General features: G+C 72.8%; 153 protein-coding genes and 8 pseudogenes (2 of these 161 cut by a window edge). 86 read left to right on the forward strand and 75 right to left on the reverse strand.

The features are described from left to right. The 3 genes from FHX78_RS34095 to FHX78_RS34105 form a co-directional block, all read right to left on the reverse strand. Window positions 1-269 carry the 5' end (the start) of a metallophosphoesterase gene (locus FHX78_RS34095; RefSeq protein WP_167531926.1) on the reverse strand. The gene continues 3706 nt to the left of window position 1, outside the view, so the window shows 269 of its 3975 coding nt (coding positions 1-269); its start codon is at window positions 267-269; the stop codon falls past the left edge of the window. A gap of 182 nt (window positions 270-451) precedes the next feature. Beyond that, window positions 452-1534, reverse strand: a complete 1083-nt coding sequence (locus FHX78_RS34100; protein ID WP_145871200.1) for an acyltransferase family protein — start codon at window positions 1532-1534, stop codon at window positions 452-454. 45 nt (window positions 1535-1579) lie between these two features. Further along, complete coding sequence (locus tag FHX78_RS34105) at window positions 1580-2266, reverse strand: glycoside hydrolase family 11 protein (RefSeq protein WP_145871201.1); 687 nt, start codon at window positions 2264-2266, stop codon at window positions 1580-1582. 384 nt (window positions 2267-2650) lie between these two features. Between FHX78_RS34105 and FHX78_RS34110 the strand changes: the two genes are divergently transcribed. Beyond that, the gene (locus FHX78_RS34110) at window positions 2651-3205 is read left to right on the forward strand and encodes a tellurite resistance TerB family protein (RefSeq protein WP_145871202.1); all 555 of its coding nucleotides are present in this window, start codon (window positions 2651-2653) and stop codon (window positions 3203-3205) included. Here the strand turns inward: FHX78_RS34110 and FHX78_RS34115 are convergent. Next, window positions 3182-15364 carry a non-ribosomal peptide synthetase/type I polyketide synthase gene (locus FHX78_RS34115; protein WP_145871203.1) on the reverse strand — a complete coding sequence of 4061 codons (12183 nt, stop codon included), beginning with the start codon at window positions 15362-15364 and terminating at the stop codon, window positions 3182-3184. The two genes, FHX78_RS34110 and FHX78_RS34115, sit on opposite strands and share 24 nt — an antisense overlap. A gap of 155 nt (window positions 15365-15519) precedes the next feature. On the opposite strand from FHX78_RS34115, the gene FHX78_RS34120 reads away from it, so the two are divergent. Beyond that, a complete protein-coding gene (locus FHX78_RS34120) occupies window positions 15520-16965 on the forward strand; it encodes a WGR domain-containing protein (RefSeq protein WP_145871204.1) in 1446 nt (481 codons plus the stop codon). A gap of 100 nt (window positions 16966-17065) precedes the next feature. Here FHX78_RS34120 and FHX78_RS34125 read toward each other — a convergent pair whose 3' ends face one another. After that, complete coding sequence (locus FHX78_RS34125; RefSeq protein WP_145871205.1) at window positions 17066-17803, reverse strand: D-Ala-D-Ala carboxypeptidase family metallohydrolase; 738 nt, start codon at window positions 17801-17803, stop codon at window positions 17066-17068. Between the two features lie 317 nt (window positions 17804-18120). Here FHX78_RS34125 and FHX78_RS34130 point away from each other — a divergent pair, with 317 nt between their 5' ends. Beyond that, window positions 18121-18843, forward strand: a complete 723-nt coding sequence (locus FHX78_RS34130; protein WP_145871206.1) for an FAD binding domain-containing protein — start codon at window positions 18121-18123, stop codon at window positions 18841-18843. Window positions 18844-18965: 122 nt separating this feature from the next. Here FHX78_RS34130 and FHX78_RS37795 read toward each other — a convergent pair. Together FHX78_RS37795 and FHX78_RS34140 are read right to left on the reverse strand one after the other, a co-directional pair. Beyond that, window positions 18966-19284: pseudogene (locus FHX78_RS37795) on the reverse strand (universal stress protein); the annotation flags it as partial. Window positions 19285-19299: 15 nt separating this feature from the next. Then, a complete protein-coding gene (locus tag FHX78_RS34140) occupies window positions 19300-20778 on the reverse strand; it encodes a glutamate-cysteine ligase family protein (protein ID WP_145871207.1) in 1479 nt (492 codons plus the stop codon). A 159-nt stretch (window positions 20779-20937) separates the two neighbouring features. Between FHX78_RS34140 and FHX78_RS34145 the strand changes: the two genes are divergently transcribed. Beyond that, a complete protein-coding gene (locus FHX78_RS34145) occupies window positions 20938-21399 on the forward strand; it encodes a DNA-binding protein (RefSeq protein ID WP_145871208.1) in 462 nt (153 codons plus the stop codon). Between the two features lie 135 nt (window positions 21400-21534). On the opposite strand, the gene FHX78_RS34150 is transcribed toward FHX78_RS34145, so the two are convergent. Then, window positions 21535-22194 carry a lysophospholipid acyltransferase family protein gene (locus FHX78_RS34150; RefSeq protein WP_145871209.1) on the reverse strand — a complete coding sequence of 220 codons (660 nt, stop codon included), beginning with the start codon at window positions 22192-22194 and terminating at the stop codon, window positions 21535-21537. A gap of 263 nt (window positions 22195-22457) precedes the next feature. On the opposite strand from FHX78_RS34150, the gene FHX78_RS34155 reads away from it, so the two are divergent. Continuing rightward, the gene (locus FHX78_RS34155) at window positions 22458-22652 is read left to right on the forward strand and encodes a DUF2795 domain-containing protein (protein ID WP_145871210.1); all 195 of its coding nucleotides are present in this window, start codon (window positions 22458-22460) and stop codon (window positions 22650-22652) included. A 114-nt stretch (window positions 22653-22766) separates the two neighbouring features. After that, a complete protein-coding gene (locus FHX78_RS34160) occupies window positions 22767-23180 on the forward strand; it encodes an SRPBCC family protein (RefSeq protein ID WP_145871211.1) in 414 nt (137 codons plus the stop codon). A 147-nt stretch (window positions 23181-23327) separates the two neighbouring features. Here the strand turns inward: FHX78_RS34160 and FHX78_RS34165 are convergent, their stop codons facing one another. Continuing rightward, entirely contained in the window at window positions 23328-24275 is a 948-nt protein-coding gene (locus FHX78_RS34165) for a methionyl-tRNA formyltransferase (RefSeq protein WP_145871212.1), read from the reverse strand. A gap of 260 nt (window positions 24276-24535) precedes the next feature. On the opposite strand from FHX78_RS34165, the gene FHX78_RS34170 reads away from it, so the two are divergent. The 4 genes from FHX78_RS34170 (at window position 24536) to FHX78_RS34185 (ending at window position 41734) form a co-directional block, all read left to right on the forward strand. Continuing rightward, window positions 24536-25885: a lysine N(6)-hydroxylase/L-ornithine N(5)-oxygenase family protein gene (locus FHX78_RS34170; RefSeq protein ID WP_145871213.1), complete on the forward strand. Its 1350-nt coding sequence runs from the start codon at window positions 24536-24538 to the stop codon at window positions 25883-25885. Between the two features lie 110 nt (window positions 25886-25995). Continuing rightward, entirely contained in the window at window positions 25996-27051 is a 1056-nt protein-coding gene (locus FHX78_RS34175) for an iron-siderophore ABC transporter substrate-binding protein (RefSeq protein WP_229924060.1), read from the forward strand. A 185-nt stretch (window positions 27052-27236) separates the two neighbouring features. Beyond that, window positions 27237-41528, forward strand: a complete 14292-nt coding sequence (locus FHX78_RS34180) for a non-ribosomal peptide synthetase (protein WP_145871214.1) — start codon at window positions 27237-27239, stop codon at window positions 41526-41528. Next, a complete protein-coding gene (locus tag FHX78_RS34185; protein WP_145871215.1) occupies window positions 41525-41734 on the forward strand; it encodes an MbtH family protein in 210 nt (69 codons plus the stop codon). The genes FHX78_RS34180 and FHX78_RS34185 overlap by 4 nt, the downstream gene beginning before the upstream one ends. A 432-nt stretch (window positions 41735-42166) precedes the next feature. On the opposite strand, the gene FHX78_RS34190 is transcribed toward FHX78_RS34185, so the two are convergent. Further along, window positions 42167-44038, reverse strand: a complete 1872-nt coding sequence (locus tag FHX78_RS34190; RefSeq protein WP_373313065.1) for an ABC transporter ATP-binding protein — start codon at window positions 44036-44038, stop codon at window positions 42167-42169. Then, window positions 44035-45732 (reverse strand): ABC transporter ATP-binding protein, encoded by a 1698-nt coding sequence (locus tag FHX78_RS34195; protein ID WP_145871216.1) that lies wholly within the window; start codon window positions 45730-45732, stop codon window positions 44035-44037. The genes FHX78_RS34190 and FHX78_RS34195 overlap by 4 nt, the downstream gene beginning before the upstream one ends. 245 nt (window positions 45733-45977) lie before the next feature. On the opposite strand from FHX78_RS34195, the gene FHX78_RS34200 reads away from it, so the two are divergent. The 4 genes from FHX78_RS34200 (at window position 45978) to FHX78_RS34215 (ending at window position 50115) form a co-directional block, all read left to right on the forward strand. After that, complete coding sequence (locus FHX78_RS34200) at window positions 45978-47051, forward strand: FecCD family ABC transporter permease (protein WP_189908671.1); 1074 nt, start codon at window positions 45978-45980, stop codon at window positions 47049-47051. Continuing rightward, window positions 47048-48157: a FecCD family ABC transporter permease gene (locus FHX78_RS34205; protein WP_145871218.1), complete on the forward strand. Its 1110-nt coding sequence runs from the start codon at window positions 47048-47050 to the stop codon at window positions 48155-48157. The genes FHX78_RS34200 and FHX78_RS34205 overlap by 4 nt, the downstream gene beginning before the upstream one ends. Continuing rightward, window positions 48154-49032, forward strand: a complete 879-nt coding sequence (locus tag FHX78_RS34210) for an ABC transporter ATP-binding protein (protein WP_145871219.1) — start codon at window positions 48154-48156, stop codon at window positions 49030-49032. The genes FHX78_RS34205 and FHX78_RS34210 overlap by 4 nt, the downstream gene beginning before the upstream one ends. Window positions 49033-49143: 111 nt before the next feature. Beyond that, window positions 49144-50115: a pirin family protein gene (locus tag FHX78_RS34215; RefSeq protein ID WP_145871220.1), complete on the forward strand. Its 972-nt coding sequence runs from the start codon at window positions 49144-49146 to the stop codon at window positions 50113-50115. Window positions 50116-50725: 610 nt separating this feature from the next. Here FHX78_RS34215 and FHX78_RS34220 read toward each other — a convergent pair. Then, the gene (locus tag FHX78_RS34220) at window positions 50726-51658 is read right to left on the reverse strand and encodes an MBL fold metallo-hydrolase (protein WP_145871221.1); all 933 of its coding nucleotides are present in this window, start codon (window positions 51656-51658) and stop codon (window positions 50726-50728) included. A 64-nt stretch (window positions 51659-51722) separates the two neighbouring features. After that, the gene (locus FHX78_RS34225) at window positions 51723-52409 is read right to left on the reverse strand and encodes a TetR/AcrR family transcriptional regulator (RefSeq protein ID WP_145871222.1); all 687 of its coding nucleotides are present in this window, start codon (window positions 52407-52409) and stop codon (window positions 51723-51725) included. 372 nt (window positions 52410-52781) lie between these two features. Between FHX78_RS34225 and FHX78_RS37800 the strand changes: the two are divergent. The 9 genes and pseudogenes from FHX78_RS37800 to FHX78_RS34270 all read left to right on the forward strand — a co-directional run. After that, window positions 52782-52909: pseudogene (locus tag FHX78_RS37800) on the forward strand (pirin family protein); the annotation flags it as partial. A 171-nt stretch (window positions 52910-53080) separates the two neighbouring features. Beyond that, window positions 53081-54253, forward strand: a complete 1173-nt coding sequence (locus FHX78_RS34235; RefSeq protein ID WP_145871223.1) for a sensor histidine kinase — start codon at window positions 53081-53083, stop codon at window positions 54251-54253. After that, a complete protein-coding gene (locus tag FHX78_RS34240) occupies window positions 54250-54915 on the forward strand; it encodes a response regulator (protein WP_145871224.1) in 666 nt (221 codons plus the stop codon). Before FHX78_RS34235 ends, FHX78_RS34240 begins: the two co-directional genes overlap by 4 nt. 74 nt (window positions 54916-54989) lie before the next feature. Further along, window positions 54990-55928, forward strand: a complete 939-nt coding sequence (locus FHX78_RS34245) for an ABC transporter ATP-binding protein (RefSeq protein ID WP_145871225.1) — start codon at window positions 54990-54992, stop codon at window positions 55926-55928. Next, window positions 55925-56689: an ABC transporter permease subunit gene (locus FHX78_RS34250; protein ID WP_145871226.1), complete on the forward strand. Its 765-nt coding sequence runs from the start codon at window positions 55925-55927 to the stop codon at window positions 56687-56689. Before FHX78_RS34245 ends, FHX78_RS34250 begins: the two co-directional genes overlap by 4 nt. Next, window positions 56682-57695 (forward strand): alpha/beta hydrolase, encoded by a 1014-nt coding sequence (locus tag FHX78_RS34255; protein ID WP_145871227.1) that lies wholly within the window; start codon window positions 56682-56684, stop codon window positions 57693-57695. Before FHX78_RS34250 ends, FHX78_RS34255 begins: the two co-directional genes overlap by 8 nt. Before the next feature lie 160 nt (window positions 57696-57855). Continuing rightward, on the forward strand, window positions 57856-58770 hold the full coding sequence (locus FHX78_RS34260) for an NADP-dependent oxidoreductase (protein WP_145871228.1): 915 nt from the start codon (window positions 57856-57858) through the stop codon (window positions 58768-58770). Window positions 58771-58806: 36 nt separating this feature from the next. Continuing rightward, window positions 58807-59286, forward strand: coding sequence for a MarR family winged helix-turn-helix transcriptional regulator (locus tag FHX78_RS34265; RefSeq protein WP_145871229.1), 480 nt, complete (start codon window positions 58807-58809; stop codon window positions 59284-59286). A gap of 305 nt (window positions 59287-59591) precedes the next feature. Continuing rightward, window positions 59592-60712 (forward strand): annotated as a pseudogene (locus tag FHX78_RS34270) (alkene reductase). 40 nt (window positions 60713-60752) lie between these two features. Here the strand turns inward: FHX78_RS34270 and FHX78_RS34275 are convergent. Then, on the reverse strand, window positions 60753-62075 hold the full coding sequence (locus FHX78_RS34275; RefSeq protein ID WP_145871230.1) for a lanthionine synthetase LanC family protein: 1323 nt from the start codon (window positions 62073-62075) through the stop codon (window positions 60753-60755). Window positions 62076-62285: 210 nt separating this feature from the next. On the opposite strand from FHX78_RS34275, the pseudogene FHX78_RS34280 reads away from it, so the two are divergent. The 4 genes and pseudogenes from FHX78_RS34280 to FHX78_RS38075 all read left to right on the forward strand — a co-directional run bounded on the left by FHX78_RS34280 (window position 62286) and on the right by FHX78_RS38075 (window position 65361). Continuing rightward, a pseudogene (locus FHX78_RS34280) lies at window positions 62286-63208 on the forward strand (IS5 family transposase). 546 nt (window positions 63209-63754) lie between these two features. After that, window positions 63755-64393 (forward strand): hypothetical protein, encoded by a 639-nt coding sequence (locus FHX78_RS34285; protein ID WP_145871231.1) that lies wholly within the window; start codon window positions 63755-63757, stop codon window positions 64391-64393. A gap of 16 nt (window positions 64394-64409) precedes the next feature. Then, window positions 64410-64907 (forward strand): hypothetical protein, encoded by a 498-nt coding sequence (locus FHX78_RS34290; protein ID WP_145871232.1) that lies wholly within the window; start codon window positions 64410-64412, stop codon window positions 64905-64907. After that, window positions 64894-65361, forward strand: coding sequence for a hypothetical protein (locus FHX78_RS38075; protein WP_145871233.1), 468 nt, complete (start codon window positions 64894-64896; stop codon window positions 65359-65361). Before FHX78_RS34290 ends, FHX78_RS38075 begins: the two co-directional genes overlap by 14 nt. A 233-nt stretch (window positions 65362-65594) precedes the next feature. Here FHX78_RS38075 and FHX78_RS38080 read toward each other — a convergent pair. Further along, window positions 65595-66801 (reverse strand): annotated as a pseudogene (locus FHX78_RS38080) (DUF4158 domain-containing protein); the annotation flags it as partial. Between the two features lie 328 nt (window positions 66802-67129). Here FHX78_RS38080 and FHX78_RS34305 point away from each other — a divergent pair. Next, on the forward strand, window positions 67130-69469 hold the full coding sequence (locus tag FHX78_RS34305; RefSeq protein ID WP_145871234.1) for an NACHT domain-containing protein: 2340 nt from the start codon (window positions 67130-67132) through the stop codon (window positions 69467-69469). A 25-nt stretch (window positions 69470-69494) separates the two neighbouring features. Here the strand turns inward: FHX78_RS34305 and FHX78_RS34310 are convergent, their stop codons facing one another. Continuing rightward, the gene (locus tag FHX78_RS34310; RefSeq protein ID WP_229924061.1) at window positions 69495-69995 is read right to left on the reverse strand and encodes a hypothetical protein; all 501 of its coding nucleotides are present in this window, start codon (window positions 69993-69995) and stop codon (window positions 69495-69497) included. A gap of 77 nt (window positions 69996-70072) precedes the next feature. After that, the gene (locus FHX78_RS34315) at window positions 70073-70474 is read right to left on the reverse strand and encodes a hypothetical protein (RefSeq protein ID WP_145871235.1); all 402 of its coding nucleotides are present in this window, start codon (window positions 70472-70474) and stop codon (window positions 70073-70075) included. Between the two features lie 335 nt (window positions 70475-70809). Here FHX78_RS34315 and FHX78_RS34320 point away from each other — a divergent pair, with 335 nt between their 5' ends. Next, the gene (locus tag FHX78_RS34320; protein ID WP_145871236.1) at window positions 70810-71415 is read left to right on the forward strand and encodes a dihydrofolate reductase family protein; all 606 of its coding nucleotides are present in this window, start codon (window positions 70810-70812) and stop codon (window positions 71413-71415) included. 305 nt (window positions 71416-71720) lie between these two features. On the opposite strand, the gene FHX78_RS34325 is transcribed toward FHX78_RS34320, so the two are convergent. Continuing rightward, the gene (locus tag FHX78_RS34325) at window positions 71721-72314 is read right to left on the reverse strand and encodes an SMI1/KNR4 family protein (protein WP_145871237.1); all 594 of its coding nucleotides are present in this window, start codon (window positions 72312-72314) and stop codon (window positions 71721-71723) included. Between the two features lie 70 nt (window positions 72315-72384). Further along, on the reverse strand, window positions 72385-72618 hold the full coding sequence (locus FHX78_RS34330) for a hypothetical protein (protein ID WP_145871238.1): 234 nt from the start codon (window positions 72616-72618) through the stop codon (window positions 72385-72387). Window positions 72619-72652: 34 nt separating this feature from the next. Between FHX78_RS34330 and FHX78_RS34335 the strand changes: the two genes are divergently transcribed. Then, a complete protein-coding gene (locus FHX78_RS34335; RefSeq protein WP_145871239.1) occupies window positions 72653-72949 on the forward strand; it encodes a hypothetical protein in 297 nt (98 codons plus the stop codon). A 489-nt stretch (window positions 72950-73438) separates the two neighbouring features. Next, the gene (locus FHX78_RS34340; RefSeq protein ID WP_145871240.1) at window positions 73439-74002 is read left to right on the forward strand and encodes a hypothetical protein; all 564 of its coding nucleotides are present in this window, start codon (window positions 73439-73441) and stop codon (window positions 74000-74002) included. A 524-nt stretch (window positions 74003-74526) separates the two neighbouring features. Here the strand turns inward: FHX78_RS34340 and FHX78_RS34345 are convergent. The 3 genes from FHX78_RS34345 to FHX78_RS34355 all read right to left on the reverse strand — a co-directional run bounded on the left by FHX78_RS34345 (window position 74527) and on the right by FHX78_RS34355 (window position 77287). Continuing rightward, entirely contained in the window at window positions 74527-74865 is a 339-nt protein-coding gene (locus FHX78_RS34345; protein ID WP_145871241.1) for an SH3 domain-containing protein, read from the reverse strand. Between the two features lie 595 nt (window positions 74866-75460). After that, complete coding sequence (locus FHX78_RS34350) at window positions 75461-76354, reverse strand: Vgb family protein (protein WP_145871242.1); 894 nt, start codon at window positions 76352-76354, stop codon at window positions 75461-75463. A gap of 24 nt (window positions 76355-76378) precedes the next feature. Beyond that, a complete protein-coding gene (locus FHX78_RS34355; protein ID WP_145872289.1) occupies window positions 76379-77287 on the reverse strand; it encodes an alpha/beta fold hydrolase in 909 nt (302 codons plus the stop codon). A 349-nt stretch (window positions 77288-77636) separates the two neighbouring features. Here FHX78_RS34355 and FHX78_RS34360 point away from each other — a divergent pair, with 349 nt between their 5' ends. After that, entirely contained in the window at window positions 77637-78494 is an 858-nt protein-coding gene (locus FHX78_RS34360) for a MerR family transcriptional regulator (RefSeq protein ID WP_145871243.1), read from the forward strand. Between the two features lie 117 nt (window positions 78495-78611). On the opposite strand, the pseudogene FHX78_RS34365 reads toward FHX78_RS34360, so the two are convergent. Together FHX78_RS34365 and FHX78_RS34370 are read right to left on the reverse strand one after the other, a co-directional pair. Then, window positions 78612-78863, reverse strand: a pseudogene (locus tag FHX78_RS34365) (aminoglycoside phosphotransferase); the annotation flags it as partial. Between the two features lie 174 nt (window positions 78864-79037). After that, on the reverse strand, window positions 79038-80495 hold the full coding sequence (locus tag FHX78_RS34370; protein ID WP_229924065.1) for an MFS transporter: 1458 nt from the start codon (window positions 80493-80495) through the stop codon (window positions 79038-79040). Between the two features lie 234 nt (window positions 80496-80729). On the opposite strand from FHX78_RS34370, the gene FHX78_RS34375 reads away from it, so the two are divergent. Together FHX78_RS34375 and FHX78_RS34380 are read left to right on the forward strand one after the other, a co-directional pair. Further along, window positions 80730-81560 (forward strand): helix-turn-helix transcriptional regulator, encoded by an 831-nt coding sequence (locus tag FHX78_RS34375; RefSeq protein WP_145871244.1) that lies wholly within the window; start codon window positions 80730-80732, stop codon window positions 81558-81560. A gap of 155 nt (window positions 81561-81715) precedes the next feature. Then, window positions 81716-82042: a hypothetical protein gene (locus FHX78_RS34380; protein WP_145871245.1), complete on the forward strand. Its 327-nt coding sequence runs from the start codon at window positions 81716-81718 to the stop codon at window positions 82040-82042. Between the two features lie 122 nt (window positions 82043-82164). On the opposite strand, the gene FHX78_RS34385 is transcribed toward FHX78_RS34380, so the two are convergent. Next, window positions 82165-82605, reverse strand: a complete 441-nt coding sequence (locus tag FHX78_RS34385; protein WP_373313067.1) for an ATP-binding protein — start codon at window positions 82603-82605, stop codon at window positions 82165-82167. 434 nt (window positions 82606-83039) lie between these two features. Between FHX78_RS34385 and FHX78_RS34390 the strand changes: the two genes are divergently transcribed. Both FHX78_RS34390 and FHX78_RS34395 read left to right on the forward strand, forming a co-directional pair. Next, window positions 83040-83915: a helix-turn-helix domain-containing protein gene (locus tag FHX78_RS34390; protein WP_145871247.1), complete on the forward strand. Its 876-nt coding sequence runs from the start codon at window positions 83040-83042 to the stop codon at window positions 83913-83915. A 52-nt stretch (window positions 83916-83967) separates the two neighbouring features. Then, a complete protein-coding gene (locus FHX78_RS34395; protein WP_145871248.1) occupies window positions 83968-84783 on the forward strand; it encodes an SAM-dependent methyltransferase in 816 nt (271 codons plus the stop codon). A gap of 144 nt (window positions 84784-84927) precedes the next feature. Here the strand turns inward: FHX78_RS34395 and FHX78_RS34400 are convergent, their stop codons facing one another. Both FHX78_RS34400 and FHX78_RS34405 read right to left on the reverse strand, forming a co-directional pair. Then, complete coding sequence (locus FHX78_RS34400; RefSeq protein ID WP_145871249.1) at window positions 84928-85854, reverse strand: GNAT family N-acetyltransferase; 927 nt, start codon at window positions 85852-85854, stop codon at window positions 84928-84930. Between the two features lie 12 nt (window positions 85855-85866). Next, window positions 85867-86907, reverse strand: coding sequence for a helix-turn-helix transcriptional regulator (locus tag FHX78_RS34405; RefSeq protein ID WP_145871250.1), 1041 nt, complete (start codon window positions 86905-86907; stop codon window positions 85867-85869). Window positions 86908-86950: 43 nt separating this feature from the next. On the opposite strand from FHX78_RS34405, the pseudogene FHX78_RS34410 reads away from it, so the two are divergent. Both FHX78_RS34410 and FHX78_RS34415 read left to right on the forward strand, forming a co-directional pair. Continuing rightward, window positions 86951-87097: pseudogene (locus FHX78_RS34410) on the forward strand (mycothiol transferase); the annotation flags it as partial. Window positions 87098-87174: 77 nt separating this feature from the next. After that, entirely contained in the window at window positions 87175-88278 is a 1104-nt protein-coding gene (locus FHX78_RS34415) for a winged helix DNA-binding domain-containing protein (protein WP_145871251.1), read from the forward strand. A 41-nt stretch (window positions 88279-88319) separates the two neighbouring features. Here FHX78_RS34415 and FHX78_RS34420 read toward each other — a convergent pair whose 3' ends face one another. The 11 genes from FHX78_RS34420 to FHX78_RS34465 form a co-directional block, all read right to left on the reverse strand. Next, the gene (locus FHX78_RS34420) at window positions 88320-89120 is read right to left on the reverse strand and encodes an enoyl-CoA hydratase/isomerase family protein (RefSeq protein WP_145871252.1); all 801 of its coding nucleotides are present in this window, start codon (window positions 89118-89120) and stop codon (window positions 88320-88322) included. Continuing rightward, complete coding sequence (locus FHX78_RS34425; RefSeq protein ID WP_145871253.1) at window positions 89117-90382, reverse strand: cytochrome P450; 1266 nt, start codon at window positions 90380-90382, stop codon at window positions 89117-89119. Before FHX78_RS34425 ends, FHX78_RS34420 begins: the two co-directional genes overlap by 4 nt. 106 nt (window positions 90383-90488) lie before the next feature. Further along, window positions 90489-91796 carry a cytochrome P450 family protein gene (locus FHX78_RS34430; protein ID WP_145872291.1) on the reverse strand — a complete coding sequence of 436 codons (1308 nt, stop codon included), beginning with the start codon at window positions 91794-91796 and terminating at the stop codon, window positions 90489-90491. A gap of 101 nt (window positions 91797-91897) precedes the next feature. Continuing rightward, window positions 91898-92500 (reverse strand): GTP-binding protein, encoded by a 603-nt coding sequence (locus tag FHX78_RS34435; protein ID WP_145871254.1) that lies wholly within the window; start codon window positions 92498-92500, stop codon window positions 91898-91900. After that, the gene (locus tag FHX78_RS34440) at window positions 92475-92849 is read right to left on the reverse strand and encodes a DUF742 domain-containing protein (protein ID WP_145871255.1); all 375 of its coding nucleotides are present in this window, start codon (window positions 92847-92849) and stop codon (window positions 92475-92477) included. The genes FHX78_RS34435 and FHX78_RS34440 overlap by 26 nt, the downstream gene beginning before the upstream one ends. After that, the gene (locus FHX78_RS34445; protein WP_142191326.1) at window positions 92846-93247 is read right to left on the reverse strand and encodes a roadblock/LC7 domain-containing protein; all 402 of its coding nucleotides are present in this window, start codon (window positions 93245-93247) and stop codon (window positions 92846-92848) included. The genes FHX78_RS34440 and FHX78_RS34445 overlap by 4 nt, the downstream gene beginning before the upstream one ends. Next, entirely contained in the window at window positions 93244-94455 is a 1212-nt protein-coding gene (locus FHX78_RS34450; protein WP_189908665.1) for an ATP-binding protein, read from the reverse strand. The genes FHX78_RS34445 and FHX78_RS34450 overlap by 4 nt, the downstream gene beginning before the upstream one ends. Window positions 94456-95207: 752 nt before the next feature. Further along, window positions 95208-95333, reverse strand: coding sequence for a hypothetical protein (locus FHX78_RS38005; protein WP_268257221.1), 126 nt, complete (start codon window positions 95331-95333; stop codon window positions 95208-95210). Beyond that, window positions 95330-95710 carry an MFS transporter gene (locus FHX78_RS34455; protein WP_145871256.1) on the reverse strand — a complete coding sequence of 127 codons (381 nt, stop codon included), beginning with the start codon at window positions 95708-95710 and terminating at the stop codon, window positions 95330-95332. Before FHX78_RS34455 ends, FHX78_RS38005 begins: the two co-directional genes overlap by 4 nt. Before the next feature lie 209 nt (window positions 95711-95919). Continuing rightward, complete coding sequence (locus FHX78_RS34460; protein ID WP_145871257.1) at window positions 95920-97134, reverse strand: serine hydrolase domain-containing protein; 1215 nt, start codon at window positions 97132-97134, stop codon at window positions 95920-95922. 270 nt (window positions 97135-97404) lie between these two features. Next, window positions 97405-97908 (reverse strand): nucleotide triphosphate diphosphatase NUDT15, encoded by a 504-nt coding sequence (locus tag FHX78_RS34465; protein ID WP_145871258.1) that lies wholly within the window; start codon window positions 97906-97908, stop codon window positions 97405-97407. Window positions 97909-98104: 196 nt separating this feature from the next. Between FHX78_RS34465 and FHX78_RS34470 the strand changes: the two genes are divergently transcribed. Together FHX78_RS34470 and FHX78_RS34475 are read left to right on the forward strand one after the other, a co-directional pair. Continuing rightward, complete coding sequence (locus tag FHX78_RS34470; protein WP_145871259.1) at window positions 98105-98359, forward strand: WhiB family transcriptional regulator; 255 nt, start codon at window positions 98105-98107, stop codon at window positions 98357-98359. A 181-nt stretch (window positions 98360-98540) separates the two neighbouring features. Further along, complete coding sequence (locus tag FHX78_RS34475) at window positions 98541-98909, forward strand: cupin domain-containing protein (RefSeq protein WP_167532019.1); 369 nt, start codon at window positions 98541-98543, stop codon at window positions 98907-98909. A gap of 116 nt (window positions 98910-99025) precedes the next feature. Here the strand turns inward: FHX78_RS34475 and FHX78_RS34480 are convergent, their stop codons facing one another. The 3 genes from FHX78_RS34480 to FHX78_RS34490 all read right to left on the reverse strand — a co-directional run bounded on the left by FHX78_RS34480 (window position 99026) and on the right by FHX78_RS34490 (window position 101497). Beyond that, window positions 99026-99499 carry a carboxymuconolactone decarboxylase family protein gene (locus FHX78_RS34480; RefSeq protein WP_145871261.1) on the reverse strand — a complete coding sequence of 158 codons (474 nt, stop codon included), beginning with the start codon at window positions 99497-99499 and terminating at the stop codon, window positions 99026-99028. Between the two features lie 149 nt (window positions 99500-99648). Then, window positions 99649-100395, reverse strand: a complete 747-nt coding sequence (locus tag FHX78_RS34485; RefSeq protein ID WP_145871262.1) for an SDR family oxidoreductase — start codon at window positions 100393-100395, stop codon at window positions 99649-99651. A 205-nt stretch (window positions 100396-100600) separates the two neighbouring features. After that, window positions 100601-101497 (reverse strand): RNA polymerase sigma-70 factor, encoded by an 897-nt coding sequence (locus FHX78_RS34490; RefSeq protein ID WP_145871263.1) that lies wholly within the window; start codon window positions 101495-101497, stop codon window positions 100601-100603. 229 nt (window positions 101498-101726) lie between these two features. Here FHX78_RS34490 and FHX78_RS34495 point away from each other — a divergent pair, with 229 nt between their 5' ends. Further along, window positions 101727-102605 carry an endonuclease/exonuclease/phosphatase family protein gene (locus FHX78_RS34495; RefSeq protein WP_145871264.1) on the forward strand — a complete coding sequence of 293 codons (879 nt, stop codon included), beginning with the start codon at window positions 101727-101729 and terminating at the stop codon, window positions 102603-102605. A gap of 51 nt (window positions 102606-102656) precedes the next feature. Here FHX78_RS34495 and FHX78_RS34500 read toward each other — a convergent pair whose 3' ends face one another. The 4 genes from FHX78_RS34500 to FHX78_RS34515 form a co-directional block, all read right to left on the reverse strand. Continuing rightward, on the reverse strand, window positions 102657-102989 hold the full coding sequence (locus FHX78_RS34500; protein WP_145871265.1) for a putative quinol monooxygenase: 333 nt from the start codon (window positions 102987-102989) through the stop codon (window positions 102657-102659). Between the two features lie 126 nt (window positions 102990-103115). Further along, window positions 103116-104288 (reverse strand): anhydro-N-acetylmuramic acid kinase, encoded by a 1173-nt coding sequence (locus FHX78_RS34505; protein ID WP_145871266.1) that lies wholly within the window; start codon window positions 104286-104288, stop codon window positions 103116-103118. A gap of 31 nt (window positions 104289-104319) precedes the next feature. Continuing rightward, window positions 104320-105660, reverse strand: a complete 1341-nt coding sequence (locus FHX78_RS34510; protein WP_145871267.1) for an MFS transporter — start codon at window positions 105658-105660, stop codon at window positions 104320-104322. Window positions 105661-105830: 170 nt separating this feature from the next. Further along, window positions 105831-107312 (reverse strand): MFS transporter, encoded by a 1482-nt coding sequence (locus tag FHX78_RS34515; protein WP_145871268.1) that lies wholly within the window; start codon window positions 107310-107312, stop codon window positions 105831-105833. Between the two features lie 234 nt (window positions 107313-107546). Between FHX78_RS34515 and FHX78_RS34520 the strand changes: the two genes are divergently transcribed. Both FHX78_RS34520 and FHX78_RS34525 read left to right on the forward strand, forming a co-directional pair. Further along, window positions 107547-107993, forward strand: a complete 447-nt coding sequence (locus FHX78_RS34520) for an SRPBCC domain-containing protein (protein ID WP_145871269.1) — start codon at window positions 107547-107549, stop codon at window positions 107991-107993. Beyond that, a complete protein-coding gene (locus FHX78_RS34525) occupies window positions 107990-108391 on the forward strand; it encodes an ArsR/SmtB family transcription factor (protein ID WP_145871270.1) in 402 nt (133 codons plus the stop codon). Before FHX78_RS34520 ends, FHX78_RS34525 begins: the two co-directional genes overlap by 4 nt. A 243-nt stretch (window positions 108392-108634) precedes the next feature. On the opposite strand, the gene FHX78_RS34530 is transcribed toward FHX78_RS34525, so the two are convergent. Beyond that, complete coding sequence (locus FHX78_RS34530; protein ID WP_145871271.1) at window positions 108635-108913, reverse strand: hypothetical protein; 279 nt, start codon at window positions 108911-108913, stop codon at window positions 108635-108637. A gap of 359 nt (window positions 108914-109272) precedes the next feature. Here FHX78_RS34530 and FHX78_RS34535 point away from each other — a divergent pair, with 359 nt between their 5' ends. From FHX78_RS34535 to FHX78_RS34545, 3 genes are all read left to right on the forward strand, one after another. Then, window positions 109273-110439, forward strand: coding sequence for a Cmx/CmrA family chloramphenicol efflux MFS transporter (locus FHX78_RS34535; RefSeq protein WP_145871272.1), 1167 nt, complete (start codon window positions 109273-109275; stop codon window positions 110437-110439). 171 nt (window positions 110440-110610) lie between these two features. Beyond that, window positions 110611-111795: an FAD-dependent monooxygenase gene (locus tag FHX78_RS34540; RefSeq protein WP_145871273.1), complete on the forward strand. Its 1185-nt coding sequence runs from the start codon at window positions 110611-110613 to the stop codon at window positions 111793-111795. Then, window positions 111795-113360 (forward strand): hypothetical protein, encoded by a 1566-nt coding sequence (locus FHX78_RS34545; RefSeq protein WP_145871274.1) that lies wholly within the window; start codon window positions 111795-111797, stop codon window positions 113358-113360. The genes FHX78_RS34540 and FHX78_RS34545 overlap by 1 nt, the downstream gene beginning before the upstream one ends. 125 nt (window positions 113361-113485) lie before the next feature. Here the strand turns inward: FHX78_RS34545 and FHX78_RS34550 are convergent, their stop codons facing one another. The 3 genes from FHX78_RS34550 to FHX78_RS34560 all read right to left on the reverse strand — a co-directional run bounded on the left by FHX78_RS34550 (window position 113486) and on the right by FHX78_RS34560 (window position 119761). After that, window positions 113486-115753, reverse strand: a complete 2268-nt coding sequence (locus FHX78_RS34550) for an RICIN domain-containing protein (RefSeq protein WP_145871275.1) — start codon at window positions 115751-115753, stop codon at window positions 113486-113488. A 271-nt stretch (window positions 115754-116024) separates the two neighbouring features. Beyond that, entirely contained in the window at window positions 116025-117074 is a 1050-nt protein-coding gene (locus tag FHX78_RS34555; RefSeq protein WP_145871276.1) for an LLM class flavin-dependent oxidoreductase, read from the reverse strand. Window positions 117075-117361: 287 nt separating this feature from the next. After that, window positions 117362-119761 carry an RICIN domain-containing protein gene (locus FHX78_RS34560; protein WP_145871277.1) on the reverse strand — a complete coding sequence of 800 codons (2400 nt, stop codon included), beginning with the start codon at window positions 119759-119761 and terminating at the stop codon, window positions 117362-117364. A 390-nt stretch (window positions 119762-120151) separates the two neighbouring features. Between FHX78_RS34560 and FHX78_RS34565 the strand changes: the two genes are divergently transcribed. From FHX78_RS34565 to FHX78_RS34575, 3 genes are all read left to right on the forward strand, one after another. Beyond that, complete coding sequence (locus FHX78_RS34565; protein WP_145871278.1) at window positions 120152-121174, forward strand: LacI family DNA-binding transcriptional regulator; 1023 nt, start codon at window positions 120152-120154, stop codon at window positions 121172-121174. A gap of 500 nt (window positions 121175-121674) precedes the next feature. Further along, a complete protein-coding gene (locus tag FHX78_RS34570; protein ID WP_145871279.1) occupies window positions 121675-122808 on the forward strand; it encodes a glycoside hydrolase family 12 protein in 1134 nt (377 codons plus the stop codon). A gap of 235 nt (window positions 122809-123043) precedes the next feature. After that, on the forward strand, window positions 123044-124120 hold the full coding sequence (locus FHX78_RS34575) for a lytic polysaccharide monooxygenase auxiliary activity family 9 protein (protein WP_145871280.1): 1077 nt from the start codon (window positions 123044-123046) through the stop codon (window positions 124118-124120). Between the two features lie 290 nt (window positions 124121-124410). On the opposite strand, the gene FHX78_RS34580 is transcribed toward FHX78_RS34575, so the two are convergent. Beyond that, window positions 124411-125424, reverse strand: coding sequence for a LacI family DNA-binding transcriptional regulator (locus FHX78_RS34580; RefSeq protein WP_145871281.1), 1014 nt, complete (start codon window positions 125422-125424; stop codon window positions 124411-124413). 301 nt (window positions 125425-125725) lie between these two features. On the opposite strand from FHX78_RS34580, the gene FHX78_RS34585 reads away from it, so the two are divergent. The 4 genes from FHX78_RS34585 to FHX78_RS34600 all read left to right on the forward strand — a co-directional run bounded on the left by FHX78_RS34585 (window position 125726) and on the right by FHX78_RS34600 (window position 130562). Further along, the gene (locus FHX78_RS34585; RefSeq protein ID WP_145871282.1) at window positions 125726-127033 is read left to right on the forward strand and encodes an ABC transporter substrate-binding protein; all 1308 of its coding nucleotides are present in this window, start codon (window positions 125726-125728) and stop codon (window positions 127031-127033) included. Window positions 127034-127126: 93 nt separating this feature from the next. Next, a complete protein-coding gene (locus FHX78_RS34590; RefSeq protein WP_145871283.1) occupies window positions 127127-128122 on the forward strand; it encodes a carbohydrate ABC transporter permease in 996 nt (331 codons plus the stop codon). 12 nt (window positions 128123-128134) lie between these two features. Beyond that, window positions 128135-129058 (forward strand): carbohydrate ABC transporter permease, encoded by a 924-nt coding sequence (locus FHX78_RS34595; protein ID WP_145871284.1) that lies wholly within the window; start codon window positions 128135-128137, stop codon window positions 129056-129058. Between the two features lie 64 nt (window positions 129059-129122). After that, the gene (locus FHX78_RS34600; protein ID WP_145871285.1) at window positions 129123-130562 is read left to right on the forward strand and encodes a GH1 family beta-glucosidase; all 1440 of its coding nucleotides are present in this window, start codon (window positions 129123-129125) and stop codon (window positions 130560-130562) included. 104 nt (window positions 130563-130666) lie between these two features. Here the strand turns inward: FHX78_RS34600 and FHX78_RS34605 are convergent, their stop codons facing one another. Further along, on the reverse strand, window positions 130667-131740 hold the full coding sequence (locus FHX78_RS34605) for an alkene reductase (RefSeq protein WP_145871286.1): 1074 nt from the start codon (window positions 131738-131740) through the stop codon (window positions 130667-130669). A gap of 311 nt (window positions 131741-132051) precedes the next feature. Continuing rightward, window positions 132052-133944 (reverse strand): LamG-like jellyroll fold domain-containing protein, encoded by a 1893-nt coding sequence (locus FHX78_RS34615; RefSeq protein ID WP_145871288.1) that lies wholly within the window; start codon window positions 133942-133944, stop codon window positions 132052-132054. A 215-nt stretch (window positions 133945-134159) separates the two neighbouring features. On the opposite strand from FHX78_RS34615, the gene FHX78_RS34620 reads away from it, so the two are divergent. Both FHX78_RS34620 and FHX78_RS34625 read left to right on the forward strand, forming a co-directional pair. Next, window positions 134160-134960, forward strand: coding sequence for a GNAT family N-acetyltransferase (locus FHX78_RS34620; protein WP_145871289.1), 801 nt, complete (start codon window positions 134160-134162; stop codon window positions 134958-134960). Window positions 134961-135105: 145 nt separating this feature from the next. Beyond that, window positions 135106-135483 carry a MerR family transcriptional regulator gene (locus tag FHX78_RS34625; RefSeq protein WP_145871290.1) on the forward strand — a complete coding sequence of 126 codons (378 nt, stop codon included), beginning with the start codon at window positions 135106-135108 and terminating at the stop codon, window positions 135481-135483. A gap of 55 nt (window positions 135484-135538) precedes the next feature. Here the strand turns inward: FHX78_RS34625 and FHX78_RS34630 are convergent, their stop codons facing one another. Both FHX78_RS34630 and FHX78_RS34635 read right to left on the reverse strand, forming a co-directional pair. Further along, window positions 135539-135877, reverse strand: a complete 339-nt coding sequence (locus tag FHX78_RS34630; RefSeq protein ID WP_145871291.1) for a nuclear transport factor 2 family protein — start codon at window positions 135875-135877, stop codon at window positions 135539-135541. 138 nt (window positions 135878-136015) lie between these two features. Next, a complete protein-coding gene (locus FHX78_RS34635) occupies window positions 136016-136465 on the reverse strand; it encodes a spore-associated protein (protein ID WP_145871292.1) in 450 nt (149 codons plus the stop codon). 223 nt (window positions 136466-136688) lie between these two features. Here FHX78_RS34635 and FHX78_RS34640 point away from each other — a divergent pair, with 223 nt between their 5' ends. Continuing rightward, a complete protein-coding gene (locus FHX78_RS34640) occupies window positions 136689-138293 on the forward strand; it encodes an alpha/beta hydrolase (RefSeq protein ID WP_145871293.1) in 1605 nt (534 codons plus the stop codon). Window positions 138294-138312: 19 nt separating this feature from the next. On the opposite strand, the gene FHX78_RS34645 is transcribed toward FHX78_RS34640, so the two are convergent. From FHX78_RS34645 to FHX78_RS34655, 3 genes are all read right to left on the reverse strand, one after another. Further along, window positions 138313-139872: a DUF4139 domain-containing protein gene (locus FHX78_RS34645; protein ID WP_145871295.1), complete on the reverse strand. Its 1560-nt coding sequence runs from the start codon at window positions 139870-139872 to the stop codon at window positions 138313-138315. Between the two features lie 7 nt (window positions 139873-139879). Continuing rightward, complete coding sequence (locus tag FHX78_RS34650; protein WP_229924063.1) at window positions 139880-141985, reverse strand: DUF4139 domain-containing protein; 2106 nt, start codon at window positions 141983-141985, stop codon at window positions 139880-139882. Window positions 141986-142070: 85 nt separating this feature from the next. Continuing rightward, window positions 142071-143303 (reverse strand): erythromycin esterase family protein, encoded by a 1233-nt coding sequence (locus FHX78_RS34655; protein WP_145871296.1) that lies wholly within the window; start codon window positions 143301-143303, stop codon window positions 142071-142073. A 69-nt stretch (window positions 143304-143372) separates the two neighbouring features. On the opposite strand from FHX78_RS34655, the gene FHX78_RS34660 reads away from it, so the two are divergent. Then, window positions 143373-144143, forward strand: coding sequence for a TioE family transcriptional regulator (locus tag FHX78_RS34660; RefSeq protein ID WP_145871298.1), 771 nt, complete (start codon window positions 143373-143375; stop codon window positions 144141-144143). A 76-nt stretch (window positions 144144-144219) separates the two neighbouring features. Here the strand turns inward: FHX78_RS34660 and FHX78_RS34665 are convergent, their stop codons facing one another. Beyond that, the gene (locus FHX78_RS34665; protein WP_145871300.1) at window positions 144220-146337 is read right to left on the reverse strand and encodes an MMPL family transporter; all 2118 of its coding nucleotides are present in this window, start codon (window positions 146335-146337) and stop codon (window positions 144220-144222) included. A gap of 88 nt (window positions 146338-146425) precedes the next feature. On the opposite strand from FHX78_RS34665, the gene FHX78_RS34670 reads away from it, so the two are divergent. The 5 genes from FHX78_RS34670 to FHX78_RS34690 all read left to right on the forward strand — a co-directional run bounded on the left by FHX78_RS34670 (window position 146426) and on the right by FHX78_RS34690 (window position 155949). Next, the gene (locus FHX78_RS34670) at window positions 146426-146914 is read left to right on the forward strand and encodes a MarR family winged helix-turn-helix transcriptional regulator (protein ID WP_189908666.1); all 489 of its coding nucleotides are present in this window, start codon (window positions 146426-146428) and stop codon (window positions 146912-146914) included. 144 nt (window positions 146915-147058) lie between these two features. Beyond that, the gene (locus FHX78_RS34675; RefSeq protein ID WP_145871302.1) at window positions 147059-148996 is read left to right on the forward strand and encodes a glycoside hydrolase family 5 protein; all 1938 of its coding nucleotides are present in this window, start codon (window positions 147059-147061) and stop codon (window positions 148994-148996) included. 300 nt (window positions 148997-149296) lie between these two features. After that, the gene (locus FHX78_RS34680; RefSeq protein WP_145871304.1) at window positions 149297-152152 is read left to right on the forward strand and encodes a lectin; all 2856 of its coding nucleotides are present in this window, start codon (window positions 149297-149299) and stop codon (window positions 152150-152152) included. A 17-nt stretch (window positions 152153-152169) separates the two neighbouring features. Beyond that, window positions 152170-153936, forward strand: a complete 1767-nt coding sequence (locus tag FHX78_RS34685; protein WP_145871306.1) for a lectin — start codon at window positions 152170-152172, stop codon at window positions 153934-153936. 201 nt (window positions 153937-154137) lie between these two features. Then, entirely contained in the window at window positions 154138-155949 is a 1812-nt protein-coding gene (locus FHX78_RS34690; protein ID WP_145871308.1) for an acyl-CoA dehydrogenase family protein, read from the forward strand. A 140-nt stretch (window positions 155950-156089) separates the two neighbouring features. Here FHX78_RS34690 and FHX78_RS34695 read toward each other — a convergent pair whose 3' ends face one another. After that, a complete protein-coding gene (locus FHX78_RS34695) occupies window positions 156090-156767 on the reverse strand; it encodes a ScbR family autoregulator-binding transcription factor (RefSeq protein ID WP_145871310.1) in 678 nt (225 codons plus the stop codon). 123 nt (window positions 156768-156890) lie between these two features. Continuing rightward, on the reverse strand, window positions 156891-157607 hold the full coding sequence (locus FHX78_RS34700) for a ScbR family autoregulator-binding transcription factor (protein ID WP_145871312.1): 717 nt from the start codon (window positions 157605-157607) through the stop codon (window positions 156891-156893). A 186-nt stretch (window positions 157608-157793) separates the two neighbouring features. Here FHX78_RS34700 and FHX78_RS34705 point away from each other — a divergent pair, with 186 nt between their 5' ends. Further along, window positions 157794-158702, forward strand: a complete 909-nt coding sequence (locus FHX78_RS34705) for a quinone oxidoreductase family protein (protein WP_145871314.1) — start codon at window positions 157794-157796, stop codon at window positions 158700-158702. A 470-nt stretch (window positions 158703-159172) separates the two neighbouring features. Here the strand turns inward: FHX78_RS34705 and FHX78_RS34710 are convergent, their stop codons facing one another. Beyond that, entirely contained in the window at window positions 159173-160105 is a 933-nt protein-coding gene (locus FHX78_RS34710; RefSeq protein WP_229924225.1) for a ScbA/BarX family gamma-butyrolactone biosynthesis protein, read from the reverse strand. 332 nt (window positions 160106-160437) lie between these two features. Further along, complete coding sequence (locus FHX78_RS34715) at window positions 160438-161616, reverse strand: acyl-CoA dehydrogenase family protein (RefSeq protein ID WP_145871318.1); 1179 nt, start codon at window positions 161614-161616, stop codon at window positions 160438-160440. Between the two features lie 266 nt (window positions 161617-161882). On the opposite strand from FHX78_RS34715, the gene FHX78_RS34720 reads away from it, so the two are divergent. The 8 genes and pseudogenes from FHX78_RS34720 to FHX78_RS38015 all read left to right on the forward strand — a co-directional run. Next, entirely contained in the window at window positions 161883-162665 is a 783-nt protein-coding gene (locus tag FHX78_RS34720; protein WP_145871320.1) for a thioesterase II family protein, read from the forward strand. 615 nt (window positions 162666-163280) lie between these two features. Beyond that, a complete protein-coding gene (locus FHX78_RS34725; RefSeq protein ID WP_145871322.1) occupies window positions 163281-164459 on the forward strand; it encodes an IS701 family transposase in 1179 nt (392 codons plus the stop codon). A gap of 216 nt (window positions 164460-164675) precedes the next feature. Continuing rightward, window positions 164676-165548 (forward strand): AfsR/SARP family transcriptional regulator, encoded by an 873-nt coding sequence (locus FHX78_RS34730; protein ID WP_145871324.1) that lies wholly within the window; start codon window positions 164676-164678, stop codon window positions 165546-165548. Between the two features lie 343 nt (window positions 165549-165891). Beyond that, window positions 165892-168168, forward strand: coding sequence for an ATP-binding protein (locus FHX78_RS38010; RefSeq protein ID WP_145871325.1), 2277 nt, complete (start codon window positions 165892-165894; stop codon window positions 168166-168168). Between the two features lie 229 nt (window positions 168169-168397). After that, a complete protein-coding gene (locus tag FHX78_RS34740; protein WP_167531927.1) occupies window positions 168398-169984 on the forward strand; it encodes an aspartate aminotransferase family protein in 1587 nt (528 codons plus the stop codon). A gap of 335 nt (window positions 169985-170319) precedes the next feature. Next, window positions 170320-184074, forward strand: coding sequence for a type I polyketide synthase (locus tag FHX78_RS34745; protein ID WP_444545369.1), 13755 nt, complete (start codon window positions 170320-170322; stop codon window positions 184072-184074). Window positions 184075-184150: 76 nt separating this feature from the next. Next, window positions 184151-194833: a type I polyketide synthase gene (locus tag FHX78_RS37225; RefSeq protein WP_208766202.1), complete on the forward strand. Its 10683-nt coding sequence runs from the start codon at window positions 184151-184153 to the stop codon at window positions 194831-194833. A gap of 139 nt (window positions 194834-194972) precedes the next feature. Then, a pseudogene (locus FHX78_RS38015) lies at window positions 194973-201443 on the forward strand (thioester reductase domain-containing protein); the annotation flags it as partial. A gap of 59 nt (window positions 201444-201502) precedes the next feature. On the opposite strand, the gene FHX78_RS34770 reads toward FHX78_RS38015, so the two are convergent. Continuing rightward, entirely contained in the window at window positions 201503-201892 is a 390-nt protein-coding gene (locus FHX78_RS34770) for a YybH family protein (RefSeq protein ID WP_145871334.1), read from the reverse strand. Between the two features lie 220 nt (window positions 201893-202112). Here FHX78_RS34770 and FHX78_RS34775 point away from each other — a divergent pair, with 220 nt between their 5' ends. The 5 genes from FHX78_RS34775 (at window position 202113) to FHX78_RS34795 (ending at window position 206556) form a co-directional block, all read left to right on the forward strand. Next, on the forward strand, window positions 202113-202631 hold the full coding sequence (locus FHX78_RS34775) for a flavin reductase family protein (RefSeq protein WP_308439687.1): 519 nt from the start codon (window positions 202113-202115) through the stop codon (window positions 202629-202631). A gap of 13 nt (window positions 202632-202644) precedes the next feature. Continuing rightward, on the forward strand, window positions 202645-203289 hold the full coding sequence (locus tag FHX78_RS34780; protein ID WP_145871338.1) for a hypothetical protein: 645 nt from the start codon (window positions 202645-202647) through the stop codon (window positions 203287-203289). A gap of 12 nt (window positions 203290-203301) precedes the next feature. Then, the gene (locus FHX78_RS34785; RefSeq protein WP_145871340.1) at window positions 203302-204063 is read left to right on the forward strand and encodes an SDR family NAD(P)-dependent oxidoreductase; all 762 of its coding nucleotides are present in this window, start codon (window positions 203302-203304) and stop codon (window positions 204061-204063) included. Window positions 204064-204263: 200 nt separating this feature from the next. Next, a complete protein-coding gene (locus FHX78_RS34790) occupies window positions 204264-205136 on the forward strand; it encodes an NAD(P)-dependent oxidoreductase (RefSeq protein WP_145871342.1) in 873 nt (290 codons plus the stop codon). A 244-nt stretch (window positions 205137-205380) separates the two neighbouring features. Then, a complete protein-coding gene (locus tag FHX78_RS34795; protein ID WP_145871344.1) occupies window positions 205381-206556 on the forward strand; it encodes an acyl-CoA dehydrogenase family protein in 1176 nt (391 codons plus the stop codon). Window positions 206557-206674: 118 nt separating this feature from the next. On the opposite strand, the gene FHX78_RS34800 is transcribed toward FHX78_RS34795, so the two are convergent. The 9 genes from FHX78_RS34800 to FHX78_RS34840 all read right to left on the reverse strand — a co-directional run bounded on the left by FHX78_RS34800 (window position 206675) and on the right by FHX78_RS34840 (window position 216034). Continuing rightward, window positions 206675-207544 carry an NAD(P)H-binding protein gene (locus tag FHX78_RS34800; RefSeq protein WP_145871346.1) on the reverse strand — a complete coding sequence of 290 codons (870 nt, stop codon included), beginning with the start codon at window positions 207542-207544 and terminating at the stop codon, window positions 206675-206677. Window positions 207545-207691: 147 nt separating this feature from the next. Next, window positions 207692-208594, reverse strand: coding sequence for an NAD(P)-dependent oxidoreductase (locus FHX78_RS34805; protein ID WP_229924146.1), 903 nt, complete (start codon window positions 208592-208594; stop codon window positions 207692-207694). A gap of 236 nt (window positions 208595-208830) precedes the next feature. Then, window positions 208831-209715 (reverse strand): NAD(P)-dependent oxidoreductase, encoded by an 885-nt coding sequence (locus FHX78_RS34810; RefSeq protein ID WP_145871349.1) that lies wholly within the window; start codon window positions 209713-209715, stop codon window positions 208831-208833. A 295-nt stretch (window positions 209716-210010) separates the two neighbouring features. Next, complete coding sequence (locus FHX78_RS34815; RefSeq protein WP_145871351.1) at window positions 210011-211474, reverse strand: flavin monoamine oxidase family protein; 1464 nt, start codon at window positions 211472-211474, stop codon at window positions 210011-210013. 438 nt (window positions 211475-211912) lie between these two features. After that, complete coding sequence (locus FHX78_RS34820; RefSeq protein WP_167531928.1) at window positions 211913-212797, reverse strand: 3-hydroxybutyryl-CoA dehydrogenase; 885 nt, start codon at window positions 212795-212797, stop codon at window positions 211913-211915. Continuing rightward, window positions 212794-213792: a 3-oxoacyl-ACP synthase III family protein gene (locus tag FHX78_RS34825; protein ID WP_145871353.1), complete on the reverse strand. Its 999-nt coding sequence runs from the start codon at window positions 213790-213792 to the stop codon at window positions 212794-212796. Before FHX78_RS34825 ends, FHX78_RS34820 begins: the two co-directional genes overlap by 4 nt. Window positions 213793-213796: 4 nt before the next feature. Next, on the reverse strand, window positions 213797-215122 hold the full coding sequence (gene ccrA / locus FHX78_RS34830; protein WP_145872296.1) for a crotonyl-CoA carboxylase/reductase: 1326 nt from the start codon (window positions 215120-215122) through the stop codon (window positions 213797-213799). Window positions 215123-215208: 86 nt separating this feature from the next. Beyond that, window positions 215209-215607: a YybH family protein gene (locus FHX78_RS34835; protein WP_145871355.1), complete on the reverse strand. Its 399-nt coding sequence runs from the start codon at window positions 215605-215607 to the stop codon at window positions 215209-215211. Window positions 215608-215638: 31 nt separating this feature from the next. Then, the gene (locus tag FHX78_RS34840; protein ID WP_145871356.1) at window positions 215639-216034 is read right to left on the reverse strand and encodes a YybH family protein; all 396 of its coding nucleotides are present in this window, start codon (window positions 216032-216034) and stop codon (window positions 215639-215641) included. A 348-nt stretch (window positions 216035-216382) separates the two neighbouring features. On the opposite strand from FHX78_RS34840, the gene FHX78_RS34845 reads away from it, so the two are divergent. The 3 genes from FHX78_RS34845 to FHX78_RS34855 all read left to right on the forward strand — a co-directional run bounded on the left by FHX78_RS34845 (window position 216383) and on the right by FHX78_RS34855 (window position 220104). Continuing rightward, complete coding sequence (locus FHX78_RS34845; RefSeq protein ID WP_229924147.1) at window positions 216383-216853, forward strand: hypothetical protein; 471 nt, start codon at window positions 216383-216385, stop codon at window positions 216851-216853. Window positions 216854-217411: 558 nt separating this feature from the next. Then, window positions 217412-218941, forward strand: coding sequence for a glycoside hydrolase family 43 protein (locus FHX78_RS34850; protein ID WP_145871358.1), 1530 nt, complete (start codon window positions 217412-217414; stop codon window positions 218939-218941). A gap of 131 nt (window positions 218942-219072) precedes the next feature. Continuing rightward, window positions 219073-220104 (forward strand): RICIN domain-containing protein, encoded by a 1032-nt coding sequence (locus FHX78_RS34855; protein WP_145871360.1) that lies wholly within the window; start codon window positions 219073-219075, stop codon window positions 220102-220104. Window positions 220105-220261: 157 nt separating this feature from the next. Here FHX78_RS34855 and FHX78_RS34860 read toward each other — a convergent pair whose 3' ends face one another. Together FHX78_RS34860 and FHX78_RS34865 are read right to left on the reverse strand one after the other, a co-directional pair. After that, window positions 220262-221458 carry an MFS transporter gene (locus FHX78_RS34860; protein ID WP_145871362.1) on the reverse strand — a complete coding sequence of 399 codons (1197 nt, stop codon included), beginning with the start codon at window positions 221456-221458 and terminating at the stop codon, window positions 220262-220264. Window positions 221459-221601: 143 nt separating this feature from the next. Continuing rightward, window positions 221602-222417, reverse strand: a complete 816-nt coding sequence (locus tag FHX78_RS34865; protein WP_167531929.1) for an alpha/beta fold hydrolase — start codon at window positions 222415-222417, stop codon at window positions 221602-221604. Between the two features lie 344 nt (window positions 222418-222761). Between FHX78_RS34865 and FHX78_RS34870 the strand changes: the two genes are divergently transcribed. The 6 genes from FHX78_RS34870 (at window position 222762) to FHX78_RS34895 (ending at window position 229193) form a co-directional block, all read left to right on the forward strand. Then, window positions 222762-223502: a hypothetical protein gene (locus tag FHX78_RS34870; RefSeq protein ID WP_145871364.1), complete on the forward strand. Its 741-nt coding sequence runs from the start codon at window positions 222762-222764 to the stop codon at window positions 223500-223502. A gap of 129 nt (window positions 223503-223631) precedes the next feature. Then, window positions 223632-224588 carry a GlxA family transcriptional regulator gene (locus FHX78_RS34875; RefSeq protein WP_145871366.1) on the forward strand — a complete coding sequence of 319 codons (957 nt, stop codon included), beginning with the start codon at window positions 223632-223634 and terminating at the stop codon, window positions 224586-224588. 115 nt (window positions 224589-224703) lie between these two features. Next, window positions 224704-225699: a type I glyceraldehyde-3-phosphate dehydrogenase gene (gene gap, locus FHX78_RS34880; protein ID WP_145871368.1), complete on the forward strand. Its 996-nt coding sequence runs from the start codon at window positions 224704-224706 to the stop codon at window positions 225697-225699. A 218-nt stretch (window positions 225700-225917) separates the two neighbouring features. Continuing rightward, window positions 225918-227672 (forward strand): erythromycin esterase family protein, encoded by a 1755-nt coding sequence (locus FHX78_RS34885; RefSeq protein ID WP_145871370.1) that lies wholly within the window; start codon window positions 225918-225920, stop codon window positions 227670-227672. A 2-nt stretch (window positions 227673-227674) separates the two neighbouring features. Then, on the forward strand, window positions 227675-227950 hold the full coding sequence (locus FHX78_RS34890) for an erythromycin esterase family protein (RefSeq protein ID WP_145871372.1): 276 nt from the start codon (window positions 227675-227677) through the stop codon (window positions 227948-227950). Between the two features lie 130 nt (window positions 227951-228080). Further along, window positions 228081-229193, forward strand: coding sequence for an ABC transporter substrate-binding protein (locus FHX78_RS34895; protein ID WP_145871374.1), 1113 nt, complete (start codon window positions 228081-228083; stop codon window positions 229191-229193). A 148-nt stretch (window positions 229194-229341) separates the two neighbouring features. Here the strand turns inward: FHX78_RS34895 and FHX78_RS34900 are convergent, their stop codons facing one another. After that, the gene (locus FHX78_RS34900; RefSeq protein WP_145871376.1) at window positions 229342-229683 is read right to left on the reverse strand and encodes an SH3 domain-containing protein; all 342 of its coding nucleotides are present in this window, start codon (window positions 229681-229683) and stop codon (window positions 229342-229344) included. Between the two features lie 147 nt (window positions 229684-229830). On the opposite strand from FHX78_RS34900, the gene FHX78_RS34905 reads away from it, so the two are divergent. After that, a protein-coding gene (locus FHX78_RS34905; RefSeq protein WP_145871378.1) for an nSTAND1 domain-containing NTPase crosses the window boundary here: on the forward strand, window positions 229831-230686 show its 5' end (the start). The gene runs 2072 nt beyond the window's last position; only the first 856 of its 2928 coding nucleotides appear in the window; its start codon is at window positions 229831-229833; its stop codon lies off the right edge, out of view.

Here is a 230686-nt window from a genome sequence, read left to right on the forward strand (position 1 = left end):
GCCAGTTCCGTCACGGAGTCACCCGCCAGCGTCGGCGTGGCCGCGACCGGCTCGGTTCCCTCCAGATACGCCCCGTCGCGGGGGACCAGGGAGGGCAGGCTCGATTCCGCCGCCGGGGCGCCGGGCCGCGCCGGCTGCCCGGGGCCGGCCTCGGCGCGGGCCGCCGTCACGTTTCCGCTCACCAGGAGCAGCGCGGTGAGCGCCACCCCCAGGAGCCGCCGGGCCCCGGACCCGCCGCCCGGCCGTCTTCGCCGCTGTGTGGGACGCATCAGCAGCCGTCCTTCCTGATCGCCGCAAGATGACGGGCACGCCGACAGGCTGTGCGGCATGCCCATGGCGAAGCCTGGGCAGCGCAGATGAACGCGGGTGAAGCAGCCGTGAACGATCAGCGGAAGGAGGGTTGCGCGCCGGGGCGGCGATGTCGGGGCGGAGCGTCAGGACGGCGTGCCGCTCACCGCCGGAACGCCCGGTCCTGCCTCGGTTCCACCGCCCAGCGGAACACCCGTCGCACGGGTGCCGTGCACAGGGCCGTCACGATGACGGCGGCGGCCAGGGTGACGGTGACCGCGCCCAGCGGCCGGTGCAGCCACTGGGGGTCGTACCACCCCCAGTACTTGCTGCCCTGCGCGACGAACCCGTGCAGCAGATAGCCGTACAGGGTGGCCGAGCCCAGCGTCGTGAACCAGGTCCGCCGCCCCGGCACCCAGGCGAGGAAGCACGCGACGAGGAGCAGCGAGCAGCTAAACAGGGCGAGGGTCATGACGGGGCCGTACCAGTCCGGAGCGGACAGCTCCCGCGCGCTGTCGCGGTGGTAGAGCCAGGCGGCCGTCACCCGGGGGACGGCCCAGTACGCCACGGCGAGCGCGCCGGCGAGGACGGGCACGGCCAGGACGCGCACCCGGCGGCGGCGCACCCAGCGGAAGTGCTCCGGCCGCAGGAACAGACCGAGCACGAAGTACGGCAGGAACTGGAGGGTGCGCTGGATGTCGAGGTCCTCGCCGAGGGACGGGGACAGCGTGGCGAGCATGGCGACGACGAGGGCGACGGGGACCGGCCACCGCACGATCCGCCACAGCGGTGTGGTGAGCCGCCACATGAACAGCGCCGCGAGGAACCAGGTCAGGTAGAGCGGCTCCAGCAGCGTGACCGGCCGGTCGGGCACGCCGTCCGTCCACCGGGTGAACAGGGTGTACGCGGTCTCGAACACCACGTACGGCAGGACCACCCCGGTGACCAGGCGCTTGACGCGCCTCGGGCTGCCGTCGAAACCGCGCGAGTGGTACCCGGCGACGACGACGAACGCGGGCATGTGGAACGCGTAGACGAGCATGTACAGCGCGCTGACGGCGCGGCTGCCGTCGCGCAACGGCTCCCAGGCGTGCCCCATCGCCACCAGCACGATCGCCAGGTACTTGGCGTTGTCGAAGAACGCGTCACGGTGAGGCGCCCGCCCGGACCCGTGGTCCGTCGTGGCGGGCGCCTCGTCGTGCGGGTGCGGGGTGGACGCGGCGACGGCGACGTGGGGCGACGGCATCCCGGGCACCTCACCCGTCCCGCGGGTGGTCAAACCTGCGGCCGGTCAGCCACTGACCGAGAGGCTGGAGTTCCCGCTGCTCTGGTAGCCCTCGGTGGCGAGGATCATGTAGTAGCTGAAGCTGCCCAGCCGCATGCCCGCGCGCGACCAGGCGTCGAAGTGGTTCCCGGTGGTGATGGTGCCGCCCGTCCGCTTCTGCTGCCGGACGCTCCAGTACTGGTTGAAGGTCTTGGTGCCCTCGACGGACGGCGCGTTGTACCGGGTCGTCTGGTAGATGTCGTACGTGCCGCCGTCGCTGGTGACGGTGCCCTTGTAGGTGCCGGTGGGCCGGTAGGTGCCCCAGTTGTCGACGATGTAGTACTCCACGAGCGGGTTGGACGTCCACCCGTAGAGGGTCAGGTAGCCGTTGCCGGACGGGTTGAAGCTGCCCGAGTACCGCACGCTGCGCCGTCCGCCGTTGCTCCAGCCCTTGCCGCAGACGAAGTTGCCGCAGTTCCTCCAGGAGGTGCTGTAACTGCCGCCGGAGGACAGCGTCATCGACACCGATCCGCCGCCGTCGGTCCAGAACGAGTAGTAGAAGCCGTTGTTGGTGCCGGTCTGGTTGGTCGTGATGGTGGTGTCCGCGTGCGCCGTGCCGGGCAGCAGCAGCCCGGACGCCGCGCCCAGCGCCAACGCGCCGGCGCCGCCGAGCACACTCCTGCGGCCGATCTGCGGGCTGGTGTTCTCGTGCATGCGTGCTCCCTCGGGTCAACCGGCGGGGCAGCCGGGTTTCTTGGTGCCGCTCAGTGTTGGGTTGGGCCGTGGGGCTCGTCAATGGTTTCGACATCGATGGCGAAAACTTCTGCCATGTCCACGGCTAATTTGATCGATGTAAGTGGTGGTCAGAGCGCTTTTACTGTGCGGCAGTCCTGTGGTGCGATCGGAATGGGCGCTTCCAAGATCGGAGATTCGCCCTCTGTGGAACGAAAGTTTCGATGACCTTCCGATCGGATTTTGCCTTTCTTTTGCCCTGCGGGAACATGGTCGCGGCCGCGTCCGTTGACCGGACGGACCGTGAAAGATCCGGGACTGACAGCAGGACCGGACGGGCAGCAACAGAAGCCGAGGTGGCACCAAGTGGCGATGTGGGACCGGCTCAAGGACCAGGCCAGGACTCTTCAGCAGTCCCAGGGCGCGAGGGCGGGAGGCGCACAGCAGGCACATGGGCACGGCTCCTCCTCCGGTGGAGGCTCCAAGGCCCAGCTGATGGGGCTGTTCAAGTCGCAGCTCGCGTCGGCCAAGGCCGAGCTCAAGAGCGGCGCCTACCGGGACGCCAGCATGGCGATGTGCGCGCTGGTCGCCGCCGCCGACGGACGCGTCGAGCCGGCGGAGCGGCAGCGGGTGGAGGAACTGATCGTCTCCAACGAGGTGTTGCAGAACTTCCCGGCGGACCAGCTCCGCCAGCGGTTCAACGAGCACGTGGACCGGCTCACGTCCAACTTCGAGCTCGGCAAGGCGCGGGCGCTGGAGGACATCGCCAAGGCGGCGAAGAAGCCGGCCGAGGCGCGGGCGGTCGTCCAGACCGGCATGGTCGTGGCCGGCGCCGACGGCCACTTCGAGCCGGCCGAGCAGTACGCCATCCGTGACGCCTGCTCGGCCCTCGGACTCTCACCGACGGAGTTCGGTATCTGACGCCCCCTCCCGCGCGGCGGTGAGCGCCGTCGCGTCGACGGTGTGACCGAGCAGGTGCAGCGGGCCCGCCGTGATGCCGGCCGTCTCCATGGCCTCCCAGTGGGCCCGCGCCGCCGCCGCGTCCACCGGACCGTGCACCGCGGGCAGCCGGTGGCCCGCGGCGTGCAGCAGGGACTCGGTGCGGCAGGAGGCCAGGGTCCCCTCGATCCACGGCTGAGCGAGATGGCCGGCCGCCGCGACGGCCGGGAGGTCCGGGGCGACTTCCCGGTCGGTGCGGCCGACATCCAGCAGGCCACCGCCCAGGACCAGCACGTCGCGCCGTTCGCGCATGCGGGCCAGGGCCCGCCCGGTGTCGAAGCAGTGCGGGAAGGAGTCGTCGACCACGACGGCACCCGGACGGAGCCGGTCGACGTCGAGCACGGCGGCCGCACCACTGACCGCCGTCACCAGCAGATCCGCTCCGTACACCCCGTCCGGCAGCATCCCCCCGGCCTCGGCGACCTCCACCTCGCCGGCCAGGCCGCGCGCCCGCAGCCGGCGACCGAGTTCCGTCAGCCGCGGTCCGCTGCCGCGCACGTCGCACAGCAGCAGCCGCCGCGGCGGGCGAGCCGCCAGCGACAGCAGCAGTTCGAGCGAGGAGGCGCCGATCGAACCCAGCCCCGCGAACGCCACCTCGAGGTCCGCCAGATCCCGGCCCGTCGCCTCCAGCGCCGCGTGCACGGTCCTGACCACCGACACCACCGTCGCCGCGTGCCCCGTCGTCACCGTCGCCGGATACCGCTGGAACCGCAGCACATCGAAGGCGTAGCCGGTCAGCGACGGGATCATGCCCGCCAGGGACACACAGCGAGCGCCCAGCGAAGCGGCCAGCGACACCGCACGAGCGGTGTGGGCCACCAGACCGGGCTCCCCGCCGAGTTCGTCCGCGAAGAGCGGGACGCAGACGAACCCCGACCGGCCCAGCGGCGTCCCCACCGTCTCCAGCAGACGCGGCCCGCCGTCGGGGAACAGCAGCTCCCGCACCTCGGCCCGCGGCAGGGCACCCTCGGGCAGCCCCGCCAGACGGGCGAGATGGTCCGGCGCGGGCAGATAACCGACGAGCGCCGCGTCCATCGCCCCGCGCCGCCTCCTCGGCTCAGGCACCACGGCCGCTTCCCCTGCCGCCGCCCGTACCAGACGGTCGCGCACCGAGCCGGCGAAACGGTCGAGCGCGTCCGGCGGGAACGCGGCCGCCGCGCCATGGACCGTGACCCGCCGCCCGCCGCCGTCCGGCCGCACCGCCATGAACAGGTCCGTCGTGGACGACGGCGGCAGGAAGGTGCTGTCACCCCCGTCCCACGACACCCGCAGCGCGCCGTCACCCCGGGGCTCCAGCGCGGCGAAGTCGAGGTAGGTGAAGAAGAACTGCGCGGTCATGGGCAGCCCGTCGGCGTGCCGGGGCACCACGTCCTCGTGGGCCTGCGCCTCCTCGGCCTCCGCCGCGATCCGGCGCACCGCCGTCCCGAAATCAGCCTGGCCGAGCGGTGATGCGGCCGCCCCGGCCGGCCTCACCGGTACGGCGGTGGCGAACGGCCCGAAGACCCGGTGCGCGTCGGGCAGCGCCCCGTTCCGGCCGCTCACCGCCAGACCCACGATCAGGTCCGGCCGGCCCGTCACCGCCGCCAGCTCCTGGTAGTAGGCGGTCAGCAGCGGCGCGTACAGCGTGGTCCGGGCCGTCGAGGCGATCGTGCGCAGCGCGGCCGTCGAGGACGCGTCGAGCGTGAACTCCGACGTGTGGAAGGGAGCTTCGCCGTGCGCGGCGGCGGTCCGCAGACCCGGCGGCCGGTACGGCGCGTTCAGCCTGGCGGTCCGGGCCCGGTGTTCCACGGAGTCCGGCGTGCCGGTGCCGGTGCCGGTGTCGGCCGCCCGCCCGGCCGCGTCACGCGCCAGGACGTGCTCACGGAAGCCGGTCCGCGGCGCGGGCGGCGCGGATACGGCGCCGCCGGCCAGCCGGTCGTAGGTATCGGTGAGTTCCCGCATCAGCAACGCGGCGCTGTAGCCGTCGCCGATGAGGTGGTGCGCGTGCACCAGCAGGACGTGCTCGTGCGGGTCCAGGGTGAGCAGCCGAAGGCGCAGCAGCGGCCACGCCCAGGGTTCCAGGCGCCGCTCGGTCTCGGAGGCGGCCCGCTCGTCCACCTCGGCCGCGTCGCCGACCGTCTCGAAGGCGACCGGCAGCCGCAGCGACCGGGGCAGCTCCTGCTGGACGGGCGGACGGGCCCCGGCCGGGAAGACGGTACGCAGCATGCCGTGACGCTCCACCAGCACGTCCACCGCCCGCTGGAAGACGTCCTGGTCCAGCGGTCCGGACAGCCGGAGCCGCGCCAGCCACGTCCCGCCGCCCGGCGCGAGCGCCTCGGCGAGCAGGAATCCCCGCTGACCGGGGGTGACGGGGAACGGGCTCATGGTGGTGTCGTCGGCGGTGGGAACCGGCGGGGCGACGGGGCCGTCCGGTCCCGTGAAGTCCGGTCCCGCGGAGTCCGGCCCCGTAGAGCCCGGTTCATCGGCGGAGGTGACGGCGTCCAGGGCCTCCGCGAGCGCCGCGAGGGTGCGTCGGCGGTAGATGACGGTCGGCCGGGGCAACGGGCCCGACCGCTCCGCGAGCCGCGCGAACACCTGGAGGATGAGCAGCGAGTCGCCGCCCAGTTCGAAGAAGTCGTCCTCCCGGCACACGCCGGTCACGCCCAGGACCTCCGCCCAGATCGCCGCCAGCCGCCGCTCGGTCCGCGTGGCCGGGGGAGTCCGCCCGTCACCGGGTGACGTGTCAGGGCCCTCGGGGACGGGCGCGGTGGCCGGGGGCGGGGCCGAGTGGTCGGTCCGGGCGGAGTTGGCCGGGGGCAGTGCCGACCGGTCGAGTTCGCCGGTGGCGGTCAGGAGCAGGGCCGAGCGGTCGACCTTGCCGGTTCCGGTCAGCGGCAGCGCGTCGACGAAGGTGATCCGCGCCGGGACCATGTACGACGGCAGCAGTCCCGCCACATGCCGGCGCACCTCACCGGCGGACGGCCGCCCGGCACCGGCCCGCGCGGTGACGAAGGCGAGCAGACGCCCCTCGTGCGCGAGCACCACGGCCCGCGCGACACCGGGACACGTCTGCAGCGCCGCCTCGACCTCTCCCGGCTCCACCCGGTTCCCACGGATCTTCACCTGGTCGTCGATCCGGCCCAGGAACTCCAGGACACCGTCCGCCGAGCGGCGCACCCGGTCCCCGCTGCGATACCAGCGCCGTCCCGCACGCAGCGTGAACGCCCGCGCGGTCAACTCAGGTTCGCCCAGGTAACCGGGCGTCAGACCGATCCCCGAGATGAGGAGTTCACCGGGCTCGCCCGCCGCGCACACGGCACCGTCGGCGTCGACCACCTCCAGGCGGGCCCCGGCGACGGGCCGCCCGATCGGCAGCCGCCGTACCTCCGCGCCGGGCCGCGCGTCGACGACGTGACACGTGGCGTTGATGGTCGTCTCGGTCGGCCCGTACAGATTCGCGATCCGCGTGCCGCTCCCGAACAGGTCGAACCACCGGCGCACATGTTCCACGGGCAGCGCCTCACCACCGACGTGCACCCAGCGCAGCGCCGAGAGGTCCACGGGCGCCGCCCCACGGCCCGCCCGCTCCTCGGCGGCGGACAGCAACTGCTCCCACAGCGTCGGAACGGAGCTCCACACGGTCACCCGCGTCCGCTCCACATGCTCCAGCAGCAGTTCCGGATCCCGCAGCAGGTGCCGTGGCACGGTGACCACGGTGCCGCCGGCCAGGAGCGGCGCGAGCAGTTGGCGCACGGAGGCGTCGAAGCACGGCGACGCCGTCTGCGCGAGACGGTCCCCGGCACCGTAACCGAACGTGTCGACGGCCCAGTCGAGGTAGTTCTCCATCGCGCGGTGGGCGATCGGCACCGCCTTCGGGCGTCCGGTCGACCCCGAGGTGAAGATGACGTACGCGACCGCCTCGGCGTCGGACACCGCCGCGGCGCCGGCACCGCCGTCGTCCGCCGGTGTGTCCCGGGGGCCGTCGGTCGCCACCGTCCGCACCCCGGTCAGCTCGGCGGCGAGGTGCGCGGTGGGGGAGTGGCACACCACCGTGGTGGCGCCCGTACGGGTCAGCTGACCGGCGATCCGCGCCCGGGGGTGCTCGGGATCCAGCGGGACCCAGCCGGCCCCGGCCCGCAGGATGCCGACCACACCCACCACGGTGTCCGCGCCCTGCTCGGTGAGCAGCCCGACCAGGTCACCCCGCCCGACACCGAGTGCGCGCAGCCGCGCGGCGAGCAGGGCCGAGGCGCGGTCGAGCTCCCCGTAGGTGAGGGACGCCTCGCCCGCGTCGACGGCGGTCGCGCCGGGGCGCGCACGGAACCGGTCGAGCAGCCGGGCGGCCAAGGGGCGGCTCCCGTCGGTCCGCACGCCCGGTGCCGGTGCTCCGGGCGCGTCCGGCGTGCGCACGGCCGCCGCCAGCTCCGCGCGGAACTCCCCGTCCAGACGGGCCACGGTCGCCCGCTCGAAGAGGGGCGCGGGGAAGTTCCACGACATGCGCAGCACCGGACCGTCCGCCCAGCACAGCAGGGTCAGCCGGGTCGCGGCGGACCCGGTGCCGGCCGCGGTCGGCCGGACCTCCACCGGGCAGTCCGCGGCGGCCGAGGCCGGGAAGCGGGCGAAACTGAAGCCCGCCGGGCTCACCGTGCGGGGACCGGCGCCCGCGTCGGGCAGCAGCCGGGCCAGGTCCAGGCTGCTCGGCCCCGCGTGCCGCTCGCACTCCAGCCACGCCCGGCGCAGCCGCTCCGCCAGCGCCGTGACCGGTTCGTCGGCGGCCACCTCGCACAGCAGCGGAAGGGTGTCGGCGAGCGGACCGACGAGCCGTTCCACGCCCTCGAAGCGGTCGTCCCGGCCGGCCCTGGCCACGTTCACGGCCACGTCCCGGCGCCCCGTCCACCGCGCGAGACAGCGCACGTACGCGGCGAGGAGCAGGTGGAACACGGACACACCGTGCGCGGCGGCCAGGTGTTCCAGCCCGGTGACCGCGTCGGGGTCGAGCACACCGTGGTGCTGCACGATCGGCCCGGTCGCGGGCGCGTCGGGATCGCCGTCGTAGGGCAGCCGCAGCGGTGCACCGCGCGCGGCGAGACGCTCGGCCCAGTAGTCCCGGACGGTGTCCGTCACTCCGGCACCGGAGCGTCGCGTGCTCGCCGAGTATTGGGCGAAGTCGGGGGCGGGAAGCTCCGCCGCCCGGGGGGACCGGTCCCCGTGCCACAGCGCGGTGTACGCGGACCACAGTTCCTCGGCGAGGATGTTCAGGCTGTATCCGTCGGCCGCGGCGTGGTGCACGACCAGGATCAGATGGGCGAGTTCGGGTTCCTGACGGAGCAGGGTGGCGCGTATGGGGGGACGCGTGGCCAGGTCGAAGGGCCGGTTGCACACGTCCGACTCGACGCCGGGCACGTCCTCGGCGGCGCAGTCGAGGACCTCGTACCAGTCCGCCACCGCGACCGGTGGCGTCACGCGCTGCATCGGCTGCGGACCGGAGTCGTCCACGCGCAGCCGCAGCATGCCGTGCCGTTCCGCCAGGGACGACAGGGCCCGGCCGAGGAGGCCGGTGTCGAGGGGACCGCGGATCGTCAGTCCGAGATGGCCACGGGCCGGCACGTCCGGGTGGAGCCGGCTGCTGGTGTGCAGCGCGAGCTGGACGGGCGTCAGCGCGAACGGTGCCGGTGCCCCCTCGGGGCGGACCGGCGTCCGCTCGCCGAGGTGAGCGGCGAGTTCGCGCACCGTCCGGTGTTCGAAGAAGAGCGTGGTGGGCAGGTCCCGCCCCAGTTTCCGCTCCAGTCGCTTCACGAGGTCGACGGCGCCCAGCGAGTCCAGGCCGAGCGTCAGGAAGGGCGTGTCGTCGTCGACCGCCGCGGCCGGGATGCCCAGGGATTGCGCCAGCAGCTCCCTCAGGAGGACGGCCGTAGCCGTACCGGACGCCGCGTCGGGCACCGGGCCGGAACCCGGACGCGACGCGGCACCGGATGCCGTGCCCGGCGTCGGACGCGACGCCGTACCGGACGCCAGGTCCGGCATGTCCGCCAGGTCCGCCAGGACCACTTGCGCCGCGTCCCCGCCGCACGCCGCCCGCAGGGCCGCCAGCGCGGGTGCCGTCGACAGCGGCCGGCCCGCGGCGCCCGTCAGGGCACCGGCGTGGCCGGCGGCCAGCCCGGTCTCGCCGAACGGACCGAGGTTCACCGACAGCCAGGGGCGGCCCGCCCCGCGTTCGGCCCCGGCGAAGGAGTCGAGGAAGGCGTTGGCCGCCGCGTAGGCGCCCAGCGCACCGGCCACGCCGGGAAGCACCGACGCCACCGAGGAGAACGCGACACACACTCCGGGACGCTGCCCGTGCCGGTCCAGCGCCTCGGCGAGCAGGACGGTGCCGAGCGTCTTCGCCCCCAGGGCGGCCAGGGTCTCCGACACCTCCGTCCCGCGCAGGGTGCCGGGCCGGGCGACCCCGGCCGCGTGGAAGACGGCGTCCAGCGGCGGCAGCCCGGCGACCAGCCGCTCGACGTCCTCCGGCACGGTGACGTCGGCCATGACGTAGCGCACGTCGGCGCCGAGCGCCGCGAGTTCCTCGGGCACGCCCTCGGGCGGGCGGACGGAGCGACCCGCCAGCACCACGACGGGCCGTCCCCGGCCCGCGAGTTCACGGGCCAGCGCGGACCCGATGCCTCCACCGCCGCCCGTGATCAGGTACGCGCCGTCGGGAGGCAGCCGGTCCACGCCGGACGGTCGCTCCACGCCCCCGGGGACGACCGTCCGCACCCAGCGCCGTCCCTCCCGCCAGGCGACCGCCCCGTCCGCTGCGTCCGCCCCGTCCGCCCGCGGCGCCGCCGCCTCGGCGACCAGCGCCCGCAGCTGCTGCTCCTCGTCGTCGAGCGAGGAGAGGTCCACCCAGTGCGCGACCACCCCAGCCGACTCCTCGGGCACGGCCAGGGAGAGCCCGCCGAGGATCGCCTGCGCCGGGTCCGTACGTTCCGTGCCGCGCCCGGTGACATGCGCGTCCCGGGTCACGACCAGCAGCCGGCGCGCACCGGTCCGGTCGAGCAGCGCGAGCGCCTCGCGGACCGCCGTGACCGCCGCGCGCTGTTCCCGTTCGAGGCCGGCGGCGGTCGTGGGCCGGGACGTCCCGCCGAGCAGGAGCACGGTCCGCGGGGCGTCGGCGGCACCGTCGGCCGTGACCGCGCGCACGCCCCGGGCGGTGAGCGAGTCCGCCAGCCGCCGCACCGCCGCGGACTCCGCGCCGGTCACCACCACGTCGCCGGCCGGTCCGTCGCCGGACAGCGGCGCCGAGCGCCACGCCACGTCGTGCAGCAGCCCGTGCGCGGCGGGTTCGGGCCAGTACCCGCGCCGCCGGTACGGGTAGGGCGGCAGCGGGACCCGTCCGCGTCCCGCGTCGAGCACGGTACGGTCCACCGGCACGCCCCGGACCCACAGCCGGGCCACGGTCTCCATCAACTCCCGTGCCCCGCCGGGCACTTCGCCGGAGCCGTGCGGATCCGCGGTCGCGGCCACCGCGAGCACCTCGCCGCCGGCCGCGACCGCCCGTATCGAGCCGGTGAGGCTCGCGCCCGTACCGAGTTCGACGAACGTGTCGTAGCCCTCCTCCACCAGGCGGGCCACGGCCCGGTCGAACCGCACCGGCCGCAGGGCGTGTTCGCGCAGGTGGTCCGGGTCCATCCGGGGCTGCCACGCCGCGGTGAGCGTGCTCATCACCGCCACCGCGGGCGCCGACGGCGCCAGCCCGCGCGCCGCGTCCGCCAGGGCCTGCGCGACGGGCTCCATCAGCGGCGAGTGGAAGGCGCGCGACACCCGCAGCGGATGCACGGTCGCGCCCCGCCCGGTGAGCGACGCGGACGCCCGGCGGACCGCGCCGGGCGTGCCGGAGATCACCAGCCGGCCGGGCCCGTTGTACGCCGCGACCGCGAGGTCCCCGCCGCAGGCGTCCACCAGGGCGGCCACGTCGTGCTCCCGCGCACCCCGTACGGCGGCCATGGCACCCGGTGCGGTCGACTCGCCCATGAGCCGGCCCCGTTCCGCCGCGAACGTCACCGCCTCGCGCAGCGACAGCATCCCCCCGACGCACGCGGCCGCCAGCTCGCCGACACTGTGCCCGACGACCGCGTCGGGCCGCACGCCCCACGCCGTCAACTGCCGGGCGAGGGCGACACCGTGGGCGACCAGCAGCGGCTGCGCCACCTCCGTGGCGGCCAGGACGTCGGCGGCCACCTCACCGTCGACGCACCAGTGCGCCAACTCCCGCCCGTGCACCGCCCCGACCAGCGCCGACGCCTCGTCGAGCGTGTCGCGGTACACCGGTGCCGTCGCGTACAGCGCCCTGCCGGGACCGGGCCGCAGGGCCCCCTGGCCGGGCAGGACGAAGACGGTCCGGGGACGGTGCGCCACCGTCCCGGTGATCGCTGCCCGCCCCGCCGGACCCTCGGCGGCGCACGCCGCCGCGAGCCGCTCCCGCAGGTCGCCGTCGGCCACGAGGGCGAGGCGGTGGGGACGCTCGTCACGAGCGGCACCGGCTCCGGCGCAGACGTCGGCCTCGGCCAGTTCCGGATGGTCGCGCAGATGGTCACCGAGCCGCGACGCCCACGCCCGCAACCCTTCCGCGCTGCCCGCCGACAGGGTCAGCAGAGCCGGGCCGCCGCCGCCGCCGCGCGGGGCACGCGCCGGGGCGGGCGGGGCCTGCTCCAGGACGGCGTGCGCGTTGGTGCCGCCGAAGCCGAACGCGTTGACACCCGCCCTGCGCGGTCCGGGGGACTCCCAGTCGGTCGGCTCGGTGACCAGGGTGAACCCGGACTCCGCCACCGCGGGCGAGGGGGAGGAGTGGGGCAGCGTGGCGGGCAGCCGGCCGTGGCGCAGGGCCAGCACGACCTTGGCCAGCGAGGGCAGCGCCGCCGCGTTCAGCAGATGCCCGACGTTCGACTTCACCGAGCCGAGCAGCCGGGGCCGGCCGTCCGGGCGGGGCGGGAAGGCGTGCGCCAGGGACCGCAGTTCGATGGGGTCCCCGATGGCGGTGCCCGTCCCGTGTGCCTCGACGTACGTCACCGACGCCGGGTCGATGCCGCAGTCCCGGTAGGCCCGGACGATCACCTCGCGCTGGCGCAGCGGATTGGGCGCCATCAGGCTCAGCGAGGTCCCGTCGTTGTTGACGGCGGTGCCGCGGACGACGGCCAGCACCTCGTCCTCGTCGCGGTGGGCGTCCGCGAGGGGACGCACCACGAGGGCCGCGCCGCCCTCGCCGGGCACGAACCCGTCCGCCGCGGAACCGAAGGCGCGGCCGCGCCCGGTCGGCGAGAGGGCACCGGCCGCCTCCAGACCCTCGTAGGCGGCCGGGGTGAGATGCAGATTGACCCCGCCGACGACCGCCAGGTCGCACTCGCCGTCGGCGATGCTGCGCCGGGCCAGGTGCAGCGCCACCAGACCCGAGGAACAGGCGGTGTCCACGGCGAGCGCGGGACCGTCCAGATCGAGGCAGTGCGCGACCCGGGCGGCGACGAGGTTGGGCAGGTTGCCGGTCAGGGCGGCCTCGGCCGGTGGCGCGGCGCCGGGGGCGGCATCGGCGAGGACCTGCCGGTAGCCGCTGTCGCCGACGGCGGCGAAGACGCCGATGCGCAGGCCCCGGCGGCGCGGTCCGGCGTAACCGGCGCGCTCCAGTGCCTCGTGGGCGAGTTCGAGGAAGATCCGCGCCTGCGGGTCGAGCGCCCGCGCCTCCTCGGCGCCGATTCCGAAGTGGCCGGCGTCGAACGCGGCCGGGTCCTCCAGGAAGGCCCCCCAGCGTCCCTCTTCCGCCGCCGTGGCCCGGCCGGCCGCGCTCCAGCGGCCCGCGGGCACGGCGGTCACGGCGTCACGGCCGGCCGCCAGCAGCTCCCAGAACTCCTCCGGCGTGGCCGCCCCGGGAAACCGGCACGCCAGCCCCACCACGGCGGTCACCGGGTCCTGCGCCGCCGCCCCGCCGTCCGCCGCCCGGCGCCGGGACGGCCGGTGCTCCGCCGCCTTGTCGTCCCCGGCCCGGTGCCCCGCCGGGTCGGCGACCGCGTCCAGGAGGTGGTCGGTGAGGGCGGCGACCGTGTCGTCGCGCATCGCGGCCGGAGGGAGGGTGACGTCCAGTAGCCGCTCCAGCCCGGCGAGCGCCTCCATGGCCTTGAGGGAGCCGCCGCCCAGCTCGGCGAACCGGTCCCGGTCCCCGAACGACGGCTCCGGCACCTCCAGCACCTTCGCCCAGACCTCCCGCACCGCACGCCGCACCTCCGCACGGGAACGGGGCACCGACAGCGGCGCCCCGTCCGGCCGCCGCGCTCCGCCGGACAACCGCCGCGCCCCCTGCGCCGGACCTTGGCCCGTCGTGTGCGCCGGACCTTGGCCCGTCGTGTGCGCCGAGCCCCGGCCCGTCGTGTCCGCCGGACCTTGGCCCGCCCCGTCTGCTGGGCTCTGGCCCGTCGTGTCCGGCGCGCCCGCCCCGGTGCCGGAGGAGACCGTCGGCCGGTACGCCCCCGCCTCGAACCGCGCCCGCATCAGCTGCCGCCGCACCTTGCCGCTGGTCGTGCGCGGGAACGCGGACGGCGGCAGCGCGAGCACACGGACGTCGTCGTGCCCCAGCGCCGCGCGGACCCGCCCCGCGACCCGGTCCAGCACACCGGTCGCGGTACGCGGCGGCCGCGCCCACGCGACGCACACCACCACCCGCTCGCCGCCCGTCTCCGGGTCGGTCGACCCGATCACCACCGTCGTCCCCGGCGGCACCCCGGGCGTCGCGGTCGCCACCTCCTCCAGGTCCGGCGCGTGGAACGTCCGCCCGTTGACGAAGAGCACGTCCTTGTGCCGGCCGCTGACGCACAGCCGGCCGTCGCGGAGGAAGCCCAGGTCACCGGTGCGCAGCCAGCCGTCGGTGAAGGCGGCCGCCGTCGCCTCGGGCAGACCGTGGTAGCCGCGCGCCACCTGCGGACCGCACACCTCGACATGGCCCACCCGCCGGTCCCCGAGCGGACGGCCGTCGTCGTCGGTGATGCGCACCGAACAGCCCGGCACCGGATACCCGACGTCCATCAACTCCACGGCGCCGTCGCCCGGTTCGCGTTCCACCACCCGGCCGCGGCCGAGCGCGGCCCGCTCCACCACCACGGGGGCGGCCACCTCACCGAGCGGCGGGAACGTCACGGCCAGCGTGGCCTCGGCCAGCCCGTACACGGGTGTCGCCGCCCGCGGGTCCAGCCCGGCCGGCCGGGTCCTCGCGGTGAAGTCCCGCCACACCGCCGCCGAGATCGGCTCGGCCCCCACCAGCATCAGCCGCACCGAGCTCAGGTCGAGCCCGGCGAACACCTCCTCCGGGACCCGGCGGACCGTCAGCGCCAGGGCGAAGTTGGCCGCCGACAGAAGGGTGGCCCGGTGCACGGCGGCCACGTCGAACCACAGCCGGGGGTTCTTCGCGAACGACAGCGGACCGATCTTCACCTGCTTGGCCCGTGCGGCGAGCGGTGCCAGATGGGTGCCGATGAGACCCATGTCGTGGAAGTACGGCATCCAGCTGACCACCACGTCGCGGTCCGTGAGCCGCGCGGCCTCCACCAGCTGCCGCAGATTGGCCACGACGGCCGCGTGCGTCAGCTCCACGCCCTTGGGCGCCCCGGTACTGCCGGAGGAGAACTGCAGGAAGGCCAGGTCGTCCGGGGCGGGGGCGGCGGGCGACGCGAGGGCGCGGGCCGTCCGCAGCGACGCCAGCCGCACCACACGTGCCCCCGATGGCAGTTGGGCGGCGACGTCCTCGCAGCCCCCGCCCACCACGACCGGGGGACGCCCGAGGTGCTCCCACACGGGGCGCACGCGCCGCACGTCGGGCGCCAGCGGCACCGGCACCAGACCGGCCGCGAGCGCGCCCCAAAACATCGGCTGGAAGTCCTCACCGCGTTCCGCGAGGACCGGTACGCAGGTGCCAGGACCGACCCCCGCCGCACGGAACCCGCCCGCGACGCGCAGGGACTCCTCCAGCAGCCGCCGGAAGGTGACGGGCACTTCGCCGCCGTCCCCCCGGACATGGACGACCACCTGGTCGGGGGCACGGTGGGCGGCGTCCAGCAGGACGTCCAGCAGCGTTGCGGCGTTCATGGGTCCGTTCGTTCGTGCGTGGGTGACCGGTGCGCGGTACCGGTGGTCGGCGCTCGGGGACGAGGCGACCGTCCCATTGTCAGTGGCTGCGCCTACGGTTCGATCAGTAGGACCCGGCGGAGCGGCCGCGGGTTCCGTCCGGGGAGGGGTTTGCCATGTCCACCGTGTCGACGACGACGTATCTGGAGCTGTCGCAGGAGGGCGGTGGCGCGCACAAGTTCTACGAAGTCACGGTCGACGGACTGGTGGTGACGGTGCGCTACGGCCGGATCGGCGCGGCGGGGCAGACGCAGACGTCGTCGTTCCCCTCGGAGGCCAAGGCCCGGGCCGCCGCCGCGAAGAAGGTGGGGGAGAAGGTCCGCAAGGGGTACGCGCCCGCGGTGCCCGGCCAGCGTGCGCCGCGGTCGGTGACGCGGCGTCAGGTGACCTCGGCCCCGTCGACCGCCCGTGCCGTGGCCCCCGTGCTGTGGCGCTTCGACACCGGCTCCTCCGCCTTCGGCATCCATGTGGACGACGACCGCTGCTGGGTCGGCAACCAGGCCGGTGACGTCTTCACCCTGGACCACGAGGGCCAGGTACTGGCTCGCTTCAGCCTGCCCGACGGCGTGAAGTGCCTGGTCGCCGACGACTTCTGGATCTACGCCGGCTGTGACGACGGCCGGGTCTACGACCTCTCCTCCAAACTGCCGTTCGCCGCCTACGACATCGCCGCGGACGTCGACATCTTCTGGCTGGACATCCACGAGGGCGTGCTGAACGTCTCGGACCGCGACGGCCGCCTCACCGTCATCGACCACGAGGACGAGCACCAGTGGACCCGCCGCAGCCAGGGCGAACACGCCTGGATGGTGCGCGCCGACGACCGGGCCGTCTACCACGGCCACCACCGGGGAGTGACGGCGTACGCGCCCGACGGCGGGGGCGAGTTGTGGCACACCCCCACGCGCGGCGGGGTGCTGTTCGGCTGGCAGGAGGACGACACCGTCTACGCGGGGACGGCGCACCGCGTGGTGCAGCGGCTGTCGAAGGCGACCGGCACCGTCGACGCCACCTACGCCTGCGACAGCGCCGTCTACTCGTGCGCCACCTCGCCGGGCGGCCGGTTCGTCTTCGCCGGGGACGCCGCGTCGTCCGTCTACTGCTTCGACCGGGACGGCACCCGCCTGTGGAAGCTCGGCACGGGAAGCGGCTCGGCGCTGTCGATGCAGTACCGCGACGAGCGCCTCTACCTGGTCACCACGGACGGTTCACTGGTGTGCGTGGACGCGAGCGAGGCGGCCGTCTCCGCCGCGCAGCAGGGCTCGGTGCCGGTGGTGCGGGACGTCAAGCTCGCCGCGGCCCTGCCGACCTACGCGCCGGCCACGGCCGTGGCGTCGGTGGCCACCGTCGACCGCGCCCCCTCCGGTGCCGTCGTCGTCGAATGCGTGCGGGACGACGGCCGGCTCCGCGTCCACGTGGTGTCCGAGGGCTACGACGGATCCTGGAACGTGCAGTTCCCCCGCGCGATACGGGAGCCCGGCGCCCGCTACGTCGTGGACGCGCTGCACCCGGCGGCCGGCGGCTTCTACCGGGTGCGCGGTGAGATCCGGCGGCTGCTGTGACCGTGACGCACTCCGTGCGCGCGGACGGGGGTGCCCGCTCGCGCGGGCGGGGGGTTCCCCGGCGTGCGGCCGGGGAACCCCGCTCACGGCCGGCGCGGTATCAGATGCCGCAGGTCGGCGCGGACCAGTACTGGCTGCTGCGGTGGTCGAGGTGGGTGTGATCGTTGTGCCCCGGGTAGCCGGGGCCCAGGATGCCGCGGAAGCCGTGGGAGCGGGCCTGCTTGGCCAGGGTGCACAGGGAGTGCGGTCCGGCGCCGAGGTCGGCCCCGTCCCCGTACAGGTGGCGGCTGCTGCTCGCGCCGCCCACGGCGTCGTTGCAGGCGTAGGAGCGGAAGCCGCTGGTGACGGTGATCGGCTGGTCACCGAGCGCGTGCCGCATGGCCTCCAGCTTCCACATCGTCCGCAGGGCGTTGGCCTTGGCCGTGGAGGCGCTGACCGCGCCGCCCGACCAGGTGGAGTTGCACCGGTTCAACTCGCTGTAGGAGAAGTGGACCGGCGTGCAGTCGTCGTCCTGGAGGGCGTACAGCTTGTTGTAGGTGTTGGTGCCCGCCACGCCGTCCGCGGTCAGGCCGTAGGCCGACTGGAAGCGCTTGAGCGCGGCTGCCGTGGCCGGCCCGAACTCGCCGTCGACGCCGAGCACGGAACCGTAGCCCGGGTAGCCGCCGAGCCGGATCTGGAGTTGGGTGACATCGGCGCCCGAGGCGCCCTGGGACAGGGTGCGGGTCCAGGTGTAGCAGCCGTCGGCGTGTGCGGTTCCCGCGGTGGCGACCGTGCCCACCAGGGCACCAGCCATGAGCATGACAACAGACAGGACCAGTCGTACAGCGCGTCTGAACATTCGATCTCCGGTTCAGGGACGGGTGGTTGAGCTGGGCGAGGAGCCATGTGACGCGCGTCAACCATGGAGCAAGCGACCGCCGAGCGCAAGGTCCCGCCTTAGGGTGCGCGCGGCGCACCCGTGAGCCCTGTACGCGCCCCCGGGTCACTGCGGACAATGCAGTGCCCGCGATCAGCCCCGATGTTCCGTGTTGCGCCGTGTCCCGCCGTCTCCAGCCGTCTCCCGTCGTTTTCCGCAGGGTCCCGTCTTCTCCGGTTCGAGTCCCGTCGTTTCCCGTCGTTTCCCGTCGTTCCGTCAAGGAAAGCAGGTCGACCGTCGTGCAGTTGCGTCTGCCCACCACCCTGTCCGAAGCACAGCGGTATCTGGCCGAGGGAGCCGTGCCCGTCGGCGGCGCCTCCCTCGTGTGGGCCCTCTGGCAGCGGGACGGATTCCCCGAGCAGGCGATGTCGCTGCGCCAGCTGCCCGAGGCCAACCTGATAGAGCGTGAGGCGCTGGGCGCGGCCGTCCTGCTGCACCAGGTGGACGACCGGGTGCCGGACGTGCTGCGCGGGGCCGCCTCCACCGTGGGCACCGGCGCCGTACGGCGGACCGCCACCGTCGGCGGCAACATCGTGGGCAGCACCCTGCGCTGTCTGCTGCCCGCGGCCCTGGTCCTGAACGCGCGCGCGACCGTGCTGGACCGGGACGGCAGTTACGAGACCGACCTCGCCGAGGTCGTGGCCAAGCGCCCTCTGCTGCTCGGCCTGCGCTGGCGCGACCCCGTGGTCAGCGGCTACCACAAGGCGGACGCCGAAGCGGGCGGGCCGCCGCCCCTGGTCGTCGCCACCGCGGTGCACGCCGAGGGCGACGGCCGGCACCGCCTCTTCGTCGCTGTCCGGGACGGTTACGAGGTGACCAGCGAGACCACGCCCTGCGACACCGGAGCGGAACAGGTGCTCGAAGCCCTGTTCCGCACGGCGCTGGGATCGCTCCCCGTGCCGGCGCGGGAGGCGATACGCAAGGAGGTCACCGGCATCCTGGACCGCCTCGACGGACGCTGACGCGGCCCTGGGTCACCCCGGTCCACCGGTCCACCCGCGTCACCCCGGCCGACAGGGCCGACAGGGTGGGCAGGGGTGCCCGGCCGGCCCGGGGGGCGTACCGCGTGCGGCGGCGGGCGGGATCAGCCGCCGGAGTCCTGACCGTGCCGGACCACGACGACCGGGCAGGACGCGCGCTGGGCGCAACGCCGGCTGACCGAAGCCGGCATCGCCCGGGCAACCCGCCCCCCGTCCGCGGTGCCCCACCACCAGCGGTTCCGCCCCCTGCGAGGCGCGGATCGGCACCTCCGGCGGATCGCCCTCGACCAGCCGCTTCCTCAGCCCGGCCGGCCGTCCGCCGGGGAAGACGGTGCTCGGCTCCTGTGCCCAGCGCTGCCGCGCCTGCTCCGCGTCGGAGTCCGGGTCGATCGCGGGCCCGGTCCATCCGGCCTCCGACGCTGTCTGCTTCGGCCCGGGTCAGTCGACGGGCCAGGTGTGCACCGGGGCGTTGAGGTGCATGAAGTCGATGTACTGCTGTGTCATGCGCCGCAGCGCCTCGTGGCGCCCGCAGTGGGCGGACGCGTCGATGTGATGGAACATCTCCTTCTGCCACACCGCTCCGTTGCGTCCGGTGACGCAGCGCTGCTCGATGATGCCGAGCAGCGGTTCACGCCAGGCCTCGTCCATGCCGGAGCGCTCCAGCCCCCGGTGGGCCAGCGGCAGCAGCCGCCGCAGGACGAGTTCCGCCGCGGGCACCTCGCCCATCCCGGGCCAGTACAGCCGTGCGTCGATGCCGTACCGCGCCGCCGTGCGCAGGTTGTCCTCGGCGGCCGAGAAGGACATCCGGGACCACACCGGCCGGTCCTCCTCCACCAGGGCGCGCGTGAGCCCGTAGTAGAAGGCGCCGTTCGCCAGTGTGTCGGCGACGGTCGGGCCGGCGGGCAGCACCCGGTTCTCCACCCGCACATGCGGTTTGTCGTGGGCGACGGCGTAGACCGGGCGGTTCCAGCGGTAGATGGTGCCGTTGTGCAGGGTGAGTTCGGCCAGTTCGGGGATGTCGCCGCGCAGCAGCGTCTCCGCCGGGTCCTGCTCGTCGCACAGGGGGAGCAGGGCGGGGAAGTAGCGCAGGTTCTCCTCGAAGAGGTCGAAGACGCTGGTGATCCAGCGCTCGCCGAACCACACCCGGGGCCGCACCCCCTGCACCTTGATCTCCTGTGGGCGGGTGTCGGTGGCCTGCTCGAACAGCGGGACGCGGGTCTCGTGCCACAGTTCCTTGCCGAACAGGAAGGGGGAGTTGGCAGCGAGCGCGACCTGCACCCCGGCGATCGACTGGGCGGCGTTCCAGTAGTCGGCGAACTGCTCCGGGGACACCTGGAGGTGGAACTGCGTACTGGTGCAGGCGGCCTCCGGGGTGATGGTGTCCGCATAGGTCCGCAGCCGGTCGATGCCGGTCACCTCGATGTGCAGGTCCTCCCCGCGCGCCGCGAAGATCTGGTCGTTGAGCAGCCGGTAGCGCGGGTTCTCCGACAGGGCGCCCTCGCCGACGTCCTCCTGCCGCAGGGTGGGCAGGATGCCCGTCATGATCAGGTGGGTGCCGATCGACCGGGCGCGCTCCTCCGCGTGGTTCAGCGCGGCGCGGATCTCGGACTCCCAGGCGTCGGGCCCGCCCGCGGTGAGACGGCGGGGCGGGATGTTGATCTCCAGGTTGAACCGGCCCAGCTCCGTGGACCAGGCCGGGTCCGCGATCGCCTCCAGCACGTCGGAGTTGCGCATCGCGGGCTCCGCCCGGTCGTCGACCAGGTTCAGCTCGATCTCCAGGCCCACCTGGGGCCGCTCGGCGTCGAAGCGCGCCTCGCGCAGCATCTGGGCGAACGCCTCGAGGCACTCCTGCATCTTGATCCGGTAGCGGCGGCGGTCCTCGCGGGTGAAGGTGAGCGCCGGGACGTCCCGTCCCATCGGTCTCCCTCCAGGGGTTCTCGTCCTGGGAACCTGTCCACCCCAGCGTCGCACCGGCGGGCGGGAACGACCACGCGAGCCCGTTCGTCCGGTCGCGCCGCCGCACCGGGATGGGTGTATTCCGTTGACAACAGAATGTTCATCATGGAGGCTCGTCCCATGTCCTCGACCTCCGAAGAGCCCACCGGGTCCACCGATCCCTTCACACCCCCGAGTTCCGACGCGGCGCGCGTGCAACGGGTGCACGCCTCCCTGTTCCGCATCGCCGAGCGGCACGCGGCGACCGACGCGCAGCGGCGCCGGCAGACCCATCCCGGCGTGATCAGCCCGCACGAGGCGGTCCGGCTGGTGTCGTTCCTGCTCAGCGGCGCCGCACTGCGCGAAGACGGCGAACCGGAGGTGGACCGCGCCGACATCACCGCCGCGCTGAGCCTCGTACCGCGTGCCCGCGCGGAGATGGACGAACTGGAGGTGGGCCTCCTGCAGATGGCGCGGGGGCGCGGCATGACCTGGCCGGAGATCGCCTTCGGCCTCGGCCTGCGCAGCCCGCAGGCCGCCAGGCAGCGCTACGAGCGCCTGGCCGGCCGCACCGACACCGACCCCGACGGGGACGACCGGTGACGGCGTCCGGGTAGGAGGGCGCCGGGTGCCGCGCCGTGGACGGGCGGGAGGCGGGAGGCGGGAGGCGGGACGTGGGAGGCGGGACGTGCGCCCGCCGCCCGCTCAGTCCTCATGACGGCTTCCTCCGCCTCCCGGTCATCCGTCATGGGACGGCTCGCCCACCGCCCGGGCCGCCTGTCGCCAGGCGGCGCTGACCGCGCGGTGCGCCGCCTCCGTACCGGCCGACGTCCCGGGCGGCAGGTGCACCGGACGGCCGATGTGGACGTGCAGCCGCGGACGGCGCACCGGGGCGGTGAGCACCCCGGCCAGCTGCTTCGCGGCCGGTCCGGAGGCCAGCCGCCGGGCCCCCGCCTGGCCCACGGGGACGACCGCGGCGCCGGTGGCCGCCGCGAGCCGCGCGAGACCGGTGCGGAAGGGCCGGGGCGCCGCACAGGCCGCGTCCTCGCGCAGCGGCAGTCCTCCTTCCGCGTAGATGAGCACATGGCGTCCGGACCGCACCGCCTCCGCCGCGGCGTCGAGCGCGTCCGCGGCACGGGCGGACCTGCGGTGGACGGGGATGTGGCCGCCCTTCGACAGGGCACGCCCCAGCAGCGGCACGCGCCACAGCCCCGCCGTCGCCAGGACGACCGGCGTCACTCCCGCCGTGCGCAGGGCGGCCAGGACCAGGGCGGGGTCGGCCGGCGAGTCGTGGTTGGCGACGAAGACACTGCCCGGGGCGAACGGCCCGTCGGCCTCGCGCGTGACGGTGAGCCGTCCGAACAACGGCAGCAGAACGGCGGCGGCACGGGTGAGCACGACATGTCCTTTCCGGTGGGCGGGAACCTCGCTCGTCAGCTTCGTGCGCGACCGGGCGTCCGCGCCTGAGTACGCGTACTCGGACCGACGGCTGCGCGTACTCGGTGGTCCCGGTCCGGGGCGCGTGCCCGGCGCGTCGCATCGGTGTCCGGAGGGAAAACGGGCCGGCGGGACACCGGGGCCGCGCATCACCGCCCGACGCCGTGGGTACCCGCCCGGTCCTCGCGCGGATTCGCCGCGCCGCTCCACCAAGGGAGGCTGCCATGGCCGACCTCAGCCCGATCGACCTGCAGAAGGCCCTCAAGGGCGCCGACTACCCCGCCAGCCGTGACGACCTCGTCTCGGTGGCGAAGAGCAACGGCGCCGACGACACCCTCGTCGAGAAGCTGACGAAGACCGGAACCCAGCAGTTCGACGGCCCGAACGAGGTGCAGAAGGCGGTGTTCGGCAACGCATGACGCCGTTGCCCCGGGGCCGCCCGCGCGGCACCCGCCGGCGCCGACGGCGCGCGGCGGCCCCGGCCCGCGGGGCGCGAGTCCGCCACGCGGCCCGAAACCAAGGACGGTATCGCGATGACCGAATACGAGCGTTCACGCACCATGCCCGCACAGCCCGAGCACGTCTTCGACCAGGCGGCGAACATCGACCAGATGGGTGACTGGCTGCCCGAGGCCCTGCACGTGCACGCCGAGGAACTGCCCGCCGTCACGGTGCACGAGGACCGCTCCGACGAGGACACCTCCGCGCTGTTCCGGGCCCAGCGGGACCAGATGCGCCTCGAATGGGGCACCCGTGAGCAGGGTGCCTACGCCGGGTGGCTCCAGGTCGCCGGCATCGGCAGCGGAGCCAGCGAGGTCACGGTCCACCTCTCCTTCTTCGACGACGGCCACGACCCGGGGGAGGAGTCCGTGAGCGACGCCCTGGACACCAGCCTGCGGCGCCTGGAGGAACAGGTACGGCTCCGTGTCGACCACGCCGCCGGCTGACCGCCCGCCCGGCCGCCCCTCTCGTCGCGCGGGCTGCCCGGGCGCACCAGTGGGCGGGGCGGACGAGCCCGGCGGACAGGCGGGGCCGGGGTCGCTTCTGGCCGCGTTCAGCTGTGACTGCGTGAGGAAGAGGGCCCCGGCCAGGGCTCAGGGGCGGCCCGTGAGATAACCCCCCATCGAGGTGAAGTAATCGGTCGCGCCCAGCTCCCGCCCGTCCTCGGTGCGGACGCGGGTGATGGCCAGGCCGTGATTGCGGCCGGTGCGCGCGTCGGCACCGGCGACGATGACCACCCCGTCGCCCTCGCGGTAGAAGATGCGGCCGGGCGTCCCGCCGTAGCGGCCCCGGGACACCACGGCGGAGAGGACCTCGATGCGCCGGCCCTTGTGGAAGGTGAAGGCGCTCGGGTACGGGGCGGACTGTGCCCGGACGAGGCGTTCCAGGTCCTCGGCGGGCCAGTTCCAGTCGATCCGGATGTCCTCCGCGGACCGCTTGTGGAAGAAACTGGCCTGGGAGCGGTCCTGCTTGATGAACTCGGTCTGCCCGGAGGCGATCAGGTCCAGGGCGCCCGTGGTGACCGGTGCGATGAGGTCCACGGTCTTGTGGAACAGGTCCGTCGCGGTGTCCGTCGGTCCGACCGGTACGGCCCGCTGGAGCACGATGTCCCCGGCGTCGAGTTCCTCGTCCATCAGGTGGGCGGTGACGCCGACTTCGGGTTCGCCGTTGATGAGGGCCCAGATCAGCGGGGAGAAGCCGGCGTACTTCGGCAGCAGCGAGTCGTGGACGTTCAGCGTGCCGTGCCGGGGCAGGCCGTAGATGTGCGGGGGGATCCAGGTCCGCCAGTTGTTGGCGACGATGATGTCCGGGTCGGCGTCCTTGAGCCGCGCGAAGAGTTCCTCGTCGTCGGGGCGGTTGCGGATGAGGACGGGGATGCCGTGTTCCTCGGCGAGTTCGGCGACCGAGTCGCTCCAGATCTTCTCGTAGGCGTGCTCGCTCCTGGGGTGTGTCACCACCATCACCACGTCGTGCTCGGAATCCAGCAGGGCCCGCAGGGTCCGATGGCCCCAGGTCTGATAGCCGAACATGACGACCCGCATGTGTGGTTCCTCCTCAGGCAGGGACTGGCCGCCGTCAGTAAAGCAAGGCTTACCTAACACCGCAATGGGGCGCCCGCTGAGGGGTTTTGATGATCCATCAGATGGTCGAACTCGCGTACTGTACCGTTTTGTCCTGTCGACAGCTTCGCCTCATAAGCTTAGGCTTCCCTAAGTTTTGTGGGCCGCTGTCCGCTCGGCGTGCCCTTCCTCCCGTACTTCCCGAGGCCGGGCCCCCGGCCGCCCGCACGAATGGGAGTGACATGGCTCAGGTTCTTCCTGGCGACGCACCTCTGGTCCACGACCTCATAGGCATCGGCTTCGGGCCGTCCAATGTGGCCATGGCGATCGCGCTCAGCGAGCACAACGCACGCGTCGGCAGGCAGGAGGCGGTCACCGCCCACTTCTTCGAGCGCCAGCCGGCCTTCGGCTGGCACCGGGGCATGCTGATCGACGACGCGACGATGCAGGTGTCCTTCCTCAAGGACCTGGTGACCCTGCGCAACCCGACCAGCGAGTACAGCTTCCTGAGCTACCTCCAGAGCAAGGGACGCCTGATCGACTTCGTCAACCACAAGAACTTCTTCCCGCTGCGCAGGGAGTTCCACGACTACTTCGAGTGGGCGGCGGCGAAGGTCGACGACATGGTCTCCTACGGCCACGAGGTCGTCGCCGTGGAACCCGTGCTGCGGGACGGGACGGTGGAGTACCTGGACGTGACGGCACGCTCGGGTGACGGGCTCGTGGTGCACCGGGCCCGCAACCTGGTCATCGGCACCGGACTGCGTCCGCGCATGCCGGACGGCGTCGAACGCTCCGACCGCATCTGGCACAACTCCGACCTGCTGACCAAGGTGGACGCCCTGGAGGACACGAACCCCTCACGGTTCGTCGTCGTCGGCGCCGGCCAGAGCGCCGCCGAGAACGTGGCCTACCTGCACCGCCGCTTCCCCGACGCCGAGGTCCACGCCGTCTTCTCCCGCTACGGCTACAGCCCCGCCGACGACAGCAACTTCGCCAACCGCATCTTCGATCCCGAGGCGGTGGACGAGTACTTCACCGCACCCGAGGACGTCAAACGCAAGCTGATGGACTACCACGGGAACACCAACTACTCGGTGGTCGACATGGACCTCATTGAGGACCTGTACCGGCGGGTGTACCAGGAGAAGGTGCTCGGCACCGAGCGGCTCCGCTTCCACAACGTGTCCCGGCTCGCCGGAGTCGTCGAGACACCGGACACGGTCCGCGCCACCGTCGTCTCCCTCGTCACCGGCGAACAGACCACGCTCGACGCCGACGTCGTCGTCTACGGCACCGGCTACCGCCCCGCCGACGGCCTGGCCCTCCTGGGCGAGACCGCCGCCCTCTGCCACCGCGACGACGAGGGCCGCGTCCGCGTCGAACGCGACTACCGCGTGGCGGCCCGCCCCGAACTGCGCTGCGGCATCTACCTCCAGGGCGGCACGGAACACACCCACGGCATCACCTCGTCCCTGCTGTCCAACATCGCGATCCGGGTCGGCGAGATCCTGGACTCCCTCCTCGACCGGGGCCTCGCCTCCTCCGGCGCGCCCCGCCCCCTCACGGACGGCATCGGCACCTCCCGATAGACCGAAGACCGATCCGCGAAGGTCCCAGCCCCCCACACCGCCGCGCACTGCCCGGGACGTCGAGCCCGGCAGGCGCGGCACCCCTGTGAAAACCCGTGAAAGGAACCAACGTGTCCACTGGAACACGCCGCGCGCCGGCGCGGATCGCCAGACTCGTCACGAGGATGGCGGTGGCCACCGTCGCCGCCCTCGCTCTGACCGCCTGTGGGGGCGGGACCGACAACTCCTCCTCCGACACGGACGGTTCGTCCTCGGCCGACGCGGACACGCAGTCCGCCGCGTTCCCGGTCACGGTCGCGCACAAGTACGGCAGCACGACCATCGAGAAGGAGCCGAAGCGGATCGTCACCCTCGGGCTGTCGGACCAGGACGCGGTGCTGGCGCTCGGCGTCAAGCCGGTCGGTGCCGTCGACTGGTTCAAGGAGAAGCCGTACGGCAAGTGGCCCTGGACCAAGGAGCCCTGGGGCTCCGACACCCCCGAGATCGTCGGTGAGCGCGACGAGTACAACATGGAGAAGATCGCGGAGCTGCGGCCCGACCTGGTCATCGCCCAGTACTCGGGCATGAAGAAGGAGCAGTACGACACGCTCTCCCAGTTCACCAAGGTCGTCGCCCAGCCCAAGGAGTACCCGGACTACGGGGCGCCCTGGGAGGCGATGACCCGGCAGATCGGCAAGGCCCTCGGCAAGGACGCACAGGCCGAGAAGCTCATCTCGGACATCGGCGACCGGTTCAAGGCGGTCCGTGACGAGCACCCCGAGTTCGCCGGTCTGACCCTGGCCGTCGCCGACAGCTTCGAAGCCGGCAAGTACTCGGCGTTCACCAGGACCGACCCCAAGGCCATCTTCTTCAAGGAACTCGGCTTCAAGCTCAAGCCCGAGATCGACAAGCTGGCCAAGCCCGGCTGGAACGTGGCCGAACTCAGCGCCGAGAAGCTCGACATCCTCGACGTCGACCGGCTGGTCTGGGTCACCTCCAGCACCGACGCCAACGACCGCATCAAGGCGGAGCCGCTGTACCGGAAGCTCCAGGTCACCCAGGACGAGCGGGACCTGTTCGTCCCCTACCAGGACCCGGACATCGGCGCGGCGTTCTCCTTCAACACGGTCCTGTCGATCCCGTACGCGATCGAGGAGATCACTCCGTTGATCACGGCCGTCGAGTAAGGCTCCGACCGCCCTGATCACGGCCGCCGGGCGAGGCCCGCGGACCGGCCGCCGGCCGTCCGGGGGCCGGCCGGCGCGCACCGGCGGGGCCGGGCGGCGGACCGTCGCGTCCGCCGCCCGTCCCGCCGCCGAACCACCGTCCCACGACTGCTCACCGACGCACATCAGGGAAGGGCTCTCCTACGATGTTTGACGCCGAGTCGGACCGGACGACCGAGGCCGGAACGCCCCTGACCGGCGGGCAGTCCGGCATCTGGCTCGCCCAGCAGATCGAGCCGGACAGCTCTGCCTACACCCTCGCCTTCGTCCTCGCCCTGCGCGGCGCCGTGGACCACGCGCGGCTGACCGACGCGGTGCGCCGGGCCGTCGAGGAGGCCGAGGCCCTGCACGTCCGTGTCACCGCCGACCACTCCGGGCCGCGGCAGACGATCGCGCGGGCCCCCGTCGACGTACACGTCCTCGACCTGCGCGGCGAGCCCGAACCGGACCGGGCGGCCGCCGCGTGGATGGACGCCGACCGCGGCCGGCCCGTCGATCTCGCCGACGGCCCGCTGTTCGCCCAGGCCGTCATCCGGCTCACCGACGACCACGTGCTCTGGTACCAGCGCTACCACCACATCGTCGTCGACGGCCTGGGCGCCGCCCTCATCACCCGCCGCGCCGGCGAGATCTACTCGGCGGGCGAGCGGGCACCCCGGCCCGAGGACCGCTCGCTCGCCCGCCTCGTCGCCGCCGACCGGGCGTACCGCGCCTCCCGGCAGCACGACGCGGACCGCGCCTACTGGCTCGACCGGATGTCCGGCCGCCCCGAGCCCGTACGCCTGGTGGAGCGTGCGCCCACGCCGATGACACGGCGGTCGAGGCGCTCCACCCTGCTCGACACCCAGGTCACCGCCCGGCTGGACGCCGCCGCCCGCAGCGCCGGCGTCCGGCGCTCCCGGCTGCTGATCGCCGCCGTCGCCGCCTATCTGCACCGGGTCAGCGGCGCACCCGACCTCGTCCTCGGCCTGCCCGTCACCGCCCGCCCCGACGACGCGACGGCGACCGTGCCCGGCATGGTGTCCAACGTCGTCCCCCTGCGGATACCGGTCCGCCCGCACACGACCGGGGCCGAACTCGCCGCCGACGTACGGGACATCGTGGCCGAGGCCGTCGAACACGGCCGCTACCGGGCCGAGGACCTGGCCCGGGACCTCGGACTGGCCGACGGAGTGGTCGAACTGGTCGGACCCACGGTCAACATCCTCCCCGGCACCGGCGACCTGCCCTTCGCCGGCCACACCGCCGAACTCCACCCGGCGTGGCTCGGCCCGGTCGGCGACCTGGCTTTCACCTTCTCCCGGCCGGCGGACGGACAGGGCGTCCGCGTCCACCTCGACGCCGACGCCGACCTGTGCGACGAGGCCACGCTGCGCGCCCACGAACGCCGTTTCCTCGCCCTGCTGAACGCCCTCACCGACGACCTCCACCGGCCCCTCGGCCGGATCGACCTCACCGACGCCGCCGAACGCCGCACCCTGCTGGAGGACTTCGGCGTGTCACCGCGCGAGGTGCCCGAACTGACCTGGCCCGCCGCCTTCGAACGGCAGGTCCGCAGCGCCCCCGACGCCGTCGCCCTCGTCTTCGAGGACCGGGAGCTGACGTACGCCGAACTGAACGCCGAGGCCAACCGGCTCGCCCGGCTGCTGGTGACGCGCGGCGTGCGCGCCGAGGACGTCGTCGCGGTGGCCCTGCCGCGCTCACCCGAACTCGTCGTCTGCCTGCTCGCGGTGCTCAAGACCGGCGCCGCCTACCTGCCGCTGGACGCCGACCACCCGCGCGAACGCATCGCCCACATGCTGACCGACGCGGGCGCCCGCACCGTCGTCACCGTGTCCGCCCTGGCCGGCGAACTCCCCGCCACCGCCGCGACCCGGGTCCTGCTCGACGATCCGGCCACCACCGAGGAGCGCGCCGCCCAGGACGCGTCGGACCTCTCGCTGCCGGTCCCCCTCGACCGGGCCGCGTACGTCATCTACACCTCCGGCTCCACGGGCCGCCCCAAGGGCGTCGTCGTCACCCACGACGGCGTCGGCAGCCTGATCGCCACCGCGACCGACCGGATCGGCGTCGGACCGGACAGCCGGGTCGTGCAGTTCGCGTCCGTCGGCTTCGACGTGACCGTCTGGGACCTGATCATGTCGCTGTGCGTGGGCGGACGGATCGTTGTCGTCCCCGCCGAACGCCGCGTCGCCGGACCCGCCCTCACCGACTACATCGCCGCCCACCGCGCCACCCACATGATCCTGCCGCCCTCGCTGGTCTCCGCCCTGCCACGGGACTGCGAACTCCCCGACGGCGCCGTCCTCGTCGTCGGCACGGAGGCGGTGCCCGGTGAGCTGATCGCCCGCTGGGCCGGCCGGCTGCGGGTCGTCGTCGCCTACGGGCTCACCGAGGCCAGCGTCAACTCCACCCTCTGGCTCGCCGAACCCGGCCGGCCGGGGCCCGCGCCCATCGGCCGCCCCGACCCCAACACCCGCGCCTACGTCCTGGACGCCGCGCTGCGCCCGGTCCCCGTGGGCGCCGAGGGCGAGCTGTACGTGGCCGGGCGCGGACTGGCCCGCGGCTACCACGGCAGGCCCGCGCTCACCTCGGAACGGTTCGTCGCCGACCCGTTCGGCGCGCCCGGCACCCGCATGTACCGCACCGGCGACCGGGTGCGCTGGGCCGCCGACGGCAACCTGGAGTTCCTCGGCCGCGCCGACGGCCAGCTGAAGATCCGCGGTCACCGGATCGAACCCGGCGAGGTCGAGAGCGCCTTCATGGCCTGCCCCGGCATCGCCCAGGCCGCGGTCCTGCCGCGCCGGGACCACCGGGGCGTCACCCGCCTGGTCGCCTACCTCGTCCCCGCCGCCGAGGACGCCGAGGCCGCCGTGACCGCCGCGAGGGCGCAGGTCACCGACGTCCTGCCGGACTTCATGGTGCCGTCCGCCGTCGTCGTCATCGACGGCCCGCTCCCGCTGACGCCCAACGGCAAGCTGGACGGCCGCGCCCTGCCCGACCCCGAGTGGACCGCCCTGAGCGGCGCGGACGCGCCCGCCACCCCCGCCGAGACCACCCTCGCCGCCCTGTTCGCGGACGTCCTCGGCATGCCCTCGGTCGGCGTCCACGACAGCTTCTTCGAACTGGGCGGCGACAGCATCGTCGCCATCCACCTGGTCAACCGCGCCCGCGCGGCCGGACTGGCGCTCACGCCGCGCGACGTCTTCCGGCAGCGGACCGTGGCCGCGCTCGCCCGCACCGCCGTCCGGGCCACGCCCGACCCCACGCCCGCGCCCGCGGTGCACCTGGACGACGACGCCCTGCCGGTCTCCCCGCTCCAGGAGGGCTTCTTCTTCCACGCCCGCTACGACACCGGCTCCGCCGACCCCTACCTCGTCCAGCAACTCCTGGACCTGGAGGGCCCGGTCGACGCCGGCCGGCTGCGCCGGACCCTGCAACGGCTGCTCGACCGGCACCCGCTGCTGCGGGCCGCGTTCCGCCAACTGCCCGACGGCAGCGTCGTCCAGCGGCTGCCCGAGCGGGTGACCCTGCCGTGGTCGCGGACCGACACCGGCGCAACCGCGCTGGACGACATCCTGGCGGCGGACCGCACCGAACCCTTCGACCTCGAACGGCCCCCGCTGCTGCGCGCCACCCTGATCAGGGACGGCGGGCGCCACCGGCTGCTGCTCACCCTGCACCACATCGTCGCCGACGGCTGGTCCCTCGCCGTCCTGCGGCGCGAGCTGCTCGCCGCGTACCGGGACGAGACCCTGCCCGAGCCCTTCGCGCCGCGTCCCCACCTCGCCTGGCTGGCCGGCCGGGACCGCGACGCGGCACGCGCCGCGTGGCGGCGGGCGCTGGCCGGACTGCCCGGACCGACCCGGCTCACCGACGCCCTCACGGCGACCGCCGGCGCAGCGGCGCCCGCCCGGCCCGAGCACCTCGACCTCCGGCTGCCCGACGAACTCACCGCCGGCCTGACCGCCTGCGCCCGCGCCCACGGCCTCACCCTCAGCACCGTCGTCCACGGCCTGTGGGGGCTGCTGCTCGGCGGTCTGACCGGCCACCACGACGTGGTGTTCGGCAGCACGGTCTCCGGGCGGGGCGGCGGCGGCGCCGACCTGGACCGTGCCGTCGGCCTGTTCATCAACACCGTGCCGGCCCGCGTCGTCCCGCGGCCCGACGAAACCCTCACCGGGATGCTGCGGCGCCTCCAGGTCGAACAGGCGGCCCTGCTCGACCACCACCACCTCGGTCTCGCCGACATCCAGCGCACCGCGGGCGGCGGCGAACTCTTCGACACACTCGTCGTGTTCGAGAACCACCCGGCCGCCGACCCGGCCGCCGATCCGGCCGCCGCATCGACGTCCGAGCGGGCCGCGGAAGGGCTGCGCGTCACGCGCGCCGAGGTGTTCGACACCGTGCACTATCCCCTCGCGCTGATCGCCGAACCGGCAGGCGGCGGGCTGCGACTGCGGTTCAAGCACGACGCGGCACGGCTCGCCCGGCCCGCCGTCACCGACATCGCCGACCGCTTCCTCGCGCTCGCCCGCACCCTGGTGACCGACCCCGGCCGCACGGTCGCCCGCACCACCCTGCTCTCCCCGACGGAGCGGCGGCGCCTGACCGGACCCGACGACACCGCGCACCCGGTGCCCCCCGCCACCCTCGCCTCCCTGTTCGCGGAGCAGGCGGCGCGCACCCCGGACGCCACGGCGCTCGTCTTCGACGACTTCACCCTCACCTACGCCGAACTGGACCGGCGCGCCGAGGCGTTGGCGCGCCGGCTGCGGGCCGGCGGCGCGGGACCGGAGCGGTTCGTCGCCGTGGCCGTGCCCCGGTCGGCGGAACTGGTCGTCGCGCTGCTCGGAGTCCTCAAGTCGGGCGCCGCCTATCTGCCCGTCGACCTGGACTACCCCCCGGACCGGGTCGCGTTCATGCTCCGGGACTCCGGGGCGCGCACCGTCGTGACCACCGCCTCGGCCGCCGGACGGCTGCCCGAGGTGCCCGGCCTGCGGCACCTGCCGGTCGACGCCGAAGAGGACACCCCGGCCGGCCCGGCCGAACCCGCCGAACCCCACGGACCCGCGGGCCCCGACCACCCGGCCTACCTGATCTACACCTCCGGTTCCACCGGCCGCCCCAAGGGCGTGGTCGTCACCCACCGGGCGGTCGTCAACCGCCTCGCCTGGATGCAGGACACCTACGGGCTCACCGTCGACGACCGCGTGCTGCAGAAGACGCCGTCCAGTTTCGACGTGTCGGTGTGGGAGTTCTTCTGGCCCCTGCTGGAGGGCGCCGCCGTCGTCCTCGCCCGCCCCGACGGCCACCGTGACCCGGCCTACCTGGCCGAGCTGATCCGCACCCGGCGCGTCACCACGCTGCACTTCGTGCCGTCGATGCTGGCCGCCTTCCTCCGCGTGGTGGAGACGGGCGCCGGCGGACCCGACTGGGCGGCGAGCCTGCGCCGCGTGTTCTGCAGCGGCGAGGCGCTCCCTGGCACGGACGCGGCCCGCTGGCGCGACCTCACCGCCCGTCCGGACCGGGGCCCGGTCCCGCTGCACAACCTCTACGGCCCCACCGAGGCCGCCGTGGACGTGACGTACTTCCCGTACGAGGGCGGCGGCGAGGTCACCGTGCCGATCGGCCGGCCGGTGTGGAACACCGGGCTGTACGTCCTGGACGCCTTCCTGCGCCCGGTGCCCGACGGAGTGCCCGGCGAACTCCACCTGAGCGGCGTGCAGTTGGCGCGCGCCTACCACGACCGTCCGGGACTGACCGCCGAGCGGTTCGTCGCCGACCCGTTCGGGGCGCCGGGCGAGCGGATGTACCGCACCGGTGACCTGGTCCGGCGCCGCGCCGACGGTGCCGTCGAGTACCTGGGACGCACGGACCGTCAGCTCAAGATCCGCGGCAACCGCGTCGAACCGGGCGAGATCGAGGCGGCGCTGCGGGACCTGCCGGGCGTCGCCCGGGCGGCCGTGACCGTCCGCGAGGGCACCCTCACCGGCTACGCCGTGCCCGAGCCCGGCGCCGGCCCGCTGGACGGCGGGGCGCTGCGCGCCGCCCTCGCGGACGCGCTGCCCGCGCCGATGGTGCCCGGCGCCGTCCTGGTCGTCGACGGGCTCCCGCTGACGCCGAGCGGCAAACTCGACGTCAACGCGCTGCCCGCCCCCTCCCTCACACCCGTCGCCGGTGGACGCGCCCCGGCCGACGAGCGGGAGCGGGCGCTGTGCGAGATCTTCACGGCCGTGCTCGGTGTGCCCGGGATCGGCCCCGACGACGACTTCTTCACCCTCGGCGGCGACAGCCTCACCTCCGTCGCCGTCGCCACCCGGGCCAGGGAGCACGGCCTCGTCCTCGGCCCGCGCGACGTGTTCGAGCGCCGCACCCCGGCCGCACTGGCCGCCGTCGCCGCGCCCCTCACCACCGGCCCGGACGCCCCGGCCGCCCCGGACGCCGCCGCCGCGGGCGCACCGTCCGCCGTGACCGTCCCGGTCGGCGAGGCCGGACAGGCCGCCGCGGCCCTGCGGGCCGTACTCGCCCAGCAGGAGCGGTCCGGGGCCGCCGTCGACCCCGCCCTGCGCGCCCTGCTGGCCCAGCTCACCACGGCGGCCGACACCCCGCCGGCCCCGCAGCCGCCCGCCGCGCCCACCGCACCCGTGCTCGACGCGGAGGGGACCGCCCGCGTCGAGTCCGCCGCAGGACCCCGCGGGGTCGCCGACATCTGGCCCCTGTCACCGCTCCAGGAGGGCATGTACTTCCACGCCACCTACGACACCGGCGACACCCTCGACGTCTACCTCTCCCAGGAGACCCTCGACCTCGACCACCGCGTGGACGCCGGCCAGCTGCGCGCCGCCTGCCGGTCGCTGCTGGAGCGCAACGCCGGTCTGCGCGCCGGATTCGTCAGCGACGGCCTGCCCCGCCCGGTGCAGTTCATCGCGGAACACGCCGAGATCCCCCTCGTCGAGCACGACCTCTCCGCGCTGCCGGACGACGAACAGCGGGCCCGCACCGAGGAACTCCTCGCGGCCGACCGCCGCCGCCGCTTCGACCTCACCGCGCCGCCGCTCGCCCGCCTGCTCCTGCTCCACCTCGCCGACGGCCGGGACCGGCTGGTCGTCACCCACCACCTCATCGTGTGGGACGGCTGGTCCGCCTGGCTGTTCCTGGAGGAACTGTTCACGCTGTACGAGCGCGCCGGCGACGCCACCGGACTGCCCGCCCCCGGCTCCTACCGGGACTACCTGGCCTGGCTGGACCGGCAGGACACCGGCGCGGCCCTGACCGCGTGGCGGCGGGCGCTCGCCGGGTTCGACGAACCGACCCTGGTCGCCCCGGCCGGACGCGACGGCGGCCCGGTCATCCCGGCCGACTTCGACACGACGCTGAGCCGCGCGCTGAGCGACCGGCTGCGCACCACGGCCCGCCGGCACGGACTCACCCCCAACACCGTCCTCAACACCGCCTGGGCCCTGGTCCTCTCGGCGCTGACCGGCCGCGCCGACGTCGCCTTCGGCACCGCCGTCGCCGGACGCCCCGCCGACGTCCCCGACGCGGCCGGCATCATCGGCATGTTCCTCAACACCGTCCCGGCCCGCGTCGCCTTCGACCCCGCCGAACCCGTGCTCGACCTGGTGCGCAGGACCCAGTCGGAACGCGCGGCCGTCATGCCGTACGAGTACGTGGGGCTCGGCACGCTGCAACAGGAGACCGGGCACCGCCGGCTGTTCGACACGCTGTTCGTGCTGCGGTCCGCCGACGGCGAGGAGCGGGCCGCCGCGCTCCGGCAGCGGCACGGCATCACCGGCATGTCCAACGTGGACGGCACCCACTTCCCGCTCACCCTGATCGTCACCCCCGAGACGCGGCTGCGCGTCACCCTGGCCGCCCGGCCCGACCTGTTCGACGCCGACGCCGCGACGGTGATCCTGGACCGGTTCACGACCGTACTGGAGCGGCTGGTCGACGCCCTGGCCGCGCCGGACGCCCACGCCGCACGGACCGCGGGCGTCGACCTGCTGCTGCCGGCCGAGCGGGCCGCCCTGGCCGCCGCCCGGGCGGCCTCCCGCGCACCCGTGCCCGACGACACCATCGCCGACCTGCTCACCGCCCAGACCGCCCGCACCCCCGACGCGGTGGCGGTGGTCTTCGGCGAACAGTCCCTCACCTACGCCGAACTGGACGCCCGCATCAACCGGCTCGCCCGGCTGCTGCTGGCCCGGGGCGCGGGCCCGGAGCGGGCCGTCGCGCTCGCCCTGCCCCGCTCCCTCGACATGGTCGCCGCCCTGTTCGCGGTGCTGCGCACCGGCGCCGCCTACCTGCCCCTGGACCTCGACCACCCGGCCGAGCGGCTGCGCCTGATGGTCGCCGACACCGGCCCGCTGTGCCTGGTCTCCACCACCTCCGTCGCCCCCGCCCTGCGGGACGGCGGCGCACCCCTCGCGCCGGAACTGCTGCTGGACGACCCCGCCCTGGCCGCCGAACTGGCCGCGCTGCCGGACGGCCCGGTCACCGACGCCGAACGGCCCGCCTTCGCCCGCGGCGTCCCGGACCGGCTGGAGCACCCGGCGTACATCATCTACACCTCCGGCTCCACCGGACGGCCCAAGGGCGTCGTCACCCCCTACCGCGGGCTGACCAACATGCAGCTCAACCACCAGCGGGAGATCTTCGACCCGGCCATCGCCTCCGCCGGGGGACGGCGCCTGCGGATCGCGCACACCGTGTCCTTCGCCTTCGACATGTCCTGGGAGGAACTGCTGTGGCTCGTCGAGGGCCACGAGGTGCACGTCTGCGACGAGGAGCTGCGCCGTGACGCCGAGGCCCTGGTGGCCTACTGCGACCGGCACGGCGTCGACGTCGTCAACGTCACCCCCACCTACGCCCAACTGCTCATCGAGGAAGGCCTGCTGGAGCGCGACGACAGCGGCACCAGGCACCGGCCCGCCCTCGTCCTGCTCGGCGGGGAGGCCGTCTCCGACACGGTGTGGACCCGGCTGCGCCGCACGGAGGGCACCTACGGCTACAACCTGTACGGGCCCACCGAGTACACCATCAACACCCTGGGCGGCTCCACCGCGGACAGCGCCACGCCGACCGTCGGCCTGCCCATCCGGGGCACCCGCGCCCACGTCCTCGACACCATGCTCCGCCCGGTCCCGCCCGGCTGCCCCGGCGAGCTGTACATCTCCGGCACCGGACTGGCCCGCGGCTACCACGACCGTCCCGGCCTGACGGCGGAGCGCTTCGTCGCCGACCCGTTCGGCGAGCCCGGCGAACGCATGTACCGCACCGGTGACCTGGTGCGGCAACGGCCGGACGGGCTGCTGGACTTCCTCGGCCGCACCGACGACCAGGTGAAGATCCGCGGCTACCGCATCGAGCCGGCCGAGATCGCCGCCGCCCTGTCCGGCCACCCCGAGGTCGCCCACGCCGCCGTGGTCGTGGCGCAGTCCGCGGGGACGAAACGCCTGGTCGGATACGTGGTGCCGGAGGAGGGCGCGGCAGCGGGGGAGGACCTGCCCCAGCGGCTGCGGGAGCACCTGAAGGCGGGGCTGCCCGACTACATGGTCCCCTCCGCCCTCGTCCCGGTGGACACCCTGCCGCTGACCGTCAACGGCAAGCTCGACGTCAAGGCGCTGCCGGCCCCCGACCTCACCGCCACGGGCACCGTCCGGCCCCCGCGCACCCCCCGGGAGGAGACACTGCGGGCGCTCTTCGCGGACGTGCTCGGGCTGCCCGCGGACGGCATCGGCGTCGACAGCGACTTCTTCGACCTCGGCGGGCACTCCCTGCTGGCCACCCGCCTGGTCAGCCGCGCCCGCACCGCCCTGGACGTCGAACTCGCCATCCGTGACCTGTTCGAGGCACCCACCGTCGCCGAACTGGCCCACCGCACCGCCCACTCGGACGCCCCCGCCCGCCCCGCGCTCACCGCCACCGAACGCCCCGACGAACTGCCGCTGTCCCACGCCCAGCAGCGGCTGTGGGTGGTCCAGCAGATCGAGTGCACCTCCGCCGCGTACAACTTCCCGCTGGTGACACGGGTGCGCGGCCCGCTCGACCGGACGGCGTGGAGCGCGGCCCTCGCCGACGTGACGGCCCGGCACGAGGCGCTGCGCACCGTGTTCACCGAGCGGGACGGCCGGGTGTACCAGCGCGTGCTGCCCGCCGGCCGGGCCCACCCGCCGGTGGAGCACGTCCGGGCCGCCGAGGACGAGCTGCCCGGCATCGTCGACGCCGCCGTCGCCCGCCCGTTCGACCTCGCCCGTGAACTCCCGCTGCGCGTCACGCTGGTGGAGCTGTCACCCGAGGACCACGTGGTCGTGCTGCTGCTGCACCACATCACCACCGACGAGTGGTCCGACCGCCCGTTCCTGCGGGACCTCGCCACCGCCTACCGCGCCCGCCTCGCCGGTACGGCCCCCGACTGGCCGCCGCTGCCCGTCCAGTACGCCGACTACGCCCTGTGGCAGCGGCGGCTGCTCGGCGACCCCGCCGACCCGGACAGCCTGGCCGCACGCCAACTGACGTACTGGCGGAAGACGTTGGCGGGTGCCCCGGAGGAACTCGAACTGCCCGCCGACCGGCCGCGTCCGGCGCGTCCGGCGTTCACCGGGGCCGCCCTCGACCTCGACTTCGACACCGCCGTGCACGAGGGCCTGCGGCGGCTCGCGCGGGACACCGGCGCCAGCATGTTCATGGTGGTGCACGCCGCCGTCGCCACCCTGCTGCACCGCCTGGGCGCCGGGACGGACATCCCGCTCGGCGCGCCCATCGCCGGCCGCGCCGACGAGGCCCTGGACGACCTGGTGGGCTTCTTCGTCAACACCCTGGTGCTGCGCGCCGACCTGACCGGCGACCCCACGTTCACCGAACTGCTGGCCCGGATCCGCGAGAGCGACCTGGCCGCGTTCTCCCACGCGGACGTGCCGTTCGAGTCGGTCGTCGAGGCGATCAACCCGACCCGGTCGCTCTCCCGCAACCCGCTGTTCCAGGTGATGGTCGGCCACCACGTCCGCACCGGCGACGCACTGGAACTGCCCGGGCTCACCGCCGAGTACCTGCCCTTCGGCGTCAACTCCGCCAAGTTCGACCTGGTGTTCAGCTTCACCGAGCACCAGGCGGGCGACGGCGGACCGGGCTCGCTGCGCTGCCGGCTGGAGTACGCCACCGAGCTGTACGACGACGACACCGCCGAGGCGATCGGCGAGCGGCTGCGCCGGCTCGTCACCGCCCTGGCCGCCGCACCCCACCAGCCCGTCTCCCGGGCGGACATCCTCTCCGCCGGCGAACGCGCACTGGTCCTGGAGCGCTTCAACGACACCTCCCGGGACGTCGAGGAGACCTCCCTGCCCGGCCAGTTCGCCCGGCGGCTGGCCGAGCGGCCCGACGCGGTCGCCGTCGTCGAACGCTCCCGCTCGGTGACGTACGCCCAGCTCGACGCGCGGGCCGACCGCATCGCACGGCTCCTCGCCGCCCACGGCGTGGGGACCGAGAGCGTCGTCGGCGTGGCCGTGCCCCGCTCGGTCGACATGATCGCCACCGTGCTCGCCGCGCTGAAACTGGGCGCCGCGTTCCTGCCGCTGGACCTGGCGCACCCCGCCGACCGCCTCACCTACATGATCGAGGACTCGGGCGCCGCCCTCGTCGTCGGCAGCGAGCCGGTGGCCGGCAAGATCCCCGACGTGCCCGACGTCCCCGTGCTGCTGCTCGACGCCCCCGGGACCGTCACCGCACTCGACCGGCTGCCCGGCACCCCGCCGCAGCACCGGCCCGTCCCGCTCGACCGGGCCGCCTACGTCATCTACACCTCCGGTTCCACGGGCCGGCCCAAGGGCGTCGTCGTCTCCCACGAGGGCATCTCCAGCCTGGTCGCCACCGCCGTCGACCGGATGGGACTGCGCCCCGACAGCAGGGTGCTGCAGTTCGCCTCCATCGGCTTCGACGTGTTCGTCTTCGAAGTGGCGATGGCGCTGTGCCACGGCGGCCGGCTCGTCCTGATCCCCGAGGAGGCACGGGTCGCCGGACCGGCGCTCACCGACTTCCTCGCCGACCAGCGGATCACCCACATGATCCTGCCGCCGTCCCTGGTCTCCGCCCTGCCGCCCGGCTGCCGGCTGCCCGAGGGCTCGACCGTCCTGGTCGGCACCGAGACCGTCCCGCCGGACCTGTTCGCACGCTTCGGCACCACCGCCCACCTGATCTGCGCCTACGGACTGACCGAGGCCACCGTCAACTCCACCCTGTGGCCCTCCCGCGAACACGGGAGCCGCCCGCCCGGGCGCGTCCCCATCGGCCGCCCCGACCCCAACACCCGCTGCTACGTGCTCGACGCACACCTGCGGCCCGTCCCGCCCGGCGTGGCGGGGGAGCTGTACGTGGCCGGGCGCGGCCTCGCGCGCGGCTACCTCGGCAAGGCCGGGCTGACCTCCGAGCGGTTCGTCGCCGACCCGTTCGGCGAGCCCGGCGCCCGCATGTACCGCACCGGCGACCGCGCCCGCTGGCGGGCGGACGGCAACCTCGACTTCCTCGGCCGCGTGGACACCCAGGTCAAGATCCGCGGGTTCCGCATCGAACTCGGCGAGATCGAGGCGGCCCTCGCCGGACACCCGGCCGTCGGCCAGGCCACCGTGACCGCCGACCGCGACGGGGACATCGTGCGCCTCGTCGGCTACGTCGTGCCCGAGGGCGGCGCGGACCCCGACCCGCAGGCGCTGCGCGCCCACGTCGCCGGGCTGCTGCCCGAGTACATGGTCCCGGCCCTCGTCGTACCGCTCGACGGCCCGCTGCCGCTCACCCCGAACGGCAAACTGGACCGCAGGGCACTGCCCGCACCGGACTGGTCCGCCATGACCGGCGACGCCCACCCGGCCACCCCGACGCAGACCCGGCTGGCCGGACTGTTCCGCGAGGTCCTGCGGCTGGACGGCGTCGGCGTCCACGACAACTTCTTCGCGCTGGGCGGCCACTCCATGGCGGCGATGCGCCTGCTGGGCCGGATCCGTACCGAGTTCGGCGCGGAACTGAGCATCCGGGACGTCTTCGACGCGCTGACCGTCGCCGGCCTCGCCACCAAGCTCGACGGCGCCGCGGCGGCCCGGCCCGCCCTGCGCCCGGCCGGGGACGGCGCGACCGTGGCCGCCGGCCGGCCGGTCGCACCGGTCCAGCGGTGGCAGTGGAACGCCCACCGGCGCGACCCGCGGCCCGACCACGCCCTGGTGCTGCACGCGCCGGGCGGCCTCGACGCGGACGCGCTCGCCGCCGCGCTGGCCGATGTGACCGCCCGCCACCAGCCGCTGCGCACGGCGTTCACCGAACGCGACGGCACGGTGTTCCCGCACGCGGTCGAGGCTCCCGTCCTGGCCGTGGAGGACTGCGCCGACCTCGACCGCCGCCTGGCCGAACTGGCAGGCGCAGAGACCGACTTGACGCGGGAGGCGCCCCTGCGGGCCCGGCTGCTCACCGCGCCGGACGGCCGCCAGGCGGTCCTGCTGACCCTGCACTACCTCGCCGTCGACGAATGGTCGGTGGTGCCCCTGCTCCGCGACCTGTCCACCGCGTACGCGGCCCGCACCGCGGACCGGGAACCGGCGTGGGAACCGCTGCCGGTGACGTACGCCGACTACACCCGCTGGGCCCACGACACGCTCGGCGACCTCACCGACCCGGACAGCCGGGGAGGACGGCAACTCGCTTACTGGCGCCGGACGCTGAGCGACGTACCGGCCCTGCTCGCCCTGCCGGCGGACGGGCCCCGGCCCGGAGCAGCGGCCCGCCGCGACGCCGGGCAGGTCGCCTTCGTCCTGGACGAGCGGCTGCACGCCGACGTGGACCGGCTGGCCCGGGCCACCGGCACCAGCATGTTCATGGTGCTGCACTCCGCCCTGGCCGCCCTGCTCACCGCGCACGGCGCGGGCACCGACCTGCCCATCGGCACCATGGTGGCCGGCCGTGGCGACGACCGGCTCGACGGTCTCGTCGGCTGCTTCCTCAACACGGTCGTGCTGCGCACCGACACGGCGGGCGACCCCACCTTCTCCGAACTGCTGGCCCGCGTACGGGAGACGACGCTCGGCGCACTCGACCGGCAGGACGTCCCGTTCGACGAGGTGGTCCGCGCGACCGGGCTGCCCGCCGGGGGACCACAGGTCATGGTGGTCCACCACGAACAGGCCGACCTGGAACGGCTGGAGGGCGGACTCGGTTCACTGCGGGCCGTCCCCACCGGCTCGGCACGGGCGGAGCTGACGCTCGGCTTCCACGAGCCGCGCGACACCGGCCCGGTGCACTGCGCGATCACCCACGACACCGCGGTGCTCGGAGCCGCCACGGCACGGCGGCTCGCCGACGAGCTCCTCGCCCTGCTCCGCGCCGCGGCGGCCGATCCGGAACAGCCCCTCTCCCAGCTGATCACCACCCCGTCCACGAGGAGTGAGCACGCATGACGACCAATCCGTTCGAGGACCCGCAGGGCCGCTTCCTGGTCCTGGTCAACGACGAGAACCAGCACTCGCTGTGGCCGTCCTTCGCGGAGGTGCCGGCCGGCTGGCGGACGGCGTTCGGCGAGGACACCCGCGAAGCCTGCCTCGCCTACGTGGAAACCCACTGGACCGACCTGCGCCCCGCGAGCCTGGCGGCACGCCAGGACTGAGCCGCCCCGCGCGCCGAAGCGCCCCGCCCGGATCCGGCCGCCCACGAGTGCCACCGCACCGCGGACGGCCGGTCCGCTTCGGACGCGTCCCGGGGGACGGAGGACGACCGGGGCGGCGGCTCGGCGGGACGGCCGGGGTCGGGAGGACGGCGGGGTTGGCCGGGGTCGGCGGGTCGGCCGGGTCGGCCGGGTCGGCCGCTGAGCGTCCGCCCGGGCGCGCGCACCGCGCCGGCCCGTACCCCGGCCGCCCGCCACCCCTCTACGCCCTGTCGCATTCACCCGGCTGCCGGACCTCTACGCCTCGTCGGGGGCCGCCGCCCCTTTACGTCCCGTCGCTCTCCACCCGGGCGGCCGGCCCCCTACGCCCTGTCGCCTTTGCCCCGGGCTACCGGGCCCCCACGCCTCCACGCCCCGTCGGAGGCCGCCGCCCTCCTACGCCCCGTCCTCCTTCACCCCGGCCGTCGGCCCCGGGCGGCTTTGCGACCAGGCGGCCCACAGCTGGGCGTAGTGGCCGCCCGCCGCGACCAGTTCCTCGTGCGTGCCGGTCTCCACGACTCGGCCCCCGTCGAGGACCACGATCCGGTCGGCGGTCGCCGCCTGCGGCAGACGGTGCGCCACCAGCAGACCCGTGCGCCCCTCCAGGGCCTTGAGCGCCGCCGTCTCCAGGACGCGCGCCCCCGCGCTGCCCGCGTCGGCCGTCGCCTCGTCCAGGATGGCGATGGGCGGGTCGGCGAGGACCAGCCGGGCCAGCGCCAGATGCTGGGCCTGCGTCACCGTCAGCCGGTGCCCGCCCTCGCCCACGACCGTGTCCAGACCGTCGGGCAGCGCCTCGGCCCACTCCAGCGCGCCCACCTTGTCCAGCGCGGCCCGCAGGGCGTCGTCGTCCGCCTCGGGACGGGCCAGCCGCAGGTCCTCGGCGAGCGGACCGGCGAAGACGTGGACCTCCTGGCTGATGAGCGTCACCGCCCGGCGGACCCCCGCGGGGCCCAGCTCGCGGGCGTCGGCCCCGCCCAGCGTGATCGACCCGCCGGCCGGCCGGTGCACCCCCGCGATCAGCTTCGCCAGCGTCGTCTTGCCCGCCCCGCTGGACCCCACCAGCGCGACCCGCTCCCCGCCGCTCACCTCCAGGCCGACGTCCCGCAGCACCGGATGGCCGGGCACGTAGGCGTAGTCGAGCGAGGAGACCTTGACCGAGCCGTCCACGGGTACGGCCCGCCCGTCCGGCTCCGGCGGCGCGGCCAGGGCGGACACGCCGACCAGCCGGGCGAGGCTCGCGCCCGCGGACTGCACGTCGTCGAGGAGGAACAGCGCCGCGTTGACCGGGTTGAACAGACTGTGGAAGTACAGCGCGGCCGCGGTCGCCGTACCGATGGTCACCGCCCCGTCGTCGACCAGCAGGAAGCCGGTGACCAGGACGGACGTCATACCGATGAACTCGGCGAGGTTGAGCCGCGAGAAGAACCCGGTGACGACGTGGATGCCGCGCAGCGCCAGGTCCATGGCGGCGCGCGAACGCCGCTCCATGAGGTCCAGCTGCGGCCCGTTCAGCCGGAACGCGCGGACGGTCCGCACCCCCCCGACGCCGTCGAGCAGCTGGTGCTGGAGCGCGCCCGTGGCCACCCGGTGCTCGGCGTACACGGGGGCGGCCCGGCGCAGGTACCAGCGCACGGCCAGCACCTGTACGGGCACCGCCCACAACGCGGCGAGCAGGAACCGCCAGTCGAGCACGGCGAGGCCCACCAGGGTGAGCACGATGGTGAACGCGGAGCGGGAGAACTCCGGCAGGGCCTGCCGCACCGACTTGGCGATCACCGTGACGTCGCCGGTCACCCGGGACACCAGGTCGCCGGAGCCGGCCTCCTCGACCCGTTCCAGCGGCAGCCCGAGCGCCCGCTCGACGAACCGTTCGCGCAGCGCGGCGAGCACCGTCTCGCCCAGCCGGGCGACGAGCGCGCTGCCGACCGCCGTGGCCGCGCCGCGCGCCACGGCCACCACGACGAGCAGCACCATCGGCACGATCAGCGCGTCCGTGCCGCGCCGTTCCACCACCAGGTCGACGACGTGTCCCAGCAGGGGCGCGGTCAGCAGGCCGATGCCCGTACCGGCGACCAGGACACCCACCGCGGTCACCGCGGAGAGCCGGTGCCCGCCCAGCATCGAGCGGAGCGCGGCCAGTGTCTCGGCGCCGGTGGCGGTCGGAAGGAGCGCACGCTCCTCGGGGCCGGTGCGGCTCATCGTCTCCTCGATCGGTGCGTCGTCGCTCCGCCGACCGGTGTCGTCGGCGCCGGTGTGCGTGGAGGTCATGCCAGCACCGCCGCGCGGTAGGCCGGGTCGGCGGCCACGAGTTCGGCGTGCCGCCCGTCGGCGGTCACCGTGCCGCCGTCGAGCACCACCACCCGGTCGGTCACCGCGAGCAGTGCGGGGCTGGTGGTGACCAGGACCGTGGTGCGGTCCCGGCGCAGGTCCCGCAGCCGGGCGGCGATCCGCGACTCGGTGACCGTGTCCACGGCGGTGGTCGGGTCGTGCAGGACGAGCACGGGCCGGTCCGCGGCGAGCGCCCGGGCCAGCGCCACCCGCTGCCGCTGGCCGCCGGAGAGGGACCGGCCGCGCTCGGCGAGGACCGTGTCCGCGCCGTCGGGCAGCAGCCGGGCGACCTCGTCGGCCGCCGCGGCGGTGAGCGCCGGCTCCACCGCGGCCGGGTCGGTGTCCGGCCCGCCGCGCACGTTGTCCAGCAGACTCGTCTCGAACAGGTCCGCGTCGTGCGGGGCCACCAGCACGGCGCGGCGCACGTCGTCGGGGTGAAGGCCCGTCAAAGGCACGCCGTCGAGTTCGATCACACCTTCGGCCGGGTCCGTCTCCCGGGCCAGGCAGCGCAGCAGGTCGTGGGCCGCGGCCGGGTCCCCGCTCACCACGCCCGTGAGACTCCCCGGCGCGAGATCGAGGTCGATGCCGCGCAGCGCGCCGAGCGTGACGCCGCGCAGCCGCAGCCGTCCGGCGACCGGCTCGGGCAGCGCCGCGTCACCCGGCTCCACGGCGGCGGGAGCGGCCAGCACCTCGGCGATCCGCCGGGCGGACGCGCGGCCCTGGGCGAACTCGGCGTTGACGAAGGTGAGCAGCTGGAACGGGCCGAGCAGGAACTGCGCCAGCCCCACCGCCGCCACCAGCTCACCGACGCTGATCGAGCCGCGCATCGCCAGATACGCGCCCACCATGGCGATGACCGCGATGAAGACACCGGTCAGCGCCAGCACCGCCCCCTCGTGCCCGGCCCGGCTGCGGGCGGCGCGCAACGCCGCCGCCAGCGAGTCCTGGCTGGTCCGCCGGTACCGTGACACGGCCGCCGACTCGGCGCCCATCCCCTTCAGCACCCGCAGCCCGTCGACCAGGTCCGCGGCGACCCCCGAGGCATGGGCGGCCCGCTCCTGCTCGGTCTCGCTGCGACGCTCCAGCGGCCCGCTGATCCGGTGCCCCAGCCACAGCAGCGGCGGGATGCCGAGCAGCACGAGCAGGCCGAGCGGCACGGAGATGCGCAGCAGCGCCACCGCGCTGACCGCGAGCGCGGCGAGCGCCGATGCCCCGTACGACAGGACGGTGACCGCCCCGCCCACCCGCCGGGCGTCGTTGGTGGCGATGCTGGTCAGCGCGCCGGGGAGCCGGTCGGCGTCGGCGCCCCCGCGCGGGTCCAGGACCCGGGCGCCGAGGTCGAGCCGGAGCCGGTGCGTGGCCTGCTCACCCGCCGCCTCCGTGATCCGGGCGCCCACGCGGTAACACGTCGACAGGACCAGGAAGATGACACCGAGCAGCACCAGCAGCCGCAGCAGCGTGCCGGACGAGCCCTTGGCCACCGCCTCGTCGATGATCACGCCCACGACCACGGGCACCAGTGCCTCGCACGTCTGGTGCCCCATCCCGAGGAGCGACGCCGTGACGACACTGCGCCGCCGGCCCCTGATCGCTCCACGGAGGATGTGCCCCCCGGTCGGTCCTCCAGCCGGCATGTGCGGCACCTCCGCGATGGTCAGTTGGTTAGGTAAGGCTACTCTGAACACGGGAGTCCAGATACAGCGCCCGGCGGGCGCGCGAGGACGTGCGCCGGGGCCCCGTCGCACACCCAACCCCCGCTCGCTGACGCCGCGTTGACCACCCGCTTCGCCTTCGGTTAGCCTCGCCTAAGCTGAACTCGCCGGTCGTGCACGCCGTCCGCACAGCCCGTGCCGGCCTCGCGCACCACCGCCAGGGGGAGTTGTCGTTGACGATCGAAACCCGGCCGGTGTCCACGGAACAGCCCCCCGCCGCGGTCGCGCCCCGGGCCCGGCGCGGCGTCACCGCGCTGCGCTCGCTCGGACTTCTCCTCGCGCTCCTCGCGCTCGTCCTCGTCGGACTGGTCAGCGTGTGGGTGGGCACCCAGGACATCCCGTTCACCTCGACGTGGACCCTGCTCCGGCACCCCGACGGCTCCGAGACGTCGGTCATCATCCACGACTACCGCATCCCCCGCACGCTCCTGGGCCTCGCCGTCGGCACGGCCCTCGGACTGTCCGGCGCGCTGATGCAGGCGATGACGCGCAACCCGCTCGCCGACCCCGGACTGCTCGGCGTGAACCTGGGCGCCTCGACCGGCGTGGTCGTGTGCATCGCCTTCCTGGGGGTCGGCTCGGTACTGGGCCAGGTGTGGTTCGCGCTCCTCGGCGCGGTCGTGGCGACACTGGTGGTCTACCTGCTGGGCTCCGCCGGGCGGGCGGTGGCCACCCCCGACCGCCTCGTCGTCGCGGGCGCCGCCGTCACGGCCGTCCTGTACGCCTTCAACTCGGCGGTGCTGCTGCTGCGCCCACGCGCCTTCGACCAGTTCCGCTTCTGGACCGCCGGCTCCCTCGCCGGCCGTACCTTCGACGTCCTCCAGGCCGTCCTGCCGTTCGTCGCCGTCGGCGCGCTGCTCGCCCTCGCGCTCGCCCCCGCGCTCAACGCGCTCGCCATGGGCGACCAGCTGGGCCGCGCCCTCGGCGTGCACGTCGTCCGTACGCGGGTGCTGGGCGCCGTCGCCGTCATGCTGCTGTGCGGAGCCGCCACGGCCGCCGCCGGACCGATCGGCTTCGTCGGCCTGGCCGTCCCGCACGTCGCCCGGTTCGTCGCCGGCCCCGACCAGCGGTGGGTGATGGCGTACTCGATGCTGCTGGCGCCCGTCCTGCTGATCGGTGCCGACGTCCTGGGCCGGGTGCTCGGCGCCCCGGGCGAGGTCCAGGTCGGGATCGTCACCGCGTTCCTGGGCGCCCCGCTGTTCATCGCGCTCTGCCGTCGCCGGAAGCTGGTCATGCTGTGAGCCCCGTACACAAGACGCAAGCCCCCGCCGGCCCGCCCGCCGCCGAGGACGCCGCCGTGCCCCGGGTGGTCAGCGGGCTGGTCGTGCGCACCGGGGGAGCGGGGCTCTCACTGCGCGTCCCGCCCCGCTCCGTCGCCGTGAGCGTCGTGCTGCTCGCCGTCCTCGTCACGGTCATGGGCATCAGCCTGACCACCGGGGACTTCGAACTCTCCGTGACCGAGGTCGTCCGGGCACTCACCGGGAGCGGCTCCCCCGGCGCGGACTTCATCGTCAACACCCTGCGCATGCCGCGCCTGGTCACCGCCGTGTGCGTCGGCGCCGCCCTCGCCGTCAGCGGCGGCATCCTGCAGAGTCTCACCGGCAACGCGCTCGGCAGCCCCGACGTCATCGGCTTCACCAACGGCTCCGCCGTCGGCGCCCTGACCGTCATCATCGTGCTGCACGGCAGCATGACGCAGATCGCCGTCGGCGCGCTGATCGGCGGTCTCGCCACCGCCGCCGCCGTCACCCTGCTCATCGCCGGCCGGGGACTGCAGGGGTTCCGGCTGGTGGTCATCGGCATCGGGGTGAGCGCCCTACTGCTGGCGGTGAACTCCTACCTGATCACCCGGGCCACCTTCCAGGAGGCGCTGGAGGCCCAGGCGTGGCTCCTCGGCAGCCTGAACAACCGCGGCTGGAGCCAGGCCAACACCATCGGCGTCGCCGTCGTCGTGCTGCTCCCGGTCGCCTTTCTGCTCGCCCGCCGGCTGTCCATGGTGGAGATGGGCGACCCCACGGCGACGGCCCTCGGCGTCGATGTCGCCCGCACCCGGAACCTGCTGCTCGTCGTCTGCGTCGCCCTGGCCGCGTTCGCCACCGCCGTCGCCGGGCCCATCTGGTTCATCGCCCTGGCCGCCCCCCAGGTGGCCCGGCGGCTGACCCGGTCCTCCGCCCCCTCCCTCGTCTCCACCGCCCTCATGGGCGCCGTGCTGCTCACGGCGAGCGACCTCGCCGTGCAGCGGCTGTTCACCGACGCCATCCTCCCGGTGGGCGCGGCGACCGGCACCATCGGCGGGCTGTACCTCATCTGGCTGCTGGTCACCGAGTCGCGAAAGAGCCGCGCATGACAGGAACACACCTCCCGGCCCCGCGGCTGCGGGCCGAGGACCTGACCCTCTGCTACGACCAGCGGACCGTGGCCACCGGCCTCGGCGTCGACATCCCCGACCACTCCTTCACGGTGATCGTCGGACCGAACGCCTGCGGCAAGTCCACGCTCCTCAAGGCACTGGCCCGGATGCTCAAGCCCAAGGCGGGGGAGGTGTACCTCGACGGAGCGGCCATCGCCTCGTACCGCACCCGCGAGGTCGCCCGCCGCCTCGGACTGCTGCCGCAGTCGTCCACCGCCCCCGGCGGCATCACGGTGGGCGACCTGGTGGCCCGCGGCCGCTACCCCCACCAGCGGCTGCTGCGGCAGTGGTCCGCGCAGGACGAGACGGCCGTGGTCGAGGCGATGCGCCGGACCGGGGTGCTCGACCTCGCCGGCCGGCCCGTGGACGACCTGTCCGGCGGCCAGCGCCAGCGGGTCTGGCTGGCCATGGTGCTCGCCCAGCAGACCCCCGTCCTGCTGCTCGACGAGCCCACCACCTTCCTGGACATCGCCCACCAGGTCGAGGTGCTGGACCTCTGCGCCGAGCTGCACGCACGCCAGGGACACACCGTCGTCGCCGTCCTGCACGATCTCAACCAGGCCTGCCGCTACGCCACCCACCTGGTGGTGATGCGGGCCGGCGGTGTCGTCGCGGCCGAGGGGGACCCGGCGTCCGTCATGACCGCCGAGCTGGTGGAGGACGTGTTCGGCCTGCCCTGCCGCATCATCGACGACCCGGAGACCGGTACGCCCCTGATGGTGCCCGCCGCCCCGCGGCGCCCCACGGACGCGGGCCCCGAGGGCCGTCCGCGGGCCACCGCGCCGGCCGCCGTCCCTCCGGCACGCGGCTGACACCCCGCCCTCGCCTCCGGACCTTCCCCGCGCGATCCTGGACAACGGGCCTATGATCGGGACCATGAAAGTTGAATGTAAAACTTTCCTGGGTGGTGGAGGGACGAGCGCATGAGCAACACGGAAACGCACCCGGCCGAGTCGGTCTGCGGCGCGGACGCCGACGGACCGCCACCGCCGGGCATCGAGGTCATCACCCCGCGGGACGTCCCCCTCGGCGGTCCCCGGGCCATGCGCGTGCGCCGGACCCTGCCCCAGCGGGCCCGGACGCTCATCGGGGCATGGTGCTTCGCCGACCACTACGGCCCCGACGACGTGTCCGAGTCCGGCGGCATGCGCGTACCGCCGCACCCGCACACCGGACTGCAGACGGTCAGCTGGCTGTTCAGCGGCGAGATCGAGCACCGCGACAGCCACGGTGTCCACGCCTTCGTCCGGCCCGGCGAACTGAACCTGATGACGGGCGGCCTCGGCATCAGCCACTCCGAGGTCTCCACCGACCGCACCACGACCCTGCACGGCGTGCAGCTGTGGGTGGCGCTGCCGGAGGAGCACCGGGCCGCCGGCCGGGACTTCCAGCACCACGTCCCCGCACCCCGCGCACTCGACGGCGGCGAGGCCCGTGTCTTCCTCGGCACCCTCGCCGGCGACACCTCACCGGTGCGCACCTTCACCCCGCTGCTGGGCGCGGAGGTCACCCTCGATCCGGGCGCCGCCGTGACCCTCGACGTGGACCCCGGCTTCGAGCACGGCGTCCTCGTCGACAGCGGAGACGTCCTCCTCGCCGGTACGCCCCTGAAACCGGCCGAACTCGGCTACGCGCCCCCCGGCCGCACCGCCCTCACCCTGACCAACGCGGCGACGGAACCGGCGCGCCTGATCCTCCTGGGCGGACCGCCCTTCCAGGAGGAGATCGTCATGTGGTGGAACTTCATCGGCCGGTCGCACGAGGACATCGTGCGGGCCCGGGAGGACTGGATGACGGGGACCCGTTTCGGCGAGGTGCGGGGGTACGACGGGGCCCCGCTGCCCGCGCCGGAACTGCCGAACGCGCCACTGAAGGCTCGGCGAAGGGCGCGCTGACCTGCGAAAACATGGGTCCTGTGCCAATGGGGCCCGATCGTTGCTGTGTCCGCCCGACGACGCGGACACCTCACGGAGTCGGGCTTCGGCTCTGGCTGCCCACGCGCCTCTGAAGCTGTCCGCGATTCCCAAGGTAGGGGCATCTGCGGGCAGCTTCAGCCGAACCAATGCTGACCCTTTCCTGACTTACCTGATGGTGAGTCAGGAAGGGATGACGTGGAGTCCTCTCCGCTTCAACCCCGCATGGCGCTTCCTGCGTGCGGCGACGCTCCGCTGATACGGGCTTCGGTGTCGACGCGCACGTGGCGTCTCAACCGCCCACGCGGTAGACGGTGGTTGAGTACGGGGAGGGTCTTCCGCACGGTGAGTGGGCGCCCGCATCGCTCGGTCACGCCGATCCTCCAGTCGATTCGCCCATGACCGGGCCAGCCAGTTCATCGTCGACGTCGGAACTTGCCTGCGTCGACGACCGTCTCGATCTAGATCAAGGTCGTCCGGGAGTGTCCAATGGACGGCGCATTCGAGGCTCAAGGAGACACCTGATGAGCGAGACCATCACCGCGGACGAGGCGAACGAGGCTGGAAGCTCAGCGACCACCGCTCATCCGCATCAGCCGCGTGGAAAGGCGGCCCATGCAGTGATGGCGAAGCCGTCGCCCTCTTGCCTGGCCTCGGCGGCCCCGTGCCCCGGCCAGTGGGCCGGGATGATGAGCTCGCGCAGCTCGGCAGCTCGGGAGAGATAGGCGCGGCGGGTCTTGGCCGCGAGCTGGAGGTCGTCGCAGAAGCAGCTGTTCCAGCCGGGTTCGAGGACTTGTACGGGGCTGTGCAGCATGTCCCCGACGAAGACAGCGCGGTCGGTGCCCGAGCGCAAGGTGAGGACGGACGAACCGGGGGTGTGGCCCGGTGCGGCCTCCAGCAGCAGGCTGTCGTCGATGCGGTGGGTGTCCTCCCACAGCACCACCTGTCCGGCGTGGTGGATGGGGGCGATGCTGTCGTTGAACACGAGTTTGCTGCCCTCCCAGCGGAGGCGCTCGTGCTCGTCGCGCGGCGCTCGGCCGCGACGGGGGCTTTCCGGGTCGAAGTACAGGTTGTCGGCGCGCGGGATCAGGTATGTGGCGTTGGGGAAGGTGGGTACCCATTGGCCGTCACGCAACTCGGTGTTCCAGCCGACGTGGTCGTAGTGAATGTGAGTGTTGACGACAACATCGACGTCCTGGGGCTCGACGCCGGCCTCGCGCAGGCGGGCGAGGTAGTCGGTCCGTAGTCCGGCGAACTGCGGGACCTGCGGACGCTCTCGGTCGTTGCCGACTCCGGTGTCCACCAGGATGGTCCGGTCCTCGCTGCGCAGGACCCAGGTCTGGATGTGGCAGCGGTAGGCGTCGTCGGCGGGAGTCCAGAAGTCAGGCGCCAGCCACTCCTGGTTGCGCCGCCAGGTCTCCTCGTCGCTGTCCGGGATGATGAAGCGGTTAGTACGGATGGGGCCGGACCACTCGATGACGCGCGTGATCTCGACGTTGCCGAGCGTAATAGTGTCTGCGGGCACGACAGATCCTCCGGAGAGAGGCGGGACGGGTCGGATACGGATTCGGTCGTCGCGCGGCGGTGGTTCAGGCGGTCCGCGCCGGTTCGTCCGGTGCGAGTGCGTAACGGGCCAGGAAGGTGCGGACGGCCTCCTCGATCACCACGTCCGCCGGGGGCTGACCGGCCGTCTCCTCCTCGAAGGCCATGATCCTCGGCCAGACGAGGAACTCCTGGACCATGCCCATGAACTGTCGGGCCGCGAGGCGGGTGTCCGGGCATCGCAGGCGGCCGTCGACGACCAGGGCGTCGAGACAGTCCGCGAACGCGTCCGCGATCGGCCCCTTACCCAGCTGGTAGAACTCCTCGGCGATCCACGGCAGGCGCCCGGACTCGCTCACCACGAGCCGGGCGAAACGGATCTGGTCCGTCTCGGCGGTGAAGCGCTGGAGGGACTGGGCGAACCCCCGCAGGATGTCGTCGACGCTCGCACCCAGCGGGCATTCGACGAGCCGACGATCGGGGCCGGCGAACGTCGACCAGTGGCGGCGGACCATCTCCCGGAAAACCGCCTCCTTCGATCCGAAACGGTTGTAGACGGTCTGCCGTGAAACTCCCGCCCCTTCGGCCATCCGATCCAGATTCACGCCGTCGTAGCCGTCGGCGAGGAAGAGGTCCTTCGCCGCAGCGAGGATCTTCTCCTCGGAGGCCGACCTGCGCCCCCCGCCTCCCTCATGCCGTGACCCAGGCCGGCCTGCGCCCAGTTGTCCACCCACGCCGTTCCGCTCCTCGCTCACATACCGGGCTCACCTGCCCAGTCGGGCTTGCCGGCGCGGGGTCGCCGTCTCCGGGGCAGGCGTGCCCGCTCACAACAAGAGCCTCGATCAATCCATGGCTGACCTGACTAGCTGTACTTTACAGTACAGTCCAATTTCTAGGGTCCAGATCCGTCGATGTGCAGGGGGAGGCGGCGGGAGAGGGGCGCGAACGGGCCGACCACGCCTTCCGCCACCGGCGCTCCGCCGAGGCTGGGAGACTCCGAGTGGCGACCGGCTGAGATGTCGGCCGAGAAGCGCGGTCGCTTCGACCTCGACGAGAACGTCCGGCTCGAGAGGTGCTCGACGCCGATGGCCCGGTCGCACGAGGACATCGTGCGGGCCCGTGAGGACTGGATGACGGGGCCCGTTTCGGCGAGGTGCAGGGGTACGACGGGGCCCCACTGCCCGCGCCGGAACTGCCGAACGCGCCCTTGAGGCCGCGAGGAAGGGTGCGCTGAACCGTACCCCTGCCTCGGGCCTCCGGTTCCCGCCCCCGGGTGCCTCGAAGCTGACCGCACGGGGGCACGCGGCCCTCACCTCTTGCGCCGGTCAGGTACCGGTGTCCCGGAGCGCGGCGCGTACTCCCGCTGTCGTACGCGTTCGCTGCGAAGCGCTCGTACGGTGAGGCTGTGAGCCGTTCCGTCCCCTGGCGCCGCCCGCGCGTTCCCCGGCCGCTGCCTCCGCCGCTCGCGGATGCGGCGGTCGCGGTGGTCGTCGCGGTGTTCACCGGATCGGACGCGGCGGTCAACGACGCCGGTCACCGGCAGGCCGACGGGGTGACCTGGCTGCTGTTCGCGGTCTCGATCGGCGCGCTGCTGGTGCGCAGCCGGTGGCCGGTGGCGGTCGCGGTGGTCACCGGGGCGGCGTGCGCGGGGTGGGCGCTGTACGGGCACATCGGTGAGCTGCTGAACCTGCCCGTGATGGTCGCCCTGTACACGGTCGCCGTGCACGGCGACCGCCCGCGCACCGTCCGTACCGGCGTGGTGGCCGCGCTCGCCTCGGGGACCGTGTCGCTGGTCGCCGGGATCGACGTGGCCCAGCCGCAGGGCGCGCCGTTGCTCGAGATGCTGTGGCCGCTGGTGCCGCTGCTGCTGGGCGAAGCGGTGCGGGGGAGACGGGAGTTGGTGCGCGAGTACGCGGACCGGGCGGAGCGGGCGGAGGCGGAGCGGGAGCGGGAGGCCCGGCGCCGGGTGGAGCAGGAGCGGGTGCGGATCGCCCGGGAACTGCACGACGTGGTGGCCCACACCGTGTCCGCGATGACCGTGCAGGCGGGCCTGGCGCTCGACGCGTTCGAGAAGAGGCCGGAGGTGGCGCGCGCGGCGATGCGCCAGGTGCGGGCGTCCGGCAAGGAGGCGGTACGGGAGTTGCGGGCCACGGTGGGTGTGCTGCGCGCGGAGGGCGGCGCCCCGACCGGCCCCGCACCCCGGCTGAGGGAGCTGACGGAGCTGGTGGAGCGGGTGCGGGCGGCCGGCCTCGAGGTGGACCTGCGCCTGGACGGCGGGGCGCTGCCGCAGGTGGTGGAGCTGGCGGCGTACCGGATCGTGCAGGAGGCGCTGACGAACGTGATCAGACACGCCGGGGCACGGCACGCGGCGGTGGCGGTGACCCGGGACGGCGACCGGCTGGTCGTGGAGGTCGTCGACGACGGGAGCGCCTCCGCCGGACCGGGTGACGGCTTCGGCCTGATCGGCATGCGGGAGCGGGCCGCGGCCGTCGGCGGCCGGACGGAGGCGGGGCCGGTACCGGGCGGCGGCTGGCGGGTGCGGGCGGAGCTGCCCGCCGACCGGGGAGCGCCGGAGTGATCAGGGTGGTGCTGGCCGACGACCAGACCGTGGTGCGGGCCGGCTTCCGGGCCCTGCTCGACCTGACCGACGACCTGGTGGTGGTCGCGGAGGCCGCCGACGGCGCGCAGGCGGTGGAACTGGCCCGCACCACCCGCCCCGACGTGGTGCTGATGGACATCCGCATGCCCCGGACCGACGGCCTGGAGGCCACCCGCCGCATCGTCGCCGACCCCGCCCTCGACGCCGTACGGGTGCTGGTGCTGACGACGTACGAGGCCGACGAGTACGTCTTCGAGTCCCTGCGCGCCGGGGCGGCGGGCTTCCTGCTGAAGGACATCGACCCGGACGACCTGCGTGCCGCGATCCGCACGGTCGCGGCCGGGCGCAGCCTGCTCGCCCCCGCCGTCACCCGCCGGGTGATCGAGGAGTTCACCCGGCTGAGGGCGCCCGGGGCGCGGGCCCGGCAGCGGTTGGACCCGCTGACCGACCGGGAGCGGGAGGTACTCGCGCTGGTCGGCCGCGGGCTGTCGAACGACGAGATCGGAAGCCGGCTGATCATGTCCCCGCTGACGGCGAAGACACATGTCAGCCGGGTGATGACCAAGCTGGGGGCCCGGGACCGCGCGCAACTGGTCGTGGCGGCGTACGAGACCGGTCTGGTGCGGGCCGGGGAGGACTGACTACTCCCGGCGGAGTAGCGGCCGGCTCCCGTCGGCGGATGTCGCCCCGTGCCGTCCTCCGTAGCGTCGGCGACATGATCCAAGCAACGGAACTCACCAAGCGATACGGCGCGAAGACCGCCGTGGACGCCCTGTCCTTCACGGTCCGTCCCGGCCGGGTGACCGGGTTCCTCGGCCCCAACGGCGCGGGCAAGTCCACCACCATGCGACTGGTCCTCGGCCTCGACACACCGACCGCGGGCTCGGTCACCGTCGCGGGCCGCCCCTACGGCCGGCTGGCCGCACCCCTGCGTGAGGTCGGCGCCCTGCTGGACGCGCGAGCCGTGCACGGCGGCCGCACGGTGCGCCGGCACCTGCTCGGCCTGGCCCGCTCCAACGCCCTCCCGGCCCGGCGGGTGGACGAGGTGCTGGGGACCGTCGGCCTGGAGGCCGCCGCCAACCGGCGGGCCAAGGGGCTGTCGCTGGGCATGGCCCAGCGGTTCGGCCTCGCGGCCGCCCTGCTCGGCGACCCCGGCGTGCTGGTCCTCGACGAACCGGTCAACGGGCTGGACACCGAGGGCATCCGCTGGATACGGGACCTGCTGAAGTCCCTGGCCGCGGAGGGCCGCACGGTGTTCCTCTCCAGCCACCTGATGAGCGAGCTGGAACGGACCGCCGACCGGATCGTCGTCATCGGCCGGGGCCGCCTGCTCGCCGACACGGACATGCGGGACTTCATCGAGGCGCACTCGCCCGACTCCGCCCTGCTGCGCACCCCGCACGGCGAGTCCGGCCCGATGCGCGCCCTGCTGGAATCGCGCGGCGCCTCGGTACGCCTGGACGCACACGGCCGGTGGCGGGTGACCGGACTGGACGCCCCCGCCATCGGCGAACTCGCCCGCGTGCACGGCCTCGCCGTACACGAACTGACCCCCCTGCGCCGCTCCCTGGAAGAGATCTACACGGCCATGACGGAAGAGGCCGTCGAATACCAGGGGAGCGGTGACAGCGACGCGGAGGAGGCGCCGCGATGAGTACGGCCTTGATCCCGACGCCCGGATTCCGGGAGGCCCTGGCCTTCGAATGGACGAAGTTCGCGAGCCTGCGCTCCACGGTGTGGACGACGGCCACGGCTGCCCTGGTGACCGTACTGGGCGCGGTGTTCGTCGGACTGACCGGCAGCCTGCAACCGGACGACACGGTCCTCGGCGGCAGCCTCACCCTGAGCGTGGTCGCGCTGATGGCCGCGGGAGTGGTGGGCGCCCTCACGGTGTCCGGCGAGTACGCGAGCGGCACGATCGCCGCGACCCTGGCCGCGACACCCCGCCGCGGCCGGGTGCTGGCCGCCAAGGCGACCCTGCTGGCGGGGATGCTGTACGGGCTGGGGCTCGCCGCGTGCACGGTGGCGTACCTGCTGGGCGACGCCGTCCTCGACGGTTCGTACGCCCAAGGGGAGCCGCTGCCCGCGCTGTTCGGCGTCGCGGCACTCTTCTCCGCCGTCGGAGTGCTGGGACTGGCGATCGGAACGGTCGTGCGTCATGCGGCCGGCGCGGTCGCCGCCGTGGTCGCCGTGCTGCTGCTGCCGTCCCTGTTCGGGCCGCTCCTCGGCGGCCTGCGGCCCTGGGTCGCCGGAGCCTCCCCGACCGCCGCGCTGGAGAAGCTCACGCAGACGTCCGACGCGACCCCGGACACGGTCGGCACCCTGGGCCCCTGGCCGTCCCTGGCACTGGTCACCGCGTACACCGCCGTCGCCCTGGCCGGAGCGGCGCTCGTCCTGCGGAGGCGTGATGTCTGACCGTCGGCGCGTCGTCCTGGTACTGCTGGCGCTGGTGAGCGCCGCGGGTCTGCTGGCGCCCGCAGCGCCGCGGGCGCACGTCCGCGAGAGCGCCCGGGTGGTGGACGAGGAGCGGACGGACGGCCGGATCGTCGACCTGACCGTGCGCTCGCCCGCCCTCGGACGCGACGCCCGGGTCCGGCTGCTGACCCCGGACGGCTGGGAACGGCGCGGCCGTCACGACCGCTGGCCGGTCCTGTACCTGTTCATCGGCGGCGACGGCGACCACGAGACCTGGACGCGGGAGTACCGGGTCCACCGGAAGCCGTCGCTGCGCGACACCCTGGTCGTCATGCCCGAGATGCCGCTGTACGGCTTCTACAGCGACTGGTGGAACCACGGCGACGGCGGACCGCCCGCCGTGGAGGGCTTCCACCTGCGCGAGGTGCTGCCCCTGCTCGAACGCGACTACGGCGCGGGCACCCGGCGGGCGGCGGCGGGGGAGTCCCAGGGCGGTTTCGGCGCCCTCTCCTACGCCGCGCGGCACCCGGGACTCTTCCGCTCCGTGGCCTCCTACAGCGGCTTCGTGCATCCGCTCCAGCACCCGCACGCGGTACGGGCGGGCATGACCCACCTGGGGCTCGACTGGCGGGCGCTGTGGGGCGACCCTGTCGCCCAGCGCGCGATCTGGCAGGCGCACGACCCCTACCACCTGGCGGAACGTCTGCGGGGCACCCGCGTGCACCTGGCCGCCGGAGACGGCCGGGCGGGAGCCCTCGACCCGCCCGGGACCGCACCCGATCCCGCCGTCCCGGGCCTGGAGGATCCCGGGGACCCCTTCCCCGCCGACGTGATCTCGCCGACGGAGACCCTGATGGGGGAGGAGTCGCGGACCGTCGCCCAGCGGCTGGAGCGGGCCGGCGCCCGGGTGAGCACGCACTTCTACGCCGGGACGCACTCCCCGCCGTACTGGTGGCGAGAGCTGGACCGCACCCTGCCGATGCTGCTCGGGACCCTGGGCCGGTAAGGGCGACCGGGGGACGGCGCGTACCGCCCCGGCTGCGGGCGCGGGCGGTACGCGCCGTCCCCCGGCCCAATTGCTTGGCTAGCCACATAATCGGTGCTACTTTTATGTGGCTGGCCACAGAAGTGGTCGGCGTGACGAACCCACCGAGGGGACAGCACTCATGAAGGCCATCGTTTTCGACACGTTCGGCGGCACCGAGGTCCTGCACGAGGCGGAGATCGAGGTGCCCCGGCCCGGCCCCGGCCAGGTCCGCGTGCGTGTCCGCGCCGTGGGCGTCAACCCGGTGGACGGCAAGATCCGCTCCGGTGGCATGGAGGCGATCTTCCCCACCACGCTGCCGGCCGTGCCCGGCGGAGAGATCGCCGGCGTGGTCGACGCCGTCGGCGAGGGCGTCGACCACCTGAAGGCGGGGGACGAGGTCCTGGGCTGGTCCGACACCGGCTCCTACGCCCAGTACGCCCTGGCGTCCGCGGCCGTCCTCGCGCCCAAGCCGGCCGGCCTGGACTGGGCGCACGCCGCCGCCCTGCCCGTGGCGAGCGACGGTGCCGAACGCGTGCTGGACCTGCTCGACGTCACCTCGGGCGAGACCCTGCTGATCCACGGAGCGTCCGGCGCGCTCGGCACCGTCGCCGTCCAGCTCGCCGTCGCCCGCGGCGCCCGCGTCATCGGCACCGCCGGACCGGCCAACCAGGAATACGTCGCCTCACTCGGCGCCACCCCCCTCGTCTACGGGGACAACCTGGTCGAGCGGGTCCGCGCGCTCGCCCCCGAAGGGGTGGACGCCGTCTTCGACGCCGCGGGCAAGGGCGCACTGGAGGACTCCATCACCCTGCGCGGCGGCACCGACCGGATCGTCACCACCGCCGACTTCCGCGCCCGCGAACTCGGCGTCGTCTTCGCCGAGGGCCCCCAGCGCCGCTCCGCCGCCCGGCTCGCCGAACTGGCCCGGCAGGCCGCCGACGGCACGCTGGTGACCACGGTCGGCGCCACCTACCCGCTGGCCGAGGCCGCCGAGGCGCAGCAGGCCAGCGACGCCGGCCACAACCGTGGCAAGCTCGTCCTCACCGTCAACTGAACGATCACTCCCACTCACGTGGCCAAGGGAGCAGCAATGTCCGGTACCACCTCACCAGAGCTGCCGAACGCGGCGGGCGACGGGCCGTTGAGCTACGCCATCTTCCAGCTCGCCCGCGCCCACCGCGGCCACGCCGCCGCCATGCTGCGCGCCATGAACCTGCACCCGGGTCAGGAACTGCTGCTGATGCAGCTCTTCGACCGCGACGGCCAGACCCAGGCCGAACTGCTGGAACGGGTCGGCCTCGACCACTCCACCGTCTCCAAATCCCTGCGCCGCATGCAGGAGGCGGGCCTGCTCACCCGTGAGCCGGCCCCCCACGACCGACGGGTCATGGTGGTCCACCTCACCGACAGCGGCCGCGCCCTGCGGCAGCCCATCACCGACATGTGGCGCACCCTGGAGGAGATCTCCGTGCGTGAGCTGACCCCCGACCAGATCGAGATGTTCACCACGTGTGCGCGACTGATCGAGAAGTCGGTCAGGGACCACAGCCGACAGACACCCGTCGGGTAGTCGGGCACGGCCGGGCGGCCCACTCGCCCGGCGCACCTCCCACCCGCGCGCACCGATCCCACCCCGCGCGCGGCGAGGGCGCCCCGAGGGCAGCCCTCGCCACCCGGGGCACCAGGAACCCGCCGCGGACGCGCGGCACGCGTGTACGCGCGTTGACGCGCCGTAGGCCCGTAGGCCCCACACCGGCGCGGATGCCGCCGTTCCGGCCGGCGCGCAAGAACCGCCACCGCCGCTTCCCGCAGCACAGCCGCGCCCCAGCCGGCGCCTTCTTCTCTTCCACCCCGTGTGACACCAGGGAGATTCCCATGACGGATGCATTCACCCCGATGGACATGGTCGGCCAGTCGCTGACCAACCGCATCGTGATGGCGCCGATGACCCGCAGCCGGGCCTACGGTCCGGGAGCCACCGCGACCGAACTGATGGCGACCTACTACAGCCAGCGCGCGAGTGCGGGCCTCATCGTCACCGAGGGGATCCAGCCCTCCGTGGTCGGCCAGGGATACCCCGACACCCCCGGCCTGCACTCTCCCGCGCAGGTGGCCGCCTGGCGCAAGGTCACCGACGCCGTCCACCGCGACGGTGGTGTGATCTTCGCGCAACTGATGCACACCGGCCGCATCGGCCACCCCAGTCTGCTGCCCGACGGCCTGACCCCGTCGCCCCTTCCCCCGTCGCAGCCGAGGGTCAGGTCTTCACCCGCCAGGGACCGATGGATTTCGTCACCCCGCGGGAGCTGGACGCCGACGCCATCACCCGCACCATCGCCGACTTCGCCGACGCGGCACGCAACGCGATCGCCGCCGGCTTCGACGGTGTGGAACTCCACGGCGCCAACGGCTACCTGATCCACCAGTTCCTCGCACCCCACACCAACCGGCGCACCGACGACTGGGGCGGCGACGTCAACGGCCGAGTCCGCTTCGGTCTCGAGGTGGCCGCCGCCGTCGCGGCGGCGATCGGCGGCCACCGCACCGGCTTCCGCATCTCCCCGGGCAACCCCTACAACGACATCGCCGAGACGGACGCGGCAGACGTGGAGAACACCTACACCACCCTGGTCGGCCGGCTCGGCGAACTCAACCTCGCCTACCTGCACATGATCGAAGGCCCCGACCGCACCCTGACCACGCGCCTGCGCAAGACCTGGCCCGCCACGTTCGTCCTCAACCCGTTCACCCACCCCGAGCCCACCGGCCCGGACGCCCTCACCCTCGTCGAGGACGGCACCACGGACATGGTCGCCTTCGGCGCCCTGTTCCTCGCCAACCCCGACCTTCCCGCCCGCCTGGCCGCCAACGGCCCCTTCAACACACCCGACCCGTCCACCTTCTACGGCGGCGACCACCACGGCTACACCGACTACCCGGGCCTCCTGGACCCGGACCTGCCGAGCGAGGACATCCGCACCGGAAACCCCCGATAGCCGGGCGTCGTCAGCGGCAACGGCGCGGATTGGCCGGGAATCACGCCCGTTTCAGCGGCGCCGGCGCGGGCGGTGGCGCAGCAGTCCCGGAATGAGCATCCGCCTGGGCGTGCACCGGCGGCTGGTCCGGCCAGGCGAACGCGTACCGGGGATCGCCCCCGCGGCTCAGCCGTACGAAGCGCAGGAGTTCACGGACGATGCCCGCGTTGCCCATCGCCCAACCGGTGCACGGTTCGAGGTCGCTCGGGGTGGCTCGGTGCTCGACGTTGGACCAACGGGCGCCGTCGCCGTCCCGAATCGCGCGGGCGGCGAGGTCCGCGACGAGGGTGTGGGCGAAGCCGTACGGGTCCCGCTGTTCGGCGATGCGGTCACAGGCCAGGGCGAGGACACCCGCGGTCCCGCAGCAGCGGCCGTTGTTGTCCCAGAAGCCGGGGCGCAGCCGCCGGGGCAGGCCGGAGCGGGTGACCGTGTGCCAGCAGCGGTCGGACAGGGCGGACCAGGCGGGGTCGGCCGTGATGTCCCGCAGCTGCCGGAAGACCTGGGCGTCACCGGCCGGGCCGTGGCACCAGCCGTAGCTGACGGGCTCGATCACGTCGGGCCGGTACTGCGGGGTGGAGTGCGGCACCAGGAAGCCTTCCGACCCCGCCTCGTCACGTGCAATGACGTCCGCGGCACCGGCCAGGGCCAGCTCGACCAGGTCCGCGTGGCCGGTGTCCCGGCCGATCCGGGCGAGCGCCAGGGCGATGCCGAGCGTGCCGTGCGAGAGGTGGTGCAGGCGGGAGTCGGTGCCGGTGCGGTGGGCCCAGTGGACGCCCGCACGGGTCTGCTCCGCCGTCCGCAGGTACGGCTCCACGGCGAGGACCGCCAGTTCGGCGTCGCCGGCCAGGAGTGCGCCGAGGCCGATCCCCGCGTTGCCGCCCATCAGCTCGAACAGCTCGCCCCAGCGGGTTCCGTCGAAGCGTGAGCGCACGAGTTCCAGCGCTCGGTCGGCGGCGGTGCCGGCGGCCTTGTCGCCGAGTTCGTCGTGAACCACGCGCAGGACGAGTGCCATTCCGGTACGGCCGAAGTAGAGGGAGTCGTCGTCGACGCCGTCGACGGAGTCCGCGAGGCCGCGGGCGGCGCGCAGGGCGGCATCGGCGTAGGAGTCGTCGCCGAAGTGCCGCCACGCCTCCAGGAGCACGGGCACGACACCGGCCGTACCGCTGTAGAGCATCGGGTCGACGTCTTCGTCCGAGAGCCTGGTTGGCCAGGCGAGGTTCCCGTCGGGAGTTTCCCGCGCCGCCGCGGTCAGCCACCGCAGCCCGTCCACCGCGAGTCCTTCGACCTCGTCGACCGCCATGACCTTGGCTTCCGGTGCCGTCATGGACTCACTCTCCCATGATCATCGGGGGTTGCCCAGAGGGGCACCACTCCGGCCTCAAGCAGGTGACTGCGTCGCAGGAGCACCTGTACCGGCGGGCCGTCCCTGTTGAGGCCGGTCTCCAACAGCCGGTCTAAGAGGGCATCTGATCTACGTAGTTGGTAGTTAGGGATGTTTTTGTGACTGCTGGTGTTGGCGATCGTTGGGCGAGGTGTGAGTGCTCGTCGCCTGTACCGCAGTGATGTCTCCGACGCCCGCTGGAGCTTGATCGAACCGGTCTTCGCCGCCTGGCGAGCCAGGCGAACCGGACCCGGCACAGCGGCCCGAGTGCATGACCTGCGGGAGATCGTCAACGCGATCCTGTACGTCAACCGCACCGGTATCCCGTGGGAGTACTTGCCCCACGACTTCCCGCCGTACAAGACCGTCTACGACTACTACGCCAAGTGGGAAGCCGACGGCACCACCCAGCAGGTCCACGACCTGCTCCGGGACAAGACCCGCCGATCCCACGGCCGCAGCACTCAGCCGACCGCGGCCGTGATCGACGCGCAGAGCGTGAAGACCTCGGCAAACGTGGCCGAGACCAGCCAGGGCATCGACGCCGGCAAGAAGATCAAGGGATGCAAGCGGCACGTCATCACCGACACCCTCGGCCTGGTCCTGGCCGTATTGGTCACCGCCGCGTCCGTGCACGACACCACCGGCGGCAAGCTCCTGCTCGACGACCTGGCCGCAGCCCACCCCACCGTGTCGAAGGTCTGGGCCGACGGCGGCTACCAGAGCAGCATTCTCAACCACGGCGCCAGCTGGGGGTCGGTGTGGAGGTCGTGCAGCGACCACGAACGAAGGGGTTCGAACCATTGCCGAAACGGTGGGTAATCGAGCGGACCTTCGGCTGGCTGATGCAGCACCGCCGCCTGGCGCGGGACTACGAAGCCCTCCCGCAGAGGTCCCGGGCAATGATCCACTGGGCGATGGCTAACAAAATGTCCCGCGAGCTCACGGGAGAACCTGGGCTCACCCAAACGGGTGAGACCCGCCATCGCCTGGAAACCACTCGTGCCCAGGATCCCGGATGCTGGCCACCTTCTCGGTCCGCGGGGGCCGGCGGGGGCGATCGCGGGGGAGCCTGAGCCTCATACGCCACCTCTCCAAGCCTCGGCATCATCCTGCGGCGTCTCTTGGGCTCAACTTGGCTAACCCTCCGTGCCCCCACCGGTCACACCCTGACGTGCTGCACGGCTCGGGATTGATCAAGCCCCTGCTCCCGTAAAGGTCGAGACCGCGTAATCGCTGGGATCACAGCAAAAGGGCCATGCGTGGGCAGGGTCTTCTTGACAAGGATCATCCTTGCGGCAAGCGGCAAGCGGCAAGCGGCAAGCGGCAAGCGGCAAGCGGCAAGCGGCAAGCGGCAAGCGCATTGGCGAGTCAAGTTATCGCCATTGTTGCCACGCAAAGAGTTGACTGTACGTGAAATGTTCATCCACACAACGTGATTGATTTAATGTCAATTATTGACCCTACAACAAAAGCCTTGCGCGGCAACATTTTTACCGGCCTCAGCGGATGCGCTTTGGGCGAGGCGGGCGCACACTGAAGGAGTACGCGGATTCCGGGGGTGTTGTACGCGTATCCCAAGTCGGTACTCGAGGCTGGAGGAAGTGATGGCGGGATCTCCTGTGACGACGAGCGAACGACTCGCTCTGATTACCGGCGATCAGGCAAAATCGGAGTGGGATCGCCTGAACCGTAGCTATTCGCAACTGGGTCAGCTGCGAGAGGCTCTCCCCGCGATTCTCGGAGCCAACCTTTCCGAGGCTGACGAGCAGGACCCGATCGGCCTTCGGGGAGACTGGGACCTGGACAGGGAGGTTTACCCTGCGGGAGGTCCCGAGGCCGGCCCGGGAGTGAACGCGGTCAAATCTGGTCTGATCGTCACCAGCGTCAACTACGGAAACAACCTGGTCGCCATGTGCGCGAGCGTGTTGAAGGGCGAACCCGACGGGCCAGAGGTAGTGGAAGCGTTCACGCTCCAAACCTCGAGTTCGAACTTTCTGGACGACGTCAAGGAGCAGGGCGTCAGTGGCGGGAAACTGCAACCCAGGTCAGGCTTCTGGGACACGCTCCTTGACTGCCTCTCGAGGGACTGCGGGCAGGCGTGCCTCAGTGCTGCCGTCTCATGTCGCAAGGACAACTGGGCTGACTTCCTCGTCTGTCTTGCGGGGCGATGCGGTTTGTGCGTGGTCAAGTGCCACGCGTGCGCGGGGTGTAAGTGCGCGTACTGGTGTGTGCCCGTCGCCGGATGCTGCGGTCAATGACGGGGGAGAAGGTCACGTGACTACCACTCACTGGCTGGAAATTCCGATTCGTCAGCCGATCCACGAGGGCGCACCGGTGGACACGAAGTACGAAGTCGGCGATGCCGTCGTGGTCTACAGCAACGATTCGGCATACGTCGGACTGGGTGATCGGCGCGCCGCCGAGGCGCTTCTGGTCCATCAGGATGTGCGAGCGCTCGGCGACCGCGAGGTGGATCGCACAAAGCCTGTTCCAGGGCTCTCCCTGACCCTGGGTGAACTGGAACACCAGGTCGGCCGGCTGCGCAAGCGGTCGGCATCCCGGCATGCGACCGGCCTGGGAGATGCGATCGCATTTCTCACGCGGCGCCTGGGGGTCAGGGAATGCGGAAGTTGTGCCCGGCGTCACAGGAATATGAACAGGGTGCGGATATGGGGGTGGTGGAGAGAAGGAAAGATCGGAAAATTCATGGGAAACGCGACGGCAATAGTCCGTCAGCGTGACGAGCAGGAGGCAGAAAATGGCAGCATATGACGACGGCCTCAAGGAAAGGGCAGTCAGCAGCACCTTCAGGGATGCCGCCCTCTTCGGGGTCGAGGCGTCCGGTACGACGGTGCTCTTCGGGAAGGCCGCCCTGCGGCTCCCCGTGGCGATATCCGACAATCCGGGAGGCAGGAAGTCCATTCATGACATGCCGCAGAGCGAGCCGACTCTGACGGGTGTCTACGTGGTCGACCTGCAGGTCGTGCGCGAGGTGCTCACGCGGACGGGCGATGCCTCCTACGAGGCGGAGCTCGTGTCCAAGACCGGACAGACCCTGTTCGAGGGCATGGGCAACCTCGAACACATCAACCCTGAAATCGGCTACAGCAGTATCACCTTCAAGGGCAAGTACAAGGAGCTGGCGCCGACGCTCCTCGGCCTCGAGGCGGAGGAACCTGCGGAGTGGACCAGGTTCACCATCGTCTGGAGCGGCATCGCCTGGTGAGTGCAGCCACGCGTGGACAAGCGGCCACCGCGGATCACTGTGAGGTGATTGGGCGGTGGCCGCGGTGAGTTCGCCCCCGCTGCCACCACCCGTGAGACCCATCTGTCGGTCACCCTGTCCGCGTCCGTCTTGATCGCGTCGGGGCTGAGGAAGTCGCCGCGTGGGACGGAGCGCGGGCGGATGGTGCCGCCGCGGGTGATGTGCCGGAACAGCGGACCGGAGGTGATGCCGTGGGCGCCCCGCAGCGCGGCCTCGGCCGTGTCGTCGTCCTCCGGCACCAGGCTCACCACCGTGGCCGCCGCACTGGACAGCGCCGCCCGGGGGGCCACCTCCTCCAGCGCCGCCCACAGCGCGGCCACGTCCACATCGCAGCCGCTCTGCTCGATGAGCTCCAGCTCCTCGATGAACACCGCCGCCGCCCGCGCCACCAGCCGCGATGCCTTCTCCAACTGTGGCAGGGTCGACAAGCGCTGCTTGTCCGTGGACCGCTTCGCGGCACTGATCAACCGGGTGGCCATCAGGATCTCGAACAGGTCCAGGGCGTCGTCGATCGCCTCGCGTCCAGGTGGCGCGTCACCGCGGTGAGCATCGCCGTGCGCTTGGGCTCCGAGGCCCGCTCCAGCTTCGCCGCCTTCGTGCCCAGCCCGTAACGGGCCAGCGCGGACAGCCGGTTCGGTGGGATCTTGTCCAGCTTCACCCGCCCCAGCTGGAACGCGGCAACATCCTCGACCCGCCGCGAAGCACCCTTCATCGCCGTGCCCGTGGTCCGTGTCGGCGGCCGGCGCATCCGTTCCAGCTCCGAGTACCGCTTGCCCTCCGGCGTCTTCAGCGTGGCCACCAGGTCCCCGAGCAGTGCCGCATTCGCCCGCCGGACCTCCTTGGCGACCGTGACGTGCAGCCGTTCCTCCACGATCCTGCGGACCTCGGCGACCTCCCGGGCCAGCACGCTCACCCCCGGCAGCAGCACCCGGTTGCGGCGCAGCCAGCCCACCGAATGATCGAACACGGCCTTCGACCCCTCGGCGTGCGCCGTCCATGCCCGCCCGTGCAGGAACGCCCGGAACTTCCGGCCCAGCGCGTGGTCCTCGTACTGGTGGTAGCCGTACGCCTCGCGTATCTCCCACGCGTGCTCGTACGCCGTCATCTGGCGCTCGGTGTACCGCTTGATCCGGGAGGCATCCTCGATCTCCAGCTGCGCGGCCAGGTGCTCCACCACCGGCCACGCCACGGGCAGGGGTCCTCCAGGAACAGCCCGATGTACCTCACCGTGCACATCTGGAGAGCGGAGCCGAGGCGACTGTGGTCACCGCGCCGCTTCGCGATCAGCTTCCGGTCCTCGTCATCAAGGAAGAAGAACCGTTCCAGCTCGGGTCTCGTCGGCTTATCCGCGAACGATCCGAATGCGGTGGCCTGCTCATCAGTCAGACATTCCACGGGCATATCGCGGACGTAACCAGTCGCAACGAGCGAACATAGATCTTCCGCCGAACACCCCAAACGAGCCGATCACGTTGCCAGACGACCAAGATCAAATGCTTAGCGCTCATGGCTGTTCCGTTGGTCCCCAAGGCCGTATACCTAAAGGAGTTGGGGTCATCTGAGTAACCTGATCTGCACTCGTCGGCCGCGTGCGCGGTGGTCGGCGGGCAGCGTACGGGCGGGTGCGAAGCCGACGACGAGGGGAACGTTCGTGGAGCGGGATGTACAAGGGGAGGGGTATACGGGGGACGGGGAAACCCGCAACGAGTTCTCGGGGACCGGCGGGCCCGTGGTCCAAGGGCGGGACTTCCTCGGTGGCGTCACCATCAACGGGTTCGTCGATCCTGCGGTCAAGGCGACTGGGGACGCGGCCCTGGTCCAGGCTGCGAATGACCTCGCGTCAGCCGTCAAACGCCAGTGGAGGGAAGAGGCGGCGCTGCGGCGCCTGAACGATCCGTATCCGCTTCCGGTCCGCTGGCGTCCCGCCGCACCCCAGCTCATGGAGCCCTGGCGTTCGCTGGTCCGGCTGGCCACGACCGGAATCGGCCGAGAGTCGTCGGCCTCACCGTCCGGCTGGGCGTCCGGGCCGGAAGCGCTGACCGGAGGTGGAGGCGATCTGGTGAAGGTGCTGGCCAGGGTGCCCACGGGCCGCCTGGTCGTGCTCGGGGAACCAGGTTCCGGCAAAAGCATGCTGCTGGTGCGGCTGGTGCTGGACCTGCTCGCGCTCCGCCGCCACGGGGACCCGGTGCCCGTGCTCATACCACTCGCCTCGTGGGACCCGGACCGGGAGGACCTGGATCTGTGGCTGGAGGAGCGACTGGGCATCGACTACCCGTGGCTCGGTGAACCCGGCCGGACGGGGGCCAACAGGGGGCGGGAACTGCTGGACGCCGGCTTGATCATGCTGGTGCTGGATGGCTTGGACGAGATCCCCGATCGCGTGCGCGGCCGCGCGATCGCCCGGATCAACGACGCCCTCGGCCTCAACTCGGACCTCGGAATGGTCCTCAGCTCGCGCAGCGCCCCCTTCGCCGCCACCGTCCGGCCCCAGAACGGGCGCGAGGTACGGGTGACCGGCGCGGCGGGCGTCGAGGTCGAGCCGCTGGACCTGGACACCGTCGCATCGTACCTACGGGACTCCGCGGGCGGTCCGACCCACGAAGCCCGCTGGCAGGAGGTATTCGCCGCGTTGGCCGCCGAGCGCGATCCTCATCCCCTGGGGCAGTTGCTCACGACGCCGTTGATGGCGTACCTGGCCCGCGTCGCCTACAGCCCCTCGCCGGACGCGGTGGAAGACATCGCGTACGGCTCCGGGCCGGACGGCCGCCCGCTGGAGCCAGGGCAGGACTCCGAACGGGGTCTTGTGCCAGAGGAGCACCATGCCCCCGTCGGCCATCCGCTCGAGCTTCTGGACCGCTCGCGGTTCCCCGCGCCCGCCGCGATCCGGGCGCATCTGCTGGACGCCTTCATCCCCGCCTCCTACGCGCGACACTGGACCCCAGCCAGGCCCTCAGGATCACGGCACAGATGGACGCGCGGGCAGGCGGCCCACTTCCTGACTTTCCTCGCCCGTGACCTGGAGCACCGTCAACAGGGCACCACCGACCTCAGATGGTGGGATCTCCCCGACGCGGCGCCGAGGATCCTGGCGGGAGTCACCGTGGGACTTGTGGCGGTGCCGGCCGGTGTGGTGATGCCCTTCGGCGCCTGGCTCGGGGTCGGCATGCTCGTCGGCGTCGCCGTGGCGATGATCGGCCGACGGTGGAGTCCACCCACCCGGAGTTTCAACCGCGGGCTGGCGGGCGGTCTGATCGGCAGCGTCCTCGGGTCCGCGTTCGGGCTCGGCATGCGCTTCGTACTCGGGATCCACAGCCCGGCGGGGTATCTCGTCAGCGGGCTCGCGCTGGGCCTGGTGCCCGGGTTCCTCGGTGGTTTCCGGGCCGGGCTGGCGGGCGGTATCGCAGCGTCCTTCGTCGGGGCGTTCGTCGGCGAACCCGAGATGGGGGACTCGGCGCCGCTGGTCAACAGCGTCGGTTTCGCTGTCGCCGCCGCCTGTGTGGTCACCCTGGGCCACAGCCGGCATCCGGCGCGAGGACTGCGCTGGTCACCCCTGGGCATCCTCACCGGCCTGGGTGGCGGTCTCGTCCTCGGTATTGCGGTCACCCTGCAGGACGGTCTGCTCAGTGGGCTGCTGTCGGGGGTGGTTGCTGCCGCCGGCGGTTCCTTCGGCGCGGGACTGGAGGCCAAGCCGGTCGAGGCGACGGTCGCGGCGGACCCGCAGACCATACTGGACCAGGACCGTGTCACGTTCTGGACCACCGCTATGGCGGGCGGCATCGCCATCGGCCTCGCCGCCTCCCTCGTCGTCGGATCGGTCCTGGGGTCGTGGCGGGGAGCCCTGGCCGGGGTGGCCGACGGGCTGGCTACCGGTCTGGCCTGGGGCTTCCTCCAGGCCAGGTATGGATCGTTCACGCTCGCCCGATGGTGGCTCGCCCTGCGCGGCCACGTGCCATGGCGGTTGATGTCATTCCTCGCGGATGCGCATCGGCGGGGAGTGCTGCGGCAGGTCGGCGCCACGTACCAGCTCCGCCACGCCGAACTGCAGCGTCGCCTTGCTGGGAGGACGTAAGCCGATTCCCGTCGGCGGCGCCGGTTCAATCCCCTTGCGGGCTGCCCGCGTCGGAGGGCGTCGCGCCCTGTGCGCCAGGGCGGGTCGGTCCGTGCGTGTCGGCGGGCGTCGCACGGGGTTCAGCCGAAGCGTGCGCGGTGACGGTGAGACTGGAGAAGTCCCTGCCCTGGACGACAGGGCCGTACTGGGTGCCCCCACTGATCTCGTTCGTCACCGTGCTCTCACCTGTGCGCACCGACTCCGCCTGCTGCCACCAGCTCTCCAGGGCGAGGCGGAACTCCGCGTCGAGCGCGGAGCGCACGGCAAGGGCCGTGCTCAACCGCTGGGCTCGTTCCAACTCGTCGGGATTCTGTGCCAGCGCTGTGAGTTCGGCCTCGCCGGAACTCACCACGAGCGCGCCGTCGGCCTCACCGTGCCGGAACGGGCGGCGGATCAGCGCGCTCAGCGCCGTCCACGCCTGCCGACCGGCCTCGCCGCCGATGCCGCCTGCCAGAGCAGCCAGCACGGCTGCTGAGATCGGGTCCATCAACATGCTCCCCACTCGTCGGTTGCCACGCCCGCCCGCTCGCACACTGGGCAACGTGTCCCATGAGCATGCCCGATTCAATGGCACAGTGCCCCGGCTCGAAAGAATCCGGATCCCGATGGACACGGCCTCGGGACTCGGCCGTGGGGACCATCGTTCTCGTCCATGCGGGTGGGATGCGTGTCCGCCACGAGGGGCCGGGGGAGGTACTGGCGCGCGAGGACGTGGTCCAGCGCGTCCAGCACGCTGCGGTCGGTTGAGGTCGCGGTGAACGACAGACGGCGGGCGATCTTGAACTTGGTCGGCCGGTCCGGCTTGAAGAAGCGCTCCACCAGTGCCGTGTAGTTGCTGCCCCGGTAGGCGTCCAGGGCTTCCAGCTCCGCCAGCTGGGCCTCGAACCCGCCCGCCGTCTCGACAACGGCACAAGAACCGTGGTGCTCGATGAGGAAGAAGCAGACATCGCGCTCGATGTCCGGCACAGGAGCACGCCAGATGAACGGCTCACAGCAGCCAGATGAAGCACTCAGTCACCACAAACCGGACGTCACCTGACCACGCCGGGGCCCTGGCCTGTGGGCCCTCGTACACAGGCCGACCGGTCGGACCGCCCGATGGGGCACCGCAAGGACGCCGAAGCGGCCTCCGTCACCGTACGGACGGCGACCATGCTGGCTCCAGGCCCTCCGAAGCAGTGCAGCTCCGCCGACCTGACCGCTGCTGCGTCATGGGGTTTCTCGTCATTCCACAGCGCGGGAGATGAGTTTGTGGCTCCCGGCCGGTCCAAACTCGTGACACCCCAGGAAAGGACACCGCCATGTCGGAGCTTCTCGTCGACTTCATCACCTCCCTCGACGGCTGCGCATCGGGGCAGGGATGGCCCGGATTCTGGGGCCTTGAGGGGCCGGAGTACCTCGCGTGGCTCGGTGAGCAGCCCAAGGCCACCTACCTGATGGGAGCGAACACCTACCGCCTGATGTCGGGCTTCGCCGCGGGCCAGGTACCGAGTGGCCAGGACGAGTTCAGGCCCGAGGAAGAGGCGTCCGTCGACGAGCTCACGCAGGCGTCCAAGGTGGTGTTCTCCTCCTCGCTCGAGGAGCCGCTGACGTGGGCCAATGCCACGCTCGTCCGCGACGACGCCGTCGAGGCGGTCCGCGCCATGAAGTCGAGCGGCTCGGGGCTCCTCAGCACGATCGGCAGCCTCAGCCTGTGCCGGTCCCTGCTCCGGGCCGGACTCGTCGACCGCTTCCGGGTCGTGATGTTCCCGGTGATCACCGGGGCCACGGGCGAAGAGCGCATCTACGACGGCTATCCGGACGTCGCCCTCGAGATGATCGGGCACCGCACCTTCGACGGCCGCATCCAGCTGGTCGAGTACAAGCCCCGCGTGCTCGACCACCCGCCGCTCGGCACCCCTGAGTGACGTCACCACCTCCGCCGGTCCGGACGGCCGCCGGGCCGGCGCCGGCGGGCGCGGAGCACGGCTCAACCCGCTGCTGAAAGTGCCCGTTCTTGCCGTCCCGACCAACTGGGTCCGCTCGACGGGCGCGCAGCGGGCGTCTGCGCGCCCGTCTGAAGCGCGTCCCTGACCCGCGCTCGCGCCGTGCCGTTGCCGGGCTTCCAGGTTACCGTCGGCATCGTGTTGGCGGCCTCGGTGCCCAGGCCCGCAGCGGGTCCGACAACGCAAGGCCGAGCACTTCCTCGCCTTCATCGGCCTTGCTGCGGCTCTCATCTGCTACCGCCGCCTGGTCGATGGATCCAGGTGATCTCAGGTCGGACTGTCGGCAGTGCCCAGGGCTTCAGGACACCGCTCACCAGATCGGCAAGGAACTGCACCGCCCCACCGGTGTAGTGCCACCACGCACCATTGCGCGAGGCGACGGTGACCGTCCATTCCTGCGGCCCGGCGGGGCTGGTGGTCCACAGGAAGAAGTCCCCCTGGGTGGAGGAGGACCAGGGAAGCAGGCCGCCCGGTGCGGGGTACGGACGCATCGGCACGGCCAAGTCGGCGTCGGCACACCACTCGGCCACGATGTCCAGGTCTTCGGTGTCCTCGGCCCAGGCCACTTCGGCACCCGGCGCCGGGCCTCCGACACGCAGGAAGTCACTCAGCTCGAACGTCGGGTAGAGCTCACAGAGGAGCTTGTAGTCAGCAGGCAGAGCCGTACCCAACACGCTCTCCAGCCGTGGCCAGTCGATACCCGCCGGGGTCGGCAGGCGGTGGGCCACGAGACCGGGCAGCGCCCGTTCGAGTTCCGTGACTGCCTCAGCGGGGTCGATCAAACGGCAGCCCGGGGCCTGCGTACCAACGAGATCGTTCACGCGAGCAGATTGTCACGGCAGCACCCCACCCTCACGCTCGCCCCTGGACAGCCGTCGAAAGAAACGGCGTCTAGAGGGCGTCCCAGACCTTGATGTGGCCGATGTTGTCATTCGCCCGGTCGCCCACGTATTCCGTGGCGTAGCCGTAGTAATAGACCGGGTTCGGGTCGTTGTTGAGGGAGGCCATCTGCCCGTCGCAGCTGTTGTAGGTCTCGAACGAGGAGATCATGTACCGCGACATGCCGGCGTCCAGGACGTAACCGGACCGGTCGCAGGGACCGTAGTCCCCATACACATGGGTCATGCCGCCGCCGTATCCGGCGTGCTGGTACCAAGTGATGAGCAGGGTTCTGGCACTGCTCGTCATCGTCGCCGCCGTCGTCCGGTCGTCGGAACAGGTCCGGCTCTTCACCCGGGACACCTTCTCGCCCGGCTTCACCCGCTCCACGACCACGGAGCAGTACGTGCCTTCCGATGAACCGGAGGCCGAAGCCGAAGCCGAAGGTGAGACACCGACGAGGCCCACGAGCGAAGCGGCCACGCTCACCGTGGCGGCCGTACGGGTGCTGAGACGCATGACGCTCCTTGCGGCTGGGCTGGCAGGGGGCAATACGCAAGCGATTCTAGAAAGGTGACGGCCGCAGCGGTCCTGACACATGTCAGGTAGGGGGCGTCCGCACACACCGGCAGGCCGGCGGCGCCTGCGGACGGGGAGGCGGCGGCATCGTGGCGGTGCTACGTTCCCGGACAGTCGGACAGCCGGTCGGCTGTCGCGTGGTGCGGGTGCGGGTACGGGAGCGGGACAGAGCTGGCGCCCGCCCAAGAGCACGTCCGTCATCCCCACCACCGGGGCCACGATGGTCGCGCCGAGGCCGTTGCCGATGGATCCGTCGAAGGGGGCCATGACCAGGGCGCCCAGGGCCGTGGCGAGCGTTCCCGCCGTCAGAAACAGCTCATGTACTCATTTTTTGTGGACGCTTCGAGGATTTTCGAAACGTACGGCCGAGAGCGAATGGATCAGTCACCCTTCATGGGGGCCGTCCGGCCCGTCATCACGTGGCCATACGCGTTCGCGGAATGGTCCCGCAAGGAAGAGGCGTGTCTTGATTCCAAGATTTCCATTAATGGCGATTGCCGTGGTGGCAGGGCTACTGCTGGCGGTCGGACAGAGCACGGCTGCTGAGGCGCCGGCCCGTTCAGGGTTCGTCGCGCAGGCGCAGGCGGCGGGTCTGTCCGACGGGCAGGCGGCGGCGCTGCAGAACAAGGTCGACGGGTACCTGACCGAGCTGGGCGACAAGGGGACGCAGGTATCGCCGAATCAGATCGACATGGGTGGGGCGGTGCTGAACGTCACGGTCCCCGGGGAGTCGCAGCCACGGCAGCTCGTACGAGCCGGCAGAGCCGAGTACCAAGTGGCGGCGTGCGATGACTACTGGGCCCTCGACGGATGGTTCTGTGCCTATCGGGGCCAGTGGGGCACGGGTGACGTCATAGGGATGTACACCTGCGACAACTACTTCATCCCCTGGCGCGGCGAGGGTTCCTGGATGAACAACCAGACCCCCGGCACGGCCCCCACACTCCACTGGGTGGACAGCATGCGTCCCCCGTGGAAGATGCCTGCCGCCTTCAGCATGCAGGGATATCACGTGGACTGGGCGCCGGTGCACTCGATCACGAATTGCTGAGGCCTTCCGGTTGGCTCCCTGCGGCGTACTTTGAAGCGTGCGTTCCCGTCCTCCCTCGCACCTCAGTAGGCGCGGGGAGCGTACGGGGACCTGTGTGCTCACGAACCGGTTCCGAGTGCATTCGCAGCGACTCCGCGCTGGGGACTCCGCGTTGGGCGACCGATATTCGTAAGCGGCCAGTCGGGGCGAGCAGTTGACGTCTATGAGGTCGAGCGTCGAGATTGGCCACAGGCGTGCGCTGGGTAACCTCGGGTTGCGCCCACCTGTGCGCGGTCGCCGATTCCTCGACGCGACATCTCCGCAGGGGACCGACTGACAGCACGTCCGACAAGACCCCCGCCGATCCCGACGGGGGCCTGTCGTCTGTGCCGGCGTCGAGGCCCGAGGCCCGAAGGCGGCCCGAGTGGGCAACAGGCCGAGGGTGCCTTTCACGGCGCCAAGCAGTACACCGGGCCAGGAGTCAGTGGCCGCACCGGCTGCCCGGCGGTGGCCCGTCGGGCACCATCACGTCAGTCGCCGATGGCTCAGCACTGAACGTTGGTACCGCCGTTCACCAGGTACCCGTTGTAGACCCAGCCGTACTTCGTCGACGCCGTACGCAGGTACGTGAACCCGCCGGTGGTGCAGTGGTAGTCGACGTTGTTGGCCGTGGTGGCCTGGCCGATGATGTCGCATTCCCAGCCCGGGCCGTTGCGGAGGTAGACGTCCTGCGTGAAGTACTGCCCGTACGAGCGTGTGTCCCTGTCGGGTGCACTGACGCCGCAGGCGGCGGTTTCCGCAGCAGTTGCCGTAGGTGCCATCTGTACTGCCGCTGCCAGTGCCAGGGCGGCTCCGGCCGTGAACAGGCGGACTACTCGATTCATGCTGGTTCGTACCCCCAGATGTCGTGGAAACGATGCGTGCTTCGTGGCCGTGACGGATCTCCGCAGCAGTGCGGCGGTTCGGCCGGCGAGGCACGGCACACGCTGCTGGCTGCGGGAAGGATGAAGCAACAGCAACGGGTTGTCCCGGACAGGCGCCGACTGTCCGGGCTGGTCAGCGCCTCGTCCGGACTGGGGACCGGACAGAGACGATACGACTGTCGAAGGAGATGCCGGACTTGCCGACTCTGACAGGAGTGGGCTGATCACGGACCGCACTGCAGGGGGTAGAGGGCCTGGCGGCCGTGTGTGCCCGACCGCCAGGCCCTTTTGCGCGGCAACCTGATCGGGCGTCACGTGCCGGTGGCGCCTGGCGGCCCGGAACGAGGCCGGCTTCGCGGACCGGCGGCACCGACTGCCTCTGCACAAGCAGCGGGCGAGGAACCGGCCGAGCTGGTCCCGGACGGTGGTCGCCTCTCCCTCCGGCTTCGCCGGGGGCACCCCCACCCCACGTCCGGGCCGCACGACGAGGCCGAGGAGCGGGCCCAGGCCGGTCGGCCGCGTACGACGGCCCCGACGCCACGCGGACGTGCACCCGCTACCGTTCCACCCGCGCGACCCCTCCCGTTTCGAGGGCCACCCACAGAGCGCCGTCGGGACCCAGGGCGATGCCGTGCGGCTCGGACGACGGTGACGGCAGGCTGTACTCGGCGATCTCGCCGCTCTCGGTGATGCGGCCGACGCGGTTGGCTCCCCATTCGGTGAACCAGCACTCCCCGGTGGAGGCCGCGACGATGGCGTGTGGTTTGGCCGCGCGGTCGGGGAGCGGGAACTCCTTGATCTCGCCATCCACCGAGATCCTGCCGATCTGGCCCGCTGCGATCTCGACGAACCACAAGGCGGTGCCGTCACTGGTGATGCCCACGGGTGCGGCGCCGGTCGTGGGGAGCGGGTACATCAGGATGTCTCCGTGGACGGTGATGCGGCCGATCGCGTTCGCCTGGTTGAGGGTGAACCACAGGGCCCCATCAGGGCCGGCGGTGATCGCCGAGGGAAAGGCACCCGCATGGGGAACGACGAACTCGGTGACCTCTCCGGTGCTGGTGACGCGGCCGATACGGTCGGTGTTCATCTCCGTGAACCACATCGCGTCGTCCGGACCGGCCGTGATGCCGAAGGGGCCGCTGCCGGGCGTCGGTACAGGGAAGGACTCCGTTTCACCGTCGACGGTGACGCGGCCGATCCGGTGGTCCTGGGACCGGGTGAACCACAGCGCTCCGTCGGGCCCAGAAGTAATGATCATGGGGCGGCACTCGGGCGAGTCCAGGGAGTATTCGGCGAGTTCGCCGTCGAGGTCGAGACGCGCGATGCGACCACTGTGGACAAGGGTGATCCACAGCGCACCGTCAGGTCCGGTCGTGATGCCGTAAGGCCCGGCCCCCTCGTCTCCCACGGGGATCTCCCTGATGGCCGGGGCATCGGAATGGTGCACAGCAACTCCTTTATGAGGGCGGGATCAATCGACGTTCCTGACCGATCCCGCAGTTCGGTCTCGCACCAGGTCGAGAATGATCGTGGCGAGGTCGGCAGGCCGGGTCATGGGGACGTTGTGGTTCGAGTCGATGTCGATCAGCCGGCGGTCGGGGACGGCATCGACGACGGCACGCACCTCGTCGCGCCGCGAGGCGTAGAAGCCGTCTTCGGCCAGCACGATCGTCATCGGACAGGTGACGCGGTCGTACACATCGACGGCCGGGAGGACTTCCGCATCGGGCTCCACGGCAGCGACAGTCGCGACCTCCTCGATGGTCGGCCGCCGTACCCACCAGTGACCGCGACGCATGAAGGAGCGCCGCGTGACCTCCTCGACGAGTCCGGGCCGTGCCCCCGCGTTGAGCCGGTCCCCACCGGCCTCCCGCACGCACTGCTCAACGTAGGCACGCATCCGGTCGTCTCCGGCCTCCCAGCCGTAGCGGAACACGGTCCGTAAACGGTCCATCGCCTCGGTGGTCCGTACGGCGGCATGCTGGGCGAGTGACGCGTCACGGTCGTCGAGCACCACGCCGTCCACGATGCAGAGGGCGGCCGGTTCCACAAGACCGCAGGCGGTGGCGGCCGTTACCGCGTACCCGCCGGTGGAATGGCCCACCAGCACGGGGCGGTCCCAGGCCAGCGCGGTGACGACGTCACCGATGTCCCGCCAGTACTGTTCGGAACTGGTGGAGTCGAGCCGGGTCCGGCCATGACCACGCAGGTCGAGGGCGATCGGATGGCACTCGCCCACCAGATGCGACGCCACATCCCTCCAGGCGGCGGCGTTGTGTCCACTGCCGTGGACAAGCAGCACGCCCTCACCGTGACCGCCGAAGTCCACACCGGACAGGACACCGTCCTTGACGGGAATCTCGATCTCTGTTCCGGTCACCACCGCACCCTGTCCGCGAGGAGACGGCGAGGGCAACTGCTTTTCTCGCAGGAAGGCGTTCTGCACGAGGCGGTTGGCGCACCCGACGGCCGGTTCACCACTCGCCTGTGACCAGGGACGCCGCCGCCCTGAGGGCACTCATCGACTGGATTCCCCACCCCTGCTCTGATTCCCCATCCTTGCTCCGTTCCCCAGTCTGCTTGTCCGGGACGTTCTCTTCCCGTGCAGCGATCCGTACGACCCTTGACGGCGCGGGTGCGCGGGGCACGCCTGCGCAGCGGGGTTTGCATGTGCCCTAGCGGCATGTGGTCCAGTAGGCGGCGAGCACGACATTGAGAGGTTCCCTCGCATGCCCCTTCCTGCGATTCCCCGCCGGGTCAAGATCGGCGACGCCGCCGCGTTCGCCGGGACCACACCCCGAGCCATCCGCCACTACCACGCCATCGGGCTCCTCGCCGAACCGGAACGCGGCAGCGACGACCGCCGCCGCTATGTGTACGACGACATGATCCGCCTGCTGTGGATCCGCAAGATGGCTGATGCGGGTATCCCTCTGGACGACATCCGGGCCGGTTTCGAGGGCGCCACCGGTATCGAGCAGTCCCTGGCCCGGCTGGAGGAGTCCCTCGTCTCCAAGGCGGCCGCCATCGAAGCCCAGCTGGCCGCCGTGCACCGCCTCCGCGAGGTGGGCAGTCCCCTGGGCCTGCTCTCACCGCTGGTCAGTGGCCGCCTGCACGATCTGCCGCCCGGGTCCTTGCGCCCGGCCGATCTCGACACCCTTCTGGTCACGGAGCGCATCTTCGGCTCCCTGGGCGCCGCCGTCCAGGCCAACCGGTTCATCGTCCTGGCCACCCACCCCGAGCTGCGGGCCGAGGAGGACCGCCTGGCCGAGGCCGAGGCGGTCCTGGACGACACCATGTCTCCCGACGACCCCCGCGTCGAAGACCTGGCCGCCCAGCGGTGTGCTCATGAGACCGCCTTGGGAGCCGCCATCGACGGATCCGGCCTGGACGAGGCCCTCGACGTCCTCCTGGACCAGGAGGACGAGCACGCCGGCGAGGAGGAAGGTGAGGCGAGGATGAGCCCGATGGAGGCCATCGGCAAGATGCCGTACGACTTCTCCCCGGCCCGCGTCCGGTACGAGGAACGTGTCATCGAACTGCTGCACTCGGCCGATCGGGACGGCGACACCCCACGGACCTGCTGACCGGAATCGGCGCTCGGGGCGAGCCCAACAGGAGCAGCTCGGGACGGAACAGCATGAACATAACTACGGTGCTGCCGAGGGCCGTCGCGAACACCGCTAGACAGAGCCGCTGCCTCAGCGCTGAGGAGTGCGTGTTCGAAGAGCTGTTGTGGTGGTCGGGAGGGGCAGCCACCGGCGCTCCTCGCGCTGGAGGTCAGGAGCTTGTTCCGTACGCGGCATGCGCACGGCCAGTTCGTCCCCGAGGCGCCACTGCTGGTTGTCCCACCCGCCCGGTACTTCCCGGATGGCCGGCCCCGCGAGGTCAGGGTGCTGTTCCCGCAGCAGGGCGTGGACCAGATCCGCGGTGATCTCGATTTCGGAGTCGGTCATGCGCAGCCACAGTACCGGGGCGGGTACCGACGCCAACGACTCCGGTACGAGGTGCCGCCCTGCCTGCTCCATGGGCGCGGGCCGGGGCCGGCACGAGACGGGTGCTGACGGGCGGGAGGCGTTACCTCCGACCTCGGGCTCGATCGAAGCCCGGAAGGACCGGGAGGGGCGTCGTCAGGCCTTGGCCTCCAGTTGGTCCGTGGCCTGCAGGTGGTCCGAGGCGGGCACGGGGTCGACCGAGGCATCGGGCGTGCCGTCCGGCTCCCCCTTCGGGAGCCAGCGCAGGGCCGCCGCGCCGAGGGCGGCGTGCAGCGCGCTCGCGGTGATCGCGACGATGTGCAGGCCGGTCACGAAGGCCGCCTTGGCGTCCGCGGCCACCGCCGCGCCGAGGCCCGGGAGCTGGAGGGTCTCGTCGAGGGTGGGGGCCAGGCCGGGTCCCTGCAGGCGGAAGACGAACGCGGCCAGCGAACCGAGGAGCGCGATGCCCAGGGCGTTGCCGATCTCGTTGCTGGTTTCGGCGATGGCGCCGGCCGCACCGGCCCGCTCCGCGGGGACCGCGCCGACCGCGGTGTCGGCGACCACCGCGAAGGAGATGCCGTAGCCGATCCCGGCGACGGCGGTGGAGGCGACGTACCAGCCGATGCCGCCGGTGACGCTGGTGGCGAGCAGCGCCAGGAGGCCGGCGGCGATGGCGAAGTGGCCGGCGACCAGCACCGCCCGCTTGCCGAGGCGGTCGACGATCCCCGGGACCACGACGGAGGTGACGGTGAGAACCGCTGCCCCGGGGAGCGCCAGCAGGGCGGTGTGCAGGACGTCCAGGCCGAGGACGGACTGCAGGTGGATCCCGGCCAGGTAGGCGGCCGCCGACCAGGCGGCCAGCGGCAGCAGCCCGGTGATGATCGCGATGGTGAAGACACGGTCCCGGAAGAGCGAGAAATCGATCAGCGGGTGCGCGAGCCGGCGCTGTCGGATCGCGAACCAGACCAGCAGAACGGCACCGCCGGCCATCGCGCCGACCGGCAGGGCGGCGATCCCCTCGGCAGCCACGTGCTTCAGGCCGTAGATGGTGAACAACAGCCCGGCCGCCGAGGTGGCCACGCTGAGCGCGTCGACGCGTCCGGGGTGAGCGGCGCGGACCTCGCCGAGCAGCACCGGAGCGAAGACCAGGAACAGGGCGATGACCGGCAGGTTCACCAGGAACACCGAGCCCCACCAGAACCGCTCCAGCAGCAGCCCACCGACGACCGGACCGACCGCGAACCCGGCGGCGAACGCGGCCGCGAAGATCCCGATGGCCCGCGCCCGGCGACGCGGCTCGGGGAACAACTCGCTCAGCACGGCAAGCGCCGAGGGCAGCAGGGTGGCACCGGCGACACCCATCATCACCCGGCACACGATCAGCAGTTCCGGTGTCGGGGCGAACGCCGCCGCGGTGGAAGCCAGCCCGAAAGCGGCCGCGCCGACGGTCAGCAGCCGCAGGCGTCCGTACCGGTCGCCGATGGTGCCGAACGCGATCAGCAGGGAGCCGACGGCGAAGCCGTAGCTGTCCAGGATCCACAGTGCCTGGTCGGCGGTCGGGGTGAGGGCCTGGGAGACCCGTGGCATCGCCAGGAAGAGGATCGACCCGTCCATGGAGACCAGGAGGACCGGACCGAGAACCACCAACAGGCCGAGCCAGGAGCGGACATCCGACCGTCCGGCGGCTGCCGACCGCGTGCGCTCTCGCTGCTTGTGCGTCTTCTTCGTCGTCATGGCCATCACGCTCGGCGCCGGCGCGCCCCTCAGCCATCCCACCCCTGTGGGTACACCCGACAGGTACACCCTCAGCGCCCCCACCGGCGCGATCCACGACCTACCGTCGACGCCATGGAGAGCCTGGGAGCGTTTCTGAAGAACCGTCGGGACCGGATCACGCCCGCCGAGATCGGACTGCGCACGTACGGCACCTCGCGACGCGTCCCCGGACTCCGGCGCGAGGAGCTCGCTCAGCTCGCCGGGGTCAGCGCCGGCTACTACACGCGCCTGGAGCAGGGGCTGGCCGAGTCCGCCTCCGAGCAGGTGCTGGACGCGCTGGCGCGGGTGCTGCGGCTGGACGAGGTGGAGAGCGCCCACCTGCACAATCTCGCCCGGCAGTCCGGCCGTTCCGGCCTGAGCGAGCCCCCGGACGAGACGCCGCACGATCGCGACCGCGCCCTCCTTGCCGCCCTGGACCAGGCCACGCCCGCGGTGCTCCTCGGCCGCCGCGGGGACATCCTGGACTGGAACCGCGCCGGGCACGCCCTGCTGGGCGAGGGCCTCGCGTTCGACGCCCCGCAGGACCCGGACCGGCGGCCGTCCGTCCCGCGGGCCTTCTTCCTGGACCCGCTCGCGACCGACTTCTACCGCAACTGGTCCGAGCTGGCCGAGATCCACGTCGGCTACCTGCGGCTCACCGCGGGCCGTTACCCCACCGACGCGCGGCTCGCCGCTCTGCTCGGCGAGATCATGATGGGCAGCGACACGTTCGCCGGGCTGTGGGCCGCGGGCGAAGTCCGCGATTGCACCACCGCCGCCATGCACATCCAGCACCCGACCGCCGGCGCTCTGAGCGTCACCTACCAGGTCTGGCTCCAACCCGACAGCCCCGACCACCGCCTGGAGTTCTACACCCCGAACGACCCCGGCTCCGCCGATGCCCTGCGGACCCTGATGCCGTAGACCGCAGACCGTTTCAGCTCGGGGAGGCCGGGAACGGACGCTTGACGCTTCAACATATTCGCTGTGATCATGCGCCTGACGTCCTGAGAATGGAGCCTTCCATGCGTTTACGGTCCCTCGCCCTCGCAGCGATACCCGCAGCTTTCCTCGGTGTCATGGCATCCGCGCCCGCCGCGTCGGCGTGGGCGCCCGGGAACTGCCAGACGGGCACGTTCTGCGTCTGGCCCGAGTACTGGTACGGCGACACGGACATGCAGCCGTCGCTGGTGACCGACCGTAAATGGTCGGGCAGCGCCGTCGGCCACATCTTCTACAACTACACGTCCCAGGACGTCACGATGACGTACGTCGTCATCGCCGAAGGGGAGCAGGGCCCCGCCCGCACGGCGTGCGTGAGCAGCAACCACGGCAGTTACTTCACGCAGCCCATGTACGTGACGGACATTGCCTGGCGCGAGGACGACGGCAGCCCCTGCTGGTAGCCGTCCCGGGGCGCCGCGGACGCGGACGGGCTCCTGGTGGACCGGCGGGTGCCGAGTCCGCGCCGTCCTGCCAGGAGCTTCCGCGAGTGTTCTGTCAGGAGTCCTCGGACGCGCAGTTCTCGTCAAGGAGAACTGGAAGGACGACGACCCGGAGACGGCCGTTCGGGGCGCGTCGTCCGCCGGGGCCGGGGCCGGGGGAACAGGTCGAGCTGGGCCCGGACGACGCGTCCGTGCCCGCCCGCTACGCGGCTGACCGACCAATCGCTGCTGAGCGCGTCCACCAGGAGCAGCCCGCGCCCGTTCTGGTCGTCGGGGCCCGGCCTGCGGAGCAGGGGCAGTTCGGGTCCGCGGGCCTGATCCTCGACCTCGATGCGGACCAGGTCCGCCGTCACGTGCACCCGGCACACGATCCGGTCGCCGGCCGAGTGGGTGAGCGCGTTGGTGACGAGTTCCGAGGTCACGATGACAGCGTTGTCGCACACCTCGTCGTCCACACCGCGCGCGGTGAGCAGTTCGCGCACGCCCTCGCGGGCGGTGCGCACGGACGCCGGGGACGCCGACAGGTCGAACGCGCGGGTCTCACGCGGGGGTCGGGACGTGGAGAGCCCGGAGGCGAGGCGGCCGAAGCCGTCCGGCTGGGGGAGTGGAGCCGTTGGCTCGCCTCCGGGTGATCTGGGGGAGGGCTCGTCCGTGGCGTGCCGCGGCGGGCTGGGTAAGGGGAGCCGAGCCATCTCCGTGGGCCTTTCGTCTGCCTGCGCACCTGGGGGGTCCGTCACGTACCGGCCATGGTCAACCGGCCGGTGCTGCACGGCCCTTCAGCGGGCCGGGGGACGGTGGGGACACTCTGGCACCCGTCAACCTCAGCTCGCAACCGGCAAGTTGAAAATTGCATTCGACAGCGTGCATGCTGCTTGCGACGACAGGTGATCGCATGTGTCCGTACCGGGTGCGCACATGAGACGGTGAGCGCGGAACACCCGACGCGAGGGGGCGAGGCGTGACCGGGGAGACCGACTGGGGCGGTGCCCCATCCGTCCTGCGCATGATCCTCGGCAGACAGCTCGAGGAGTTACGCGGCCGGGCCGGCCTGACCTACGAGGAGGCAGGGGCGGCCATCGGGGTCAGCCACTCCACGATCCGCCGCATGGAGGCCGCCAAGGTGGCCCGCCTCCGACTGGCGGACGCCGAGAAACTGCTGCGGGTCTACGGCGTGACGGACGAGCAGGAGATCGACACCTTCCTGAAGTCCGTCCGCGAGGCCAACAAACGGGGCTGGTGGCACACCTACCGTGACGTCATGCCGGACTGGTTCGCCGCTTATCTGAGCCTGGAGCAGGCGGCGCTGCAGATCCGCGCCTACGAGAGCCAGTTCGTCCACGGACTGCTGCAGACGCAGGCGTACGCCCGTGCCCTGCTGACCGCGGCCAACCCGCACGCCCCGGCCGAGGCGACCGCGCGCCGGGTGGCGCTGCGGATGCGCCGGCAGGAACTGCTGACACGGCGGACGCCACCGCGGGTGTGGGTGGTGATGGACGAGACGGTGCTGCGGTGGCCCGTCGGCGGCGCGGACGTGATGCGCGACCAGATCGACCACCTCATCGAGGTCCAGCGACTGCCCCATGTGACGCTGCAGATCATGCCGTTCGCCAACGGCCCGCACCCGGCCATGAGGGCCGGCGCCTTCCAGCTCTTCCGCTTCCGGGCCCGTGAACTGCCCGACGTCGTCTACCTCGACGGTCTGGTGGGCGCCGTCTACCTCGACAAGGGCGACGACGTGGTGGTGTACCGCGAGGCCCTCGACCGGGTGAGCGCCCAGGCCACGCCCACGAAGAGGACCGAGGCCGTTCTCGACCGGATCCGCAAGGACCTGTGAGCCCCCCGGCGGAGCCCCCGCCCGGACAGCCGACAGACGAAGGAGACACCCCGTGCCCGAGAGTGGATGGTCGGCCGACCGCATCGACACCGAGAACGCGCACTCCGCGCGGATCTACGACTACATCCTCGGTGGCAAGGACTACTACCCGGCGGACCAGGAGGCGGGCGACGCCATGGCACGGGAGTGGCCCGCGCTGCCCGTCCACATGCGCGCCAACCGGGACTGGATGAACCGGGCCGTGCGCTGGCTCGTCGAGGAAGCGGGGATGCGCCAGTTCCTGGACATCGGCACCGGCATCCCCACCTCCCCGAACCTTCACGAGATCGCCCAGTCGGTGGCTCCGGAGTCACGCGTGGTCTACGTCGACAACGACCCCATCGTCCTCACCCTCTCCCAGGGGCTCCTTTCCAGCACCCCCGAGGGACGGACCTCGTACATCGAGGCCGACTTCCGTGACCCGGCGAGCATCCTCGACGCCCCCGAACTGCGGGAGACCCTCGACCTGGACCGGCCGGTGGCCCTGACGGTCATCGCCATCGTCCACTTCGTCCTCGACGAGGACGACGCCGTCGGCATCGTCCGGCGGCTGCTGGAGCCGCTCCCGTCGGGCAGTTGCCTGGCGATGTCCATCGGCACGGCGGAGTTCGCCCCCGAGGAGATCGGGCGGGTGGCCCGCGAGTACGCGGCCCGCAACATGCCGATGCGACTGCGCACCATTGACGAGGCCCACGAGTTCTTCGAGGGCCTGGACCTGGTCGAGCCGGGCATCGTCCAGGTGCACAAGTGGCACCCGGACGGCACCGGCGAACAGGGCATCCGCGACGCGGACATCGGGATGTACGGAGCGGTCGCCCGCAAGCCGTAGGGTCCGGCGGTCGCGGTCGCGGTCGCGGTCGCGGTCGCGGGCGGGGGTCCGGGGCCGGGGGGTGCGGCAGTCGGCCGGGGGCCGGTGCCGAGGCCGCCCGGACCCGTACGCCGGTGGAGACCGCGCCCGCCGGCCGCGGCGACCTCAGCTCACCACCGTCTCCCAGGTGTCGACGGCGTAGTGGACCGCCATCCCGTTGCGGTCGTACAGGCGGGGGGCTCCGGTGGCGTTCTCCGTGTCCACACCGAGCCCGACGGTGTCCCGCCCCCGCGCGGCGAAGGCCGCGAAGGCGTGCCGCAGCAGGAAGCCGCCCAGGCCCCGGCCACGGGCCGCGGGCAGCACACCGACAGCGCGGATCCACCCCATGGCCTCACGGTCGTCGCGCGCCAGCAGGAAGCCCGCGTCGCCCAGCTCGTCGGTGGAGACGATCCACATCAGGGACCAGTCCAGCCCCTCGGCGTCCATGTCGTGCAGCCACATGTCGTACGCGCGAGGCTGGAAGCCGAAGTGGTCGGCGAACGACGCCTGGTACAGCTCGTGCACGCGCAACCGGTCCGCCTCGGCCGCGCAGTCGCGCACCCGGACACCGGCGGGGACCTCGGGGGGCAGGTCCTGGGCGGGGTCCACCGGCCGGCTCAGTACGTGGTACCGGCGTACGACCCGCCAGTCCCGCGCCCGGAGCAGCGCGGTGTCCAGGGTGGGCGCCACATTGAGGTGCAGGTGCACCACGGCCCGCCCGGCGCCGTTCTCCCGGGCCTTCTCCAGCGCCCTGGCCTCCATCGTTTCCAGCATCAGGGCGGCGGGCCGCTGGTGTTCGGGCAGGATGTACTGGTCGATGCCGATGCGTTCACCGCCGGACTCGTCCCACAGCAACCCGTACGCCACCAGTAGGCCGTCGTCCTCCACCAGCCAGGAGTCGCGCTCCAGATCGATTCCCGGACGCTTGAGGTCGGCCTCGACGGTGTGCAGGTCGGTCTCGGCTCGGCCGATCTCGATCTCGTCGACCTTGTTGAGCAGGTCGGTGATGGCGGGCGCGTCGGTGAGCGCCGCGGGACGCGGTGAGTAGGGCATGAGGACCAAGGGTCAGGGGACGGGGCCCGCGGCGCAACGGCTTTTCCCACCCGGGGCGCGCGGGGCGGGCGGATCGGCCGCGGCCCGGGCGCAGCGACGCGCCAGGAGCGCGAAGGCGTCCCTGAGCTGCGGCGGGCCGACGACCTCCATGTCGGCGTCGAACCGGCCGAAGGAGGCGGCCAGGGCGGGCCACGACCACGAGCCCAGGACCAGCCGGCAGCGGTCCGGGCCGAGTTCCTCCACGACGCCGTCATGGGCGAAGGGGGAGACGGCGGCGGCGGGCAGGGAGAGGATCACCTCGCCGGTGCAGGGCCACTCGCCGCTGCCGCCCCCGCCCCGGAACCGGTCGGTGACGAAGGCCGCCACATCGCCTCCGGGCAGTTCGCGCGGGGTGAACCGGGGCCCGGTGGGGGTGCGCGGGGTGATCCGGTCGGCGCGGAAGGTGCGCCAGTCGCCGCGCTCCAGGTCGAAGGCGACCAGGTACCAGCGCCCGCCCCAGGTCACGAGGTGGTGCGGTTCCACCCGTCTCGGCGTGGCTTCCCCGGACCCGGATTCCGGCGGGGTGGCGGGGGTGTGGTCGAAGCGCAGCACTTCGCGGGCGTGCACGGCGGAACTCAGCGTCATCAGCAGCCTGCCGTCGACGGGCGGGCGCGGTCGGGCGGTGGGCTGCTCGACGGCGGTCACCTGGAGCAGGTCGATGCGGTGGCGCAGCCGTGCGGGCATGACCTGCCGGACGGTGGCCAGCGCGCGGGCCGCGTCGTCCCGGACCCCGGCGCCGGTGGTGGCGGCGGTCCGGAGCGCCACGGCGAGGGCGACGGCCTGCTCGTCGTCGAACAGCAGCGGCGGCAGTCGCGTGCCCGCGTCCAGCCGGTACCCGCCGTCGGGCCCCTTGAAGGCCACGACCGGATACCCCAGCTCGCGCAGCCGGTCGACGTCACGGCGCACGGTGCGCGGACTGACGTCCAGCCGCTCGGCCAGCAGCGCGCCCGGCCAGTCGCGGCGTGCCTGGAGCAGGGAGAGCAGCGACAGCAGTCGCGCTGATGTCTTCGGCATGCCGCCGATTCTGCCTCGGGAAGAGGACACGTCCTGACCGCTTCGCCTGCGACGGTTCTCCCGTGCCCGACGCGAGACGCCGGGCGACCACATGCGCCGGGTGCTGACGCACCTCATCGCCGAGACCGCCCAGCACGCCGGACACGCCGACATCCCGCGCGAGACGCTCGACGGACGGACGTCCGGCTGACGGCCACCGCGCCGCACCCGGTGCACGTGACACGCCCGCCCGTCCCTCGACCCCACACCCGTACTGGAGACATCCCGATGACCGTGCTCACCCTCCGGGCGCTCAACCGCGCGACGCTTGCCCGGCAGTTGCTGCTCTACCGCGCCGACCTGCCCGTGCGCGACGCCGTGGGCCACCTCGGCGGGCTGCAGGCGCAGGAACCGCAGGAGCCGTTCGTCGGACTCTGGTCGCGGCTGCGCGCCTTCGCCCCGGCGGCGCTGGACGACCGGCTCACCGGCCGGCAGCTGGTGCGGACCCACCTCATGCGCCGCACCGTCCACCTCGTCACCTCGGACGACGCCCTGGCCTGGCGCGCCCGCCACGCCGCCATGCTGCGCCTGCGGGTGCTCGGCGTGTACCGGCGCGACTTCGCCGGGGTGGACCTCGACCGGCTCGCCGCGGCCGGCCGGGAGGTGATGGCCGACGGCGAGCCCCGCACGATGAGCGAACTGGCCCGGGCGGTCGCCGCACGGCAGCCGGGGCCGACGGGGCGGGCGCTGGGGGAGATGCTGGTCGCCGCGCTCCTGCCGGTGGCGCAGCTGCCGCCGCGCGGGCTGTGGCGGACGAAGGCGGGAGTGCGCAACGCGCTGCTCTCGTCCTGGCTGGGGCGCGAGGTCGACCCCCTGCCCCCGGACGCCACCGACCCCGTCGGCCAGGCGCTGGTGCGGCGCTATCTCGCCGCGTTCGGCCCGGCGGCCACGGCCGATCTGCGCGCCTGGTGCGGGCTGGCCGGTCTGCCGGCCGCCGTCGTCGCGATGAGGGAGGAACTGGTCGCCTTCCGCGACGAGCGGGGCCGGGAACTGCTGGACCTTCCCGGCGCGCCGCGCCCCGACCCCGGCACACCCGCCCCGGTCCGGTTCCTGCCAGCGTTCGACAACGCCGTCCTCGGCTACCACGACCGCGGCCGGATCATCGACGACGCCCACCGCGGCCTGTCGGTCGCCGGTGAGCGCGTCGTCCTGGTCGACGGCCGGGTGGCCGCGACCTGGACCGTCGACGCCGGCACCGGCGCCGTGACCGTCACCCCGCTGCGGCCCTTCTCGGTGACGGACCGGGACACGGTGGCCGAGGAGGGGCGGGCCCTGGCCGGCTTCCTCTCCGACGGTGCCGGCGGGGACGTGCGGATCTCCGCACCCCGCTGACGGGGGACGCCCCAGGACGCTCCCGCCGGCGGGTGGTGCGGTCAGTGCGCGGTGCGTGCGTGATGGTGTTCGGCGAGGACCGCCGCCATGAGTTCCGGGTCGAGGACCGAGGCGTCGGCGAGGCGGGTGGAGGCGGTCAGGGAGTTCAGCAGGGCCTTGGTGACGCGCAGGGCGGGGGCGGGCCGCCGCAGGACGGGCTTGGCCCAGTCGGCGACGGCCGCGTCGAGAGCGTCGGCGGGGACGACCTTCTGCAGGATCGACAGGGTGTGGGCCTCCTCGGCGTCGAAGACGCGTCCGGTGAGGATGATGTCGCGCACCCGGGCGGCACCGGCCTCGCTGATCAGTCGGGGAAGCAGCCCGCCCCACGCGGTGGGCAGACCGAGGGCGAGTTCGGGCAGGCGGAAGCTCGCGGTGTCGGCGCCGACGCGCAGGTCGCAGGCGAGGGCGAGGGCGAGCCCCGCCCCGATGGCCCGCCCCTGGACGCGGGCGATGGTGACGGCGGGGTTGGAGGTCAGCGCCTCGCACACGCGCCGCGCCATGGTGCCGGAGGCGCGGACGCCGCCCCCGGTGGGGTCGTGGGCGAGGTGCTCGGCGAACTCGCTGCGGTCGCCGCCGAGACAGAAGTCGTCACCGGCGGCGGCCAGCACCAGGACCCGTACCTCCGGATCCTGCTCGTCGAGGACGGTGAGGAGGTCGCCCAGCATGACGTCGGTGACGGCGTTGCCCTGCTCGGGGACGTTCAGTTCGACGGTGAGGAGGGGGCCCTGCCGGTGGGTGCGCAGGGTCATGAGGGTCCGGTCGACGGGGAGCGCGTGGATCTCGGCGAGAGGCAGGGCGTTCATGTCGTGACCTTCAGGGAGGTGATGCGACGGAAGACGACCCGGGAGGTGTCGTAGGCGGGGGGAGCGGTGGGCCGCAGCGTGGGGAAGCGCCGCAGCACCTGGGTGAGCAGTTCACGGGCCTCGAGCCGGGCGAGGGCCGCTCCGAGGCAGTAGTGGGCGCCGCCGCCGAAGGTGAGGTGGCCGCCGCCGCGCCGGATGTCGAAGAGCTCCGGGTCGGGGTTGCGGCGGGGGTCGTGGGCCGCCGCCCCGTACAGCACGTGGACGGTGGTGTCCTTGGGGACCGGGGTGCCGGCGAGGACGGTGTCGTCGGCGGCGATACGGGAGTTCAGCCAGACGGGCGGGTCGTAGCGCAGCGTCTCCTCGACCGCGTCGTCGATGTGCTGCGGGTGCGCGCGCAGCCATGCCGCGCGGGAGGGGTCCTGGGTGAGCAGCCACACGGCGTTGGTGAGCAGGACCGCGGTGGTCTCCAGCGAGGCGATGGTGATGAACATCGTCAGGTCGTAGACCACTTGGTCGGCGGTGGCGCGGTCGTCGGGGTACTGGGCGTCCCAGTAGTGGATCCAGCCGGTGAGGACATCGTTGCCAGGGCGGGCCCGCCGCTGCCGGATCAGCTCGGTGAAGTAGGCCCGCATCTCCAGCGTGGCCTGCGCCGACACGGCGAGTTCGCTCTTGGTGGGCAGCAGTTCCTGGGCGTAGACCTGCCGGTGGGTGAAGTCGAGGATGCGCGCGTGGTCCTCGGCGGGGATGCCGAGCCACTCGCCGACGGTCCGCACCGGGAGCCGCTCGCCGACCGTGCGGACGAAGTCGGCCTCCCCGTCGGCGCGCAGCCGTGCGCCGAGGTCGTCCAGCAGGGAGGCGGTCAGGGCGGCGATGCCGGGACGCATGGCCTCCAGCGTGCCGCGGTCGAACGGATTGCCCAGGGCCCGGCGCTGGCAGGTGTGGGTGGGCGCGTTGAGGCGGATGAGGGTGCGGGTCATCTCCTGGGTGGCGGGTGCCTGCCACCGCTCCGGGTCCGGCTGGCGTTCCTGCCAGGCGAAGTCCGGCACCAGCCAGTTCCTGCCGCGCAGGACCTGGCTGCATGCCTCGAACCCGGTGACGAAGTAGCCGCCCCAGGGGGCACGGACGACGTCCCCCAGGGCGCGCATGTCCTCCCAGACGGGGAGGGGATTGGCGTGGCCTTCTTCGGAACGCAGGCGGCGGAGGAGGGAGATGACGGCTCGGCGGTCGGTGGTGGTGCCGCGTATGTTGCCAACGGCGGTCACGCAGAGCTCCTTTGGCTGGGCGCTACCGATCGATACCGCCGGAACCTACCCTTCCTCCCTCCTGTGTCATGCGCCTCTGCGTGTTGCTCCCGTCACATGCCGTGCATCAGACCCGGAATATGTCCAGGAAACTGCTCCAGAATCCCTTCTTCCGCGCCGGTTCCTGCCGGATCGGCGTGGCCGTCGCCGTGGCCGCCGGGAGGGGCTGCTGGGCGTTTCCGGCCGCCACCCGGTCCTGCAGCGCGGCCGCCATGCGGGTGGCCGGCGTGGGGCTGAAGGTCACGGGCAGCGAGACCAGGGCCCGGTGGAAGGGGCCGGGCCGCCACTGCAGTTCCTCCCCGGGCACGGCCAGGGTGAGGTCGGGCAGCGCGTTGAGGAGCCGTTCGATCGCCGTGGTCGCGATGACCTGCGCCGGGTCCTTGGCGGGGCAGGCGTGCGGGCCGGCGCCCCACGCGAGGTGGGCGCCCTTGCTGTGCGTGCGGCGGGCCTCGGCCAGCGCGGGGTCGCTGTTGGCGCCCGCGAAGGAGATCACGACCGGGGTGTTGGCCTCCACCACGTAGCCGCCCAGGTCGACGTCGCGCACCGGGTAGTGCGTGGCGTAGTTGGCGATGGGCGTCTGGTTCCACAGCACGTGGTCGAGGGCCTCCTCGATCAGCATGCCGCTCTGCCGGCCGCCCGCGCCGGACAGCAGCAGCACCAGGGCGTTGCCGATGAGGTTGCGCTCGGGCTCGACGCCCGCGCCCATCAGCATGACCAGCTGGTCCTTGAGCTCCTCGTCGGTCAGCCCGGCCGGGTGCTGGATCAGCCACGAGGTGACGTCGTCGCCGGGCTGGCGCCGCTTGAGCGCGATCAGCTCCATGAGGCAGGCGGTGAGGTCCTCGTTGGCGCGCAGCGCGTCCTTGCCGTCGAAGATCGCCGACATGGCGGTGGTGAGGGTGTCACCGATGTCCGCCGGGCAGCCGAACAGCTTGTTGAACAGCAGCAGCGGCAGCAGCTTGGCGTAGTCGTTGAGGAGGTCGGCGCGGCCCCGCTCGCTGAACTGGTCCAGGAGGTAGTCGGCGATCGGCTCGACGTCACGCCGGATCCGGGTGATGTTGAGCTGGGCCAGACTGTCGACCACGGCCTTGCGCAGCCGCAGATGCACGGCACCGTCGGTGAAGAGGCAGTTGGGCCGGTACGCCATCATCGGCAGCACCGGGTTGTCCATGCCGATGCGGCCCTCGTTCAGCGCCTTCCAGCGGCGGGCGTCCCGCGCGAACAGCTCGGTGTTCTGCAGCACGCGCAGCGCCGTCTCGTGGCCGACGACCAGGGTGGCGTCGGCGCCGGGGGCGAGCTCCACGGGGCCGGCCGGGGCGTGGGCGCGCAGCCGGTCGTAGACCCCCTGGGGGTCGGCGGCGAACGAGGCGTCGTGCATGGGGCATCTGCTGACGGTGCCGGCAGATGTGGGCTGTGGATCCATGAAGTCTTCCTTAGTGATCCGGGAACCACGGTTCCCGGGCCGGGGACGCGGAGCGGTCAGGCCGCACGTTCGAGCAGGTGTCTCACCAGTGCGATGAGCGCCTGGGCCGAGGACTGCTGCTCGCGGGCGTCGCAGTAGACGACGGGGGTGTCCGGGAGCAGGTCGAGCGCCTCACGGACCTCCGCCACGCTGTACGTGGCGGAGGGGTCGAAGCAGTTGACGGCGATGGCGTACTCCAGGCCGTACCGCTCGATGAGGTCGATGACGGGGAAGGTCTCCTCCAGCCGTCCCGGGTCGACCAGGAGCAGCGCCCCCAGGGCGCCGCGGGCCATGTCCTCCCACAGCTGCATGAAGCGCTGCTGTCCCGGGGTACCGAACAGGTACAGCACCAGGTCGTCGCTGAGGGTGAGGCGGCCGAAGTCCAGGGCGACCGTGGTGGTGGTCTTGTCCGTCACGCCCCTGAGGTCGTCGACGTGGACGGACGCCTGGGTCATCTTCTCCTCGGTGCGCAGCGGAGTGATCTCCGACAGCGAGCCGATGAAGGTCGTCTTGCCCACGGCGAAATGCCCGACGACCAGAATCTTGGCGGCGTTGGTCACCGCGCTGGAGACGTAGATGGACTTCTGGGCCGTCTCAGCCGATGAGGGATTGGAGTCCATGCAGAACCTTCTCGAGGGTCGCTCTGTCAACGTTCTGGGCCCGGGGCGGCTCGGCCCGGCGCAGCAGGTGCCCCTGTTCCGATAAGTCGGTGAGCAGCAGCCGAGCCACCCCTACGGGCAGGCCGAGGTGGCCGGCCACCTCGGCGACCGACAGGTAGCCACCCGCGCACAGCTCCCAGATCGCCCGGACCTCGGGACCGGCTCCGAGCGGAAGGGTCCGCTCGGGAGCCAGGGTGACCAGGGTGTGCAGTGCCAGTTCGTCCGCGGACGGCAGGCTCCGGCCACCCGTGATCACATAGGAGCGGACGAAGTCACTGGTGACGGATGCTTCTTCGCCGGGCGTGGTCATACGCCGACACCGTTGTCCGAGCGCGGCGCCACGCTCATCGCCTTGCTCAGCGCCACCACCGTCTTCTGCATCCGGAACGACATGGCCTCCATGTCGACGTCCAGTGCCGCCGAGACGGCGAGGTAGGCGCCCTGTCCGGCGGCGATCAGGAAGATCCAGCCGCCGTCGTACTCCAGCAGCGTCTGCTTCCAGATGCCGTGCCCGGCCCCCACGAAACCGGCGACCGCCCGGCTGAGGGACTGCATCGAACTCATCGCGGCGGCGTTGGTCTCGGCGTCGTCGCGCGAGATGTCGTCCGAACGCTGCAGCAGCAGGCCGTCACCCGAGACGAGGACCGCGTGGCGGGCACCACGCACCTCGAGCACGTCGTTCAGCACCCACGACAGGTCGGTGTTCACTGGTGGTCAGGTCCTTCCGTGGTGTTCGTGGTCCGCCCGAGCTGAGTGCCGCGTGCGAACGCCCCCAGGCGCGACGCGGTCACCTCGCCGGCCGACTCTGACGTCTGCTCGTCGATACCGGCCGCGTCCTCCGGGGCCGGTACCACCGCGATGGGGCCCTGGCGCCGGCGGCGCTTGGGCAGCCCGCCGGTGGTCGTGCCCACCACGTGGGAGGGGCCCACCGGGACGGGGGCCAGCCGGTGCGGCGTGCTCTCCTGCTCCTGGGCCGCGGGTTCCCGGACCGGCTCGGCGGGAGCGACGGCGTCGGCCGTCAGGAGTTCTTCCGGTACACGGATCACTGCACGCACTCCGCCGTAGGGGGACACCGAACCGACGGAGACACTGAATCCGTACCGCGCGGCGAGCATGCCGCACACCGCGAACCCGAACCGGGGCGGGTCACCGAGACCGGTGATGTCGACCGGGCCGTCCGCGGACAGCAGGGCCGCGGCCCGGTCCTTGGTCTCCTGGTCCATGCCCAGACCGGCGTCGTCGACGATGAAGCACACGCCCGTCGGTACGGACTGGATGTTGACCTCGACGGGCGTGCCCGGGGCGCTGTAGGTGGTGGCGTTGTCCAGCAGCTCGGCCAGCACCACCGCGATCGGCTCCACGGCCTTGCTGGAGACGGCGACGCTGACCTGGGCGTGGATACCCACCCGGTTGAAGTCCTTGATGCGGCCCTGCGCGCTGCGGGCCACGTCGTAGACGGTGGCCACTCCCTCACGCCGGCCCAGCCATCCGCCGCACAGCACCGAGATGCCCTTGGCCCGGCGGCTGAACTGGCTGCCGGTGTGGTCCACCGACATCAGGTCGGCCAGCACCTCGGTGTCGTCGCCGTACTTCTTCAACAGGCCGTCCAGCAGCAGCTGCTGCTCCTCGGCCAGCGACTGGAGCGTGCCCATCGCTGACTTCAGTACGGCCTTGGTCGCCGACTCCGCGTCCGCCCGCACATCCGCAAGGTCACCGCGGTGCTGCGTGTCCAGGACGGAGATGTGCCCCTGGAGCTGGTCGATCCTGCCCTGGGCGTGGCCCAGTCCCGTCTCCAACTCCTTCTTTGTTCTTCGGAGCGCCACATTGGTTCTCCGCGCCCGCTGCACTGCGAACACCGCAGCGACGAGCACCACAAGCAAGATCCACAGCAGTGGATCCTCGATCAATGACGTCATGAGACTCTCTTCAAGTCGCATCGCGCCGGGAGTGCGGAAGGCCCCCGTGCCCGTAGGACTGCGTCCGGCCGTCAGGCGGCGCGGACCCTATGGGCGGACCAAGCCTCAACTCCTCAGCGATGGGGCCTTAGAGACTGTCCCCCGTACGCGTTCATGACGCGCCGCCAGCCTACTGAAAGTTCGATGATCTTAACAGCTGAGGGATGACAACACGCCTGTCCGGGTAACCACTTGACGACCCTCACCAGACCCACACACCCGGGCGTGTTACGGGCGCCGAGGGGCCGTGAATGACCGTCTCCGGGGCCCCTTACCGCCGTATGGACGGCAGGGGAACACGGCGCCGACAGGCGGCCAACGGTCTGCCGGAACAGGCATCGGGGGAGACTCCCGGGCCGCGCGCCACCCCCGCGGCACCATGGCGGTCCGCATCACCGTGAATCCGACCACCACGGCGCGCAGTTCGAGACGGCTGCCCTCCTCCGGCGAGTGGACCATCGCCGGCAGGCCGGGTGGGAAGACCACGACGCCGATCGCGAACATCACCCTGAAGAAGGCGGTGCCCGCCTGCGCCGCGTGGGCCTTGGCCGCGGTGCCCACCGCCACCACGAAGGTCGGGTCGAACAACGACTCCAGGGGGTGGCGGACCGGCCGCGCTCCTCCGGGTCACGGCCGGTCATCGGTCTCCGGCTGTGCGCCAGTCTGCCGCCCTCGGCTCCCGCCGAGCCGCGAGGCCCGCCCCGCCCCTCACCTCACCCCATCGGCCCGCCCGGGGCCGGGGCGAACGTGGGCGGGAGTCCGAAGAGTTCGAACAGGCCGTGCTCGCGGAACGCGACGACGCGGTCGATCCCGGCGGCGGTGACCGACAGCACCATCACCGCGTGCGCGTGGTGCGCCCCGTCCGGCCCGCGCCGGTACAGGGCGAGCGCTGCACCGCCCGGAAGCCGATCAGCATCGGTACGCTCGTCGCCGCCGCGCAGGCCGCCGAGGCCACGATGAACACCACCACACCGGCCAGGAAGCCGGTGCGGTGACCGGTGCGGTCGGCGATCCGGCCGGCCGGGACGAGCAGCGCGGCGAAGACGATCGCATAGGCATTGAGCACCCAGCTCAGGTCGGCGAGGTCGCCGGGCCGCAGCTCGGTGGCGATCGACGGCAGGGCGACGTTGGCGACGAACAGATCGAGACTGGACAGCACCACGCCCAGGGACACGATCATCAGCACCACCACCGGGCGAGCGGTGACTCGCGGCATGGATTCCTCCCTCTGCGCGGTCCGCCGGACGTGGCGGACCGTCATGCTGCAGACCCGCCGCGCGGTGAGAAGGAATCGCGGGCAGTCGTGGCGGCCCATGAGGAAGTGACGCGGGCGGACCGCCCCGGCAGCCGTCCGCCCCGGCAGGAAGGCGTCCGGCCGGGGCGGGGGCCGGCCGTCGCCCGGGTCGAGGGCGACGGCCGCGGGGGTCAGTCGCGGATGATCTGCGGTGCGATGTCCTCGGTGAAGGAGGGGGTGGAGGCCGCCGAGGGGGTGCGCTTGGCGGTGGCCGCGCCGGAGCCGCAGAAGGAGGCCTCCAGGGTTCCGCCGAGCGTGGAGTTGACGGTCCCGTTGTTGGAGGTGTTCGCCAGGGAGGTCATGCTGCGGGTGCCGTCACTGGTGGTGAAGGCGTAGGTGTAGTAGCCCTGGACGGTGCCGGTGTGGCCGTAGACGGTGGTGCCGCAGGACAGGTGCCGGCCGCGCAGGCCCAGCCCGTAGGACTGCTTGCCGTCCGCGGTGACCGGGACCATGGTGGTCATGTCCCGCAGCTGCTGCTCGGGCAGGAGCCGTCCGGACAGGAGCGCGGAGAAGAACCGGTTGAGGTCCGCCGCGTTGGAGATGACCGCTCCGGCGGACTGGGCCCAGGAGACGGTCTGCTCGGTGGAGTCGACCAGCGGCAGGGTGGTGTCGTCCTGGCGCAGGTAACCGCGGGCGTAGGAGCCGGAGAGGGTCGTTCGCGGGTGGACGTAGGAGGTGTTGCGCAGCCGCAGCGGCGTGATGATGCGCTGCTGGTAGTGGGTGGCGATCGGGGTGCCGGTGAGGTGCTCGATGAGTTGGCCCAGCACGACGAAGTTGGTGTTGGAGTAGCTGTAGGCCGCGCCCGGCGCGTTGTTGAGGGGGCGGGCGGTGGAGAGGTCGATCAGTTCCTGGTAGCTGAAGACCTTGGTGCGCACCGCCTCGAAGCCCGGGACGGTGTTGTAGAACATGTCGTTGGTGTAGTCGTACAGGCCGCTGCGGTGGCTGAGCAGGTGCCGCACGGTGATGCGGTCGTCGGGCAGCGGCTGGGGCAGGTACTGGTTGGCGGGGGCGTCGAGGTCGACGCGTCCCTCGGCGGCGAGTTGCAGCAGCACCACCGCGGTGAACGTCTTGCTGACGCTGCCGACGCGGAACCGGCGGCCGGTGTCCATCGCGGTGTGCGCGCCGGTGTCGGCCTCACCGGTGGCGACGCGGTAGCTGGTGTAGCCCTCGTCGATCCGCGTGAGTGCCCCGGGAGCACCCTGCTGCAGGGCCGTGTTGTGCACGGTGCGTACGGCGGCGGTGTCCGGGACGGGCAGGGAGGTGCTGTCCGCGAGGGCCGGAGAGGCCGCCAGGGTGACGATCAGGGTGGAACCGGCGAGTAACGTGCTCACGTGTTTGATCCGCATCCGCATCTCTCTCGGGTGGAGAACTGGAAGGCGCCCCGCGGTCCCGGCTTGGTTCCCCGACTTCCGTGGCTGCAAAGGAGGTTGAGCCTCGGCTCGCTGTGTCCCGTGCGGTCGCGTGGTCGTTCGGACGAGGAAGGGTCACCGGTGTCCGGGGCGGCACCGCAGGCATAGTAGTGGACCGGTGACTCCACGCCGGGCGCGCCGTGGACGACGCCGTCCGGCCGCCGGAGAAACAGGGGACCGGGGCCGGCCCCTTCGGCTCTCATGTCGTCAGGAAGGCTCAGTCGCCGTGCCGCTGACCCCGTAGTGGCGCACCCCGGGCGCTCCTCGCGGCACCGGCTCCGGCCACAGGCAGTCCAGGACGGAGGCGGACGGAGCGAACAGCGCGGGCGGTACCGACGCGCGCGGGAACCACTCCCAGCGCACGATCTTGTCCGGTTCCGTCACCCGGGGCGTCCCGGTCGCTCCCTCGGTGACGGCCGCGGCCGTGACACGGGTCAGCCCGTGCAGACCGTCCACGAGAACCGCCAGTACCCGTACGTCCGCCGCGCGCACGGACAGCCCCGTCTCCTCCGCGAGTTCCCGCGCGGCGGCCGTCTCGAAGTCCTCCCCGGCGTCCACCTTGCCGCCCGGGAGCTCCCACCGGCCGTCGTGTCCGAAGCCGAGCAGGACGCGGCCGGCGGGGTCGAGGACGGCGAGACCGACCCCCGTCAGGCTGTGGGACGCCGGATGACTGCGTTCGGGGCGCTCCGCGCCGTGTTCACCGCTGTTCACCGGCCCATTGTGCAGGGGCCGGCACCGCCTTCGCGTCCCCGCTCCGGCATCGTGCCGGTCGCGCCGGGCCGGCCCGCGTGTCACACCCGCGCGGCGCGACCGGTCATCCATGGTGAGGACCCCGCGGCGCCGCGCGCGGATCCTCACCCGACGAGGCTCACCGCCCCGTCCCGTTCTCCGACGAGGAGGTCCCGCCGTGGACTGGAGTGAGAGGGCGAACTGCCGAGAGGCGGACCCGGACCTGTTCTTTCCCATCGGCGACAGAGGCCCGACGCTGGTGCAGATCGAGCGGGCGAAGGCGGTGTGCCACGACTGCCCCGTCCTGGAGCGGTGTCTGGACTGGGCCCTGCGATCCGGCCCCCTGGAGGGGATCTGGGGCGGCACCACCGAAGGCGAACGCCGTGCCCTGATGCGCCGCCCGGCCCCCGGCACCGACGCGGCCGCGGCCTGACCGGCACGTCCGCGAGCGCCGGTGCCGCCGCCGGCCCACCGTGTCACAGATCCCCACCCTCCCCGGTCATCACTGCGCGACCACTCGAGGAAGGTGGACACCAGTGTCGGACAAGGACTCAGCACATGTGCACGGAGCCGGGGAGCATGACGAGAAGGCGAGTTGGACGACAGCGGCCAGGATGCTCCAGGACGCCTCGCCGCTCACCGTCCCCGAGGGCGCTTCGGCGATGACCATCGAGGTCGAGTGGGAGCCCGGCGATCCAGGAACCCCTCCGCACCGTCACTCGGGCCCGGCGTTCGGGTACGTCGTCGAAGGAGCGGTCCTCGAGCTCGAGGGCGAGCCGGAGCGGGTCGTCGAGGCGGGCGGGACGTTCTGGGAGCCGGGCGGCGACGTCATCCACTACCAGGACGGCAACGCGCTGACGGACGCGCGGACCCGGTTCGTGGTGACCATGCTGTGCGCCCCTGGCAGGCCGATGCTCGAACTGGTCGACGAGCGGGAGCTGGCGGATCGCGCCCACCTGCGCGCCCCGCGGCCCACCGACTGACCCGTCCGTTCACCCGCCGGAACGATCGGCCCCTGCCCCGCACGATCCGTGCGGGGCAGGGGCCGCGCCCACGGTGCTTCTCCGCACCCCGGGCGCGCGCTGGGCGTCCCGGGTGCTCAGCCGAACTGGCCGGGCTGGTAGTCACCGGCGGGCTGCTGGTTGATGACGTTGATGCGGTTGTACGCGTTGATGACGGCGATCAGCGAGATCAGCGCGACCAACTGCTCCTCGTCGTAGTGCTTGGCCGCGTTCGCCCACGCCTCGTCGGTGACGCCGCCGGCGGCGTCGGCGATGCGGGTGCCCTGCTCGGCCACCTCCAGCGCGGCACGCTCGGCGTCGGTGAAGACGGTCGCCTCCCGCCAGGTCGCCACCAGGTTGAGGCGCTGCTGCGTCTCGCCCTCGGCGGCGGCGTCCTTGGTGTGCATGTCGGTGCAGAAGCCGCAGCCGTTGATCTGACTGGCGCGGATCTTGACCAGCTCCTGGGTGGCGACCGGCAGTGTCGAGTCGTGCACCACCTTGTTCGCCGAGTTGATGTGCTTGAGCACCTTGCCCGCGAAGGCGTTGGCGAAGAAGTCGATACGAGCGTCCATGGTGTGCTCCTCCTGGCGGTACGGCCGTTGCACCTTGATGACCGGAACACCCCGGCGCACTGTGACGGCCAACGGGTGTGACCTGCGTCTCACCGCAGCTGCCCGGCGGGGTGGCCCCGGCCCGGAGACCGGGGCCACCCCCGCGGACGTCACTTGTGCCGCGCGAGCCAGTCGGCGAAACGGGTCCCGGCCAGGTGCGCGTCGGGCCCGGGAAGCAGGGTGCTCTCCCGGAGCGCGGCGCCCCAGTACCGCGCGCCGGGGTCCGTGACGACCGTACGGGGGTCGCCCTTGGCGGCGAGGCCCTCGCGGACCATCTCGTCCAGCCGGAACGCCTCCGGTCCGGCGACCTCCACCACCCCGTTGACGGGCGCGCCCACGGCCGTACGGGCCACGGCGGCGGCCACGTCGTCGGAGTGGACCGGCTGGATCCTGACCGGGGCCAGCCGCACGGTGTCGCCGTCGGTCGCCGCGTCCGCGATGCCCTGCACGAACTCGAAGAACTGCGTGGCGTGGACGATGGAGTACGCAGTTCCGGACGCCCGGATCAGCTCCTCCTGCGCCAGCTTGGCACGGAAGTAGCCGCTCTCCTGGAGCCGGTCGGTGCCCACGACGGAGAGCGCGACGTGGTGGGTCGCACCGGCCTCCGCCTCCGCCTTGAGGAGGTTGGTGGTCGAGGTCCGGAAGAACTCCATGACGTCGTCGTCCGCGAACGAGGGCGAGTTCGACACGTCGACCACGACCGAAGCGCCCCGAAGGGCCTCGGCCAGGCCCTCACCGGTCAGCGTGTCGACCCCGGTGCCGGGCGCGGCCGGCACCGCCTCGTGCCCCTGTGCCCTGAGCTTGTCGACCAGCTTCGAGCCGATGAGCCCGGTGCCGCCGATCACTACGACCTTCATGAGGGGGATCCTCTCCGCCGTTTCCGTGGGCGGGGCGGGGTCCTGGGACGAACCGCTCGCCGCGCCTTCGTTGGTGTCTGCACCAGGAGAGACCGGACGGCGACGGCTTTTGTGACAGCGCGTTCGGGTGAACGGAGAGGAGGACCGTCCCGAGCGCCCGCCGGCCCGGTCCGAGGCCGTTCCCCGTCCCGGACGACGCCCGCGCTCAGTCGCTCAGGGCCGCGGCGTAGGGCAGCAGCTTCTCCGGGTTCATCACCCACATGATCCGGTCGATGCCCTCCGCGGACACGTCGACGGACAGCAGGGCCAGCGGGCTCTCGTCGACGGAGACGAGGACGGCCGGCCGCCCGTTGGCCTCGACCCACCGCGTCCGCGCGGGGGGCCAGAACCGTGGTGCGAAGGCGACGAGGTACCTGGAGACGTGCGGACGTCCCACGACCGGAATCCTCGAAGCGCCCCGGATCCCTCCGCCGTCCGCGTAGCTGACGACGTCGGCGGCGAGCACGTCCTCCAGCACCGCCAGGTCGCCCGTCTGCGCGGCGGCGAGGAACACCTCCAGCAGACGCCGGTGATCGGCGGGGCTGACCCGTTCCCCGCGCTCGGCGGCCAGATGCTTGCGCGCCCGGCTCACCAGCTGCCGGGCGTTGCCCTCGGACGTTTCCAGGATGTCCGCGACCTGCTTGTAGGGGTAGTCGAACGCCTCCCTCAGCACGTAGGCCGCCCGCTCCACCGGGTTCAGCCTTTCGAGGAGGAGGAGAACCGCCAGCTCCAGCGCCTCGGCGCGCTCCGCGCCCAGTTGCGGGTCATGACGGGTGTCGACCGGCTCGGGAAGCCACGGTCCGACGTAGGACTCCCGCCGCACCCGCGCGGACTGCGCGTGGTTGATGGCCAGCCGCGCGGTGATCGTGGTCAGGAAGGCCACGGGCTCGTGGACGGCGGCGCGGTCGGTGTTCTGCCACCGCAGCCACGTCTCCTGGAGGATGTCCTCGGCCTCGACGGCACTGCCCAGCACGCGGTACGCGATCCCGAACAGCTGCGGGCGCGCCGCGAGGAAGTCCCTCGTCGCCCGGTCGAGCGAATCGGCGTCGTCCCCAGCGTGCATGGTCGTCCCTCCCGGCTCAGGGGCCCACATGCTACAAGCCGCCCCGGCGGCGAGCGTCCGTGCCCGTCGTGCGGGACGCCGGTGGCCGGGGCGTGGGCGACCCCGGGGCGAACGGGCGATGAACGTCCGTGTCCCCTCGCCGTGTTCGGGCCGGGGCAGGGGAGTACGCGGGTGTCCGCTGGAGCAGAATCCACTGGTGCCGCCCACTCCCACCCGACCTGGAGAAGGCATGAAGCCGAGGATCCGACGTGCTGTCAGCCGTGTCCGTGTCACCGCCGTGCTCGCCACCGCCCTGCTGGCGACGGCGGCACCGGCGGCAGCCGCGGGCTCGGGCGCTCCCGGAGCGGGCGGCCCCGCGGTCCCGCTGCGGGTGGCGACGTACAACATCCACGCCGGGGCGGGCGAGGACCAGGTCTTCGACCTCGACCGCACCGCCGCGGCCCTGCGTGCTCTGCGTGCCGACGTGATCGGGCTCCAGGAAGTCGACGTGCACTGGGGCGCGCGGAGCGCGTTCGTCGACGAGGCCCGCGCGCTCGCCGAGAAGCTGGGCATGCGGGTCTTCTTCGCACCGATCTACGATCTGGACCCGGCCGTCCCGGGCGGCGAGCGCCGGCAGTTCGGTGTCGCCGTGCTGAGCCGCCACCCGGTGCTGGCCGCCGAGAACCACGAGATCACCCGGCTCTCCACCCAGACACCCGACCCGGTGCCGGCCCCGGTGCCCGGGTTCGCCGAAGTGGTGGTCAACGTGCGGGGCGCGCACGTCCACGTCTACTCGACGCACCTGGACTACCGGGCCGACCCGTCGGTCCGCGCGGCGCAGGTGGCGGACATGCTCGAGGTGCTGGCCGCCGATCGGGGACCGAAGGTCCTCGTCGGCGACTTCAACGCGGAGGCGACGGCTCCCGAGCTGGCGCCGCTGTGGCAGCGGCTGCGTGACGCCGCACCCGACGGCGGGGGCACCTATCCGGCGGGCGCCCCGGTCAAGCGGATCGACCTCGTGACCGTCTCGCCCGACGTCACCGTGACCGGTGCCCGGACGGTGGCGAGCGTGGCCTCGGACCACCGTCCCGTGGTCACGGACCTGACGGTGCGCCGCCGCGGCCACTGAACCGCCCGGAACGCGCCGTGAAGCGCGCCCCGTCCGCCGACGGCCGGCGGGTCAGTCCTGGTCGGCGACGCTCATCTCGCCCAGCAGGGACCAGTCGTCCTGCGCGAGCGTCGTGTTCACGACCCGGGGCGTCTCGGCGAGGTGGGGCGGCAGGGTCCGCTGCGCGGTCCTGAAGTGCTCGGACTGCACGTGCGCCGCTCCCGCCTCGTCGTCGCGGAAGGCCTCGACGAGGACGTACTCCGTCGGGTCCTCGACACTGCGGGACCAGTCGAACCACAGGCACCCCGGCTCCTCGCGGGTGGCCGCGGTGAACTCGGCGGCGATCTGCGGCCACTGGTCGGCGTACTCGGGACGGACACGGAACTTGGCGGTGATGAAGATCATCGGACTCCCTCATTGGTTCTTCGCGCCCGGACACACCACCCGATGGGGAACCAGTGCGTCCGTTTGCGCTGGTGATCGTAACCGACCCGGCCCGCGCCTCGGCGGCGCCGGTCCGGCGTACGGAAGTCAGGCCGGCATCACGCGCAGGCGCACGGGCGGGCGGGCGGCGGGTTCCGGCAGGCGCAGGGCCCGGGCGCCGGGCGTGATCGAACCGAGGACCCGGGGATGCCGGGCGCCGGTGCACGACGGGACCGTGCCGGCCAGGCCCTGCACGGTCAGGTACCCCAGGACGGCGAAGGCGTGGGCCTCCTTGGCCGCCGACGGCAGCCCTAGGTCGTCGGAGGTCCGCAGCGCGGTGCCGCGCAGCTCGGTGCGGAGCATGTCCATCAGCGTCGGGTTGCGGATGCCGCCGCCCGAGGCGACGACCTCGCTCGCACCGGTCGCGCGGACCGCGTCGGCGACCGTCCGGGCGGTGAGCCGGGTGACGGTGGCGACCACGTCCTCGGGCGGGAGCGGGTCACCGGCGTCCAGGGCGGCCCGCAGGTAGGGCCAGTGGAACAGCTCCTTGCCCGTCGTCTTGGGCGGCGGCTTCGCGTAGTACGGCTCGTCGAGGAGCCGGTGCAGCAGCGCGGCGTCGACGCTGCCCCGGGCGGCCAGCGCCCCGTCCCGGTCGTAGTCGAGCCGGCCGTCGGTGAGGGCGTGCACCGCCGCGTCGACGAGGGCGCAGGCGGGCCCGGTGTCGAAGGCCACCGGGTCACCCGTGGGGGCGGCCACCGTGAGATTGGCGATGCCGCCCAGGTTCAGGGCGGCGGGCGTACCGGGCCGCCCGCGCAGCCACATCACGTCGAAGAGGCTCACCAGGGGTGCGCCCTGGCCGCCGGCGGCGACGTCACGGGAGCGCAGGTCGGACACCACGGGGCGGCCGGTGGCCTCGGCGATCCAGGCGGGCGAGCCGATCTGCAGCGTGCCGTGCACCCGGCCCTCCTCGACCCAGTGGTACACGGTCTGGCCGTGCGAGACGACGAGGTCGGCGCGGCCGTCGCACAGCTCCCGGTCGGCCCGCCCGGCCAGGGCGGCGAAGGCCTGCCCGATCCGGGTGTCGAGCCGGCACACCTCCCGCATCGTCGTCGGCGCCGGCGGCAGTGCGGCCTTCAGGGCGGTCCGCAGCTCCGTCGGGTAGGGGGCGCTGACCATGCCCAGGGGGGTCAGCAGCAGGCTGTCGCCCCGGAGGGTGATGTCGGCCGCCGCGGCGTCGACCGCGTCGTGGGACGTGCCCGACATCAGGCCGATGATCCTCATCCGCACACCTCTTCTCCGGCCGGTCGGCCCGTCAGTCGCGCAACGCGCGACGGTGGTCGTCCCCGCGCAGGGTGAGCAGGGCGAACATGCTGACCGTGCAGGTCACGACCACGTAGTACGCGGGGATGTCGATGTCGCCGGTCCGCTCCACCGCTTCGGTGATGATCAGCCCGGCGCATCCGGAGAAGACCGCGTTGGACAGCGCGTACGCCAGTCCGAGACCGGTGTAGCGGACCGAGGTGGGGAACATCTCGGCGAGCATCGCCGGGCCGGGCCCGGCCATCAGGCCGACGACCGCACCGGCGGCGAACACCGCGAGGCCCTTGGCGGCCGTGGAGGCGGAGGCGTCCTGCAACAGGTTCAGCAGGGGGAAGGCGAGGACGGCCACGAGCAGTGCTCCGGCCGCCATCACCGCGCGCCGCCCGACGCGGTCGCTCAGCGCGCCCGCCGGGATGATGGAGAGCGCGAAACCCAGGTTGGCCAGGACCGTGGCGATCAGGGCCTGCTGGAACGTCGCGTCGAGCGTGCTCTGCAGATACGACGGCATGACGACCAGGAAGGTGTAGCCGGCCGCGGACCAGCCCATCAGCCGGCCGGCACCGAGCGCGATCGCCCTGGCCGTCTCACGGGCCGGGGCGGCAGCCGGCGGCTCCGGGCGCCGGGATTCCTCCCGGTGCGGGGCCCCGTTCCGGGTCCGCCGGAAGGAGGGGGTCTCCTCCAGCCTCAGCCGCAGCCACAGCGCGGCGAGTCCCAGGGGCAGGGTCAGCAGGAACGGCAGCCGCCAGCCCCACCCGTTGAGTTCGGACTCGGTCAGCAGGCTCGCCAGCAGGGCCGCGATGCCCGCGCCGGCGAGCAGACCGAGGGCCACGGTGAAGGACTGCCAGGCACCGTACAGACCGCGCCGCCCCGGCGGGGCGAACTCCGTCATGATCGAGACGGCGCCGCCGAACTCCCCGCCAGCGGAGAGGCCCTGAAGTACGCGCAGGAACGTCAGCAGCCAGGGCGCCGCGGCACCCAGCGTGGCGTACGTCGGCAGCAGGCCGATCAGGGTGGTGGCGCCGGTCATCAGACAGATGACGAGGATGAGCGTGGGGCGCCGTCCCATCCGGTCGCCCACCCGGCCGAAGAGGGCCGCGCCGACCGGGCGGAAGAAGAAGGCGAGCGCGAAGGACGCGTACGTCCTGACGAGCGCCTCGGCGTCGCTCCCGCCGTCGGGGGTGAAGAAGTTGGCGGCGATGACGGTGGCGAAGTATCCGTAGACGCCGAACTCGTACCACTCGATGAAGTTCCCGACCGACCCCGCCGCCAGCGCCCTGCGCGAGCGCGGTGGTTGTGCGGTCCCCTCGACGGGTTCGTGCACGGGCGTCGTCATATGGCCCCTCCCTCGTCAGGTCCGCCATGCGGAAGCAAGCGTTCCCTGACGGGAAGTTGTTTTCAGCCGATCGCCTGTCACATGTCAATAACTTTCATCGGGTGGCGCTGGAGGTGTCCTCCGACTGTTGCCGCTGCCGCTCGGTCGGTGGTCCTCGCCCTCCCGGCCCCTCACCCCGGGCCGGGGCCCGCGCCGCCCTGGAGGCGTTGCAGGTCGGAGGGGCGGACCTGGATGGCCACGACGGCGATCAGTGCGGCGAGCACGGCGAAGATCGCCGCCATGATGAACGCGGCCGAGACGCCGGCCGTGAGGACCTCGTCGGACCAGGGCGGTGGCAGCTCTCCGGTGCGCTGGAAGCGTTCGCGCTCGACCGGGGTCGCCTGCCGCAGGAAGCGGGGGATCTGTTTCTCCGCCTCGTTGCCGTTGGCCGTGCCGAACATCGTGACCAGGATGGACAGGCCGAGAGATCCGCCCACCTGCTGGGTGGCGTTGAGCAGGCCGGAGGCCGCGCCGGTCTCCCGCACGGGGACGTTGGACAGGGCCATGAGGGTCAGCGACACGAACTCCATGCCCATGCCGAGACTGAAGACCAGCATCGGGCCGAGGACGCTGCCGGCGTACGTGGAGTGGACGTCGGTCAGGGTCAGCCAGGCCAGGCCCACAGCCGCCAGGATGCCGCCCACCACCATGAATGGCTTCGGTCCGTACACGGGCAGGAACCGCGAGGCCAGCCCGGCGCCGATCGCGATGACCGCGCTGACCGGCAGGAAGGCGAGTCCGGCCTGGAGCGGGCTGAAGTCCAGCACGTTCTGCACGAAGAGCGTCAGGAAGAAGAACATGCCGAACATCGCCGCGGCCAGACACAGCATGATGCCGTACGTGCCCGCGCGGTTGCGGTCCGCGAACATGTGCAGCGGTGTGATCGGCTGCCGGGAGCGCCGCTCGACCAGGACGAACGCCGTGAGGCCGACGACCGCCGCACCGAACGAGACCAGGGTGAGGGCGTCCCGCCAGCCGTCCTGCGCGGCCCTGATGAAGCCGTAGACGAGCAGCACCATGCCCACGGTGGACAGGAGCGCGCCGGTGATGTCGAAGCGTCCCGGATGGCGTTCGGACTCCTTGATCCAGCGGGGGGTGGCGAGGGCGATGAGGATGCCGATGGGGATGTTGACGAACAGCACCCACCGCCAGTTCAGCCACTCGACGAGGACGCCGCCGGCCAGCAGCCCGATCGCACCGCCGCCCGCCGACACCGCGGCGAACACACCGAAGGCCCGGTTGCGTTCCGGCCCCTCGCGGAAGGTCGTGCTGATCAGGGCGAGGGACGTCGGGGAGGCGATGGCGCCGCCCATGCCCTGGAGGGCGCGGGCCGCCAGGAGTTGGCCCGCGTTCTGCGCGAGCCCGCCGAGCAGGGAGGCGAGTACGAAGAGCAGCACGCCGAAGACGAAGACGCGCCGTCTGCCGAGGATGTCGCCGGCCCGGCCGCCGAGCAGCAGCAGGCCGCCGAAGGTGAGGGTGTAGGCGTTGACCACCCACGACAGGCTGGTGGTGGAGAAGTCCAGGGAGCGCTGGATGTGCGGCAGCGCGATGTTCACGATGGTGATGTCCAGGACCACCATGAGCTGACATGCCGCGATGACCAGCAGGGCCACGGGACTTCCGTTACCGCCGGTCCTGCGGGCGGTGCTGCGGGATGCGGGTGCCGAGCGCGGACCGCTGGTCACACCGGGCGCCCTTTCGGGGAGTCCACCGTTCGACCGTACGCTCGCGGCCCGTTGGTCACCACTCGATCGCGGCAGCCCGGTAGTGCAACCCTCGGGTTGCGCCTGGGGGCCGGGATGTGCAACCGTGGAGTTGCACTCAATGGCATGCGGAAGGAGTTCCTGATGAGCGAGGACAGGATCGAGCGCGACACCCTGATCGAAGCCTCCCTGGAGAGGGTCTGGTCGCTGGTGGCCCAGCCCGGGTTCTGGGTGGCGGACAAGGCGAGCCTGCCCGGCACGGTGGCCAAGGAGGGCGACGTGCTGGTGGCGAAGAACCCCGAGCACGGTGACTTCCCGGTGCGGGTGGAGAAGGTCGAGCCGCCGACGTACCTGGCGTACCGCTGGACCAGCGCGTTCCCGGGGGAGGAACTGCGCGAGGACAACAGCACCCTGGTGGAGTTCACGCTCACGCGGGAGGGCGACCGGACACGGCTGCGCGTGGTGGAGAGCGGGTTCACGGCGCTGGCCGGGTCCGAGGACCTGCGCCGCCAGAACCTCAAGGACCACACCCAGGGCTGGCCGCTGGAGCTCGAGGCGCTCAAGTCGCGCGCCGAAGAGCCGTCGATGTGACGGGCGGGGGTCACGAGGCCGGCGCGGACGTCGACAGCGTGCTCGCCGCGCTGGCCGATCCCACGCGCCGGCAGGTGCTGGACGTCCTCGCCGCGCAGGGTGAGGCCACCGCGACGCGGCTGGCCGAGCGGCTGCCGGTGTCACGGCAGGCGGTGGTCAAGCACCTCGCCGTGCTGGACGCCGCCGGGCTGGTGTCGGGCAGCCGGGTCGGACGCGAGGTGCGCTACTCGGTGCGGCCGGTGGCCCTGGACACGACGGCCCGGTGGATGGGAGCCCTCGCGGCCGACTGGGACCGGCGGCTGGCACGCATCAAGCACATCGCCGAAGCGGCGGAGACAGCCGAAGCGGCGGAGGCAGCGGAGGCAGCCGAGGAGGCAGCGGAGGGGGATGCCCGATAGGGCCCGGGCGGGGTACGACCGAGGCCGCTGCGGCCCGGTGGGCGGCCTCCAGGCCCGTCGGACCGCAGCGGCCCCCGCGTGACGGGCGTGCGGGCGGCACCCGGTCCCGCGTGACGGGCCCCCGGGCGGCGACCCGGCCCCCGGACGGTCGCCCCCTGCCGTACGCCCTGCCGTACGAGCCGTTCCCGCGGGGCGCGCGGCAGGGGGCGACCCCCGGCCGTCACCGCCGGGCCCCGGTCCCGGTCAGGCCCACTCGCCGGGCGCCAGGTACCGGTAGCCGCCGCCGGCCTCCTCGGAGAGCCGGCCGACGACGCCGGCGAGACCGCGCTCGTTGATCCGGGCGTCATGGAACAGGAACGCCCGCCGCGGTCGCACCGCACGCACGAGATCGATCGCCTCCGCCGACTTCAGCCACGATCCCTGGGCCGGCACCAGGAGCGTCTCGACCGGCTGATCGGGCACGTGGACCAGCACCCGCCCCTCGTGCTCCAGCCGTACACAGGCATGGGTGTACTTCGTCATCCGCGTGGCGCCCCACCGCACAACCGCTGCCGCGCCCCGGACCGTCAACCGCTGGTGGTGCGGCCCGGGTTGCGGCGCTCCACGTACAGGCGGTCGCCCTCCGGGCCGGTCCACAGGGTCCGGCGCGACAGGGGAAACCCGGATGCCCCGGCCGGTGCCGGTCGGGTAGCGTGCGGACCATGTCGAGCCCCGAGTCGGACGAGGTGGGGGCTTACGGTCACGCCGTCAGCCCCCTGAACCACTGAGTCCGTAGTTCCGCCGTCCCGCCGCGCACCAGCGGCCGGACGAGCGCGCCCGGGGGCACTGACCGCGGTGACGAGACGCCTGTGCCGTGCCTCGCCCCACCCCGGAGCCACTCGATGCCTTTTCCCCTGTACCTGCTCGCCCTGGCCGTCTTCGCCATGGGCACCTCGGAGTTCATGCTCGCCGGCCTCCTCCCGGCCATCGCCGCCGACCTCGACGTGACCGTCGGGACGGCGGGCACGCTCACCTCGGCCTACGCGGTCGGCATGATCGTCGGCGCCCCGCTCGTCGCCGCCTCCACCCGCAACCGGCCGGGACGGAGCAGCCTCCTCTGCTTCGTCGTCGTGTTCTCGGCCGCTCACGCCGTCGGCGCCACCACCACGGCCTACCCGGTCCTGGTCGCCACCAGGGTCGTCGCCGCGCTCGCCAACGCCGGATTCCTCGCCGTCGCCCTGACGGCCGCCGCCGCGCTCGTCCCCGCCGACCGCAAGGGACGCGCACTGGCGGTCCTGCTGTCGGGCACGACGGTCGCCACCATCGCCGGTGTGCCGGCCGGATCGGCCCTCGGCACCCTGTTCGGCTGGCGGGCCACCTTCTGGGCCGTCGCCCTGTGCTGTCTGCCCGCGGCGCTCGGCATCCTCCTGGGCATGCCCGCGCGGCCCGCGACGCGGGACACCGCCGCCCGGCCGGCCCTGCGGTCGGAACTCGCGCAACTCGCCCGTGCGCGACTGGTCCTGGTGATGCTGCTCGGCGCCCTGGTGAACGCGGCGACCTTCGCGAGCTTCACCTTCCTCGCCCCGGTCGTGACGGACACCGCCGGCCTGGACGACCTGTGGATCCCCGTCGCCCTGGTGCTCTTCGGCGCCGGTTCCCTCACCGGAGTCACCCTCGCCGGGCGCGTCTCCGACCGGCACCCGCGACGCGTCGTCGCCGTCGGCGGCCCGCTGCTGCTCGCCGGCTGGCCCGCCCTGGCCGTCCTGGCCGACCGGCCGGCCGCCCTCCTCGCCCTAGTGTTCGTCCAGGGCGCCCTGTCGTTCGCACTGGGCAGCACCCTCATCACGCGGGTCCTCTACGAGGCGGCCGGAGCCCCCACCATGGCCGGCTCGTACGCGACCGCGGCACTCAACGCCGGGGCCGCCGTGGGACCGCTCGTCGCCGGCGCCACCCTCGACACCGCGGCCGGGAACCTCGGCCCGCTGTGGACCAGCACCCTCCTCGTCCTGGCCGCGCTGTCCCTCGCCCTCGCCTTCCGCGGCGGGCTCTCCACCGCGACACCGGACTGACGCGGCCCCCGAGGGGCGGCCGGTCCGCGCCCCGGCGCGCTGACATGCGATGATCGGCACATTGCCACGGGGCGCTGCCCGGCCGGACGGTGTGGCGACGTACGGCGTCCGGGCACCGCACCCAGGACCGACCGACAGGGCGGCGCCCCCTCGAACCCGGAGGGTGGAACCATGGCACAGCGCGCGGCGACCATCGTCGGCGGCGGGATCGGCGGCCTCGCGGCCGCCCTCGCCCTGCACCGCCGCGGCTGGCGGGTCGAAGTGCGGGAACGCGCACCGGAGTTCACCGAGATCGGCGCCGGCATCTCCCTGTGGCCCAACGCGCTGCACGCGCTCGGGGCACTCGGCCTGGCCGACGTCGTCCTGGCGCTCGGCGCCGTCGAGACCGCGGGAGGCGTACGCGACCGCCGGGGCCGTCACCTGTCCCGCACGGACAACGCGGAGCTGGAGCGCCGCTTCGGCCGTCCCCTGGTCGTCCTGCACCGTGCCGACCTGCTGCGGGTGCTCGCCGAGGCGCTGCCCGCCGGCAGCCTGCTCCCCGGCAGCGAGGTGTCCTCCGTCCGCCTCACCGACGACGGACACCCGGTCGTCACCCACGGCGGACACGAGTCCCGGCCCGGCCTCCTCATCGGCGCCGACGGACTGCGCAGCGCGGTCCGCCGCTCCCTGTGGCCCGACGCGCCCGGCCCCCGGTACGCCGGCTACACCGCCTGGCGCGCGGTCACCCGCCCCCTCACCACGCCGCGCCCCGAGGGCACCGTCACCTGGGGCCGCGGCGAGCGCTTCGGCTGCACCGCGCTGCCGGGTGGGCGGATGTACTGCTTCGCCACCGCCTCGCTGCCGGAGGGAACCCCCTCCGCCGGGTCCGAACACGCCGAACTGCTGCGCCGGTTCGGGTCCTGGCCGGACCCCGTGCCCGCCCTGCTGGCCGCCGTCCCCGAGGACGCGGTGCTCCGGCACGACCTGTACGACCTGCCGCCGCTGCCCACCTTCGTCCGAGGCCGGGTCGCACTGCTGGGCGACGCGGCCCACGCCATGACGCCCAACCTCGGCCAGGGTGCCTGCCAGGCACTGGAGGACGCGGTCACCCTCGCCCACTGCCTCGACGGCACCCCGGACGTGACCGCCGCCCTCCGCTCGTACGACCTGCTGCGCCGCCCGCGGACCCGGGCCGTCACCCGCCGCTCCGCCCGGCTCGGCACGATCGGGCAGCTGTCGTGGCCGCCCGCGGTGCTGCTGCGCGACACGGCCGCCCGGCTGATGCCGTCGCGCATGACGCTGCGGGCCATGACACCGGTACTCGGCTGGACCCCGCCCGGCCACCGCGCCACCGCGACGAACAGCGAGAACCCCTGATGCCGGACTGGACCTACCACCCCCTGCGCGGCCCGGCCGCCGCCGTACTCGGTGAACGCCGCGCACAGCGGGCCGCCCTGCGGCTGCTCGCCTCGATCGGCTCGCGCCCCGCCGGCGCGCGGCTGGTCGCCCACGCGTTCGGCCACCGTCATCCGCCCCCGCACCTCGCCGGCGACATCGCCGGCGCGCCCGTGCGGGTCCGCCTCGGCATCTGCGTCCCGCCCTCGCTCGCCCGTGAGGCGGTACGCGCCATGCCCCCGCTCGGAGCCGGTGCCGTCGAGGTGGCGCCGGTCACCGAGGCCGACGTCCGCACCGTGCGCGAGGCCGCCGCCGGCCGCTCCATACCCGTGCTCGTCCGGGCCGGCGACCCGGCCGCCGAGGCCGCCCTCGAACCGTACGTCGACGGGTTCACCAGCGGCGACGACCCGCACCTGGTCCATGTCTCCGACCCGTCCGTGACCGCCGCGGCCGCCGCCCTGGAGCAACCGGGCACCGTGGTCCTCGCCCGGCCCGCGGTGCTCGTCGAGGCCGGACCCGGCTGGTTCGCCCGGGTCACCGAGGCGGCCACGCCCACCGGGCCCGCGCCGTCCCTGCGCGAGGTCGGCCGCGATCCGCGCCGCTGGCCCGCCTGGTGGTGGGCGCTGCTCGTCGGTCTCGGCATGACGGGCGCCGGTCTCGGCGCCGCCGCGATCACCCTCGGGCCGGTGCTGCTCTGGTACGACCGCGACTACCTCGGCATGACGCTGCACGAACTGCACGCCGCCAACCACCACCTGGTGCACTTCCTCCAGCACGACCGGATCACCATGGCCGGCACCATGGTGGCGATCGGCGCCCTCTACACCGGCCTCGCCTGGGGCGGGATCAGACGCGGCTGGCCCTGGGCCCGCGAGGCGTACCTGCTGTCCGGGGCGGTCGGCTTCCCCACCCTCTTCTACTTCCTGGCCACCGGGTTCGTGGAGCCCCTGCACACCGCCACGGCGCTCGTGCTGTTCCCGATGTTCGTCGCCGCGGTCCGCCGCACGCCGCACCCACCGCGCCGGCGGGTGGTCCCCGAGGGGCCGGAGCGGGAGCGCCGCAGGGCACTGGTCGGCCAACTGCTGCTCATCGTCACGGGAGCGGGGCTGTTCGTCGGCGGAGCGGTGATCTCGGTGATCGGTCTGACCGGTGTCTTCGTGCCGACCGACCTGGCCTTCCTCGGCACCGGCACCGAGGAGCTGGAAGCCGTCACTCCCCGGCTCGTGCCGTTCATCGCCCACGACCGGGCGGGGTTCGGCGGCGCCCTGATGTCCGCCGCCGTGGCGATCCTGCTGCTCAGCGCCTGGGGCTGGCGGCGGGGCGAGAGCTGGGTGTTCTGGACGCTGGCCGCGGCGGCGGCCGCGGGCTTCCTGCCGGCCGTCGTGGTGCACGGCGTGATCCACTACACGGACTTCGTCCACCTCGCCCCGGTCTACTTCGGCATCGCCACGACCACCACCGGCCTGCTCCTGGCCCGGCCGTACCTCCGCGCCGAAGGGCAGGGCGGAACCGCCGGCCCACCCGGCGAGCCGGGCGTTACGCGGTGAAGCGGTGGCTGCCCGAGCCGACCCGTGGACGGCGCGGCCGTCCTCCGCAGGGAGGAAGGCCGCGCCGGCGTGGGTGACCGCACCCGGACTGTCCGCCGGGATCCGCCCCTCGCGCCGTGGTCACCTCACGGATGGCTCACGAGGTTCGCCACGTTGGTAGCGGAGTTGGAGGGACCTCCGCGGTCGTTGATGACGTGCCGGATGGTTCCCGTCCCGCCGAGGGAGACCGTCACCATGTTCTGGAAGCGCACGTTCGGGTTGTTGGGGACTTCGAAGGCGTGCTCGGCGGTGACGCCGGGGTCGACGTTGAAGTAGCAGTAGCTGCCGAGCCCGTACGCCTGGTGGCTGGTCACGTGGTCGGCGACCTTGTAGGCCGCGTAGCCCTGCGTGGAACCGTTCATCCAGGCCGCCTGGTTGGGCGGGTCGTAGGGCATCTCGTTCTGGTAGAAGTACGTCCGCCCGCCGTTGCCGTTCCAGATCGTCTGGTGCTTCTGGTAGTGCTCGACGAACAGGCCGTACATCGTCACGTTGTCGCCGTTGACGACGAGGCCGGTGTCGGCGGTGTTGGTGTTCCAGCCGATGCCGTTGCCGTGATCGCCGCGCCAGATCCACATGTGGTCACCGATGACGTGGTCGCTGTTGACGACCAGGCTGGTGGTGGCTTTGCCGGCGTGGGCGCCGCCGACCCGGAAGTACACGTCGTGCAGGGACGTGGGGTTGGCCGCGTGGCCGGCGGAGGCGCCGGACGGGCCGACCTCCATGAGCGTCCGTGAGTTGGTGGTGCCCGCGTCGAACAGGACACCGGCGATCTTCACGCCGTCCACGTCGGCGACCGTCATCGCCGTGACGCCGTTGTCCGGGACGAAGGTGGCGAGTCCCAGTCCGAGCACCACGGTGTCCGGCCGGGTCACCCGCAGGGTCTCGCTCAGGTGGTAGACACCCGGGGTGACCAGCAGGTTCTTCCCCTCGGCCAGCGCCGCGTTGATCTGCGCGGCGGTGGCGCCCGGCTTGACCACGTGGAACCGGTCCATGCCGAGCGAGCTGCCGGGCGCCGTTCCGTTCGCCCAGGTGGTCGCCGTGGAGTCGGTCCGCAGCGCGGGCACGAAGACCCGGTAGGCGCCCGCCGCGTCGACGTACAGGAAGGGCTTCTCGCGCACCGTCGGCGTCCGGCCGACCGTGGTGTAGGGCGGGTTGGGGAAGCTGGTGCCCGGGACGCCCTGGCTGCCGACGAAGACCATGTTCCAGTTCGAGCCGGTCCAGCTGCCGAGCTGGGAGTTGCGGGTCAGCCACTGCTGCTGGGTACCGGAGCGCACCTGGCCGTCGATCTTGCTGTCGGCCATGAAGCCGCCACTGGACCAGCCGCCGTCACTGAGTTCCAGGTTGCCCCGCACATGCATGCGCCGGTACCCCGAGGCCTGCGACACCGCCCACCGGTCCGTGCCGCCGGTCGGGTTCACCGAGAGGTTCTCGGCTCCGCGCCAGAAGTTCTGGGTGGCGTTCTGCGGCGGGAACCAGTCCGCCTCGACGTGCACGGCACCGTTGATGGTGACCGCGTCGGGCGACTGGCCCAGGCCCAGGACCTGCGTGTAGAAGCCGACGTTGACGTCGTTGCTGTACGTGCCCGGCTTGAACAGGATCGCGTGGCGCTGGGAGCCGAACTGGTTCGTCTCCTGCTGCTGGAAGATCGAGTCCAGTCGGCTCTGGATGGTCGACGACGGCATCGAGGGGTCGAAGACCGCCACGTTGGGACCGAGGTCGACGTCCCCCGGCGCGGTGCTCGCGGGCGTGACCTGGAAGCGCTGGGCCGCCGAGCCGTTGCAGGTGTACTGCACCAGCTGCACGCTGTCGGCCGTCGAGGCGGACGGCACGTCGAGGCACTTGCCGCTGTGCCGGTTGACGAAGTGGTAGGCGCCGCCGCCCTCGTCGACCGGCAGCCACTGCTGGTTGTTGCCGCCGCCGTACGTCCACAGGTGCACGGCCGCGTTGTCGGCGGTGGACACGTCGCTGACGTCCATCACCTGCCGGGCGTCGTTGCGGTTGTCGACGCGTACGTAGCCGTCACCGGTGGAGGTGAAACTCCACTGCTGCGCCGTGGTGTTGTTGCAGGTGTACTGCTGTACGGCCGTGCCGTTGACCGTGCCGGCCGCCCGGGCGTCCAGACACTTCCCGCTGCCGCTGTTCACGACGGTCGACCATCCCGTCGGCAGCGCGGCGGCCACGGCCGAGGCGCCCGAGGGGCCGGAGACGTCGGCGGCCCGGGCCGGCTGGAGGGCGGTGAGGGCCGAGGCGGCGGTGGCGGCGGCCACCAGCACGGCGGTCCACGGGCCGCGGACACGGCTCACCGGGGTGCTGCCGGACCGGCCGCCGGGGCGTGGTCGCGAGGGTCTGTGCATCGGTTCTTCTCCTGTCCGCCGGGGCGGCTCGAGTGGGGCTTCTCCTGCCGTCGTCCACCATTGATTGGCGTGTCTATGACATGCCTGCGGTGCCAGGGGTGCGGCGTTCGGTGACGGCTGTGCGGCAGGTGGGGGGAGGGAAGGGGAGGAGTGCTGCGCCGTGGTCCGCTCTTGCTTACTTCAGTTCGTGATTTAAGGAGTGATGTAAATTCCTGTCAAGGGTTTGGTCCGGTCCGGAAGGGCGGCCGGCCTCGCGGCCGGCCGCCCGGGATCAGGCCGTCGCCGGCATGATGTGCTCGCTGATGAGGCGCAGTTGCTCGTCGGCGTCCGCCACCCCGTCCAACTCCCGGCCGGTGAAGGCCCGTACCAGCCGTCGGTCCGTGAGGGCGCAGATGACGTGGTTCACGCCGCTGGGCGCGATCTGGGTGCGGATCTTCTCCGCGCATTCGTCCGGGGTGCCCGCGATGGACAGGCGCTCGGCGACCTCCGGTGTGGTGAGTTCGATGCCCCTCGCCAGGTCGCCGGCCGCGATCGCTTCGATCACCGGTTTCAGCTCGGCGGGGTCGACCCCGTTGCGGCGCACTTGCTCCTCCGGCATGGAGGAGGCGTAGATGCCCACCATGCTGCGGGCCGCCTCCTTGGCCCGCCGGGAGTCGTGCCCGGTGGCGAACACCACCCACGCCGCGATGTCCAGCGAGCGCCAGTCCTTGCCCGCCCGCTCCGCGCCCGCCCTGATGTGGCGGACCGCGTAGTCGTAGGCCTCCGCGGTGTAGCTCAGGGCGTGGTGGCACCCGTCGGACAACTCCCCGGCCGCCTCGAAGGACTTGGGGCCCCGCATGGCTCCGAGCTTGAGGGGCACGCGCGGCTGGACCGGGCGGGCGAAGGTGAACAGCCCGTCGTAGGAGTAGAACTCGCCGCGGTGCGTGAGCGTGCCCTCGTCCAGCAGCGTCCGCACCACGTGCAGCGCCTCCTTGACCCGGGAGAGGGGCCGGGTGCGGGTCCAGTCGATGCCGTACTGCGCCAGCAGGCCGAAGTTGCCGCTGGACAGCACGGCTTCGGCCCGCCCGTCGGAGAGTTCGTCGAGCGTGGCGAGGGCCTGGGCGATCAGTGTCGGTTCGCGCAGGGTGACCGGGGAGACGCTCGGGCCCAGGCGGATGGTGCGCGTCTGGCCGGCGGCCACGGCGAACAGCAGCCACAGGTCCTTGTGCCAGGTCTCGTCCGCGGCGTAACAGGCGTAGAAGCCCAGCTCGTCGGCGAGTCTGATGGAGGCCAGCGAGTCCTGCAGCGGGTAGTCGGGTAACAGCGCGTAACTGAACCTCATGGGTGTGTCCTCTCCGGCCTGAGCCAAGCGGTCACCAGCCCGCCCAGTGTCCAGCCGGGTCCCCGCGACTGGCCAGGGCCCGTACGGACGCGACCGGACATGGCGCGTCCCTGCCCACTTCCGGCGTATTTCCGGCAGACGGGGTTCACCCGTGCCGTACGCAGGGCTTCCGGGGCCCGGCGACGGGGGCGGGCGTATCCCCGCCCCCGTCGCCGCCCCTGACGTCCGACCAGAGGTCGGAAGCGCACGCAGCGCCTCCGGCCTCGCGTGAACGGGCCCTCACCGGATCACACCAGGCGCCACAGGTGGTCGGCGGTGCCGTTGTCGTCGTACTGGACGACCTGTGCGCTGTTCGCGGTCGACATGCCGTCCACGCCCAGCACCTTGCCGCTGTGCCGGTTGCGGACGCGGAACCAGCCGTCCCCGTCGTCGACGAGCGTCCACAGGTGGTCGGCGGTGCCGTTGTCCTCGTACTGCACGACGCGTGCGCTGTTCGCGGTCGACATGCCGTCGACCCCCAGCACCTTGCCGCTGTGGCCGTTGCGGATCACGTACCAGCCCTCGCCCCGGTCCAGGAGCTGCCAGGCGTGGTCGCCCGTACCGGTGTTGTCGAACTGGACGACGCGCGCGCTGTTCTCCAGGGACATGCCGTCGACGGCGAGGACCTTGCCGCTGTGCCGGTTCGCGATCCGGCGGAACGGCGGTTCCGGCGTCCAGGGCCGACCGTCGGGCGAGGCGGTGGGGAAGGCCGTGACGCGCAGCCGCGCCGCCCCCATCGGTATCAGCGTCACGGTCTCCACGGGCGCGACGCTGCGGGCCGGACCGCTCTGCAGCGGCGCGACCACGTGCTCGTCGTCCGCGCCCCACTCCTCGATGCGCCGGGACTCGGCGGTGATGCGGACCGGGACGGTGTCGTGGGTGAAGGGGTTGTCGGGGACCGGCCCGGCGTCGCGGGTCAGGCGCAGCCGGGGCGACGGGGTCAGGCCGTAGTTCCAGGGGGTGGTGGCGTGCACCTCGTACGAGGGGAAGGCGTCGTCGCCCGCGTACCGGTCGTAACGCTCCCCGATCCGCAGGGAGTACGTCAGGGGGCCGTGCTGGACGCTCACGGCGTCGTGCTGGTCCGGCCAGTGGCGCAGCGTGGTCCGCTGCGGGAGCCGCAGGGTCACCACGTCGCCGTCGTGCCACGTGCGCTCGACGGAGGCCCAGGCCGGTCCGTCCGCGACGGTCACCGGGCGGCCGTTGACCCGCAGTTCCGGTCCGCTGCACCAACCGGGCACCCGCAGCCGGAGCGGGAAGCGCACCGGACGGGAGGGCGAGACGGTCAGCGTGACGGTCTCGGTGAAGGGATAGCCGGTGTCCTCGGTGACCGTCACCTCGGTGCCTCCCGCGACCCGGGCACGCACCGTGCACGGCGCGTACATCGCGGCGGCCAGGCCCCCGTCGGGACTGCCCAGCCAGAGCTCCTCGGTGAAGTACGGCCAGCCCATGCCGTAGTTGTGCGGGCAGCAGCGGTACTGGTCGACGCCCGGGTGGAAGGCCTGCATGGCGAAGCCGTTCTGGAACTGGCCCTGTGTCTTGGTCCTGTTGTCCAGGTCGACGCTGTTGGCGCTGGTGACGTAGTGGATGGACCTGCCCCGCGGATCGAGGGAGGCGGGCAGCATGTTGAACGCCAGGTCCTCGCAGCGGTCCGCCCACACCGGGTCGCCGGTGATCCTCGTGAGCAGTTCGTGGCTCGCCATGAACTCGACGATGCCGCAGGTCTCGAACCCCTGCCGGGGGTCCGTGAAGCCGGGCCGGTAGTTCTCGTCCCCCGCCATGCCGCCGCCGGGGAACCGCCCGTAGACGTCCATGACGCGGTCGTAGGCGCGGTAGGTGGCCCGGGTCAGCTCCGCGGAGCCGGTGACCTGCGCGTACTGGGCGGGTTCACGGAACCCCTGCGCGATGTTGACGTTGTGCCGGGAGGGGGTGGCGCCCGTCCAGTCCGCACCCAGTGTGTGCATCTTGGCGGCCAGGTCGAGCAGGAACGGCTCCCCGGTGCGGCGGTGCAGCCACACGGCGATGTCGAGCCCGTCCCCCCAGCGGTAGGAGATCCAGCTGCTGTCGAAGGCGCCGGGCCCCTGGGCGTTCATGAACCGCAGGAAGCGGACGAGGAAGGGCACGACGCGGGTGTCCCCCGTGAACTCCTCGTGGGTGCGCAGCGCCTGGAGCAGGGGCAGGAAGGGCCAGAAGTCCGGTCCGCCGCCCAGCGACGTGCGCAGGGCGCGCGGTCCGAAGAAGCCGTCGCCCTGCTGGGTGGCGAGGATCGCGTCGATCCACTCCCGCGAGCGGGCCAGGGCGGAGGCGTCACCGGTGGCGACGGCCAGCGGCACGTAGCCGCGCAGCCAGTACGGCACCTCCTCCCACCCGCCGCGCTCCGGATGCACCCACCCGGTGGCCGAGAAGTCGAGGAAGTGCGACACGCTCTCGTACCGGCCGCACAGACCGTCGAGTTGGAGCCCGAGCTGGCCGGCCAGCCAGCCGCGCGCGGTGACGCTGCCGGCGGGCAGTTTGCGGAAGGCGTCGGGCAGGGGTGCGGCGGCCGGCCGCCGGGGCGCGGCCGACGCGGACGGGGCGAGCGGACCGCCCAGCGCGGCGGCGCCGATGCCCAGGGCACCGGCACCGAGGAGGGTGCGTCTGTCGACAGGCATGCGGATGCTCCTGTTCCGGGCCGGGAGACGTCCGTGCGGCGGGGCCGGGGCCGGGGCCGACCGCCGGGCGCACCCCGCCGGCTCGTCCCGTGCGCACGTCCGCCCGCACGGCGCGCCACGGGTGCGGGCGAGCCGGGCCGTCCGGACCGGCGGTGCGGGGGACGTGCCGGTCTCCGGGTCCGCTGCTGCGCACGAACCGTCTCCTTCGAGGACGGGTGGTGGCTCGTTGCTCGGTCTCTACAACGTTGGAAGGCTCAGTCGGGATGACAGCACGGGACCGCGGGTGGTGTCCAGGGCCATGACGAAGACCGTCGCGCCGCCCGGAAGGAGGAATCCGCGCCCCGCCGCCGACCCGGGCCGTAAGATCTAGTGATCTCGTGGGGGGTGGTCATGGGCAGGCAGCGTCCCGGCGTACCGACGCTGGAGGAGGTGGCCGCGCTCGCCGGTGTGGGGCGGGGCACCGTATCCCGCGTCATCAACAACGCGGCGGGCGTGAAGGATTCGACGCGCCGCGCCGTGCAGCGGGCCATCGCCGAACTGGGGTACGTCCCCAACCTGGCGGCCCGTTCGCTGGCGGGCCGGCGCGCGGACGCCGTGGCACTGGTCATGACGGAGCCGGACTGGCGCCAGTTCGGTGAGCCGTTCTTCTCGGAGATCGTCCGGTCCGTCGGCGACGCCCTGACCGACACCAAGGTGCAGCTGCTGCTCACCCTGGTCCGCACGGATGCCGAACGGCAGCGCCTGGTGGAGTACGCGCGCGGCGGCCGGGTCGACGGCGTCATGCTGATGTCCGTGCACGCCGAGGACGCGCTGCCCGACATGCTGGCCGAGGTGGGACTGCCGACGGTCCTGCTGGGGCGCCGCTCCGGCGACGAGAGCGTGACCTACGTCGACGCGGACAACGTCGGGGGAGCGCGCAGCGCGGTGGCGCACCTGCTCGGCCGCGGCCGCCGCGCCGTCGCGGCCATCACCGGGCCGCTCGACATGTACGTGGCCCAGTGCCGGCTGCGCGGTTACCGCGAGGCGCTGGAGCGGGCGGATGTCGAGGGCAGGCCCTCCTGGATCGTCCAGGGCGACTTCTCGGAGGACAGCGGACGCCGGGCGATGGCCGAACTCATCGAGCGGGCCCCGGAGGTCGACGCCGTCTTCGCCGCGTCGGACACCATGGCCGCAGGGGCCCTGACCGCCCTGCGCGCGGCGGGCCGCCGGGTCCCGGAGGACGTCGCGGTGATCGGGTTCGACGACTTCCCGCTCGCCCGGCGCACGGAGCCGCAGCTGACGACGGTCCGCCAGCCGCTGGAGCAGATCGGCCGCGCCATGGTGCGGCTGCTGCTGGAGGAGATGGAGGACTCGGCGGTGGCCTGGCGGCACGTCATCCTCCGTACGGAACTGGTGCTCCGCGACTCGGCCTGAGCCGGCCCGGCTCGCCCTGGGATCGACACCGGAGGGGTCCTCGCCCGCCCCGCCCTGCTCGATGCCTGACGCCCGTCGGCGGAGCCGTTGTGGTTCGCCCGATGCCTGACGCCCGTCACCGGAGCCGCCGTAGTTCGCCCGAGGCCCCGTCGCCTGAGCCGTCCCGGCCTGCTCGACGCCTCGACGCCTCGACGCCTCGTCGCCTGAGTTTCCCGCTCGCCCCACGCCCCGTCACCGGATGTGTTCTCCGTCCCGTTCCCGAGCCGCCCGTCATCGAACGTTTTCGGGAGCGCTCCCGAAGCGGAACCACCGATCTGGATCACCACCGCTGACCTGCGGCTTCGAAAACAATTCGACGGTTCCCTGCGCACAGTCTTGTCAGGAACATGTGAAGCTTCTACAGTCCCGTCCGAACCGAGTTATGGGAGCGCTCCCATCGTTGGGGAGAGGGGAGCGCTCCCTGTCGGTCGGCCCCCGCACCCTCTCGGAGAGGTCCCCCCATGCGACGGTTACGGCACCAAACCCGCGCCCTGCGCGGCCTGTTCGCGACGCTGCTCACCGCCCTCACCGTGGTCGCGGCGCTGGTGACCGCGACGGCTCCCGCCCAGGCCGACACCACGCTCTGCGAGCAGTACGGATCGACCACCATCCAGGGGCGCTACGTCGTCCAGAACAACCGCTGGGGCACCAGCGCCACCCAGTGCGTCACCGCCACCGACACCGGGTTCCGGGTCGCCCAGGCCGACGGCTCGGTGCCGACCGACGGCGCCCCCAAGTCCTACCCCTCGGTCTTCAACGGCTGCCACTACACCAACTGTTCACCGGGCACCAACCTCCCGGCCCGGATCAGCGGCATCTCGGCCGCGCCCAGCAGCATCTCCTACGGCTACGTCAACGACGCCGTCTACAACGCCTCGTACGACATCTGGCTGGACCCGACGCCCCGGACCGACGGCGTCAACCGGACCGAGATCATGATCTGGTTCAACAAGGTCGGTCCCATCCAGCCGATCGGCTCCCAGGTCGGCACGGCCACCGTCGGCGGGCGCAGCTGGCAGGTGTGGTCCGGCAGCAACGGCTCCAATGACGTGCTGTCGTTCGTCGCGCCGTCCGCGATCGGCAGCTGGAGCTTCGACGTCATGGACTTCGTCCGCGAGACCGTCGCGCGCGGCATGGCGCAGAACGACTGGTACCTGACGAGCATCCAGGCCGGTTTCGAGCCCTGGCAGAACGGTGCGGGGCTCGCGGTGAACTCCTTCTCCTCGACCGTCACCACCGGCGGCGGCACCCCGGGCGGGCCCGGCACCGGTGGGCCCGCGGCGTGCACGGTGTCGTACAACACCAACGTGTGGCCGGGCGGCTTCACCGCCGACGTCACGGTGAAGAACGCCGGTCCGACCGCCGTCGACGCGTGGAAGCTGGCCTTCACCCTGCCCTCCGGACAGCGCATCACCCAGGCCTGGAACGCGTCCGTCACCCCCTCCTCGGGAGCGGTCACGGCGAGCGGTCTGAACAACAACACGCAGATCGCGTCCGGCGCCAGCCAGAACTTCGGCTTCCAGGGAACCTACAGCGGCACCTTCGCCCGGCCCGGCGGCTTCAGCCTGAACGGCACCGCCTGTACGACCGCCTGACGCGGCCGGCGGGCCGCACGCCCGCCGCGTCCCCTGCCCCGGGGCCCGCTCTTCTCCCTGCGCCGACAGGACGGGCCCCGGGGCGAACCCCCGCCCGGACACCCGCACCACCAGTGCCAACGGCACCACCACGAACTCCCCCGCCCGCCCGGTCGACGCCCTTCCCCCGGACGGGCGGGGGCTCCAGCCACCCCTTCCGACCTCGCACAGATCCATGACCGGAACTGGAGATCCCATGGCCTTACGCAGCAGAATCCTCACGCTGGCAGCGGTGTTCGCCACGCTGCTCGGCGGGCTCGGGCTGAGCTTCCTGTGGCAGAAGGACGCGCAGGCGCACGGCGTCGCGATGATGCCCGGCTCGCGCACCTACCTGTGCCAGCTGGACGCCGTCACCGGCACCGGCGGACTGGACCCGACCAACCCCGCGTGCAAGGACGCGCTGGCGAAGAGCGGTTCGTCGGCGCTCTACAACTGGTTCGCCGTCCTCGACTCCAAGGCCGCGGGCAGGGGCGCCGGTTATGTGCCGGACGGCACGCTGTGCAGCGCCGGCGACCGCTCCCCGTACGACTTCTCGGCCTACAACGCGGCCCGCGCGGACTGGCCGCGCACGCACCTGACGTCCGGTGGGACGGTCAAGGTGCAGTACAGCAACTGGGCCGCCCACCCGGGTGACTTCCGGGTCTACGTCACCAAGCCCGGCTGGTCGCCCACGTCCCAGCTGGGCTGGAACGACCTGGAGCTCGTCCAGACCGTCACCAACCCGCCCCAGCAGGGCTCGCCCGGCACCAACGGCGGCCACTACTACTGGGACCTGAAGCTGCCCTCCGGCCGGTCCGGCGACGCGGTGATCTTCATGCAGTGGGTGCGTTCGGACAGCCAGGAGAACTTCTTCTCCTGCTCCGACGTCGTCTTCGACGGCGGCAACGGGGAGGTGACCGGCATCCGCGGCTCCGGGAGCACGCCCACCCCGACGCCGACCCCGACGGACCCGCCGACGCACACCGGCAACTGCATGGCCGTCTACAACGTGGTCAACTCCTGGGACGGCGGCTTCCAGGGCTCGGTCGAGGTGATGAACCACGGGACGTCACCGCTCAACGGCTGGGCCGTGCAGTGGAAGCCGGGCGTCGGCACACGCGTCGGCAGTGCGTGGAACGGCTCCTTGACCACCGGGTCCGACGGCACGGTGACGGTCAGGAACGTCGACCACAACCGGGTGATCGCCGCCGACGGCAGCGTGACGTTCGGCTTCACGGCCACCTCGTCGGGCAACGACTTCCCAGTGGGCACGATCGGCTGCGTGACGCCCTGACGCCCTGACGCCCTGACGCCGGGGTGATCACTCCCGCCGGCCCGCGCGGCGGCGGCACCCGGTGACCCCTGGCCGAGGGACGAGGGCTGAGGGACGAGGACCGTCGGACGACGGCGCATGCGGCACAGGGGCGGGTCACTCCGGTGACCTGCCCTTCTCCGTGCGGTCGCGACCGCACGGCTCAGCGGGGGGCGGTGGTGCGGGTGGGCCGGTCCGGCCACTCGGAGGGGTGCCCGCGCCTCCGGCTCGGCTGAGGCGACCGACCCGGGAGCCCGTCCACCGGGCAGGTCTCAGGACGACTCGCGCACCACCAGCTCCGTCGGCAGCGTCAGCTGCTGCCGGGGTGCCCCGTGCCGGGTGATGTCGGTGAGGATCCGGGCCATCGTCCGGCCCAGTTCCTCCACCGGCTGACGCACCGTCGTCAGGGGCGGGTCGGTGTGGCGGGCGAGGACGGAATCCTCGAATCCGACGACGGCGACATCGCCGGGCACCTGCCGCTTGTGGCGGCGCAGTTCGGCCAGGGCGCCGACCGCCATCAGGTCGGAGGCGGCGAAGACGGCGTCCAGGTCCGGGGCGCGTTCAAGAAGCAAACGCATGGCGCGGCTCCCGCCCTCCTCGGTGAAGTCCCCCGCCTCCACCAGGAGTTCGTCGGCCGGCACACCCGCCTCCTCGTGGGCCGTGCGCCAGCCGGCGAGCCGGCTGCGGCCGACGTCCATGTCCTGCGGGCCGGTGATCGTGGCGATCCTCGCCCTGCCGTTGCCCAGCAGGTGCCGTACGGCCTCGGCGGCCCCTCCGGCGTTGTCGGAGTTGACGTAGCTGAGCTGTTCGCCCGCGTCCCGGCGGCCGGCCAGTACGGTGGGCAGGCCCATCTCCTCCAGCATGCCGGGCAGCCGGTCCTCGGAGTGGACGGAGACCAGGAGGACGCCGTCCACGCGGCGCGTCGCCACCGATTCGGTCAGCTGGTCCCGTTCGGCCTGGTCGCGCACCAGCATGAGCTGCAACTGGGTGCGGGTCTCGGCGAGGGCGCCGCTGACGCCCCGGATCAGCGCGGCGAAGAACGGCTCCGAGCCGAGCCGGCTCTCCGACTCCGGGATCACCAGGGCGACGGCGTCGGTGCGGTTGGTGACCAGGCCGCGGGCGACCGAGTTGGGGACGTAGTTCAGCTCCTTGATCGCGGCCAGGACCCTGGAGCGGGCGTCCGCGCTGACCAGATCGGAGCCGTTGACGACGCGGGAGACCGTGGTGCGGCCGACGCCGGCGCGGGCGGCGACCGTTTTGATCGTGGGCCGGCGATTCCCAGCCATGCGCTCCCCTCCCTCGGCAGCCGCGGCGGTGCCGGCCGCGGGGGTGACCAGCGGCAATTGTTGCAGACGCGGCCGTGAGCGGAGCACCCCCGCGTCTTCGGGCCGTGGGCCGGGCGGCGGCGACCGGCGAGGAGTTGGTTTCAAGTTATTGACAGATCGGCTCCCGGCCACGAGTCTTCGTTGCGCCGGTGGGAACGTTCCCACCGTTCAGTGGGCACGTTCCCACCGTCTGTCAGAGCCGCTGTAGTCATCGCAGAACTCGTCACTCCGATGTGTCAGCGTCGTCGCTAGGAGGAGATCCATGGGCACGTTCGGTTCGTTGCGCACGAGGGCGGTGGCGACCGTCGCGGCCGTCGGCGCGCTGGCGCTGGTCGTCGGCTGCGGCGGCAGCGACGACTCGGTCACCGGCGGTGGCAAGAAGGACGGCAAGGTCACCATCACCATGGGCCTGTACGGCGTGATGGGCCTCAAGGAGACCGGCCTGCTGGAGCAGTACGAGAAGGAGAACCCCGAGGTCGACATCAAGGCCGAGATCGCCGGCGACGAGCAGACCTACTACACCGCGCTGCAGACCAGGCTCGCCGCGGGCAACGGTCTGAAGGACATCCAGGGCATCGAGATCGGCCGGGCCAAGGAGATCACCGAGACCCAGGCGGACAAGTTCGCGGACTTCGCCGGCACGGCGGGCACCGACCACTTCCTGCCCTGGAAGGAGTCCCAGATCAGCACCGGGGACGGCAAGGTGCTGGGCCTGGGCACCGACATCGGCCCCATGGCCGTCTGCTACCGCAAGGACTACTTCGAGCAGGCCGGTCTGCCCACCGACCGCGAAGAGGTCGGCAAGCTGTGGGAGGGCGACTGGACGAAGTACGTCGAGGTCGGCCGCACCTTCAAGAAGGACTTCAAGGGCGACAAGGTGGCGTTCACGGACTCCGCCAGCGGCCTGTTCAACGCCATGGTCTACGGCCACCCCGAGCAGTACTACGACGAGAAGGGTGAGCTGATCTACGACAGCAACCCGGCCGTCCAGGAGGCCTGGGCCCTCGCCTCCGACGCCGCGGAGGAGGGGCTGACCGCCAAGCTCCGCCAGTTCCAGCCGGGCTGGGACCCCGGCCTGGCCAACGGCACGTTCGCCACCGCCGTGTGCCCGGCCTGGATGCTCAGCCACATCAGCGAGAAGGCCGGTGAGGCCAACAAGGGCAAGTGGGACGTCGCCCGGGCGCCCCAGGGCGCCAACTGGGGCGGTTCCTTCCTCGGCGTGATCGAGAAGAGCCCGGTGAAGGAGGAGGCCAAGAAGCTCGTCGCCTGGCTGACCGCGCCGGAGCAGCAGGCCCACATCTTCAAGGAGATCGGCAACATCCCGTCCTCCGCGAAGGCCCTGGAGGACCCCGCCGTGAAGAACGCGACGTCGGAGTACTTCGACAACGCGCCGATCGGCCGGATCTTCGGCGCCGCGGCACAGGAGATCCCGGACAAGCAGGTCCTCGGCCGCAAGGACGGCACGATCAAGGACACCTTCTCCCAGGGCCTGGCCCTGGTCGAGCAGGGCACCTCGCGCGACGACGCGTGGAAGACCACCACGGAGCGCATCGAGAAGGCGGTCGGCTGACCCGACGCCCCCGCAGCCGCCCGGGCCCGCTCGGCATCGCGCCGACGGGCCCGGGGCCCGGCTCACCCATCCGCTCTCAGGAAGGAAAGTCCGGTGGCCACCTCCACCACCAAGGCCCTGACCGGCGAGGAGCCGCCGGCCCCGCCCGGCACGGCGGACGGCGGGAAGACCGCCCGGCGGCGCAGCGCGTTGCTGCACCGGCTGGACGTCAAGGGCGCGCCCTTCGCGTTCGTCGCACCCTTCTTCATCGTCTTCGCCGCGTTCAGCTTCTACCCCCTCGTCTACACGTCGTGGATCTCGCTGCACGACGTGGAACTGGCCACCCTCGACGTCATGGAGTGGGTGGCGTTCGACAACTACGTCGAACTCTGGGGCGACTCGCGGTTCTGGAACGCGCTGTGGAACACCGTCACCATCGGGGTCATCTCCACGGTGCCGCAGCTGATGATGGCACTCGGCCTGGCGCACCTGCTCAACTACCGGATGCGCGCCTCGCTGTTCTTCCGCGTCGCCTCACTCGTGCCGTACGCCACCTCGGTCGCCGCCGCGGCCCTGGTGTTCACCATGATCTTCGAGCGCGACTTCGGCATGATCAACTGGGCGCTCGGCTCGGTCGGCATCGACCCGGTGGACTGGGAGGCCGACAAGTGGCCCGCCCAGGTGGCGATCTCCACCATCGTCATCTGGCGCTGGACCGGCTACAACGCGCTGCTCTACCTGGCCGCCATGCAGGCCATCCCGGCCGAGCGGTACGAGGCGGCGTCCCTCGACGGAGCGTCCCGGTGGAAGCAGTTCACCCACGTCACCGTCCCCGGCATCCGGTCCACCATCGTCTTCACCATCGTGCTCTCCACCATCGGCGCCACCCAGCTGTTCGGTGAGCCGCTGATCTTCGGCCAGGGGCCCAACGGCGTCACCGGCGGCGCCGACAACCAGTACCAGACGCTGGGCCTGCTGCTGTACGAGGAGGGCTGGAAGAACTACCAGATGGGCCGCTCGGCGACCGTCGCCTGGGCGATGTTCATGCTGCTCGTCCTCGTCTTCGCGGCGCAGCGCCTGATCAAGCGCCTGCGTTCCCGCACGTCCTGACCTGGAGTCACCATGACCACCAACAGTCTCCCGGTCCGGACGGACACCCCGGTCCGGACCCCCGTCGAGAAGCCGGCCGGCCGCGGCGGCCGCCGGCTGCTGCGCCAGGGCGCCGGCCGCCAGCACCACGCCGGCCCGCTCGCCTACGTCCTGCTCGTCGTCATGGCGGTGCTCTCCATCTTCCCGCTGTACTGGACGATGGTGGCGGCCTCCACCGACAACACCCGGGTCAGCCAGACCCCGCCGCCGTTCCTGCCCGGCCCGAACCTGTTCAGCAACCTCGCCCGCGCCTGGGACGAGGCGGCCATGGGCAAGGCCATGATCAACAGCCTGATCGTGGCCGGCGTGATCGCCCTGTCCACGGTGATGTTCGCGACGCTGGCCGGGTTCGCCTTCGCCAAACTGCGGTTCAAGGGGCGCAACGTCCTGCTGATGCTGGTCATCGGCACCATGATGGTGCCGCCCCAGCTCGGCGTCGTACCGCTGTTCATGATGATGTCGGAGCTGGGCTGGTCGCAGCAGCTGCCCGCCGTCATCTTCCCCACGCTGGTCAGCGCCGTCGGCGTGTTCTTCATGCGGCAGTACCTGTCCGAGGCGCTGCCCGACGAACTCGTCGAGGCCGGACGCGTCGACGGGGCGCACTCGCTGCGGATCTTCTGGAGCATCGTGCTGCCCGTGGCGCGGCCCGCGATGGCCGTCCTGTTCATGATCACGTTCGTGCACGCCTGGAACGACTTCTTCTGGCCGTTCGTGGTGCTCGACATGACCAACCCGACCGTCCCCGTCGCCCTCACCCAGCTCAGCGCCGGCTACGTCCGCGACCAGTCGCTGATCATGGCGGGCGCGCTGCTCGGCACGCTGCCGCTGCTGGCGATGTTCGTCGTCTTCGGCCGCCAGATCGTCAGCGGCATCATGGCGGGCGCCGTCAAGGGCTGACCCCCCTGCCGCACCCCCACGGCCCGCGAAACCCTCCCGCTCCGCTCTCTCCGAAAGGACTTACGTGGTCACCGCAGCACAGCAGACCGCGTCCGCCCCGGACGCCGCCCGCACCTTCCCCAAGGGCTTCCTCTGGGGTTCAGCGACAGCCTCCTACCAGATCGAGGGGGCCGCCGCCGAGGACGGCCGCACACCGTCCATCTGGGACACCTACGCCCGCACACCCGGCCGGGTCCGCAACGGCGACACCGGTGACGTCGCCACCGACCATTACCACCGCTGGCGCGAGGACGTCGCCCTCATGGCCGAACTCGGCCTGCGCGCCTACCGGTTCTCCCTGGCCTGGCCCCGGATCCAGCCCACCGGCCGCGGCCCCGCCGTCCAGAAGGGCCTGGACTTCTACCGGCGCCTCGTCGACGAACTGCTGGACAAGGGCATCCAGCCCGTCGCCACCCTCTACCACTGGGACCTGCCGCAGGAGCTGGAGGACGCCGGGGGCTGGCCCGAGCGGGCCACGGCCGAGCGGTTCGCGGAGTACGCGGCCCTCGCCGCGGACGCCCTCGGTGACCGGGTGAAGACCTGGACCACCCTCAACGAGCCCTGGTGCAGCGCCTTCCTCGGCTACGGCTCCGGCGTGCACGCCCCCGGCCGCACCGACCCGGTCGCCGCGCTGCGCGCCGCCCATCACCTCAACCTCGGCCACGGCCTCGCCGTGCAGGCGCTGCGCGACCGGATCCGCGCCGACGCCCAGTGCTCGGTCACCCTCAACATCCACCACGTCCGCCCGCTCACCGGCAGCGACGGCGACGCCGACGCGGTCCGCCGGATCGACGCGCTCGCCAACCGGGTCTTCACCGGCCCGATGCTGCGCGGCGCCTACCCGGAGGACCTGTTCAAGGACACCGCCGAGCTGACCGACTGGTCGTTCGTGCACGACGGCGACCTGCGGCAGATCCAGCAGCCGCTGGACTTCCTCGGCGTCAACTACTACAGCCCGACGCTCGTCTCGGAGTCCGACGGCACCGGCACCCACAACGCCGACGGTCACGGCCGGAGCACGCACAGCCCCTGGCCCGGCTCCGACCGGGTCTCCTTCCACCAGCCGCCCGGCGAGACCACCGCCATGGGCTGGGCCGTCGACCCGAGCGGCCTGTACGAGCTGCTGCGCCGCCTGTCGTCGGAGTTCCCCAGGCTGCCGCTGGTCATCACGGAGAACGGCGCCGCGTTCGACGACTACGCCGACCCCGCCGGACAGGTCAACGACCCCGCCCGGATCGCCTACCTCCGCGGACACCTGGCCGCCGTCCATCAGGCCGTCGTGGACGGCTCGGACGTGCGCGGCTACTTCCTGTGGTCGCTGCTGGACAACTTCGAGTGGGCGCACGGCTACAGCAAGCGCTTCGGTGCCGTGTACGTGGACTACCCGACCGGCACGCGCATCCCCAAGGCCAGTGCCCGCTGGTACGCGGACGTCGTGCGCACCGGTGTCCTGCCTGGAGCCTGAGCGGGCCAGGCGGAGCACCCGGCGCCCGTCCCGCACGGGCGCCGCACCACGGGCTCGCCCCCGCCTCCCCGTGCGGGGGCGGGGGCGAGCCGCGTTCACCGGGATCAGGCCGTGTACTGGTAGGCGGGGTAGGTCAGATAGCCCGCGTCACCGCCCTGGTAATAGGTGGCCTCGTCGACGGGAGCGAGCGGGAGTCCGGTGCGCAGCCGCTCGACCAGGTCGGGGTTGGAGATGAACGCGCGGCCGAAGGAGATGAGGTCGGCTCCCAGCCCCAGCCAGTGGTCCGCCTCGGCGCGGCCGGTCTGCTTGGGGCCCATCGGAAGCACCGGATTCATGATGAGGGTGCCCGGCCACGCGCGGCGCAGACCGATCAGCACCTCCTCGTCGGCGGTGGCCTCGAGATGGACGTACGCCACCGAGAGGCGGGCCAGCTCGCCCAGGAGCAGGGCGTACAGCTCGGGGACGTCGGCCTCTTCGACGCCCCAGAAGGTCCCGCCGGGGGAGAGGCGGATGCCGGTGCGGTCCGCGCCGACGGCGTCGACGGTCGCGGCCACCGCCTCGACCGCGAACCGGACCCGGCCGGTCGGGGAGCCGCCGTAGCGGTCCGTGCGCAGGTTGGCGTTGGACGACAGGAACTGCGAGATCAGATAACCGTTGGCGCCGTGCAGCTCCACGCCGTCGAAGCCGGCGTCGACGGCCCGGCGGGCGGCCCGGCCGAACGCCTCGGCGTGTTCGGGGACCTCGGCGGTCTCCAGGGCCCGCGGAGTCGGCGGGGCCTGGGGGCCCGACGGTGTGAACACCTCACCGACGGCGGGGACGGCCGAGGGCCCGACGGGCAGCATCCCCGTGGTGTCGGGATGCGACACGCGCCCGCCGTGCATGAGCTGGGCGAAGAGACGGCCGCCGTTGGTGTGCACAGCACCGGTCACCTGGCGCCAGGAGGCCACCTGCTCATCGGTGTGCAGCCCCGGCGTCCCGGGATTGGACTGGCCGACCGGACTGGGCTGCACACCTTCCGTGACGATCAGCCCGGCCGTCGCGCGCTGGGCGTAGTGGGCCGCCATCGAGGGGGTCGCCAGACCGCCGGGGGCAGCCCGTACCCGCGACATCGGGGCCATCACCACGCGGTTGGGCAGCGTCAGTCCACCGAGCTGATGGCTGTCGAAGAGGCTCGTCATATCGGACTCCCTTATGATCCTTGGTGCTTGGTGCTTGGTGCTTGGTGCTTGGTGCTTGGTGCTTGGTGCTTGGTGCTTGGCCGAGCACGCGACCACGCTAGAACCTCACATGGATGTCAGAGGCAAGAGGTGTGTCGCAGGTCACAAGGGGTGCGGCGTACACCACCAACCCGGAGCGGTGCGCCGCGGCCCGTCCCGCCGCACGCGGAGGCGGGCGGCGGGACGGACCTTCGGATGATGCCGGGAGGCCCGGCGGCACCCCGGGCGGCGACTCCGGCCGTCGCGGTGCGGCCGCCGGCGCGCGGTGCGGCTCAGTCGACGGGGGCGAGGAACTCCTCGACCGGCAGGGGCCGTCCGACGATCCGAGTGTCGCCCATCCAGCCGTAGAAGCCCTGGCCGAAGGCCTCGTCGAACTGTGTCGCGCCCAGTACGAACGGCTTGCCGAGGGTGGCGATGCCGGTCGACGCCTGCGCCGGGTTCCGGGCGATCCTCGAACCGTCCACGTACATCACGGTGCGGCGGCCGTCGTTGACGACGGCGATGTGCATCCAGCGTCCGACCGGTACGGCGTGGCTCCACGACGTGGGGTCGGCGTCCTGCCGGTGCGGGTAGACCACGAACTGCAGGAACCGCTCGGGCGACAGGTTGAGACTGCAGGTCGGTTCCAGCGGCGACCAGCCCGTCGTCTTGCCCGCCTCCGCGTTGCGGCCCTCCCAGCTCAGGATCCCCATCCAGCTGTGGTCGCCCTCGAAGGGCTCGGGCAGCCGGACGAAGGTCTCGATGGTGTAGCCGCGGAGGAACTTCTCGCTGTTCAGGGCCGCCCGCGCGCCGGTGGTGAGGATGGCGCCCCGGTCGGGGTTCTTCCCGCCGTCGAAGCGCAGGCTGGCGTGCGCGGGCTGCCCGCGGTGGTGGTCCGCCGACCAGGTGAGCGCGTCGGCGGCACTGGAGTGGAGCCGGCGCACCGTCAGGTCGTTGCCGTTGCCGGTCAGGTCCCTGACGACGGTGCCGTCGGCGACGGCGGCGCCGGGGGTGCCGGCCGCGTCGGTTCCGGAGGCGTCGAACCGCCAGTAGGCGAGGGTGCCGCGGGGCATCACCGCCCGGGCGGGCCGGGGCTTCGCGGGCGTGACGGGGGCGAAACCGGCGAACCGCGCCTCGAAGTCCACGGACAGGCTGAACCGGTCGGTGGGGCCGGTGAGTTCGACGGTCTCGGCGGCCAGCGGGGAGCGCTGCTCGGGGTCCCTGGCCAGGAACCAGGGCGAGAACGTCTCGACGTCGATGACGTTGCGCACCAGGTCGAAACCGTAGGTGCGGATCATCCCGGCGCCGCCGTAGTAGCGGTCCTGGTAGTTGGTGATGTGGATGTGGACATCGTTGTCGGCGTCGTTGGTCAGCACCGTGCGGCCGGGCGGCCAGTAGTGTCCGCCCAGCGCGAGGAAGATCTGGTCGTTGCCCTTGATCAGGCGGTCCCACAGCCGCTGTCCGTTGCCCGACAGCCGGGCCTCGCCGTCGTCGCCGGACCAGGCGATGTCATGGGTGGTCAGCACCGCCGGCAGGGTGGGGTGCGCGTCGAGCCCCCCCTGCGCCCACTCCAGTCCCCGGTCGGAGACCCGCCAGTCCAGGGCGAGCACCAGCCATCGCCGGCCGGCCGCCCGCAGGACGTGGTAGCTGTTGTAGCCGTCGGGCGAGGCGCCCCCGAACGTCGGCATGGACCGGTAGCGGTCGGGCCCGAACGCGGCGAGGTAGGCGGAGTCACCGCGCTGGTCGTCGGTGGACGACTTGATGTCGTGGTTGCCCGCCAGCACGCTGTAGGGAACCCGGCCGTCCAGCACGCCGAAGGTGTCGGCGGCGAGGCCGATCTCGTCCTCGGTGCCGTGCTCGGTGACGTCGCCGAGGTGCGTCATGAACGCGATGTTGGCCGCCGACCGCTCGGCGGCGAGGTACCGGAACGTCGCCCGCAGCGGGGCGGGGTCGGCGCTGTCGGCGTCGAAGAGGTACTGGGTGTCGGGCAGCACCGCCAGCGCGAACCGCGGACTCTCGGCGTCGAACCGTCCGCCGGCCGCCCCGGCGCCGTCCCCGGCCGCCTCGGCGGGGGCGGCGTCCAGGCCGGCGGCCACGGCACCGGCGGCCGGTACGACGACCGCCGCGCGCAGCAGCGAGCGTCTGTGCAGGGACTGCTGGTGACTGGTCTGTCTGTCTGTGCTCATCAGGGCTCCACGGACCGGGTGGTGGGCTGGGATCAGCCCGAATGTTGCTCACCCGCGCTGGCCGCCCGGTTGCGCGGACCTGAACACCGGCTGCATGGACACCGCTGCCGGGCCGGGCGACACGTCCGCCCGTGCGGCCCGGCGGGCTCCCGCCACGGGCCGGAAGGGTGTGTACTGCTCACCGGACCGCCCACGCGACGACACCAGGGGTTCTCGTGCACGATCTGGCCGACTCGATCGAATCGAGGGAACAACTCGCCGCCGTCTGGCGGGTCATGGTGCTCGACCGGGACCCGGACGCGGATGTCCGCGACCTTCCGGGCATCGCCGTCCGCTGGGCCGACTGCCGGTTCCCCTTCTGGAACTGCCTCACGCTGACCGAGGACGGCGCCGGTGCCGGACTCGTACGGCGGCGCCTGCACCAGGCGGCGGAGATCATGCGGTCGAAGCGGCACCCCGGGTTCCTGTGGGTCTTCGAGGACCTCCTCGACGACGAGGCGCGGGCCGTGCTGGGGACGGCGGCCGAGCAGGCTGGCCTGGTGCACGCCTTTCCCGGTACGGGCATGGCGGGCGACCTGCTGCCCATCCCCGAACCGGCCCACGCCGACCTGACCTTCGTCCGCGTGACCACCGACGACCGACTGCGGGACTTCGCGGACCTCAACGCGCGCGCCTACGGGTTCCCGGTGGAGGACGGCCGTGACGGACTGGCCCGCTCCACCCTGTGGAAGAGCCGGGTGCACGCCTACCTGGGCGTGCGGGAGGGCGTACCCGTGAGCTGCGCCGCCACGGTGGAGGCGCAGGGCCGCCTCTTCGTCCTGCTCGTCGCCACCGACCCCGCGTGGCAGCGACGCGGCTACGGGGAGGCGGTGACGCGGAAGGCGCTGTACGAGGGGGCGCGAGCCACCGGGACCACCCGCGCGACCCTGCACGCGACGGAGGCCGGGGCACCCGTGTATCCACGGATCGGCTTCGAGCCGAACTCCCCGATGGGCTTCTACGCCCTGAAGGAGTGAGGCGCGGGCCCGCGGGCCCGCCGGGAGGGCGCCGACCGGCCCCGCCCACCGTCCGGGGGCCGTGCGCCCGGGAGCCGTCCGACGTACCCTCGCATCGTGGCAGAGGTCGGACGGGCGCCGCGCGGTGCACGGTCGGGAGGGCGGCATGCGGATAGGGGAACTGGCGGCACGGTCGGGCGTCAGCGTCCGGTCCCTGCGCTACTACGAGGAACAGGGACTGCTCGCCAGCACCCGCAGCGCCGGCGGGCAGCGGCACTACACGGACCACGACGTGGAGCGCGTCGCGTTCATCCAGCGGCTCTACGCCGCGGGCCTGTCCAGCCGCACCATCGTCGAGTTGCTGCCCTGTGTCGACGCGCCCAGTGAGGACAACTCCGACGCCGCACTGGAGCGGATGGCCGAGGAACGCGACCGGCTCTCCGAGCACATCGCCGACCTCGTACGCACCCGGGACGCGCTCGACGAGCTGATGAACGGCGCCCGGGCCTACCGGGAAAGCCTGCGCGGCGCACCGGTCGGCTGACCGACCCGCCCCCGGCAGCCGGCACCCGAGGAGCGGTCCGGCGCGCACCGTCACCTCACACCGCGCCCCCGAAGAAGACCTGCACCTCCCGGATGAGCCCGTCACGCACCCTGATCGCCTCCACGTTGCGGTACCGGCCGCCCGTCACGAGCTCGTACTCGTAGAGGACGAGGACCAGTTCCTCGTCCGCCGGGGTCACGTGCAGCAACCGCTGCCCGGTCATCCGGCCGGCTGTGGGAAAGCACCGCTCGAAGAACGCCGTCCTGTCGATGTGGTCGTCATAGGGGCTGGTGAACGAGAAGTCGTCGGCGTAGAGCGCGAACGCGGCGTCGCGGTCCTGCGCCCTGTAGTACCGGAAGGCGGCTTCGACCACGTCGGTCGCCACGTCGGACATCCTCGCTCCTCGCCGGACGGATCGGCCCCCTCCGCCACCGTAGGGCCCCCGCGGGGAAGCCGCGCTCCGCCGCCCCCGGACCGGGGGCGAGGGCCCGCCCCGGCCGTGCGCGGGGCGGGCCCTCGCCCGAGTGGGCGGTCAGCGGGTGAAGGTGACCCGCTGCTCCTTCAGGGCACCGCAGTTGGAGCCGTAGACCTGGACGTACACGTTGTCGATGCTGCCGCCCCAGTCCACGCAGTGGCCCTTGCCGTAGACGTAGGTCGGACCCGCGTACGACGTGTACATCCCGCCGTCCTGGTCGGCCTCCTCGGTGTCGGGGACGTAGACCCACGCGGACATGTCCAGGGCGGTGCCCGGGTTGTTGCGGATCGTCGCGACGCAGTTGCGGCCGTTGGCGGAGTTGTACGTCAGGTAGACGGTGCCCAGGGAGGCGACCGACGCCGAGTTGACGGTCTTGTAGCCGCTCCCGCACACCTTCTGCGGAGTGGTGTTGGGCGCCGCCGAGGCCGGCGCCGCGAGGGCGGTCACGGCCCCCACCGACAGGGCGGCCAGCGCGGAGACGGACAGGGCGGAACGGGTGAATCTCATATTTCCCCCTTGCGACTCTTCGAGTACTTGCTCCTGCCTGGTGTGACCCGCGGGACCCGCGGAGGGTTGTGCCGCGGACGCCACCGGATTCCGGCCCGCCGCGCCGGCCGTCCGGCTGTCCCTGACGGCCCGGCGGTTCCGGTCCGCGCCGGGGGAGGGCACCCGTTCCCCCGGATGGACGGGAGGTCGTGCGGAGCGGGAGGGCCCGCCGGAGGCTGGGCGCATGCCGAAGAGACCTGTGACAGCCGCCGCTGCCCTCCTCTCCAGCGCCGTCCTGCTCTCCGCCTCCGTGTCCGCCTGCGGGCGGGGCGGAGCGGCGGGCACCGGCGGCGGAGCCGGGGGCGGCGGCGAGGAGAACGACCGCGGACGGGTGTGGGCACAGTCCCTGGACTGGAAGGACTGCCCCGCCCCCTCCCCCCTCCAGGGCGGCGGGGACGCCCCGGAGCCGTTGCCGGACGGTACCCGGTGGCAGTGCGCCACCCTGCGGACCCCGCTGGACTGGAGCGCACCCGAGGGCGAGACGATGGACATCGCCCTGATCCGGGCCCGCTCCCGTGCGGACGCCGCAGACCGGATCGGTTCGCTGCTGTTCAATTTCGGCGGCCCCGGCGAGTCCGGAGTCGCCACCCTGCCCGCCCTCGCCCCCGACTACGAGAAGCTCCGTGTCCGCTACGACCTGGTCGGGTTCGATCCGCGCGGTGTCGGCGGCAGCGACGGAGTCACCTGCCTGGACGCCCGGGCGACGCAGGCCATGTCCGAGCGGGACGACACCCCGGACGACGGCGACGACGAGGTCGAAGCACTCCTGAAGAGCGCACAGGAGTACGCGGCGGCCTGCCGGCGGGAATCGGGCCGTCTCCTCGCGCACGTGGGCACCGAGGACGCCGCCCGCGACATGGACCTGATGCGGCACGTGCTCGGCGACGACAAGCTGCACTACTTCGGCATCTCCTACGGCACCGAACTCGGTGCCGTCTACGCCCACTTGTTCCCCCGCACCGTCGGCCGTGCGGTCCTGGACGGTGTCGTCGACCCCACCCTCGACCCACTGCGGGAGGCGCTGGCGCAGGCCGGCGGCTTCCAGCTCGCCTTCGAACACTTCGCCGCGTGGTGCGCGCGGACCGGGTGCTCGCTGGGGGACAGCGCCGAGGCGGTGCAGGCGGCCGTGACGGCACTGGAGGCGGAACTGGACGACACCCCGCTGTCCGTCGGCGACGACCGGACGCTCACCGGCTCCCTCCTCCTCGACGCGGTGATCCAGGCCCTCTACCGGGAAACGGCCTGGCCCGCCCTCGCCGTCGGTCTGGAACAGGCGGCCGGCGGCGACGGCCGGACGCTGCTGAACCTGGCCGACGCCCTCGGGGACCGCCACGGCGGGTCCTACAGCGACCAGCAGGACGCTCAGGCGGCGATCACCTGCGGCGACCGCAGCGACCGCTACACCGTGGACGACCTGCTGGAGATGGCCCCCCGGTTCGAGGAGGCCTCACCGCTCTTCGGCGACACCATGCTCTGGGGAGCGCTGCGATGCACCGGCTGGCCGGTGCCCGGCAAGGCCGCACACCCCGACGTCCGGGCCCCGGGCGCGCCCCCCATCCTGCTCGTCGGCACCACCGGCGACCCCGCCACCCCCTACGCGGGCACCGCCCGGATGGCCGAGCGGCTCGGCAAGGGCGTCGGTGTCCAACTCACCTACGAGGGCGAGGGCCACGGCGCCTACGACTCCGGGAACTCCTGCGTCCGGAAGGTGGTCGACACCTACCTCCTCGAAGGGAAACGCCCCGCCCCCGGGACCGTGTGCGCGCACGAGCCGCCGCTGGGCAAGTGACCGCAGCGGAACCCCGGCATCACAGGCCGGTGACCTTGCTGCTCGCCGAGACCTCGTAGACCAGGGTGACGGTCCGCCGGGCGCCGGGCGCCAACGGGACGTCCCAGCGGACGATGCCGTCCGCGTCGACGGCGTCGGGCACGGGGGAGCAGGCGTCCCGGCGCAGGCGCACCTCCACCGCCGAGACCTCGGACACCGGGACGCGCTCCCGCACGACGACCGTCCGGTCGTCGTGCTCGGCGGGGGAGGAGAACCGGGAGAGGTGCAGCCGCACGGTCCGGGTGACCACGGTCCGCTGGGTGATTCCCGCGGTGTCACGACTCTCCTCGGTCCGCCGCAGGACCCGGTGGTCGTCCCGGCTGCCGAAGGCGAGCTCGACGGGGGCGCCGGGCGCGGTGAAGTCCAGGGTGCCGCGCCCGCTGAAACCGCTGCCCCGGACGAGGTCGACGGGCCCGGCGAGCAGCGCGTGCCCTGACCGGTTGTCGCCCCGCACCATGTGAGTGACCAAGGGCGACAGTTCGGGCGAACAGGCGTACTCGCTCCTGGCGGGCGTGGTGAAGGAGGAGACCGGAACACGGTGGGCGCGGCCGTCCGCGGGCACCGAGACCGGCGCGGGGGAGCGGAGCACCCGTACCTCACCATCGTCGTCGACCCCCGGCAGCCCGGTCTCGGGGGCGGGGCCGAGGTCGGCGATCTCCTCCTCGCGCAGGTCGACGTGGACCGTGCGGCGCTCCTCGGGGGAGCGGTCGGTGAGCGTCAGCCGGTCCGTGCCGAGCCGGGGCGGTTCACCGGCCGTCGCGGAGCGGGCCGTCGACAGGGTCAGGCGTACGTTCGTCCAGTCCTCACCGGTGCGCTGCCACACCACCGCGTCGGTGTCCAGGGTGAGGGAGTCCCCGTCGAGCACGGCCCGGTAGGCGGGACGCCACAGCGCGCACGGGACGAGGTGGCTCAGCCGCAGCTCCGCCCGCCCGGCGGCCGGGGCGTGCACGGTCAGCTCGATGTGACCGACCAGCTCGGCGGGTTCCGTCTCGGCCAGCAGCCTCGCCCGCTCCGCCTCGGCGAGTTCGGCGGCGACGGCGGCCAGCCGGGCCTCCACCGTGCGCAGTCGCTCGCCGTGGGCGTCGCGTTCGGCGTCCACCCGGTCCAGTTCCCGCGTCCAGCGGGCCCTGTCGGCCTCCCCCGAGCCGGCGCCCTCGCCGATCTCCCGCAGCAGATCGGCGGCGAGGACGCCGAGCAGGTCGAGGCGGGTGCGCAGCCGGTCGCGCCGCTGCTCCAGACCCGCCCGCTCCTCCTCCAGGGCACTCACGTGGTGACGCAGGGCGGAGTCGTCGCCGGTGGGCCGTGGTCCGCGCGGTGTCCAGCTGCGGACGATCCGCGCGTCGAGCACGCTCGCCGGGTGGCCGGCGGTCAGCTCGGCGTGCAGGGTGCGGTCGACGGCCAGGGCGCTGACCGGTCCCAGCCACAGCCGTTGGGTGCCGGCGTCGAGATCGACGACGGTGGCGCGCTCGACGTGGGCGCGGTCCTCCGTACAGGTGACGGCGGTGACGGGGAGGGGGATCGATCCCGAAGACGTGGACATGAGGGTGTCAGCTCCTGCGGTTGCCGCCGGTCAGGGCCTTGCCGGCCGGGATCCGGATGTCGTAGCCGCCGTCGAGGGCGGCGGTCCCGCCGGCGGGCAGCTCGAGCCGCCACACCCGGGTGCCCGGCACGTGGTCGTCCGGGCCGGCGCCGTCGTCGGGCGCCGTCCAGTCGGCCCGCTCCTCGATCCGGACGTCCGGGTCGGAGGTGACCGGCACCCGCTCGCGCACCTCCACCGGGACGGGCACCGGCAGCCGGTTGGCCAGCTCCACATGGACCTGGTGGTTCAGCACGGTGATGTGGTTGCGCAGCCCCGAGGCCGACTCGTGCAGGTTCGTCCGGCGGGTGACCGCGACGGCCTCGGCCGGCCCGAGCCCCACCCGGCACACCCCGCCCGGGGCGAGCGTGGGCAAGGAGGCGGTCAGCAGGAACGACCCGTCCACGGTGACGTCCACCGGACCGGCCAGCACGGCCCGGTCCGTGGCGTTGGAGAGGACGAGCGTCGCGTAGACGGTCTGCTCCACGGACGGGACGCACACGTACTCGGTGCGCAGACCGACCGGGATCTCCCCGACGGTGACGGTGTGCCAGGTGCCGTCCGAGGGCACGTCCGCGGGGGCGGCGGCGTCGAACCGGTGGTCGAAGGAACCAGCCGACTCGCGGGGCCGCACGGCGTGCCCGGGCAGGGGCAGCGCGGCCACCCCTTCCGCGCGGCGGCGGTGCTCGGCGGTCACCGGGTCGGCGGACGCACCGGGGAACAGCCGGCCCCGGTGACCGTCCGGCTCGTCCGGGCCGCGCAGGACGAGCGCGGCGTAGTCGAGCGCGTCGCCGTTCGGCTGGAGCGGTCCGGCCGGCGGCGCGGACCCGGCCAGGGCCCCGGAGAGCGGGGGCGGTGCCGGTGCGGCCCGGCCGGGAGCCGCGGGGGCGGGTGCGGCGCCCGGCGCGGCGGGCCCGCCGCCGGTACGTGACCTGCCGCGCGGCCGGGGAGGGGCGGACGGCGCGGGGTCACCGCCGAAGGCCTGGGGGGAGGGGGCCGGCGGCCCACCGGGTACGGGCAGCGCGGCGGGGGCGCCGCCGTAGGCCGGCGGTGCGGCCGGCGGGGGCAGGGGAGCGGCCACGGGGGCGGACCGGGCGGCCCCGCCCACGAAGCCGGCCCCGGGCGGCACGGGCGCGGTGTACGTGCCGGGGCGGGGGCCCGCCGCGTCGTAACCGGCGAAGAGACCGGTCAGTCCGGCCGGGTGCGCACGCCAGCCCGACGGGGCGGGGGCGGGCTGGCCGCGCCCGATCCGGACGGAGCGCAGCCGTGGCAGGTCGGTGCGGCGACGCAGGTCGGCGGTGGCCAGGGCGATGCGCACGCCGGACCAGTCCTCGCCCGTGCGCTGCGCCACCGAAGCACGCAACAACAGGCTCCCCTCGTCGTCCCCTTGACGGTAGGTCAGGTGATAGGCCGGCACCCAGACCGCGCCGGGCACCCCGTACTCGACCTCCACCTCGACCTCCGCGTCCCCCGCGCCGTCGAGGACCAGCACCGCACTCACCGAGGTCTCCACGCGGGCCGCCGGGGCATCGGTCGAGGCGCGGGCCAGTCGGTCCTCGCCGATCGCGAGTTCGTGCTCGGCCCGGCGCAGGTCCTCCTCCAGCGCGCGGAGCCGGCCGTGCAATCCGGTCAGGCGCTCGTCGACGAAGTCGGTCAGCTCCAGCCACGCGTCCACCGGGGTCCGGCGGTGCGGGTCGTCCCGCCTGCGGGCCGGCGGCACCGGACGCAGCGCCTTGACCTCGTCGATCAGGCCCAGGTGCCGGTCCCGGCGGCCCTGCGCCGCCGCACGCTCGTCGCGCAGCCGCTCCACCTCGCGCAGCAGCGCGTCGGACGGGCCGTCCGCGCCGGACGGCTCGGCGCCGACCTCCACCCGGGCCTCGGTGACGCGTAGCCCGGGAGCGCCGAGGACGCGCGCCCTGAGCGACCCCCGGTCCAGCGAGCGGGGCAGGCCCGTCACCCGCACGCGCCCGTCCGCCGGCACAGTGCCCCGGGCGAGCCGGCGGCAGAGCGCGCCCTGCGCGTACACCACCACCGCGTCGAGTGCCGACGCCCACCCCTGGACCGTTCCCGTCGCCAATGTGCCCCCCACCGCAGCCGTGTCCGTGCCGAGCGAAGCCTATGCCGAAGCCCCGCCGGCCGGTCCATCGGCGGTGACGCCGGGACTAACGGCGCGGTACGTCCCTGACGAACACGATGCCGTCGCTGTCCGCCAGGCGGGCCGGGTCGAGCGGGGCGTAACCGAACCACGGGGACACCCGGGGTGGGGGCGGCGTGTCACCGAGGACGGCGGCCAGCCGGCGGGCGTCGACGACACAGCGGTCCTCCGGGAGCGCGTACAGCATCCCCTCGACGCTGTCCGGGGGCGGCGTGTCCACTCCCTGGTGCCGGATCGTCCCGAGGGCCGTCGCCACGAAGGCGTACTCCGCGCCGAGCCGGGCGCTCACCAGCGCACCGGCGCCCCACCACTCCAGCGGCATCCCGCCCATCCGCATCGTGCTCTTGCCCCGCTGCAGATGGGAGTTGTGGGCGTGGACCAGTACCGGGCCCCGGGCCGCCAGGGCGAGGAGGTTGTGGGCCATCATCTGGTCCCGCACGCCCGCCAGCCGGGTCAGACGGGCCGGTGAGGGGTCGGCCGTCCAGTAGTGGTAGCGCAGCAGGCCGGTCGCGGTGCGCGCGTACAGGCACGCTCGCTCCCAGTCCTCCCCCGGGGTGGCCCCGATCAGGTGCGGTGTCTGTTCGTCGAGCAGCGCCGCCAGTTCGCCGGCGAGCAGCCGCAGCCGACCCGCCTCGGCGGACCGGCCCACGGACCGGGCCGGGTCCCGCATCGCGGCGGGATCGCTCCACCGTTCGTCGGCGCCGAGCAGGCCGTCGAGGGTGTCCGCGGTGCAGGGGAGCAGGTCCGCGTCCACCCGCGCCGCGAGGTAGCCGTGCAGCGCGGTGAGGGCCTGCCGCGGACTCGCGGCGCCGGTGATCTCCAGCGGGCCGTCGAAACCGGCGAAGCGGAGCCGTTCGGACGCGGGCCGGCCGTCGTTGTGGGCGCGCATCCAGCGCACCAGCTCGCGGTTGGCCGCGGAGGCGCCCCAGCCGTGGCTGATGCCGTGCTCCACGACCTCGTCGAGCGTGCCCGTGCCCGAGGTGACGTGGTCGTCCACGGCCAGGCCCTTCAGACAGTCGCTCTCGATCGCGACCGTCACGTAACCCTCCTGCTCGACGAGTTGCCGGAAGAGCTCGTTGCGCAGGTCGAGCAGGGCGTCCTCGCCGTGGGTCGGCTCGCCCAGGGCGAGCAGCCGGGGCCGGCCCGGCAGCAGCCCCATGACGGCGGTGGCCTCGACGGCACGGACGGTGTCCTCGATGTCGGGAGCGGCAGGGGCGGTGTCCTGGAAGTCAGCAACCATGGCCTCAACGGTATCGTTGAACCTTCGGTGGAGACTTTCACGGAAATGCTCCGCGCTATCCTCGGCTTCATGGGGAGAGACCTTCAAAGCGGTGAGCGGCTGCGGCCGGTCGACCTGGCGCGCGGGCACGGCCTGTCCACCCAGGCGGTCAGGAACTACGAGGAGGCCGGCATCCTCCCGGCCGCCGATCGCACCCCCCACGGCTACCGCACCTACACGCCGCTGCACGCACGGGCCCTGCGCACGTTCCTCGCCCTGGTCCCCGGCCACGGCCACCGGACGGCGACGTCGATCATGCGGGCGGTGAACGAGGGCGCGGCCGACGAGGCGTTCCGGCTCATCGACGAGAGCCACGCCCAACTCCTCGAAGACCGGCGGACCCTGCGGGCCGTGGAGGGCGCCCTGAAGGACCTGGGGCCCACCACGGCCTCCGAGCCCACCACCGCGCCCCATCCCGCCGCGCCGTCCGGGCCGGGCGTGCCGTCCGGGCCGGGCGGCACCACCTTCATCGGGCCGCTGGCGGGGAGACTCGGCATCCGGCCCGCCACGCTGCGCAAGTGGGAGCGCGCCGGGCTGGTGCGCCCGCGCCGGGATGCGAGGACCGGGTACCGCGTCTACGACGAGGCCGACGTCCGGGACGCCCGGCTCGCCCACCAACTCCGGCGCGGCGGCTACCTGTTGGAGCAGATCGCTCCGTTGATCGACCAGGTGCGGGCGGCCGGCGGGCTGGAACCGCTCGAGGCCGCGCTCCACGACTGGCACGGCCGGCTGGCCGCCCGCGGGCGGGCGCTGCTGAGCGGGGCCGCGGAGCTGGAGGCGTACCTCCGCGACCGCGGATGACCCGCCCGCCGCCGGGCGCGAACCCCGGACCCCGCCGCCGGCCGGTGCCCGGATCACCGGCCGCGCGACGCGGCCCTCACCCGCCCGTGTGCGGCTTCGCCGTCGGCGCCGGTCCGGAGTCCCCCGCGGCCGGCGAGCTGGGCCACCAGGCCCGCGGGCCGAGGTCGATCACCAGCGCGGGCACCAGCAGCGAGCGGACCACGAGGGTGTCGAGCAGGACGCCGAACGCCACGATGAACGCGATCTGCACCAGGAAGGCCAGGGGGATGACCATCAGCGCCGCGAACGTGGCGGCGAGCACGACGCCGGCCGAGGTGATCACGCCTCCGGTGGTGGTCAGCCCGCGCAGGACGCCCCGGCGGCTGCCGTGGGTGAGCGCTTCCTCCCGGACCCGGGACATCAGGAAGATGTTGTAGTCGACGCCCAGCGCCACGAGGAACACGAAGCCGTACAGCGGCACCGAGGCGTCGGTCCCGCTGAAGCCGAGCAGGTGCTCGAAGACGAGCACCGACACCCCGAGCGTCGCCAGGAAGTTCAGCGCCACGGTCGCCACCAGCAGCACCGGGACCAGCACGGAGCGCAGCAGCAGCACCAGGATCAGCAGGATGATGGCCAGCACCAGCGGCACGATGAGGGTGCGGTCGCGCGCCGCGGTCTGCTGGGTGTCGTACTGCTGCGCCGTGTACCCGCCGACCAGCGCCCGCGCGCCGGACACCGCGTGCACGTTGTCCCGCAGCCGCTCGACGGTGGCCTTGGCGGCGTCGCTGTCGGCGGCGGACTCCAGCGTGGCGTCGATGCGGACGCGGCCGTCGACGACGAGCGGCGCACCGGCTCCCGGCCGTCCCGACGCGGAGACGGTACCGGCGGCGGCCACCCCTTCGGTCTCCCGCGCGGCACGGGTCACCTCGGCCGCGCGGCCGGCATCGGCGATGATCACGGCGGGGTTGCCGGAGCCGCCGGGGAAGTGCCGGCCGAGCGTCTCCTGCGCGCTCACCGAGGGCGCGTCACCCACGAAGATCTCGTCGAGCGGCACGCCCTTGGCGGACAGCGACGGGGAGAACGCCGCGAACACCGCCAGGACCAGCGCGGTCAGCACCCACGTCCTGCGGGGACGCCGGTCCACCGTCGCGGCGACACGACGCCAGACGCCGTGTCCCTCCACGGAGGCGTCCGAGGACTTCGGCCGGGAGGGCCAGTACGCCGCACGGCCCAGCAGCGCCAGCGCGGCCGGCAGGAAGGTGAGCGTGGAGAGGACCGCGCACACGATGCCGATCGCACCGACCGGCCCGAGGGCGCGGTTGTTCGTGAGGTCGCTGGCCAGCAGGACCAGCAGCCCGAGCGCCACGGTGGCGGCGCTGGCGATGATGGCGCCGAACGAACGGCGCACCGCGGCGAGCGCCGCCGCGGCCCGGTCCGCGCCGAGGGCGATCTCCTCGCGGAAGCGGGCGGCCACCAGCAGCGCGTAGTCCGTGGCGGCACCGATCACCAGGATGGAGAGGATGCCCTGCACCTGGCCGTCCACCCGGACGACGTCCCGGTCCGCCAGGGCGTAGACGACGGCGCACGCCAGGCCCAGGGCGAACACGGAGCCGAGGATGATGAGGAAGGGCAGCAGGACGCTGCGGTAGACGAGCAGCAGGATCAGCAGCACGGCCCCGAGCGCCACGCCCAGCAGCAGCCCGTCGATGCCCGAGAACGCGTCGGACAGGTCGGCCTGGCTCGCCGCCGGGCCGGCGATCAGGGCCGTCGTGCCGGGGACGCCGTCCGCCGCGCGACGCACCTCGTCCAGCACCGTGGGCAGTTCGTCGCCGAGACCGGGCTGCAACCGGACGACGGCCTGCAGGGCGAGACGGTCGTCGGAGACCAGCGCGGCCGACGGACGGCCGACGACCCCGGGCTGTCCGGCGAGGGCCTCCACGGCACGGGTGGCCGCGGTCCGCTGCGCCTGGGTGACCGGCTCCCCGTCGGTCGTCCAGACGACGATGGCGGGCAGGGCGTCGGACCGGGCGAACGCCTCACCGGCTTCGAGAGCCCGGGTGGACTCGGCGCTCCGCGGCAGGAACGCCGCCTGGTCGTTCGTGGCCACTTCGCCCAGCTTGCCCGCGTACGGGCCGAGCGTGCCCCCGATGCCCAACCAGGCGAGCAGCAGGACGACAGGGATGAGCCACCGGGCCGAGCGCGGTGTGATCTTCACGTGATTCCTCGGGTGGTGTCGACAGGTGTCACCAAGATGTCTCAGTTATCGACTATCTCAATGATTGAGTTAAACCTATACTGAGGGAATGAGCGGTACCGACGGCCCTTCGCCTTCCCTTCCCGCGGACGACCTCACCGGGTTGCAGTCCTTCGCGGTCCTGCTGCGCCGGATGAACGGCGAGTTCAACCGCATAGCCCAGGAATTCGCCCAGGCGCAGGGGCTGCACCTCACGGATGTGCTCGCCCTGATCGCGCTGCTGGACGCCGATGCCGCGGACGGCCCCATGACCCCCGGACGGCTGCGCAAGCAGCTCCAGCTCACCTCCGGCGCCGTGACCGCGTGCATCGACCGGCTGGAGAAGGCGGGCCACATCCGGCGCGTCCGGGCGCTCGACGACCGCCGCGTGGTGCACCTGCACTACGCGGAGGCCGGCCGGCAGGTCGCCCGGGAGTACTTCAGGCCGCTGGCCCACGGCACCGCGGCGGCGCGCGACCGCTTCACCCGGGACGAACTGGCGGTGGTCGCGCGCTTCCTCACCGAGATGAACGGGGAGCTGGGGCGCCTCGGCCGCTGAAGGGGCCCTGCCCGACGGGCGGCCGTCCGCTCGCGGCGCGCGGGCCGGGCCCCGGCCGCCGCGGGTCTCCAGGTCTGGACCACCTCGGCACGCCTGGCGCATCATGACGATGTCATGACAACCGCTGGCGGAGGGACGTCCGGAATGCCGACGATGCGCGCCGCACGGATCATCTCGGTCCTGACCGCTCTCCTCCTGCCGGCGCTCGCGGCGCCCGCTCCCGCGGCGGCGGTCCCGGACGGGACCGTCTCCGGCGTGGAGTCCGCCGCCGTCTCCGCGGCCGCCGACTGGAGTCCGCCGCTCAGCACGCGCGGCCGCTGGATCGTCGACGCCGACGGCGACCGGTTCAAGCTGCGGTCCGGCAACTGGCACGGAGCCAGCGGCACCTGGACCGGCACCGGCAGCCCGGACGAGGACGCCCGTCACCACGCGGGGGAGAACTCCGGCCGGATCCCGCTCGGCCTCGACAGGGCCCCCATGGCCGAGATCATCGCCGGTTTCGAGGAGATCGGCATCAACAGCGTCCGGCTGCCCTTCTCCAACGAGATGATCCACGACACCCGCCCCGTCACGGACGACGCCGTCGCCGCCAACCCCGCCCTGAGAGGCTCGACCCCGCTCCAGGTGTACGACGCCGTGGTCCGCGAACTCACCGGAGCCGGCCTCGCGGTGATCCTCAACAACCACACCAACACCACCCGTTGGTGCTGCGGGGTCGACGGCAACGAACGCTGGAACGCGAGCCGGTCCACCGGGGCCTGGGAGAACGACTGGCTGTTCATGGCCCGCCGCTACCGGGACAACGGGCGCGTCGTGGGCGCGGACCTCTACAACGAGGTCCGCCGCGACGTCTGGGACGACCCCAACTGGGGCCTCGGCGACGACCACGACTGGTTCGCCGCCTCCCAGCGCGTCGGCGACCGCATCCTGACGGAGGCCAACCCCGACCTCCTCGTCATCGTCGAGGGCATCAACTGGACCGGTATCCCCGTCGACGGGTTCCCGCACGGGCGCCCCACCCTGGAGCCCGTACGCCACCTCTCGCACACCCTCGTCGACTCGGGCAAACTCGTGTACTCCGCCCACTTCTACGGCTACACCGGCCCGCGTCACAGCGGCGCCACCGGAATCGGCGAGACCACCGACCCCCGTTACCAGGACCTCACCCCGGCCGAACTGACCGACGTCCTGGACCGCCAGGCCTTCTTCGTCACCGCCGAGCCGGACCGGCACTTCACCGCCCCCGTCTGGATCAGCGAGTTCGGGGTCGGCGGCCGGGGCGAGACGGGCGCCGCGCAGCGCGCCTGGTTCGAGCGCTTCGTCGACCATCTGGTCCGTACGGACGCCGACTTCGCGTACTGGCCGCTCGTCGGCTGGCACGAGAACGGCCGCGGCAACGGCTGGGCGCTGCTGCACTGGGACGCCGCGGGCCACCGCATGGGGCCCTACGACGGCGACGACTGGCGGGCCGGGGCCTGGACCCGACTGGTGGAGGCCACCGGACGCGCCGGCCGGGTCGCCCCCGTGGCCGACTGGTCGATGCTGAGCCCCGACCACGCCGACTTCGTCGCCTCGCGCCGCATGCGCGCGCTGCCCGACTGGGACCCCGGCGCGCGCAAGGCCGTATGTCCCGACGGGCAGCGGCTCGTGGGCCTCGGCCACACCGGCAACCGGGGCCTGTGCTCCGACGTGACGGCCGGGCCCCTGGGGGACCCGTCCGGCGGGCACGAGGTGGTCAGGGACGAACGGCACGTCCCGCCGGGCGGTGACTGGGCGTCGGGCCACACCAAACTCCAGTGCCCCGACGGCCACTTCCTCACCGGCTACGGCGTGCGCGGTGCCGCCGTCTCCTCCGCTCTGTGCGCGAAGGCCCCACCCGGCGGGATCACCGGCACGAGCGGCCGTACGGTCTGGTTCGACCGGAGCGACAACCGGGGCGCCGGGCCGAAGGGCGGCGACTTCGCCCACGGGCACTACAAGGGCCAGTGCGCGGACGACGAGTACGCCGCCGGGATCGCCTACACCGGCCGCATCGGATCCCGGGGGACCCCGGACGCGCTGTACTGCCGCACGCTCACCTGACCCGTCGGCGACGGGGCGGACAGCGCCCGAGCGGGCTGCCGGCGGGACGGCCGGGCCCCGCGCGGGCCGGGGCCACCGCGTGCCGCCGGCACTTTGTCCCACGGGAGGAAGAAGATGCGGGACCGTGCGCGAAAGGGGTTACGCGTTCGCGCGAGGGCCGCTAACTTCCTTGAAATGAACCGGTCATGAGCCTGCTCGGGGCGAGGGCCGGTGTTCCACGGCGCGACGGCGCGCGCCCGCACTCCTGCACGGCAGACCCCGCACGGCCTGCCGCCACCCCCCATATTCCTGGAGACTTCCGTGCGCACGAGACCGCTCGGACACAGACGTGTCCGCACACTGCTGACAGCCGTGGCGTGTGCCCTGGCCCTGGCACTGCCGGCGGGGCCGGCCGCCGCGGCCACCACCACCGCACCGGCAGGCCCGGCCGAAGCCGCCGCGGCCGAGGACTTCCAGCAGGTCACCCTCGCCAAGGGCGTGGCCGAGACGGGCGAGCCCATGACCCTGGCCGTCCTGCCGGACCGCTCGGTCCTGCACACGTCGCGTGACGGCACCCTGCGGCTGACCGACGCCGCGGGCACCACCACCGTGGCGGGCAGACTGGACGTCTACAGCCACGACGAGGAGGGCCTGCAGGGCGTCGCCGCCGACCCCGGCTTCGCCACCAACCGCTTCGTCTACCTGTACTACGCCCCCAAGCTGACCACCCCGGCCGGCGACGCCCCCGCCGACGGCACGGCATCCGACTTCACCCCGTTCGACGGCGTCAACCGGCTGTCCCGGTTCGTGCTGCGGACCGACGGCACCCTGGACACGGGGAGCGAGAAGAAGATCCTCGACGTGCCCGCCTCCCGCGGCCTGTGCTGTCACGTCGGCGGCGACATCGACTTCGACGCGGCCGGCAACCTGTACCTGTCGACGGGCGACGACACCAACCCCTTCGCCTCGGACGGCTACACCCCGATCGACGAGCGCGCCTCGCGCAACCCCGCCTACGACGCCCAGCGTTCCTCGGGCAACACCAACGACCTGCGCGGCAAGATCCTGCGCGTCAAGGTGAACGCCGACGCCACGTACAGCATCCCGGCGGGCAACCTCTTCGCCCCCGGCACCGCAAGGACCCGGCCCGAGATCTATGCCATGGGCTTCCGCAACCCCTTCCGGATGAGCGTCGACAAGGCCACCGGCACCGTCTACGTCGGTGACTACGGCCCCGACGCGGGCACCGCCAGCGCCTCCCGCGGCCCCGGCGGACAGGTCGAGTTCAACCGGATCACCAAGGCCGGCAACTTCGGCTGGCCCTACTGCACGGGGAAGAACAACGCCTACGTCGACCACGACTTCGGCACCGGCACCTCCGGCTCCGCCTTCAACTGCGCCGCACCGAGGAACACTTCGCCGCGCAACACCGGCCTGACCGACCTGCCGCCCGCCCAGCCCGCCTGGATCCCCTACGACGGCGCCTCCGTGCCCGAGTTCGGCAACGGATCCGAGTCGCCCATGGGCGGCCCCGTCTACCGGTACGACGCGAACTCCACCTCCGAGGTGAAGTTCCCCGCCGAGTACGACGGCGACTTCTTCGCCGGCGAGTTCGGCCGCCGCTGGATCAAGCGGATCGAGACCGGCGGCGACGGGACCGTGCAGTCCATCAACTCCTTCCCCTGGACCGGCACCCAGGTGATGGACATGGCCTTCGGGCCGGACGGCGCCCTCTACGTCCTCGACTACGGCACCGGATACTTCAACGGCGACGCCAACTCGGCCCTGTACCGGATCGAGCACGTCACCGGCGGACGGGCCCCGGTGGCCCAGGCCAAGGCGAACACCACCTCCGGCACGGCACCCCTGACCGTCGCCTTCTCCTCGGCCGGCAGCTCCGACCCCGACGGAGAAGCGCTCCGGCACGCCTGGACCTTCGGCGACGGCGCCACCTCCACCGCAGCCGACCCGTCCCACACCTACACCGCCAACGGGCAGTACACGGCGACGCTGAAGGTCACCGACCCCACCGGCAAGTCCGCCACCGCCTCCGTACAGATCACCGTCGGCAACACCGCCCCCACCGTGCGGCTCGACACACCCGCCGACGGACGGATCTACGACTTCGGCGCCGCCATCCCGTTCAAGGTGACGGTCACCGACCCGGAGGACGGCACGATCGACTGCACCAAGGTGAAGGTCACCTTCATCGTCGGTCACGACAGCCACGGACACCCGCAGACCTCGGCCACCGGCTGCACCGGCACCCTGCACACCCTGGCGGACGGCGAACACGACCCCAACGCCAACATCTTCGGCGTCATCGACGCCGAGTACACCGACAAGGGCGCCGGCGGCCAGCCCGCGCTCACCGCCCACGACCAGCACATCACCCAGCCCAGCCACCGGCAGGCCGAGCACTACGGCGACTCCTCCGGCGTCCAGGTCATGAACCACGCACCCGCCCACGGCGGCAGGACGGTCGGCAACATCGAGAACGGTGACTGGATCTCCTTCACGCCCTACAGCCTCGACAACACCACCGGCTTCACCGCCCGCGTCTCCTCGGCGGGCAGCGGAGGCACCCTCGAAGTCCGCGCCGGATCCCCGACCGGCACCCTGCTCGGCACGGCCACCGTGCCCGTCACCGGCGGCTGGGAGACCTTCCAGGACGTCACGGCCCCACTGAGCAACCAGCCGGCCGGCACCACCACCCTCCACCTCGTCTTCAAGGGCGGCAGTGGCGCCCTGTTCGACGTCGACGAGTTCTCCTTCACCACCTCCGCCGGCGGCACTCGCACCGGTGAGGTGAAGGGCGTGAACGGCAAGTGTCTGGACGTGGACAACGCGGGCACGGCGGATGGGACGGAGGTGCAGATCTGGACGTGCAACGGGACGTCGGCGCAGCGGTGGACGGTGGCGGACGACGGTTCGTTGAGGGCGTTGGGCAAGTGTCTGGACGTGTCCGGTGGCGGGAGTGCGGACGGGACGCGGGTGCAGTTGTGGACGTGCAACGGGACGGGGGCGCAGAAGTGGGCGGCCCAGTCGGACGGCACGGTGCGTAACCCGCAGTCGGGCAAGTGCCTGGACGCCTCGGGCGGTACGTGGGAGGACGGCACGCCGGTCCACCTGTGGACCTGCCACACCGCGGCCAACCAGAAGTGGACCCTGCCGTAGAAAGGAGGCGAACGACCATGCGTACCCTGCTCAAGACAGCGCTCACCCTGTGCGCCGGCGCCGCGCTCTGCCTGACCCCCCAGGCCGCAGCCCTGCCCGACGCCGCACCGACGGCCCACGACGCCCCGCGGTCCGTACCCGCCGCGGAGCGCGCGGCGGCCGACCCGGCGTACGAGATCCTCGTCTTCTCCCGGACGGCGGGCTTCCGCCACTCCTCGATCGACGAGGGCGTCACGGCCCTGCGCGACCTCGGGGCGGCGAACAACTTCACCGTCGACGCCACCGAGGACCCGCAGGCCTTCACCACCGGCAACCTGGCCCAGTACCGGGCCGTGGTCTTCCTGTCGACCACGGGCGACGTACTCGGCCCCGCCCAGCAGACGGCCTTCGAGCAGTACCTGGGCGCCGGTGGCGGATACGTCGGCATCCACGCCGCCGCCGACACCGAGTACGACTGGCCCTTCTACGAGGGACTGGCCGGCGCCCTCTTCCACTCCCACCCCGCCATCCAGCCCGCGACCGTCAAGGTCGAGGACCGGGGGCACGACGCCACCGCGCACCTGGGCACCACCTGGCAGCGCACCGACGAGTGGTACAACTACCGCACCAACCCCCGCACCACCGCCCACGTGCTGGCCTCGCTGGACGAGTCCAGCTACTCCGGCGGCTCCATGTCCGGCGACCACCCGATCGCCTGGTGCAAGGACTACGCCGGCGGCCGGGCCTTCTACACCGGCGGCGGCCACACGGAGGAGTCCTACGCGGACCCCGCCTTCCGCCGGCACCTGCTCGGCGGCATCCGCTGGGCGGCCGGCACGACCAAGGCCGACTGCCGCCCGGAGACCGGCTACACGCCCCTGTTCGACGGCACCGGCACGACCGGCTGGAATCAGGCGGGACCCGGCGGCTTCACCCTGGCCGACGGCACGCTCACCTCGCACGGCGGACTGGGCCTGTTCTGGTACCAGGGCAAGGAGTTCACCGGCGACTACTCCCTGAAGCTGGACTGGAAGGCGAGCGGCGACGACAACTCCGGTGTCTTCCTCGGCTTCCCGGCGTCCGACGACCCCTGGTCGGCGGTGGACCACGGCTACGAGATCCAGATCGACGCCACCGACGCGGCCGACCGCACCACGGGAGCCGTCTACGGATTCAAGTCCGCCGACCTCGCCGCCCGCGACGCCGCGCTGAACCCGCCGGGGGAGTGGAACACCTACGAGCTGCGCGTCACCGGCGAGCGGCTGGAGATCTTCCTCAACGGCAGGAAGATCAACGACTTCACCAACACCGACCCGGCGCGCAGCCTCCAGCAGGGCCACATCGGCCTGCAGAACCACGGTGACGGCGACGAGGTGGCCTTCCGCAACATCCGGATCAAGCAGGCCGGCCCCCCGTCCGGCACTCGCACCGGTGAGGTGAAGGGCGTGAACGGCAAGTGTCTGGACGTGGACAACGCGGGCACGGCGGATGGGACGGAGGTGCAGATCTGGACGTGCAACGGGACGTCGGCGCAGCGGTGGACGGTGGCGGACGACGGTTCGTTGAGGGCGTTGGGCAAGTGTCTGGACGTGTCCGGTGGCGGGAGTGCGGACGGGACGCGGGTGCAGTTGTGGACGTGCAACGGGACGGGGGCGCAGAAGTGGGCGGCCCAGTCGGACGGCACGGTGCGTAACCCGCAGTCGGGCAAGTGCCTGGACGCCTCGGGCGGTACGTGGGAGGACGGCACGCCGGTCCACCTGTGGACCTGCCACACCGGATCCAACCAGAAGTGGACCCTGCCCTGACATCCGTCACGGGTCCGTCGCCGGGGCGCACCGAAGCGGGTGCGCCCCGGCCCCTTTTCGTCCGGTTCCCGCCGGGCCCGCGCGACACCTGTGCCCTCGGCACGCGGCCGGTGACGGCCCCCTTTCCACGCCGGTGGCCTTCTCAATCGTGGCAATGATCATGGTGTGGTGAAGTGATCATGGCCGGTAGCTTGTGCGTCTATGATCGACAACCACCTCCCCACTCCCCAGCAGGGCTTATCGAACGACCTGACCACCGCCCTGTTCGGCAGCCGCGCGGCGACGTTCCACCAGCCCTGGAAGCGGCTGTTCGGCTCCTCACCGTTCTCCTACCGGGAGGGACTCACGCACGAGGAGCGCATCCAACTGTCGTACGAGCGGCTGCGCCTGGTCAACGACGCCGTCGACGACCCCGCGGCGTTCGCCGGTGATCCGGCGGCGCTCAGCGCGATGCACGAGTGGGCCGGCGTCGTCGACGCCGGCATGGCGACCTGCGCGAGCATCCACTACAACCTGTTCCTCGGCAGCCTCCTCGACCACGACCACCAGGACCGGGACCTCACCGAGTACCTCGACATGTCCCGCGTCGGGACGTTCCTGTGCACGGAGCTCGGCCACGGCAACGACGCCGCCCAGATGGAGACCACCTGCACCTTCGACCGAAACACCGGCGGCTTCGTCCTCGACACCCCCACCCCGGACGCCTGCAAGTGGATGCCCAACACCAGTTCGGTGGGCGGCGCGAAGAGCGCGGTCGTCGCCGCACGCCTCCGCGTCGACGACCGCGACCTGGGCGTGTTCCTGTTCCTGACACCCCTGAGCGACGCCCACGGCACACCGCTGCCCGGCGTGGAGATACGCAGGCTCCCGCAGACCGCCAGCAGCCCCGTCGACCACTGCGCCACCAGCTTCCACCAGGTCCCCCTGCCCTACGGCGCACTGCTGCAGGGCGAGCACGGACGCCTCACCCGTGACGGCCGGTTCACCAGCGACCTCGGCAGCCCCCGCAAACGGTTCCTGCGCTCCATCGGCCGCGTCACCATGGGCAAGCTCTGCATGAGCGCCTACAGCCTCGGCGCCACCCGGCACGCCCTGACCGTCGCCGTCCGCCACGCCCACAACCGCCACACCTCCGGCATGACCGGCGGTCAAAGGGTCCCCCTGTTCGCCCACCGCAGCCACCACGCCCCGCTCCTGGAGGCCACGGCCACGGCCTACGCGGCCACCCTGCTCCAGCGCGACGTGACCCGGCAGTGGGCCGACGCCACGGACGACGACCGGGAGCACCACGAACGGCTCGTCGCCGTCGCCAAGGGATGGATCACCTGGCAGGCCCGGGCCATCATGACCGAGTGCCGCGAACGCTGCGGCGCCCAGGGCCTGATCCTGGCCAACGGCATCGCCGGCCAGCTCGCCGCCAACGAGGGCACCATCACCGCCGAGGGCGACAACAAGGTGATCTGGGTCAAGGCCGCCGGGGAGATGCTTCTGGGAGGTTTCACACCGCAGCCCGTCAGCGAACTCCCGCCCGAGCAGCGCCTGCTGGACGATCCGCGGTACGTGCAGGACCTCCTCGGGGACATCGAGCGGATATGGCACGAGCGGGCCCGTGCCCGCCTGCGCACCGGCCGGGCACCCTCACCCCTGGCGCGCTGGAACGCGACCGTGACCCCCGCACTCCAGCTCGTCGACGCGCACGCCCACCGCCTGGCCGGCCAGGCACTGTCCGCGGCGGCCGCCGAGGCCGGCGGCGCGCAGAGCCGGAGTCTGCTCACCGACCTGCACCGGCTGTTCGCCCTGCGCCGGATCGCCGCGCACAGCGGTGACCTGCTGGCCCAGGGGCGGATCACCGCCGAACAGGTGCAGCACCTGCCCGACGCCATTGACAACGTAGTCATGGCACTGGAGCCCCACGCACTGACGCTGGTGGCGGGGTTCGACGTACCGGAGGAACTGCTGGAGGGCCACCCCGTGCTGCAGACCGCGGACGCGGCGGAACTCGTGCCGGCGTAGCGGAACCGACGCGCACGGGGGACTTCGGCTGGACGCAGGCCGCACGGCGAGGCTGCGTCCGGTCAAGGGCGCACCGCTGTACCGGGAGGTCGGGGTTCGGCGGCCTCGGCGACGAGGACGGGCCGGCCGCCGCCGCCTGCTCAGGACCGGGGAGCGGAGCCCTCGTGGAGCGCGGGGGAGTCCTGCTCGGGGCGCGCTTCGGCCAGCAGCCGCTCGGGCCGCCGCGGTGAGATGTCCAGCTTCGTCAGCACCGCGGGAACGGTGATGCCGGGCAGGATCAGGGCGAAGAGCTCCGAGACCTCGCCCACCAGGTCCGGTTGCTGCGGCAGGGAACTGCTCACCAGTTGAACGCCCGTCCACGCCCCGACGAGCAGCCGGGCGATGGTGGCGGGGTCGGCGTGCTGCTGGAGTTCGCCCCGCTCCTTGGCGGTGGCGAGCAGGTCCAGACTCAGCTGGATCCAGTCGGGCCAGCGCGTGCTGAACAGCGACCGGGACTTGGGGTCGACGGAGAGCCGGATCGACGCGCTCAGCAGGGGCTCACGGGGGAGACGGTAGGCCAGGAGCAGCGCGAGGTCGATCCACTCCTGCACCTTGTACGTCTGCGGGCTGAACCCCAGTGTGGTCACCGCCTCGTCGAGCACGCCCTGGGCGAGCGCCTCCTTCGACGTGAAGTGGAAGTACAGCGCGCCCCGGGTGAGTTGCGCGCGTTCGAGGATCACGGAGATGGACGCGGCGTCGTAGCCGTACTCGTCGAAGACCTCTGCCGCGGCCTCCAGGAAGATCCGGCGTGTCCGGACCGCCCTCTCCTGCTTCGCCACGTGACTCCTTGTTTTCCAGGGGTCTCCTTCGAGGTGAAAGGACCAACGGATCGGTATGTGAAGCTTCAGAATAATCCCGCCCACCGGCGCGTCCGCACCCGGTCCCGCGGTCCTCCCGGGCGGTCACGGCTCCTCGGCGCAGCCGGTGCAGCCGGTGCAGCCCTTCACGGTCAGGCGCCCCACCACGCCGTCCGCGTTCCGCATGTGCTCGTCCCAGCGGGCCACGCTCTCGGACCCTCCGGCCTCGAGCTTGGCCCGCGTCTCCTCCGAGGCGAGGCCGGGCAGCATCATCTTCCAGAAACGTGTCACCACGCGCCGGGAACACAGGGCGTGGTCCTTGCGCCCGAGGGTCTCCAGGCCCATGACGATCGCCATGATGGTGGCGCAGGCGTCGTCCGGCAGCACCCCGGGGGCCAGGTTCCCCTCGTACTCGGCGATGGTCAGCATGCCCCGTACCCAGCCGCGCCACTTGAGCCACAGCTCGGCGCCGCCGTCCCAGGCCGCGTCGTTGTCGAGGCCGAGTCCGGCGCGCAGCACCACGTTCTCCTCGAACTGCGTGGCCAGGACGTGCGTGGCGTCGATGAGGGTCTGCAGGGGGGCGGGCCGCGATTCGGTGCAGGCGGTCGTGATGTACCGCAGGCTCTCCTCGGCCGCCGCCTGTACGGTCTCCCCCAGCTCCTTCTTACTGCTGAAGTGGAAGTTGAGCGCGCCGGTACTCACGCCGGCCCCGGTGCTGATGTCCGCGAGGGACGCGGACATGAATCCTCGTCGGTCGAAGACCTCGGCCGCCGAACAGATCAGCTCCTGCCTCGTGCGTACCGCACGGTCCTGCTTGGCCATCCTCGCAGCTCCGGGTGATGAATGGTGAGCCCGATGCATGCATGCGCACACACTGGGTCACGCTAACAAACCGAACGTAAGGTTTCTTCTTCGGCCCCAGTTGACTCCGTAACAGTCCCGAACCGGGGCGGATTTGCTGGTCCATTGCTCACTGGATCACAAAGGGCGGGGAGGATACCATGCCTCATGCTCGCTATCCAGTTCGATTGTTTCGGTGGTCCCGAGGTTCTCACCCCCGTCGAGCTTCCCCCTCCGGTCCCGGGACCGGAGGAAGTTCTGATCACGGTGGAGGCGGCAGGCGTCAACTTCGCCGACACACACCAGACCGACGGTTCCTATCCGATCGCCGACAGCCTTCCGTTCGTCCCGGGCTCCGAGGTCGTCGGGCGCACCCCCGACGGGAGGCGGGTGCTGGCCCGGGTGACCGGAGGGTACGCCCAGCAGGTGGCCGCCAGACAGTCCGCGGTGGTGGAAATTACCGAGGAGGTACCGGCGGCCGAGGCCCTGGCGCTGCCGATGCAGGGGCTCACGGCCTGGCACCTGCTGCGGACCGCGGCCCGGCTGCGGGAGGGCGAGACCGTCGTCGTGCACGCCGCGGCGGGCGGCGTCGGCAGTCTCGCCGTCCAGCTGGCCAGGGAGTTCGGCGCGGGCCTGGTGCTCGCCCAGGCGTCCTCCCCGGACAAGGCGGAACTCGCCCTGCGGCTCGGCGCGGACGCGGTCGTCGCATACCCCCTGGAGCGCGGGGCCGACGTGGTCCTCGACGCGGGCGGCGGGCCCCTCTTCGCGGCCGCGCTGGGCTCGCTGGCCCCCTTCGGCCGGCTGGTCACCTATGGCAACGCCTCACGTGAGGACTTCCCGCCGGTCGATCCCGCACTGCTCCACCGGCTCGGCGCGTCCGTCGTCGGCTTCCGGCTGCGGCACGCGCTGACGGCACCCGGCGCGACGAGCGGCCCGCTGAAGGAACTGTTCACGATGGTCGCCGAGGGACGTCTGAGGCCCGTCACGGGCGCCAGTTACCCGCTGGCCGAGGCGCGGCGCGCACACGAGGACCTGCTGGCGCGGCGCACCACCGGCAAGGTGGTCCTGATCCCCTGAGCAGTGATGCCTTTTCGATATGTTTCCGGCCGGTGATCGAGCCGGACGCCCTCGTTCCGCAGGGGTGGGCGCCGCGGGCGGACCGGTGTTTCGCGCCCGGATCACCGGTCCGCAGGAGTTACCCCGCGATGGGCGCGCGGAGACTTCCGGCGCCCGTTGCCCGGGGCCGCGCGAGGGCCGGGCGGGGAGCGGGGTGCTCAGGGCGGCGGGGGTGGCGGCGGCCAACTCGGCCGACGGGTCGGTGAGTTCGCCTCGGGGGCAGCCTGCCGGTCGAGGCCCGGCACTCCTGCGAGTGCCGGGCCTCGACATGGGCGGGACTGCCACACCGAGGCCGGCGGGCGGGCGGAAGGGATGGTCCTGTCGCCCGTCATGACGGCGTGCGGGTGGCCGTGTGCGAGGAGGGCGTCGACCCCGGAAAATATCGCTGAATATGTTTCAGGCCGGTGCGGCCGTGGCATGCAGCCGGATGGTCACCGAAGGGTGCCGGTGAGTTCGCTGCGGAAGGCGGTGTGTCCGGACTGGGTCCCGGTGACCCGGACGAGCACGGTGTCGGGGCCCTTCCGCAGTGGCTCGGCCTCGATCCGGCACACCGTGTCGAACTCGACGTAACGTTCGAACTCGGCGTCGAGGGCGGTGAGGTGGAGAATGCCCGGCCGGACGGTGGCTTCGGCGGCCTGGACGGCGGCCTCGATCAGGCCGAGGCCGGGCACGTGGTCGACGGGGTGGTCCAGGAGGTGGGTGTTGGCGATGTCGCTGCGCAGGAGCCAGCGCAGGGGGTCACCGGTCGGGCAGAGCACGACGTCCGAGGCGGCGGCGCGGCCGACCGACGCCGGGTCGACCGGCGCCGGCAGTGGCCAGTTCCCCCAGTCGACGGTGAGGTGCTCACCGCGCAGCCGGCGGTACGCGGCCGGGGATATCCAGCCGAAGTCCGACTGGGAGCCGGCCACCGGGACCCCCTCACGGAAGATCCGCATGGTCATCGGTAATGAACGTGCCGTCCGACCGGTTTGTCCATGACCCGGAATCGCGACCTCCACCTCGAAGAGGGGGGCCTCGCCCGGGTGGACCCGGAAATCCGGGTCCACGGTGTAGTGGAACTCCCGCAGCGTCGTCTGGTGCGTGAGCGGCACCTGGTACTCGGCGTGCGCGATGGTCAGCCCGGCCTGCCGGATCGTCTGGGTGAGGAGACGGGGGTCGTACGCCCAGGAGCCCGAGTGGGTGGGCCACTGGGCACGCAGGAGGAAGGTGTCGGGGCCGGTGTGCCTCCAGTCGGTGATCAGTACGCGCTGCGGGTCTCTCAGATGAACGAGCTCCTTGGCCACCCGTCTGTGGTGGTCGGCGCCGGGAGGGGCGTCGACGTGGCGGCGGCCCGCGGTACGCGGGCGTGCGGTGGTATCGGACACGGAACCCCCAGATGACTCAGTGGTCGGCTTAGCCATCGTCGAACTCGCGCTCGACTGGATGAACATACCGATCCATCGGTTCTTTTATCAAGGAATGTCAAAGACCGCGTCATACGCTGCTTTTGCGAAGGGCAAAGAACGGACCGCGCCCCGGGAAGTCCGGTGGTGGAACGGCTGCCACCGCACCGGAGGCGAGGCGTCGGGGAGCCGAGCAAAGAGGACGGAGGACATCCGGACCGTACACAACTGGGCCCCGCACCGGCGTGGAGCGAACCGGTACGGGGCCCAGTGGAGGGTCCCGGTCGAAGGCCGCGCGGGGGCCGTTCGAGGGTCTAGAGGTAGGGCGTCCCGGGGTCGAGCCCCACCAGGACCCTGCCGTGCACCTCCAGGCTCATGTTCGGGTTCATCAGACCGTGGAGGGACAGCGCCTCGATGTCGCGGCGGTAGCGCCGGAAGTGACCCTTGCGGGCCAGGGAGGACGCGGAGCTGACCGAGTTGAGCGCGTCGACGGCCTCGTTCACCAGCTGGATCGCGTGACCGGCCCGGCCGCGCACCGTCGCCTTCTCCGTGTCGGTGAGCGGCTCACCGACGTCGGCGCGCTCCTGCAGCAGCGTCAGCTGACCCTCGAACAGGGCCTCCGCGGCGGCGATCCGGTTCTCCGCCACGGCCACCTGGTGCTGCGTGAGCGGGTGTTCGCGCTGGTCCTCCCAGGTGGTGTAGGCGATGGGCCGGCGCAGGCCCTCGACGAACGTCTCGTAGGCCCCCTTGGCGGCACCGAGGTAGATCGCCACCGACTCGGAGATGACCATGCTCAGCAGACCGTAGTCACGGCCGGTGGCACCGGAGTTGGAGCGGCCCTCGGCGGTGCCGGTGAGCGCCTCGCCCACGGTGACCAGCCGGTGCGCGGGCACGAACACGTCACGGGCGGTCGTCGTGGAGCTGCCGGTGCCGATGGTGGCGGAGACGTGCCAGTCGTCCGCGATCGACAGTTCCGACATCGGGACGAGGGCGTACGCCTCGTCGACGGTTCCGTCGGGCAGCGTCACCGTGGCGGCGACCAGGTCCCAGTCCGCGCCGCGGCAGCCGGTGTTGAACCGCCAGGTGCCGTTGAGGAGGTAACCGCCCTCGGTGGCGACCAGCGTGCTGTTGCCCGCGGTGAAGGCGCCGGAGATCCGGACCTGCCCGGTGGCGAAGATCTCCTCCTGCGTCACGTCCGGGTAGAGCGTGGCCAGCCAGGCGGTGGAGACCCAGGCCACGGCCACCCAGCCGGTCGAGGCGCAGCCCCGGGCGATCTCGGAGAGGATCGCGTACTGCTGCGGCAGGGACAGGTCGAGCCCGCCGAACCTGCGCGGCACGGCGATCCGGAAGACGCCCGCCTTCTCCAGCAGTTCGATGTTCTCGTCCGGGATCCAGCGCCGGTCCTCGGCCTCCAGCCCGTTCTCCCGGAGCGTGGGCACGATCACTCGCACCGCCTCCAGTACGGAGTCGAAATCGGGTTCATGCGGGGACATGGCGCCTCCTGGCGTCGATCGTGTGCCTGCTCTTCACCGTCGGAACGGTGCGCGGCCGACCGTAACGCCCGTCCGGCGGCAGCCGGGTAACACGCTGTCACTGGGCGGTAATCGCATGATCTCCGCCGTCCGGGCCGCCCGCGGACGGAGCTGACGCCGTGGCAGCGGGTGTTTGGGCGAGCTTTGACCGCCCCGCCCCATCATGGCGACGTCCCCGCCCCGCAGCGGTTCACGGGAACCGCCGGGGCGCCGAGTGGAGGAGCGACATGAGTGGTGAGTGGTTCCGCAGGTTCGTCCCCGACTCCCAGGGGGCTCCCGCCGCCGGAGGTGCGCTGAGACTGGTCTGCTTCCCGCACGCGGGCGGCGCCGCCAGCGCGTTCCTCCGGCTGGCGCGCGAGGCCATGCCCGGGATCGAGGTCGTGGCGGTGCAGTACCCCGGCCGTCAGGACCGTCGCAACGAGGAGCCGCTGGCCGGTATCGGGCTCCTCGCGGACGCCCTCGCGGACGAGGTGCGGCGCGAAGTGAAGGCGCCCTACGCGTTCTTCGGGCACAGCATGGGGGCGATCATCGCGCACGAGGTCGCCCTGCGCCTGGCCGAGCGGGGGGAGCCGGGCCCGGAGCGGCTCTTCCTGTCCGGCCGCGGCGCCCCCTCGACGACGCCGTACGCGCACGACCGGCTGCGCACCGACGCCGACGTCCTGGCCATGGTCCGCAAACTGGGCGGAACGGCCAACGGGGTCTTCGACGACCCGGACGTCCTGGCCATGGTGATGCCCACCCTCCGGGCCGACTACCGTGCGCTCGGCTCGTACGTCTGGACGCCGCGCCCCGCCCTGGACGTCCCCTTCACGGTGCTGATCGGCGACGCCGACCCGGTGGTGCCGGTCACCGCGGCGGCGGGGTGGAAGGGGTTCACCACGGCCCCCACCGACATGGAGGTGTTCGAAGGCGGTCACTTCTATCTCGACGCCAGGACCAAGGAGGTGGCCCGCGTGGTCACCGCCGCCCTGGGCCGGGACGGGAAGCGGAACGCGGCGGCCGTGGGCTGACCGCGCCGTGCGGGGGCGACACGGCCCGCCGGTCCCTCCGCACGGTCCCGACGCAGCGGGCGCGCCGGCCGGTACGGGCCGGCGCGCCCGCCCGCCCGTGTCCACCCCTGCCGTGACACCCGGAGCCGTGACCCGGCCCGCGGGCCCACGCGGAGCCGTCAACCCGGCTTGACCGCAGGCACGTTGATTCCACCCCTCGGTATGCCCCCCGTCGCCATGCCCGCCGCGGCCGTCGGCAGGACCGTCACCGCGCGCCCCCGGGAGCGCTCCAGGCCCCCGGCGCCCTTGCTGACCAGCGACTTCACCTTCTCGCGCGGACGAACGCCCCCGTCCGCAGCGGCCCTTCGGCCTGCTTGCGTTCACCCCGTCACCACCGATCGGGGCAGACCTCTGGTCCACTGTTGAAAAATCGAACGGTTGGTATGGTTGCGACGGGCGCATGGTCCGGACCTGACGGCCGCACGGCAGGAGTGGACGGGTCCGCCTCGCGCCAGGACGGACGTTCATAAGTGTCGAACGGAAGTTGAGGCGGCGTCACCTCTGGTTCTGCTGAAAAAACCGATCGATTGGTTTATTTTGGAGTGAGCAGAGGGCTTGTCGCCAGGGGGGAAGTCGGTGGAAGCAGACGTAGAGCAGCGTCGATCGTCGAGGGGGGACGCCGACGAGTGCCCATACGGTCTCGTCCCGGAGGCCGAATCGGAACTCTTCGCCTCGCTGCGCCGCAGTGGCCAGCGGCAGAAGGCGGAACACTATGTGAAGGGGCTGCTCGAAACGCCCGGCCGCAAGACGCTGGGGCACATCGCGGCACACCTGGGCGGCCCCGCGGCACAGCAGAGCCTGCACCACTTCATCAGCGAATCCCTGTGGGAGTGGGCACCGCTCCGCCACGCCCTCGCCCGGCAGGCGCGGATGCTGCTCGGACACGACGCGTGGGTCGTCCGGCCCATGGTCATTCCCAAGGCCGGGGCCCACTCGATCGGAGTCGACCTCCAGTTCGTGCCACACCTGGGACGGGCCGTCAACGGCCAGCAGGCGGTGGGGGTTTGGCTGGCCTCCGAGCGATCCGCCGTACCGGTCGAATGGCAGCTCGTCCTGCCCCGGCGGTGGCGGGAGGAACCCCTCCGGAGCAGGGCCCGCATCCCCGCCGGCGTCCGGGCGGACTGTCTGGAGGAGTGCGTCCGCGAGGCGACGGCCCAGGCGGCCCGGGGCGCCGGCCCGCGGAACAGGCCAGTGATCGTCGACGCGCGGGGAGCGGACGCCGTGGCGATCGCCCGCCGCCTGGGGGCCGACGGGCACCAGTTCGTCATCCGCACCGAACCGGCCACCCGGCTGAGCGTCGACAGGTCCGTCCTGCCCGCGTACGGCGCACGTGAACGTGGCGCCGGCGAACTGGTCGCCCACCTCGGCCGGATGCGCACCCCCGCCGGTCCGGGACCGGACCGGCCCACCGCCTCGGTGATCCCGGTGGTGGCCCCCGCCTCCGTACACGGCGGCGCGCTGCGCGGCCTGCGCCTGATGGGGGAGGGGGGCGCGCCGGGCGGCGGTGCGGACCGGCTGTGGCTGACCAACGCCACCGGCGTCGCCGCGTCCGCGCTCCTGCGGCTGACGCGGCTCAGCGACCTCGTCGCCCGGGACGCCGTCGACATCGGCGACCGGGTCGGGCTGCGGGACTTCGCCGGGCGCTCCTTCTCCGGCTGGCACCGGCACATCACCCTCGCCTCGATCGCCCACTTCGCCACCGTGCTCGCCACCGAGCCCTCACCCTGTGCCACCGCTGCCTGCAAGGCCGCGTGACACGGTGCCCGACGCGCCACCACCCCAGTCCACCCGCCGACCACGTGCGCGAACCGGGGACTGACCTCCCCGGCCGACTGGTCCGCGTGGCGCATCGCGGGGGCACGACGTCCCCGCGACGTCCGCGGGCTGTCCACGAACGCCGCCCACCCCTCCACGACCACGGTGGGCGACGCACCAACGCGAGCTCGAACGCCTGGAACAGGAGTACGCACAGTGCGGTTGAACCTGATCGGCCCGCTCCAAGTCATCACCGACGACGGCAGGGAACACGCCCCCAACGCACCGAAGATCGGCCGGATGCTCGCGGTCCTCGCGCTCCAGCCGCGCGAGGCCGTGCCCACCACCGTACTGATACAGGAACTGTGGGGGCAGAACCCCCCGCGCAGCGCGGCCAAGACACTGCAGACGCACGTCTACCACGCCCGCCGCATGTTCCAGGAGGAGAGAGTCACCGCCGCCGGCCGGAACCTGCTGGTCGCCAGAGCACCCGGGTACGAGTTCCGGGTCAACGACGACGAGGTCGACGTCAGCAGTTTCGAACAGCACCTGCGGCAGGCACGCTGGGAATCCCGGAGCGGCCAACTGGAGCGAGCGGCCCACGAGGTGAACCGCGCCCTCGCCCTGTGGCGCGGCCCGGTCCTGAGCGGCGTGCCGGTCGGCACCGTGCTCGCCGGCCGGATCGCCCGCGTCGAGGAACTGCGGATCAACGCCCTCGAACTGCGCATCGAGATCGAGAGCAGACTCGGCAGACAACGCGACCTGCTGCCCGATCTACGGGCCCTGGTCGAGGAGTTCCCGCTGCACGAGTGGTTCCACGGGCAGCTCATCTCGGCCCTGCACCACGCGGGCCGCAGAAGCGAGGCGCTCCAGGCGTACCACGCGCTCTACGGCATCCTCCAGAAGGAACTCGGACTGGAACCGTCCGAGGATCTGCGGCGGCTCCAGGCCGAGATCCTCGGCTCGTCCGGCGGCGAGGAACCGTCCGGGCCCCACCGCCGCCTGGAGACACCGGAGACGACGCGGCGGCGCCTGTCGCCCGTCCCGTCGAAGAGGCCGCGTCCGACCGCGGCCGCCTGCTTCGGCTGACCGCACCGGGCGTCACAACGCATCCGCCGCGCCGGCCCGCGACGACGGCTCGGCGGCGGTGGTGACGCGTCTCCCTGCCGACCACACACACGGTGAACGCCGGAACCGCCGGGCGTTGTCACACCGGTACACGAACAGGCGGTGACCTTCGTGAACGCGAACGCGGCTCCCTCCCACAACGGTGTGGCACGGGCCGGAGGCATGTGCCCGAGATTTGTGTGATCTTGGACCACGGCCCTGCACGATGGTGACGGATCTTGACGGATCCGGGCGGTTCCCGTGGATCGACCACTCCGCGTCCGCCCGTGTATCCCGCCTTTACGGGGATGGAGTTGGGCGAGTCATGCAGTTCCGAATGCTGGGTCCGATAGAAGTTGTCGACCATGGCGAGCAGATGCCCCTCGGCGGCACCAAACAGCGCGCCACTCTCGGTTTCCTCCTGCTCCAGACGAACAAGGTGGTGGCCACCAGCCACCTCATGAACGCGCTGTGGGGTTACGACGACGTCCCCGCCACGGCACGCAAGATTCTCCAGAACGCGGTCTACGGCCTGCGCAACATCCTGGCCGCCGGACGGGCCGAGGGAGACCCGGGCGCCGCCGCCCTGCTCACCCAGCCGCCCGGCTACATGATGCGGGTGGACCCCGAACGGGTCGACCTCCAGCTGTTCCACAAGTGGGTCATGCAGGGCAGGGAACAACTCGCGCGCGGCGCCGCGGAGTCCGCCTCCGCGCTCCTGCGCGACGCCCTCGCGCTGTGGCGCGGACCGGCCCTCGCGGACCTGGTGGAGGGCGGCATCCAGTGGCCCGAACTGGCCACGATCGAGAACACCCGGCTCGACGTCATGGAGGACTACTTCGACGCGCAGCTCGCCTGCGGCAACCACCACCTGGTCCTCGCCGAACTGGAACGGATGGTGCAGAACGAACCGCTGCGCGAGCGGTCGTGCGGCCAGCTCATGCTGGCCCTGTACCGCTGCGGACGCCAGGTGGACGCCCTCAACGTCTACAGCCGGGTCCGGGCCGTGCTCGTCGAAAGCCTGGGCCTGGAGCCCGGCCGGGGCCTGCAGCAGCTCCAGCAGGCCATCCTCGTCCAGGACCCGGCCCTGTCCCTCGCCCGCCCCGGAACGCCCGACCCGTTCACCGCACGGCCCGAGATCCGCGTCGGCCCCACCGTGCCGGCCGCCCCTGCCCACCCCGTCGCCCCCGCCGTCGCCCCCGCTCCCGCCATGTCCCCGGAACCCCGGGACCCGCGGTCCTACGAGCCCCGGGTCGCCCCGGCGGACGGCATCACCATGCCGGAACAGCGCACCTCCGAACCGGCCGGATTCGAACGGCGCCCCGACTCCACGCGCCGCAAGGTCTGCGCGATGTCCGTGCGCGCCCGGCTCGCCCCGACCCTCGCCGACGTGGCCGCCAAGGACGTCGACGCCCTCCTGGAAAGCGCCTGCCACCTGGTCACGGAACAGGTCGAGCGGTTCGGCGGCACCGTGACGGCCTCCATCGGCTCGATGTCCCTGGCCGTGTTCGGACTGGACGGGCCCGGCGACGACGACGCCCGGCAGGCCGTCCTCGCGGCACTCGCCATCCGCGACCTCCTCGACGCCCCGGCCGACGGCGACCCGGACGCGCCACGGCTGGCCGTGCAGTGCGCCGTCACCACCGGAGAGGTCCTGCTGCGCCACCGCAGCAACGAGGACACCCCCAAGGTCATCGGTGCCGTCCTGGACGAATCCCAGGCGCAGCTCTCCGAGGTCCCGGCCGGGCAGGTGCGGGTCACCGACCCCGTCCGGCGGGCCAGCGAGCACGCCGTGCGCTACCGCCTGCCCGACCCCGCCTCCGGCAGCTGGGAGGCGCTGGAGGCACGCGACGAGGGGTACGCCGAGGAAGGCGGCGCCGAGATGTACGAGCAGGACATCCTGCGCGGGCTGGTCCGGCGCACCCGGCACCGGGGCGTACCCCACCTGGTCACGGTGCTGGGGGAGCGCGGCACCGGCAAGACCCGGCTGCTGCGCGACTTCGAGCGCTGGGTGGCGGCCCAGGCCGACGCGCCGCGCATCCTGACCGGACGGATCCCGGCGGCGGGCGAGGACGGCCACCGGCTCCGGCTGGCCGCCCAGATCCTCGCCGCCTACTGCGGCGCGGCCCCCGGGGAGGACGCGACGGCCGCCCTCACCCGCACGGTCAGGAGGCTCTTCCCCAGCGAACGGGCCTGCGCCCTGCTGGTCTCCCGGCTCCGCCCGCTGGTGACCACCGCCGGCATCGGTGTCGACGACCGCTTCGGAGGGCCGCCCCTCACCGAGACCATGAGCGCCTGGGCCCAGCTGTTCCAGCAGGCGGCCTGCGAGGAACCGCTCGTCCTGTGCATCGACGACCTCCACCGCGCGCCCGACGCCGTACTCGACGCCGTGGAGAAACTGGCGGAGACCGCCGGATCGGGTCCGCTGTGCGTGGTCGTCGGCGCCGGTCCGGAACTCCTGCTGAGAAGGCCGGGCTGGGCCGGGGGCAAGAGCCACGCCACGACGGTCACCCTGGACCGCCCCGAACGCGTCACCAACGAGCAGCTCGTCCGCCTGCTGCTGTCGGCCGACGGAAGCGAGGACGCGCGGACCCTCACCTGAGACCCGAGACCTGAGACCCGAGACCTGGGACCCGGGACCCGAGAGGTGAGACCCGGGACCTGGGACCAGGGAGCCCCACACCCCGGAACTCACCAGCGGGTAACCGGCCGCCCATCATTTCCGCAATTCATGGGATGGCCATGGCGTGACCGACCGCTGGAACACCCGGAAGAGAATATCGGCACGGTCTGCCGGTGAACGCGCATTCCGCGCTGAAAAGGAGCTGGACATGAATCCCGAATCCGCGGTCGTGGAGCTCGCCGAGCCGTATCTGCGCGGCCTGCTGGCCTCGGCCGGCCTCGATGTCGAGTACGTACGGGGTGAAGGAAACACGCTCTATCGCCGCGACGCGAACGGGCGGGAGACCCCCGTCCTCGACTACGCCGGCGGATACGGTTCGCTGATCTTCGGACACAACAACCCCGAGATCGTGGCCCGGGCCAGGGAACTGCTGGACGGGAGCGTGCCGGTGCACGCCCAGTTCTCCGCCCACCCCTACGCCACCCGGCTCGCCGCCGAGCTCAACCGGATCATCCACCGGGAACTCGGCGTCGACGAGCCGTACTACGCCACCTTCGCCAACAGCGGCGCGGAGGCGATCGAGGCCGCGGTCAAGCACGCCGAACTGGACCGCGTACTGCGCCAGGGCGAAGCCCTGGAGGAGCTCGCGGGCGGGACGGAGCGGGCCCGCGCCGCCGTGGCCGACGGCTCCGCGACCGTCCCCGACGCCGTGTACGCGCACCTGGGGACCGCGCGCCCGGCGGGCGACCCGCTGGCGCCCGTGATCGAGGAGATCACCCGCAGGAACGGGGAACGCGCCGCCAGGGAGCCGGTGTTCCTCGCCCTGGAGGGCGGCTTCCACGGCAAGCTCATGGGCAGCGTCCAGCTCACCCACAACGAGGCCTACCGCACCCCGTTCGCCGCCCTCGGCGTCCGGGCCCGGTTCGTGCCGCGGGGCAGCGCCGAGGCGCTGGAGCGGGTCCGGGCGGAGGAGCGCGGCGTGCTGCTGGGCCTCGACGTCGACAACGGGGAGGTCCGTGTCGTCGAGCGCGAACACCCCGTCTTCGGCGCCTTCCTGCTGGAGCCGGTCCAGGGCGAGGGCGGCATCCAGCCGCTGTCCGACCAGGACGCCCGGATCATCCAGGAGTTCGCCGACGCCCACGACTGCCCGCTCGTCATCGACGAGATCCAGAGCGGCCTCGGCCGCACCGGCAGCCTCCTCGCCAGCTCGCAGATGGGCCTGCGCGGCGACTACTTCGCGCTCGCCAAGTCCCTGGGCGGTGGTCTCGCCAAGGCCTCCGTGATGCTCGTGCGCGAGACCCGCTACCGTGCGCAGTTCGAGCTGGTGCACAGCTCGACCTTCGCCAAGGACGCCTTCTCCTGCCACATCGCGCTCAAGGTCCTCGAGATGCTGGACCGGGACGGCGGCCGGGCCTTCCGGCAGGCCACCGAGCGCGGCACCGCGCTGCAGACCATGCTGGAGAAGGTCCGCACCTCGTTCCCGGACGTGGTCAAGGAGGTGCGGGGCCGGGGCCTGATGCTCGGCTTCGAGTTCCACGACCAGTCGGAGGCCGAGCACCCGGCGATCCGGGAGGCGGCCGGCGGCGGACTCTTCGGCTACGTCATCGCCGGTCACCTGCTGAACCGGCACTCCATCCGCACGTTCCCCACCGCGAGCGCCGTCAACACCCTGCGCTTCGAGCCGTCGGTGCTGCTCACCGACGAGGAGATCGGACGGCTGGAGGAGGCCCTCACCGACGTCTGCGTCATCCTCCGGGAACAGGCCGGGGAGCGGCTGGTCCTGTCGTCCTCCTGACCCCACCCGCCCCACCCCGTTCGCCTCGCTCCGGCGGCGTCCCCCCGCCCCGGACACCCTGCCCGGCCCGTCCCCGTCGACGGGCCGGGCAGCGTGCTCTCCGGCCAAAAAAAGGGCCGAGCGCGGCCTGCCTCCGCACCAATTACCCGGCCGTGGCCGCCCATTGGGGAGGGAATGCCGTCACGCACGTAGGGTCGACTTACTGGGATCGCGTCACATTTCCCGCCGCGACACGCGTATACGACCGGCCCCGACGAAATGCGTGACACACGCCACGGGACGCCGACGGGCTACGCCATGGGAATTCGGTTATGGAAGGGCAGCGGAAGTTCATGATGAATGAGCATGCTCCGGCGGTCGACCGTCACACCGGGGACAACGAGCCGATCGCTGTCGTGGGACTCGCCTGCCGGCTGCCGGGGGCGGACAGCCCCGCCGCCTTCTGGGAGCTGCTCGGCGGCGGCACCAGCGCGATCACCGATGTGCCGGAGGACCGGTGGGGGGCGGGAGCACCCGCCGCCGTCCGGCGCGGCGGATTCCTCGACGGCGTCGCCGACTTCGACGCCTCCTTCTTCGCGGTCTCCCCCCGTGAGGCCGCCGCGATGGACCCCCAGCAGCGGCTCGTCCTTGAACTGGTGTGGGAGGCCCTCGAGGACGCGGGCATCCTGCCCGCCGCCCTGCGCTCGACCCCCACCTCGGTGTTCGTCGGCACCCTCCGGGACGACTACACCAACCTGCTCTACCAGCGGGGCACCGACGCCATCGGCCAGCACACCATGACCGGAGTGAACCGCGGCGTCATCGCCAACCGCATCTCGTACCACCTCGGACTGCACGGCCCGAGCCTCACCGTGGACGCCGCCCAGTCCTCCTCCCTGGTCGCCGTGCACCTGGCCTGCGAGAGCCTGCGCAGCGGCGAGTCCACCACCGCGATCGCCGCCGGCGTCAACCTCAACCTCCTCGCCGAGAACACCGTCACCGAGCAGCGGTTCGGGGCCCTGTCGCCCGACGGCGTCACCTACACCTTCGACGCCCGCGCCAACGGCTTCGTGCCCGGCGAGGGCGGCGGTGTCGTCCTGCTCAAGCCGCTGCGGCAGGCCCTCGCCGACGGCAACCGCGTCTACGGCGTCATCCGGGGCAGCGCGGTCAACAACGACGGAGCCACGGACGGGCTCACCGTGCCCAGCCGCGCCGCCCAGGAACAGGTCCTGCGCGCCGCCTACCAGCGGGCCGAGACCGCCCCCGCCGAGGTGCAGTACGTGGAACTGCACGGCACCGGCACCCCCGTCGGCGACCCCATCGAGGCCGCCGCGCTCGGCGCCGTCCTCGGCGCCGGACGCCCCGGGCAGGAGCCGCTGCTGGTCGGCTCGGTGAAGACCAACATCGGCCACCTGGAGGGCGCGGCGGGCATCGCCGGGCTGATCAAGACCCTCCTCGCCCTGCACCACCGGCACCTCCCGCCCAGCCTCAACTTCGAGACGCCGAACCCCGCGATCCCGCTGGCCGACCTCGGCCTCGACGTGCACCGCGAACCGGCCGCGTGGCCGCGCCCCGACCGCCCGCTGGTGGCCGGCGTCAGCTCCTTCGGCATGGGCGGCACCAACTGCCACGTCGTGCTCGCCGAAGCCCCCGCCACCCCGGACACCCAGGACCCCGACGGCACGCCCGCCGGCCCGTCCGCCGTGCTGCCCTGGGTCGTCTCCGCCGCCGGCGACGCCGCGCTGCGCGCCCAGGCCGGGCGGCTGCACGCCCACGTGACCGCCACGGGGCCCTCCGCCCGCGACGTCGGCTGGTCCCTGGCCACGTCCCGCACGGTCTTCCGGCACCGGGCCGTGGTCCTCGCCGCCGACCCGACGGGCCTGCTCGACGGCACCGCTGCCCTCGCCGCGGGCCGCCCCGCGCCGAACCTGGTCACCGGGACCGCCGAAGGAGGCCGCACCGCCGTCCTCTTCACCGGCCAGGGCGCCCAGCGCACCGGCATGGGCCAGGAGCTCTACGAGACGTTCCCCGCCTACGCGGCCGCCTTCGACGAGGTCGCGGCGGCCCTCGACCCGCACCTGGACCGGCCGCTCGCGCCGACCGTCACCACCGGAGAGGGACTGGACGAGACGGCCCGGGCCCAGCCCGCGCTGTTCGCCGTCGAAGTCGCCCTGTACCGGCTCCTCGAATCCCTCGGTGTACGGCCCGACTACGTGGCCGGGCACTCCGTCGGCGAGCTGGCCGCCGCCCACGTCGCCGGCGTCCTCGACCTCGCCGACGCCGCCCGGCTGGTCGCGGCCCGGGGCCGGCTCATGCAGCAGGCCCGCGACGACGGCGCCATGGTCTCCGTACAGGCGGGCGAGGAGGAGGTCGCGGCGGAACTCGCCGGTCTGGAGGACCGGGTCTCCATCGCGGCCTTCAACTCCCCCTCCTCCACCGTGATCTCGGGCGACGCCGACGTCGTGGAGGAGGTCGCGCGGCGGCTGCGCGAGCGCGGCCGCAAGACCAGGCGGCTCACCGTCAGCCACGCCTTCCACTCCCCGCACATGGACGGTGTGCTCGAGGAGTTCCGCCACGTCGCGGAGCAGCTCACCTACCACCCGGCGCGCATCCCCGTCGTCTCCAACGTCACCGGCGACCTCGCCACCGACGAGGAACTGTCCTCGCCCGACTACTGGACCCGCCAGATCCGTCAGGCCGTCCGCTTCGCCGACTGCGTGCGCCGCCTGGAGGCCGAGGGCGTCACCACCCTGGTCGAGGCCGGCCCGGACAGCGTCCTGTCCGCCCTCGCCGAGGACACCGTGGAGGACCCCGGCGCCGTCGTGGCCGTCGGCACGCTGCGCCGCGAACGGCCCGAGGCGCAGACGCTGCTCACCGCGCTCGCGACCGCCTTCACCCGGGGCGCCGACGTCGACTGGGCCGCGCTGACCGGCGGACCCGGCACCCGACGCGTCGACCTTCCCACCTACGCCTTCCAGCGCAGGCGGTACTGGCTCGACGGACCGGCCCGCACCACCGCCCCCGGCCCGGACCCCGTCGCCGCGCACGAGGACGACGCACGGCAGGAGGTCCCGGCGGAGCCGCGCGGCGCCCTCGGCGCACGCCTGGCCGCACTGTCCGGCACCGCCCGCCGGCAGGCCGTCCGCGAACTGGTCGACGAGCACATCGCCGCCGTCCTCGGCCACACGGACGGCGAACGCGTCGACGCGCTCACCCCGTTCCAGGAGCTGGGCTTCAGCTCCCTGATGACCACCGAACTCCGCTCGGCCCTCGCCCGGGCGACCGGACTGCGCCTGCCCACGAGCCTGCTCTTCGACCACCCCACGCCCCGCAGGCTGGCCGGCTTCATCGAGGCCGAACTGCTCGGCGACGCCGCGGAGAGCGCCGACACGGCCACCGCGGCCGACGACGGCGAGCCGATCGCCATCATCGGCATGGCCTGCCGCTTCCCGGGAGGAGTGTCCTCCCCCGAGGACCTGTGGCGCCTGGTCGCCGAGGGCACCGACGCCGTCTCCGCCTTCCCGGACGGCCGCGGCTGGTCCGACGACCTGTACGACCCCGACCCGGACCGGCAGGGCACCAGCTCCGTCCGCCACGGCGGATTCCTGCACGACGCCGGTGAGTTCGACGCCGCCTTCTTCGGCATCTCACCGCGCGAGGCCCTCGCCATGGACCCCCAGCAGCGGCTGCTGCTGGAGACCTCCTGGGAGGCCATCGAACGCGCCGGTGTGCTGCCCGCCTCGCTCCACGGCACCCGGACCGGCGTGTTCGTGGGCGCCACGGCACTGGAGTACGGACCGCGCATGCAGGACGCGCCGCGGAACGTGCAGGGCAACGTGCTGACCGGCTCCACCTCCAGCGTCATGTCGGGCCGCGTCGCCTACCAACTCGGGCTCATCGGCCCCGCCGTCACCGTCGACACCGCCTGCTCCTCCTCCCTCACCGCCCTGCACCTGGCCATCCGCTCCCTGCGGTCCGGCGAGACGACCCTGGCCCTGGCCGGCGGCGCCGCGGTGATGTCGTCGCCCGGCATGTTCGTGGAGTTCTCCCGGCAGCGCGGCCTGGCCCCCGACGGCCGCTGCAAGTCGTTCGCCGCCGGCGCCGACGGCACCGGCTGGGGCGAGGGCGTCGGCATGCTCCTCGTGGAGCGGCTCTCCGACGCCCGCCGCAACGGCCACCGCGTCCTCGCCGTCGTCCGCGGCTCCGCGATCAACCAGGACGGCGCCAGCAACGGCCTCACCGCCCCCAGCGGACTCGCGCAGCAGCGGGTCATCCGCCAGGCGCTCGCCGACGCCCGGCTGACCGCCGCGGACGTCGACGCCGTCGAGGCCCACGGCACCGGCACCAAGCTGGGCGACCCCATCGAGGCCGAGGCGATCCTCGCCACCTACGGCAGCGACCGCGACGGCGCGGAGCCGGTGTACCTGGGGTCGCTGAAGTCCAACATCGGACACGCGCAGGCCGCGGCCGGCGTCGGCGGGGTCATCAAGATGGTCGAGGCGATGCGCCACGCGACGCTGCCCCGGACCCTGCACGTCGACGAGCCCTCGCCGCACGTGGAGTGGTCCGCGGGCGCCGTGGAACTCCTCACCGAGCCCCGCGACTGGCCCACCGTCGACCGCCCCCGGCGCGCCGCCGTGTCGTCCTTCGGCATCAGCGGCACCAACGCCCACGTCATCCTCGAACACGACCCCGCCGACGCCACCCCGCCCGCCCCCGCCGCCACCGGCGACACGCAGGCCGACGCCAGGACCGGGGGCCTGCCCGCGCCGTGGCTGCTGTCCGGCCGCGACGAGAACGCGCTGCGCGCCCAGGCCGCCCGGCTGCGCGACCGCGTCACCGCGGCCGGCCTGGCCGACGACACCGGCACCGCCGCCGTGGGCCGCGCCCTCGCCACCCGCCGCACCGCCTTCGAGGAACGGGCCGCCGTCTTCGGCACCACCGTCGCCGACCGGCTCGCCGCACTGGAGGCCCTGGCAGCCGGCACCCCCTACGCGGACGTCCCGGACGCCGTCACCGGCAGCGCCGCCGGCGCCGGCCGCACCGCCTTCCTGTTCACCGGGCAGGGCGCCCAGCGGATCGGCATGGGACGGGAACTGTACGCGGCCTCACCGGTGTACGCCGCCGCCTTCGACGCCGTGTGCGCGGCCTTCGACGGCAAGCTGGACCGCCCGCTGCGCGAGGTCGTGTTCGCCGACCCCGACGGCCCCGACGCCGAGCTGATCCACCGCACCAGCTTCACCCAGCCCGCGCTGTTCGCCACCGAGACCGCCCTGTTCCGGCTGCTGGCCCACCACGGCACCACCCCCGACCTGGTCGCCGGGCACTCCATCGGCGAACTCGCCGCCGCCCACGCCGCGGACGTGCTCTCGCTCGACGACGCCGCCACCCTCGTCGCCGCCCGCGCCCGGCTCATGCAGTCCGCCCGCACCGGCGGCGCCATGATCGCCGTACAGGCCGAGGAGGACGAGGTCCTGCGGTCCCTGCGGGGCCACGAGGGCGCGGTGGGCATCGCCGCCGTCAACGGCCCCCGTTCGGTGGTGATCTCCGGTGACGCCGACGCCGCCGAGGAGATCGCCGCCGGCTGGCGCGCCGAGGGCCGCAAGACCAGCCGGCTGAAGGTGAGCCACGCCTTCCACTCACCGCACATGGACGACGTCCTCGACGAGTTCCGCGCGACCGCGGCGGGCCTGACCTTCCGTCCCCCCGCCGTCCCCCTGATCTCCACGGTGACCGGCGCGCCCGCCACGGCCGACGAACTGGCCTCGCCCGACTACTGGGCCGGGCAGATCCGGGCCACCGTCCGCTTCCTCGACGCCGTGCGCGAACTGGACCGCCAGGGCGCCACCGTCCTGGTGGAGGTCGGCCCCGACGCCGTCCTCACCGCCCTGGCCCAGGAGGCCCTCGCCGACACCTCCTCCGCCACCCACGTCACGCTGCTGCGGCCGGGCCGCCCCGAGACCGACACCTTCGCCCGGGGCCTCGCCCGCGCCCACACCGCCGGCGCCCCCCTGGACGGCGCGACCCTCCACCCGGCCGGCCCCACCGTGTTCGAACCGCCGACGTACGCCTTCCAGCGGGAGCACTACTGGCTCGCCCCCGAGGCGCCCGCCGACGCGCGCGGACTGGGCCTGGACACCGCCGACCACCCGCTGCTCGCCACCGTGGTCGAACTGGCGGAGAGCGAGGGCACCCTCCTCACCAGCCGGCTGTCGCTGCGCGACCACCCCTGGCTCGCCGACCACGCCATCACCGGCACCGTCCTGCTGCCCGCCACGGCCTTCCTCGAATTGGCCGTCGCCGCCGGCGGACACCTCGGCGCCCCGCAGGTCGACGAACTCACCCTGGAAGCACCCCTCGTGCTCCCGGAGAGCGGGGCGGTCCGCGTCCAGATCGCCGTCGGCGCACCCGGCCCCGCCGGCGCCCGGCCGTTCACCATCCACGCCGGCCCGGACACCTCCGACGACGACACACGCCCGTGGACCCGGCACGCCTCCGGCACCCTCACCCCGCCGGCCCCCGCCCCGGCGGACGGCGAGGACCTGACCGCCTGGCCGCCCGCAGGCGCCCGGCCCGAATCGCTCGCCGACGCCTACGACCGCCTCACCGGCCTCGGCTACGACTACGGTCCCGCCTTCCAGGGCCTCACCGCGGCCTGGCGCGACGGCGACGACCTCTACGCGGAGATACGCCTGCCCGAAGGCCCCGCCGAGGCGGCGGAACACTACGGCCTGCACCCCGCGCTCCTGGACGCCGCCCTGCACCCGCTGGTCCTCGCGGCGGCCGACGGCACCGACGACGACAGCATCCGCCTGCCGTTCGCCTGGTCCGGAGTCACCCTGCACGCCGTCGGCGCCGCCGCCCTGCGCGTCCGGATCAGCCCGCGCGGCACCGACACCTACCGCATGACGCTGGCCTCCGGCACCGGCGCCCCGGTTGCCGAGGTCGAGTCCCTCACCCTGCGCCCGGTCGACCGGCGGAAGCTGGCCGCGACGAGCCGCGCCACGGCGGCCGACACGCTGTACGACCTGCGCTGGCCGGCCCTCACCGTGCCCCGCGGGGACACCGGCGCTCCGGAGCCCGTCCTCACCGAGGCGCAAGACGGTCTCACCGGCGTGGAACCCGCCGACGTCGTCGTCGTCCGGCAGTACGGGACGCACGGCACCAGCGAGGCGGACGGCCGCCACACACCGACCCTGCGCGTGCTGCGGCTGGTCCAGGAGTTCCTGGCCGACGAGCGGTTCGCCACCGCCCGCCTCGCCGTGCTGACGTCGGGCGCGGTCGGCGTCCTGCCCGGCGAGGACGTCACCGACCTCGACGCGGCCCCCGTATGGGGCCTGGTCCGCTCGGTGCAGTCCGAGCACCCGGACCGGGTGGTCCTGGTCGACCTCGACGCAGCCGCCGCCGCGGACAGCGGGACCGGCACCACCGGTCTCCTCACCGCCGCCCTCGCCACCGGGGAGCCGCAGCTCGCGCTGCGCGACGGGACGCTCCACGCGCCCCGGCTGGCCACCGCGGACACCGCCGGCACCGACGGCGAACACCCCGCGTTCGACCCCGACGGCACCGTCCTCGTCACCGGCGGCACCGGAGGGCTCGGCGCCCTCTTCGCCCGCCACCTGGTGGCCGAACACGGCGCCCGGCACCTGCTGCTGGTCAGCCGCCGCGGCCCCGACGCGCCCGGCGCGGCCGAACTCGCCGCCGACCTCACCGCACAGGGCGCGACCGTCCGTGTCGAGGCCGCCGACGTCGCCGACCGGGAGGCCGTCGCCGCCCTCCTCGGCTCCGTGTCCGGCGACCACCCGCTCACCGCGGTGGTGCACACCGCCGGCGTCCTGGACGACGCGACCACCCTGTCGCTCACCCCGGACCACCTGCACACCGTCCTCGGTCCCAAGGCGGACGCGGCCCGGCACCTGCACGAACTGACCGGCGGACTCGACCTGCGCGCGTTCGTCCTGTTCTCCTCGGTGTCCGGCCTGGTCGGCACCGCCGGCCAGGGCAACTACGCGGCGGCCAACACCTACCTGGACGCGCTGGCGCAGCATCGCCGCGCCCAGGGACTGCCCGCCACCTCCCTCGCCTGGGGCCTGTGGGACGCCACGCACGGCATGGGCGCCACGCTGACGCCCGCCGAGATCGCCCGCTGGGAGCGGGCCGGGATGCCGCCGCTCACCCCCGAACAGGGCCTCGCCCTCTTCGACAGGGCCCTGCGCTCGGACACCCCGCTGCTGGTCCCGGTGCCGCTACGGCTGTCCCGGGCCGGTGCCGCCGAGCCGCACCCGCTGCTCAAGGGCCTCGTCCCCGCCCGCCTGCGCCGCGTCGCCGGGGCCTCGGGCCCGGACGCCGCCACGGAGTCCTCCTGGGCCCGGCAGATCGCCGCGCTCCCCGAGGACAAGCGGCAGGAGACCGTGCTCGACCTGGTGCGCACCAAGGTGGCCGCGGTCCTCGGCCACTCCGGAGCCACCGCCGTCGCGCCCGACCGCGCCTTCAACGACATGGGCTTCGACTCGATGAGCGGCGTGGAGCTGCGCAACGAACTGGCCCGCGCCACCGGTCTGCGGCTGCCCACCACCCTCGTCTTCGACCACCCCGCCCCGGCCCCGCTCGCCGCCTACCTGCTCGGCCGCGCCGTCACCCAGGAGGCCCCGGCCGCGGTGACCCGCCGCACGGCCAGGGCGGACGAGCCGATCGCGATCGTGGGGATGGCGTGCCGTTATCCGGGTGGTGTGTCGTCGCCGGAGGATCTGTGGCGGCTGGTGGCCGGTGGTGTGGACGCGGTGAGTGAGTTCCCGTCGAATCGTGGCTGGGATCTGGAGGGGTTGTTCGATCCGGATCCGGAGCGTGCGGGGACGAGTTATACGCGTCATGGCGGGTTCCTGCATGACGCGGACCGGTTCGATCCGGAGTTCTTCGGGATGTCGCCGAGGGAGGCGACGGCGGCGGATCCGCAGCAGCGGTTGCTGCTGGAGACGGCGTGGGAGACCTTCGAGAACGCCGGCATCGACCCCACCTCGCTGCGCGGCACCACCACGGGCGTCTTCACCGGCGCCATGTACGACGACTACGCGGCCCGCGTGGTCGCCCGCCCCGGCGAGTACGAGGGATTCCTGCTCGCGGGCAACCTCTCCAGCGTCATCTCCGGCCGCATCGCCTACACGTACGGCCTGGAGGGCCCCGCCGTCACGGTGGACACGGCCTGTTCGTCGTCGTTGGTGGCGTTGCATCTGGCGGCGGGTGCGTTGCGCAGTGGTGAGTGTGATCTGGCGTTGGCCGGTGGTGTGACGGTGATGTCGCAGCCGACGACGTTCGTGGAGTTCTCGCGTCAGCGTGGGTTGTCTCCGGACGGCCGGTGCAAGGCGTTTGCGGCGGGTGCGGACGGTACGGGGTGGTCCGAGGGTGTGGGGCTGCTGTTGGTGGAGCGGTTGTCGGATGCGCGGCGGCTGGGTCATCAGGTGCTGGCGGTGGTGCGGGGTTCTGCGGTCAATCAGGACGGTGCGTCCAATGGGCTGACGGCTCCGAACGGTCCGTCGCAGGAGCGGGTGATCCGTGCCGCGCTGGCGGGCGCGGGTCTGACCGGCGCCGACGTGGACGTGGTGGAGGCGCATGGTACGGGGACCCGGCTGGGTGACCCGATCGAGGCGCAGGCCCTGCTGAACACCTACGGCCAGGACCACACCGACGAACAACCGCTGTACCTCGGGTCGTTGAAGTCCAACATCGGACACGCGCAGGCGGCGGCCGGTGTCGGCGGCGTCATCAAGATGATCCAGGCCATGCGCCACGGCGTCCTGCCCAAGTCCCTGTACGCCGATGAGCCCACGCAGGTCGTGGACTGGACCGACGGTGCGGTGGAACTCCTCGCCGAAGCCCGGGAATGGCCGGCCGTGGACCGTCCCCGACGGGCCGGCGTGTCCTCCTTCGGGATCAGCGGCACCAACGCCCACGTCATCATCGAAGCCGCACCGGACGAACCGTCCCGCACCGAGTCGACCCGCGACCACGACCACCCCGCGATCCCCTGGATCGTCTCCGCCCGCGGCGAGGAGGCCCTGCGCGACCAGGCCCGGCGACTGCACGCCCACGTGACCCGCAACCCGGACCTGGCCCCCGGCGACATCGCCTACTCGCTGGCGACCACGCGCGCCGTACTGGAACACAGCGCGGCCGTCGTCGCCGCCGACCGGGACGCGCTCCTCGCCGGCCTCGACACGCTGGCCGAGGACGGCTCCGCGCCCTCCGTGGTACGGGCCACCGCCGACCGGCCCGGCAAGACCGCCTTCCTCTTCACCGGACAGGGCAGTCAGCGGCTCGGCATGGGACGCGAACTCCACGCCCGCTCACCGCAGTTCGCCCGCGCCCTCGACGAGGTGTGCGCGCACCTCGACACCGGGCTCAGTCACCCCCTCAAGGACGTCCTGTTCGCCGAGCCGGGCTCCGAGGAGGCCGGGCTGCTGGACCAGACCGTCTTCACCCAGGCGGCGTTGTTCGCCGTCGAGGTCGCCCTCTACCGGTGGTACGAGTCCCACGGGGTCACACCGGACTACCTGCTGGGCCACTCGGTGGGCGAGGTGGTGGCCGCGCATGTGGCGGGTGTGCTGGACCTGTCGGACGCGGCGGCGTTGGTGGCTGCGCGCGGCCGGTTGATGCAGTCCGCCATGCCGGGCGGGGCGATGCTCGCGGTGCAGGCCGGTGAGGAGGAGGTGCGGGCGCTGCTGGCCGGGCACGAGGACCTGGTCGACGTCGCCGCGGTGAACGGACCTCGATCGGTGGTGGTTTCGGGTGATGCCGGCACGGTGGACGGACTCGCGGTGGCCTGGAAGGAGCAGGGCCTGCGGGTCAAGCGCCTGACGGTCAGCCACGCCTTCCACTCCTTCCACATGGACGGCGTCCTGGAGGAGTTCGTCGAGGTGGCGCGGGGGCTGACGTTCCGTGCGCCGCGGATTCCCGTGGTGTCGAACGTGACCGGTGTGCTGGCGACGGAGGAGGAGTTGACGTCGCCGGAGTACTGGGCGCGGCACATCCGCCAGGCCGTCCGCTTCCACGACGGGGTGCGTCACCTGGAGCAGCTGGGCGCCCGGCAGTACGTGGAACTGGGGCCCGACGGAGTCCTGACCTCCATGGTGGAGGACTCGCTCACCGAGCAGCCGGGCGCACTCGCCCCCGCACTGCGCCGGGACCGGCCCGAACCCGAGACCGTCATGTCGGCCCTCGCCCTGCTGCGGATGCGGGGCGCCGCACCCGACTGGGACACGGCACTGCCCGGCGCCCGCCGCGTCCCGCTGCCCGGCTACGCCTTCCAGCATCGGCGCCACTGGCTCGACGCGCCCGCCGCCGACGTCGACGCCGAGGGCCTCGGCCTGAGCACGGTCGAACACCCGCTGATCGGCGCCGCCGTGAGCATGGCGGGCCGCGACGCGCACCTCTTCACCGGACGGCTCTCCCTGCGCACCCACCCCTGGCTCGCGGACCACGCCGTGTCCGGCACCGTACTGCTGCCCGGCACCGCCCTCCTCGAACTGGCCCTGCGCGCGGGGGAGCAGGCCGGCAGCGCGGACGTCGAGGACCTGACCCTGGCCGCCCCCCTCGTCCTGCCGGAACACGGCTCCGTCGATGTGCAGGTCTCCGTCGGCGACCCGGCCGACGACGGACGGCGCGCCGTCGAGATCCACTCCCGCCGCGCCGGACAGGGACCCGACGGGGACAGCGAGTGGGTGCTCAACGCCCACGGCTCGCTGGCCCCCGCCGACCCGTCCGCCACCGGCTCCGGCCTGGTGGTCTGGCCTCCGGCGGGCGCCACCGAGATCGACCTGGACGGCGCCTACGACCGCCTCGCCGACCACGGCTTCGCCTACGGCCCCGCCTTCCGGGGACTGCGCCGGGTGTGGCAGGGCGACGGCGAGATCTACGCCGAGGTCGCGCTGCCGGACGAGGCGGGACAGCGGGCGGGTCACTTCCTGCTCCACCCGGCCCTCCTGGACGCCGTACTGCACCCGCTGCTGCCCGGCGTCACCGGGGACGACGGGCAGCCGCGCCTGCCGTTCTCCTGGTCGGGTGCGCGCGTCCACGCCGCCGGCGCGTCCGTCCTGCGGGCACGGCTGACCCTCTCGGACTCCGGTGACACCCTGGAGGCCTCACTGCAGGTCGCCGACGGCACGGGACTGCCGGTGGCGTCGGTGGACTCACTGGTCCTGCGGCCCCTGGCCGCCGACGCGCTGCGGGCGACCGGCACCGGCCGGGACGGACTGTTCCCCGTCGCCTGGGCGGCGACCGACGCTCCCCGGGCCACGGCCGACACCTCGGCCTGGGCCGCGCTGGGCGCCTCGCCGATCGCCTCCGTCAAGTCGTACGAGAGCCTGGAGGAACTGGCGGCGAGCGGGGCGGACACCGTCCTGTGGGCCCCGGGCCACGACGGCTCGGCCCCGGCCGACGGTCCCGCCGTCGCCGAGGCGGCACGGGGCGCCACCGGGCAGGCGCTGACCACCGTGCAGGCGTTCCTCGCCGATCCGCGGCTGGCCGACGCGCGGCTGGTGGTCGTCACCCGCGGCGCCGTGGCCACCGAGCCGGACGAGGACGTCCCGGACCTGGTGCACGCGGGCGTGTGGGGCCTGCTGCGGACGGCGCAGACCGAGAACCCCGGCCGAGTCGTGCTCGTCGACGGGGACGGGGACAGCGACGTCACCCGGGCCGTCGCCACCGGGGAGCCCCAGGTGGCTGTACGCGGTGACGCGTTCCTCGTGCCCCGCCTGGAGCGCGTGCGCGGCACGGACGACGACGCCGCCCCGCCCCGCTGGGACGAGGGCACCGTGCTCATCACCGGGGCCACGGGAACGCTGGGCCGCATCCTGGCCCGCCACCTGGTGGCCGAACACGGCGCCCGGCACCTGCTGCTGCTGAGCCGCCGCGGCGCGTCCGCCCCCGGGGCGGACGAGATGCGGGAGGAACTGACCGGCCTCGGCGCCGACGTCACCTTCGCCGCCTGCGACGCCGCGGACCGCGAGGCACTGGCCGGCGTCCTCGCGGCGGTGCCCGGGGACCGGCCGCTGGCGGCCGTCGTCCACACGGCGGGCGTCCTCGACGACACCGTGCTCGGTGACCTCACCCCGCAGCGGTTGGACACGGTGCTGCGGCCCAAGGTGGACGCCGCGTGGAACCTGCACGAGCTGACCCGGGACAGCGCGCTGTCGGCCTTCGTCGTCTACTCGTCCGTCGCCGGTCTCCTCGGCACCGCCGGACAGGCCAACTACGCGGCGGGCAACACCTTCCTCGACGCACTGGCCCAGCACCGCAGGGCCCAGGGCCTCCCCGGCCTCTCCCTGGCGTGGGGACTGTGGGAGCAGGAGAGCGCCATCAGCGGCGGCCTGAGCGAGACGGACCTCAGGCGGCTGGCCCGGCTGGGCCTGGTGGCCCTGCCGTCGCAGGAGGCGATGAGCCTCTACGACGCGGCCTTCCGCCTCGCGCGGCCCGTGCTGGCGGCCACGTACGTCGACACCGCGGCGCTGCGGCGGCAGGGCGAGGACGCGGCACCGCTGCTGCGCGGCCTGGCACCCGCCGGCACCACCCGTCGCACGGCGGCCGGGACGGGCGCCGAACAGGGCGCGGGGCTCCTGGATCAGCTCGGCGCGCTCGGCGCCGCCGAGCGCGAGGCCGCCCTGATCGAGCTGGTGCGCGGACAGGCCGCGGCCGTCCTCGGCCACTCCGGCCAGGACTCCGTCGACGCCGACCGGCCCTTCCAGGACCTGGGCTTCGACTCGCTCACCGCGGTCGAACTGCGCAACCAGCTCGGCCGGGCCACCGGCCTGCGGCTGCCCACCACCCTCGTCTTCGACCACCCCAACCCCACCGCCCTCGCCCGGTTCGTCGCCGCGCGGATCGAGGAACGGCAGGGACCGGCGGACGTCCCCGGACTCGCCGAACTCGACCGGGCCGAGGCCCTGCTGAAGTCCCTGGCGCCCGAGGACGAGTCCCGGGCACGCCTCGCAGACCGGCTGCGGGACCTGCTGCTCCTGGCCGAAGCCGTACCCGGCGACGACGCCGCGTCCGCGGACGGCCTGGACCTGGACGCCGCCAGCGACGAGGAGCTCTTCGCGCTCGTCGACGAACTCGAGTGAACCCACGCACCGCGCCCGGCCGGCGACAGGCCCCGATCCGGAACCACACCATTCGAAGCTCAGGAGTTGAAAGCACGTGACGGACGAGGGAAAGCTCCGTGATTACCTCAAGCGGGCCATCGCCGACGCCCGCGACGCCCGTAAGCGGCTGAGCGAGGTAGAAGGCAGGCAGCACGAGCCGATCGCGATCGTGGGGATGGCGTGCCGTTATCCGGGTGGTGTGTCGTCGCCGGAGGATCTGTGGCGGCTGGTGGCCGGTGGTGTGGACGCGGTGAGTGAGTTCCCGTCGAATCGTGGCTGGGATCTGGAGGGGTTGTTCGATCCGGATCCGGAGCGTGCGGGGACGAGTTATACGCGTCATGGCGGGTTCCTGCATGACGCGGACCGGTTCGATCCGGAGTTCTTCGGGATGTCGCCGAGGGAGGCGACGGCGGCGGATCCGCAGCAGCGGTTGCTGCTGGAGACGGCGTGGGAGACCTTCGAGAACGCCGGGATCGTGCCGGCCGCTCTGCACGGTTCCCGGACCGGTGTGTTCACCGGCGTCATGTACGGCGACTACGGCTCCCGCGTCGGCGAACTGCCGGAAGGGCTGGAGGGCTACCTGGCCAGCGGCAGCGCAGGCAGCGTCGCCTCCGGCCGGATCGCGTACACGTACGGCCTGGAGGGCCCCGCCGTCACGGTCGACACCGCCTGCTCGTCGTCCCTGGTGGCCCTGCACCTGGCGGCCAACGCCCTCCGCAACGGGGAGTGCGACCTGGCCCTCGCCGGCGGCGTGACCGTCATGCCGACCGCCATGCCCTTCATCGAGTTCTCCCGCCTCCAGGGCCTCGCCGCCGACGGCCGGTGCAAGGCGTTTGCTGCGGGTGCGGATGGTACGGGGTGGTCCGAGGGTGTGGGGCTGCTGTTGGTGGAGCGGTTGTCGGATGCGCGGCGGCTGGGTCATCAGGTGCTGGCGGTGGTGCGGGGTTCTGCGGTCAATCAGGACGGTGCGTCCAATGGGCTGACGGCTCCGAACGGTCCGTCGCAGGAGCGGGTGATCCGTGCCGCGTTGGCGGGCGCGGGTCTGACCGGCGCCGATGTGGACGTGGTGGAGGCGCATGGTACGGGGACCCGGCTGGGTGACCCGATCGAGGCGCAGGCGCTGCTGAACACCTACGGCCAGGACCACACCGACGAACAACCGCTGTATCTGGGGTCGTTGAAGTCGAACATCGGGCACGCGCAGGCGGCGGCCGGTGTCGGCGGTGTCATCAAGATGGTCCAGGCGATCCGCCACGGTGTGCTGCCGAAGTCCCTGTACGCCGATGAGCCGACGCCCGTCGTGGACTGGACGGACGGTGCGGTGGAACTCCTCGCGGAGGCCCGGGAATGGCCGGCCGTGGACCGTCCCCGACGGGCCGGCGTGTCCTCCTTCGGCTTCAGTGGCACCAACGCCCACGTCATCATCGAAGCCGCACCGGACGAGGCCGCCCAGGACGACGACGGGGCCGACGACGCCGTGCGTCCTCCCGCCGTTCTCCCCTGGGCGCTCTCCGGCAGGACGCCGGAAGCGCTGAGGGACCAGGCCGCACGGCTGCTCGCCCATGTGGAGGGTGATGCCTCGGTCGACCCGTTGGACCTGGCCTACTCCCTGGCTGCCACGCGTGCCGTGTTCGATCACCGTGCCGTGGTGGTGGGCGCGGAGGGTGAGGCGCTGGTGGAGGGGCTGCGGGCGTTGGTGTCCGGGGACGCGTCGGGGCGGGTGGTGTCCGGTTCTCGGGTGCCGGGCCGTACGGCGGTTCTGTTCACCGGTCAGGGCGCGCAGCGGATCGGCATGGGGCAGGAACTCCATGCGGCGTTCCCGGTGTTCGCGGCGGCGTTCGACGAGGTGGCCGGCGCACTGGAGCAGCATCTGGGCCGGGCGCCGGGGGAGATCATCCGCTCCGGTGAGGGGCTGGACGACACGGCCAACACCCAGGCGGCGTTGTTCGCCGTCGAGGTCGCCCTCTACCGGTGGTTGGAATCCCAGGGCGTGACGCCGGATTACCTCATGGGCCACTCGGTGGGTGAACTGGTGGCCGCGCATGTGGCGGGTGTGCTGGACCTGTCGGACGCGGCGGCGTTGGTGGCCGCGCGCGGCCGGTTGATGCAGTCCGCCATGCCGGGCGGGGCGATGCTCGCGGTGCAGGCCGGTGAGGAGGAGGTGCGGGCGCTGCTGGCCGGGCACGAGGGCCTGGTCGACGTCGCCGCGGTGAACGGACCTCGATCGGTGGTGGTTTCGGGTGATGCCGGCACGGTGGACGGACTCGCGGTGGCCTGGAAGGAGCAGGGCCTGCGGGTCAAGCGCCTGACGGTCAGCCACGCCTTCCACTCCTTCCACATGGACGGCGTCCTGGAGGAGTTCGTGGAGGTGGCGCGGGGGCTGACGTTCCGTGCGCCGCGGATACCGGTCGTGTCGAACGTGACCGGCGTGCTGGCCACGGAGGAGGAGTTGACGTCGCCGGAGTACTGGGCGCGGCACATCCGTCAGGCCGTCCGCTTCCACGACGGCGTCCGCCACCTCATCGAGGCGGGGGTGACGACGTTCCTGGAGGCCGGCCCCGACGGGGTCCTGGCCGCGATGGCGCAGGAGACCCTGGAGGCCGAGGGCCGCGACGACGCCCAGGCCCTCACCCTGCTCCGACGCGGCAGGCCCGAAGCGGAGACGGCGGTGGCCGCGCTCGCCGCCCTGCGCATCAGGACCGAGACGGGACACTCGGGCTGGGAGGCCTACTTCGAGGGCACCGGCGCCCGCCGCGTCCCCCTGCCGACCTACGCCTTCCAGCGCGACCGGTACTGGCTCGACGTACCCGCCCGTCACGGCGACGCCACCGAACTCGGACTCCGCGCGACCGGTCACCCGCTCCTCGGCGCCTCGGTCACGCTCGCCCGGGGCGGCGAGGCGCTCTTCACCGGGCGCCTGTCCCTGCGGACCCACCCGTGGCTCGCCGACCACGGCGTCTCCGGGACCGTCGTGCTCCCGGGCACCGCACTGCTCGAACTCGCGGCCCACGCGGGCGAACAGGCCGGCGCCGGGCAGGTGGCCGAACTCACCCTCGCCACGCCCCTGACCCTGCCCGCCGACGGCGGTGTGCACCTCCAGGTGGCCGTGGGGGAGAGGGACGACTCCGGCGCACGGCCCATCGAGGTGTACTCCCGGCCCGACACGGACGACGAGCCCGACTGGGTCCTCAACGCACAGGGCACCCTGGTCCCCGCCGACCCCGGCACGCCCGCCGCCGACCTGGTGGTGTGGCCCCCGGCCGACGCGCGCGAAGTCGGCCTGGACGACGTCTACGAGCGCCTGGTCGACCAGGGCTACGCCTACGGCCCGGCGTTCCGGGGCCTGTCCCGGGTGTGGCGGGGCGAGGACGAGATCTTCGCCGAGGTGACCCTGCCGGACGGGGCGCGCGACGATGCGGGCCGGTTCCTGCTGCACCCGGCCCTGCTGGACGCCGCCCTGCACGCCCTGCTGCCCGGAGTGGCCGACGACGACGTCGAGGCGCGCCTCCCGTTCTCCTGGGCGGGGGTCCGCGTCCACGCCACGGGCGCGGCCGCGCTGCGGGTCCGCTTCGGCCTGACCGCCGACGCCCCCGACACCGTCTCCCTGCTCGTCACCGACGACACGGGCGTACCCGTGGCGACCGTGGACTCGCTGGCACTGCGCCCGCTGTCCAAGGACGCCGTGCGCACCGCGGCCCGAGCGGGCCGCGACGGCCTGTTCTCCGTGGCGTGGTCCGAGGTACCGGCCCCCGAGCGGGCCGCGGACACCTCGGGCTGGGCCGTGCTCGGCGCGCCCTCACCGGCCTCGGCGACCTCGTACCCGCACCTCGACGCGGTGGCGGCGGCCGGCGCGGACACCGTCGTCTGGCCGCTGGCCGCCGACGGTGACGACGGCGCCGTCGGCGGTGAGGGCATCGCCGGGCTGGCACGCGTGGAACTCGCCCGCGTCCTGGAGCGGGTGCAGGCCTTCCTCGCCGACGAACGGCTCACGGACACGCGGCTGGTCGTGGTCACCCGGGGCGCGCTGGCCGCCCTGCCGGACGAGCAGGTCACGGACCTGGTGCACGCCGGTGTGTGGGGTCTGCTGCGCACCGTGCAGACGGAGAACCCCGGCCGGGTCGTCCTCGTCGACACCGACGCCGAGGGGTATGAACAGCTCCCCCTCGCCCTGGCCGCCGACGAGGCCCAACTGGCCGTCCGGGATGGCCGTCTGCTGGTGCCGCGGCTGGCCCGCGCACGGGCTGCCTCCTCGGAGGAGCAGCCGGCGGCGCCGCGCTGGGACGAGGGCACCGTGCTCGTCACCGGTGCGACGGGCACGCTGGGCCGCGTCCTGGCCCGCCACCTGGTGACCGAGCACGGCGCCCGGCGCCTGCTGCTGCTGAGCCGCCGGGGCGGCGACGCCCCCGGGGCCGACGAACTGCGCACGGAGCTGGAACAGTCGGGCGCCCAGGTGTCGTTCGCCGCGTGCGACGCGGCGGACCGCCGGCAACTGGCCGACGCCCTGGCCGGGGTGCCGGACGAGTTCCCGGTGACCGCGGTGGTGCACACCGCGGGCATCCTGGACGACACCGTGCTGAGCGGGCTGACCGCGGAACGCCTCGACGCGGTCGTCCGGCCGAAGATCGACGCGGCGTGGAACCTCCACGAACTGACGCGCCACCTGCCGCTGACGGCGTTCGTCGTCTACTCGTCGCTGGCCGGCCTGATCGGCAACGCCGGCCAGGCGAACTACGCGGCGGGCAACGCCTTCCTGGACGCGCTGGCGCAGCACCGCCGGGCCCTCGGGCTGCCCGCCACGTCGCTGGCGTGGGGCCTGTGGTCGCAGGCGAGCACCATCAGCGGCCGGCTGACCGACACCGACCTGCGCCGCATCGCCAGGCTCGGCCTGCGCGCCCTCCCGTCGGACGAGGCGATGGGCCTGTTCGACGACGCCTTCGCGACCGGACAGCCCGTGCTCGCCGTGACCTACCTGGACACCGCGGAACTGCGGCGCCAGGGCGACGAGGTGCTGCCGATCCTGCGCGACCTGGCCCCGGCCGGCCCCCGCGCCAAGGCCGCCGGCCCCACCGACGCGGAAGGCTCGACGCTGGTGCGGCGGCTGGCCGCGCTGGACGCCCACGCCCGCCACGCGGCACTGCTCGAGCTGGTGTGCGGGCGGGTCGCCGGGGTGCTCGGGCACGCCAACGCGGCGGCGATCGACGCCGACCGGCCCTTCCAGGAACTGGGCTTCGACTCGCTCACCGCGGTGGAACTGCGCAACCAGCTCGGCCGGACCACCGGTCTGCGGCTGCCCACCACCCTCGTCTTCGACCACCCGACCCCCACCGCCCTCGCACGGCAACTGGCGCGCGAACTCTTCGGCGACGACCGGCCCGAGCAGGCCGCCGCGCCCGTCCCGGCCGCCGCGGGTGACACCGCTGAGCCGATCGCGATCGTGGGGATGGCGTGCCGTTATCCGGGTGGTGTGTCGTCGCCGGAGGATCTGTGGCGGCTGGTGGCCGGTGGTGTGGACGCGGTGAGTGAGTTCCCGTCGAATCGTGGCTGGGATCTGGAGGGGTTGTTCGATCCGGATCCGGAGCGTGCGGGGACGAGTTATACGCGTCATGGCGGGTTCCTGCATGACGCGGACCGGTTCGATCCGGAGTTCTTCGGGATGTCGCCGAGGGAGGCGACGGCGGCGGATCCGCAGCAGCGGTTGCTGCTGGAGACGGCGTGGGAGACCTTCGAGAACGCCGGGATCGTGCCGGCCGCTCTGCACGGCTCCAGGACCGGCGTGTTCACCGGCGTCATGTACAGCGACTACGGCACCCGGACCCACCGGCTCCCCGAAGGGCTGGAGGGCTACCTCGCCAGCGGCAGCGCGGGCAGCGTCGCCTCCGGCCGGATCGCGTACGCCCTCGGTCTGGAAGGGCCGGCGGTGACGGTGGACACGGCCTGTTCGTCGTCGTTGGTGGCGTTGCATCTGGCGGCGGGTGCGTTGCGCAGTGGTGAGTGTGATCTGGCGTTGGCCGGTGGTGTGACGGTGATGTCGCAGCCGACGACGTTCGTGGAGTTCTCGCGTCAGCGTGGGTTGTCTCCGGACGGCCGGTGCAAGGCGTTTGCTGCGGGTGCGGATGGTACGGGGTGGTCCGAGGGTGTGGGGCTGCTGTTGGTGGAGCGGTTGTCGGATGCGCGGCGGCTGGGTCATCAGGTGCTGGCGGTGGTGCGGGGTTCTGCGGTCAATCAGGACGGTGCGTCCAATGGGCTGACGGCTCCGAACGGTCCGTCGCAGGAGCGGGTGATCCGTGCGGCGCTGGCGGGCGCGGGTCTGACCGGCGCTGACGTGGACGTGGTGGAGGCGCATGGTACGGGGACCCGGTTGGGTGACCCGATCGAGGCGCAGGCGCTGCTGAACACGTACGGTCAGGACCACACCGACGAACGGCCGCTGTATCTGGGGTCGTTGAAGTCCAACATCGGACACACCCAGGCGGCGGCCGGTGTCGGCGGCGTCATCAAGATGATCCAGGCCATGCGCCACGGCGTCCTGCCCCGAACCCTGCACGTGGACGAACCCTCGGGACACGTGGACTGGGACGCGGGCGCGGTGGAACTGCTGACCGAGGCCCGGGAATGGCCGACTGCGGGCCGTCCCCGACGGGCCGGCGTGTCCTCCTTCGGGATCAGTGGCACCAACGCCCACGTCATCATCGAGGCGGTGGAACCGGACGAGCCCGAGACCCCGCAGGAACCGGCAAGGTCCCTGCCCGCCGTCCCGTGGGCGCTCTCCGGCAGGACGCCGGCCGCCCTGCGCGACCAGGCGGCGAAGCTGCTCGCCCATGTGGAGGGCGATGCCTTGGCCGACCCGTTGGACCTGGCCTACTCCCTGGCTGCCACGCGTGCCGTGTTCGATCACCGTGCCGTGGTGGTGGGCGCGGAGGGTGAGGCGTTGGTGGAGGGGCTGCGGGCGTTGGTGTCCGGGGACGCGTCGGGGCGGGTGGTGTCCGGTTCTCGGACGCCGGGCCGTACGGCGGTTCTGTTCACCGGTCAGGGCGCGCAGCGGATCGGCATGGGGCAGGAACTCCATGCGGCGTTCCCGGTGTTCGCGGCGGCGTTCGACGAGGTGGCCGGCGCGCTGGAGAAGCATCTGGGCCGGGCACCGGCCGACATCATCCGCTCCGGTGAGGGGCTGGACGACACGGCCAACACCCAGGCCGCCCTGTTCGCCGTCGAAGTGGCGCTGTTCCGGCTCCTGGAGTCGTGGGGAATCGTCCCGGACTACCTGGCCGGCCACTCGGTGGGTGAACTGGCGGCCGCGCATGTGGCGGGTGTGCTGGACCTGTCGGACGCGGCGGCGTTGGTGGCCGCGCGGGGCCGGTTGATGCAGTCGGCTGTGGCGGGCGGGGCGATGCTCGCGGTGCAGGCCGGTGAGGAGGAGGTGCGGGGGCTGCTGGCCGGGCACGAGGACCTGGTCGACGTCGCCGCGGTGAACGGACCTCGATCGGTGGTGGTTTCGGGTGATGCCGGCACGGTGGACGGATTCGCGGTGGCCTGGAAGGAGCAGGGGCTGCGGGTCAAGCGTCTGACGGTCAGCCACGCGTTCCATTCCTTCCACATGGACGGGGTGCTGGAGGAGTTCGTGGAGGTGGCGCGGGGGCTGACGTTCCGTGCGCCGCGGATTCCGGTGGTGTCGAACGTGACCGGTGTGCTGGCGACGGAGGAGGAGTTGACGTCGCCGGAGTACTGGGCGCGGCACATCCGTCAGGCCGTCCGCTTCCACGACGGTGTCCGCCACCTCATTGAGGCGGGGGTGACGACGTTCCTGGAGGCAGGCCCCGACGGGGTCCTGGCCGCGATGGCGCAGGAGACCCTGGAGGCCGAGGGCCGCGACGACGCCCAGGCCCTCACCCTGCTCCGACGCGACCACCCCGAGGCCGAGACCCTCGTCAAGGCACTCGGCACCCTGCACAGCCGCGGCGTCCGCATCGACTGGGAGGCGTTCTTCGAGGGCACCGGCGCCCGCCGCGTCCCCCTGCCGACCTACGCCTTCCAGCACGAGCGGTACTGGCTGCAGCCCACGGCACCGGAGGACGGTACAGCCGGCCCGGACGCGACCGGGCACCCGCTGCTCGGTACCGCCGTACCCGTCGCGGGCACCGGACAGACGGTGTTCACCAGCCGCCTCTCCCGACGCACCCACGGGTGGCTCGACGACCACACGGTCCTCGGCACCCCCGTGCTGCCCGCCTCCGCCCTCGTCGAGGCCGCCGTCCGGGCGGCCGACGAGGTCGGCGCCGGCCACCTGGAAAGCCTCACGGTGCACCGGCCGCTGGTCCTGACCGACCACGGCACCGCCCGGCTCCAGACCGTCGTCGGCGCGCCCGACGACAGCGGGCGGCGCCCCTTCACCGTCCACGTCATGGCCGACGGCGCCCAGCCCGACCGGGCCGCGCACGCCGAGGGCGTGCTCGGCTCCGCCACGGACCCGGCGCCCGCGACCGTCCCCGACGGCCTGTCGGACGCCGGCGAAGCCCACCTCGACGAGGGCCTGCTCCCGGACGCCGCGGCCCACGGTCTGCACCCCGCCCTGCTGGAGCGGGCCGTGCGGGGCATCGCGGGCGAAGCCCCCGCAGGCAGTGTCCGGGTCCCGGCCGCCTGGCAGGGCGTCCGGCTGCACGCGACCGGCGCCTCGGCGGTCCGCGTCCGGGTCGCCCCGGCCGACGGCGACGCCGTCCGCGTCCAGTTGACGGACGCGGCCGGTCAGCCGGTCCTCACCGTCGACCGGCTCGCCTTCGAGGACCTGCCGGAGGACCGGTTCGCCCCGGCCGACGGCGCGCACCAGCCGCTGCTCCACCTCCGCTGGACCCCGCTCACCGCCACCGCCCCCGGCGCCCCGCCGCGCTGGGCCGTCCTGGGCGCGCCGGGGACCGACCTGGACGCCGAGCGGTACGCGACCCTCGCCGACCTCGGCGACGCCGTCGCGGCGGGCACAGCGGTCGACGCCGTACTCGCCGAGCCGTACGCGGACCGCGCCGGGGACGGCATCGGTGCCGGGGACACCCCGGACGTCGTCGCGTCGACGCACCGCGCCGCCCTGGAGACCCTCGACCTGGTCCAGCGGTGGCTCGCCGACGAACGGCTCACCGACACCCGGCTGGTGCTGCTCACCCGGGGCGGCACCGCCGCCGCCCCCGGAGAACCCGCCGACCCCGCCGCCGCGGCGGTCTGGGGCCTGGTGCGCTCCGCCCAGGCGGAGGCACCCGGGCGGATCGTCCTCGTCGACACCGCCGCGGACGGCACACCGTCCGGCGCGCTCCTGGACGCGGTACTCGCCTCCGGTGAGCCGCAGGCCGCGCTGCGCGACGGCACGGTCCTGCTGCCCCGGCTGCACCGCGTCGAGCCGCACACCCCGGCCGACGCCCCCGCCATCGGCGCCCGGGGCACCGTCCTCGTCACCGGGGCGGGCGGCGCCCTGGCCGCCCAGGTCACCCGGCACCTGGTGACCGGACACGGGGCGCGCCGGCTGCTCCTGCTCGACCGGCGTGACGAGACATCCTGGTACGACCCGCAACTCGCGCAGGAACTCCGGGAGTCGGGCGCCGAGGTCACCGTGACCCAGTGCGACACGGCCGACCGGGACGCCCTCGCGGCCGTCCTCGCCGGCATCCCCGAGGAACACCCGCCGACGGCGGTCGTGCACCTCGCCGGGATCGTGCGCAACGCCCTGCTGCCCACCATGACCCCGGACGGGCTGACGGACGTGCTGCGGGCCGGCGCGGACACCGCCTGGCACCTGCACGAGCTGACCCGCGACCGGGACCTGACCGCGTTCGTGCTCTTCTCGTCCCACACCGGGGTCCTCGGCGGGCCAGGCCAGGCCAACTACGCGGCGGCCGGCGCCTTCCTCGACGGCCTCGCCCAGCACCGGGCGGCCCACGACCTGCCCGCCACCTCCGTGGCGTGGGGCCTGTGGGACCTCGACGGCGACATCAACGCGGACCTCGACGCCAAGGACCGCAACCGGTACCTGCGCGAGGGCCTGCGCCAGGTGACACCGCAGGAGGGCACGAGGCTCCTGGACGCCGCCCTGCGCACGGGCGCCCCCGCGCTGGTGGCGCTGCCCGTGGAGCCCGCCGTCATGCGGGCCAACGGCATGGTGCCCGCCGTCCTGACCACCCTCGCCGGAGTGGTCAACCGGCGCGGCGCCACGGCCGCCGGCGCCGCCGACGGCGGGATGGCCGCCCGGCTCGCCGGACTCGACGCCGAGGAACGCCGGGAGGCCGTCCTCACCCTCGTACGGGCCGAGGTGGCCGCCGTGCTCGGACACGCCGACCCCGGCGCCGTCGACGCCGAACGCGCCTTCCAGGAGATGGGCTTCGACTCCATGACCGCCGTCGAACTGCGCAACCGGCTCGGCGAACGGGTGGGTGTGCGGCTGCCGGCCACGCTGGCCTTCGACCACCCCTCGCCCGCCGCGCTCACCGCCCACCTCCTTCACCTCCTCGCCCCCGAGGGCGCGGACGGCCGGCCCCCGGCCCTCACCGCCCTGGACACCCTGGAGGCCGCGCTCGCCGACGGCCCGGCGGACGACCCGGGCCGTGAGGAACTCGTCGTACGCCTCCAGACGCTCGTGTCCCGCCTCACCGGCGGCACGGACCCGCAGGAGGACCTGACGAGCCGGATCGAGGCCGCCTCGGCCGAGGAGATCTTCGCGATGATCGACACCGAGCTCGACGGCATCGGCGACCCCACCCACTGAGAAGCGGGCCGGCCCGGGCGGACACGCACCGCCCGGGCCGGCCCCGAACCCGCAGCGCGCTTCCCCCCATCCGCCGGACGATCCAAGGAGATCCGAGGTTCGCATGTCCAACGAAGAGAAGCTGCTCGCCTACCTCAAGAAGGTGACCGGCGACCTCCAGAAGGCGCGCCGGCGCGTGACCGAGCTCGAGTCCGGCAGGGACGAGCCCATCGCGATCGTCGGCATGGCCTGCCGCTACCCGGGCGTCTCCTCCCCGGACGAGCTGTGGCAGCTCGTCATGGACGAGCGGGACACCATCACCGACTTCCCCGCCGACCGCGGCTGGGACCTCGACAACCTCTACGACCCCGACCCCGCCAAGCCCGGCCGGACCTACGTCAGGCAGGCGGGCTTCGTCGACGACGCCACCCGCTTCGACGCCGCCTTCTTCGGCATCTCCCCCCGCGAGGCCCTGGCGATGGACCCGCAGCAGCGGCTCCTGCTGGAGACCGCCTGGGAGGCCCTGGAGGACGCCGGCATCGACCCGGCCGGCCTGAAGGGCTCCAAGACCGGCGTCTTCACCGGCCTCGTCGAACAGAGCTACCTCGGCCTCGACACCCCCGGCGAGTTCGACGGCTACCTGATGACCAGCAAGCTCAGCAGCATGGGATCGGGACGCATCGCGTACACCCTCGGTCTCGAAGGGCCCGCGGTCTCCATCGACACCGCCTGCTCGTCCTCGCTCGTCGCCCTGCACCTGGCCGTCCAGTCGCTGCGCTCGGGGGAGTCCACCCTGGCCCTCGCCGGAGCCTCCTACGTGGCCGCGACCCCCGGCGGGCACATCGACTTCTCCCAGCAGCGCGGACTGGCCCAGGACGGCCGGTGCAAGCCGTTCGCCGCCTCCGCGGACGGCATCGGCTGGTCCGAGGGGGTCGGCCTGCTCGTCGTCGAGCGGCTGTCCGACGCCCGGCGCAACGGCCACGACGTCCTCGCCGTGGTACGGGGCATCGCCGTCAACCAGGACGGTGCGAGCAACGGCCTCACCGCGCCCAACGGCCCCTCCCAGGAGCGGGTCATCCGCCAGGCCCTGCGCAACGCCCGGCTGACCGCCACCGAGGTCGACGCCGTCGAGGCGCACGGCACCGGCACCACGCTCGGCGACCCCATCGAGGCCCAGGCGCTGCTCACCACCTACGGGCAGGAACACACCGACGAACAGCCCCTGTACCTGGGATCGTTGAAGTCCAACATCGGACACGCCCAGGCCGCCGCCGGCGTCGGCGGCATCATCAAGACCGTCCAGGCCCTGCGGCACGGCGTCCTGCCGAGGTCGCTCCACGCCGAGAACCCCACCCCGGTCGTCGACTGGTCGGCCGGCGCCGTACACCTGCTCACCGAGGCACGGCCCTGGCCCGAGACCGGACGCCCGCGCCGCGCCGGTGTCTCCGCCTTCGGCGCCAGCGGCACCAACGCCCACGTCATCCTGGAGCAGGCGCCGCCCCCCGAGCCCGCCGAACCGGCCGGCGAGGACACCGACGCCACGCCCGCCACCCCCACCCCGGCCGTCCCCTGGATCCTGTCGGCGAAGTCCCCCGAGGCGCTGCGCGCCCAGGCCGGACGGCTCCTCGCGCACACCGAACGGCACCCCGGGACCGGCGCACTGGACATCGCGTACTCCCTGGCCACCACCCGCTCGGTGTTCTCCCACCGGGCCGCCGTCATCGGGGCGGACCCCGACGAACTGCGCGAGGGACTGCGCGCGCTGCGCGACGGCGAGGCATCACCGCACGTCGTGCAGAACACCGCCGCCGACGGCGGCAGGACCGTCTTCGTCTTCCCCGGGCAGGGCGGCCAGTGGGACGGCATGGCCGTCGAACTCCTCGACTCCTCCGAGGTGTTCGCCGCGACGATCCGCGCCTGCGAGCAGGCCCTCGCCCCGTACGTCGACTGGTCGCTGGAGGACGTCCTGCGCCAGGCCGACGGCGCGCCCTCCCTCGACCGCGTCGACGTCCTGCAGCCCGCCTCCTTCGCCGTGGCCGTCTCCCTGGCCGCGCTGTGGCGCTCCTACGGTGTGGAGCCGGACACCGTCGTCGGCTCCTCGCAGGGCGAGGTCGCCGCCGCCTACGTCGCCGGGGCGCTCACCCTGGAGGACGCGGCCCGCGTGGCCGCCCTGCGCAGCCAGGTGGCGCACGTGCTGCACGGCCGCGGCACCATCGCCTCCGTGGCCCTCTCCCGCGACCAGCTCGCCGCCCGCCTCGCAGCGGAGGGCTGGGGCGAGCGCCTGTCCATAGCCGTCGTCAACGGGCCCCGCTCGACCGTGGTGTCCGGCGACGGCGAAGCCCTCGAGGCGTTCGTCGCCCGGTGCAAGGAGGACGGCATCCGGGCCAAGAGCTTCTCCGCCGCCTTCGCCTCCCACTCGGCCCAGGTGGAGGAGATCCGCGACCGCCTCCTCGAAGCCCTGGCGCCCATCCGCCCCCGCAAGGGCACCGTGCAGTTCTACTCCACGGTGACCGCCGGCCCGCTCGACACCGCCACCCTGGACGCCGAGTACTGGTACCAGAACCTGCGCCGGCCGGTGGAGTTCGAGGCCACCGCCCGCGCCCTCGTCGACAGCGGCCACAACTCCTTCGTCGAGGTCGGCCCGCACCCGGTGCTCGGCCCGGTCCTGGAGGAGAGCCACGAGCGGGCCGTCGTGGTCGGCACGCTCCGCCGCGACGACGGCGGCCTGGACCGCTTCCTGACCTCCCTCGGCACGCTCCACACCCGCGGCGGCCACGTCGACTGGCAGAAGGTCTTCACCGGCCACCAGGTCCGCACGGTCCGGCTGCCCACGTACGCCTTCCAGCGCGAGCGCTACTGGTACGCCGCGACCGGCGTCGACGTTACCCGGCTCGGCCTCGCCCCCGCGGAGCACCCGCTGCTCGGCGCGGCCGTCACCGTCGCCGGAGCCGGGCAGACCCTGTTCACCAGCCGCCTGGCCGCCCACACCCACTCCTGGCTCACCGACAGCCGCGTCCACGGGGCCGCCGTGCTGCCCCCGTCGGCCCTCGCCGAACTGGCGGTGCGCGCCGGCGACGAGGTCGGCCTGACCGCCGTCGATGAACTGACCGTCCACGAGCCCCTGGTCCTCGCCACCGGCGACGGCACCCAGATCCAGGTCGTCGTGGACGCCGCCGACCCCGGCGACACCACGGCCGCGCGCCCCTTCGCCGTGCACGCCCGCCCGGACAGCGGGGACGTGCCCTGGACCCGGGTCGCCACCGGCCGGCTCAGCCTGCGCGCCCCGGCCGCCACCGCCGACCTCTCCCAGTGGCCGCCCGCCGGCGCCACGCCCGTCGACCCGGCGGACGTCCGGGACCGCCTCACGGCGGACGGCATCGCCACCGGCCCCGCCTTCCAGGGCCTGACCGGCCTGTGGCGCGACGGCGACACCCTCCTCGCCGAGGTCCGCATCCCCGACCAACTGCGCGCCCAGGCGGCGGAGTTCGCCCTGCACCCGGCGCTCCTCGAGGCGGCCCTGCACACGCTGCCGCTCGCCCTCGGCACCCCCGCGGGCACCGGCGCCCGGCTCGCCACGCACTGGAGCGGCTACCAGCTCTACGCGGGCGGCGCGACCTCGCTGCGCGTCCGGTTCACCCCGGACGGCGACACCGTGCGCGCCGACCTCGCCGACCAGACGGGACGGCCGATCGCCACGATCGACTCGCTGACCGCGAGCACCGTCAGCGCCGCCGCCGTCGGCGCCGGGGACGCCCGCAGCCACGACTCGCTGCTCCGCGTGGAGTGGCGGCCCCTCGGCCTCACCACGCCCGAGCGCCCCGCCGCCCTGGCCCAGCTGGGCACCGACCTGTTCGACGCCGTCCAGCTCGCCGACGTGGCCGCGGCGGCCAAGGCCGTGGACGCGGGCGCCGTCCTCGACGCCGTCCTGACCTGGCACACCCCGGCCCGCGACGGCCAGGGCATCGCCTCCGTCTACGCGGCCGCCCACCACGCCCTCGGCATCGTCCAGGAGTGGCTGGACGACAACCGCCTGGAGGACGTCCCGCTCGTCTGCGTCACGCGCGGCGCCGTGGCGGTCGGCACCGAGGACGTCACGGACCTCGGCGCGGCCGCCGTCTGGGGCCTGCTGCGGACCGCCCAGTCGGAGTCGCCGGGCCGGTTCGTGCTCGTCGACCTCGACGACGACCCGGCCTCCCTCGCCGCCCTGCCCGCCCTGGTGCGCTCCGGACAGGCCCAGGCCGCCCTCCGGGAGGGCCGGGCCCTCGTCCCCCGCGTCGCACGGGTCGGCGCCCCGGCGCCCGGCACCACCCCCGGCGGCACCTGGAACCCCGACGGCACCGTCCTCGTCACCGGCGGCACCGGAACCCTGGGCGCCCTGTTCGCCCACCACCTGGTCACCGCCCACGGAGTGCGCCACCTGCTGCTCACCAGCCGCAGCGGCCCCGCCGCACCCGGCGCCGGCGAACTGCGGGACTCCCTCACCGCCCTGGGCGCCGAGGTGACCATCGCCGCCTGCGACACCGCCGACCGCGCCGCCCTGGAGGCACTGCTCGCCGGCCTGCCCGCCGACCGGCCGCTGACCGGCGTGATCCACGCCGCCGGTGTGCTCGACGACGGTCTCATCACCGCGCAGACCCCGGAGCGGCTCGACGCGGTCCTGCGGCCCAAGGTCGACGCCGCCTGGCACCTGCACGAACTCACCCGCGACCTGGACCTGTCCGCGTTCGTCCTCTTCTCGTCGCTCGCCGGCGTCATCGGCGGCGCCGGCCAGTCCACCTACGCCGCCGCCAACTCCTTCCTGGACGCCCTGGCCCAGCACCGCGGCGCGCACGGCCTGCCCGCCACCTCCGTCGCCTGGGGCCTGTGGGAACAGCTCAGCGCGATGGCCGCCAACCTCGACGCCGCCGACGTCGAACGCATCGTCCGGGCCGGCTTCCGGCTCGTCGCCTCCGACGCGGGACCCGGCATCCTCGACACGGCCATGGCCCTGGGCGACCCCGCCCTGGTCGGCGTGCCCGTCGACGTGGAGGCGCTGCGCGAGCAGCGGACCTCGGTACCGCTGGTCTTCCAGTCCCTGGCGCGCACCCCGGTGCGCCGCACGGTCACCGAGTCGGCGCTGGGCACCGACAGCCTGGCCGCCCTGCTGGAGGGCAAGGAGGAGACCGAACAGCTCGGCATCGTCCTCGACCTGGTCCGTGCCGAGGTCGCCGCCGTCCTCGGCCACTTCGACCCCTCCGGCATCCGGCCCGACCAGCCCTTCCCCGAACTCGGCTTCGACTCCCTGACCTCCGTCGAACTGCGCAACCGGCTCGGTGCGGCGGCCGGCACCCGGCTCCCCGCCAGCCTCGTCTTCGACCACCCCTCGCCCGCCGCCCTCGCCGCCTACCTGCACGCCGAGTTCGCCGGCGGGGAGCAGGGCGGGGCCGAGCCGCGCGTGGACTTCGCCGCCGAGATCCGGCTCGCCGACGACATCCGCCCGGCCGACGAGGTCCACCCGGTGGCGGAGGACCCCGAGGACGCGCTGCTCACCGGCGTCACGGGCTTCCTCGGCGCGTTCGTGCTGCGCGACCTGATGCGCACCACACGGGCCCGCGTCCACGTCCTGGTGCGCGCCGCCGACCGGGACCAGGCCCTGGAGCGGGTGCGGGCCAACCTGGAGTGGTACCGCCTCTGGGACGACATCGACCCCGCACGCCTGCGGATCGTCGTCGGTGACCTCGCCGAGCCCCGGCTCGGTCTGACCGAGGAGGAGTTCGACGACCTCGCCCACACCGTCGACGTGGTCTACCACCCCGGCGCCTCGGTCAACTGGATCCACCCCTACGCGACGGTCAGGGCCGCCAACGTCGGCGGCACCGAGGAACTCCTGAGGCTCGCCGCCCGGCACCGCACCGTCCCGCTGCACTACGTGTCGACCACCGGTGTCTTCGCGGGCCCGGTGACCCGGGGCGTGCCGCTGGAGGTGACCGACCCGGCCGGGCCCGGCGAGGTGCTGCCCAACGGCTACACCCAGAGCAAGTGGGTCACCGAGCAGATCATCGGCATCGCCCGCGAACGCGGCCTGCCCGTGAACGTCTACCGCGTCGACCAGATCGCCGGCGACCAGGTCAACGGCGCCTGCCAGACCCGCGACTTCGTGTGGCTGACCATCAAGGGCATGCTCCAGGCGGGCGCGGCCCCGGCCGAACTCCCGGGTGTGTTCCGGCTGATGCCGGTCGACTACGCGAGCGCCGCCCTGGTCGCCGTCTCCCGGAGCCGGGACGCCGCGGGCGGCACCTACCACCTCTGCAACGAGAGCCACGTGACGTTCGCCGAGGTGGTCGCGTACCTGCGGGAGTACGGCTACCCGCTGGACGAACTCGACCGCGCGACCTGGTTCGAACTGGTGCGGGCCGACCCGGAGAACTCCGCCGCACCGCTGCTCGACGCGGTGGAACTGCTCGTCGCGGACAGCGAGTCCTTCTACCCGGCCATCGCCACCACCGGGACCGTCACCGCGCTCGACGGCACCGGCATCGCCTGCCCGCCGGTCACCCGTGAACTGTTCCGGAAGTACGTCGAGTTCTTCGCGGACACCGGGTACTTCCCCGCCCCGCGGGAGAGCGGCGCCGGAGCGGGTGCCGCCCGGTGAGACGACGCCGCGGCCGGGACGCGGCAACCGCGTCCCGGCCGCGGCGGCGGCCCTGTCTCTCAGATGTCCTTGCCGTAGGGGTTGTCGATGACGTACAGCCAGTCGTCACCCCGCCGGCGCAGCACGTCGAGCGCGGTGCCCGAGTGACGCTCGGGGCCGCCCTCGGCCGTGTCCACCTCGATCGACCAGTCCACGACGAGCAGCGCGGTGTCGGACGTCACGTACGACTCCAGCACCCGCGCCGTCATGACGGGCCCCAGCGCCAGCACCTCGGCCCGTCCCTTCGTCCGTGCGGGCCCGGAAAGGACACTTCCGTCCTCCTGGACGGAGATGGCGTCAGCGGCGAAAAGTCGGTCGAGAGTGGCGACATCGCCACTGTTGAAGGAACGGACGGCGAGTTCCGCCCGTGCCAGTACCTGCTGGGTCGGTTCCTCGTCGATGGCCGTCATGGCGTCATCACTCCTCGGTTGTTTGGGCCGGTGGGAATAGCGCGCGAAAAGGCCCGGCGGGCCCCGCGCGTCGCGGGCGTCGAGCCTGCCATCTCCCGGTCATCGCCAGGCAACAGCCCGCCTCCCCACAGCGGTTACTCCGTGGTGAGAGACCGCGGTGGGCGGCCCCCTACGCTTTTCCCATGATTCTTCGGAGGGTTTCGGAATGAGTCCTGTGTCAGTGAACGAAGTCGTCGACCGAATCCCGGTGGAACCGGCGTCGATGCGGTCGGCAATGGCGCGCTTCGCGACCGGAGTCATCGTGTTGAGCGTGGGTGGCGAGCACATTCACGGAATGACCGCCAACGCGTTCAGTTCGGTTTCGCTGCAGCCGCCGAAAATCCTGTGCTGCGTGGCCCACAGCGCCGTTATGCACAAGGCGATCACCGCGGCACACGGGTTCGGCGTCTCGATCCTGGGAGCCGCGCAGGAGCCCGTCGCCCGCCACTTCGCCGACAAGGCCAGGCCGCTGGGCCCCGAGCAGTTCCGCGACTTCGGTTTCGATCCCGGAACCCACACCGGGGCGCCGCTCCTGCACGGCGCGGTCGGCTGGCTGGAGTGCGAACTGTCCGAGGCGTACGACTCGGGCGACCACTCGATCTTCATCGGTGACGTGGTCCACGCCGCCACGGCGCAGGACTCGTCCGGGCTGCTCTTCTTCAACGGCGGTTTCCGGCAGCTGGGAACCGCCCCCGAGTGAAACAGGGGGGACCATGTCCGCAGGAACGAGCACGCAGAAGCCGGCCTGGCCCCAGGAGCCCCTCGTCGGACCCTGGTTCGTCGAGGCGCTGAACGAGGGCCTGGCCCGGTCGGTCACGCGGCTCACCCGGCCCGCGCCCGCCCCACGGCACGGCGCCCCGGAACCGCACGGCACCCTCACCGGACCCGAGGCCGTCCACGGCCTCCCCGATCCGCGCGGCCTCTCCTACACCGGTCGGCACACCTTCGCCGACCCCTTCACCGCCAAGGTGATGGCCGCGTACACGGAGGCGCTCGACTCCGTGCTCGGCCGCGCCGAGCGCGCGGACCCCCGGCTCGGGCGGGCGCTGCTGCGTCACGGGGCCCACACGCTCGCGGAGGCGTCCGGCCTGGTGTGCCGGACGCCGGACGGCGTCGAGTGTCCCGCGGAACGGCCGCTGGAACCGGAACGGGCGGCGGAGATGGGGACGCTGCTCATGGAGTGCGCCGCGCTCGTGGCGCTCGGCGACGGATCACCGCACACGGGCTCCCGGGCCGCCGACCTCATCAGGCACCTGGGCACCTCGGTGCGCCGGACCCCCGGACCCGCCCGGACCCGCCGTGCCGCATCACGATCACGGACTTCAACAAAAGTTCACAGTCGGAACATTGGATCCTGACAGGATCTCCCCATGGACAAAAGTCTGCTGAACGGAAAAGTCGTGCTCGTCACCGGGGCGAGCAGTGGTATCGGAGCGGCGGCGGCCAGAGTGTTCGCCCAGGAGGGCGCGGCGGTCTTACTGGTCGCCCGCCGGCAGGAACGGCTGGCCGCGCTCGCCGAGGAGCTGCGCGGCCAGGGGGCCCGGGCGGAGTACGTGGTCGCCGACGTCACCTCGCCCGAGGACGCCGCCATGGCGGTGAAATCGGCCGTCGGCACGTTCGGACGGCTCGACGGGGCGTTCAACAACGCCGGCGTCGGAGGGGACCGCACCCCCCTGCACGAGATGGACGACGAGACCTACGACACCATCATGGACACCAACGTGCGCGGTGTCTTCAACTGCCTGCGCGCGGAGATCCCCGCGATGCTGGAGCACGGCGGCGCGATCGTCAACAACAGCAGTGTCGGCGGGCTCGTCGCCATCCCCACGGCGGCGCCGTACATCGCCTCCAAGCATGCCGTGGTGGGCCTCACCCGGGCCGCCGCCGACGAGTACGCCCAGCAGGGCATCAGGGTCAACGCGGTGGCGCCCGGCACCACCCGCAGCGAGATCACCGCGGACTGGTTCGCCCGCAACCCCGGGCTGGAGGACATGGTCAACTCCATGACCCCCCAGGGCCGTACGGCGGAACCGGAGGAGGTGGCCGCGGCCGCGGCCTGGCTGCTCAGCGACCGCTGCCCCTTCCTGACCGGCACGGTCCTGCCGGTGGACGGCGGCTTCGTCAACCAGTGAGCACGGTGCGGCGCGGGGGCGGATTACTCCGCCGTTACTGCCGTCCCACGCCGCCCGGATAGATTCGCAAGCCACGCAGAGGCGTGTGGGGCGCCCCGTTCGGTACGGGTCCTTCGCCGGGCCGGGCCGAACCGCCGGAACGGTGGCGCCGTTCCGGCGCGGGCCCCTTCTCCCCCCGACCACGAGAGGGCAGAACACCCATGTCGAAGCAGTCGCTCACCCTGATCGGACTCGGCCCGATGGGCAGCGCGATGGCCGACGCGTACCTCGCCAAGGGCTACGAGGTGACCGTGTGGAACCGGACGGCGAGCAAGGCCGAGCCCCTCGTGGCCAAGGGAGCCGTCCTCGCGCCCACGGTCGCCGACGCCCTCGCCGCGAACACGCTCGTCCTGCTCAGCCTGACGGACCACCAGGCGATGTACGCCATCCTCGGCCGGGCCACCGAGGCACTGGAGGGCAGGACCGTCGTCAACCTCAGCTCCGACACCCCGGCCAAGTCCCGCGAGGCGGCCGAGTGGGTGAACGGGCACGGCGCGGCGTACCTGACGGGCGGGGTGACGGTGCCGCCCCACCGCATCGCCGGCCCGGGGGCGCTCACCTTCTACAGCGGTCCCCACGCGCTCTTCGAGGAGCACCGCGCCACGCTCGAGGTGATCTCCGCCGCCGACCACCGGGGGGAGGACCAGGGGCTGGCCGCCCTGTACTACCAGCTCCAGCTGGACATCTTCTGGACGTCCCTGTCCTCCTGGCTGCACGCCGTCGCTGTGGCGAAGGCCAACGGCATCTCCGCCTCCGACCTCCTGCCCTACGCCTCCGGCACCCTCGCCTCGATGCCGGACTTCCTCGGCTTCTACACCCCCCGGCTGGACGAGGGGAACTTCGCGGGCGACGTGGAGCGGCTCTCCATGGGGCTGGCGAGCATCGAGCACGTCGTGGAGACCGGACTCGACAGCGGTGTCGACTCCTCGCTGCCGACCGCCGTGATGGACCTCCTGCGCCGGGGCTTCGACGCCGGCCGGGCCGAGGACAGCGCCACCAGCATCGTCGAACTCCTCGGGCGGCCCTCCGCGTAGGCGGCCCCGCTCGTCCCCGCCCGGCCGCCGCCCCTCGCACCACGGGGCGGCGGCCGGGCCGCTTCACGCCCCTCGACCGCACCTCCGGGGCGCGCACATTCCCGGGGAACCGGACGCCCACGCACCGGCGTACGACCGGGATTACCGGAGCATGACACACAGCGGATACGTTCCTGCGGGCCATGAAAGTTCACGACCGGCGCCGCACCACGGGAACAGAAACCGACATGGGAAGGTGAACGGGATGACTGCTGCCGATGTGCACCAACTGGCGGTACTCGAAGCGGTACGGAGCATCGCCCCCAGAATCAGGGAGAACGCCGCGCACGCCGAGAAGGCGGGCTGGATACCGGACGAGAGCGTGGAACTGCTGGAGAAGGCCGGGGTCTTCGGCATCGCCGTGCCCGAGAGGTTCGGCGGCACGGACCTTCCGGCCACCCAGCAGTTAGCGGTCCTGGAGGAGATCGCCAGGGCCTGCGGCTCCACCGGCTGGGTCACCTCCGTCTGGGTGACCACGGCATGGATGGCGAGCCTCTACCCCGACAAGGCACAGGAGGAGGTCTTCGCGGGCGGCCGGGTGCGCGTCTCCGGCGGCTTCACGCCCTCCGGCACACTGGTGCCGGCCGAGGGCGGTTACCTCCTCACCGGCCAGTGGCGGTTCAACAGCGGCGTCCGCGCCGCCGACTGGAACGTCTGCTCCGCGCTCATCGAGCACGAGGACGGCCGGGTCGAGGACCTCTACCCGCTGGTCCCGACCTCGGACCTGGTCATCGGGGAGGACTGGGACGTCTTCGGCGCGGCCGGCACCGGCAGCGTCACCTCGACCGCCGACGGCGTCTTCGTCCCCGCGCACCGCGTGGTCGGCGCCGAGGCGTACGAGGCGGCCACCCGCGACCGGTGGAACGCGGATCTCAAGGGCCGCAACTACCACCTGCTCAGCCACGTGCTGACCCAGTGCACCGCCGTCTACACCGGCCTCGCCAGGGCCGCCCTCGACGTCTTCGTGGAGAAGCTCCCGGGCAAGGGCATCGCGTACTCGAACTGGACCGAGCAGATCAAGCACCCGCACATCCACCACCAGGTGGCCGTGGCCGCCAACAAGATCGCGGCGGCGGAGGCCCTGCAGCGCACCCTGGTGGACCTGGTGCAGGAACGCGCCGATGAGGGCCGCCGGCTGACGGTGGGGGAGAAGGCGACGATCCGCGGGCAGATCGCCTTCATCGTGCAGACGGCGAAGGAGGCCGTCGACGTCCTCTACACCCTCAGCCCGGCCTCCGTCATCGTGCGCAGCGGAGACCTGCAGCGCATCCAGCGCGACCTCCTGGCACTGTCGGTGCACGGGCTGTTCGCCCCGCTCGCCTCCCTCGAGGTCCAGGGGCGCCTGCTGCTCGGCCTGGAACCCGACAACGACTACCTCTGATCCGGCGGGCCGGTCCCGCGCCCCACGCACGGCGCCCCGCTCCCGTACGCACACGACGTGTCGTACGGGAGCGGGGCGTCCGGGTTGTCGGGAAGGGTCCGGGCGGGCGGGGTTGCGGTTACGACGGCTGCTTGTCCCACACGCCCGTGGCCGCCGTCTCGCGCACGTAGGCGGCGAAGTCGCGCGGCGCCCGCCCCAGGATGCGCTCCACGGCGTCCGTGAGGTACCCGTTGGCGCCGCTGTGCACCTGGGCGAAGAGGCTCGACTCCATCCGGGCGAACTCCTCGGTGTCCATGTACATGTACGGCTCGGGCACACCCGCGGCCCGCATCTCGGCGGCGAACTCCTCGGCGGACTGCGGGGTGAAGCGGAAGTCGTGCCCGGTGCCGGCGGCGATCTCCGCCACGGCGTCGCCGAAGGTCAGCAGCCGGGGCCCGGTCAGCTCGTAGAGGCGGCCGGTGTGGCCGTCCTCGGTGAGCACCCGCGCGGCCGCCTCGGCCACGTCCTGCGCGTCGACGAACGCCTCCCGGCCGTCCCCGGTGGGCAGACGGACCTCGCCGGCCACCAGCGGGTGCACCAGCAGCGCCTCACTGAAGTTCTGGAAGAACCAGGCGGGACGCAGGATGGTCCACGGAGCGCCGGAGGAGCGCACCGCCACCTCGGCCGGGTAGGCCTCGGGCCACCCGCGCGCCGACTGCAGGACCACCCGCTCCACGCCGAGGGAGCGGGCCAGCTCGCCCAGCGAGCGCAGCCGTACGGCGGCCTCCGGGCTGAACAGGTTCTGGAGGTAGACCACGTACACGGCGCGGGCGCCCTCCAGGGCGGGGGCCCAGGTGGCGGTGTCGTGCCAGTCGAAGTGCTGCTCGGAGGAGCGGGACGCCACCCGCACCGGGTGGCCACCGTCGCGCAGGGCCGGTACCAGGCGCCGGCCGACCTTGCCCAGACCACCGAGGACGACGATGGGTCTCTCCGTCAGGTTCTCAGTCATGCGGCTCACTCCACCGGTTCCGCGGGCCCCGGGCAAGGGGGGTCCACGCCCCGCCGCGCACCCGATGACCAGCCGGTTTCCCAGCTGGGCGGGCGATGGCGGGGCAGTGGTCGGGCGGTGGCCACCGGCGCGTCGCGGCCCGGTCCCTCAGTCCGTCGGTGCGGGCCGGCGGACGCCCTCGACCGTGGCGGTGTAGCTGTCGCCGGCGTGCCCCAGGGCGCGTGCGCGGTGCTCGACGGAGGACACGGCACGCAGCACGCTCGTGTCGAGCCCCCGCAGCCGCGCCGCCTCGATGATGTCGTCGACGGTGGAGCAGCGCATCGTGAGCAGTTCGCCGCCGCCCGGATAGGCCCCCTCGTCGATCTCACGGGCCGTGTCGGGAGCGAGCATCTCCACCGTGTCCAGCATGACCTTGAGGTAAGGGGCGAAGTCCCGCACCTTCACGCCGTCCGCCCCGGCCAGGGCGAAGCTGTGCATCATCCCCGACATGCTCGTCCAGAAGAAGTCGAGCAGCGACATGTCGTACAGGGCGGCGAAGCCGGGGTCCTCGCCGACGTGCACCACCCGGCCGCCCAGGGCCCGGAAGGTTTCGCGGTGCCGGTCGTAGGCGTCCCGGGAACCGCTGAGGAAGACCAGTGAGTCCGGGGTGGCGATGAAGGTCGGCCCGATCATGATGGCGCCGTCGAGGTAGTCGACGCCCTGCTTCGCCGCCCGGGCGGCCGCCGTCCTGGACCGCTCCGCCGTACTGGTGGAGACGTTGAGCAGCACGCGGCCCGCGAAGTCGGCCGGGTCGACCGTGTCGAGCACCGCCTGCGCGGCGTCGTAGTCGGCCACGCTGACGACGACCAGGTCGCCCCGGCGCACCGCCTCGGCGGCGGTGTCCGCCTCGCGCGCGCCGGCGGCGAGCAGGTCGTCCGCCTTGCCCCGGGAGCGGTTCCAGACGGTGGTGGGATGACCCGCCCGTAAGAAGGCGCCGGCCAGGGCACGGCCCATGGGCCCCAGGCCGAGCACGGTGACCGGGAGTTTCCGGATGTCCGTTTCATTCGTCATGCCAGGCAGCATCCGTGCTTCCGTCCGTCCTCACAAGAGCCCTCGGTCAAAGGGCGCTCAAAGCGCTCTCAAATCGGCATGTCGGAGCAGAGTGAATGGGCGGGAACAGGGTGCTCGGGGTATCTCCGATTACCGCGGGGTGAGTGTGCCGGGGAAATGATTTCGGCCTCCGGGAACGGGTCCTGGAGGCCGAAAAGGTGTTACCGACGGGCAGCGGGGTCAGTGACCCCGCGCCGTCACTTCTTGTCCTGCTTGAGCAGCTCGATCACGCCGGAGAAGTCGTCGTTCGGGAAGCCGTCGGCGACCCGGCGGTCCATCAGCGACTGGATCGGGTCCAGCAGCTCGGAGCTCACACCCTGGCTCCGGCTGGCCTCGACGATGTTGCGGAAGCCCACCTGCTGCATGCTCAGCGCCGCCGAGATGCCGATGTGGTACTCGTCGTTGTCGATCTGCCGCGCCAGGTTCGCCACCACGCCGGCGATCGAGGTCACGTAGGGGATCAGCAGGTCGGTGGAGAACTGCTGGGCGTTGACCCCCTCGGAGCGGACCATGGCGATGGCCTGGATGGCACCGCCGAGCATGCCGTACATGCCGGCCAGCAGGGACAGGTCGAGCAGCGAGGCCAGACCCGGGTCCGTACCCGCGAAGCGGGGGTCGCCCATGGCGCCGAGGACGGCCTTGTCGCGCTCGAAGGACTCCTTGCCGGAGCCGCTGTAGAGCACGTAGGCGTGGTCGGTGCCGATGATCTGCGGAACGGCCATGATGCCGCCGTCGATGTAGTCGTAACCGAGGTCGGCCGCCCACTTCGCGGTCTCCCGGGCCTGCTCCGGGGTGCCGTTGGTGAGGTTGTAGACCGTGCGGCCCTTCAGGGCGTCGCCCAGCGGGTCCAGGACCTCGTGGACGGAGGCGTAGTCGAGCAGACAGACGATGACCACGGGGCTCGCCTGAGCGGCCTCGGCGGCCGTGGCGGCACGCTGGGCCCCCTGCTCCACCAGCGGGTCGGCCTTGGACGCCGTACGGTTCCAGACGGTCGTCGAGTGACCGGCCTTCAGAAACGCGCCGGCGAGCGCCGCCCCCATCTCTCCCAGACCGATGACAGTAACTGCGGTGTTGCCCGCCATTTCGTAGTTCCCTCTCACTTGAAATCAATCGGGTGCCGGGGATGAGTGTTACCGGTGCGCCAGCGGAAATCAAGTGCGTACGGTGACGCGGCACTTGACTTTGTCGGGAAGCCAATTGGTTCCCGGGAAAATGACAAACTATGGATTTCTTGCTCTTCGTGCGGCCCGTTCGATGTTATGGGCGCGTGACGCGATCACGAACGGGAATGGAACGGCGTGGTGCGCGGCCGGCCGCCGGGGCACCGCGGCCCCTCCCGCCGCCGGGCGGGAGGGGCTGCGGACCGGCGAACCGGGATCAGACGCCGAGGATGCTCGCCATCTGGCCCGCGGCGGTGTTGCCGCTCTCGATGCCGCCGTCCATGTACCCGTTCCACCCGTTGGCGATGTCACTGGTGGCGAACGTGAGCCGGCCCACGGGCTGCTGGACCGCCCGCAGGGGGCCGGTCAGGACGCCGGGAGCGCGCACCGCCCAGCCGCCCTTGGAGTACGGGTCCTGGCCCCAGTGCTGCGTGGAGACCGCGACCACCTCGATCCCCGGAATGATCTTCCGCAGCTCGGTCTGCACCGTCGACCGGTTGCTCGCGTCGAACGACGAGGCGTTGCTGAAGCCGATCACGATGTTGCCGTCGGAGCGCTCCTTGAACGGGAACACCGCGGTGATCTTCGAGGAGGAGGCGGCCGGCGACTCCGCGGAGAACCGGCCCAGGTTGCTGCCCCTGACGTGCATCATGAACTTCTGCGCCGTGCGCACGCCGAGGCCCTGGGTGGACAGGCTGGTGAACTCGGTGGGCAGGCCGGGGGCGAACTGGATGCTGTTCCACACGTTCACCGGAACGGCGACCACCACGCCGCGGGCGGTGTAGGTCGTGCCCTTGGCCGTCACCGAGACCTGCGAGCCGCTGACCGAGACGGTGGTCACCGGGCTGCTGAGCTTCACCGTGGCCTTGGACTCGTTGAGGATGGCCTGGACGAGCGCGGTCGAACCCACCGTGGGGCGGTAGGTGTTGATGCTCCCGTAGCCCTCGTAGCTGTGGCCGCACAGGGCCCACCAGTGCGCCAGCTCCGTCAGGCCCATGGTCGACGCCGAGCCCGTCAGGTACGAGGTGGCCGGGTCGGCCAGCAGTTCCTCCTCGGCGCTGAACCGCATCTGGTTGAGCCGGTCCCGCATGGAGAGCTTGTCCAGGTCGCGGATCAGGTCCTCGCGGGTGAACGGCTTGTAGGGGTCCGGGAACCAGTCCCTCGACCCCTCGAACAGGGGCGTGACGACCTGCGCCTGGCGCGTGAACAGGTCCATGGAGTCGAAGGCCTGCCAGCCACCGGTCGTGGTGGTGGGGAAGTAGCTGCGGGTGGGCGGGGCGTCGGCGGTCAGCGCCATCCCGTGCTTCTGGACCTCCTGCCACACGAGCGGCTGCTTCTCGTCGACCCAGGTGCCGCCCATCTCGACCTGCTCACCGGCGAAGGTGGAGGTCCACACCCGGCCGCCGATGCGGTTGCGGGCCTCCAGCACCAGGACGCTCAGGCCCTTGGCGGTGAGTTTGCGGGCGGCGCTGGCCCCGGCGAAGCCGGCGCCTATGACGATGACGTCGTAGGTGTTGCGGGGCAGGGCCCGCGCCGTGCCCGACGTGGCCGCGGCGACCGAGGCGGTCAGCGCGGTCGTACCGGCCGCCTTCAGCAGGAACCGGCGCGAGAGCCGGCGCGAGATGCCGGCGGGCGGGTCCTCGGCCTGACGCGGCTGGGACGATGCGTTCTCGATGGTCATAGTCTTCCTCGAAGTGGCTGTCCTGAACCGACTGCTTGCGCGGGCCGGTGTGGGCCGGCACCCGCGACGGCAGCGGTGCTGCGACGTCCCCCGTGAGACGCCGCGGGATCAGGCAGCCGCATTCCGGAAGACGGTCCTGACGACCTCAGCCCGGATGTCGGGCAACAGAGCGCGCGTGCGGTGCGCTGGACAGGATCACTGTCCGTGAACTCTGTTGCCCGTGCTTCCCCCCTTGGGAACCGACGCACCCTCGTAGCTGCTCGAGTCACGATGGCCGGCGATGGCGGTACCACCGGCGTGCGCCGCCTGATGCCCACAACTGAGGTTAGTCCAGAAGGAATTCGGACAATCCATTCCCCGGTAACGGGGAGGGAACCGGGCCGGGCGCCCGGAGCGGGAGTGCGCGGCCGGACCGCCGCGCACCGGTTCCGCGTGTGTTCAGCGGTCGTACGTGTAGAAGCCGCGTCCCGTCTTCCGCCCCAGCAGACCGCCCTCGACCATGCGGATCAGCAGGGAGGGCGGGGCGTACAGCGGCTCCTTGTACTCCTCGTACAGTGACCCGGCGATGGACGCGACCACGTCGAGGCCGATGAGGTCGCACAGCTGCAGCGGCCCCAGGGGGTGCGAGCAGCCCAGGCGCATGCCGCGGTCGATGACCTCCGCCGTGGCGAATCCCGACTCCGCCATGCGGATCGCCGAGACCAGATACGGGAACAGCAGCGCGTTGACCACGAATCCGGCCCGGTCCGCGGTGCGGATCACCTCCTTGCCGAGCACGTCGGAGACGAACCGCTCGGCCCGGTCCGCCACCTGCTCCTCGGTGAGCAGGGAGCTGGTGAGCTCGACCAGCGGGAGCATGGGCACCGGGCTGAAGAAGTGGACCCCGACCACCCGGCCGGGCCGGTCCGTGGACCGGGCGAGACGCGTCACCGGCAGCGAGGAGGTGTTGGTGGCCAGGATGGCGTCCGGGTCCTCCACGATGGCGTCCAGGGAGGCGAACAGCTCCACCTTGGCCGCCTCGTCCTCGCGGATGGCCTCGACGACGAACTGGCGGTCGGCCATCGCCTTGAGGTCGGGGACCACCTCGATCCGGCCGAGGGCCGCGTCGCGCTCGTCCTCGGTCATCCTGCCCTTGGCCACCGCCCTGCCGAGCGAGGTGCGGATGCGGTCCAGGCCCGGCTGGACGGACGCGGGCCGGGAGACGGCGACCGTCACGTCCAGGCCGGCCCGGGCGCACACCTCGGCGATCCCGGAGCCCATCAGGCCGCAGCCCACGATGCCCACCCGGTGGACGGGCGGTGTGCCCTCTGTTGTCGTGTTCATGCTGTCACTCCCCAGCGGATGAGACCGGCGCCCATGGACATGCCGCCGCCGAAGCCGCCGAGCAGCACGAGGTCGCCTTGGTGGAGGTGGCCCTGACGGTGGGCCTCGTCGAGGGTGATCGCGACGGCGGCGTTGCCCGCGTTCCCGTAGCGTTCGAGGGTGCGGTGGGTGTGCGCGGAGGTGAGCCCCGCACGCTCGACGAGCTGGGCCAGCATGACCCCGTTGGGCTGGTGCGGAACGAAGTGGGCGATGTCCTCGCGGGACGTGCCCGTGCGGGCGCACAACGCGTCGAGCAGGGGAGGGAAGTTGTCCAGGACGAAGTCCCGGACCGCCCGCCCCTCCATGCGGAAGTAGTGGTCGCCGTTCTCCAGGGTCCGCTCGGACGCGGGCAGTCTGCTGCCCCCGGCCTCGACGCGGATGAGCTGGTGGGCGTCGCCCCGCGAGGCCAGCTCGAAGCCGGTGAACCCGTACGGCTCGTCGACCTCGCCGACGACGGCGGCGCCGGCGCCGTCGGCCATCAGGACGGCCGTGCGGCGGTCGGTGAAGTCCAGGATCCGCGAGTAGATGTCGGCCCCCACGACGAGCGCCCGGCAGCCGGGCCGTTCCCGGATCAGGCTGCGGGCGATCGCCAGGGCGTAGACGAAGCCGCTGCACACGACGTTGACGTCGAAGCAGACCGCCGTGTGCGCGCCGAGGCCCCGCTGCACGTGGAAGGCGGTGGGCGGCTGGGGGGAGTCGGGGGTCGAGGTGGAGACGATGAGGTAGTCGACCTCGGACGCCTCCATCCCGGCCGCCTCCAGGGCGCGTTCCGCCGCGTGGACGCCGAGGTCCGAGGTGGCCTCGTCGGGTGCGGCGTACCGTCGCTCCAGGATGCGGGTCCGCTGCTCGATCCATTCGGTCGGGACGCCGACACGCGCGGCGATCTCGGCGTTGGAGACCTCCTCCTTGGGGAGGTAGGACCCCGTGCTCAGAATGCCGATGGGTCGCTCGGCCATGGCGTCAGACGCTCCGCACCGGATTCAGCGCCGCCGCGCCGATCCGCTCGCGCAGCGCCGGGTCGGTGACGCCGAGGCCCTCCCGCGGAGCGAGGCAGAGCACGCCGACCTTGCCGATGTGCTCGTTGTTCTGCACCAGCCGGGCGGCCTCCCCGACCTCGTCTAGGGAGTACACGGTGGACAGCACGGGGGAGATGGCGCCCCGGGCGACCAGCCGGTTCAGCTCGGCCTGCTCCTGGAGGTTGGCGGCGTGGCTGCCGATGATGCGCTTGGAGTTCATCCACAGGTAGCGGTTGTCGTACGTGTGCTGGTAGCCGGTGCTGGAACCGCAGGTCACCACGGTGCCACCGCGCCGGACGACGAACGTGGAGACCCCGAAGGTGGCACGGCCGATGTAGTCGAACGCCACGTGCGGGTCCTCGCCGACCTCCTGACGGATGATCCGGCCCAGACGCTTGCCCTGCTCGATGGTCTCCTCGGGCGTGTCGGCGCGGCCGAGGCCCACCTCCGCGCGGTTGACGATCACGTCGCAGCCGAGCGCCCGCAGCACCTTGGCCTTGCTCTCCGAGCTGACCACACCGACCGGGATGCCTCCCGCCGCCTTGACCAGCTGCACCGCGAACGCCCCCAGGCCGCCGGTGGCGCCCCAGATGAGGACGACGTCCCCGAGCTTGATCCGGGCGCCCTTGTCACTGATCAGCATCCGGTAGGAGGTGGCCGCCGTGAGCAGCACGCTCGCGGCCTCCTCCCAGGTCAGGTGCGCCGGCTTGGGCAGCAGCTGGCTGGCCTTGACCACGGAGTAGTGGGCCAGTCCGCCGAAGTTGGTCTCGTAGCCCCAGATGCGCTGGCCCGCGCCGAGCATCGCGTCCGCGTGCGTGGCCGGTTCCTGGTCGTCGACCTGGACGCAGCTGACGACGACGTGGTCGCCCGCGCGCCAGCTCCGCACCGCACTGCCGGCGCGCACCACGACGCCGGCCCCGTCGGAGCCGATGACATGGTGCGGCAGGTCGTGCCGGGAGGCGAGGCCGCCCAGGCGCCCGAACCGCTCCAGGAATCCGAAGGTCGGCACCGGCTCGAAGGTCGCTGACCAGACGGTGTTGTAGTTGATGGCGCTGGCCATCACCGCGACCAGGACCTCGTCCGGGGCCAGTTCCGGCATGGGCACGTCGCCGACGCGGATGGACCGGCGTACGTCCTTGTCGCCGCCCTCGGTGAACATGCCGACGTCCTCGGCCCGCAGGTGAGCCGCCGTGTACTGCTCCGGCACCGGCTCCCGTTCCAGCACTTCCGCGGGCGCCCCCGCGAGCACAGCCTCGGTCAGGGAATCCATCATGCTCCAGTCTCGTGAAGTGACAGGCCCCGCGCCGAGCCACGGGGGTACGGCGCGGGGCCTGGTCGCGTGGCGAAGGGGGATGGTCAGGCGCTGGTCTCGTCTGCCACGGGGCGGTCGACGGCCATGATCCACTTGCCGTCCTCGCCGCGGACGAGGACGTCGGTGCAGGTGCCGTCGATCTTCTGCGGCTTGCCGTCCTCGCCGGTGACCTCGAGGTGGAACTCGACGATCAGCAGGGAGGTGTCACCGGTGCTGAAGGTGCGCAGCACCTTGGAGCTCAGCTTGGGCTTGGTGGCCAGGAACTCGGTGATGCTCTTCGTGCGGTCCGCCCCGGTGCGCGGCGTGCCGGTGAGGTTGGAGATCGCGTCCTCGCGGTACAGCTGGTCGAAGATGGCGCCCTGGCCGCTGTTGAACGCGGCCACGAACACGTCGTTCTGCTGGTCCGGGTCGTCGGTCAGGGTCAGGTCGAGAGTGTCGCTCATGAGGAGGGGGTTCCTTTCCGGGGGGAGGCGCTCAGAGTTCCTTGCCGTACGGGTTGTCGATGGCGAAGCGCCACTGGCCGTCGGCCCCCAGACGCAGCACGTCCAGGCCGATGCCGGAGATGCTCTCCGCCGGGCTGTCCGCCGTGGCCGGGATGTCGATGGCCCAGTCCGTCACCAGCAGCGCGGTGTCCGACGTCACGTACGACTCGAGGACCTTGTTCTTCAGCACGGGCTTGGCGGAGAGGAACTCGGCCAGCCCCTCGCGCCGTTCCGCGCCGCTGGCGGGGTGCCCCTTCTCCCACACACTGATCGCGTCGTCCGTGTAGAGCCGGTCCACGGCCGCGGCGTCGCCCGAGTTGAAGGTGCGCACATAGGTGGCGGCGTGTTCCAGGACCGCCGCGGTGAGCGCGTCGTTGGTCTCTGCCATGGCAAAACCACTCCCGTTCCGTGAGATGTGCGGTCACCGTAGGCGGGCGCAAGCCATCCACCGGTCACTGCCAGGCAATGCGTGGGAGGGGGTCAGGAGGGCACCGTCTGATGGACGTTCGCTGGAGCGGTGCGGAACGCCCAGTTCCCGGCGCCGGGTCGCGACGAGCCCGGCGACCGCCCGCGGCGCCGCGTGAGAGGGTGACGGCAGCTCCCGCCCGGCGGTGCGCCGAAGGGGCCGCACGAGACGCGGGCGGTCGGCAGGAGGCACAGGTGACCGGCCCCGACATGTCCCGCGGCGCTCGACTGGCCGCCCACGGTGGCGTCTCCACGGCGCTGGCGCTGTGCAGTGACCGCCGGCTGCGGGAGCTCGTGGACGCCGCCCCGCCGGCCGGTTCCGGCATCGGCGGCAGGACGGCACGCGCTCTCCTCCCGCTTCGAACTCGCGCCGGACGAGGCCGCCTTCGCCGGCCGGCACCGCGGCTACGACCGGTGGTACACACTGACCCACCTGGTGAACTGGCTGGCCGTCGCGCTGCACGGGTACGGCCCCGAGGAGCGCCGGGCGTACGTGGACGCCTGCGCCCGGGGAGTGCCCCCGGGGGACATGCCGCCGGCGATCGCGGCACTGCTCGTCCGTCACGCGTCGGTCGCCGCGGTGATGGGTGACTTCACCCACCGGTTCCGGCGGGAGAGCCGCACGACCGCCTTCCCGCTGGAGGCGATCCGCCGGATCGAACGGCGGGACGACCCGCCCGGCGCGCCGGCCGGCGGCACTCCCCGCGGGGACGGTCCCCGGCCGGCCGCGCCGCGTACCTGACCGGCGGGCCCCGGGCCGGGCGCTGCGCCGCGCACCCGGGGCTGCCACGTCCCCCTTCCCGGAAGCGACCGCGACCGCTCGCAGAGGTGCCGGACGAGTCCGGCGTCCTCGCGGGACCGGTCCCTGCCCCCGGGCAGGCACCGGGGATGCCGAGCGGCGACGAAGCCCGGCCGTGCCGGTCGGTGAACACCGTGACCGGACGGCCGGGCCGTCCGGGGCCCCAGTCCCCCTCTGGGCTCGCCCCGATCCCTTGCCGCAGTGAGCTTGCCGACATGCGCCGGGCCGGAGCAAGGGTCCGGGTATGTCCCGGACACCGGTTGCCTGTCCGGCCTGGTCAAAGACGTGTCCGAGACCGCCCCGTCCGCGACGGCCCGCCGTCGACGCGGTCCGCACGCTGCAACCCGCGTGCGACGCGGCGGCTATTGACGCAAGGGGGAGCCATCCCTAGCATGACGCCCCGTCATTACATCGATGTAAAGACGGTGCGGCTCATGACCGCCCCCGCCCCTCCGAGTCGCCCCGCCCTCCACGACCGTCGATGACCGTCCCGGACCTGCCATGGCCTTCCGGCCGGGATCCGCTCCCGGAAAGGACCCCCCCACAGTGCCCTCAAGACGCCTCCCGCGCCCGCGCGGCCACCTCGGCCTGCTCGCGGCCGCCCTCCTCGCGCTCGTCCTGGGCCTCCTGCCGACGGCGACCGCCCCGGCCGCCGCGGCCGCGCCCGGAACCACCGGGCCGGCGGCCGCCGTCGCGGCGGCCGGCACCTTCCGCAACCCGCTCAACACCGGCCCCGACCCGTACATGACGCACTGGAAGGGGAACTACTACCTCACCACCACCCAGGGCAACAGCATCCGCATGTGGCGCTCCCCGTCCCTGGGCACCCTGCTGACGTCCGACCCGGTCACCGTGTGGACGGACACCGACCCGACCCGCAACCGCAACATCTGGGCCCCGGAGTTCTACCGCTTCGGCGACCGCTGGTACCTCTACTACACGGCCGACGACGGCGTCGACGAGCACCACCGCCTCTACGTCCTGGAGTCGGAGCGCGACGACCCGGCCGGCCCCTACCACTTCAAGTCCAGGCTGGCCCCGCCCAACCACGCCGACGACTTCGCCATCGACGCGGGCGTCCTCCAGCTCGGCGGGCGCCTCTACCTCGCCTACAGCGGCATCAACCAGTACCAGCACAACGGGCTCAACATCGCCCCGATGTCCGATCCGTACACCGTCTCGGGCAACGCCGTCGCGATCGACGCGGCCGGTGGCTGTCCCGAGGTGAGGGAGGGACCGGAGTTCCTGTACCGCAACGGGCGCGTCTGGATGACGTACTCCGCCTGCGACACGGGCAAGCCGGACTACCAGGTCTGGATGATGTCGATGCCGCTGACCGCCGACCCGCTCGTGCCGGGGAACTGGCAGCAGCACCAGGGCGCGGTGTTCTCCCGGGCGGACGACCGGGGCGTGTTCGGACCGGGGCACCACGCCTTCTTCCGCTCCCCGGACGGCACCGAGGACTGGATCGTGTACCACGCCAAGACCACGTCGGTGAACACCTACAGCAACCGCACGACCCGGGCGCAGAAGTTCACCTGGCGGGCCGACGGGAGCCCCGACTTCGGCCGCCCCCTGGCGATGGGAGCCACCCAGGACCTCCCCTCCGGCGACCCGGGATCCGGCACCTACTGGATCAACGACGACGGCCGCTCCAGCGGCCCCGGCGGTGTCACCTACGGCGGCGCCTGGAACTCGGGCACGGGCTGCGCCACCCAGTGCTTCTGGAGCGACGACCACTGGAGCGACCGGACCGGCGCCACGGCCACGTTCACCTTCACCGGCACCCGCATCGTCCTGCTCTCCGTCAAGGACACCGGCAACGGCTACGCGGCCGTGAGCGTCGACGGCGGGCCCGAACAGCGGGTGGACTTCCACGGCCCGATCCGCGTCGGAGAAGCGGTGCAGTACACCAGCCCACGCCTGCCGTACGGCAGTCACACCCTCCGCGTCCGGGTGACGGGGGAGCGCAACTCCCAGGCCCAGGCGTCCTTCGTGAGCGTCGACCGCGCCGAGGTCTACGTCAACTGAACCCGCACCCCGGCCGTCGGTGACGCCGGTGCACCGACGGCCTCCGGCGCCACCCGTTGCGGGGACCGGGTGGGCACAGGGCCGGAAACTGCCGTTGTCATGTCCCGCGTCTGCGAGAAGGATGGGGGGACATGGGGGACTTGGGGGACGGGACGCATGCGCGGCCGCACGAGGTCCGGGATGCCGCGGAGTTCGTCGCGCTGCTGCGGCGGCTGAAGGAACGGTCGGGGCTGTCGTACCGGCGGCTGGAGGAGCGCGCGGCCGAACGGGGCGAGGTGCTGCCGCGCAGCACCATGGCGGACGTGCTGCGGCACGGTGTGCTGCCGAGGGCGGAGACGCTGGAGGTGTTCCTCCGTGTCTGCGGGGAGGAGCGCAACGTCCCGGCATGGCTGGAGGCCCGGAACCGGGTCGCCGCCCTGGGCGCCGGCACCCGCACGGCGGAGGAGCGGGAGGCGGGCACCGACCACCGGCCGGAGCACGGGGAACCGTCCGCCGCGCCGCGGCCCGGGCCCGACCCGGGAGACGGCGGGGCGGTGCGGCCCCGCCGGGCGGGCCGGCGGTTCGGCTCGCCGAAGCAGCTGCTCGGCATGGCGGTGGTCCTGCTGGCCCTGTTGGGCGGCGGGTACTTCACGCTGGCCGCCGTGCACGGCGGCGGGGGCGCCACGGGGGCGGCGGGCGATTCGGACGCCCCGGGGGCGGGGACGTACCGCATCCGCTCGCTCGCGTCGTCACTGTGCCTGTCCGAGCGCGACGGCGAGGACGCGGGCCACGTCTACCAGTCCGCGTGCGCCGGCAGCATCCCGGCCTACGCCCTGGAGGAGAAGGGGGAGGGCGTCTACCGGATCCGCTCCCTGCACCCCGTCTTCGGCTACGGCTGCCTGGGGGTCGAGAACGCCGGCACCCGGCGGGGCGCGCGGATGATGGACGACTACTGCGGTCACCGCGGCACCGCCGAACGCTTCCGCCTGGAGCCGGCCGGCGACCGGGGCTACCGCATCAGGCCGGTGCACACCGACGCCTGCGTCTCGGTGCCCGGCGGCTCCGTGACGCAGTGGACCCCGATCGTCCAGTCTCCGTGCGTCTCCGGTGACACGGGCCAGGTCTTCCGGTTCGATCCGGTCCCGACGCCGAGTGCCGTGCCCGACGTCACCGGCAACGGCTGACCGCCGGCCTGCGGCCGGTTCACCCGCCGCAGGCCGGGCCCGCCGCCGGTGGCGCGCCCCACCGTCCGCCGGGGGTTCCTCCGCTCCGCATCGGGCACTTTCGTCCTGCGTGCGCCCGGTCGGAACCGAGAAGCGTGCGCCTTCTGCCGGGAAGCGTTCAGCCCGCGCGGGCCGGGGCGACCCGGACGGCCCTGCCGAAGGCCCGCATGGCGAGGGCGCCGACGAGGGGTCCGGGCGCCAGCAGGAGGAAGGCGTACCGCCAGCCGACGGCCTCGGCCAGCAGCGGAGTGAGCTGGATGCTGAGGACGGTGAGGGCGAAGCCGATCGCGGTCTGGCCGGTGAGCGCCGTCCCGACGTAGCGGTGGTCGGCGACCTCGCTCAGCGAGGTCGAGAACACCCCGGAGTCCGCGATCACGGCGGCCCCCCACAGCGTGCAGAAGGCGAACAGCAGCAGCGGCGGGGCGTCGAAGAGGAAGGGGGAGGCCAGGCAGCACAGGCCGCTGAGCAGCAGAGCCGCCAGCGCGGCGGGGGAGCGGCCGAAGCGGTCCGCGCCCCAGCCGCCGAGCAGGCAGCCGGCCGCCCCGCCGAGTCCCATCGCGAGGAACACCGTGATCTCCACCGAGCCCGGCAGCCCGTCGGTGGCGCCGGTCGCCGACAGGAAGGAGGGGATCCAGGTCCACAGGGCGTACAGCTCCCACATGTGCCCGAAGTAGCCGAGGTTGGCCAGCCGCGGACCGCGTTGGGTGAACATGGCCAGCGCGTACCGGGCGTTGCGGGCGGGTGCGGCCGGCGCGGCGTACGGGCCGGTCCGTATCAGGACCAGCGAGACGACGGAGCCCGCGAGCCCGGCCCCCGCCGCGGTGAGCAGGACACCGCGCCAGGGCAGGGAGCCCAGCCCGGCGATCAGGTGGGGGAGCGTGGAGCCGAGGGTGAGGGCGGCGATGAGGACGCCCATGGTCCTGCCCCGTCCCGCGCTGCCGGCCCAGGAGGCCATCAGCTTCATGCCGACGGGATAGACCCCGGCCAGGAACATGCCGGTCAGGAAGCGCAGCGGGACCGCGACGCCCGGTCCGTCCGCGGCCAGGGCCAGCACCACGGTGCAGGCGGCGGCCGACGCGGCACTGGCGGCGAGCAGGCGCTGGGGCGGGAAGCGGTCGGCCAGGTTGAGGGCGGTCGAGGCCACGGCCCCGGCGACGAAACCGCACTGCACGGAGGCCGTCAGCCACACCGCCCCGCCCGCCGTGAGCCCCCACTCGTGCCGCAGGCTCGGCACCACCGCCGACATGGAGAACCACACGGCGAGGCCGAGCACCTGCACGGCGGCGATCGCCCCGCGCTGCACACCGACGTTCACAGTTGCCCTCCCGGACCGATCCCTCGTTCTCCGCGCCCCGCACTCCCGTGGCCGAAGGCCGACCCTACGTGCCCGGCACGTCGAGCGCGGCGGCCCCTCCCGGGGGAGCGGGAAGGACCGGTGGAACAGGGGCCGGACCGGCGCTACGAGGTCCAGAACTCGTCGAGGGCCGCGTTGACGGTGTCCGGCTGCTGGGTGTGCGGGTAGAAACCCGGAACGCGCAGCAGCCGGGCACCCAGCGCGCCGGTCAGGGTCTCGGCGCAGGCCATCAGCGGTTCGCCGACGTGCCGGCGGTACAGCTCGGGGGCGTCTTCCCACGTGCCGCAGACCACCAGCGTCGGCCACGGGGCGGACCGCAGGGGTTCGAGCGGGACGTGGGCCTCCCAGATGGGCCGCTCCCGCATCGAGGTGGCGACCGCGCGCAGCCGTCGCGGGGTCGGTTCCGGCAGGGGCAGCCCGATCCCTTCGGTGGAGGCGCGCAGGAACTCCCGGGGGGTCACGGACTCCGGCAGGTCGCCGGGTGCCGACTCGGCGACCCGCTCCAGCATCGCCGCGACGGTGGGGTGCCCGGCGGCGGCCGTGAAGGCGGACGGCTGGATGAGCGTCAGCGACCGGACCAGATCGGGGCGGCGCGCGGCGGCGAGCATCGCGATCACCCCGCCGTTGCCGTGACCGACCAGATGCGCGGTCCCCTCCCGGCCGCCCCGCCCGTGGTGCGGAGCGCCGAGCAGGCCGACGAGGTCGTCGGCGTCGGTCTCGAAGTCACCGCGTCCGGTCGCCGGGCTGCGGCCGTACCCGCGCCGGTCCACCAGCAGCAGCCGGTGACGGCCGGCCAGCGGACGCTGCGCCGCGAAGCCGTAGAGGTCGTCACTGCCCCAGGTGAAGATGTTGTGCACGAAGAGGGCGCGTGGTCCCTGGCCGTCGGTCTCGTCCCAACTCGTCACGTGGATCGCCGTCAACGGATGCGGCTCCTTCCGGTCGCGGACCGACGTACCCGGCCCAGGATGCCCGCCGGGCGGGGGAGGACGCCACAGGGCCGCTCGCAGCCGTCGCACGGCTCACGGGAGTTCACGGCCGGCCCCGAGCCGGCCCCGAACCGGCCCCGAACCGGCCCCGAGCCGGTCACGCCCTCCCGCGCTCCCGCACCGGACCGGTACCGTACGGGGGCTCTTGCAGCACGGCCGAGGGGGACGGGGCGATGAACGCAGTGGGAGGCAACGCGCAGTGGGGTGCTCCCGGAGGCGGGCCGGTCCCCGGGCCACCGCCCCCGGGGCCGGGATGGCGGCCGGAGCCGCGGCGCCGCATGACCTTCCGGCGGCTGTTCAACCCGATCGCCGTCGGACGCGCCGTGTTCACCCCCTCCCGCCCGGACCGCGTACGGGACCCGGCGGTGCAACGGGTGCAGACCCTCCGAGCCGTGCTCGGACTGGCGGCCGTGGTGTGGATGCTGCTCTCCTACGGACTGGCCGCCGACGCCGACGCGGTGATCGACGACCGGTTCGGCCAGATCCGCACCAACCTGATCGCCCTGGCGGTCACCCTGCCCGTCGCCGTGGCCGGCTTCGTCACCGCCGCCCGCCCACCCCACAGAGGCGTCCTCCTGCGCCGCTTCGGCAAGCCGGCCGGCGCCCTGCTCGCACTGACCACGGCGCTCGCCGTGCCCCGCCTCATCACGGGCCTGGGCTACGTCGACGAGGACACGGACTGGACGGCGTCCCCCTGGCGGGTGCTCCTGCTCTTCGCCCTGGGCGCCTTCCTGCTGTGGCTCGGCCCCTTCGGCCTGTACGGCATCGTGCAGGCCCTGGTGCACGTCTTCCGCACGGCGGACATCCACGAGACGATCCCGCCGCTCCTGGCGACCCTTCTGGTGTGGGAGCTGGCCGTCATCGACCTGCTGAATGGCTCGTACGAGAGCATGCCGCTGGGCGTGAGGCTGGTCCTCACCTTCGGCGCGCCCCTGTCGGTGACCGCCGTCGCGCTGTGGGAACTGCGGCGACTGCGCTCCCGGCACGGCGTCACCGTTCGGGGAGCGCTGGGGAGATGAGGGCCGCGCCCGTCCCGGGCACGCGGCTCGCACCGGGCCGGAGCCCCGCGTCGGCGTGACGGCGACCGCGCCCGGCACGGACGGCCACCGCGGCGACCGCCCGCTCGGGGTTCGCCTAGGCTGTCGTCCGTGCCAGCCTCCCGCCTGCGCCGCGTCGCCGTCCTCGTCCGTGAAGGTGCCAAGCCGCTCGACGTGGGCATCCCCGCCCAGGTGTTCACGACCCGGGCGAGCATGCCATACGAGGTGCGGGTGTGCGGCGCGGCACCGGGGCTGGTCGCCGGCGGTGACGGGCTGTCGTACCACGTCGCCCAGGGGCTCGAGGCGCTGGAGTGGGCCGACATCGTCTTCGTTCCCGGGTACCGGTTCCCCGACCGGGAGGACCCGCCGCCCGCCGTGGTCGACGCGCTGACCGCGGCCCACGACCGGGGCGCGCGGCTCGCGGCCATCTCCACCGGGGCCTTCGCCCTGGCCGCCACGGGCCTGCTGGACGGCCGGCGCGCCACGACCCACTGGCACTACACCAAGGCGCTGGCGGCCAAGTATCCCGCCGTCCGGGTCGACGAGAACGTGCTGTTCGTCGACGAGGGCAGCGTGCTCACCTCGGCCGGCGCCGCCTCGGGCATCGACCTGTGCCTGCACATCCTGCGCGGTGACCTCGGCGTGGCGGCCTCGAACCATGCCGCCCGGCGCCTGGTCGCCGCGCCCTACCGAAGCGGCGGCCAGGCCCAGTACGTGCCGCGCAGCGTGCCCGAACAACTCGGCGAACGGTTCGCCGCCACCCGCGAATGGGCGCTGCGCCGCCTCGGCGAACCCCTCACCCTCGACGTGCTCGCCGACCATGCGGCGGTCTCACCGCGCACGTTCTCGCGGCGTTTCGTCGAGGACACGGGATACACGCCGATGCAGTGGGTCATGCGCGCCCGCATCGACGCGGCCCGCGAACTGCTGGAGCGTTCGCAACGCGGCGTCGAGCAGATCGCCGCCGACGTCGGCCTCGGCACCGGGGCCAATCTGCGCCTGCACTTCCAGCGCATCCTGGGCACCACACCGAGCGAGTACCGGCGCACCTTCGCCCGGGCCGAGTAGCCCGTCCGGGAGCCCGCCCAGCCCTGGCGCGATCCTTTTGAACCATGGCGTTCGCGCCACTGCCACGGGCCCCCGGCCGGGCGCGATTCTCGGAGTGGACGAAGGGACACCACTCATGACTCGTATCGCGATCAACGGATTCGGCCGCATCGGACGCAATGTGCTGCGGGCGCTGCTCGAACGCGACAGCACCCTGGAGGTCGTGGCCGTCAACGACCTGTCGGACCCCGCAACCCTGGCGCGCCTGCTCGCCTACGACACCACCGCGGGCCGGCTCGGCCGGCCGGTCACCACCGAGGGGAACACCCTCGTCGTCGACGGCCGTCGGATCACGGTGCTGGCCGAGCGTGAACCGGCGAAGCTGCCGTGGGCCGAACTGGGTGTGGACATCGTGCTGGAGGCGACCGGCCGCTTCACCTCCGCCGACGCCGCCCGGGTCCACCTGGACGCGGGCGCCAAGAAGGTCCTGGTCGGCGCTCCCTCCGACGGCGCCGACGTCACCCTGGCGTTCGGGGTGAACACCGACGCCTACGACCCGCGGGCGCACACGATCGTCTCCAACGCCTCCTGCACGACGAACGCCCTCGCGCCCCTGGCGGCGGTCCTCGACCAACTCGCCGGGATCGAGCACGGCTTCATGACGACGGTGCACGCCTACACCCAGGAGCAGAACCTCCAGGACGGCCCGCACCGCGACGCCCGCCGGGCCCGCGCCGCGAGCGTCAACATCGTGCCGACCACGACGGGCGCCGCCAAGGCGATCGGGCTCGTGCTGCCCGGCCTCGACGGCAAGCTGTCCGGTGACTCGATCCGCGTGCCGGTCCCGGTCGGCTCGATCGTCGAACTGAACACCACCGTCTCGCGCGAGGTGACGCGGGAGGAGGTGCTGGAGGCGTACCGGACCGCGGCGCAGGGGCCGCTGGCAGGGGTCCTCGAGTACTCGGAGGACCCGCTGGTGTCGTCCGACATCACCGGAAACCCGGCCTCCTCGATCTTCGACTCCGCCCTCACCCGCGTCGACGGCCGCCACGTCAAGGTGGTCGCCTGGTACGACAACGAGTGGGGCTTCTCCAACCGGGTGATCGACACTCTGGAACTCCTCGCCGCCTGACCGGACACCGGAAAGGCCCTCGGCGCCGGGCCCGGCCCGCCGCCGTCGGCGGTCGGGCCGGCCCGGGAGCGCTGCTCAGCGGCCCGTACCGGCCCACCCCCGCCCGCCTGTCACCTCAGACGACCACGCATCGCACCCCCGGCCCACGACCGCGGCGCTGCTCCGACCGGGTGACACACGGAGCGCGGTCCGTCCTCCGGGCGGAGACGCTTGGCGTCATGGCACCCTCCACGACAAGGCGGCTCGCCGCCGCACTGCTGGTCTGGCTCGCCGTCGTCCCCGGGACGGCGGCGGCGTCCCCGGCCGGCGGGGGACCCGACACCCCGGACGGACCCCTCACCACCGCCGACCACGTGCTGCCGGCCCTGGAAAGGGCCGCCCGGCCCCTGCGCACCGCCGAACCCACGGGCCCCGCCGTCGACCTGGGCCCCTTCGGGCGGGCGGTCGGCGACGCCGTACTGGTCGGCATCGGCGAGGCGGCCCACGGCTCGCACGACTTCGTCACCTTCAGACACCGGGCCCTGCGGTACCTGGTCGAGCGGAAGGGCTTCCGCTCCTTCGTCCTGGAGGCCAACTGGAGCGCCGGCGCCCGCCTCGACCACTACCTGCTCACCGGTCGCGGCGATCCCGCCCGGATCATGTCCGAGGAGTTCCAGAACGCCTACCTGCTGCTGCACAGCCAGGAGTACCTGGACATGATCCGCTGGATGCGCGCGTACAACGTCGCCCACCCCGACGACCCCCTCAGGTTCGCCGGCAACGACAACGGCTACGCCGGCCCGGAGCTGTACGACCGGGTCGTCGACCACGTCCGCCGGGCCCACCCCGACCTGCTGCCCGCCGTCACCGAGCTGTACCGGGGACTGCGCCCCACCGTGCCCGTCGGCGCGTGGATACGCGCCGCGACGACCGCACCCCTGGGCGAGCGCCGTGCGCGGGCCGAGCGCACCGGCCGCGCCCTCGCGCTGCTCCGCGCCCGCGCGGCCGCCGGGACCGACGACGACCACGCCTGGGCGGTCCAGCACGCCACCGCCATCGACCAGGTGGCGCGCATGTACGCCTTCGACCTGGCGGACCCCGGATCCGTACCGGCGGCCATGGCCTACCGGGACACCGTCATGGCGGACAACACCCTGTGGTGGCACCGCCGCACCGGACACCGGCTGGTGCTCGGCGGCCACAACAGCCACCTCTACACCAGCACCTCCACCCCCACCCTCCCCCTCACCCAGGGACAGGTGCTCCGGCAGCGGCTGGGCGACGGCTACCTCGCGGTGGCGCTCTCCTTCGGCTTCGGTGCCGTGCACGCCACCGAACAGGGCCTGCAGAACCCGGTCGACGAGGACGTCCGGCGCTACACGGTGGAACCACCCGCCCCGGGCTCGGTCGAGCACACCCTGGACCAGGTCAGCCACCCGAACTGGTACCTCGACCTGCGCACCGCACCGCCCGCCGCCCGCGCCTGGCTGGACATCCCCCGGCCCAAGCGGGAAATCGGCACGGACTTCCCGCCCCCCGGTGACCAGGTCGCTCTGCTGCGGTCCGCCGACCTGGTGGTGCACCTGCGCGAGATCGGCCCCAGCCGGAGGCTGGACCGCGACCCCGGGACGCCCGCCGACCCGCTGCCCGCCCTCCAGGAGGCCGCCCGTCCCCTGCTCACCGTGGAGCCCACCGGCCCCTACGACGACCTGGACCCCCTGGGCACGACGGTGGCGGACGCACGGCTCGTCGGCATCGGACAGGCGGTCCACGGCGGACACGACTTCCTCGCCTTCCAGCACCGGACGTTCGGGTACCTGCTCGAGCGGAAGGGCTTCCGCTCCTTCGTCCTCGAAGCCCCGTGGAGCACCGGGCTCCGTCTGGACGACCACCTGCTCACCGGCCGCGGCGACCCCGCCCGGATCATGTCCGAGGAACTCCAGGACGCCTACCTGCTCACGCACACCCGCGACGTCCTGGACCTCGTCCGCTGACCGTGCGGCAGGAGAAGGCCGGGCGCACCGGCCGCGCCCTCGCGCTGCTCCGCCTCCGCGACCGCGACGGGGCGCACGGCGACCACGCCCGGGCGGTCCAGCACACCACCGCCATCGACGAGATGGCACGCCGGTACGCCTTCGACTACGACGACCGGCAGGGTGCCCGCGCGGCCCTGGCCCACCGCGACACGGTGATGGTGGAGAGCACCCTCTGGTGGTTCCGAAGGTGTTCCGCTCGATGCCCGTCGCTCCCGGCTCGGCCGAACACACCTTGAACCGGGTGGGCCACCCGAACTGGTACCTCGACCTGCGCACCGCCCCGTCCGCCGCCCGCACCTGGCACCCGGAGCCGCCGTTGCGGCCGTACGGTAGCCGGATCGTCGACACAGGGAGGGGCACCGGCCCATGAACGCTTCGGCACCGCCACCTGGCACGGACCGTACCGCCGCATCAGCCGTCCGCATCGGCGCGCTCGTTCCGCTGTCCCGCCCCGGCTGGGTCGAGGCGGGCCGGCACGTGCTCGCCGGACTCGAACTGGCCGTCGGCGACGTCGACCGCGCCGGTGGGATCGACGGCAGACCCCTGGAACTCCTGGTCCGTGACACCGCCGCCGATCCGCGGCGGGCCGTCGCGGCCGTGGACGAGCTCGCTCGCCTGGGCGTGGCCGCACTGGCCGGGGAGTACCACAGCGTCGTCGCTCGCGCCGCCGCCACCAGGGCCGACGAACTCGGCGTGCCGTTCCTGTGTTCGTCGGCGGTCCTCGACGACCTGACCGACGAGCCGACGGACTGGGTGGCACGTCTGCCTCCGCCCCAGTCGCACGGCTGGCAGGTCTACGCGGACTTCCTCCTCGCAGCGGGCCACCACCGGATCGCCGTGGCGACGGAACCGAGCGTGTACTGGGCGTCGGGCACTCGCGTCCTTCAGGAACGCTTCGCGGCACGCGGCGGCTCCGTGACCGCACTCGACGCGCGTGCGCTGACGCCCGCGGCCCTGTGCGACGAGCTCGTCGACCACCGGGTGACAGCGCTTCTCCTGCTGGTCGGTCACCCGGAGCCGGCCGTGCCGGTCGTGCGGTCCGTACGCCGCGACCGGCGCCTCGCCGGGACGCTGATCGGTGCTCCGGCGGGGCAGCCCGAGTTCCTTTCGTGGCTGACGCTGCTGGGCGACGACGGGGCCGGGATCCCGTTCCTGCGGTACCTGCCCGAGCGTCTCGCCCCCCTCGGTGTCCGGGTCGAGGCGGCCCTGCGGGAGCGGCTGGGACAAACCCCCTCCTTCGTCGCGTTCGAGGGCTACGACACCATCGCGGTCCTCGCCGACCTGCTGCGTGCCCACGGCACGGACCGCGAACGCCTGGCCGCCTCGTGGCAGGACGCCGCGGTCGAGGGCACCCGCGGGCGGATCCGGTTCTCCCGCCCGCCCGGTGCCGGCGTGTGGCAATCGGATCGGACGCCCCTTCAGGTCGTGGACCGCGATCCGGCGCAACCCGCCCGCTTCCGCGTCCTGCACACCGGCTGAGCAGGCGCGGCGACCCCACCGGCCCGGGCCGGGCCCGTGGGGTCGCCGTCGCCCGGTGCCGCCCCGCGGGCACCGGGCCGCCGGCACCCGGCGGGGTGCCGTCACGGGAGGTGACGGCACCCCACCGGCCCGGCCGGACTCCGCCGGATCAGCAGTCGAGGTAGGCGTAGTGGATCCAGACGCCGGTGCGTCCGCCCACCAGGTCGCCCATGACCCACTCACCTTCCTGGTTGCGGTAGGTGAGCTGCTGTCCCCTGTTCACCTGGCCCAGGACCGGGTACTGCGTGCCGGGGCCGCCGCGGAAGTTGACCCGGTCGTCGTTGACCGTGCAGACGAAGGCCTGCTGCCCGGCAGCGTGCGGCGCGGAGAGGCCCCGCGTGGACTGCGCGGACTGCATGGCCTGTGCCGCCTGTGCCGCCTGCGCGACGGGGCCGGCGGTCAGCGTGAGCCCGCTGATCACGAGAGCCGCGGCGAGAATGCGCTTCTTCATGGGATTCCTCTTTCCACTCGTCGTCCGGTCCCCGAGCGGGACCTGATGCACCGTTTGTAGCCGCTAATCTGTTGTTCACGGCCGGCCGGCCGAGGCTGAACAAACGGATGCCGAACAATCCGTGTGACGGCGAGGGAGCGGGCGGGCGTGGCACGGGGAGAAAGCCCACTGGACCCGGAATACGGTCCACTGTTCGAATTCGCGGCCCGTTTGCGGAAACTGCGGGACCAGGCCGGCCGCCCCACCTACCGGGACCTCGCCCGGCAGGCTCACTACTCGATCGCGACCCTGTCCTCGGCCGCGGCGGGGCGCCGCCTGCCCAGCCTGGCCGTCACCCTCGCCTACGTCCGTGCCTGCGGCGGCAACGAGCGGGAGTGGGAGGTGATCTGGCGCCGGACGGCCGACGCGTGCGCGGGCACCCCCGAGACGGCCGCCGCGGAGAACCGGAACAGCGCCGACGCCCGGCCGCCCTACGCCGGACTGGCCGCATTCGGGGAATCCGACGCCGGTGTCTTCTTCGGCCGTGAGAAACTCACCGCCGCACTCGTCGAACACCTGAAGGAGAAAAGGCTCCTCGTTCTGTTCGGCGCGTCGGGTTCAGGAAAGTCGTCGGTACTGCGCGCGGGCGTGCTCCCCGCCTTTTCCGGTGTTTCCACGCTTGTCCTCACGCCCGGTCCGCACCCGCTGGAGGAATGCGCCGTCCGGCTGGCGGCCCGCGCCGGCGCGGCCGCCGACTCGGTTCGCGCCGACCTCGCGGCCGATCCGGGCGCCTTCCACCGGATGGTGCGTCAGATCCTCGCCGGGCGGCGGGAGAGCGACCCGGCCACGGACGAGCTCATCGTCGTCGTGGACCAGTTCGAGGAGGTGTTCACCCTCTGCCGCGACGCGCGGGAGCGGGAGCGGTTCGTCGCCTCGCTCATCCACGCCGCACAGGCCCCCGACAGCCGCACCCGGGTCGCCGTCGCCGTGCGATCCGACTTCTACACGCACTGCACGCGGCTGC

This window comes from Streptomyces capillispiralis (genome assembly GCF_007829875.1).
In the GTDB taxonomy this organism is placed as follows: Bacteria; Actinomycetota; Actinomycetes; order Streptomycetales; family Streptomycetaceae; genus Streptomyces; species Streptomyces capillispiralis.

What these genes read in the sequence shown, in the direction of transcription:
- FHX78_RS34790 (WP_145871342.1), top strand. Translation starts at nt 204,264, where the DNA reads ATGTCGAAGCAGTCGCTCACCCTGATCGGACTCGGCCCGATGGGCAGC.
- FHX78_RS34310 (WP_229924061.1), bottom strand. Translation starts at nt 69,995, where the DNA reads ATGGACCCGATCTCAGCAGCCGTGCTGGCTGCTCTGGCAGGCGGCATC.
- FHX78_RS34335 (WP_145871239.1), top strand. Translation starts at nt 72,653, where the DNA reads ATGAGCAGGGTTCTGGCACTGCTCGTCATCGTCGCCGCCGTCGTCCGG.
- FHX78_RS34715 (WP_145871318.1), bottom strand. Translation starts at nt 161,616, where the DNA reads ATGTCCCCGCATGAACCCGATTTCGACTCCGTACTGGAGGCGGTGCGA.
- FHX78_RS34265 (WP_145871229.1), top strand. Translation starts at nt 58,807, where the DNA reads ATGTCCGGTACCACCTCACCAGAGCTGCCGAACGCGGCGGGCGACGGG.
- FHX78_RS34505 (WP_145871266.1), bottom strand. Translation starts at nt 104,288, where the DNA reads ATGAGGATCATCGGCCTGATGTCGGGCACGTCCCACGACGCGGTCGAC.
- FHX78_RS34810 (WP_145871349.1), bottom strand. Translation starts at nt 209,715, where the DNA reads ATGGCGGGCAACACCGCAGTTACTGTCATCGGTCTGGGAGAGATGGGG.
- FHX78_RS34495 (WP_145871264.1), top strand. Translation starts at nt 101,727, where the DNA reads ATGAAGCCGAGGATCCGACGTGCTGTCAGCCGTGTCCGTGTCACCGCC.
- FHX78_RS34635 (WP_145871292.1), bottom strand. Translation starts at nt 136,465, where the DNA reads ATGAGATTCACCCGTTCCGCCCTGTCCGTCTCCGCGCTGGCCGCCCTG.
- FHX78_RS34400 (WP_145871249.1), bottom strand. Translation starts at nt 85,854, where the DNA reads ATGCCCTACTCACCGCGTCCCGCGGCGCTCACCGACGCGCCCGCCATC.
- FHX78_RS34575 (WP_145871280.1), top strand. Translation starts at nt 123,044, where the DNA reads ATGGCCTTACGCAGCAGAATCCTCACGCTGGCAGCGGTGTTCGCCACG.
- FHX78_RS34670 (WP_189908666.1), top strand. Translation starts at nt 146,426, where the DNA reads ATGAGCGGTACCGACGGCCCTTCGCCTTCCCTTCCCGCGGACGACCTC.
- FHX78_RS34405 (WP_145871250.1), bottom strand. Translation starts at nt 86,907, where the DNA reads ATGCCGAAGACATCAGCGCGACTGCTGTCGCTGCTCTCCCTGCTCCAG.
- FHX78_RS34780 (WP_145871338.1), top strand. Translation starts at nt 202,645, where the DNA reads ATGTCCGCAGGAACGAGCACGCAGAAGCCGGCCTGGCCCCAGGAGCCC.
- FHX78_RS34630 (WP_145871291.1), bottom strand. Translation starts at nt 135,877, where the DNA reads ATGTCCGACGTGGCGACCGACGTGGTCGAAGCCGCCTTCCGGTACTAC.
- FHX78_RS34655 (WP_145871296.1), bottom strand. Translation starts at nt 143,303, where the DNA reads ATGGTTGCTGACTTCCAGGACACCGCCCCTGCCGCTCCCGACATCGAG.
- FHX78_RS34105 (WP_145871201.1), bottom strand. Translation starts at nt 2,266, where the DNA reads ATGCACGAGAACACCAGCCCGCAGATCGGCCGCAGGAGTGTGCTCGGC.
- FHX78_RS34795 (WP_145871344.1), top strand. Translation starts at nt 205,381, where the DNA reads ATGACTGCTGCCGATGTGCACCAACTGGCGGTACTCGAAGCGGTACGG.
- FHX78_RS34345 (WP_145871241.1), bottom strand. Translation starts at nt 74,865, where the DNA reads ATGAATCGAGTAGTCCGCCTGTTCACGGCCGGAGCCGCCCTGGCACTG.
- FHX78_RS34660 (WP_145871298.1), top strand. Translation starts at nt 143,373, where the DNA reads ATGGGGAGAGACCTTCAAAGCGGTGAGCGGCTGCGGCCGGTCGACCTG.
- FHX78_RS34870 (WP_145871364.1), top strand. Translation starts at nt 222,762, where the DNA reads ATGACCTTCCGGCGGCTGTTCAACCCGATCGCCGTCGGACGCGCCGTG.
- FHX78_RS34625 (WP_145871290.1), top strand. Translation starts at nt 135,106, where the DNA reads ATGCGGATAGGGGAACTGGCGGCACGGTCGGGCGTCAGCGTCCGGTCC.
- FHX78_RS34375 (WP_145871244.1), top strand. Translation starts at nt 80,730, where the DNA reads ATGGAGAGCCTGGGAGCGTTTCTGAAGAACCGTCGGGACCGGATCACG.
- FHX78_RS34840 (WP_145871356.1), bottom strand. Translation starts at nt 216,034, where the DNA reads ATGGCAGAGACCAACGACGCGCTCACCGCGGCGGTCCTGGAACACGCC.
- gap (WP_145871368.1), top strand. Translation starts at nt 224,704, where the DNA reads ATGACTCGTATCGCGATCAACGGATTCGGCCGCATCGGACGCAATGTG.
- FHX78_RS34120 (WP_145871204.1), top strand. Translation starts at nt 15,520, where the DNA reads ATGTCCACCGTGTCGACGACGACGTATCTGGAGCTGTCGCAGGAGGGC.
- FHX78_RS34820 (WP_167531928.1), bottom strand. Translation starts at nt 212,797, where the DNA reads ATGAACACGACAACAGAGGGCACACCGCCCGTCCACCGGGTGGGCATC.
- FHX78_RS34785 (WP_145871340.1), top strand. Translation starts at nt 203,302, where the DNA reads ATGGACAAAAGTCTGCTGAACGGAAAAGTCGTGCTCGTCACCGGGGCG.
- ccrA (WP_145872296.1), bottom strand. Translation starts at nt 215,122, where the DNA reads ATGGATTCCCTGACCGAGGCTGTGCTCGCGGGGGCGCCCGCGGAAGTG.
- FHX78_RS34555 (WP_145871276.1), bottom strand. Translation starts at nt 117,074, where the DNA reads ATGAGGTTCAGTTACGCGCTGTTACCCGACTACCCGCTGCAGGACTCG.
- FHX78_RS34370 (WP_229924065.1), bottom strand. Translation starts at nt 80,495, where the DNA reads ATGGACGGGTCGATCCTCTTCCTGGCGATGCCACGGGTCTCCCAGGCC.
- FHX78_RS34825 (WP_145871353.1), bottom strand. Translation starts at nt 213,792, where the DNA reads ATGGCCGAGCGACCCATCGGCATTCTGAGCACGGGGTCCTACCTCCCC.
- FHX78_RS34690 (WP_145871308.1), top strand. Translation starts at nt 154,138, where the DNA reads ATGATCGACAACCACCTCCCCACTCCCCAGCAGGGCTTATCGAACGAC.
- FHX78_RS34565 (WP_145871278.1), top strand. Translation starts at nt 120,152, where the DNA reads ATGGGCAGGCAGCGTCCCGGCGTACCGACGCTGGAGGAGGTGGCCGCG.
- FHX78_RS34815 (WP_145871351.1), bottom strand. Translation starts at nt 211,474, where the DNA reads ATGACCATCGAGAACGCATCGTCCCAGCCGCGTCAGGCCGAGGACCCG.
- FHX78_RS34245 (WP_145871225.1), top strand. Translation starts at nt 54,990, where the DNA reads ATGATCCAAGCAACGGAACTCACCAAGCGATACGGCGCGAAGACCGCC.
- FHX78_RS34605 (WP_145871286.1), bottom strand. Translation starts at nt 131,740, where the DNA reads ATGACGAGCCTCTTCGACAGCCATCAGCTCGGTGGACTGACGCTGCCC.
- FHX78_RS34535 (WP_145871272.1), top strand. Translation starts at nt 109,273, where the DNA reads ATGCCTTTTCCCCTGTACCTGCTCGCCCTGGCCGTCTTCGCCATGGGC.
- FHX78_RS34475 (WP_167532019.1), top strand. Translation starts at nt 98,541, where the DNA reads ATGCTCCAGGACGCCTCGCCGCTCACCGTCCCCGAGGGCGCTTCGGCG.
- FHX78_RS34585 (WP_145871282.1), top strand. Translation starts at nt 125,726, where the DNA reads ATGGGCACGTTCGGTTCGTTGCGCACGAGGGCGGTGGCGACCGTCGCG.
- FHX78_RS34195 (WP_145871216.1), bottom strand. Translation starts at nt 45,732, where the DNA reads ATGCCGGCTGGAGGACCGACCGGGGGGCACATCCTCCGTGGAGCGATC.
- FHX78_RS34155 (WP_145871210.1), top strand. Translation starts at nt 22,458, where the DNA reads ATGGCCGACCTCAGCCCGATCGACCTGCAGAAGGCCCTCAAGGGCGCC.
- FHX78_RS34430 (WP_145872291.1), bottom strand. Translation starts at nt 91,796, where the DNA reads ATGCACGACGCCTCGTTCGCCGCCGACCCCCAGGGGGTCTACGACCGG.
- FHX78_RS34685 (WP_145871306.1), top strand. Translation starts at nt 152,170, where the DNA reads ATGCGTACCCTGCTCAAGACAGCGCTCACCCTGTGCGCCGGCGCCGCG.
- FHX78_RS34540 (WP_145871273.1), top strand. Translation starts at nt 110,611, where the DNA reads ATGGCACAGCGCGCGGCGACCATCGTCGGCGGCGGGATCGGCGGCCTC.
- FHX78_RS34570 (WP_145871279.1), top strand. Translation starts at nt 121,675, where the DNA reads ATGCGACGGTTACGGCACCAAACCCGCGCCCTGCGCGGCCTGTTCGCG.
- FHX78_RS34180 (WP_145871214.1), top strand. Translation starts at nt 27,237, where the DNA reads ATGTTTGACGCCGAGTCGGACCGGACGACCGAGGCCGGAACGCCCCTG.
- FHX78_RS34500 (WP_145871265.1), bottom strand. Translation starts at nt 102,989, where the DNA reads ATGATCTTCATCACCGCCAAGTTCCGTGTCCGTCCCGAGTACGCCGAC.
- FHX78_RS34705 (WP_145871314.1), top strand. Translation starts at nt 157,794, where the DNA reads ATGCTCGCTATCCAGTTCGATTGTTTCGGTGGTCCCGAGGTTCTCACC.
- FHX78_RS34100 (WP_145871200.1), bottom strand. Translation starts at nt 1,534, where the DNA reads ATGCCGTCGCCCCACGTCGCCGTCGCCGCGTCCACCCCGCACCCGCAC.
- FHX78_RS34770 (WP_145871334.1), bottom strand. Translation starts at nt 201,892, where the DNA reads ATGACGGCCATCGACGAGGAACCGACCCAGCAGGTACTGGCACGGGCG.
- FHX78_RS38075 (WP_145871233.1), top strand. Translation starts at nt 64,894, where the DNA reads ATGGCAGCATATGACGACGGCCTCAAGGAAAGGGCAGTCAGCAGCACC.
- FHX78_RS34855 (WP_145871360.1), top strand. Translation starts at nt 219,073, where the DNA reads ATGGGGGACTTGGGGGACGGGACGCATGCGCGGCCGCACGAGGTCCGG.
- FHX78_RS34415 (WP_145871251.1), top strand. Translation starts at nt 87,175, where the DNA reads ATGACCGTGCTCACCCTCCGGGCGCTCAACCGCGCGACGCTTGCCCGG.
- FHX78_RS34550 (WP_145871275.1), bottom strand. Translation starts at nt 115,753, where the DNA reads ATGCACAGACCCTCGCGACCACGCCCCGGCGGCCGGTCCGGCAGCACC.
- FHX78_RS34545 (WP_145871274.1), top strand. Translation starts at nt 111,795, where the DNA reads ATGCCGGACTGGACCTACCACCCCCTGCGCGGCCCGGCCGCCGCCGTA.
- FHX78_RS34125 (WP_145871205.1), bottom strand. Translation starts at nt 17,803, where the DNA reads ATGTTCAGACGCGCTGTACGACTGGTCCTGTCTGTTGTCATGCTCATG.
- FHX78_RS34520 (WP_145871269.1), top strand. Translation starts at nt 107,547, where the DNA reads ATGAGCGAGGACAGGATCGAGCGCGACACCCTGATCGAAGCCTCCCTG.
- FHX78_RS34115 (WP_145871203.1), bottom strand. Translation starts at nt 15,364, where the DNA reads ATGAACGCCGCAACGCTGCTGGACGTCCTGCTGGACGCCGCCCACCGT.
- FHX78_RS34645 (WP_145871295.1), bottom strand. Translation starts at nt 139,872, where the DNA reads ATGTCCACGTCTTCGGGATCGATCCCCCTCCCCGTCACCGCCGTCACC.
- FHX78_RS34215 (WP_145871220.1), top strand. Translation starts at nt 49,144, where the DNA reads ATGAGCAACACGGAAACGCACCCGGCCGAGTCGGTCTGCGGCGCGGAC.
- FHX78_RS34720 (WP_145871320.1), top strand. Translation starts at nt 161,883, where the DNA reads ATGAGTGGTGAGTGGTTCCGCAGGTTCGTCCCCGACTCCCAGGGGGCT.
- FHX78_RS34885 (WP_145871370.1), top strand. Translation starts at nt 225,918, where the DNA reads ATGGCACCCTCCACGACAAGGCGGCTCGCCGCCGCACTGCTGGTCTGG.
- FHX78_RS34435 (WP_145871254.1), bottom strand. Translation starts at nt 92,500, where the DNA reads ATGGACTCCAATCCCTCATCGGCTGAGACGGCCCAGAAGTCCATCTAC.
- FHX78_RS34675 (WP_145871302.1), top strand. Translation starts at nt 147,059, where the DNA reads ATGCCGACGATGCGCGCCGCACGGATCATCTCGGTCCTGACCGCTCTC.
- FHX78_RS34490 (WP_145871263.1), bottom strand. Translation starts at nt 101,497, where the DNA reads ATGCACGCTGGGGACGACGCCGATTCGCTCGACCGGGCGACGAGGGAC.
- FHX78_RS34450 (WP_189908665.1), bottom strand. Translation starts at nt 94,455, where the DNA reads ATGACGTCATTGATCGAGGATCCACTGCTGTGGATCTTGCTTGTGGTG.
- FHX78_RS34440 (WP_145871255.1), bottom strand. Translation starts at nt 92,849, where the DNA reads ATGACCACGCCCGGCGAAGAAGCATCCGTCACCAGTGACTTCGTCCGC.
- FHX78_RS34190 (WP_373313065.1), bottom strand. Translation starts at nt 44,038, where the DNA reads ATGACCTCCACGCACACCGGCGCCGACGACACCGGTCGGCGGAGCGAC.
- FHX78_RS34640 (WP_145871293.1), top strand. Translation starts at nt 136,689, where the DNA reads ATGCCGAAGAGACCTGTGACAGCCGCCGCTGCCCTCCTCTCCAGCGCC.
- FHX78_RS38010 (WP_145871325.1), top strand. Translation starts at nt 165,892, where the DNA reads ATGCAGTTCCGAATGCTGGGTCCGATAGAAGTTGTCGACCATGGCGAG.
- FHX78_RS34900 (WP_145871376.1), bottom strand. Translation starts at nt 229,683, where the DNA reads ATGAAGAAGCGCATTCTCGCCGCGGCTCTCGTGATCAGCGGGCTCACG.
- FHX78_RS34580 (WP_145871281.1), bottom strand. Translation starts at nt 125,424, where the DNA reads ATGGCTGGGAATCGCCGGCCCACGATCAAAACGGTCGCCGCCCGCGCC.
- FHX78_RS34460 (WP_145871257.1), bottom strand. Translation starts at nt 97,134, where the DNA reads ATGCGGATCAAACACGTGAGCACGTTACTCGCCGGTTCCACCCTGATC.
- FHX78_RS34615 (WP_145871288.1), bottom strand. Translation starts at nt 133,944, where the DNA reads ATGAGCACAGACAGACAGACCAGTCACCAGCAGTCCCTGCACAGACGC.
- FHX78_RS34330 (WP_145871238.1), bottom strand. Translation starts at nt 72,618, where the DNA reads ATGACCCATGTGTATGGGGACTACGGTCCCTGCGACCGGTCCGGTTAC.
- FHX78_RS34560 (WP_145871277.1), bottom strand. Translation starts at nt 119,761, where the DNA reads ATGCCTGTCGACAGACGCACCCTCCTCGGTGCCGGTGCCCTGGGCATC.
- FHX78_RS34275 (WP_145871230.1), bottom strand. Translation starts at nt 62,075, where the DNA reads ATGACGGCACCGGAAGCCAAGGTCATGGCGGTCGACGAGGTCGAAGGA.
- FHX78_RS34480 (WP_145871261.1), bottom strand. Translation starts at nt 99,499, where the DNA reads ATGGACGCTCGTATCGACTTCTTCGCCAACGCCTTCGCGGGCAAGGTG.
- FHX78_RS34595 (WP_145871284.1), top strand. Translation starts at nt 128,135, where the DNA reads ATGACCACCAACAGTCTCCCGGTCCGGACGGACACCCCGGTCCGGACC.
- FHX78_RS34835 (WP_145871355.1), bottom strand. Translation starts at nt 215,607, where the DNA reads ATGAGCGACACTCTCGACCTGACCCTGACCGACGACCCGGACCAGCAG.
- FHX78_RS34455 (WP_145871256.1), bottom strand. Translation starts at nt 95,710, where the DNA reads ATGCCGCGAGTCACCGCTCGCCCGGTGGTGGTGCTGATGATCGTGTCC.
- FHX78_RS34360 (WP_145871243.1), top strand. Translation starts at nt 77,637, where the DNA reads ATGCCCCTTCCTGCGATTCCCCGCCGGGTCAAGATCGGCGACGCCGCC.
- FHX78_RS34805 (WP_229924146.1), bottom strand. Translation starts at nt 208,594, where the DNA reads ATGACGAATGAAACGGACATCCGGAAACTCCCGGTCACCGTGCTCGGC.
- FHX78_RS34250 (WP_145871226.1), top strand. Translation starts at nt 55,925, where the DNA reads ATGAGTACGGCCTTGATCCCGACGCCCGGATTCCGGGAGGCCCTGGCC.
- FHX78_RS34800 (WP_145871346.1), bottom strand. Translation starts at nt 207,544, where the DNA reads ATGACTGAGAACCTGACGGAGAGACCCATCGTCGTCCTCGGTGGTCTG.
- FHX78_RS34320 (WP_145871236.1), top strand. Translation starts at nt 70,810, where the DNA reads ATGTCGGAGCTTCTCGTCGACTTCATCACCTCCCTCGACGGCTGCGCA.
- FHX78_RS34850 (WP_145871358.1), top strand. Translation starts at nt 217,412, where the DNA reads ATGGCCTTCCGGCCGGGATCCGCTCCCGGAAAGGACCCCCCCACAGTG.
- FHX78_RS34420 (WP_145871252.1), bottom strand. Translation starts at nt 89,120, where the DNA reads ATGAACGCCCTGCCTCTCGCCGAGATCCACGCGCTCCCCGTCGACCGG.
- FHX78_RS34165 (WP_145871212.1), bottom strand. Translation starts at nt 24,275, where the DNA reads ATGCGGGTCGTCATGTTCGGCTATCAGACCTGGGGCCATCGGACCCTG.
- FHX78_RS34530 (WP_145871271.1), bottom strand. Translation starts at nt 108,913, where the DNA reads ATGACGAAGTACACCCATGCCTGTGTACGGCTGGAGCACGAGGGGCGG.
- FHX78_RS34895 (WP_145871374.1), top strand. Translation starts at nt 228,081, where the DNA reads ATGAACGCTTCGGCACCGCCACCTGGCACGGACCGTACCGCCGCATCA.
- FHX78_RS34700 (WP_145871312.1), bottom strand. Translation starts at nt 157,607, where the DNA reads ATGGCCAAGCAGGACCGTGCGGTACGCACGAGGCAGGAGCTGATCTGT.
- FHX78_RS34745 (WP_444545369.1), top strand. Translation starts at nt 170,320, where the DNA reads ATGAATGAGCATGCTCCGGCGGTCGACCGTCACACCGGGGACAACGAG.
- FHX78_RS34260 (WP_145871228.1), top strand. Translation starts at nt 57,856, where the DNA reads ATGAAGGCCATCGTTTTCGACACGTTCGGCGGCACCGAGGTCCTGCAC.
- FHX78_RS34740 (WP_167531927.1), top strand. Translation starts at nt 168,398, where the DNA reads ATGAATCCCGAATCCGCGGTCGTGGAGCTCGCCGAGCCGTATCTGCGC.
- FHX78_RS34140 (WP_145871207.1), bottom strand. Translation starts at nt 20,778, where the DNA reads ATGGGACGGGACGTCCCGGCGCTCACCTTCACCCGCGAGGACCGCCGC.
- FHX78_RS34185 (WP_145871215.1), top strand. Translation starts at nt 41,525, where the DNA reads ATGACGACCAATCCGTTCGAGGACCCGCAGGGCCGCTTCCTGGTCCTG.
- FHX78_RS34160 (WP_145871211.1), top strand. Translation starts at nt 22,767, where the DNA reads ATGACCGAATACGAGCGTTCACGCACCATGCCCGCACAGCCCGAGCAC.
- FHX78_RS34145 (WP_145871208.1), top strand. Translation starts at nt 20,938, where the DNA reads ATGTCCTCGACCTCCGAAGAGCCCACCGGGTCCACCGATCCCTTCACA.
- FHX78_RS34255 (WP_145871227.1), top strand. Translation starts at nt 56,682, where the DNA reads ATGTCTGACCGTCGGCGCGTCGTCCTGGTACTGCTGGCGCTGGTGAGC.
- FHX78_RS34510 (WP_145871267.1), bottom strand. Translation starts at nt 105,660, where the DNA reads ATGACGACGCCCGTGCACGAACCCGTCGAGGGGACCGCACAACCACCG.
- FHX78_RS34380 (WP_145871245.1), top strand. Translation starts at nt 81,716, where the DNA reads ATGGCATCCGCGCCCGCCGCGTCGGCGTGGGCGCCCGGGAACTGCCAG.
- FHX78_RS34485 (WP_145871262.1), bottom strand. Translation starts at nt 100,395, where the DNA reads ATGAAGGTCGTAGTGATCGGCGGCACCGGGCTCATCGGCTCGAAGCTG.
- FHX78_RS34170 (WP_145871213.1), top strand. Translation starts at nt 24,536, where the DNA reads ATGGCTCAGGTTCTTCCTGGCGACGCACCTCTGGTCCACGACCTCATA.
- FHX78_RS34210 (WP_145871219.1), top strand. Translation starts at nt 48,154, where the DNA reads ATGACAGGAACACACCTCCCGGCCCCGCGGCTGCGGGCCGAGGACCTG.
- FHX78_RS34340 (WP_145871240.1), top strand. Translation starts at nt 73,439, where the DNA reads ATGGCGATTGCCGTGGTGGCAGGGCTACTGCTGGCGGTCGGACAGAGC.